Below are 230686 nucleotides of genomic sequence, written 5' to 3' on the forward strand. Positions count from 1 at the left end.
TGCACACCGATTGCGGCCAGGCGCTACGCGAGGCGATTCTGGCCTGCCGCAAGGGCGGCATCCTGTCGGTTCTGGGCGTCTACGGGGTGATGGACAAATTTCCGCTCGGTGCGGTGATGAGCAAGGGCCTGACGGTGCGGACTGCGCAGCAACATGGGCAACGATACGTGCCCAAGTTGCTGGAACTGGCACAGGCCGGGCGCTTGAAATCCGGCTTTCTGCTGACCCACAAGATGCCGCTGGAAGACGCCGTGCGGGGTTACGACATGTTCAAGCACAAGCACGATGGTTGCGTGCGTGCGGGGTTTGTCCCCTAGCGGCAAGGAGATTGGCAACCCTGAGTTGTGCTGGCCGCGTGCTCGGAATCGCTCGGCATCTGGCGTGTTTAACAGGCCCACGGTTTATACAGACCGGCAACCGTACCTGCAGCCCGGGTGTTTGCCGGCTCCAACCAACGCATTTCCAGGTACGTACGCCACGCCTGACCCTGCTGCACGTTCTGCAGCAGGGTTTTTCCTGGGCTCAGCGGTGCTTGCCGTTTGCGTCGGTCACCCCGGGAATGGGTTGGGCGTTGGGAAAATGTGCACGCAATGCATCCACACCCTCTTGTGGCTTTGCCAGCGGCACAAGATCTTGACGGTTGGCGCGGCGCTCTGCGGTGGGTACCGAGACGGCTTGGTCGCGTTGCGCGATCAACGCTTGCTGCAGCTCGCCATCGCGATTGAACGACCATGCCAGCATCGGCTCGCCCAGCGGCAGGGTGTCGCCAGGCGCGGTGCCCTTGCGCGAACGCCAGGTGTGCCAGGTCTTGCCGTAGCTGTTGATCTTGCTGCGCATCAGTTCCTTCTCTGCGATCTGCGGCAGGTTGGGTGCAGAGAGCTGGCCGGAAAGAATTTCGCCGTTGTGCGGATGCCAAAAGTTGCGCTCGTGTGCCGGCAACTGCGCAAACAAGCTCTCCGAGATGATGTATTCGATGCCGGTGAGGTTGGCGCGGTCGGTGTTGCCGTCGTAGAGCGCGCATTGCGCAAGATCTTCATTGACCTGCTGGCAATAGTGATGCGCCTCCATTTGCTCATCTGGTGCATCCTTCATCGGATGGAAGCCGACCAGATAGATGTCCAGCTTGCCGACCGGGCCGCTGGGCTGCAGGACCTTCGCGCCGGCTTCCAGCACATTGGTCTTGGGAGTTTCCGGTGCGCCGGGCGGGGTGACCGAAGGCGGACTGCGCGAGCAACTGGCGCAGAGCGCAAGGCCGATCAACAGCGCTGAATGTCGCATGGCAATTCCCGTCAATGAGTGTGCTTCAAGCTAAGAGCGCGGATGGTGTGCCAGGCGTGAGCGCGGGCTGGGGCACGTAGTGAAGCTTCACCTCGCTTGAGCATCTGCTTAATGACGCGGCGGTCATGCTGTCGCACCTCGGACGCGGCCGCTCGCACATTCATGTCAGTCACTACACGCAAGATCGCGACGTTCAACGTCAATGGTATTGCCAGCCGTCTGCCGCACCTGCTGGAATGGCTGCAGCGCGAGCAACCGGACATCGTGGGCCTGCAGGAATTGAAATCGATGCAGGCTGCATTTCCGGAGCAGGCGATCCGCGATGCCGGGTACGGTGTGATTTGGCAGGGCGAGAAGTCCTGGAATGGCGTGGCCTTGCTCGCGCGGGGAACCGAGCCAGTGGAGATTCGTCGCGGGTTACCCTGGGATCCACGCGACACGCAAAGCCGCTACCTGGAGGCGGCGATTCATGGCGTGGTGGTGGCCTGCCTGTATTTGCCTAACGGCAACCCGCAGCCCGGGCCGAAGTTCGACTACAAGCTTGCATGGTTCGAGCGCCTGATCCGGCACGCGAAAACGCTGGTGGACCTGCCGCATCCGGTGGCGCTGATCGGCGACTTCAATGTAGTGCCCACCGATGCGGATATCTACGACCCCAAGGGCTGGCGCAAGGATGCCCTGCTGCAGCCGGAGAGCCGGGCGGCCTACCAGACCCTGCTAGCACAGGGCTGGACCGACAGCCTGCTGGCAATCCATGGCCAGACGCCCATCTATACGTTCTGGGATTACTTCCGTCAGCACTTTGCGCGCGACCGTGGGTTGCGCATCGACCATCTGCTGCTCAATCGCACGCTGGCGCCCGGCCTGCAGGACGCCGGCGTCCACAAGTGGGTACGTGCGCTGGAAAAGGCCAGCGACCATGCACCCACCTGGATCAGCGTGCGTGTGCCGGATGCCACCACTGAAGCAGCGGCCGATGCCACGCGCATTGCCAGCGTGCGCAAGCCGGGCGCAGCGAAAAAGGCGGCCTTGCCCAAGGCATCCGCCAAGAAGACGCTCAGTGGCACCGCAAAAAAGGCGGTCAAGAAAGTCGTTGCGAAGAAGGCCACAGCTGGATCGGCAAAACCACGCAAGTCGGTGAAAACACCAGCTGACTAGCTCAGCCGGCCGGCTGGCTGAAGGTCACGCAGCCTGTCTACGCTGCGCGTTCCAGCTTGCGGCGCTTGATCCGCTGCAATGCGTAGCCGGTCAGGGCCGTCAGCAGAATCAGCACGTTGCTGACGATAAACACCGCGTTGCCAACCAGATAGCTGTAGAGGATGAACAACACCGAGGCACTGATCTGGCCGAGGAACAGCCAGCGCGAGACGCCCTGCGCCGTATCGGAGCGCCATTGTTTGTAGATCTGCCGGATCAAGGTGGCGATCAGGATGATGCTGGCGAGCCAGCCCACGACGTCGACGACTTGCATGTGTGCGGTTGATCAATGACGGCCTGCAACCTTGCAGCGCACACTGTCTGCGTACCGTTCGAGCAGCTTCAAGCGTGGTGCCCCGTGATGCACGCCACGATCGCTAGATCCACGACGGCGCTGCATTAGCCACGCCTGTACCTGCTGCGCCAGGGGCCGGTATCCTAGCCGGGTCATCCATTGGTCGGCACTGTCCTGCACATGATCAGCTATGCCGAAGCAATCGCGCTGGTCCACGCGCACGTCGCAACCCTCGCCAGCGAGTGGGTGGCAAGCGCCGATGCCGAGGGACGTGTGCTCGCCGACGCCTTGTCGAGCCAGGCAGAGCTGCCGCCCTTCGACAACAGCGCAATGGATGGGTTTGCACTGGCGACCGCGCGGATGGGTGCGTTGGCAGACAGCGAGTACGTGGTGAGCGGCACCGTGGCGGCAGGGCAGGACGCCGGTGCGGCCGCGAGCGGTGCGGCCTGGGAAATCATGACCGGCGCTGGCGTGCCGCCGGGTGCCGATGCGGTGGTGCCGATCGAGCAAGTGCAGATCCTCGAACACGACGGCGAGCGCCCCTGCCGCATCCGCCTGCGCCAGCCGGTGCGTGCGGGCCAGCACATCCGTCGTCGCGGCGAAGACGTGCGCTTGCACGATCGCGTGATCGACGCCGGCACCGTGCTGCGCGGTGCGCACCTGATGCTGCTCGCCGGCCTGGGCTGCGCGCGAGTACACGTGGTGCGGCAGCCGCGCGTGGCCTTGATCGCCACTGGACGCGAGTTGATCGGCGACCCCGCACAACCCCTGCTGCCGGGCCAGATCCGCGATGGCACCAGCAGCTATCTGTTGGCTCAGTTGCATGCCGCCGGTGCCGAGGTCGTGTGGCACGGGCAGGTGAGCGACGACGATGTTGCGTTCGATGCGGCACTGGCACAGGCCCGCCATGCCGGTGCCGATCTCATCCTGAGTACCGGCGCGGTTTCGCGTGGTCGCTACGATTTCATCCCGGATGCGTTGGCACGTCATGCTGCCGACGTGCTGTTTCATAAGGTTGCGGTGCGACCGGGCAAACCGATACTGCTTGCACGCTTTGGTGATGGCGCGCTGTATGTGGGCTTGCCCGGCAACCCGATGGCCAGTGCGGCCGGGCTGCGATTTTTCGTCGAGCCCGCATTGCGCGGTCTGTTGGGCATGCCGGTTGAGCATGGCTTGCGCGTCGCATTAGAAGCGCCGATGCAGGCCCGGCCGATCTGGCGGCAGCATCTGCGGGCACGCCTGCTGTGCAGCGCGGCCGGGCAGTTGTCGGTGCAGATCCTGCCGCAGCAGGAGTCCTTTCGCGTGGCACCGTTGCTGCAGGCCAACGTCTGGGCAGTGCTGGAGCCGCAGGAGGAAGGAGCAGCAGCGAGCACGCATGCCGAGGTGTTCGGCTTGGGCCATCTGCAACCGGCCGCGCCGGCCATCGCGCCATGAACCTGCCGGTGCGTGCCATCCATCCTGGGGCTGTTGCATGACGCTGCAGCAGCCGTGGACGGGCGTGGTGCTGGCCGGTGGACGTTCCTCACGCATGGGGCAGGACAAGGCGTTGCTGCCCTGGCATGGGCGTCCGTTGCTGGAACAGATGCAGGCGCTGCTGCGACAGGCCGGTGCGCAACACGTGGTGGTCAGCGGCAACCGGCCCGAATACGCCGGCATTGCCGATGTCCAGCCCGAGCTCGGCCCGCTCGGCGGGCTGGCAAGCGTGATCGCAGGCGTGGCCGATGCGACCACGCTGGTGGTGGTGCCGGTGGATATGCCGCTGTTGCCGGCTGCGTTGCTGGCCAAGCTGCTGAGGCCTACGCAGTTCCGCTGTGTGGCCTTCGAGGACCAGATGCTGCCGATGTGCCTGCGCCTGGATGCCAGCGTGCGCGAGGCGTTGACGGTGTTGATGGCAGGCGCTGCATCGTCACGCTCGCTGCGCGCCTTGCAGCATTCACTGCAGTGCCATCGCGTGACTGTCACCGCCAGCGAACGCGCTGAGTTCGTCAATTGCAATACGCCCGAGCAATGGAGCCGGCTGATCCATGAAAATCCAGATTGAAGGCCAACATCTGCGGTTTCGTATCGACGAGGACGAGCTGGCCAGCCTGCTGGCCGGCCGCAGCGTCGACAATCTCAGTCGCTTGCCCAGCGGGCAGGGCGCACGGCTGGTCCGTCATAGCGTCAGCCTCACCGGTGGCCATGCGGCCTGCAATTGCGCCACCGATCATTGGCAGTTGGCGATCCCGCGCGATGCGCTGGAGGAACATGCACGGCAGTTACCGCGCCGCGATGGTCTTAAGTTCAGTTTCGATGCGGGCGCCGGGCACGCCGAGGCGATGGCCTTGCAAGTCACCTTCGACGTGGATGTGCGCGATAGCGCGCGCAAGCGCCTGCCGCGCGACTGAGTCCGCTGTCGATGGCGGTGCGCGTTCAGAGCAGGCTCGCGCGGCACTGGGTGCGCTAAGCTGCTGCCGAGCGGTCGAGCCCGCATTGCCGCGAGGAGATGGCGCATGCAGGACGTTCAAACCCGGCCGGCCTCTGCATCCGCCAGGCGCGTGTCTGGTGCCGATCTTGCCGGCAGCACTGCGCCGCGCGGCCGCGTTGGCTGTCGTCACGCGTTGGCAGGTGGCTGAGCATGCCGCGTGCAGTGGATTCGGCAATACGCAGGCAGGCGTCCTTGGCCAGCCGCCAGGCAGATCAGGCGCCGGCCAATGATCGCCGCATCGCCAATATCGTTCCCAACACGGTGCGCTCGCTGCTGGGCCTGGTCGAAGATCGCGGGCATCCGCCGGGGCGGCTGTGCAAGGGGCTGGGATTCACCGACCGCGACCTGCTGCTGTCCTACCAGCAGGTACGTGCGCTGATCCTGCGCGCGCGCCGGCTGCTGGACGAGCCGGCGATGGGCTTGGCGGCCGGCATGCGGCAACGGCCGGTGTCCTGGGGCCTGACCGGGCTGGCCATGCTCACCTGCGAAACCTTCGGCGAAGCGATCGGCTATGGGCTGAGCCATCAGCACGAAGCCGGGGCGATGATGCAGCACGTATTTGCGCAACAGGGGCGCGAAGCGTCCATCGAACTGGTGCCGCATGTGTTCGATCTGGAGATCGAGCCCTATCTCATCGAGGAAGCCTTTGCCGGCGCCCTCAATGTCAGTCGCTGCATGCTGGGTCCGGACATCCGACCGCGCGCGGTGGAACTGGCCTTCGCGCGATCGGCCCCGCTGGAGATCTACACGCGCTTTTTCCGCTGCCCGGTGCGTTTTGCTGCCGGCAGGAACCGGATGACGCTCGATGCCAAGTGGTTGGCCGCGCGGCTGCCGGGCTACGACCGCACCACCTGCGGGCTGTTGCGGCAACAATTGGAGACGCTGATCCAGCGGCCGCCGTCGCGCAATGAATTGGTCGAATCGATCGCATTGCGGCTGCGCAGCGATGCCGAGCGTGCGCCGCGGCAGCCGGAGCTTGCGCGCCAGGCCAATTGCAGCGAGCGCACGCTGCGGCGCCGGCTCGGCGCGCAGCAGGTCGGCTACCGGGCGCTGCGCGATGCCGCCCGCTACGAACGCGCGCAGGATCTGCTGCGCAATTCGCAGATGACCGTGGCCGAGGTGGCGCATGCGGTGGGATACGCCGATGCACGGGCGTTTCGGCGCGCCTTTCAACGCTGGGCTGGTCAAGCGCCCGGACAGGCGCGCGGGTCGCGATGAGCTGATCAAGGCGGGCGGGGAGTCGGGACGACATGCGTGCTGGCGTCCTATGGGAGCTTCGGAATCCGCCAGCAGTGCTCCGCCACATGCCGGCAACGGAAGTGGTGACAATCAGATGCGTCGCGCGTTCGCTTGCACCGGAATGGGCGGGTCTGCGCATTGATCAGGCGGCACCACTTCCCAGCCATCCTGGCATGGGCGAATCAGGCCGCGTTGCTGCAGCGATGCAAGATAGGTGCGATGCCCGCGCTCGGCGCTGCGCGCGAACAGCGGCAGGGCGCGCGTCAGCAGGTTGGGCAGCAACATGGCCAGCCGCACCGTCCACGACTCGCTGGGGCGCACGAAGCGCTCCAGGCACGGCGCATCCAGGCAGCGCAGCACCTGCAGTGCGACTTCGTCAGGCTGTTGCGGCCGATCCATGAACTGTAGCTTGTTGCCGCCGTGGAGGGCCTCGCGCATCAGCATCGGGGTGTCGGTGGCCGACGGGTTGACGATGGAGACGCGAATGCCCAGGCGTACGCCATCCGGTCCCAGGCAGAGCATGGCACCGCGCAGACCGAACTTGCTGGCCGAATAGACCGTCGACTCGGGCAACGGGAACATGCCGCCCAGCGAGACGATGTTCACCACGCGCCCGTCGCCAGCGCGCTGCAGTAGCGGCAGTAACCGGTGCGTCAGCAACAACGGCGCCAGCAGGTTCAACTCCAGTTCGCCGCGGATCGACTCGGGCGTGCGCTTTTCGAACGGCGTGGTGCCGACGATGCCGGCGTTGTTCACCAGTATCTGCAATTGCCCCCAGTCCGTGTCGAGTCGCTCTGCGAGCCGGTCGCGCGAAGCGGAGTCGGTCAGGTCGGCGACCTGCGCGCATGCCAATGGACCCAGCGCCTGCACCGCACGTGCCAGTGCATCGGCATCGATATCCACCAACAGGCAACGTACGCCGCGCTGTATCAGGCGCGCGGCGATCGCGCGTCCCAGTCCGCCGGCGCCGCCGGTGATCACCGCATGCCAGCCGCGCAGATCCTGCGGCCTAGCCATGGGCAACCTCGCTATCGGCCAGCCGTGCGGTGGAGGTAGTGCGCATGCGTGGATCGCCACTGGCGTCGAGCTTGAGCGCGTCGTACATGTGTTCGCCCAGCTCGCCCCAGCCCAGTTGTCTGCGCAGCTGCTGCAGATAGCGTTTGAATGCATGCGCCTCGATGTAGACGGCGTGGCGCTGCGATGCCACGAAACGGATGCCGCCGGACAGGTCCGGCGTATCGTTTTCGATCAACGCATCGAATCGGCGTGCGCTGGCCGGATCGCGGCGTTGCGCGGTCAGGTAGGACGCGATCATGTGGGCCTGGGTGTCGAACAGCTTGTACGCGCTGGAATTGGTTTCCAGGTAGCCGATCCCGAACAGGTTGCGATGCGTGCGGTTGAACATCGACAGGTACATCTGCGGGCGTCCGCCGTTCCAGAGGAAATACGCGCTGGCGTACGGGCAGCTCCAGCGGTAGCCAGTGGCGCAGAGCAGCAGGTCGATCTGCTCGCGGCTGCCGTCCTTGAACACCACGTGCCTGCCGTCCAGTCGCTCGATATCGGGTTTGACAGCGATGTTGCCGTGCTGCAGATGGTGCAGCAGCTGGGCGTTGAGCAACGGGTGACTCTCGAACAAACGGTGGTCCGGCTTGGGCAACCCCAGCTTGGTCAGATCGCCGTTGACCAGGCGCAGCAGCGCCGAGAAGATCGGGCGCGCCAGCCATAACGGCAGGTGCGGGCCGGTCTCGGCGATCTGGTCGACCGGAATCCCCATCAAGTGCTTGGGAATGAAGTGATAGCCACGGCGCACGCTGAGAAAGGCGCGCTGCGCATGCATGGCCGCCTCGCAGGCGATGTCCGCGCCGGAGTTGCCGGCGCCCAGCACCAGCACGCGCTTGCCACGAAATTCGTCGCCATGCCGGAAACTTACCGAGTGGCGGAGTTCGCCATCGAAGTGGCCGGGCAACTGCGGCATGCTGGGGTCCCAGTTGACGCCCGATGCACAGATCACTGCAGCGTAGATGCGCTGCGAGCCATCGGCCAAGTCCACCTGCCAGCGCTCGTCCGCCTGTTTGTGGATGCGCAGCACTGCCGTGTCGAACTGGATCTTCTCGCGCAGCCAAAATATCTCGGCGAAGCTGCGCAGGTAGGCCAGGATCTGCCGATGCGGCGGGTAGTCGGGGTAATGGCGCGGCATGGGATGGCCGATGAAGGCCGATAGATCGCGCGATGAAATGAAATGGGTGGAGTCGTAGATCGGCGAGCCGGGGTTGCTGGCGTCCCATATCCCGCCCAGGTCGCCGTGGCGTTCGAACTGGTCGTAGTCCAGCCCCTGCGCCTTGAGCGCACGTGCCGCACTGAGCCCACCCGGGCCGGCACCGATGATGCAGACCGCATCGCTGCGGTCGAGCGGGAACGTCTGGGACGGCGAAGGCGTCTGCATGGCGTGGCGATGTCCGAACCGGGATGACGTGCTCGACTGTAGGCGGACCAGCGCGCCATGCTGGGGACGTTTTCGGCCAGGCGGGGGGTGAAACCGGCCAAGCTGGGCAGCTGTTGCCTGCCTTCCTACGCGCCGTGATGCGGTGCCGATGACATGCGCTGGCGGGTGGCAGTCGAGCGCTATTGCGCGGCAGCCGGCATCATTTCCCGCCGATGCTAGGGGCGGGCACTCCGGCAATCGGTATGGCGAACGCACGCCTTGGCAGCAGGACACCGCGCGCCGAGCGTTGCTGGCATGCGGTGCGCAGTGGCGCGCGTCGAACCCGGCAACGCGCTTGGAAAAACCTAATGGAGCGGCAACCCCGGAACCCGCACCGACAGGATGCCCTGCGCGTGCAGGGCAGCTTCCAGCTCCGCCGGGATGGCATCGCCGCTGCCCACGCGCAAGACCACGACCTGCAGACCGGCGCCGACCAGCTCCACTACGATGGCCTGCTGCGCGCCCGGCGTCTCCGGCCAGCCGCACCGTTGCGCATCCCGGCGCGCCAGTTCCACCACCTCGGCGGGCACGTCCGACGCCAGCAGCAGTACGTCGGCCAGGTTCAGGGCACGCAAGGCATTGAGCGTGAGCAGGCCCGGATCGCCCGGACCGGCACCAACCCATTGCACGCTGCCGCGCGCCGGAACGCTGTCCACCGCATCCAACGCGGCGGCAAAGGCGGCTTCGGCGGCGACGGTATCGCCGGCCTGCAGCAATTGCGGCACCTTCCCGTCGATCACCTGGTCGAACCACCGCCGCCGCCGGTTCATGTCCGGCAACTGCTGACGAATGCGCTCGCGGTGCCGGGCGAACAAGGCCGCCAGCGTACCCACCGACGCATGCAGTTCGCGCTCCAGTCGCTCGCGTAGTCGGCGCGCCAGCATCGGCGCCGCGCCCGCCGACGAAATCGCAATCACCAGCGGATCGCGGTCGACAATGGCCGGCACTTGGTAGGTGGAGAGCTCGGCATCGTCCACGACATTGACCAGACGCTGGCGTGCGCCGGCCGCTGCGGCGACGCGTCGATTCAAATCCACATCATCGGTGGCGGCGACGACCAGCCACACGGTGTCGATCCAGCCGGGATCGAACTCGCCTGTCATCTGCTCGAAGCGCCCGGCTTGCAGCAACTGGGCAAGTTCGGGCGAAAGCGCATGCGCATACAGCCGGATGTGCGCCTGCGCCTTCAGCAGCGCCAGCACCTTGCGTGTGGCGACTTCGCCGCCACCGATGACCAGCACGGCACGCCCCTGCAGGTTGGCGAACAGCGGAAACAACGGCATTGGACACACTCCGAAAAGATGGCTCGCACCAACGCCATGTTGCATGGCACCATCAGGCCACGTCCATGCCTCGCAGCTGTCAATGCGTGTCTTGCTGGTCAACGATACCGAAAAGCCCATCGGCGAACTGCGCCAGGCCCTGACGCGCGCCGGCTACACGGTGCTCGATGACGTGGCCTCGGTCAGCGCGTTGCTGCATGCCGTGCAACGCCAGCAGCCGGATGTGGTGGTGATCGACGTGGATTCGCCTTCCCGCGACACCTTGGAGCAGCTGTCGATGTTGCATGCGCACGCGCCGCGGCCGGTGGTGATGTTTTCCGGCGACGGCGACGATGCGTTGATCCATGCCGCGGTCGGCGCGGGCGTGACGGCGTATGTGGTGGATGGCTTGGCGCCCGCGCGGTTGGCGCCGATCGTGCAGGTGGCGCTGGCCCGTTTTGCGCAGGAAAGCAGCATGCGCAAGCGCCTGGATGAGGTCCAGCAGGCGCTGCAGGACCGCAAGCAGATCGACCGCGCGAAGGGCTTGCTGATGGAAAAACGTGGCCTGAGCGAGGCCGATGCCTATGCGGCATTACGCCAGCAGGCAATGAAGCAGGGCGTCAAGCTGGCCGAAGTGGCGCGCCGCATCGTGGCAATGGCCGAGTTGTTGGGGTGAATCTATGAGTCAAGCCGAATATCCCGTCGTGCGCGTGGCCTATCTGCCATTGATCGACTGCGCGCCCCTGGTCGCTGCGCAACGCCTGGGTCTGGACCATCAACATGGCCTGCAGCTGGACTTGCAACGACAAGCATCCTGGGCCGGCGTGCGCGACCGCTTGTTGGCCGGTGAGGTGGAAGCCGCGCACGCCCTGGCCAGTCTGGTGTATGCGATCGAGCTGGGCATCGCCGGGCCGCAATGCCCGATGGCGTTGCTGATGACGCTCAATCACAACGGCCAGGCGATCACGCTGGCGCCTGCACTCGCGCACGCGTTGGCGGCTGGCCGCACGCTGCCACAGGCATTGGCAGGATTGGGGCGGCGTGCGGTGTTCGCGCAGACCTTTCCGACCGGTACGCATGCCCTGTGGCTGTATTACTGGCTGGCTGCAGGCGGGGTAGACCCGATCGGCGATGTGGATGTGCTCAGCATTCCGCCACCGCAGATGCCAGAGGCGCTGGCCAGCGGATTGGTCGACGGCTATTGCTCTGGCGAGCCGTGGGCGGCGGTGGCCGACGCGCAGGGCACGGGGCGGCGTGTGATCCGCAGCGGCGAGTTGTGGCCCGGTCATCCGGAAAAAGTGCTCGCCTGCCGCCGTGAATTCGCAGCGCTGCAGCCGGAATTGAGCGAGCGCTTGACCGCTTGCATGCTGGAGGCCTGTCGTTGGCTGGACGCGGCGCCAGCCAATCGCGCGCAATGCGCACAGTGGCTGGCCGAGCCGCAGCATATCGGGGTGCCGGCGACGCATCTGGCGGTGTGTCTGGGGGCGCATCCCGAGGCTGAGTCGCATGTTGGTCACGACGCTGCCGCCGTTGATGCGACTGCGCTGGCTTTCCACCGCGGCGGGGTGGTGAATATGCCGTGGCTATCGGACGGCGAGTGGTTCCTGGGCCAGTTCCAGCGCTGGGGGTGGCATGACGTTCAGGACGACGACATCGCCCGGCTCGGCGATATCCACCGACTCGACAACTATCGGCGTGCCGCCGCATCTGTGGGGGTCGCCGCGCCGGACAGCGATCATCGCAGCAATCGGTTGTTCGATACGCCGTAAAGCGATGGATCAGGCGTGTTGCACTCTGCGTTGAGGGTCGGAGGGCCTATGGGACTGCTTAGAGAGCGGTTGGTGTGCGGTGTGGCTGGCAGGGCTCTTGCCAGACCATCATCACGGAACACGCTGCGAAGCTCTCACGCGGCATCCATGCCGCATAAGGTCCCGCCACGGTGGGCGGGGAAGGGCCAGTCGAGATGGTCGGTGCGCTAGGTGCAAACAGAGCAAACAGCAAGCCGCGCGACGCGGTTTCCTCGCTCTTCGACAAACTGCCAGCCAATTGTCTGGTTCGGTGCCCTCGCAGCTTGCGGGACCGTTGGCGGCATGGATTCCGACTTCGAGCCTGCACGGACGTACTTGCGGCGTGTCCTGCGAGCGGTGCGGGCACCGTTCGCTCCGTCGGGCAGGCATTTGATCCAGGCATTCGTGCCAATGCCTTCGACTGCACCCAGTAACGCCATCTAGGTTGCTGACGCGCAATGCGCCGGCCTGGCGTCATGGATCGCGCGTGGAGGGATGGCGTGTCGCAGGACTGTCTGTCGATCGCGCCCGCGAGTAACGCACGTTGTTGGTGCAATGCTGCACGAAAGCCGGGAATGGTGAGCTGCGCCAGCGGCGACCAAGTATCGCGCACGATGCCCGCAGTCAGCCGCCAACCCTTGATTTCTCAAGCACTTGCAGCGCGACGAGGGTGCGGTGAACAAGTTGGCACGGTGATTGCGTAGGACGCACATGCAGGTACAACGGCGTGCCTGCAACAACATGCAGACGATGCCAGCGGCTCAACGGCGAGCCGCACGCATCCAGGACAACGGCGTCCTTCCGGTTTACCGGAGGGCGCCGTTTTTTTGGCCATCGCACTCGAAGAGGTCTCTATGCAGCGCTCGTTCTGGCGATCAGGGCATACGCCCACGTTGTTCGCATCTTTCCTGTATTTCGACCTGAGCTTCATGGTGTGGTATCTGCTCGGTCCGCTGCAGGTGCCGATCGCGCAATCGCTGGGGCTGGATACGCAGCAGCGTGCCTTGATGGTGGCAGTGCCTATCCTGTGCGGCGCCGTGTTGCGCCTGGTACTGGGCATGTTCGCCGACCGTATCGGCGCCAAGCGCGCCGGCATGGTCGCGCAGCTGGCGGTGATCGCAGCACTGTTCGGTGCATGGCAACTGGGCGTGCACAGCATGGGGCAGGTGCTGTTGCTGGGCGTGCTGTTGGGGATTGCCGGCGCCTCCTTCGCGGTGGCATTGCCGCTGGCATCGCGCTGGTATCCGCCCGAACATCAGGGCACCGCGATGGGCATTGCCGGTGCGGGTAATTCCGGCACGGTGCTGGCGGCGTTGTTCGCCCCGATGCTGGCGGCCGCTTTCGGCTATCAGAACGTGTTCGGGCTGGCGTGCATTCCTTTGGTGCTGACGCTGATCGTGTTCGCAACCATCGCCAAGGAGGCGCCGGCGCCGGTGGCGCGCAAGCAGTGGTCCGACTACGGCCGGGTGCTGGTGGGCAACCGCGATGCGTGGCGCTTCATGTGTTTCTACGCGATCACCTTCGGTGGTTTCTCCGGCTTTGCCAGCGCACTGCCTGGTTACTTCCACGACCAGTTCGATTTCGATGCGCGTACCGCGGGCTGGGCGACCGCAGCGTGCGTACTGGCGGGCTCGGTGATGCGCCCGCTCGGTGGCGTGATTGCCGACCGCCTCGGCGGTACGCGCGCCTTGCTGGCGGTGTATCTGCTGGTCGCCGCGCTGGTGGGCATCGCCGGATTTGGTGCGGGCGGCGCCACGATCACGTTGGCGCTGTTCGTGCTGACCTTGTTGTGCCTGGGCGCCGGCAATGGCGCGGTCTTCCAACTGGTGCCGCAGCGCTTCGGTCAGGACATCGGCGTGATGACCGGCCTGATCGGCATGGCAGGCGGCATCGGTGGATTTGCGCTTGCCGCAGGGCTGGGCGTGCTCAAGCAGCACACCGGCAGCTACGCGATCGGCATGTGGTTGTTCGCTGCATTCGCGCTTGGCGGTTGGGCGTTGCTGGCCGGCGTGAAGGCGCAGTGGCGCAGCGAATGGACCGCCGCTGGCGCGGCGCGCGTCTGATATGTCGACAGGAGCCCAGGCAATGAAGCAACCCAGACTCGTCGTCATCGGCAATGGCATGGCCGGTATCCGCACCGTGGAAGAACTGCTCAAGCTGATGCCGGGCATGTACCACATCACCGTGTTCGGCGCCGAGCCGGCGAGCAGGACTTCGACGACATCGTGCTCAATCCGTTGCAGTGGTATCACGACAACGGCATCCACCTGCATGTGAACAAGGAGGTCACGCGCATCGACCGCGTGCGCCGCCGCGTGATTGCGGCCGACGGTACCGAAGCCGAGTACGACCGCCTGTTGATCGCCACCGGCTCGGTGCCGTTCGTGCTGCCGATTCCCGGTAACGATTTGAAAGGGGTGATTGGGTATCGCGATATCCAGGACACGCGCACCATGATCGATACCGCGCGTACCAAGCAACACGCGGTGGTGATCGGTGGTGGGCTGCTCGGCCTGGAGGCGGCCAATGGCCTGAAGCTACGCGGCATGGAGGTCACCGTGGTGCACCTGGCCGGCTGGCTGCTGGAACGCCAGCTCGACCCGGTGGCCGGCAACCTGCTGCAACAAGCCCTGCGCGCGCGTGGCCTGCACTTCAAGCTGAGTACCGCCACCAGTGCGCTGCTGGGCAATGCGCAGGGCGAGGTGATCGGGGTGAAGTTTGCCGACGGCAGCGAGATTCCGGCCGATCTGGTGGTAATGGCGGCCGGCATTCGCCCGAACACGCGTCTTGCCGAAGAGGCGGGGATTCATTACGCGCGCGGCATCGTGGTCAACGACAGCCTGCAAAGCTTCGACCCACGCGTGTATGCGGTGGGCGAGTGTGCAAACCATCGCGGCATTGCCTACGGTCTGGTGGCGCCGTTGTTTGAGCAGGCCAAAGTGTGTGCGAACCATCTGGCGCAGTTCGGTATCGGCATTTATCGCGGTTCGGTGGCATCGACCAAACTCAAGGTCACCGGCATCGACCTGTTTTCTGCCGGTGATTTCATGGGCGGCGATGGCTGCGAAGAAATCGTGCTGTCCGACCCGGCCGGTGGCGTCTACAAGAAGCTGGTCATCCGCGACGATGTCCTGGTGGGCGCGTGCCTGTATGGCGACACCAGCGACGGTGGGTGGTACTTCAAGTTGCTCAAGGACGGCACACCCATCCAGGCGCAGCGCGATCAACTGATCTTCGGCGAAAGCGCGCTGGGCGATGCCGGCACCGGTGGCCAGGACCGCGCCAGTGCGATGGCCGACAGCGATGAAGTGTGCGGCTGCAATGGCGTCTGCAAGGGCACGATCGTCAAGGCGATCAGCGAGCAAGGCCTGTTCACCGTGGATGAGGTGAAAAAGCACACCAAGGCGGCCAGTTCCTGCGGCTCGTGCACCGGCCTGGTCGAGCAGATCCTGATGAATTGCCTGGGCTCCAACTTTCAGGAAACCCCCAAAACCAAGGCGGTATGCGCCTGCACCGACCTCAGCCACGGCGAGGTGCGCCGCGCCATCCGCGAGCACAAGCTGCTCACCCATGCACAGGCGTATGCCTTCATGGAATGGCGCACGCCCAACGGTTGCGCCACCTGCCGTCCGGCAATCAACTACTACATGCTGTCGACCTGGCCGCGTGAGGCCATCGACGACCCGCAGTCGCGTTTCATCAACGAGCGTGCGCACGCCAATATCCAGAAAGACGGCACGTTTTCGGTGATTCCGCAGATGAAGGGCGGGGTGACCAACGCCAGCGAGCTGCGCCGGATTGCCGATGTCGCCGACAAGTATGCGGTGCCCATGGTCAAGGTGACCGGCGGCCAACGCATCGATCTGCTTGGGGTCAAGAAAGAAGACCTGGTCGATGTGTGGCGCGATCTGGGCATGCCCTCCGGCCATGCGTACGGCAAATCGATCCGCACGGTGAAGACCTGCGTCGGTAGCGAATTCTGCCGCTTCGGTACGCAGAACAGCACGCAGATGGGGATCGACCTGGAAACCATGCTCGCCAACATGTGGAGCCCGCACAAGGTGAAGCTCGCGGTGTCCGGATGCCCGCGCAATTGCGCCGAATCCGGCATCAAGGACGTGGGCATCATCGCGGTGGATTCCGGTTGGGAAATCCATATCGGCGGCAATGGCGGCATCAAGACCGAGGTGGCGCGCTTCCTGGTCAAGGTGACCACCGCCGACGAAGTGCGCGAATACACCGGCGCGTTCCTGCAGCTCTACCGCGAGCAGGCCTATTACCTGGATCGCACTGTGCACTACATCGCGCGGGTGGGGCTGGATTACATCCGTGCACACGTGGTGGACGATGCCGCCAACCGGCGTGCGCTATACGAGCGCCTGCTGTATTCGCTAGAGGGTCTGGTCGATCCGTGGAAGGCGCGTATCGCCGGCGAGCGCCGGCAGGAATACCAACCGCTGCGCGTTGCTGCGCCGACCGCCACGGTGGAGCAATGAGCATGCCGCACGACGCATGGGTGCACGTGTGCGCCTTGCAGGACTTGCCGACACTGGGCGCGCGCGTGCTGGAGGTTGAGGGCCTGCCGCCGATTGCCATCTTCCGCACCACCAGCGACCAGGTGTTCGCGCTACGCGACCGCTGCCCGCACAAGGGTGGGCCGCTGTCGCAAGGCCTCGTGGCCGGCGACACCGTGACCTGCCCGTTGCATGGCTGGGCCATCGGGCTGCAGAGCGGGCAGGCGTGCGCACCGGATGTGGGCTGTGCGCCGCGTTACCCGGTAAAGGTGGAAGCCGATGCGGTATGGATCGTGTTGCAGCCGGTGATCGAGCCGGATGCCGTTGCCGAGCCCGCCGTATGAGCGAAGGCCTGCAGCATCTGTCGACCCACGAAGCCGCGCAGCCGCAGGCCGCGTTACCGATGCACCGCATCACGCGGTCGACCTGCTGCTACTGCGGGGTGGGGTGCGGTGTGCTGATCCACAGCGAACACGACGCCGATGGCGAACGCATCGTCGGCATCGAAGGCGACCCGCTGCACCCGGCCAATTTCGGGCGCCTGTGCAGCAAGGGGCTGGCATTGCCGCAGACGGTGGCCAGCACGCAAGGGCGTGTGCTCGAACCGCAGCTACGCCGTCATCGCCAGGCGCCGCGTGCCGTAGTGAGTTGGGAGCAGGCACTGGACCATGTGACCCACAAGCTGGCCGCGATCATCCGGGAGCATGGCCCGGACGCGGTGGCGTTCTATCTCTCCGGGCAGCTGTTGACCGAAGACTATTACGTCTTCAACAAGCTGGCCAAAGGCTTGCTCGGTACCAACAACATCGACACCAATTCGCGGCTGTGCATGTCCAGCGCCGTGAGCGCCTACAAGCTTGCGCTGGGTGCCGATGGCCCGCCCACCTGTTACGACGATCTGGAGCTGGCGCACACCGTGCTGTTTGCCGGCAGCAACATGGCGTATGCGCATCCGGTGCTGTTCCGCCGGCTGGAGGAGGCACGCGCGCGCAACCCCGACATTCGCTGGATCGTGATCGATCCACGGCATACCGACACGGCGGCCATGGCCGATCTGCACCTGGCGATCGAACCCGGCACCGACGTCGCCTTGTTCAACGGCATGTTGCATCACCTGATCTGGGAGAACCTGGTAGACGCGCGTTTCGTGGCGGCACACACGGAAGCATTCGATGCCCTCAAGCGGATGCTGCGCGAATACACGCCGCGCATGAGTGCCGAGATCTGCGGCATTTCGCACGAGGATCTGGTGCAGGCGGCCGAGTGGTTCGGGCGCAGCCCTGCAGCGTCGTCGCTGTATTGCATGGGCTTGAATCAGTCCGTGCACGGCACCGACAAGAACCTGGCGCTGATCAACCTGCATCTGGCCACCGGGCAGATCGGCAAGCCGGGCGCGGGACCGTTTTCGTTGACCGGCCAACCCAATGCGATGGGCGGGCGCGAGGTGGGCGGCATGGCGACCATGCTGGCGGCGCATCGCGAGATCGCACATGCCGACGACCGCGCCGAACTGGAACGGCTGTGGGGCGTGCCAGCGGGGCGACTCTCGCCAACGGCAGGCGCACCGGCCGTGCAGTTGTTCGAGCGGTTGCGCGCGGGCACGCTCAAGGCGGTGTGGATCGTGTGCACCAACCCGGTGCATTCGATGCCGGAGGTCGCCGGGATTCGCGCCGCGCTGGAAAACGCCGAGGTGGTGATCGTGCAGGAAGCCTTTTCCGGCACCGACACCGTGCCCTATGCCGACGTGTTGTTGCCGGCCGCCAGCTGGGGCGAAAAGGACGGCACGGTGACCAACTCCGAACGCCGCATCACCCGCGTGCGCAAGGCGGTGGAAGCGCCCGGGCAGGCACGTGCGGATTGGTGGATTGCCAACGAAGTGGCGCGCCGGCTGGAAGCGCGCCTGGCACCAGCGAGCGGGCCGGGCCTGTTCGCATTCAACCACCCTGCGCAGATTTTCGACGAGCATCGCGCCCTCACGGTTGGCCGCGACCTGGATATCAGCGGTCTGGATTACGCGCTGCTGGATCATGGGCCGCAGCAATGGCCGTTCCCGGCAGGCAATACGCAAGGGCAGGCGCGTCGTTACACCGACGGCATATTCGCGCATGCCAACGGACGTGCGCGCTTCCACGTCACGCCGTACCGCAAGGTGGCCGAGTCCACGTCGGCACGGTTCCCGCTGCGGCTGCTCACCGGACGCCTGCGCGACCAGTGGCATGGCATGTCGCGCACCGGGCGGGTGGCGGCGGCATTCGCGCATAGTCCCGAGCCGACGCTGCGCATGCATCCAGGCGATGCGCAGCGGCGTGGGCTGGTGGCCGGCGAACTGGTGCAGATCGAAAGCAAGCGCGGCGCGCTGGTGCTGCCGCTGGAACTGTCGGATGAGCTGCGCTCGGGCACGGTGTTTGCCCCCATGCACTGGAGCGGGCAAAACCTGTCCAGCGGCGGCATCAACGAAGTCAGCACGCCGGCAGTGGATGCGCGATCGCAACAGCCCGAGCTCAAACACACGGCGGTGCGGGTGGAAAAGACCACGTTCGGCTGGCATCTGCTGGCAGCGCGGCGCGGGGATGCAATCGCCTTTCAGCAGGCGTTGCAGCCGCTGTTGCGCGACTGCGGCTATGCATCCCTGCGTCTGCATGCCGAGCCCTCGAGCGGCACCAAGCGCCATGCAGCCGGGGATTGGGTCGTGCTGCATGCCGCCTGCGAACGCGCGCCCGATGCCAGCTGGCTGGATCGCCTGATTGCCGCCTTGCAACTGCCAGCTGGTGCGGATGTGCTGGAGTACCGCGACCTGCGCCGCGGGCTGATGCGCCGCGTTGGCTGGCGCATGCAAGACGGGCATCACCATATCGACGGCGTGCTGCTCACTGCCGCGCAACCCAGCGACGCCGATCGGTTGTTGCTCGCCACCGCATTGGCGGGCAAGCCGTGGCGTGAGGCGCGGCTGTCGGTGTTCGCGCATGCCCACAGCGTAGCCAGCGACCCGTTCGTGTGCACCTGCATGCAGGTCTCGGCCGCCGCGATCCACGCGGCCATCGACGACGGCGCCGATGTTGCGCAGCTCAAGCAACGCCTGGGCTGCGGCACCGTGTGCGGCTCCTGCGTGCCGCAACTAACTCGGCTGTGCCGGCAATCGCGGCTTGCGTGAGCGCACCTGTCCTACGAATGCACCGTCCCTCCACACCCAGCGAGATCTCCAATGTCAGTCACACCTTCCTGCGCACGTGATGTGGTGTTGTTGTCCGCCGGCCCGGGCGATCTGGAATTGCTCACCATCAAGGCGGTGAAGGCGCTGGCGTCGGCGCAGGTGCTGCTGCTCGACGATCTGGCCAACCCGGAGATCGTCGAACTCGCACCGCAGGCGCGCGTGATCCGGGTCGGCAAACGTGGCGGATGCCGTTCGACACCGCAGGAGTTCATCTGCCGGCTGATGCGTCGCTATGCGTTGCAAGGCCTGCGCGTGGTGCGCGTGAAAGGGGGCGATGCGCTGCTGTTCGGACGCGCTGGCGAAGAGATCGCCTTCCTGCGTCGTGCCGGTGTCGGGGTGCAGGTGATCAACGGCGTGAGTGCGGCATTCGCTGCGGCGGCCGCACTGGAGGTCTCGTTGACCCATCGCAGCCACTGCCATGGCATCACCTTCGTCACTGCGCACACCCACGACCACGGCGAGCCGAATTGGGGTGCGCTGGCGGCCAGCGGCACCACGCTGGGCATCTACATGGGCCTGCGCCGCGCAGATGCGCTGGCCGCTGCATTGCTGGCACATTTGCCGGCCAGCACGCCCGCTGCCATCGTGCAGGCCGCCACACGGCCGGAGCAGCAACGTCGCCTCACCACCCTGGGCGACCTGGGGATGACAGCCAGCGCGCTGCCGCCGGGTTTGCCGACCTTGTTGCTGGTGGGCGATGCGCTGTCCGAAGCTGCTGCCGGGTGCGACGACCGCGGTGGGCCGATGGTGGTGCAGGCAATGGGGTGAGGCAGCGCACTCCGGATGACGCGGCTGCAGGGCAGGGCGATTCGGGTTCACGACGTCCGCCTGACATGGTGCGCGTGCGCCCGGGGACTGCTTGTCGGGGCTTGGGGCCAGCCGCATGCGTACATGGACGGCACGGCACGCGTAATGGTTCCGGCCTGGCATCGACGTCGGCCAGTGGTACTGACCTGCACGCAGTCGCGAAGTTTTCGCCGGGCATAAATCAACGCCTGGTGCGTTGAGGGCGCATCAGTGCGCGCCAGGATGTACGCGCAGTCTGGTACGGGCACTGCCAGTTTCGTCCTGTGGCTGCGTCGCCGTCTTGGCATTCCGGTGGCAGATTGATCAAGCGATCTTGCGGGTTACCAGGATGCGCGCTGCGAGGTGTTGCGCACATCATCGTTTAGACGACTGCCTCACGCAGACGATCGAGTGAGCCGAACGCCAGGTCCGATGCCTGACGTGCGTGGCAATCCGACTACGCCAGATTCGAACGTGCCTGGATCAGGGCAGCCGCTTGACCTAGGCACGGCCGCTGTTGCTGCGGCGCCGCGCAAGCCGTCTCGCCACATCCGCACCGCAGTAGCGCCACGTGATAGCGCTATCCACCTATGAGGTAGGCCCCATCGTCCGGCGACGCGAAGGTGTGCAAGATTTGCGCAGCGAGCGCAGCCGTTTTTTCCTGCATCCGTCCGCAATCCACCGCCGGGCCTGCCTTTCCGGGTTGGCACGAATGTTGCGGTTAGCCCAATACCCAGGCGTAACCGAAGCATCGAGAGGAGGCACAGTGGAAGACGGACAAAACACGACCCGTAGCCGGCGCGGCTTTGCCGCATTGGATCCGGAGAAGCGCCGCCTGTTGGCGAGTAGCGGCGGCAAAGCCGCGCATGCCAGCGGCAATGCGCACGAATTTACCAGCGACGAAGCGCGCGAAGCTGGCCGTAAGGGCGGTCAGGCGGTGAGCCGCGATCGCGATCACATGTCGCGGATCGGCAGCAAGGGCGGGCGTTCCAAGCAGGCCAAGCCGCAAGAAGAATCTGCTTAATCCAGCCATCGTCGCGCGATGACGCGCCGGTTTGGGAGCGAATTTTGCGGTTCGTTGGACACAGGCGCTACGCCCACGCGGCCAGCGCCTGTGCTGTTTTAGGCTTGAAGCCAATCGATTGCTCCACGCGGAAATGCGCAATCGATTGCAGATTTTGTGCACGTCATCGTCGCGCGTGATGTCATGCGCACCAGGAAAGATCCATGAGTGCTTGGTGTGCAACGCATCAAGCGCAAGCGAGAAATTTTTGCACTCCTGCATGACGTCCGACATCGATTGCATGGAAAAATTTCCCGCGTGCCCTGTTGCAGCTCCCAACCCGGCAGGATTTGCAGCCCACCGGTGTGTGGCGCTTGCAGCACCGCTTAGGAATAAAGCATCCCAACGACCGGTGCCGGGCATAGAACTAGGATAGTCAGCGCGGTCAGCGGCGCTACGCTGCATGCAGTGCCTCAGTAATCGCCGCGCGGTCCCCAGTTCCGTTGCGATTGCGTACAACCGCCTTTGGATGGCGCAGCCGTCGATTCCTCTGTGCCATGTCAATGCCACGTAGACGTCGCACGCAGCGTTCACTTGGAACAGGCGCGTCTTTCATCCACGCCGCTGCAGGCTGGATATATCGCAAACAAACAGGAGAACCCCATGGCCGAACCCCAAGAAAATCTGATGGACTGGCTGCGCGATGCGCATGCAATGGAGCAGCAGGCCGAGCAGATGCTCAAGGCCCAGGCTGCACGCATCGAGCACTACCCTCAGCTCAAGGCCCGCATCGAGCAACATTTGGAAGAGACGCTCGGGCAACAGCGCTTGGTCGAGTCGTGCATCGAGCGTCTGGGCGGATCACCGTCAATCATCAAGGACGCCATGGGCAAGATGGCCGCATTCGGGCAGGCGATGGGCGGCATGACCACCTCCGACGAAATCGTCAAGGGCGCGATGGCCAGCTACGTGTTCGAGAACCTTGAGATCGCCACCTACACCGCGTTGCTGGGTGCCGCCAAGACGGTGGGCGATGTCGAAACGCAGCGCGTGTGCGAGCAAATCCTGCCCGAGGAACAGGCCATGGCCGATTGGCTGCTGGCGCATCTGCCGGAGTTGACCGAAGAGTTCCTGGTGCGCGACGCCACGCCAGGGGTCACGGCAAAGAAATAAGCGTCAGCAATACAAGCTTCATCGGCCCCGCACTGCGGGGCCTTTTTGCTTCTGTGCGCAGAGCGCTTACCCTTGGCGTCTTCTTAGCACCGGTATCTGCAATGACGACAATCCCCATGTATCCGATCGGTACGCCCGGGCAACCGTGGGGCGAGCCGGAACGCGCCATGTGGCGCGCACGCCAGCTGCAGCAGCGCAGCTACGCGGACGACGTCGTGCAGCAGGTCGCCGCACTGGCCGTGCGGTACCAACGCGTGCGGTACAGCACCATTGCACATGCGCAAGGGGAGTATCCCTTGCTGGCACTGCGCAGCGCGCAGTGGGACGACAGCCTGCCATGCGTGTTGGTCACTGGCGGCGTGCACGGCTACGAAACCAGCGGCGTGCAAGGTGCGCTGCAATTTCTGCATCAGCGTGCTGCCGATTACGCAGGCAAATGCAATTTACTGGTGGCGCCGTGCATCAATCCCTGGGGCTACGAACGCATCCAGCGTTGGAATGCCGATGCAGTCGATCCGAATCGCGCCTTTCGCCACGACAGCCCGGCCGAAGAGTCGGCTGCGCTGATGCGGCTGGTGGCTGCGAGCTCCGCGCAAATGCTGGTGCATATCGACCTGCACGAAACCACCGATAGCGACGAGAGCGAGTTTCGCCCTGCGTTGGCGGCGCGCGACGGTGCGGTGTTCGTGCCGGGGAGTATTCCGGACGGGTTTTATCTGGTCGGCGACAGTGAGGATCCGCAGCCGGCCTTTCAGCAGGCGGTGATCGCAGCGGTGGCCCAGGTGACGCATATCGCGCCTGCCGATGCCGATGGGCAACTCATCGGTGCACCGGTGGTGGGGCATGGGGTCATCAATTATCCGGTGCGGCGGCTGGGCTTGTGCGCCGGCGTCACCGATGCGCGGTATCGCACGACCACCGAGGTCTATCCGGATAGCCCACGCGCCACGCCCGACCAATGCAATGCTGCGCAGGTCGCGGCCATCTGCGCGGCAATCGACTACGCATTGGCGCAGCACTGAGGGCAGGGCGGGCGCCTAGAGTAGCCAGCAACACTGCTGTGCAGCCGCCAGGCCGGCGCGGCCGGTGCTCGGAATCGGCATGTACCGCGCGTACCCCGGTTCCTCCGCGCCGTCCACGCCACCTGACGACTGCTCGCTACGTTTGTTAGCCGCTCTCGGGCGCGTACACGACAGGGTTGGCCGGCAAATCGCCGTATGCCGCACGCAGCGATTGCGCGCGCGGATTCGGACCTGGGTCCTGCGGCTGCGTCGCCTGTCTGCGACGCGTCTGCACGGCTGCGCATCGTCGACGCACCGGCGCCTTGCCCGTCTGGCGAACACAGGACGAGCGCACGCATGCAGCCTTGCGCGTACAGCTCGTAGACTACGCGTTCATAAGTCGCAGGAGCGCAGATCCATGCAACACGATGCATTCAATGGCGCACGCAGGCGCGTAGTGGCTGGCGTGGTCGGGATGACGTTCAGTGGTGGCGCGTTTGCACAACAGACCAACCCGAGGAATACCATGGCGCAGGACAGCAGCTGGCACGCCGGAACCTGGCTCAACCGGCCGAAGACACTCGCTATCAACGGCGACACGTTGGATGTGGTCACCGACCAGGCGACCGACTTCTGGCGCAAGACGCACTATGGGTTCACCCGCGATAGCGGGCACTTTCTGGGCATCGAGACGGGTGCAGGCTTCACCGCGCAGTTGCGCGTGCGCGCGCAGTACGAAGCCCTGTACGACCAGGCCGGCATCATGGTGCGCGTGGACGAGCAGCACTGGGTCAAGGCCGGAATCGAACTGAGCGACGGGCGTGCCATGCTCAGCAGCGTGTTGACCAACCCGGTATCGGATTGGGCCACTGGTCCTTACGAAGCCGACCCCAAGGATTTCTGGATCCGTGCCACGGTTGCCGACGGTGTGCTGCGCCTGCAGGTCTCTGCGGACGGCCGTCACTGGCCGCTGGTGCGGTTATGTCCATTCCCGCCAGCAAGCGCCTATCGGGTCGGACCGATGTGCTGCACGCCCGAGCGCGCCGGGCTGAAGGTGCGCTTCTCCGATTGGGCACTGAGCGCGCCGCTGGGCAAGGACCTGCACGATCTCAGTTGAGCAGTTGGAGTATTGATTCAGTGCAGGCGAAAGGGTGGACGTGCATCGCATCGCAAGGCATCGCGCATCCATCCGCACAGCGCGGCGCGGTGTGATTGCCTATGCGGCAGCATCCGCGCGCCGCCGCGGCTTTACGGCAGACGCTGCAGCGCCGCGGCCTGTGTGACGTAGTCGGCCACCAGATGCGCTTCCATGGGTTTGGCGAGCAGATACCCCTGCGCCTCATCGCATCCCCAGCTCCGCAGCAAGGCAATCTCATCGGCATGCTCGATGCCCTCGGCCACGGTGCGATAGCCCAATGCGTTGGCCAGGCGCACCACCGCTTCTGCGCGCATCTGCATGCCGGTTTTGGTGGCGATGCCGGTCACCAGCGACCGGTCCAGCTTGAGCACATTGACCGGCAACTCGGTGAGATAGCCGAAGTTGCTATAGCCGGTGCCGAAATCGTCGATGGCCACGCTCACGCCTGCATCGCGCAACGCGCGCAGCCGCGGGACCGCTTCGACATTGCTGCGCAGCCAGCGGCCTTCGGTGATTTCCAGTTCGATGCAAGTGGTGGGAATCGCCAGGTCCTTGCAGCGGTTGATGACATCCGCTGCCAGATTGATGTTGCCGAAATCGCGCGAGGACAGGTTGATAGAGATGGAAACATCCAAGCCCTGGGCACGCCATTTCGCCAGCTGGACCAACGCGCTTTCGATCACCCAATTGGTGACCGTGCACATCAATGCGGTTTTTTCGAAGAGCGGGATGAACTCGTCGGGACCGATCGGGCCGAGACTGGTGTGATGCCAGCGCAGCAATGCTTCGAAGCCGGTCACCGAGAGGTCTTCAAGATTGATGCGCGGCTGGAACACCAGCCGGAAATCGCCGGCTTTCAGGGCCTGTTCGGCATCCAGCGCCAGGCGGTAGGAGCGTTGGATCGCATCGTCGTGCGACGCGCTGTACCAACACACGATGGCATGGTTGTTGATGGCATCGCCCAGCGCCACCAGGCCCTTGCGCATCACATCGTTGGTGTCCGGCTGCTGCGGGGCGAAGCGCACCACCCCGGCATGAAAGGTCAGCGACATCGGTACGCCAGCGGCATCCACCGGCTTGTGCAACATATCGCGCAGATCCAGCAGCAGGTCTTCCATCTCATCCGGCGCGGAGTTGAGCAGAAAGAACGCAAAGCGCATCGAGGCCACGTGGTAGACGGTGGCCTTGCCGCGCAGGGCGCGCGTCAATACGTAGCTGGCGTGGCGAACCAGCTCTTCCAACGGCTGCATGCCCAGCGCCTGGCGCGCCTCGTTGGCGGCCTGGGTGTCGTAGACCTCGATGAATGCAGCAATGGTGGGCACGCTATGGCTACCGAAGGCGAGGGCGTCCAGATCCGACTGCAGCTGACGCGTATTGAGCAAGCCGCTGTGCGGCTCGCGTCGGCCCGCACCGAACTGCAATTCCAGCTGTGCGGCAGCCACGTTGGCGAACATCAGCAGTTGCTGATGCTCCTGGCTTGCCAGCCGCCGCTCACGCGTGTCGATCACGCACAGGGTGCCGGAAATTCCCGTCTGCGGCGCACCCACGGGCACGCAGGCGATGAAGCGCGCGGGCAAGCCGGGGAAGGCAGCATCGCCGAGTTGCATTTGCGCAAGCGCTGCATGCTCGATCAACTCGATCACGCCATTGGGCGCTGGCGGTACCTGCTGGCACAGCTCCATGGCCTGCCTGACATGACTGCTGCTGATGCCACGTGCTGCCAGCACACGCAGGCGCCCGCCCTCGGTGATGGTCAGCGCAGCAGCCGGTGCAACCAGGGCGTGGCAAAGCAATCGTGCGATTTGTTCAAGCGGCTCCATGCCGCCCAGGTCGATCGGCACCCCTGACCAGTCGAAGTGGCGATCCTGCGGTTTGTCGTCCGGGGCAAGCGTCATGGCATCGGGTTCCGTGTCGAAGATCACACTGCACCGCTACTAGAAACAAACCGAGGTCATCGATAGGTGACGGAATCTACCAATTGCGCATCAGGCCGATCAACTGCTGGGTTGTTGCAAACGTCGAGCGGCCTAGCAGTCCCGACAATAACCGCTGCTGTGGCGCTCGCGATATACAAATACCGTACTCGGCCGGTCGATGTCGACTACAAGCTGGTCTTACCCTCTAAAACAAACTCATAAACTGATTGGAGCCCTTGTTCGATGATGTGCGGGCCTTTGCGATGCGGCAATTTTCATTGAAGACGATTGGTTATAAGGCAAGGCGCCTAATTAGTTTAATCCTGTAGAACCCTGCTTCAGGATTCGGGCTCATCTAATCGCCGTCGATAAAAACGTCAAATTAAGCTGTCGTAGCGTGCATTTGCCGCGGACGGTGTAAGTCGTTACAGATGAGGCTGCAAGAACCCACATTTAGCGGACGCGAGCAAGCCAGCGCACAGATTTGGCCTTTGTCATGGATGAGATTGGAGTTAGTGATATTCGGCACAGTTTCAGGTGTATTGAATCGCCTATTAATTTAGTGGCGCAGTGATTTGAGAGTGGTATTAACTCCGTTGCGCCCTGCAAGTGCTGTCAGCAGCCACTCGCCATGATGCGTCGAGGCGGCCTGGCTGCTTAAACCGGCTCTACCGTTATTCCAATCCGTCTTTTGAGGCGCGTGCATGGGTGCGCGCCGGTCTCTGCTCGGCAAACAGGGGGAATCAAATGAATCGTGCATTTGCGTTGGTCTGGAACGCAGCCATCGGCAATTGGGTAGTGACGCATGAATTGGTGCGTCGGCGTCGCAAGCCTGGCTCTACCCGTCATCAATTGCCGGCCCTGTTGGTCCTCGCGGCGGGGGCCGCCGCACCGATGGTGGCCTGGGGCGCATGCACGCCGGCCATCCCAGCGGCGGGCGCAACGGTCACCTGCTCGGGTACGCCGGTCACCAGTAACAGCTTTTCCAGTAGCGCCAACAACCTAACCGTGAATGTCGCCTCCGGCAGCCAGATGACCGCAGGTTTGTTGGGCGGCACCGCCATCGCCCTGAGCGGTACCAATTCCACACTCAACAACGCCGGCACCATCGACCCTTCCGTGCTTGGGCTGCTCTCGGTATTGAGCAGCGGCGTGACCATGGGCAATGCCAGCTCCACCGCCGTCACCGTCAACAATCTTGCCAGCGGCACGCTCTATGGCACCGGCGGCGTGCTCGGCGCCAATCTGCTCAATCTCGACGGCATGGCGCTGGGGCTGACGTCGGCCAACAACGGAACGGTGCAGATCAATAACGCCGGCGTGATCGATAGTCGCCCGTTGCTGGGGTTGTCAATCCTCGGGTCGGACACGCCGGTGATCGCGGTGTCCGGTGGAGGCACCGTCAACGCGGTCAATACCGGCACCATCAACGGACGGGTGGGCTTTCAGAGTTCGGCCACTGGCAACACGTTCGTCAACTCAGGCACCATCAACGGCAGTGTTTCGATGGGGGCGGGCAGCACCAACAGCTTCACTGCCGTCACCGGTGGCAGCGTCAACAGCGGGGGAGGGCTCGCCCTGGAATTGCTCGGCCCGGGCGGTTTGCTGAGATTCGCGCAAACCGGTGTGGTGGATGGAGGCCTGGGCGGAAACAACACGTTGATCCTGCAGAATTCTGCGGTCGGTACCGGCAGCGGCAGCACCGGCACCGGGACGTTGAGCACCGCGCAATACATCAACTTCGGCAATTTGCGTGTCAATAGCGGCACCTGGTCGGTGGGCGGGGCGAGCAACTTCGCCAACAGCGCGCTCAACGGCGGTGTGCTGCAGTTCGCCAATCCTGCGCAGTTGGGCACCACCATCACCGCCAACGGCGGCACGCTCGAAGCCACGGCTGCCGGTCTGACCCTTGCACCGACCAATGGCATTGCGCTTGGCGCGGGCGGCCTGACCGTGCAGGGGACCAATAACCTGACCGTGGGCAGCGCAATCACCGGCACCGGTGGATTGACCAAGACCGGCACCGGCGGACTGGCGCTGACCGGTACCAGCACGTTCAGCGGCGGCGTCAATCTGCTCAATGGCGCATTGACGGTGGGCGCCAACAGCGCCTTGGGCACCGGCACGGTCACTGCATCCGGCGGCAGCGTATTGGCAGGTGCCGCAGTGAACCTGACCAATGCGTTTTCGTTGAGCAACACGGTTGGTATTGGCGGCGCAAACACACTGCGAATCGGAGGGACGATCAGTGGTACGGGGGCGCTCAACAAGATCGGCGCCGGCACGCTGACCTTGGGCGGCAGCAATACCTACAGCGGCGGCACCACGCTGGGTGCGGGCAGCGTGCTGCTGGAGACCTCCGGTGCGCTTGGCACTGCCACGGTCACTGCGGCAGGCGGTTTGCTGGATACCACTGCACCGCTGACCCTGACCAACAACTTTGCGCTCACCAATACGCTGGGCCTGGGTACCAGCGGCAACGCGTTGACCTTGAGCGGCACGCTGGCCGGCGTTGGCGGTGTCAATAAACTGGGCACCGGGACGCTTTCACTCAGCGGCAGCAATACCTACAGCGGTGGCACCACGCTGGCAGCGGGCACGCTGCAACTGGGTGCCGCGTCCGCGCTGGGCACGGGTGCATTGAATGTCACCGGCGCATCCAGTCTGAGCACCACTGCACCATTGACGGTGGCCAATGGCATCAGCCTGGCTGCGCCGTTGAACTGGATCGGCACACAAGCGCTCACGCTCAGCGGTGCCATCAACGGTGCCGGCAGTTTGATCAAGAGCGGCACCGGCGATCTCACACTGACCAATGCCAACACCTACACCGGCGGCACCACGCTCAGCACCGGGCGACTGGTGGTCGGTTCGAATGCGGCCCTGGGCACCGGCACGCTCACCGCCAGCGGTGGTGAGCTCGATGCCACCGCAGCGTCCACGCTGGGCAACGCGATTGCGCTGACCGGAACCTTGGGCATCGGCAGTAGCGGCAATGCGTTGAATCTCACCGGCACCATCAGTGGCGCCGGCGCGTTGAACAAACTTGGTGGCGGGACGCTGACGTTGGGTGGTCTGAATACCTACACCGGCGGCACCAGCCTCAACGCCGGCACCTTGCAGGTGGCCAGCGGCAACGCACTGGGCACCGGGACGTTGAATGTCGCTGGCTCTGCGACCTTGCAAAACACCGCCGCTGCCACGCTGAGCAACGCAGTGACGCTGAGCACCGGCGCGCTGACCCTCAATGGCGCGCAAGCGCTGACCCTGGGCGGCACCATCAGCGGTGCCGGCAGCCTGGTCAAGGCCGGCGGCGATCTCACGCTAACCGGCAACAACACGTATAGCGGTGGTACCTCGCTCAATGCCGGCAAGCTCACGGTGGGCAGCAATACCGCGCTGGGTAGCGGAGCCTTGACCGCAGCGGCCGGCACGACGTTGGACAGCGCAGCAGCGAGCACGCTGGCCAATGCAATTGCGCTGGCAGGGCAGCTCACTGTGGCTGGCAGCAACGCACTCACGCTGACCGGGGGCATCAGTGGCGCCGGCAGCCTGGACAAACTCGGCCCTGCCAGCTTGACCCTCAGCGGCAACAACACCTATCTGGGCGGCACCCGCCTGACGGCCGGCAGCCTGATCCTGGGCAGCGATAGCGCGCTCGGGGCGGGCAGCCTGAGCGTGAGTGGCGGCCTGCTCGATAGCACCGCTGCACGCGTGGTGGCCAACAACGTGGTGCTGGATGCAGATCTGCAACTTGGCGGCAACCAGGACCTCACCCTCAATGGCGGCATCAGCGGCGCCGGTGGCCTGATCAAAGACGGCGCAGCAGCGCTGACACTGACCGGCGCCAATACCTTCAACGGCGGCGTGGATCTCAACGCGGGAAGCTTGTCGGTCGGCAGCGGCGCGGCGCTGGGCAGCGGTGTGTTGACCGCAGCCGGAGGCACGCAACTGCAGGCCACCACGGCCACCACGCTTGGAAATGCGGTGGTGCTCAATGGTGCGTTGTCGTTGACCGGCAACAACAACCTGGGCTTGAGCGGTACCGTGAGCGGTGCCGGCAGCCTGGTCAAGCAAGGCAGCGGAGCGCTCACGCTCAACGGAACCAACAGTTACACCGGTGGCACCTTGTTGAACGACGGTGCCGTGGTCGTTGGCAGCAATACCGCGCTCGGTAGCGGCGCACTCGCTGCTGCCAACGGCACGCGGCTCACCGCTGCTTCTGCGGTGACCTTGCAGAACGCGCTCACCACCAATGGTGCGCTGACGATCGATGGACAAAACCTCACGCTCGATGGCGTCATCGATGGCGCCGGCAGCCTGATCAAGACCGGCGCACAAACGCTCACCCTCAACGGCAACAACACCTGGAGCGGTGGGCTGCAATTGCAGAGCGGTTCGTTGCTGGTTGGCAGCAACACGGCATTGGGCGCAGGTACCTTGACTGCCGCAGGCGGTACCACGCTGGATGCAAGCACCGCCGTGGCGCTGGGCAATGCAGTCGCCTTGAATGGCACGCTGACCCTGGCTGGCACGCAGGAGATTGCGCTCGACGGCGTCGTCAGCGGCATCGGTGGCATCGACAAGCAGGGCAGCGCCACGCTGACGTTGAGCAACGCCAATACCTTCAGTGGCGGCGTTGCGCTGGATGCGGGCAGGCTGGTGCTCGGGAACAATGCCGCGCTTGGCGTAGGTGACATGCTGGTCAACGGCGCTGCCGAACTGGATGCCACGGCCGCGTTGACGGTAGGCAACAACCTCGCGTTGAACGATCAACTGACGCTGGTGGGCAGCAACGACCTGGCCTTGAACGGCAGCATCAGCGGCACCGGCAACCTGGTCAAGAACGGCACCACCACACTGTCGCTCACGGCCGGCAACAGCTACAGCGGCGGCACCAGCCTGACCGCGGGCACGATTGCGGTGGGCGCCGACAATGCACTCGGCACCGGCAGCCTGTCGGTGCTCGGCAATTCGGTCTTGAGCAATGCCCTTGCCGTGGCGCTAGGCAACGACATCGCGCTGGGCGCCGCGCTCACCGTGGATAACGCCGCAGACATGTTGGCCAGCGGTGCCATCAGCGGCAGCGGAAGCCTGATCAAGACCGGCCTCGGCACGCTGACCTTGAGCGGCAACAACAGCTACACCGGCCCGCTGGCGATCCAGGCCGGTACCGTGGTGGCCAGCACCGCGGCCTCACTGGGCAACGCCAGCGCTGTCGATGTGGCGGCAGGCGCGCTGTTGAATCTGACCAATGGCGGGCTGATCAACGCGCTCAGCGGTGCGGGCGGTGTCGATACCGAAACCGGCGCCACACTCCAGCTGGGCGGCGGCGATTTCGCCGGCAGCCTGGGCGGTGGCGGCAACATGGACAAGGTGGGGACCGGCACCGTGCGTCTGCTCGGTACCAGTGCGATCGGTGGCAGCACGCAGGTCAGTGCGGGCACGCTCGATGTGGTCGGCAGTCTCGGCACCAGCGCCTTGAACGTGGCATCGGGCGGCACACTGACCGGCACCGGCGCCGCCGGCAATGTGGGTGCGGCGGTCACCGTCAGCGATGGCGGCAGGCTCGCACTCACCAGCGGTGCGTCGTTGAGCGTGGGTGCGTTGACGCTCGCGCCAGGCGCATTCGTCGATGTGGCGTTGGGTGCGCCAAGCGCAACTGGCTTGCTGGCCGTCAATGGCGATCTCACCCTGGACGGTACGCTCAACATCACCGATCTCGGCGGCTTCGGCACCGGCGTGTATCGCTTGATCGACTACACCGGCGCGCTCACCAACAACGGCATGCTGATCGGCCTGTTTCCGGGCAGCGTGGACATCAGCCAGCTCGCCCTGCAGACCGCCATCGGCCAGCAACTCAATCTGGTGGTCACCGCGCCGGGCAGCATCGTGCAATTCTGGGACGGTGTGCAGACCACGGCCAATGGCACTGTGGATGGCGGCGCCGGCACCTGGGGTGCGGCCACCAACTGGACCGGCCAGGACGGTAGCGCCAACAGCACCTGGCAAGGCGACTTCGCAGTGTTTTCCGGTACGGCAGGCACGGTGGGCGTGCAGGGCACGCAGGACATCGGCGGCCTGCAGTTCGTGACCGATGGATATCAGCTGAGCGATGCCGGCGCGGGCGCACTGGCAGTGACCGACCCGTTGACTGCCATCCGCGTCGACCCGGGTGCCACGGCGAGCATCGATGTGGCCATCACCGGCACCGGCGGCGTGCAGAAGCTCGATACCGGCACGCTGGTGCTGAGTGGTCCCAACACCTACACCGGTGGCACTGCGCTGGGCGGCGGTAGCCTGGTGTTGGGCAATGCACAAGCGCTGGGCAGCGGCACGCTGACCGCCGCAGCGGGCACCACGCTCGATACCAACCAAGCGTTGGCGCTCGGCAACGCGGTGGTGCTCGATGGTGCGTTGACGCTGCCTGGCAGCAACGACCTGACATTGGCCGGCGCCATCAGCGGTGCCGGCAGCTTGATCAAGAACGGCACCTCCACGCTGACGCTGGACGGCAGCAACGGCTACCTCGGCGGCAGCGTGTTGAATGCCGGCACCCTGGCAGTGGGCAGCAACACCGCACTCGGCACAGGCAGCCTGTCGGTGCTGGGCGATGCGACCTTGAGCAATGCCATTGCCTTGGCCCTGGGCAACAACGTCAACCTGGGCGCCAACCTGACCATCGCCAGTGCAGACGATCTGGCGTTGACCGGCGTGCTCAGTGGTGCGGGCGCGCTGACCAAGACGGGCCTGGGCACCTTGACCTTGTCGGGCAGCAACCTGTTCAGTGGTCCGGTGTCGGTGCAGGGCGGCGTGCTGGCCACCTCCGCCACCGGCACGTTGGGGACGACCGCCAGCGTGGATGTTGCGGCAGGGGCAGGGCTCTCGCTCGGCAGCAATACCGCGTTGAGCAGCGTCACCGGCCTTGGCAATGTGGCGATCCAGGGTGGCAGCACCTTGCAACTGGGCGTGGGCAACGTCAGCAGCACGTTTGCAGGTGCGTTGAACGATGCCGGCAATCTGGAAAAGGTCGGCACCGGCACCGTACAACTCTCCGGCACCAGCGCGATCGGCGGCACCACACAGATCACGGCAGGCACGCTGGATGTAGATGGCACGCTGGGCAGTGCCGGTGGCGTCACCGTGGGCACCGGCGGCACGCTGAGCGGCAGCGGCGTGGTCGATGCCGCGGTCACGGTGAATGACGGTGGCCGCCTGGTGGTGACCAGCGGTGCGCTGCTGACCACCGGCAGCCTGAGCATGGCGTCCAATGCCACGCTCGATGCGTTGCTGGGAATCCCCAGCCAGACCGGGGTGCTTGCGGTCAACGGCGACCTCACGCTGGATGGCACGCTCAACATCACCGACATCGGCGGCTTCGGCACTGGCGTGTATCGCCTGATCGATTACACCGGCACGCTGACCAACAATGGCATGGGTTTTGGCACAATGCCGGGCACGGTCGACCCCGCCCAGCTCACGCTGCAGACCTCGCTGGCGCAGCAGGTCAATGTGGTGTTGTTGGCGTCCGGTAGCAACGTGCAGTTCTGGGATGGCGCGCAGACCGTCGCCAACGGCAGCGCCGATGGCGGGACTGGCACATGGACTGCCGGTTCCACCAATTGGACGTCGGTCGATGGGCTGACCAACAGCGATTGGCAGAACAGCTTTGCGGTCTTCGCAGGCACCGCCGGCAACGTAGGCGTGCAGGGCACCCAGGGCATCACCGGCATGCAATTCATCACCGATGGCTATGTGCTGAGCGATGCAGGCGGTGGCGCATTGAGCGCCAACGCAGCGAACACCATCATCCGTGTCGATCCGGGCGTGACCGGCACCATCGATGTCGCCATCGGCGGCACCGGCACGCTGCAAAAGCTCGACACCGGCACGCTGGTGCTGACTGCTGCCAACACCTACACCGGCGGCACCGCGCTCGGCGGCGGCACCCTGGTGTTGGGCAATGCGCAAGCGCTGGGCACCGGCACGCTCACTGCCGCAGCGGGCACCACGCTCGATACCAATCAAGCATTGGCGCTCGGCAATGCGGTGGTGCTCGATGGCGCGCTGACGCTGCCGGGCAGCAACGATCTGGCATTGACCGGTGCGATCAGCGGTGCAAGCAGTTTGATCAAGAACGGCACGTCCACCCTCACGCTCAGCGGCAACAACAGCTATGCCGGCGGCACGACGCTCAGCGATGGCACGCTGGCGGTGGCCAGCAATACCGCCCTGGGCAGCGGCACCTTGTCGGTCACCGGCGATTCGGTGCTGAGCAATGCGGTTGCCGCGGCATTGGGCAACGCGGTCACGCTGGGCGCGGCGCTTACCGTCGACAACCCGGCCGACCTCACGCTTACCGGCAACATCAGCGGTAGCGGGAGCTTGATCAAGACCAACACCGGCGTGCTGACGCTCGGCGGCAGCAATACCTACAGCGGTGGCATCACGGTCGCTGCCGGCACGCTGGTGGGAGATGGCGCAAGCCTGCAAGGCGCCATCGTCGACAACGCAACCCTGGCGTTCAATCAGGTGGCCGATGGCGTGTTTACCGGTTCGATCACCGGCACCGGTACGGTGATCAAGGAGGGCGCCGGCGCATTGCGGCTCAACGGCGCCAATGGCTACACCGGTGGCACCACCATTGCGGCCGGCACCCTGATCGGCGATACCGCCAGCTTGCAGGGCGATATCACCAACAATGCAGCGTTGGTGTTCGACCAGATCACCGGTGGCGTGTATGCCGGCGCGGTCAGCGGGAGCGGCTCGCTGGAAAAGACCGGCAGCGGCGTGCTGCAATTGCTTGGCGCCAACACCTATACCGGCGGCACCGTCATCAGCGCCGGCAGCCTGGTCGGCAACACCACCAGCGTGCAGGGCGATGTGGTCGACAACGCGACCTTGGTCTTCGATCAGGCCAGCGACGGCGCGTTCGCCGGGGTGGTCAGCGGCACCGGTAGCGTGATCAAGCAAGGTGCCGGCGCGTTGACTTTGGTGGCGCCCAACACCTACAGCGGCGGCACCACCATCGCCAGCGGTAGCTTGATCGGCACCACCGACAGCCTGCAGGGCAACATTGTCGACAACGCCGTGCTGGTGTTCGACCAGGCAACCGATGGGACCTACGCTGGCAACGTCACCGGCAGCGGCGTGCTGGTCAAGAATGGCACCGGTGCGCTCACCCTGGATGGCGTCAACGGCTACCTGGGCGGTACCACCGTCAACGCGGGCACGCTGGTTGGCAACACCGCCAGCCTGCAGGGCGACATCACCAACAACAGCACGCTGACCTTCCTGCAAACCAGTGCCGGCAGCTACGCAGGCAGGTTGTTCGGGCTCGGTCGCTTCATCAAGCTGGGAACCGGCACGCTATTGCTCACCGCCAACAGCAGCAGCTTCACCGGCCCGACCGAGGTCAATGCCGGCACCCTGAGTGTCGGCAACCTGGCCAACCCCGGCGCGGCACTGGGCGGGCCGGTCACGGTGGGTCCGGGCGGCACGCTCACCGGCAGCGGCAGTGTAGGCAGCCTGGTGTCGTCGGGCACGGTCGCCATCGGTGGTGCCGGTGGCACCATCAGCGTCGGCGGCACTGCCACGTTTGCACCAGGCTCCACGTTGCAGGTAACGCCCGGCGCGGGCGGTGTGGTGACGCCGGTGACGGTGGGCGGTGCAGCCACGGTAGCAAGCGGCACCACCCTGGAGTTGGTGCGTGCGACCGATATGCCGCTGTTTACGGAGATTCCGTTGATCAGCGCCGGCGGCGGTCTCACCGGGCAGTTCACCAACGTCGTCTCCGACTACGCGTTTATCGAGCCGAACGTGAACACCACCGCCACTGCGTTGTCGGTGACGTTCGGGCGCAATACGGTGGGCATGGTGGATGCGGTCACCACGCCTAACCAGCAATCCACGGCGGCAGCGGTGGACGGATTGCCGAACACCAGCCCGATCTATCAGGCCGTGGTGCGTTTGCCCGACGACCCGGAAGCGGTGCGCACCGCGTTCGCCTCGTTGTCGGGCGAAAGCCATGCCAGCACGGCTACCGCCATGCTGGACAGCCGCTTCCTCAACAGCGGCATCGGCAACCATCTGCGTGGCGACAGCCAGGACACGCTGGTCGGCGACACCATGGTGTGGATCACCGGGCGCAGCCTGCCCACCCGTGTCGATGGCGATGCCAATGCGGTGTCGGTACGCCGCGAGGACAACGGGGTGATGGCCGGTGCGGAACGCCGCTTGGGCGAACGCAGCGTGGTGGGCATTGCGGTCGGCAACCAGGATATCGAGAGCTGGTCGCGCGAATGGGGCGACCGTGCCGATGTGGATGGCACGCATGCCGGCGTGTATGGCCGCGCAGACTGGTCTGCGTTCTCGCTGCAGGGCGCGGTGGATTACGCCAGCTACAGCGTCGACAGCACACGCCGGGTGATGTTGCCCGACGTGCTCGCAGAGCGCCTGGTCAGCCGCTACGACGCCACCGCGGTCACGGTGTCGCTGGAAGCGGCCTGGAATCTGCGCACCGAGGGCGCCGTGTACAGCCCGTTCATTGCGGCCGATTACACCCGCCTGAAGACCGACGGCTTTACCGAACGCGGCGGCATTTCCGCGCTGTCGGTGGACAGCGCCAGCGACACCTTCAGTACCGCCACGCTGGGTATGCGTGGTCACTGGGACCTCGGCCAACAGGCGGCGTTGTATGCGTCGGCAGGCTGGCGGCATGCCTTCGGCGACCGTTCGGTGCAGCGCTCGGCCGGCTTCATCGGCACCGCCTCGGAGTTCTCGGTGCAAAGCGTCACCCTGGCCAAGAACGCGGCCATTGGCGAGCTGGGCGTGAGCCTGATCACCTCGCCACGCAGCCGGCTGGCACTGTCGCTGCAAGGCCTCAGCGGCGACGGGCAGACGGCGTACGGTGGCCAGGTGACCTGGGGAGTGAGCTTCTGAGCCTTGTCTTGCGGCTTGCTTGACACTGGAATGCAAGAACGCCCCGGATGCCGGGGCGTTCTTTTTTGCCTGCGGTTCTGTGTCGGTCGCGCGCGTCGCACGGTGCGCACGCAAGCGTTCGTGTGCGTTGCGGCGATCAGCTCAGTGCATGGCCGAAGACGCGCTGCGCGCGTGCCGCTGCATGGCGCGCTGCCATCCCAAAGCACGCATGCCGTCACGATGGCTGGATGCCCGCCGATGGTGCGTACGCTGTCATGCAGTACAGCACGCCAACAACGGTCACATCGCGCGCATCACAGCCCGATGCGTTCGGCCAGCCGCACCAGTTCGGCCAGCGATCCGGCCTGCATCTTGCGCATGGCCTGGCCACGCCGCACTTTCACGGTGATCTCGCTCAGGTGCAAGCGCGCGGCAATCTGCTTGTTCAACAGGCCTTGCACCACCAGTCGCGTGACATCCTGCTCGCCGCTGGTCAGCGACTCCCAACGAGCGCGCAAGGCTGCGGCCACCGCCTCGCTTTGGCGGCGCGCACGGTCGCGGCGGATGCCGTCCTGAATCGCATCCAGCAGGGCCTGATCGCGAAATGGTTTGGTCAGGAATTCGATCGCGCCGTTCTTCATCGCCTCCACGCTCATCGCGATATCGCCATGACCGGTGATGAAGATGGTGGGCAGGGCAACGCCGGATTCGACCATGCGCCGATGGAACTCCATCCCGCTCTGGCCCGGCATGCGAATGTCCAGCACCAGGCAGGCGGGTACCTCGTGCAACCGATGCGCAAGGAATTGATCGGTGGAACCGAACGCGTAGACCTGCAAGCCGACCGAGGCGAACAGATCTTCCAGTGCAGCGCGCATCGAGGCATCGTCGTCGATGAGATATACCACCGGGGCCAGATCGCTCATTGCCTGCGCTCCGTCGCGACCAGGGGCAGACGCAGGCCGAAGCGCGCGCCGCGTACACCAGCCGGCTCGGCCCAGATCTGTCCGCCATTGGCTTCCATGATGGTGCGGCTGATGCTCAAGCCGATGCCCATGCCATCGTCCTTGGTGCTCCAGAACGCTTCGAACACATGCGCCAGTGCGTCGTCGGACAAACCTGGGCCGGTGTCGTCGATGCACAGGCATGCCCACGTTCCATCGGTGTGCGAGCGTACGTGGATGCTGCGCGCCTCGTCCGGCAGGGTGGTCAGTGCCTCCATTGCGTTGAGCAACAGATTGCCGATGACCTGCTGGATCTGTACGCCATCGGCCAGCACCGCGGGCAGGGCAGGGTCCAGCTCCAGCGACAGCGCGATGCCATGGCGCTCGGTTTCGCCGCGGGTGAGCGCGATCATGTCGAGCACGGTGCGGTTTAGATCCAGCCGCTGGCGTTGGCTGGCTTCGCCACGCGCCAGTGCCCGCATGCGCGCGATGATGGCGCTGGCGCGGCCGGCGTCGGCGAGCATGCGCTCCAGTGCGGCATCGGCCTTGGCCAGGTTGGGCGGTTGCTGCGCCAACCAGCGCTGGCAGGCATTGCCGCTGGTCACGATGGCGGCCAAGGGTTGATTGACTTCGTGCGCGATCGATGCGGCCAGCCCGCCCATGCTGCCACTGCGTGTAAGCCGCAACAGCCGTGCCTGTGCGGCATGTGCGCTGGCTTTTGCCGCTTCCATCTGTACCGCCAGGTACGTGGTGACCGCCACCACCACCGCGCTGATGCAGGAGTTGATCACGCCCACGCGGTAGCTGCCGGCCGGGGTGAGATGGAAGCTGAGCACGATCAGCGCCAGACAAGTGGCAGCCAATGCGACTACGCCTGCGCGTGTGAGCAGGCGTACCGACAGCAGCACCACCAACGTATAGAACAAGGCTGCCGCCACCGCGTAGTCGGTGACGGTATCGGCCACGAAGATCGCCGCCATGCCGGCCACCAGCCCGACCATGCCAAGCAGGTCGGTACGCGTGGGTGGGGAGCGGAAGAGAGAGGTCATGCGCATGGCGGCGATTGTCTCAGCAGGCGGCGCCGCCGTGACACAACCGGCGCTGGCTGCGGCGCGCGATTCATGGAACCGCGGGCTTGGGCGTCTGGGTCGCTGGCGACCACCACGGCCCGCCACCCAGGGCCTGGTACAGCGCCACGGTGTCGGCGTAGCGCGCGGCTTGTGCCTGGACCGTAGCGGCCTGCGTGCTTTGGAAGGCCTGCTGCGCCTGCAGCAGATCTGCCATGCCCACAGCACCGACCGCGTGTTGACGTTGCACCAGCGCCAGGGTGCGCTCGGCCAGCGCCTGTGCATCGGCACAGGCGCGCAGGCTCTGCGCGTCGCCCTGCAGCGCGGTCAGCGCGTTGGAAACCTCGCCGAATGCGTTCAGCACCACGCTGCGGTAGTGCGCCATGGCCTGCATGTAGCCAGCTTCGGCCGCCCGTTGCTGATGCGCAAGCGCGCCGCCATGGAACAGCGGTTGCAGCAGGCTGCCGGCCACCGACCATTGCGTATTGCCGGCCGCGAACATGCGCCCGACACTGGATGCAGAGCCGCCGCTGGCCGCGCTCAAGGTAATCGATGGCAAGCGTGCAGCCGCCGCCACGCCGATCAATGCGCTGGCAGCGTGCGCCTGCGCTTCGGCGGCGCGGATGTCCGGACGGCGGTCGACCAACCGCGAGGGCAGCGATAACGGCAGCTGCGCCGGAAGCTGCAACGTGTCCAGCGTCAATGCCTCACCCGCAGCGTCGCTGGGCAAGTGCCCGCCCAGAATCGCGAGCAGGGTCCGTTGCTGTTCCAGCAGTTTTTCCAGCCCCGGCACCGCGGCCTGCGCCTGTGCCAGCGCAGTGCGTTGGGCCAGCACCTGCGCTGCACCGACGGCGCCAAGCGCCTGCTGGCGTTCGGTGAGCGTGCGCAGCTGCTCGGCGATGGCGACCTGCGCGCGCGCCGCATCCAGTTGCGCGCGCACGGACGCCTCGCCAATAGCCGCGTTCACTACGTTGGCGGTGAGGCTCAGGTACGCCGCATCGCGCTGATCGCGCTGCGCCCGTGCCTGCGCATCGGCCGCTTCCACTTGCCGCCGCGTGCCGCCGAACACGTCCAGCGTATAGCTGACGCTGAGTTGGGCGGTGCGTAGCGCATACGGTGTGTCGATGCCGGCATCCGGCGCCGGCACCACCGAGTCGCGTTGCCGGCTGGCATCCACATGCAGATCCGCTTGCGGTAGCCAGGCACCGCGTTGCGCGGCCAGCATCTGTTGCGCCTGGCGGAGCGCTGCGTCAGCGGCCTGCAAGTCCGGATTGACACGCAATGCCTGCTCCACCACGGCATTGAGTTGCGGCGAACCGAAGGCGCGCCACCAGGCGGCCGGCACGTCCTGCCCGGGCTCGAACTGCTGCGCACCACCATGTGCGGTGTCGGCGGCCACGGTCGTTGCCGGTAACGCATTGGCGGTGTAGCGATCTGCAGCGGGCGGAGCGGGGCGATGAAAGTCCGGTCCCACGGCGCAGGCGGCGAGCGATACCGCCACGGCACTGGCGAGCAATGCGTTGCGAACATCTTTCATGCGGTCGTCTCCTGGCGGCCCTGGCGCGTCGCGACGAAGGCTTCCATCAGGTAGTACAGCGATGGCAACAACACCAGGGTGAGCACGGTGGCGGTGACCAGTCCGCCAACCACCACCGTGGCCAAGGGGCGCTGCACATCGCTGCCCAGGCCGGTGGCGAGCATTGCCGGTGCCAGGCCAAGCGCTGCCACCGTCGCGGTCATCAGCACCGGACGCATGCGGCTCACCGCGCCGGCCACCACCGCCTCGCGCAATGGCATGCCCACGTCGTGGCGCAGCCGGTTGATCTGCGCGAGCATCAGCACCGCGTTCAAGACCGCGACCCCGAACAGGGCGACGAAACCTACCGCGCTGGAGACATTGAGCGTCATCCCGCGCAGGTGCAATGCAGCCAGCCCGCCGATCATGGCCAGCGGCACGGCAGCAAGCACCAATGTCGGCTGGCGCAGGTTGCCGAACGCGCCAAACAGCAACACGAACATGATGCACAACGTGGTCGGCAGCACCACCAGCAGGCGCGCTTGGGCACGTTGCAGGTTCTCGAACTGGCCGCCCCACACCAGCTGCATGTGCTGCGGGTCGACGCGCACTTGTCGCGCGAGCGTGGCCTGCGCATCGCTCAGAAAACTGGACAGATCGCGCCCGCGCACGTTGAGCCGCACGATGATGTTGCGCCGGCCCATCTCGCGCACGATCACGCTCTGGCCGCTGGTGGTCGTGATGCTGGCCATCGCCGAGAGCGGTATCTCGGCACCGGCAGCGGTACGCAGACGCAACGCGCCAATGGCCTGCGGATCGTTGCGATACCGTTGCGGAAAGCGCACGGTGAGGTCGTAACTCTTCTCGCCGAGATACATCTGCCCGATCGGGCTGCCGCCGATGCCGGTGGAAATCAGATCCGACACATCGGCCGCGTTGATGCCATAGCGTGCCGCCGCCGCGCGGTCGAAACGCACCTGCAGGTTCGGCAGGGGCGGCTCCACATCCACGGCGATGTCCGCAGCGCCCGGCACCTTGTGCAAGGTTGCGGCCACCTGGTCGGCAACGCCGCGCACCTGCTGCAGATCGTCGCCGAACACCTTCACGGTCAGGTCGCTGTGCGCGCCGGAGAGCTTGTCCTGCACGCCGTCTATCATCGGCTGCATCATGCTCACCGTGTAACCGGGCATCTGCGCATAGCGCGCGCCCAGCGCAGCGATCAAGGCCTGCTTGTCCATGCCGGCCGGCCAGTCTTTGTAGGGGCGCAGGCCCACGCTCGCTTCGATATGCGAAGGCGTCCAGTAGTCGGTGCCATCGTCGTTGCGCCCTGTCTGGGTCACCACGTACGACACCTCGGGAAATTCCAGCGTGGCCTTGCGCAAGGCATTGGCCATGGTGGCGGCCTTGTCCAGGGTGATGCCTGGCGGCATCTGCACCTGCAGCCACAGCGATCCTTCGTCGATATACGGCAAGAAGTCGCGGCCAATGCTGCCCCCCAATACCGCCAGCACACACAGGGCCAGTACCGCGCACGCCAGTAGCCAACCGCGTCGGCCCACGCTGCGTTCCAGCAATGCACGGTAGCGCTGCCCCAGTGTTTCCAGGACGCGGTTGTGCAGCATCTTGCGCGGCTTGCGGAACGCCAGCCACGCCAGGCCAGGAATCAGTGTCAACGCCACCAGCAGCGCACCGATCAAGGCCGCGCCCACCGCGTAGGTCATCGGCGAAAACAGCTTGTATTCGATGCGCTCGAACGCCAGCAGCGGCAGGTACGCACAGCCGATCACGGCCATGCCGAAAAAAATCGGCCGCGCCACCTGCAGCGTGGCGTCGATCGCATCGCGCGCCGTCAACGCACGCTGGCTGCTTTCTTCGCGCAGGCGCAAGACGTTTTCCACCAGCACCACCGCGCCATCGACCAGGATGCCGAAGTCGATCGCGCCCAACGACAGCAGATTGGCCGGAATCTTGAGGTGGTGCATGAAGATGAAGGCGATCAACAACGACAGCGGGATGGTCAACGACACGATCGCCGCCGCACGCGGGCTACCCAGGAAGATCAGCAGCACCACGCACACCAGCAGCATGCCTTCGGTCAGCGTGGCGCTCACCGTGTGCAACGTGGCGTCGATCAACGCGGTGCGATCCAGGTACGGCACTACCTTGACGTCCTTGGGCAACACGCTGTTGTTGAGCTCCTCCACAGCGCTGTGGATGCCTTGCAAGGCCACCGACGGGTTGCTGTCCTTGAGCAGCAATGCGATGCCTTCGATCGTGTCCGGGTTGCCGTCCTTGCCCAGAATGCCGCGTCGCTCGACATTGTCGTAGCGCACCTCGCCCAGGTCCTTGACCAGGACCGGCACGCCATTGCTGCTGCTCACCACCACGTTGCCGATGTCCTGCAACGAATGCAGCAGGCCGATGCCGCGAATCACGTAGCTTTGTTCGCCACGATCCATCACGCTGCCGCCGCCATCGGCTTTGTTGCTGGTGATGGCGCTCTTGACCTGCTGCAACGACACCCCGTAACGGGTCAAGCGGTCCGGCTCCAGCGCCAATGAAAACTGCGTGGTGAGGCCGCCGAAGTTGGTGACATCGGCCACGCCTGGCACCTTCTGCAGGCGTGGAATCACCGTCCAGAATTGCAGATCGGACAGCTCGCGCAGGCTGCGTGTCTTCGATTCCAGCGTATAGCGATAGATCTCGCCGGTGGGCGAGGTGTACGGGTCGAGACCGGGAATCGCGCCATAGGGCAGGGTGACCGCCTGTATGCGTTCCAGCACGCGCTGGCGCGCGAAATAGCCTTCGGTCCCATCGTCGAAGACCAGCGTGATCAGCGATAGGGCGAACAAGCTGCGCGAGCGCAGCACATGCAATCCTGGCGTGCCCATCAACGCGCGTTCCAGCGGCACGGTGATTTGCTGTTCCACTTCTTCCGCACCCAGGCCCGGGACCTGCGTGACCACTTGCGAGGTGACATCTGCGATGTCCGGGTAAGCTTCCACCGGTAGCTGCGTCCAGCTCCATGTGCCGTATAACGCAATGAGTACGAAGACCAGCCAGACGATGCCGCGACGCTGGAAGCAGGTGGTGATGATCGCCTCAATCATTGAGCAGGGCTCCGTCCTGGATCACCACACGCTCGCCAGCCTTCAGCCCGGACAGGATTTCGGTATACCCATCCATCGCGCGGCCGGTGGCCACGATGCGCGAGCGATACACGAACGGCGCGGTTTCGACGAAGACGCGCGTGTACAGCCCCATCTGCAAGAGCGCGCTATCGGGCACCAGCAACGCCTGCTGGGGGCGCGACTGGAACTGGGCGCGCGCAAACATGCCCGGTTTGAGCAGACCGTCGCGGTTGGTCAAGGCCACCCTGACTTTCAACGTGCGGGTGGCGGGGTCGAGCAAATCATCGACGTGTTGCACATGGCCGACGAAGCGTCGGCCGGGATAGGCATCCAGGCTGGCAGTGACCGGCTGACCTTCGAAGACCTGGCCAACTTCGCGTTCCGGCACGCTGGCGGTGAGCCACACCTGCGAGATATCGGCCACCGTCATCAGCGACGCTGATGTGTCGTTCCAGAAGCCGCCCAGCGCCGCGCTCAGGTCCACCACGCGGCCGGCAATGGGCGCACGCAGGACATAGCGCCGATGCGAGCTTGCCTGCGCAGCCACACCCAGCTGGGCCAGACGATCGCTGGCCGCCCGCGCATCGTTCCCTGCGCTGTCGAAGGCCTGTTGCGCCGCCTGCAGATCGCGTGCAGCGGAAATGCTGTCTGCTGCCAGCGTCTTCTGCCGGGCAAGTTCCAGACGCGCCTGTTCCAGCGTGGCGCGCGCCTTGCCGGCCTCGCTATACGCATTGGCAAGTTCGGCAGAATCCAGCACGCACAGCACATCGCCCGCATGCACGGTGTCGCCCAGGGTCTTGGGCAGTGCGACCACGCGCCCGGCCAATGGCGGCACCACCCGCACCAGGCGTTCGGGCAGCACCTCGATCACGGCCGGCATCTGCAGCAGCGGGGCGATGGCTTGGCTGCGGACCGCCTGCACGCGCAGGCTGGCACGCAAGGGCGAGTGCGCCGGCACGCTCACCTGCGCGTTGGTGTGGATCAGCAGCGGCGAGGGAGCAGCCGGTGGCGGCGTGGCTCCGCAGCCAGCCAGCAAACTGCACACACAGGCAGCTGCCAGCGTAGAACGCAGGAAGAGGGACGACATGCGATGACTCGAACGGGGGAGAGGGAAGGCGTTGCACCTGCGGTCGGCGATGCGCGAACGCAGGCCGCGGGTGCAGCGGCAATGGATCTACGCGCTGCCGGCAGCGGCGTACATCGGCATCGCCTGGCACCCATGGCGCATCGCCACAGGTGTGAGGTTGCGCGCCAGCCATCGGGGCCGGCGCAGTTGCAACGCGTGCTGCAGCCGCGTCGACGGCGTGCATGGTGCCAGCCGTCGGCGCGCGAAACCAGGGGTTTCCGGGCGTTTTCGCCAGTCCATGGACATCGCATCGATATACCTTCGTATCGTCTGCGCGTGACTGGTACGCAAGACGCCGTAGCAGCCAGGCGCTTGGCAGTTCAGTATTGGCATGCGGCTAAAACCAAAAGACCCCGGACATGCCGGGGCCTTTTGTTGATCTGTCACGCAACGGTCTGCGCGACATCCTCACCTGCATCGCCTGCAGCACCGCTGCATCGGCTGCGATCAGAACTGCCAGCGCAGACCGATATTGGCATTGATGCTGTTGGTGTCCGCACGAGCGCGCTCGGCACCCACGTTGCCGTAGATGGAGAACGCATCGTTGAGCTGGTAACGCAGGCCAACCGAGGCGCGCAGCGATTGCTTGGACACCGGCTCGCTGGCGACATTGAAACGCGCTTCCGGCAAGCCAGTGAACCACGCCGAGAAGTCGGCATTTGGGTTGCCCAGCAGCGAGCGATACGCCACCAGACCATCGAAGCCCCAGTTGCCGCGTGCCAGATGGCCACGCACACCCACCTCGCCGTACCCCGCGCGCAGGGTGTCGCTGTTCGCGCTCAGGCCCAGTCCTGTCACCGAGGCTTCGCTGAAGGCATCCTGGGTCTGGCTCACCACACCGGCGGCCACGAACGGCGACAACCCGGCCTGCGGCATCAGGCCGAATTCCGCGCGCGCCGACCAGTTGGTGTCGTGGCGACGGTCCTGCAAGCGTTCGCCGATGCTGCCGGCCAGCACGTCGCGTTCGGTCTCGACGTTGCTCATGCCGTACGAACCGATCGCCGACAGATACGACTTGCCGATCGGCTGGTACAGGTACGCGGTCATCGCGTACCGGTCCGAACGCAGACGGCTCGAGGACGCCGCGATATGCGCACGGTCCTGACCGGAGGTCACCGCCGCACCGACGATGGTGCCGGCGTTGCCGATCGGGAGATCCACGCCGAAGGTGGTGGCCTGCTGGGTGTAATCGGCCGAATCGAAACCGCGACGGCCCAGGTCGCCGTCCAGGTAGCTGCCCTGCATCCAGGTGGTCAAGCTGGTGGTATCGGCCAGGTAGGGCAGGCGGTCGGCGGCCACACGTGCGTCGTTGAGCGCGGACTGGAAGCCCAGCGTACGCTCGATGCCATGCACCTGGCCGGTCAGGGTCGGCAGCGATGCGGCAACCTGCGCATCGGATGCTCCAATCAACGAACCGGTGGCGCTGATCAGGCCACCCAGGTTGTCGGTGTCGCCCGAGGCGACCCGCGTATCCAGCACATTGACCAACGCATCGGCCTGGTTGGCACCGTTGACCACCGACTGCGGCGCACCGGCTGCCTGTGCGCTGGCCGCGGAGGCATTGCGGGTCAGGGTCGCGGTGACGGTGGTCGGGTCGTAAGACAGTGCCGCGGTCCAGAAGAAATTGTTGGCGTACTGCACGCGGTCGAACGTGCCTTGCAGGACGCCGGCCTTGACGATCTTCTCGGTACTGCCGACGGTGTAGCCGGCCGCTTCCGGCAGCAACAGCAGATTGCCCTTCAAGCTGGCCCGGCCGGTGACGGTGAGGCCCTTGCCCAACTCGAGCGAGGTGGTGCCGGTGTTGTTGACCAGGCTGTAGTTGCCGTTGATCACACCGCCGCGCGATTCGAACGTGGCCGAGTTCAACACGATGACATCCGAACGCAGGCTGCCGGACAGTGCGAGCACGCCGTCGCTGATGCTGGTGCCGCCGGTATAGCTGTTGTTGCCGCTCAGGGTGAGCTTGCCGGTCCCGTTCTTGGTCAGGCTGCCCACGCCGGAGATGTCGTTGCTGAAGGTGCTGTCGTAGCCGGCGGTCACATTCGCCGCCCAGTTGCTTGCGAACTGGCCCGGGCCCTTGATCGCCTTGGCCGCATTGACCAGGCCCCAGCCGTACAGCGCGTCCACACCCGGATCGCCCAGGTCGGTGGCGGTGGTCAGCAAGGTCTGCTGCAGGTTGGAGGCGCTCATCCACGGATACACGCCCAGCACCTGCGCGGCGACACCGCTGACGGCGGCAGTGGAGAACGAGGTGCCGGCAATCTGGCCCCCCAATTCGGTGCCGGCTAGCGCCGGGGCGGTGTAGGTGCCCGGAGCGACCAGGCACCACTGCGCAGCGGCGCCGCAGTGATTGGAATAGCTGGTCAAGCCGGCGGCATTGCCGGCGCTATCGATATTGATCGCGCCCACGGCCAGCCAGTTATTGCGCACGCTGGCTTCTTGCACCGGCGTTGCCGCCGGGTAGGAGGCTTCTGCCGCGCCTTCGTTGCCAGTGGAGGCCACGATCAGCGCATCGGCCTGCACCAACGGGGTCAGAGCGTACTTCCAGGCCAGCGCAGCGTTGGCACTGGCGGTGGCATCGGGGTAGGAGGCGCCGATGGACAGGTTGGCGATCCGCACGCCAGCCGCGGCCAGGTCCACCGCCGCGCGACGGGTCTGCTGCGTGCCGCAGGAATTTTCGGCGCAGATGCGCGCGTAGAACAGGTCCGCATCCGGCGCAACGCCACCGGCAAAGCCGTCCTGCGCGGAGCCCAGCACCAGCGCAGAGACGATCGTGCCATGACCGCGCAGGGCATTGGCCGACGATTCGGGCGTACCCGGGCTGGCGGTGTAATCGTTGAAGCTGTCGACCTTGCCGCTGATCGGTGCGTAGCTCGGCACCAGGTTGTCGTCCAGCACTGCCAGCTTCACGCCTTGGCCGCGCGCGCCCGCCTGCTGCGCCAGATCCGCATTGGTCGGCACCAGTAGATTGCTGCCTACGCCCTGATAGCGAGGCGGGGCCGGTGTCGGGGCAGGCGTGGTCTTGGGCAGCGGGTCCGCTGCCGGCGGCGGAGTCGTCGGGGTCGGTGCGATCACCGTGGTCTGCGGCGGGTCGCTACGCACGTTGCCGCCACCGCCACCGCCGCCACAGGCGGTGAGGACGAGGCAGGAGGCGATGGTGGTAGCCAGTAGCGAGCGATTCATTGGTTGGTCGGTTCCAGTTTTTGGGTGCGCCGCTGCTGCTGGTGATTCAAATTTGGCGCAGAAGGTCCCCGCGCCGGCGATCGCCGACGAAGGCATTTAATTTCACGCGTTATTCATTTATCGGCCGCTGCGCTTTGTCCCCAACGGAATGCGCCCGCGGAGCATCTGAAAAATACGTACGTATTACCCAGTGCTTGCGAAACTGTTTAACGGCGCTATCCAGGATCTCTGAAATCTGAACGGACAGTTGCTATTCAGAGAAAATCTGCCCAAATAGGGTCTGCCGATTTAATCCATAGCCGAAATGAATTAGTTGCGCACTAGCAGGCCGCGCAGCAGATTAATGTCGGAGCGTGCCCAACAATAATGCGTCACAAATCTCGCGGGGCGGCAATCATAAATGCGACTAAGGTCTTCGGGAATCAGGGAATGCCGTCAGCTTTGTCGGTGAAAACACTACCCCAGTAGCGAGTTCAAGCGCAAGTTAGCGGTTCTAACGGACTCTAGCGCAGTACGTGCGTGGTCGGATTTCTTGCCGGAAAATTATACTAATTTGCGCATTTTGCTTTTTTGTTCCGCTGAATGTATTCCCAGAAATATACTGAGTAAGCTAAGGAAACTCTGAACAATCCATCGTGATCTGCCACAATCGATCAACGACCCGAGTAGACGATTTCGATGCAGCTGACCTTCGGCGACGCGGAGTACAACGGCAAGCGCAAGCGGACGCGGCGTGAGGTGTTCTTGGCCGAGATGGACCAGGTCGTGCCGTGGAAGGACCTGCTGGCGCTGATCGAGCCGCACTACCCGAAGTCGGGGCAGCCGGGGCGACAGCCGTATCGGCTGGAGACCATGCTGCGCATCCACTTTTTGCAGCAGTGGTATGCACTGAGCGATCCATCGGCGGAAGAAGCGCTGTACGACACGGTGTCGATGCGCCGTTTCGCCAAGATCGGCGGGCTGGATGAGGTGCCGGACGAGACGACGATTCTCAACTTCCGCCATCTGTTGGAGCAGCACGATTTGGCGCGCAAGCTGTTCAATCGGGTCAACGCGCACCTGTCGCGCAAGGGGCAGAGCTTGCGCGGCGGGACGATCGTGGACGCCACGATCATCGCTGCGCCCAGCTCGACCAAGAACAAGGATGGCGAGCGCGATCCGGAGATGCACCAAACCAAGAAGGGCAACCAGTACTACTTCGGGATGAAGGCGCACATCGGGGTGGACGATGACTCCGGGCTGGTGCACCACGTGGAGTGCACGGCGGCCAACGTGGCCGATATCACACAAGCGCACAAGCTGCTGCACGGCAAGGAGGACACGCTGTGCGCGGACAGCGGCTACACCGGGCTTGAGAAACGCGAGGAGATGAAGCGCAAGCGCAAACTGCGCTACCTGATCGCGGAGAAGCCCTCGAAGCTGAAGCAGATTAAGAACAAGCGCGAACTGAAGTTGGCCAAGCGCTGGGAGCACACAAAAGCCAGCCTGCGTGCAAAGGTGGAACACCCGTTTCGGGTGATCAAGCGCCAGTTTGGCTACGTCAAGGTGCGCTATCGCGGTTTGGCGAAGAACACCGCACAGATGCTGATGCTGTTTGCGCTGTCGAATCTGTGGCTGAAGCGCAAAGAGTTCATTACCGCCGCGGGGTAGGTGCGCCCGTAATCGGGACGATACCCCGAAAAAGCGCCAAAAACGGCGAAAAACCGAGGATCTGAGCGCGGTCACCGCGACCGATATGGCTTACCACATCCTCCGATCGCGTTGTTCAGACCTTCCCTAAAGCTCTGCAATCAGTGGTCAATGCCTTGATCACTGCCACGAATGCGTTTGACGTGGCGGCAGTACTCGCACTGTTTGCCGAAGACGGCATGATTGACGACCCATCGACAGGGCACGTGTTCATCGGTAAACGCGGCATCCAGCGCTATATCCAGGAGTATTTCGTTGGCTACAACACATCTACCCGGTTGCTGACCGTCCGGAAGATGGGCACAAATCAAGTGCGGGTGCGTGTCGACTTTACAGGCGACTTCGGCCATGAGATTGGGACGCTGCTGATCAGAATTGATTCGGATGGGCTGATCGTGCGGGTTGATGCAGCATTGGAATAGCGTGGATCTGAAGCGGCCAACAAACCGTAGCGAGCAGTCGTCAGGCGGGTGCGGACGGCACAGGAAACGGCGTGTACGAGTGGTACATGCCGATTCCGCGTACCGGCCGCGCCCGTTTGGCGGCTGCGCAGTAGTTTGGTTTGCTGCTCCTAGATCCACGTTTCCGTCCAGCTAACTATCCTTTGCAAGGAAGCGAATGAGTTCTTCGGTCGGTCCCACTTCGCAGGATTGACTGGCCATTGCCCGTGGATCGAATCCACGTGAGCAGTGCTATCGACATGCTGAGGACGGCTACCAAGCCGTTCCGGCTTCGCGCTGCATACCGACGCTGGTGTCGTCAAGTAGCCCGCCATACGCACTGGTCCGCGCATAGACCGTCACAGACCTGCCAATGGAAACAATGCCGCATACAGGCGGGGCGGCAGGTAACGCGTTGCCGGCGGATCGCAAGAGAGACCGCACGTGGCTGCGTCATGGGGCCCCAAGCGCGTACCCGATTGAGGCTGTTGCTTCGCAATACTGCATCGTCGATCCTGGTGTCCAGTTCTACATCCGCATGCAGACAGGCAGGCGGATATCGCATGGCGTGACCGGCCGCGTGATCGCCATGCCATCGGGAATGATCGCGACTGCCTGCTGCGCGTGGTCCAACCTATCGATGAAGCCTGCGTAGAGCGCGATCAGGGTGAACACACGCTTGGCCATACGCGCTTTGCGCGGGCTCGACGCAACCTGCAGATGGGCATTGCCCAAGTACCCTCGCAGGACAAGCGAGCGCACTCAAGCGTTGCGCCGGCATGGGCCGTGGTTGTCGTTGAATTCGGCGACCTGGCCCATCACGCACACCCATACCTGCCATCCCGGCGTTCGATTTCATTCCGCCGACGGCAGCGCACACGATGCACATCCGATGCAAGGGATACGCCTTTGCCACGCGGCCGCTGCAACCGTAGCGGCCAGCAACCACGCAGATCATCGGAGGTCGCATGTCCGTTCGCAGCAGCAGTCAGAAGTTCATTGCCAGGAATCGCGCGCCTCGCGTGCAGATCGAATACGACGTCGAAATCTACGGCTCGCAAAAGAAGGTGCAGGTTCCGTTTGTCATGGGGGTGTTGTCGGATCTGTCCGGTGCCAATACGGAAAACCTGCCGGCGCTGGAAGCACGCGAGGCAGTTGAAATCGATGTCGACAATTTCGACAGCCGGCTGCGTGCCATGCAACCGCGGGTGGCAATGAGCGTTTCCAACACCCTCACCGGCAGCGGCGAGTTGCCAGTCGATATCACCTTCGACAGCCTGGACGATTTTTCGCCCACCGCCGTGGTGAAAAAGGTGGCACCGCTGGCCGAGCTGCTGGAAGCGCGCACCCAACTGGCCAATCTGGGCACCTATCTCGACGGCAAGGCCGGCGCCGAGCGCTTGATCGCCGATGCGATCAAGGATCCCACCCTGCTGCGCTTGCTGGTCGCAGCCCCCAAGTCGACGGACGAGTAACCCCATGGCGACCCAGAATTCTTCCGCTGCCCAAGACCTTGCCGATGCCCAGCCGCTAACCAGTCAATCCGACGACTTTGCGGCGCTGCTGACCCGCGAATTCCGTCCGCGCAGCGAACGCGCCGGCGAAGAAGTGCGGTTGGCGGTGCGTACCCTGGCCGAACAGGTGCTGGAGCGTAGCGACATCATCAGCGACGATCTCGCGCAGACCATCAATGCGTATGTTGCCGAGATCGACCGCAAGATCACCGAGCAGCTCAACCTCATCCTGCACGCCCCGCAATTCCAGGCGCTGGAGGGGGCATGGCGCGGCCTGCACTATCTGGTGAGCAACACCGAATCGGATACGCAGTTGAAGATCCGCGTGCTCAACGTGTCCAAGAAGGAGCTCGCCAAGAACCTCAAGCGCTTCAAGGGCACGGCCTGGGACCAAAGCCCGGTGTTCAAGAAAATTTACGAAGCCGAGTACGGTCAGCTGGGTGGCGAACCATATGGCTGCCTGATTGGCGATTATCACTTCGACCATAGCCCGCAGGATGTCGACACGCTGCGCGGCATCAGCCAGATCGCCGCCGCTTCGCATGCGCCCTTCATTGCCGCCGCCAGCCCCAGTCTGATGGGCATGGAAAGCTGGAGCGAGCTGTCCAATCCGCGCGATCTGGCCAAGATCTTCTCCACCCCCGACTACGCGGCGTGGCGCTCGCTGCGCCAGAGCGAGGATGCCAAGTACCTGGCGCTGGCCATGCCGCGCACGCTGGCGCGCTTGCCGTACGGAGCCAAGACCGATCCGGTGGAAGCGTTCGACTTCGAGGAAGACACCCAGGGCGCCGATTCGTCGCGCTACACCTGGCAGAACGCAGCCTACGCGATGGCAGTCAACATCAACCGCTCGTTCAAGCAGTACGGTTGGTGCACGCGCATTCGCGGCGTGGAGTCGGGTGGGGCGGTGGAAGGCCTGCCGACGCATACCTTCCCGGCCGACGATGGTGGTGTCGACATGAAGTGCCCGACCGAGGTGGCCATTACCGACCGCCGTTCGGCCGAACTCGACAAGATGGGCTTGATGCCGCTGGTGCATCGCAAGAACACCGACATGGCAGCCTTCATCGGTGCACAGTCGCTGGGCAAACCGGAGGAGTACGACGACCCGGATGCCACCGCCAATGCGGCGCTGAGCGCACGCTTGCCATACATGTTCGCTTGCTGCCGGTTTGCGCATTACCTCAAGTGCATCGTGCGCGACAAGATCGGCTCATTCAGCACGCGCCAGCAGATGCAGAGCTGGTTGACCGATTGGGTGATGAACTACGTCGACGGCGACCCGGCCAAGTCCAGCGAGGAAACCAAGGCGCGCAAGCCCTTGGCCGCCGCCGAAGTGGTGGTCGAAGAGGTCGAGGGCAATCCCGGCTACTACACCTCCAAGTTCTACCTGCGCCCGCATTACCAGCTCGAAGGCCTGACGGTCTCGCTACGCCTGGTCTCGCGCTTGCCATCGGCGCAAGCCGCCTGATCGGTTAGACGCTTCGCTTCAAGACTGACGACCTGCGACTGACGTAGCCGCGGGATCGGCTTTCCCTTCCTGCACCATCCACCACTGGAGAAGTTTCATGGCTTTCGATATGCATCTCAAATTCGGCTCCGGCGACGTCGAGATCAAAGGCGCGTCCAACCATTCCAAGCACAAGGACGAGGTGCCGATCATTGCCTGGTCGTGGGGCACCAGTAACACCGGCAACCTGCACACCGGCGCCGGATATGCGGCCGGCGGCAAGGCCAACGTGCAGGATATTTCCATCACCAAGTACATCGACAGCTGCTCCAACGCCTTGCTCAATGCCTGCTGCACGGGCGCGCGCGTGGACTCGGCCACGCTGTACGTGACCAACGCCACCGGCGAGCAGACCGATTACGTCACCATCGAGCTCAGCGAGGGCGTGATAATCACCTCGGTGTCCACCGGCGGCAGCGGTGGCGAAGATCGTCTGACCGAGAACGTGACCCTGCATTTCGGCAAGTTCAAGTACTCGTTCCAGCCGCAGGACGACAAGGGCAAGAAGCAGGGCGGCACCAAGGACTTCACCTTCAACATGCAGGAAGTGAAGAAGTCCTGAGCCAACGCAGTCCGACTGGAGCGCCGATGTCGATGTCCGCCGTCCATCCCGAACAGACCTGCGCCCGCCTGCTCAAGGCGGGCAACCCCGAGGCGTCGCTGGCGACTGCCAAGGCGTGGGTGCGGCAATGCCCCGCCGATGCGAATGGGCGTATCGGCCTGTTTCAGTTGCTGGCCGTGGCTGGCGAATGGGAGCGGGCGCAGCAGCAACTCGGGCTGACTGCCGAGCTCGATCAGGGCTGGACTGCGTTCGCAAGCGCCTATGCGCGCATTCTCAACGCCGAGCTCGAACGCGAGCAGGTGCTGGCCGGGCGAATGATGCCGTTGATGCCTGGCCAGGTGCCACCGTGGCAGCACGATTTGCTGCAGGCCTTGCAGCACGATGGTGAGGGCGCTCCGGCGCAGGCCGCGCAGCGGCGTGCGTTGGCGCTTGCGCAGGCCGACGCTGTCGCTGGCCAGATCGATGGCCAGCGATTCGATTGGCTGGCGGATGCCGATCCGCGTTTTGGACCGTGCCTGGAGGTCATCCTCGAAGCGGGCTACGCCTGGGTGCCGTTCGCCCAACTGCGTAGCCTGCGCTTCGAGGCTCCCACCAGCTTGCGCGACCTGCTGTGGCAATCGGTGGAGATCCAATGGCGCAGCGGCGCGCGTACGCGCGGCGTGGTGCCATGCCGTTACCCCGGCAGCCAGCACAGCCAGGACGGCACGATCCGCCTCGGCCAGTGCACTGCCTGGGAGGGCGAGGAGTTGTCTGCACGCGGTCTGGGGCAGCGCCTGCTGGCCGGCGACGCGGGCGACTATCCCGTGCTCGACATCCGCCACATCGCATTCGATACCGCCGTGGTGGGCACGCCATGGCCGAACTGAGTCAACAAGAGCGCTTGCAGCCCTCGCTGCTGGACCGTTTGATCGACGACCGCCGGCACGAGCTGGCGGAGAGTCGCGACGCGCGTGCGATCGGTCCGGCCAAGCTGCGCGACTGCGTCATACGCGACCTGGCCTGGCTGCTCAACTGCACCCGGCACTGGCATGAGGATGCGCTGCAGGCGTATCCGCATGTCGCCACCTCGGTGCTCAACTACGGCATTCCCGATCTGGCCGGCGCCCGCCTGGTCGGGCTGGACGTGGCCGAACTGCAGAATCGCATTCATGCCGCCATCGTGGCCTTCGAACCGCGCCTGGCTGCGGCCAGCCTGCAGGTCACCGCCAAGGTGGATACCGGGCGCATGGACCGGATGTCGCTGTCCTTCGTCATCGATTCCGAACTGTGGGCGCAGCCGCTGCCGCTGGCGCTGTATCTGCGCACCGATCTCGACCTGGAAACCGGTCGCTTCAGCCTGTCGTCCGGGGCGCACTGAGCCATGGACCCGCGCCTGCTCCATCACTACAACCGCGAGTTGCAGCACGTACGCGAGATGGGTGCGGAGTTCGCGCAGGCCTATCCGAAGGTCGCCGGCCGGCTGGGCATGAGCGGCATCGACTGCGCCGACCCGTATGTCGAACGTCTGCTGGAAGGCTTCGCGTTTCTGTCCGCACGCGTGCAGCTCGAGTTGGAGGCGCAGCAGCCGGTGTTCGCGCAGCACCTGATGGAAATGCTGTACCCGCATTTCCTGTCGCCGGTGCCGTCGATGGCGGTGGTGGAGCTGCAGCCGGAGCAGGGCGAAGACATCGGCCCGGCGGGGCATCTGGTGGCGCGGGGCAGCGCCTTGCGCTCGCTGATCGGCCATGGCGATCGTACTGCCTGCGAGTATCGGACCGCGCATCCGGTGACGCTGTGGCCGCTGCGTCTGACCGCCGCCAGCTACCTGGCCTCGCCGGCAGCGCTGGCCACGCTCGGCATACCGGTCGAGCCGCGCGCGCGCGCCGGCCTGCGCCTGGGCTTCAATGTCCATGCCGGCTTGCGCCTGGACATGTTGGCGCTGGACACGCTGCCGATCTTCATCACCGGTGCCGATGGCCTGGCCGGCAATCTCTACGAACAACTGCATGCCAATGCGCTGGGGTTCGTGGTGCGCGCGCGTTCCGCGGACGGGCAACCGCTCAGCCGCACGTTCGGCCCCGAGCATCTGCAGCCGCAGGGCTTCGACGACGAGCAGGCGTTGCTGCCGCGCAGCGAGCGCTCCTTCAGCGGCTATCGGCTGCTGCAGGAATACTTCGCCTGCCCGGAGCGCTTCATGTTCGCCGCTTTCGACGGCCTGGCGCAGGTGCTGCCGCGCGCAGCCTGCGCGGAGTTCGAGATCGTGGTGTGGTTCGATCGCGCCGTGGAGCGGCTCGATAACGCGGTGGATGCGAGCAACTTCCGCCTGCATTGCACGCCGGCCATCAATCTGTTCGCCCAGCGCGGCGATCGCATCCATCTGCACCCGGGCATCTCCGAGCATCATGTGCTGGCCGACCGCACGCGACCGATGGACTTCGAGATCCATGGCGTGGAACAGGTCGAAGGCTTCGGCGACAGCAACACGCCGATGCAACGCTTCGAGCCGTTCTACGGTGCGCAGCCACGCAGCTGGCATGAACGGCGCTCGGCCTTCTATGCGCTGCGGCGGCAGCCGCGACGGCTATCGACCGCGCAGCGTCGCAGCGGGCCACGTTCGAGCTATGTCGGCAGCGAGGTGTTCCTGTCGTTGGTCGATGGCGACCAGGCGCCATATCCGCACCAGCTGCGGCAACTGGGTATGCAGCTGTGGTGCAGCAACCGCGACTTGCCGTTGCATATGCCGGTGGGCAAGTCCAACACCGATTTCGTACTCGATGAAGGCGGTCCGGTAGCGTCGATCCGCTGCGTGGCCGGGCCGACACGGCCACGCTCGGGCATTACCGCCGGCGACACCCGCTGGCGCCTGATCAGCCACTTGCAGTTGAACTATCTCTCGCTGCTGGATGCCGGCGACGACGGCGCCACTGCGCTGCGCGAGATGCTCACGCTGTACCACGACCCGCACGATGCCGCGGCGCGGCGACAGGTGGACGGCGTACGCCGCATCGCCTCGCGCCCGATCGTGCGGCGCATTCCGGTGCCGGGCCCGGCCACCTACGGTCGCGGTCTAGAGATCACTCTAACCTGCGACGATGCCGCCTTCGAAGGGCAGGGCGTGTATTTGCTTGCCTCGGTGCTGCGGCATGTGTTCGCCCGCCAGGCATCGCTGAATTCCTTTACCGAGACCGTGCTGTGCACGCTCGAACGCAACGAGGTCGCCCGATGGCCAGCCCATCTCGGCAATCGACCGATTCTGTAGCCTTGCTGGCGCGGCTGGATGCGCAACCGCAGGACTTCGAGCTGTTCGAAGCCTTGCGTCGGCTGGAGTGCGCGCATCCGGCGCAGCCGCGGCTGGGCCAGGCGGCGCGGCCGCTCGACGAGCCCGTGCGGTTGGGCCAGCGGGCGTCGCTGGAATTTCCGCCGCGCGATATCGACAGCCTGCAGGTCGCTGCGGACGGCCGCCCGCCGACGCTGCGCACGTTGTCATTGGGATTGTTCGGACCGCATGGCGCGCTGCCCTTGCACCTGACCGAACACGCCATCGAACGCGAAGGCGCCGGCGACCCGACCTTTGCCGCGTTCGCCGATATGTTCCACCATCGGATGATCGCGCTGTGGTATCGCGCCTGGGCCGATGCGCGTCCCACCGTGCAGATGGACCGCCCGGGCGAAGACCGCTTCGGCGCGCGGCTGGATGCGCTGACCGGTGTGGACCAGCCCGCGCTGCGTGGGCGCGATGCGATGCCGCTCGCCGCGCGTCGCCATTTCGCCGGCCGCTTCGTCGCCCAGGCACGCAATGCCGAAGGCCTGCGTGCCGTGCTGGTCGGGCTGTTCGACGTCCCGGTGCAGGTGCAGGAGTTCGTCGCCAACTGGCTGCCGTTGCCCGAAGACGGACGGTTGCGCATGGGGCTGGCAGCCGCGCGCCTGGGCCGGGAAGCCACGCTGGGCGCGTTGGCGCGCAATGCCCAGCATCGCTTTCGCCTGCGCATCGGCCCGCTGGACATCGCGCGCTATCGCGAGTTCCTGCCCGGCGGCGACGCGTTGGATGTACTCACCGCCGCCGTGCGTGGCTACGTGGGCGACGAGCGGGCCTGGGACCTGCAGTTGGTGCTGGCACGCCAGGATGTGCCGCTGCCGCTGATGGGGCAGGGCCAGCGCATGGGCTTGTCGCTCTGGCTCGGTCACTACCGTCGCCCGGTCGACGCCGACCAGCTCGTACTCGCGCCGTCCTGATCCTTCTCTCCGCTTCCGCCTTCCCCTGGAGTTCCCATGGCAGACATCAGCCGCGCCGCCTTGTTCGGCAAGCTCAATCCACTGGCCTATCGCGGTATCGAAAGCGCCACCGTGTTCTGCAAGCTGCGCGGCAACCCGTACGTGGAGCTGGTGCACTGGCTGCATCAATTGCTGCAACTGCAGGACTCGGACCTGCACCGCATCGTCAAGCATTTCCAGCTCAATCCTTCCGCGTTGGCGCGCGATGTCACCACCGCGCTGGATGGCCTGCCGCGCGGCTCCACCGCCGTCACCGACCTGTCGGCCAATGTCGAAGAAGCGGTCGAGCGCGGCTGGGTGTATGCCTCGCTCAGCTTCGGGGAGGCGCAGGTGCGCACCGGCTACCTGGTGGTCGGCATGCTCAGCGAACGTGGCTTGCGTAATGCATTGCTGGCGATCTCCAAGGAGTTCGACAAGCTCAAGCCTGCAGTGTTGGACGAGCACTTCGCGCAGATCGTCGCCGGCTCGCCGGAAGGCGGCCTGCTGCCCAGCGATGGATTTTCGCTGGGTCAGTCCGCTGCACCGGGCGAGGCCAGCGGCGCCATCGCCCCGGCCGCGATGGGCAAGCAGGAAGCGCTGAAGAAATTCACCACCGACCTCACCGCACAAGCGCGCGAGGGCAAGCTCGATCCGATCATCGGCCGCGACGACGAGATTCGCCAGGTGGTCGGTATCCTGATGCGCCGCCGCCAGAACAACCCGATCCTGGTCGGCGAGGCCGGTGTCGGCAAGACCGCGGTGGTGGAAGGCTTCGCCCAGCGCATCGCCCGTGGCGATGTGCCGCCTGCATTGAAGGACGTGCAACTGCGCACGCTGGACGTGGGCCTGTTGCAGGCAGGCGCCAGCATGAAGGGCGAGTTCGAACAGCGCCTGCGCGCGGTGATCGACGAAGTGCAGGCCAGCCCCAAGCCCATCATCCTGTTCGTGGATGAAACCCACACCCTGGTCGGCGCCGGTGGCGCGGCCGGTACCGGCGATGCCGCCAACCTGCTCAAGCCGGCGCTGGCACGCGGCACGCTGCGCACCGTGGGCGCGACCACCTTTGCCGAGTACAAGAAGTACATCGAGAAAGATCCTGCACTGACCAGGCGCTTCCAGGCCGTGCAGGTGGACGAGCCGGACGAAGCCAAGGCGGTGCGCATGATGCGCGGCGTCGCCTCGACGATGGAACAACACCACCGCGTGCAGATCCTGGACGAAGCGCTGGAAGCGGCCGTCAAGCTCAGCCACCGCTATATCCCCGCGCGCCAGCTGCCGGACAAATCGGTGAGCCTGCTCGACACCGCCTGCGCGCGCGTCGCGGTCAGCCTGCACGCCACGCCGGCCGAGGTGGACGACAGCCGCCGCCGCATCGAAGCGCTGGACACCGAGCACGCCATCATCGAACGCGAGCGTGCGATTGGCATCGTGGTGGAGGAGCGTGCTGCTACCTGTGCCGGCCTGCTGGAAAGCGAGCACGGCCGCCTACGTGATCTGGAGCAACGCTGGGGTGCCGAAAAGGCGTTGGTCGACGAGCTGCTGTCGCTGCGCGCACGACTGCGCAGCAGCAATGCGCCGGTGGAAGGCACCGGTAGTGCGTTGGAAGCAGAGGCCGAGGCTGACACCGATGCCGATGCCGCTGTCGCACAGGCAGCGTCTGGCGACACTGCCGTACTCGAAGCGCCAATACGCGTGGATCGCGACACGCTGCTCGCACGCCTGCAGCTGGTGCAGGCCGAACTAGCCGCCTTGCAAGGCGAATCGCCCTTGATCCTGCCCACGGTCGACTACCAGGCGGTGGCCGCCGTGGTCGCCGACTGGACCGGCATCCCGGTCGGGCGCATGGCGCGCAACGAGATCGACACCGTCCTGCGCCTGCCCGAGCTACTGGCCAAGCGCGTGATCGGCCAGGACCACGCCATGGAGATGATCGCCAAGCGCATCCAGACCAGCCGCGCCGGCCTGGACAACCCGGACAAACCGATCGGCGTGTTCCTGCTCGCCGGCACCTCCGGCGTCGGCAAGACCGAAACCGCACTCGCACTGGCGGAAACCTTGTACGGCGGCGAACAGAACCTGATCACCATCAACATGAGCGAATACCAGGAGGCCCACACCGTCTCCTCGCTCAAGGGCGCACCCCCGGGCTATGTCGGCTACGGCGAAGGCGGCGTGCTCACTGAAGCGGTGCGACGCAAGCCCTATTCGGTGGTGCTGCTGGACGAAGTGGAAAAGGCCCACCCCGACGTCCACGAACTGTTCTTCCAGGTGTTCGACAAGGGCTGGATGGAAGACGGCGAAGGCCGCCGCATCGACTTCCGCAATACCTTGATCATCCTCACCAGCAACGCCGGCACCGACCTCATCGCCAGCCTGTGCAAGGACCCGGAATTGATGCCGGATCCGGAAGCCATGGCCAAGGCGATCCGCGAGCCATTGTTGAAGGTGTTTCCGCCGGCATTGCTTGGACGATTGGTGGCGATTCCGTATTACCCGCTCAGTAACGCCATGCTCGGGCAGATCGTGCGGCTGCAGTTGAACCGCATCAAGCAGCGGATCGAGGAGCGCTACAGGATTCCGTTCGAGTACGACGATTCAGTTGTTGAGCTGGTGGTGAGCCGGTGTACCGAGAGCGAGTCGGGTGGGCGGATGATTGATGCGATTTTGACCAATTCGATGTTGCCGGAGATCAGTCGGGAGTTTTTGGCGCGGCAGATCGCGGGTACGCGCGCGACGAGTGTACGGATCACGGGACACGACACACGCTTCTCCTACGCGATCTCGTAACTCAACAAGGAGGATGTGTCGGTGAGCTGGAGGCGAATCAAGTGCAGTGCCTGCGGGGACAAAATGGCGATCGGGTTGGAAACCTTCAATCGCCTTGTTCGCGAGAACCATCACATCGGCTGTCTGGTCGAGCACTGCGTGGGCACACTGCATCCGTTCGGACAGCTGATTACCCGTAGAACCACGGCTGAAGCCGGCCGCCTGTACGAGTTTCAGGTGGCGAGGCGGGACGTAAGCCGCAAGCGCGCACGGGTCAACTATGCAGACGCCTCGGATGACGAGGACCAGATGCCGGATGCCAAGCGCAGAAAGACGCGCGAAAGCGAGGATGACGCCTGGGCCCCGGCCGAGCAGTACACGCCCGCGATGCGTTTCACCACGCATGACATGGAGACCAATCTGCGGCTTGGGCCGCCATCCGGTCTCACGCTCAAGCAACTGCCTCGCACGAGGATCGCAGCGGCGCTACCCGGGGAACGCCAGAAGAACACGAAATTACCCATGGGTGCTGCAGCTTGGGAGCATGCACAGAAATTTGGTGCACCGAATGCAGGGCGTTTCACGTTGGGCTCGCGCGACCACTACGAGTGGTGCCATCTACAGGCCGTATCGCTTGGAGGATCGACGATTGCCGCCAACCTGGTTGCAGGGCACTACGCACTCAATACGTACATGTCGGTGGTCGAGGAACACCTTCGAGGTAAGACCCATCTTGAAGTGGGTATCGAGGTGCATTGCACGCACGTGGATGTGGCGGACTACATCGTCTACTCGGTGTATCGGGCAACCGACAATAAATGCCTCATATCGCTGAACATGGATGGCCGGATAACGTGCTTCAGCGTGGCGGACCGGGAGCGCGTCAAGGCACGCTTGAAACAGGCATGTGGATGAGCCAGGGACAGACAAGCGTGGGCGTCATCGAGGATGACTGGCGCTGGCCACGGTGAAGCAGACACATGCTGCAGATGTATTGGCCCGGCGCGGGAATGCCGCGAGCGGTGATTCAGGATTTCGCCTTTGTGCGCGATTGCATTCCATCGCACAGCAATCCACCAGATAGGTCTGGACGCGGTATCGGTGGTGCAGATGCGTGTCATCGCCAGGTTTGATTTCCTCGATCGACGCCCTGCCTGTCAAATCATCCCGGGCGTTCTGTGCCCAACGGGACGCGGATTGGGCCGGCGGTATCGATGCGCCCTCCGCAGTAGGCACGCCCACTACCACGAGGACTTGTATGACCACATCTGCCCTGAGTCGCGAAGAATTCGATGCGCTGGCGGTCGTCGCCAAGGCGCGTCGGAATCTGCTGTTCCAGACCTTCAACGGCACCCGCCTGAGCTTTGGCAAGCGCGGCTACGCGTCCGGCAACGCATTCGGCACCGGCGTGGCGATCTACGAGTTCCAGCAGATGATCAAGGACAAGGTCACCGAGGCGGCCATCCCGAAGATTACCGCGGCGGCAGAGAAATTCGTCGCCGACGCTGCGGACGTGGAGGGCTTCCACGAGATCGTGGCGGCACTTGGATCCGAAGCGGCAGGCGAGTTGTGCAAGGAGATCCTGCCGATCATCGGGATCTTCTACTCCGCCAAGAAGTGGGCCGAAATATCGGCCCAGGTCATCGGCGACACCCATATGCGTTACAAGATGGTGGCCGGCGACTATCGTTCCGGCTTCCGCAGCGGTACGCCGCAGGCAGCGGTGGATTCGGTGCAGCACATCATCGAGACGCAGCTGCTGATCGGCGGGATCGACTGGGCCAATCAAAGTGTCGGCCTGGCGACCAAGTTTGCCGGCCTCTCGTTGGACATGGGCGTCGCCTCGACCATGGGGCCTGGCATTGCCGGGTTCATTGCCGATTTCGTGCTCAAGCTCACCGTCATCGGCATGGACATCAAGGAAATGCGTGCGGGCAACCGCTGGCTGCAGACGCCGTCTTCGCTGAGCATCGAGGTGTTCAGGGATTGCCCGATCCTGGGCTGCTATCTGCTGATCAGTGCCGATACATCGAGCGTGGCCAACCTGTTTGTTGCCGATATCGGACTGCCTGGCTGGATGCGGCAGTTGGAGACGATGCAGGAGAGCAAGATCGCGCCGACGGTCCGGCATGCACGCAAGCTGGTCGAGCGATCGAACCTCCAATTGGAAGGGCTGACCGCAGCGGCGCAGCCGGCGAAAACCCATGTCAAGAAAGATTTCTTCGTGACCAGCAAGAGCAAGGTCGCCCGGATGATGACGGAGGTGCGTGGTCACTTCGGTCAAGGCAACGCGGCGTGAGCCAGACGTGCGCTGATCATGGCCCACGCCCTCATTGCGCCGTTTCCAGTGTGTAGAACGCCGGCAACACCATCAGGCGGAGGTTCGAAAGGCGCTCGGCAAACCGCTTGCCAGGGCGATGCTTGGCGATCTTGCGCAGTTCCATCTGCGTCATCACGCCGCTGACCCGTGCCGGCTAGTCGGCGTCGGCGTGAGCGGCTCTTCCCGGAGGTAAGCGCATGAGCTGCAGGATCCTCACCAGCTTCGCCATGGCCAACCATGGCTCGACCTTCATGCACTGGCTGCGCAGCGAGTTGATGAAGAGCCTTGGCCTGTACGACATCGATGCGGTGTATGTCGATTCGATCGTGTCGCGGTCCATCGACGATCGTGCCAAGGTTGCCCCCGATACCCGTGCGCATATGCGTTCGCCGACCGGCGCACTGCCGATCGGGGCGATGCGCGAGGACTGGAATGCGCTCTACCAGGCGGCGATGCGCCAGGCGCAGTTGATGCTGTTTTGCTACACGGACGAGTTCAGGGACAGCCAGTGGTGCCGGCAGGAATGGGATCAGTTCGTCGGCCAGAAGGCAGGGCGTCCTGCAGAGCGACCGCTGCGCGGGCTGATATTGGAATTCACCACCGATGCATGCACGTTGCCCGGGAGTTGTGGCGATGGTGTGACCCGGATGCCGGTCGCCAAGACCGACGGCGGTCGCTGCGGACTGGCATGGGACAACGGGGATTACATCCTGTCGAGCACGGACTATGCGCGGGTGCTCGCCCAGATCCAGCAGCTGATCCGTTGAGAGGGCATGCCGGGCGTTGAGGCGATGCCATGGCGTGGGCGGAAAGACCTACTCGTCGCCGGCATGTGTGGCATCGCGATTTTCGATTTCCCGCACTCCAGCGCGGCCGGCACAGTCATCGCATGCCATCGATCCCCGCGCCTACGTGCCGCAAGACCACTCCGGGAGCCTGACCATGGCCCATGCCATTACCCTGCAGTCACCGCTAGGCAAGACGCTGCGCTTTGTGCGAATGAGCGCGCACGAAGAATTGGGGCGCCCTTATGCGTTCGCCTTGCATGGGATCAGCCGCGATGTGGCGATCGACCTGCGTGCTCTGCTGGGCAGGCCGATGGCGATCAAGATCACCTCGCCGCAGGGCTATGTGCGGCATTACCACGGCATCGTCGCCGAGGCCGAGCAGACGGGTTTCGAACAGATCGAGGGCTTGCGCTACGCCACTTATGCGTTCTCGCTGGTGCCTAGGCTATGGCTGCTCGGGCAGCGCCGCGATTGCCGCATCTACAAGAACAAGAGCGTACCGGAGCTGGTGCGCGCATTGCTGGCCGACGTTGGCTGCACCGACGTCAAGCTGCGCCTGAGCGCGAGCTACCGGCCACGCGAATATTGCGTGCAATACCGCGAGAGCGGGCTGGATTTCGTCAGCCGGCTGATGGAGCAGGAAGGCATCTATTACTACTTCGAGCACAGCGCCAGCACGCACACGCTGGTGCTGGCCGACAGCCTCGGCGGCCACGAGGCGGTGGCGCTTTTCGCGCAGATTCCGTACTGCCCGCCCGGGCAGAAGGGCAGCCGGATGAAGGACGCGATCACCGACTGGTCGCTGGCGCGCAGCGCGCACAGCACGCGCGTGCGGTTGGACGACTACGACTATCTCAAGCCCAAGGCCTCGCTGCGGGTGGACGAGCCCCCGGCCGAGTCCTCCGGGCCGGCGTTGGGCGAGCTGGAGGTGTTCGATTACCCAGGCGAGCATCTCGATGTCGCGGCTGGCCGCCGACATGCACAGGTGCGCGCCGAAGCGCTCAACGTGGCGCAGGCGCAGTACCTGGGCTGGACCGATGCCTGCGGCCTGCAGGTCGGCGCATTGTTCAAGCTGCGCGACTTCCCGCTGGCCGAGCACAACCAGGAATACCTGGTGACCAGCGCGGACACCGAACTGGTCGAAGTGGACTACGTCTCCGGTGGCGAGACGGTCGCCGAGCCGTTCGCCTCCACCTTCCGTGCGCTGCGCAGCCGACAGCCGTTCCGCACCCCGCAGACCATACCGCGTCCCAGCATCGCCGGCTTGCAGACCGCGGTGGTCGATGGCAAGACGCCGGAAGACATCGCGGTCGACCAACACGGCCGCATCCAGGTAAATTTCTTCTGGAGCCCGCCGGGCACGCCGAACGCCGACTGTTCGTGTCCGGTGCGCGTAGCGCAGGCATGGGCGGGCAAACGCTGGGGCGCGCAGCATATTCCGCGTGTTGGCCAGGAGGTGGTGGTGAGCTTTCTGGAAGGCAATCCGGATCGCCCGCTGATCATCGGCAGCGTCTACAACGCCGACCAGATGCCGCCGTATGCGCTGCCCGAGCACCGCACCCGCAGCGGAGTGAAGAGCCGCAGCCTGTTGGGCGGCACCGAGGACTACAACGAAATCCGTTTCGACGACAAGAAGGGCAACGAGGAGCTGCTGCTGCATGCGCAGCGCGATCTGCGCCACGAAGTGGAGAACGACCATTTCGTCACCGTCGACCGCAACGAGACCGCCGAGGTCAAACGCGAACGCAGCCACAGCGTTGGCGGCAACGACCGTTTGGACGTGGGCAAGGCGCTGCGCATCCAGGCCGGCAGCGAGATCGAGCTGGTGACAGGCGTGGCCCGCCTGCAGCTGAAGGCCAGCGGCGAGATCGTGCTCAGCGGCACCCGGCTCACGCTCGATGGACGCGTCAGCGTCGGCATCCAGGGCGGGGTCAGTGTCGATGTCAGCGCGATGGCCAACTTGACCCTGCGCTCCAACGCCGCGGTGCTGTTGCAATCCAACGCCGTGACCACCGCGCGTGCCAATGCGGCGCTGCTATTGCAGTCGTCCGGTCCGGCCGTGCTCAAGGGCACTCCGCCCATCATCGCCTGAGGACCGCCATGTTGCAGATCCTTCCCGCCGCGCGGCAGATGCGGCTCTCTCCCTCCGCGCACGCCGCCCTGGTGCCGGAGATGGCGCCGGAGACTGCCGTGCGCGAATTGCTGGCGCGCGGGCTTGCCCAGGACGCGTTGCCGTTGGCATTGCGCTTGTTGCCCAGGCCGTATGCAGTGGCGTGGTTGTGCCAGTGCATGCGCGCGCAAACGCTCAGCGGCCACGACAGCGAAGGCCTGCGGTTGGCGCAGGCGTGGGTGCAGCAGCCGGGCCCGACACAGCGCGAGAGCGCACGCGCATTCGCCGCTGACGACGACTACCAATCGGTCGGCGCCTGGCTGGCGGCGGCCGCGGCCTGGAGCGATGGCAGCCTGAGCGACGAGGACGGTCCGCCCGTGGCCGACCACCTGACCGCAGCGGCGGCAGTGGCGGCGTTGCTGCACCTGGCTGGACGCGAGCCTGCGACCTTCGAGGAGCAGTTGGTGCGCTGGAGCGAAGATGCGGCACGTCTGCTGTCGGGACTGCGTGTGCGCGAGCGTGCGCCATGAACGCGGCGTCGCCCAGGCTGACGCTGACGGTTCGCGACGGCCAAGCGCTGTCGGGCAGCGCCCGGCCGCAGGCCAGCTTCGCTGCAGAGGGCGGGCGCATCGGCCGCGATGCCTCCTGCGACTGGGTGCTCGACGGCGAGGGCGTGTCGCGCCTGCATGCCAGCGTGCGCCATCTCGATGGGGTTTATTTCATCGAGGACCACAGCACCAATGGTGTGTTGCATAACGGTGTGCCGTTGCGTGCCGGCTTTCCGGTGCCGCTGCACGCCGGCGACGCCTTGCGTATCGATGCCTTCGAGATCGATGTGGCGGTGTCGGCCGCGGGCGTTACCGAGGTCCCCGCCGCCACGCAGACCTGGAATCACGCCGAACCGTGGACGCTATCGGTAGCGCCGCCGCCGCAGCAATCCTGGCAACCACCGCTGGAGCGCGAGCGCGATGTCTTTGCCGAGCTTGGGCCAGCGTCGACGCGGGCCGCCGACACCGACCCGCTCGCCCTGTTCGCCACTTCGTTCACGCTGGCCGGCAGCCAGGGCGATGCTGCAGCGTTCGGGTTGGGGCATGCGCCGGCAACCGCTGACGCCTACCGTGCCCCCGTGGCCGTGCCGGCTGCCGCGGGTGTGGTGTTGCCGGAGCACTGGGATCTGACGCGCAGCGAATTTGCGCTGCCGCCGGTTGCAGATCCGGTCGCAGGCATGCAAACGCCGCTGCCGTCCGTGCCCGTGGCCAATGCCGCAACGGCGCCAACACCGACGCAGACCCAGACGCAGACACCAGCGCCCGCGCCCGCGCCAGTGCCAACCCCGGTCTCGGCACCGCGCGGCGCCGCGGCGTCGGTGACCGCGGCGGTCCCGGCCACGGTGCAGCCAGCCGTCGCCCCGACGCCAGGCGCGGCCGAACTGCCTGTGCTGTTCGCCGCCATGACCGCTGGCCTGATGGATGTGTTGCGTGCGCGCGCCGAGCTGAAGAACAGCCTGCGGCTGCCGGTCACGCTGATCCAGCGTACCGAGAACAACCCGCTCAAGTTCGCCGCCACCGCGGACGAGGCGGTCGCCCGCCTGTTGGCGCCGTCGAGTCCGGGGTATCTGACCGGCACGGCCGCCATCGACGAGGCGATGGAGGACATCGGGCGTCACCAGTTGGCCTTGCTGGCCGGCATGCGTGCGGCCTTCGAGCACGTGTTCGCCCAGTTCGACCCGGCACGGTTCGAGGACGCAGGTGCCGGCCACTCGGCGCTGCGCGCCTGGGGCAATCGCCCCTGGAAACGCTACGCGCAGCACTACCGCGAACTGCTCAGCGACCCGGACGAGCGCTTCCGCCGCCTGTTCGGCGAGGAGTTCGCCCGCGCCTACGAACAACAGCTGGCCCGCGCCAAGGCGCAGGCCCAACCCGCACACGGCGATCGAGCATGACTCCCTACAACAAGGTGATCTGGAGCGAGGGCTTGTTCCTGCGCCCGCAGCACATGCAACAACAGGAGCGCTATCTCGAGCGCTACATGGAACTGCAGGCCGGTGCATTGCGTCCGCATGCGTGGGGATTCAGCCAATTGGAGCTGGAGCCGGAACTGCTTGCCATCGGCAAGCTCGGCATCCGGCGCGCCCGTGGCTGCTTTCCCGATAGCACGCCGTTCTCCATTCCCGACCGCGATCCGGCGCCGCCGGCGTTGGATGTACCGGCCAACTGCCGAGACCAGGTGGTGAGCCTGGCGTTGCCGCTGCGCGCAACCGCCCAACCCGATAGCGCCTGGCCCGATGGCGATGGCAGCCGGCTGGCCCGGTATCGCGTGGGCGAGGCGGAAGTCGGCGATGCGTCCGGCAGCATCGCCGGCACGGTGCTGCTGGAAGTGGGCGTGCTGGCCAGTCGCCTGCGCCTGCAGTCCGAACCGGGCGAGGGACTGGTGGAGGTGCCGATGGCGCGCATCGTCGAGTGCCGCCCCGATCGGCGGGTAATTCTCGATGATGCCTTCATCCCGACCGCCAGCCGCATCGAAGGCGCGGCGCGCCTGTCCACACTGCTAGCCGAGTTGCTCGGGCTGTTGCACCAACGCGGCCAGGCACTGGCCGAACGCGTGGCCGGCAGCGACCGTGGCGGCGTGGCAGAGATCGCCGACGTGCTGATGCTGCAGGTGATCAATCGCTATCAACCGCTGGTGGCGCATTGGGCAAGCGCACCGCTGGAGCATCCCGAAGCGCTGTACTGCGCGCTGCTGGCGATGGCCGGCGAGCTGGCCACCTTCACCCGCGCCAGCAAACGCAGCGGGCCGTTTCCTCCGTATGCACACGAGGCACTGCAGGCTAGCTTCGAGCCGGTGGTGCTGTCCCTGCGCGAAAGCCTGAGCGCGGTGCTCGAACAGTCGGCGATCTCGGTGCCCTTGCAACAACGCAAGTACGGCGTGTGGGTGGGCATGGTGCCCGATCCGGCCTTGTTGGACTCGGCAGCCTTCGTGCTGGCAGTCAAGGCGGATCTGCGCGCCGAAGACCTGCGCAAGCGGCTGCCCACCGAGTCGAAGATCGGCCCGGTGGAGAAGATCCGCGACCTGGTGAACCTGCAATTGCCCGGCGTGGCCGTGACCGCGCTGGCGATGGCGCCGCGGCAGGTGCCGTATCACGCCGGCTGCGCCTACTTCGAACTCGATCGGCAGTCGTCGCTGTGGAAGACCCTGCGCACCTCCGGTGGCGTGGCGCTGCATTTCGGAAGCGGCTTTCCAGGCCTGGAACTCGAACTGTGGGCGGTGAGGAATTGAGATGAGCAAGACAGTCGACCAGCACGACGACGATGCCACCGTGGTCCGCAGCGCGACTCCGGCGCCGCGCTCCACCGCATCGATGCCGCCACGCCCAGCTGCGACGCGGACGGCACCACCGCCCGATCTGGACGCCGCCATGCGTGCGGCGCCCGGCGCCATGCAGGGCAATGCGGTGGTGTGTACGGCCACGCCGCTGCTGTTGCTGGCGGTGCAGTTGCGACACTCCACGCAGACGCCGGACATCGCCACCTTGCGCGAGAATTGCAGCACGCGCATGCAGCGCTTCCAGCAGGAGTTGCGGCAACAGGGCATCGACGACAAGACCGGCATCGCCGCGCGCTATGTGCTGTGCACGTTGCTGGACGAAGCGGTGCTGGCCGCGCCCTGGGGCGAGGGCAGCGGCTGGTCGCAGCGCACCTTGCTGGTCACCTTTCATGGCGAAACCTATGGTGGCGCCAAGGTCTTCGATTTGCTCGATCGGCTGGCACGCGATCCGGCGCGGCACCTGGACCTGTTGGAGCTGCTGTATCTGGCACTGGCGCTGGAGTTTGGCGGTCGCTATCGGGTGGAGCAGGGCGGACGCGCGCGCCTGGCCGACCGCCAGGCCGAGCTGTACCAACTCATCCAGCGCCAGCGTCTGCCAGTGCCCGGCGAGCTGTCGCCGAATTGGCAGGGCGCGCAGGCACCGTTGCTGCGCAATGCGGCGGCCACGCCGCTGTGGATTGCGACGTTGGCCTCGCTATGCATCGTGCTGCTGGCGTTCGTGTGGTTGCATGCACGGCTCAATACGCTGACCGCACCGATCAGCGCGCAGCTGGCGCGTATCGGCCTGGATCGGGTGGCGTTGCCGATCCCGGCGGCCAGGCCGGCGACCACAGCGGCGCTGGCACCGCTGCTGGCGGCCGAACAACGTGCAGGATTGCTGAGCGTCCAGACCGAGGGCGATGGTCGCAGCACCGTGCGCCTGGCCAGCGAGTCCATGTTCCCCAGCGGTAGCGCGGATCTGGATGCCGACCAGACCCGTTTGCTCGAACGCGTCGCCTCAGCGCTGGAGCAGGTGCCGGGGCGGGTGGTGGTGGTGGGGCATACCGACGACCAACCGGTGCGTTCGCTGCGCTTCAAGGACAACTTTGCGTTGTCGGCCCGCCGCGCCGAGAGCGTGGGCGCGGTGTTGGCAGCCGGCTTGCGCGATCCGCGCCGCGTCCAGACCAGCGGCGCCGGCGATTCCCAGCCCATCGCGCTACCGCCGCAATTGCCCGGCAACCGTGCGCGCAATCGGCGCGTCGAGATCCTGTTGATTCCCGAGACCTGACCCATGCGCTTTGTGCTCGATTTCCTGCGCGCCCGCTACGTCGCAAGCGCTGCCGTCCTCGGTCTGCTGGCCATCCTCGTCTGGGTCGGCGGGCCCTATCTCAGCCTGGGCCGCTCGCAGCCATTCGCCAGCGTGAGCGGGCGCTTGCTTGCCGTGGCCGTGCTGCTGCTCGCATGGGCGGGGTGGCGCTATCTGCGCTGGCGCCGCGAGAACGCCAAACAGCAGCGCATGGCCGGCGAACTGGTCGGGCAGGGCGTAAACGCCGAGGACGCCAGCGGCAACGACAGCCGCGCGCGTGCCGCACAAGAGCAGGCACGCCTGCGTGCGCGCTTCGCCGAGGCGATGGCCGTGTTGCGCCGTCGCCGTCGCAACGGTCCTGGCCTGCACGTGTTGCCCTGGTATCTGCTGATCGGCGCGCCCGGCTCCGGCAAGAGCACCTTGCTGCAGGCCTCGGGCCTGGAGTTCCCACTCAAGGAACAGGGCAACCACGCTGCGCTGGAAGGCGTCGGCGGCACGCGCAACTGCGACTGGTGGTTCGCCGACCAGGCGGTGTTCCTCGACAGCGCCGGGCGCTATACCACCCAGGATTCGGACGCGATCGCCGATGCCGGTGCCTGGCACGGCTTCCTCGATTTGCTGCGCAGGCACCGCCGGCAGCCCTTGAACGGCGTCATCGTCACCGTGAGCGTCGCCGAGCTGCTGGAACTTGATGGCGATGCCGGTCTGTCGCATGCGCGCGCAGTCCGTCACCGGCTGGACGAACTGGTCGACAAACTACGCGCACGCGTGCCGGTCTACCTGGTCGTGACCAAATGCGATCTGGTGTCGGGATTCGCCGAGTTCTTCGCCGACCTGGATGCGGCCGGGCGCGCCCAGGTGTGGGGACTGTCGTTCCCGCAGGCGCATGCCGCCGGTGAGACCGATCCGTTGACGCTGTTTCCTACCGAGCTCGAACGCCTGCTGGAGCGGATCGATCGGCGCGTGCTGGAGCGCCTGCATCGGGCGCGCGATACCCGTGAGCGTGCCGCGGTGCTGTCCTTCCCGCAGCAGCTGCGGTTGCTGCAGCCGGCGCTGATGGAGTTCGTGCAGACCGCATTCGGCCGCCATGGGTACGCCGGCCAGCCGTGGCTGCGTGGTGTCTATCTGAGCTCGGGCACGCAGCAAGGCCATCCGATCGATCGCGTCATCTCGGCGGTGGCGCGACACTTCGGCGTCGCCGCTGCCGGGCTGCCGCCCGCGGTCAGCGCCCCACGGAGTTATTTCCTGCCACGCCTGTTGAAGGAGGTGGTGTTCGCCGAGGCGGGCCTGGCCGGCAGTCAACCCGGCAGCGCGCAGCGCCGTCGGTTGCTGCAGCTGGCCTGCTGGGCCGTGTTGACGGCCGCCACGCTGGGCGTGCTGTCGGGCATGGCCGGCAGCTACACCCGCAACGTGCGCCTGATCGGCGAGGTGCGCGACGCACTCGATGCCTATCCCGCCGGTCCGCTGCCTGCCGATGCCGGCGAGGCCGCGTTCTATTCCAAGGCCTTGCAGCGGTTCGACGCGCTGGCGCGCGCGCGCGATGTGGCGCTGCCGCCGGGTGAGTCGATCCCATGGTCGCAACGTTTCGGGCTGCATCAGAGCACCGCCTTGGCGCGCGATGTGCAGGAGGCGTATCTGCGCGACCTCAACGGCGCGTTGCTGCCGGCATTGGCGCAGTCGCTGCGACGCACGCTGGAGCAGTCCAGCAACGATCCGCAACGTTTGTATCCGCTGTTGAAGGGCTACCTGATGCTGGGCGACCCGGCCCGCCGTAATGTGATGCATCTGGCCACGCTCGCAGGTACGGTCTGGCGGCAGGTGTTTCCCGCCGATGCGTCAGTGCGTGCGGGGTTGAACCGGCACCTGCGCGCCTTGTTGGGCCCGGTCGACGGCGCGCGCGCGCTTCCGTTGGATCGGCAGCAGATCGAGCAGACACGGGCGAGCTTGCGTACCGCCGAACTGCCGGCATTGGTCTACGGTGGCCTCAAGCTGACGCAACCCGGCGTCGATCCGGCTCAGGTGCCCCGCCTGGACCGCCGCCTGGGTCTGCTGGGCGATGTCTTCGAACGTCGCAGTGGCCTGCCGTTGTCCGCGCCGCTGCCGCCGCTGTTCACCCGCCAGGCGTTTCAGGCGCAAACCGGCGGTGGCATTGCGCGTGGCGTGGAGCAGTTTCTTGCCGACGATTGGGTGTTGGGCACGGCACCGCTGGATCCGCTGGCGCGCTCGTAACTGGAACGCCAGGTGTTGGCGCTGTATCAGCGCGATTACATCGCCGCCTGGGACGGCCTGCTGGCCGATCTGGTGCTGCGGCCGGTCACGCAGACCGGGCAGGCCAGTGCGGTGGCCGCCAAGCTGGGCGGACCGGCATCGCCATTGAAGGCGTTGCTGGTGTTGCTGCGCGAGCACACCCACGCACTGGGACGCACGCCACCGGCGAAAGCAGGTGCCAACGGCGCAGCTGCCGCAGAGACGCCTGCTGCGGCCGAGCCCGACCTGGCGGCCGAACCGATCGAACGCCATTTCGAGCCGCTCAATCGCCTGCTTGATGGCGGGCCGGGCGCCAGCCCATTGGACGAAACCCTGGCCGCGCTGACCCAGATGAGCCGCACCTTGTTGGGAGCCGCTGCGGGCGTCGCTGCCGATCAGAACGACCCGGCCTTGCTGATCGCCGCACAACAGGCCGAACAACTCCCGCCGCCACTGGGCAACTGGATGGCGGCCCTGTCCGGCCGTGGTCGGGAATTGACCGCCAGCACTGCAGGCGAGGCACTGCGCAATGCGCAACGGCAGGCGGCCGGGCGCGAGTGCGCGCTGTTGGTGAGCGGGCGCTTTCCGTTCGTGCCGGCTAGCAGCAACGACATCCCGTTGCGCGACTTCGCCGAACTGTTTGGGCCGGGCGGGCGCATGGATCGGTTCGCGCAGCAGGCCTTGCTTGGCAAGGTCGATACCAGCGGGCGTCGCTGGCAGTGGAACGCAGGCATGGCGGCGGTGGGTGCCGACGACGTGCTGGAGCGCGCGCAACTGGCCGACGAGATCAAGCAAGCGTTCTTCGCTGGCGGCGGCGCGCAGCCGCAGGTCGCCTTCACCGTCTCGATTCCGCCGCAAGCGGCGATCAGCCGACTGCAACTGGAGGTGGATGGGCAAACCCTGGAAGTGCGCGATGGTGCGCGCGCCACCCAGCAGATGACCTGGCCCGGCCCAACGCCGGGTCTGGTGCGTCTGGCAGCATGGGACGCCAGCGGACAGGCATTGCCGGTGCTCGAATACCGCGGTCCCTGGGCCTGGTTTCGGGCGCTGCAGGCTGGGCGTCTGCGCCGCAGCGGCGATCTGGACTACACCGCCAGCGTCGCACTCGGCGGCGCCGCAGTGCGCATGGACGTACAGCCGGCCAGCCTGCGACATCCGTTTGCGGCGTCGGCCGTGCAGCGGTTCAGCTGCCCATGAGCGCCATGCAAGGCCCGCCGGGCTTCTACGGCAAGCTGCCTGCAGTCGGCGATTTCGTGCATCGGCGCTTGCCGGAAACCTTTGTCGAGCCATGGCACGCAGCAATGCAAGGCTTGCTGTCTGCTGCCGGGGCAGCGATCACTGCACCCGAATACCGCCCAGCCGTCTGGCGTTTCGTGCTGCCGCCTGGCCTCGCTGGCACGCTCGCCTGGGCCGGGGCGATGCGCGCGAGCGTCGATCGCGTCGGTCGCGCTTTCCCCTTGGTCATCGCCGCGCCGCTGCCTGCAGGTGATGCCGATGGCATGACGGGTGTCGCCATGCCGACCCATCTGCATCTCCCTGCATGGCTGGATGCCGCCGATACGGTGTTGTGCGACGTCGGTGCAGAGCGACAGCAGGATGGCACCTGGTTGGATCACGCGTGCATGGCGCTCGCCCAGCACGTGCGCAACCCGGCAGCGCCGTTGGCTGCGCCGCTGCTTGCCGCCCCCACCACCGCTGGCAGCAGCCTGTGGTGGACCGCCATGACAGCAGCTGCGCCGGGTGCGTGGATTCAGCTCGCCGGCTGGCCTGCGGCTTGCCATGCACGCGTCCTGCTTGGCTCCTTGCAGAGACCGAGCGCATGCGGTGCAGATGCACTGCAATGAGTGCCTGCTACGAGTCCGCCGGTCGTACCGAGCAAGGCAATGTCAGGCGCCAGAACGAGGATGCGATCCTGCTGCGCGACGATCTCGGTCTGTGGGCGGTGGCCGATGGACTGGGCGGCCACAGCGCCGGCGACCTCGCCAGTCGCATGGTCGTCGATGCGCTGGCCGCGTTGCGGCGCGACGGCGACCTCGCCAGCTTCGTCGATGCCATCGATGTGCAACTGAGCCAGGTCAACCAACAACTGCGTGCATTGGCGCGCGCGCGGCGCGTGGACGTGATCGCCAGCACCGTGGTGGTGCTGGTGCACGACCACGACCTGCTGATGTGCGGCTGGGTGGGCGATAGCCGCGCCTATGCCTTCGAGGAAGGCCGGCTGCAGTTGCTGACCCGCGACCACGTGGCCGGCGACAAGGACGAGCTGACCCAGGTTGGTCGGGCGCAGCCTGCTGGCGGCGCTCTCACCCGCGCGATCGGCGCCGACGATGCGCTGTACGTGGATTGGATGGTGCGCGCGCGCCGGCCGGGCCAGCACTACCTGCTGTGCTCGGATGGAATCAACAAGGAACTCAGCGACGAAGAGATCGCCGCCCATTGCCGGCGCGAGCGTCAGCCCGCCGCGCTGGTGGCACGCCTGTTCGATACCGCGCTCGGCCGTGCCGGGCGCGACAACGTTTCGGCCGTGGCCTTGCGCCTGGCCCCACGGAATGCCACGCCATGACCACCCGCGATCACGACACGACCGGCCGCACCTCGCCGCCGGATGACGACCGTACCCGCGTACGACCTGCCCGCGACCTCGCCGATACGCCGCCACACCCGCCGGCTGCTGACGACGATGCCACCCGGATTGCGCCGCTCACCGAGCAGCGCGCTGCGCAGGCGTCGGCCGATGCGGCGACCCGGGTCAACCTGCCACTGCACACCGACGACAGTGCCGGCGCGTCGAGCTGGCGGCGGGTGGCGCAGTTGCAGGGCGAGGCCCAGGTGGGCGTGGGGATGGTGCTCAAGGCGCGCTTTTTATTGGTGCGCGAAATCGGCCGCGGCGGCATGGGCGTGGTCTATCTGGCGCGCGACGAGCGCAAGGTCGAGGCACGCGATCGCCATCCCTATATCGCGGTGAAAGTGCTCAACGACGACTTTCGCCGTCATCCGGATTCGCTGATCGCGCTGCAGCGCGAATCGCGTCGCGCGCAGAGCCTGGCACACGACCATATCGTGCGGGTGTACGACTTCGACAAGGACGGCGCCATCGTGTTCATGACGATGGAGTACATCGAGGGCGACGACCTGCGCGGGCTGATCCGCAGCCGGCTGGGCGAGGGCATGCCGCTGGACGAGGCTTGGCCGCTGATCGAGGGCATGGGGCGCGCACTGCAACGCGCGCATGCGGCTGGCATCGTGCATTCGGATTTCAAGCCCGGCAACATCATGGTCGGCACAGGAAATGTTGCCAAGGTGTTCGACTTCGGTATCGCCCGCGCCGCGAAACTGGCCGGCGCCGAATCCGGCGATGACCACACGCTATTTGACGCCGCCACCCTGGGCGCGCTGACCCCTGCCTATGCCAGCATGGAAATGTTGCGCGGCGACGAGCCGGCGTTCGCCGACGACGTCTACGCGTTCGGTTGCGTGGTGTACGAGCTGCTGTCCGGCCGTCATCCCTTTGCCAAGCAATCGGCGACGCAGGCGCAGGCGCAGCAGCTGCGCGTGGCGCCGTTGCCGACGCTGAGCCGCCGGCAGAACCGCGCACTGCGCAGCAGCCTGGCCTTTGCGGCCACCGCACGACCGACGATGACGGCCTTGCTGGAGCAACTGCGACCCCGCAGCCGCAGCGAGCGCGTCATGCCGTACCTGCTGGCGGGCGTGCTGTTGCTGGCTGGCGGCGCCGGTGCGGCGATGTGGCTGCAGGTGCATGCGCAGCGGGAGAAGGTGGCCGGCGTGCTTGAGCGCTTCTCGCCGCAAGCACCGAACCGCTTCACCCACGAAGCGCATGCACGCGCGGCACTATGGGCGCTTGGAGAAGACGACCGCCGGCGCCTGATCCTCGACCGCAGCAGCACCATCGAGGCGTTCCTGCTGAGGCGACTGGATCACTATTGGCAGCCGGCACGCGGCCGCGAAGACTATGTGGGCGCGCAGCGCATCCTGAGCTTGCGCGACCAGTGGAAGCTGTTTTCGCCACGCCTGGAGGCGCGCCGCAGTGCCATGGAGCAGGAGCGCGATGGGCTGCTCAATGGTCTGGACACCGCGCTGACTGGCGCGATCGCCGCCGGTGCGCTGTTCGAAGATCAACCCGGCAACGTGGTGGCGCTGCTCGACCGCGTGCGCCGCCTGGCACCGGACAGTGGCCTGCTGCGTCATGCCGAACTCGAATTGCGTTACCGCCGCGGATGCGCCGATGCGCTCAGCGCGGGCCACATCGATGCAGCGCACCGCTGGCTGGAGACCGGGCGCCGCGTGTTCCCGCACTCCACGCAGCTGCAGGAGTGCGCACACGAGCTCGACGCGGCGAGCGTCACCGCGTCCGCCGCGCCGTCTGTCCCGCCGCCGCCGCTGCTGGACGATGCGCAAGCCCAGCTTGCCGCGCAGATCGCCACGCGCATCGAATCGGTGCGCACCGCAGCAGCCGCCAACGATGTCGCCAAGGTGAAGAATCAACTGGCGCAGATCGCGGCCAGCAGCCCGGGCCATCCCTTCCTGCGCAGCGAGGGCGCACAACGGCTGACCGATGCCTATCTGGGGCTTGCCCGCGGTCTGTGCCGCGAAGGACGCTGGAAAGACGCCAGCGCCGTCGTCGGGCAAGGACTGGACGCACAGGACGCGCCACGCCTGCGCCAGGCGTTGGCGCGCTACCAGTTCGCGATGGAGCTGGAGCAACTCGGCACCGCGCTGCCTGCGCCGGCCGTGCTGCAGCGTCTGCGCGAGCGCAGGACGGCGCTGCAGGCACAGGACGCCGATGGCTTCCGGGCCTTCCAGAGCGATGTCGCCAAGGCCGGCCGGCAACGCGCGTCCTATACGGCGACACTGCTGCCGAAACTGGAGCCGGTCGCGGCCGTGCCTGCACCACCGGCCACGCCGGACGACCCCTGCCGCATCTCCGCTCCGTCCGGCGGCGCGGCCACCTGCAGCGACACGCTGGGCAAGCACGGCCGCGGCCCGGAGCTGGTGGTGTTGCCCAAGCCTGGACGTGCGCTGGCGATGATGCGGCGGGAGATCAGCGTGGCCGACTTTGCGCTGTTCTGCGCCGATACGCAGCGCTGTCGTGTGTCGCGCTGGACCCGCAAGTCGGCGCCTGTGGACAAGGTCAGCGTTGCCCTGATCGGCGACTACGCTGCCTGGCTGAGCCGCGCCAGCGGCCGTACGTATCGCCTGCCACGCGATGCCGAGTGGCTGCGCGCGGCGCGTGCCGGCGAGGACGGCTGCGCAGCGACGGTGTCCAACAGCTGGGGGCTGCTCGACATGGCCGGCGGCATCGCCGAGTGGGTCCAGCAAGGCGAGGGCGTGGCCGTGCGTGGCAGCCAGCGCGGCGTTGCTGCCTGTGCCGGTCCCGGCACGGTGAGCTCCAACGGCGAGGCCGCGCGCGGGATCGGTGCGCGTCTGGTGAGAGACGTGGAATGAACGACTGGGAAACCCAGGCCAACCTGGTCCTGCAGGACTTGAACGCCGCGCAGGCGGAGCGGCGCCTGGATCCGGCCGAATACCGACGCCGTCGCCTGCAACTGCTGCAATCGATCGTGCGCTGCGCCGGCGCGCCAACCGCGCGCCGGCGACGCGTCGCAACGCCGCTCGACTTGCCAACCCCGGTGGTGACGGTGCGACGTGATCGTCGGCCGCCGACTGCCCTGCAGGCAGCCTTGCGCTCGTGGACACTACGGGTCTGGGCGGCGGTCATGCTGCTCGGCGCGGCCTGGGTGTACTGGCATGGCATCGCCGCGTTGTGATGCCGGCCGTGCAGGCCGGCAACGCAGACTGAGAGCGGCTGACACAACGTCGCGAGCAGCGGCCAGGTGAGCGTGGACGGCACATCGGAAACGGAGTGTGCGAGGGCTATATGCCGATTCCGGGTACCGGCCGCGCCTGCCTGGCGGCTGCGCCGTCGTTTTGCTGGCTGCTCTAATCGGAATGGTCCTGGCCTGACACCACCTGCAACTCGTCGATCCCGCGCGGCGCGAGATCGCGCATCAATGCGGCAAAATCCAGGCCGACCAGGCGTTGCGCGCGCCGCAACAGCAACGGTATCGGGCTGGAAGGCTCGCGCCGGGCGTAGTAGTCGCAGAGCTGGTCGAGCATGCGGCGAACGTCTTCCGGATGCTCCAGCGTCTGCGCCCGTGGCGCCGACGCACTGAGGTTGTCGGCGCTCGGCGCTGCGTCGTCGGTCGCTGCGGCCGCAGAGCCCGACCGTTCGGACACGTAAGGTCGCAAGAATCCGCGCAACTCGCCCAGGTCGTGCGTCAACGGCGCCAGCTCCGGTCCATATCCCGGGGTGCGCTCGGCAAACAGGCCGGCAACCGCGGCGATATCGTCCTGCGCAGCGGCCAAGGCCGCATCCAGATCCAATAGCGCGTCCAGTGGACAGTCGCGCAGGCAGGCATCGATGGCGCCCGGCTCCGGCGCCTCGCCGGGGTCGTCCGCAGCGCGCTTGAGCGTGCCCTGCACGATACGCAGATCGCGCAGCGAAAAATGCCCGGCATGCAGTCCCTTGAACAGGCGCACATTGCGCAGCTGCGTCAGCGTGCGCTCGCTGTCGGCCAGCGCCGCGATGGCGTTGACGCGTTCGGTCGGGTCGTTGTCCTCATCGGCATCCAGACGAGGATGGACATCGTCCCAGAATCGCTCCAGCAGTTGCCGGAGCAGGCGAACGCTGCCGGACCAGCCCACCAGGCCGTCCTGGTGCAGGCGGGCGATGCTCAGCAAGATCCCCAGTCGCAAGTCCTTGGAGCGCAGCAACAACTGTTCGGCGCTGTCGGCGACCTGACGCCATTCCGGCGCCTCGGGCACCAGCACGCCCGCGCCCAGCGCGCGTTCCTGACGCGGGCGCGCCAGCTCTTCCAGGCTCTGGAACTCCGGCGTGTATTCCAGGTTCGGACCGGAGGGCGCCTGGTCGTCGACCGGCTGCAGCAGTTGTTCGCTGTCGATCGGCATGGCGCCGCTCACGAGACCGACAGCACGAGATCGCCGCGGCTGGCGGTGCGTCGCGATGCGGGGGGCGCTGCCGGTGCGGCCGGTACTTCTGGAGCCAGCAGTTCCAGCACGCGTTCGCGCAACCAGCGATGTGCGGCATGGCCATCGTTGCGTCGGTGCCAGGCCATTGCCAGTGCCATGTCCGGCAGCGGGAAGGGCAGTTCGAAGCAGTCCAGCGGTGCATACCCGCTTTCTGCTGCAAGCGTTGCCGGCACCGTGGCAACCATGTCGGTGCCAAGCACGATGTCGCGCGCAGTCGCGCACTGCGACACGGTCACCGCGATCTGTCGGGCGTGGCCCAGTTGCCGCAGTTGCGCATCGATGGCGAGGTTGCAGGCTTGTGCGTGTGCCACCTGCACATGCGACAGGCGGCTGTAGCTCGCCGCGCTGAGCGCTGCGGTCCCGCGCGGGTGGCCACGGCGCTGCACCAGCACGTAGCGTTCGTCGCGCAAGCGGCACAGGCGCAGCGCGGCAGGAACCGCTTGCGCATGATCGATCAGCAGATCCAGCTCGCCGCTTTCGAACGCGTCCAGGTGCGTGTCGGCACCCACATGCACGAACTCCAGGCGCATCTTCGGATTGCCCTGGGCCTGGATCAATCCCGCCAACCCCGCACCCAGCGTGCCGATCGCATCGGCGGCGGCGGCAATGCGGAAACTCGCCGAAGACATCGACGGATCGAACGCGCTGTCCTTGCCGAGCAGGCTCAACTTGCCGATGGCTTCGCGCAGTGGCGAGGCCAGTTGATCCGCACGCGGCGTGGCCACCATGCCGCGACCGGTGTCCGAGGGCATCAGCAAGGGATCCTTGAACAGGACGCGCAACCGCGCCAGTTGCGAAGACAGTGCCGGTTGGCTCATGTGCAATCGCTGCGCCGCGTGGGTGACGTTCTTCAGCTCGAGCAGGGCGTCGAGGGACACCAGAAGAGGTAAGTCGCTTGGTCGGATATTCATGTAATGGATCGCTCATAGTGGGAACCAGACGGCCTACTGCGCCTGGGCATCCGCTACGCTAGGCAGCCCGCGCTACGTTCCGGTGTCGTTTCGCGGCGACTGTGTTTCATTTGTCACAGAGCAGGGGTGCTTTCATCCTGCGTTGTAACTTCCATCCTGCGACTCAGCGCACGTTCCAGCGCCATCGCCAGCGCGCCAAGATCGAACGGCTGCGCGATGATCTCGGTAATGGCACCGCCCAGACCCTTGCGCGTGGCCAGGCTCGTCGCACGTGTGGCGAGGATCAGTGGCAGCGTGGGTGCCGCGGCGTGCAGCGCGCCGATGGCGCGTTCGGCATCGCCGGCGCGGTCGCGCTTGAGTAACACGCCATCGAAGCGCATGGGATCGGCGGTGGCCATCGCGACGGCCGCCGGCAGCTCCAACATGCCGACCGGTTCGTGCCCGAGTGCGGCCAGCATTTCTTCCAGGCGGTCGAGCTCGGCCGCGTCGTCGCACAGCAACAGCAAGCTCGCATGGCGCGAGCGCGTCTTCGGCAGGGGTGAGGCCTGGGGCGCGGCTGCACTGCCTGTGCGCAGCGGCAGCTCGACCACGAAGCTGGTGCCGACACCTAGTTCGCTGTCCACATCGATCCGCCCGTCGTGGTTGTCGATGATCTTGCGAACCGTTGCCAACCCCAGGCCGGTGCCGCCGCTGCGGGTAGTGAAGAACAGATCGAAGATGCGATCCAGTTGGTCCGGAGGAATGCCGATGCCGTGATCGCTCACACGCAGTTGCGCGATGCGCCGGGGCGTGCCGTCGGTTGCCGTGCCTTTTCCGGCCGACAGTTGGACCGTGACCGTGCCGCGCATGTCCATCGCTTGCGCAGCGTTGCTGGCCAGATTGAGAATGATCTGCTGCAGTTGCGCCGGATTGCCCAGCGCGTGCAGCGGCTCCTGCTCCTGCTGCAGGTCGATGGCCACGGTCGATGGCAGCGAGACCGACAGCAGCGAGACCGCGCCCTGCAGCAAGGCGTTCAATTCGACCGGCTGCACGTTGTAGTTCTGCACGCGGCCGAAGCTGAGGATGGATTCGATCAGATCGTAGGCGTGGGCGGTGGTATGGCTGATCTCGAGTAGGTGCTCCGAGGCCGGCGAGTGCGCGTCCAGCTTGGACAGTGCGATCTCGGCATTGCCGCGGATCGCGCCGACGATGTTGTTGAAGTTGTGCGAGATGCCGCTGGCCATGGTCCCCAGCGTTTCCATCCGTCGGGCCAGTTCCAGGCGATGTTCCAGCGCCAGCGCTTCGTCTTCGAGTCGCCGCCGCTCCAGCGCATCGAACAGCGTATCGAGCGCGATATGCAACTGCGGCAACAGTTCGGCCACTGCCGTCAGGCCGCGTCTGCGGCGCGCCGCCACAGGCGGCAGCCGCAAGCACAGCAGCGCAACCGTCCCGGCGTCTGCGTGTTGCCGCAGGCACAGCCATTGCGCACCGTGCATGCGTTCGGCCTTGCCCAACACGGCGACAGTGCCGTTGGCGTCCGGCGATCGGTTGGGCGGACGCCACCGCGGCAAGCATCGCGCGGAACGTGTCGTCCGGCGGATCGGGCCAGATCCGCGCGTCGCGGCCAACGGGGGCCAGGCCCAGGCGAGCGCTTGGCAGCTTGGCCCACTTTGCCAACCGCACCAGTCCGGCCTCGATACCGGCGTCGAGGTGGTGGCGATCATTGGCCACCAGGCGGCGCGACACCGCGACCATCAAGCGGTCGAACTCCGCGCGTCGGCGCAACACCCGTGCGCGTTGCCGCAGCAGCTTGCCCAGATACAGCAAGGCGCCCAACATGACGATGGCCAATGCCAGCAACAGGAAGCGAACCTGGCGTGCGGTGGTCTGCTGGCTGGCCTGCTGCTGTTGCAGATACGTCTTGAGCTGGCCATACGAGGCCAGCGACGCGATAGGCTGGACAGCGTCGAGCGCTGCGCTGAAGGCTTCGTTGGCGTATCGAATCAGGGCCTGCCGACCAATGAATCGGCAATCGTCTGGAGCGGCATAGCCGGTGCGGCGCCACTGCCAAGAGGCAGCGCGAGCGGTGCGGGAGAGGGTGAGGACCGGGCTCACTTGCACACCCCCTTGCGGCGGGAAGTGGCTGATTTCGGGCGGTCTTCGGGGGTCAAGCTAAGGCCCCCCCAACCCACCCCTGGTGCCGGGGTGATGGACTGCCTTAGTGGTGCCCTGAGAGCGTAGGGTCTCCTTCTGCCTCTCAGCCCCAGGTTCAGTGCGCGGGGCTTGCCACCTGCCGCCTGCCTGGGGAGCCTCACTGCTGGCCTGGTGACCGGGGAGGCTAGATGGTGCCGATCGTACTTGCTTCAGGAGCGACTTGGCAACGGCCACGAGCTCGCCGGGCTCGGGGCTGGCGCAAGCGCCAGCAACCGAGCCTGCCGTGGCGTGTGCGCGTTCGGCCTGACGCTTCTGGCGCGAGAGCGTGCGGAACGCCTCGGCTTGCCGGAACAACAGTGACCACCAAGCGAGGTCAGCCGCCGGAAAGGTATGGCCCTCGGGGGTGATGAGCGTATCGCCACGGACATGGAAATTCTTCCAGGCCGGGCCATCCAAGTGCTTGCCGCTGGCCAGGAGCCTGACCAATTTGAAGGCCGAATGGGGGATGCGGGTTCGGCCGGACTCCCAGTTCTGGACCGTGCGCACGCTAACGTCCAGCAGCTTGGCAGCAGTGAGGTGGGTCAGCCGGAGCCGATAACGGTCATCCTGGAATCGCTTGGCGCGGTCGAGCCGACGCAATAGCTGCCGGTTGGGGTGCCGCGTGACCCCGTCTGCCATTTCGCATAATGTATATTATGTCAAAACAGTGCTTGCGGTTCCAAAGGTCTTTTCTCTTCCGATCCACACGATCCCGAGAAATCCTCGATGTTCAAGACGCACATCACCAGCACACCTCATCCCGGCCGAGTCGCGTGCCGGACGTCAGATGGCTGCCGTCCTACCGCGACCCTCCTCTTATTCGTTGTGCTTGGGTCCACCGATCCTTGACTGATCTTCGCTAACACCAGAACAAAAACGACGGCCGCCGATTGCATCCATGCGCATTACTCGAGGATGCGATCACCGTGCTCATTCTCTGCACAGAAGATCGCATGCATGGCGCTCAGCAAGGCTGCCACTTTTGGGTCGGCCAGGCGATAAATGATGGATCGTGATTCGCGACGCGTCAGGACCAGCTGCCGCTGCCGCAGGTCGGCCAGTTGCTGCGACAAGGCCGGCTGCCGAATGCCTGTCGTCGCTTCCAGACCGCTGACGGTAGATTCGCCCTGCGACAACTGGCACAGCAACAGCAGGCGCGGCGGTGTGGCGATGAAACGGAGCAGCTCGGCCACGTCTGGGACGCGCTCCTTCATGGCGGCAAGAGCATCGGTGGAGAAAGCAGATTCGGTCACGAGGCGTGGGCATTACGGATCAGGGTTGTAGAGGGTAACGGCTAGGCACGGCTGCGACTGAACGAGAAAGGCCGGTGCTTGCTCAATAGTTGCACTGTAAATGCAACTATGAGATTGTTGCTTTACTCCTTCTCGACGCTGCCATCGTGAGCCATCTGACTGCACCCGATATCTGCTTGGCAGCAGCCTGCGCTGTCGTGGAGGACACCCACTCCGGTCGCATGGACGCACCGCACGTGGCGACGTTCTTCGACCCTGTGACCTTTACCGCCAGCCACGTGGTCCGGGATTCTGGCTCGTTGGCCTGCGCCATCATCGACAGCGTGCTCGACTTCGAGATGGCATCTGGCCGCACCGCGACCGGCTCGGCGCAAGCGCTTGTGCACTACGTGCGCGACCAGGGGTTGCAGGTGCAATGGCACCTCGAAACACATGCCCACGCAGACCACCTGTCGGCGGCGCCGTGGCTGCAGCAGCAGGTGGGCGGACAGCTCGCCATCGGCGAGCGCATTACGTCCGTGCAGCAAACCTTCGGCAGCCTTTTCAACGCCGGTACGGAATTCAGCCGGGACGGCAGCCAGTTCGATCATCTCTTCGCTGACGGCGCAGCATTCACCATCGGACATCTGCACGCGGTGGCGCTGCATGTTCCCGGACATACGCCCGCATGCATGGCGTACCTCATCGGCGACGCGCTGTTTTTTCGGGCGACACGTTGTTCATGCCGGACTACGGTACGGCACGCTGCGATTTTCCGGGCGGCTCTGCACGCCAGCTCTATCGCTCCATCCAGCGGCTGCTGGAACTGCCCGACGCCACGCGTGTCTTCGTCTGCCACGACTACAAGGCCGCAGGCCGGGACCAGTTCGCATGGGAAACCACCATCGGCGCGCAACGCAGCGCGAATGTGCATCTGCATGCGGGCGTTTCCGAGGCGGACTTCGTCCAGATGCGCGAGACACGCGACGCCACGCTTCCCATGCCGCGCCTTCTGCTTCCATCGGTACAAGTCAATATGCGCGCCGGTCATCTGCCCGCGCCGGAGGACAACGGCGTGCGCTATCTGAAGCTGCCGTTGGACGTGCTATGACGCTTCCACACTTGGCGTGGTATTGGCCGCTGATCGGTGGGCTGATGATCGGCACCGCCTCTGGCGCGTATTTGTTGCTCGTCGGCCGCATCGCCGGCATCTCCGGCCTGCTTGCCGATGCGCTTGGTCTGCACGCTGGCGGTGCGCGCTCGCTGTCCATCCTGTTCCTGGCCGGGCTTCTGACAAGCGCAGGCGCGGCACTGGCGCTCAAGCCCATCGCGCTCGCGCCGCTAAGCGGCACCGACCTGCCTTTGCTGATCGTGGCCGGCGTGCTGGTGGGCTATGGAACCCGTCTGGGTGCCGGCTGCACCAGCGGACATGGCGTGAGCGGGTTGGCGAGACTGTCGCCGCGCTCGATCGTCGCCACCACCGTGTTCATGCTGCTGGGCATGGCAACGGTGATGGCCGTGCGGGCCGTCGCTGGAGCCGGCGCATGATCCGCGTGGCTGCTTTTCTCTGCGGGGCGTTGTTCGGGCTGGGCCTGGTGATGTCGGACATGGCCAACCCTGCGCGCGTCCTTGCTTTCCTCGATGTCGCCGGCGCCTGGGATTACTCGCTGGCCTTGGTGATGGCAGGCGCGCTGATCCCTTCGGCCATCGCCTACCGATGGGCGCGCGCACGTCGCACTCCCCTGCTCGCCCCGACACTGCAGCTGCCGCAACAGCGGCGCATCGACCGCAAGCTGGTGATCGGTGCGGCGCTGTTTGGCATTGGCTGGGGGCTGGCCGGGGTCTGCCCTGGCCCGGCGATCGCGCTGCTGGCGACCGGCCAGGCGTTCGCCTTGGTGTTCGCTGCCTCGCTGGTGACCGGAGTTTTCCTCCACCGGTTTCTCCATCGTTCCGTCGCGGGGAAAAACGTTGCATGAAACTGCGATCGCTTTCGCCCACCCTGCTGGTGACCAGCCAGTTGTTACCTGCCGATCTTCCTGCACTGGCCAGCCTGGGTGTGGCCAGCGTTATCTGCAACAGGCCAGACAACGAGCAGCCGGATCAACCCGATCATCTGGCCATGCAATCCGCCTGCACGCGGGCGGGCATGCGTTTCGCTTATCTGCCCGTTGTCGCCGGCGCCCTTTCGCAGGACGACGTGCAGCAATTTTGCGACGTGGTGGAGCAACTTCCCGCGCCCATCGCCGCGTATTGCAGGACGGGAACGCGCTCGACGTCGTTGTGGGCGCTGGCGCAAGTACGCACCAGCAGGCTCACGGCAGACCAGGTTCTCTCGATCGCCGCCGGCGCAGGGTACGACCTTTCCTCGCTCGCTCCGCGTCTCCGTCGCGACGCGCCATCCAGTCACGAGTAAACATCGGTCATGCAAAGCCTTTCATTGCTGCAGCTCGCGCTGGGTGGGCTCTCCGGCGTGCTGGTCGGCTTCGTGCTGGGACTGGTCGGCGGCGGCGGCTCCATTCTCGCTGTCCCGCTGATGCTGTATCTGGTCGGTGTCGATAATCCGCATGTGGCCATCGGAACCAGCGCATTGGCCGTCGCTGCCAACGCGCTGTCCAACCTGTTCGTGCATGCGCGCCGTGGCAATGTCAGGTGGCCGTGCGCCTCGGTCTTCGCCCTGGCCGGCGTCGCCGGCGCCTACCTTGGTTCGAGCCTGGGTAAGGCCGTCGACGGACAACGGTTGCTGGCGCTATTTGCGGTCTTGATGGTGGTGATTGGCCTGCTCATGCTGCGCAAGCGCAACGCGCAAGAGAATGCGGCTGCACGCATCAGCAAGGAAAATGCGCCCGCGTTGGTTGGGCTGGGCACGCTCGCTGGCGGATTTTCGGGTTTCTTCGGCATCGGCGGCGGTTTCCTGATCGTGCCAGGCTTGATGACTGCCACCGGGATGCCGATGTTGGCGGCGGTGGGCAGCTCGCTAGTAGCGGTTTCCGCCTTCGGTCTGACCACCGCGTTGAACTACGCCCACTCCGGATGGGTGAACTGGCCACTGGCCGCCGCGTTCATCGTTGCCGGCAGCGTCGGTGGCATGGCGGGAGCGCGGGCTGCAGGGGCGCTCGCCGGGCATCGGGGATTGCTCAACAGCGCCTTTGCCTGCCTGATCTTCCTCACTGCCGGCTACATGTTGTGGCGGGTGCTCTGACTGCGTTGTTGTCTAATTTGACAGCCCTACGCAGCTTCATCGGGGCGGCACCGTCGGTTCGATCGCGGCGACCGGCGATCTGCCCTGCCCTCGCTTGCGCGAGGGTTTTGCCTGGATCAGGCGTGCAGCGGTACCGTCAGGCGACACCCGCGCGGGCCGCTGCACAGCGCCGTCGCCTCAGCCAGCGATGGTGAAGACCGAGCCCGAGTCCACGCGCACGCCGGCGCCGTTGATGAAACTGGCCCGCTCCGAGCACAGGAAGGCAACGACGGAGGCCACTTCCTCTGGCCGGCCGCGCCGCTTCAGCGCCATGCCTGGGCGTTCTTCGTCCAGGAACGAGGCGATGGCTTCTTCGACACTGGTTCCGTTTTCTTGTGCGCGCTTTTGCATCATCTTGTCGGTCATCGGCGTTGCGATGAAGGCAGGCGACACCGTGTTGACCAACACATTGTCGGCGCCATAGGCCTTTGACAGCCCCTTGGCCAGGCTCAGGATGCCGGCCTTGGACGCGCAGTAGGCCAACTCATCCACGTACGGCTGCACGGCATCTTCGGACGCGAACAACACAATCCGCCCCCACTGCTTGCGGCGCATGGCAGGAATGGCCTGGCGGCACATGCGCACCGCGCCCATCAGGTTGATGTCCAGCGTCTCGAGCCAGCCGGCATCGCTAACCTCAAGGAAATCGCCGGTGGCGCCAGTCACGCCGGCGGCGTTGACGTAGATATCCGGTTCGCCCAGCTGCGCGCGCACCTGGGTCCAGATGGGGGATGTAAGCCGGAACCCCAGAAAATTCCGTCACCCCTCACCCCAATTCCAACCCCGCCACGAGCGCATCCAGATCGATCAAGTTGCCGTTACTTTGGAAGGTGTAGTGCCCGTTCAGCAGGATGTGTCGCCACGCCGCCGCTCGCGCCGAGGTATTCGACTACATCGAGATGTTCTACAACCTCAACTGCCGCCACGGTTCAACTGGCGACCTGTCCCATGTAGAGTTTGAACGGCGCTACGCGCAACGAGGGTCTTGAGTGTCTCCGGAACCCTGGGCGTATCACAGGTCAAGTTCACACCTACGAATGTCGCGTCGGCCCGCGAGCACTCTGAGCATGTCAGCATAGCCCCAGGGTTCGTCGAAAGCTTCAGGTGGCAGGCGTACTTGCCCGTACTTGCCATTCGTGTCACCAGCCGCCATTTCGGATCACGGCAGATCGAGCCTGGTGTGTTCATGTCAAGGCCGAATCGGCCATACGGTTGACGTGCTCCCGACGTCCCCATGGACTGGGCTGCACGCTCGCAATGGCATTGTGAGCAGGGTGCCAGCGCCAACCTTTCGCGCTCCCAAACATGACTTCGGTGAACCAACGACATTCAGAGAGCTCTTTGCAAGACTTGATTCTGAGGTCACTGTCGGAGATCAAAAATGGGTCTATGCGTTTCAAAGCCGAGCGTGGCAGGTTCACCCGACCACTATGCAAGTCACGCCACAGAGCAGACCACGCCCTCTACGCCTTCATCCTCCGAGGCGCCCATCTCACCCAGCCTGCATGGCTTGGTGGCACTCGGCTCTTCGGGAACGAGGCGGGGGCGCTTCCGGCAGCCAACACTACAACCGCACGAAGTTCAGCAGGCGGCCTACCAGCTTGGTATGCGACTCAACGGCAGACCCATCGAAGACGCGAGCGACCGTCAACGCCTTGCCGATGCTACAGAGACGGTGCACGAGACACGACTCGCCTTGCACCGTGGGCGAGGCAATGTCGATAGCGATCTGCGGCTCAGCAACGGACGGAGCGCCACTTATAGCTCCCTGTCTTACTGTCTCGGTGAAAATGACGAAAGTTTACTGGCAGGCAGTGCGCTGGCTGCGGGGGCAGGCAACTGTGATCACAATGCAGCGATTAACGCACGTCGGCATGCAGTCCGCATGGAGAATGGCGGGCAGATGATGACCGTACGCGACTACGACCAGACCCACCTCTACGCGCTCTACCGGCCCCCAGGCTCGGCAGAGGCGGAAGAATCCACTGTAGTCCTCGACTCGTGGGCCGACGGTCCGGCCGTTCTACCAAGGGATTCGCACTGGGCCGAAACGTACGGAACATCCACCAATGTAGTTGAACGCTTCGACAAGCCTGATGCAATCGACGCGCTGGCCAGGACAAACGCATTCAGAGCCGAGATCGAGGACCCGCAAACTGAACTCCATGCAAATGCGCGCGACCTAGAGACAGCCTTTCTAGCCAACCCCGCACCTGGCGATATCTGTTCCTCGATGCCGGTCATCGCCCCCGATCTGGCCCGAAACACGCGTCAAAGGTTGCAAGAGCACTCACCGCGGACGCGTGAGGCTCTAGCCGCCGATGCTGCGCGGCAAGCCTATGCACTGGATGACGCACAGCCAATTTCGCCGCGCACAACTGCTGCGATCCTTGAAGATGCAGAACGCCTGGATGCCTTGGGTCGCCCGCCATTGAGTTGGTGAACTTTCATCTGGTACCAACTGGGCTTGGATGTAGCCTGTCTGGCGTCGATGTCAAATAGCCAGTTCCCGGCTGGGCGCAAACGACCGCTGTAGAGCAGGTGATGCCTCCTGCCCTGTTCAACGCAACAGTGGGCAAACGGGGGGAGAAATGACCGCCCCACTCAGGCGAACAGCTGCTTGATCGGTTTCAACTACACACCGTTATCGGCCTGATGGCCTAGTGGCGTCAAGGTGCCGGCATGTCGCAAAACAAGTGTTTTGCGACATGTAGGCAACCTCCCAGCACAAGTGATCGCAGAACCCCGTAAAAAGTGTGCGGAAAACCCCGTCGCCACACGCTACCATGCGGAAACCGGTTCCCGATGGTTATTCGCCTATGTTGGTCGGCTACATGCGTGTGTCGTCGGACTCCGACCGGCAGAGCACTAACTTGCAACGCGACACACTGCTCGCTGCTGGCGTTGATGCCCGACACCTGTTCGAGGATCGCATCTCAGGCGCGAAGGATGACCGCGCAGGCTTGACGAAGGCGCTCGAATTCGTCCGGCCCGGTGACGTACTGGTGGTCTGGAAGCTCGACCGGCTTGGCCGCTCGCTGTCGCACTTGCTCGCCATCGTGACCTCACTCAAGGACAAGCAAGTGGCGTTCCGCTCGCTGACCGAGGGAATGGATACCAGCACGGCGTCCGGCGAGTTGCTGTTCCATGTGTTCGGCGCACTTGCGCAGTACGAGCGGGCCCTGATCCAAGAGCGCGTCGTCGCGGGCCTAGCCGCTGCCCGGCGGCGTGGCCGCACCGGCGGGCGACCTCTGGCCATCGTCGGCGAAAAGCTGGAGGCCATCATTGCCGCGCTGAACGGCGGGATGTCGAAAGCGGCCGTGTGCCGCAACTTCGGCGTCAAACGCACCACCTTGATCGAAACGCTGGAGCGAGAGGGTTGGCGTGGAACGGGCAGAACGGCCGATGAGCAACAAGAATAAGCTGCTCACCGTCCTCTCGGACGCCGAGCAGGAAGCGCTTTATGGCCTGCCGGACTTCGACGATGCGCAGCGGCTGGAATACTTGGCGTTGTCCGAGGCGGAGTTGACGTTCGCGGCCAGTCGCCCCGGCCTCCATGCGCGGGCCTATTGCGTCTTGCAGATCGGCTACTTCAAGGCCAAGCACGCCTTTTTCCGCTTCAACTGGAGCGAAGTCGAGGATGATTGCGCCTTTGTGCTGAGTCGCTACTTCCACGGCGAGGACTTCGAACGCAAGACGATCACCAAACATGAGCACTACACCCAGCGCGAGCGCATCGCCGAATGGTTCGGCTATCGGCTCTGGGCAGCCGATTTTCTGCCACAACTCGCGCAGCAGGCCGCCCAGATCGCACGCCGCGACGTGACGCCTAGCTTCGTCGCCGCCGAGCTGATCGTCTGGCTCAACGAACGCAAGATCATCCGGCCCGGCTACACGACTGTGCAAGAACTGGTGAGCGCCACGCTGTCGGCCGAACGTCGGCGCTTAGGTGGCCTGCTGGCCGAAGTGCTGGATGATTCGGCCAAAGCCGCGCTATCCCAGCTTTTGGTACGAGACAACACGCTGTCCGAATTGGCGGTGCTCCGGCAAGACGCCAAAGATTTCGGCTGGCGTCAGATGGCCCGTGAACGCGAGAAGCGCACCATTTTGGAGCCGCTGCACGGGATCGCCAAGACGCTGTTGCCCAAGCTGGGCATCTCGCAACAGAACGTGCGTTACTACGCGAGCCTGGCGAACTTCTATACCGTCCACGACCTGCGAAACCTCAAGCCGGACCAGACCCATCTCTACCTGCTGTGCTACGCCTGGCTGCGCTATCGGCAACTCACCGACAACCTGGTCGATGCCATGGCCTATCACATGAAGCGACTAGAGGATGAAAGTCGTGCCGGCGCCAAGCAATCCTTCGTCGCCGAGCAGGTACGGCGTCAGCAGGAAACGCCACGAGTCGGACGCCTGCTGTTGCTCTATGTCGACGATACGGTGGCCGACACCACACCGTTCGGCAACGTGCGGCAGCGGGCGTACAAGATCATACCGAAAGACGCGCTTCAGCTCGTCGGCCATCGTATGAGCATCAAACCAGCGAGCAAGCTGGCCCTGCATTGGCAGGCGGTGGACGGGCTGGCCGAACGCATGCGCCGTCATCTGCGACCGCTGTATGTCGCGCTCGACCTTGCCGGCACCGACCCCAGCAACCCGTGGCTGGCAGCACTGATCTGGGCCAAGAGTGTGTTCGCCAAACAGCAGCGCCTGTCGCAACGTCCGCTCGTCGAATGTCCAACAGCGACGTTGCCGAAACGGTTGCGACCGTACTTGCTGACCTTCGACGCCGACAGCAAGCCGACCGGCCTGCACGCAGACCGCTACGAGTTCTGGCTGTACCGCCAGGTCAGGAAGCGCTTCCAGTCGGGCGAACTCTATCTCGACGACAGCTTGCAACATCGGCACCTCTCTGACGAGTTGGTGTCGCTCGATGATAACGCCGATGTACTGGCTCCGATGGACATCCCGTTCCTGCGCGAACCGATCGAGGCCCAACTCATTGCACTGACGGCAGAACTGCGAACGCAGTGGTTGGCGTTCAACCGTGAGCTGAAGCAGGGCAAGCTGAAGCACCTCGACTACGGCAAGGCCACGCAGACGCTGACGTGGCGCAAGCCCAAGAGCGAGAACCACAAGGCGCATGAGCAGGCACTCTACGAGCAACTGCCATTTTGCGACGTGGCCGACGTGTTCCGCTATGTCAACGGTCAGTGTCAATTCTTGTCGGCGCTCACTCCGTTGCAACCACGCTATGCCAAGAAGGTGGCCGACGCTGACAGCCTGATGGCAGTCATCATTGCCCAGGCAATGAACCACGGCAATCTGGTCATGGCGCGTACCAGCGACATCCCGTACCACGTGCTGGAGAGCACCTACCAGCAATACCTACGGCAAGCATCGCTGCACGCGGCCAACGACTGCATCAGCAACGCCATCGCCGTGCTGCCGATCTTCCCGCATTACTCGTTCGACCTAGGCGCGCTGTACGGTGCGGTCGATGGCCAGAAATTCGGCGTCGAGCGTCCGACCGTGAAAGCGCGCTACTCGCGCAAATACTTCGGCCGCGGCAAGGGTGTCGTCGCCTATACGCTGCTGTGCAACCATGTTCCGCTCAACGGATACCTAATCGGTGCTCACGAATACGAAGGGCACCACGTGTTTGACATCTGGTATCGCAACACGTCGGATATCGTGCCAACGGCGATTACCGGCGATATGCACAGCGTCAACAAGGCCAACTTCGCCATCCTGCACTGGTTCGGACTGCGCTTCGAGCCGCGCTTCACCGATTTGGACGCCCAATTGCAGGATCTGTATTGCGCCGACGAACCGGCGTTGTACGAGACGTGCCTGATCCGACCGGTCGGCCAAATCGATCGGCAACTCATCGTCAGCGAAAAGAGCAACATCGACCGGATCGTCGCCACGCTGGGCCTGAAGGAAATGACTCAGGGCACCCTGATCCGCAAGCTATGCACGTACACCGCGCCGAACCCGACGCGGCGCGCCATCTTCGAGTTCGATAAGCTGGTGCGCAGCATCTACACATTGCGCTACCTGCGCGACCCGCAACGGGAACGCAGCGCGCACCGCTCGCAGAATCGCATTGAGTCCTACCACCAGCTACGCTCGACCATCGCCCAGGTCGGCGGCAAGAAGGAGCTGACCGGGCACACAGACATCGAAATCGAAATCAGCAACCAATGCGCACGGCTGATGGCCAACGCCATCATCTACTACAACTCGGCGATCCTGTCGCGCCTGTTGACGAAGTACCAGGCCAGCGGCAACGCCAAAGCCGTGCTGCTGATCACGAAGATGTCACCGGCGGCGTGGCGACACATCCTGCTGAACGGGCACTACACCTTCCAAAGTAACGGCAACTTGATCGATCTGGATGCGCTCGTGGCGGGGTTGGAATTGGGGTGAGGGGTGACGGGTGACGGGTGACGGGTGACGGGTGACGGGTGACGGGTGACGGGTGACGGGTGACGGAATTTTCTGGGGTTCCGGCTTACATCCCCAGATGCGGGTAACGTCCTGCTCCTGCGTCACATCGCCTTCGATGGCGATGATCTCTCCCAGTCCGGATAACTCGGCCACCGCCTGGTCGAGCGTGCCGTTGGGAAGATCGGTGATCGCCACGCGCACACCGGCTTCGAGCAGCTGGCGCGCAGTCTCCTTGCCCATGCCGGAGTCGCCGCCGCTGATGAGGGCGATCCGCTGTTTGATTCCGAGATCCATGTTGAGCTCCTGGTCGTTGAATACGTGGTGGCGCAGGTGCCGCTAGCGCGCGAGGAAACGCTCTGCGGTACGCAGCGCGAGTGCCATCTGGGTCAGGGCCGGATTGGCTGCCAGTGCGCTGGGAAACACCGAGTTGTCGCAAATGTAGAGATTCGGTACGTCGAAGCTGCGGCCATCGGGATCGACCACGGCCTGTGCAGGATCGGTCCCCATGCGGCAGGTACCGAGCGTGTGGGCCGAGCGCGCAGCCGCGAAGATATTGCGGGCGCCAGCGGCCTGCCAGATCGATCGAAGCACTGCGCGCGCATGGGTGTCGATGGCCTGCTCGTTGGGGCCATAGCTGAAATCGATGCGCGCCTTGCGCTGGCCGAAGGCGTCCCGCTCGTCGGACAAGGTCAGGCGATTGGCGTCCTGCGGCAGGCATTCGCCATTGATGCCGATACCGGCCAGGCGGTTGTAGCGCAGCAGCGTTGCGACCAGATCCCTGCCCCACATGCTGGCACCGCGTGCCAGCGTGTTGGCGAGCGTGATCGGCTGTACGCCCAGGCTCTGCACCAGATAGCCGCCGATGAAGTTGGCATCGGCCGGGCGCACCATGTCTTCGGTGATGAGCGAAGACGGGTAGCCTCGATTCATGCGCATGTCTGCGTCGAACTGACCCCATACCTGGGTTGCCACGTGCGCCATGAAATTGCGGCCCACCTGCCCGCTGGAGTTGGCCAGCTCCAAGTTAAGCAACAGGCGCGGTGTCTCCACACCACCTGCGCACAGGAAAACGGTGCTGCAGCGCTGGCGATGCTCCCGCCCCTGCTGGCGGTAGATCACCGCGGTCACTACGCCGCGTCCGTCGCGTTCCAGATCGATCACCCGGCTGTCGGTGCGCAATTGCGCGCCATGCGCTCTGGCCAGCGGAAGCCATGTGGTGTCCACGCTCACCTTGGCGGCGTTGCTGCAGCCCTGGTGACAGGCACCACAGTTGTTGCACGCTGCACGTTGGCCCCAATGTGGCTGCTGATGTGGCCGGGTGACCAACGCGGCCGGTGCGTCGGTGGTCAGGATGCCAAGCGCGCTGCAGCCGCGCTCCATGGCGATGGCCGATGCATTGCGTTGCGGTGGCCGATAGGCATAGCTGCGCTCGGGGTCCCATGGGTAATGCACGGGACCGGAGACCCCGATGAAGGTCTCCACGCGACGCACGTAAGAGACCAGCTCATGGTGCGGGATCGGCCAATCGGCGCCCTTCCCCGTTTGGGTGCGAAGGCTGAGATCGCGCTTGTCCGGCCGAGGGCAGAACGCGCCCCAATGCAACGTCGAACCGCCGAGCCCGGAGCCCGAATTATTCGGACCGAACGCAGTAGGCGTTTGCCCGCCGCTCAAGCGCTCGTCCATCCAATAGATGCCGGTGGTCAACTCATCGGGAAGATGCGACTCCGGCGTAAATGCCGCGCCGGCTTCCAGCACGACCACCGAAACCCCCGCTTGTGCAAGCCGCGCTGCAAGCGGGCCGCCCCCCGCTCCGCTGCCGACCACCACCACATCGACGCTGTCCTGGCCACCAGCGTTGCTCATTGGGCAGTCTCGGGCATACGCAGTTGCCAGTGTTCATGCCGGCCTGCTGCGGTTTCCACGTAGCCCACGGGGCCATTGCCGGTGTCGTTGCCGACGGCAAAACCGTCGTAGCCCAGCGCGGCCATGGTGGCGGGAAGGCTGGTCCAGGTGCGCACCACATCCGCACGTACATCCTCGAACCAATGCGCGAATTGCCCGGCATCCAGGCCATGCGCAGAGTTGTTGCCTACCATCGCATGCGCGATCTCCTGCAGCCAACGATCCTGGTCCTGTGCCGACTGTTCGGCAAAGCCGCCTGCCAATGAATCGAGTGCATCCAGGCCGAGCGCAATCGCCAGGCAATCGTCTGGCAAGTCTGCATACCGCCAACCATCTCCCGTGCCTTCTGCAAGCTGCAGATCGATACGCCGCGCAATCTGCGCCGCATCGCCCGCACCATCCAGCACGCGTGCAGCCACGGCCGCGAGCACATTCAACTGCCGCGAGCTCAACACGCCCTTGCCCGAAGCCGGTGGACCAGAGTGCCGGGCGAGCAAGATCTTGCGCATACGCGGCGCCACGCGCTCGGAGTTCAGCAAGGCAATGAAGTCCTCAGGCAGGCAGTTCTCAATGCAGCGCTCTACATGCGCTTCGATCAACTGCGCCAGTTCCTGCGGTTGTTCATAGGGAATCAGATGCGCCGCGTTGGCCGCGGTGGCGAGCTGCGCATGCGCATAGTGCGGAGCGTTCAAGTGCCGCTGCGCAGTCTCGCCCAGATCGCCATCCTGGCCGCCTGCGACAATCACTGCCGGCACGCCGATGCATCCGGCCTGGGCGGTGCAGTCTTCGCGACTGCCGTGTGCGAGCCATGCCATCCATGCACTGGGGGCGGTGCGCAGAACGTCGTTGATCGCGGCGTCCCTGAGTTCATCAGGCAGCGGGGAGGCGCAGTTGGCATCCACGAACTGTGCAGCCTCCATGCGCGTGGGCTGCCCTGCTTCGAACCAGGCAAGCATGGTGCGCCGTCGCGATTCCTGCATCGGTTCGGGTGCTGGCGGCGATGCAGCAACCAGCACCACGCCCGCCAGACCGGCAAGGCCCGCCACACCGTCGCGCGCCCGAGCTGCCGTCAACGTGGCGATCTTTCCGCCCATGCTATGCCCCACTGCAAACCAGCATGCCGATTGCCGCTTGATGACTTCAGCGCTGAACCAGTCGACAAGCGCGTTCGTGTCGAAGTGGTCCAGCGCAGGCGCATCGCCGAATCCAGGAATGTCCAGCGCAATACAGTCGAAGCGACTACCAAACCGCGCGATGACACGGCTCCACTCATGCCGGCTGGCGCCAAGCGCATGCAGGAAGAACAACGTTGGCTTGGCCATGTCGCACCTTGTGTGTCGGTTCGGCATGGTGGCGCACGCTTCGTCCACGTCTCGTGCAGATGAGGTCGACAGCCGGTTAGCAGGTGTCAGGCGTTGGGCGGCGACAGGCCGTGGTTCGACTGCGGCGATGCAGAAGGCGCGGATGCACTTCAAATCGCTGGTCTGGCCAGCCCGTAGCACTGTAATGGTTGAAGCGAACAACCCTCTGGCCAGGGGCGCCTGCTGAACGAATCCGAATCCATGCGGCAGGGCGATGACGTTTCTAAAAGACAGTTCCGAGCATTGCGCCAGCCGCTACGCAGGCACGCAGGTCGCGGCTTCCAACTGTTTCAAAAAATCAGAGAAACCGCCGACTGCCCGTGCCTGCCTGCGGGCACTGGTCCACACCACCGAGCGTGGCGACCAGGCGATCGCTGCATCGATCGCCTGCAGCGCGTGGACCAGCGCAACGTCTTCGCTGCAGGTCAACGCAGAGAACCCACCGCATTGTTGATAGAGCGCGGTGCTCACACCGAGGTTGGCGCCATGAATGCGACCATGACCTTGTCCGGTTGCCTGGCTCTGTTCGAACCTGCAGCGCACCTCATCGGAATAGTCCAGCCAATCCTCCACCTGCACGACACCGCAGAACACATCCGCGTCGGCTCTGCGCTGTTCCACCAGCCAATCGGCCGGGACGCGCGAATCGGCGTCGGTCACGGCCAGCCAATCGGCGCCCAGTGCAATGGCCTTGGAGGCTGCGGCCGCCCGCGCACTGCCGACACCGCCGGGTGCGGGTACGTCGATCACGTGCGCGCCCAACGCCAGTGCCAGCTCTGCGGTTGCATCCGTGCAACGGTCCACTGCGACGATCACCTCCACAGGTTCGTGCAATTCGGGATGCGATGCGGCGCGAAACACCGATGCGAGGCAGGCCGCCATGCACTCGGCCTCGTTATGCGCGGGAATGATGACGGCGATCATCGCAAGCCTTCGTGTTGTGCCACCGACAACGGTTGCGCGGTCCACGCTTCCAGCAGGAAATCGCTGTCTTCATAGCGATAATTCAGCGGCAAGGTGAGCCGTCGGGCGATACAGGCATGGACCGCGATGCCATCTTGTTGTGCCTGTTCGAAAGGATGCTTCCAGTGGCAGGCGACCAGCAGTCCCTCCGGCGTCAGCGCCTGTTGCAGGCGCGCGATCAGCTCGTCGAGTTCGGAAGCGGCGAGGTAGTAGCCGATCTCGCTCAGAACGATCAGGTCGAAACTTCCCACCGGCCACTGCTGCGGATGGCAGGCCTGCACGATTTCGACGTTACTTCGCTCCCCTACGCGTTGCTTGGCCTGTTGTACCGCAGCGGCCGAGATGTCGGTTGCCAGCAAGCGCTCGCAGCGTGCAGCGAGCCCACAGGTTGCTTCGCCGTTGGAACACCCCAGTTCCCATCCGCGTGCAAACGCCTGCCTGGGCAAGGTTGCCAGCAGGATGTCGCGTTTGCGTTTTTCGTACCAACGTGTCGCATAGCCGAACGGATCGTGTTGCTGATAGATGCTGTCGAAATAATCGGCATTGGCCTGGGCGTTCATGGGAGATAGACCTCGAAATCGCGCCGAAACCTGGCCAGCGCCCAGTCGGGAAGGATGGGGTTGCGCAGCGCAGGCGTGACGTGACCGGTCTGCGTCTTGAACGCGGACATCGCCTGCATCTTTGCAGCGTGCGCATCGGCAGAAAGCACCAGACGCGTGGCCGACGCCAGCATCTGACTGTGGTCGGGGTCATCCCAGTGCCATGCCCAGATCGGAAACTGGATCAATCGCGCTCGGCAGCGTGCAACTGCGTTGCTCGCCGCATCTGCACAAGCTTCGTGGTCGGGGTGGCCATCGCGCGCATACGTCACCAGCACCGCATCGCGCGGTTGCAGCAGATTCGCCAGCCGCTCACCGAGGGCGTCAACGCCCGCGCGTACCTGGCCATCTCCCGCATCCAGCCTGACGATGCTGACTGAATCGATGCCCAGGCACGCCAACGCATCACGCAGCTCCTCACGACGCGCAATTGCCAGCCGCGCGGGCGGCCATGCGTCGTCCTGCGGATAGGCCGCTTCGCCATCGGTAACGGAGACGATCAGGACCTGTCTTCCCGATGCGATCGCCATCGCAAGCAGCCCGCCACATCCCAGCACCTCGTCATCCGGATGCGGAGAAACCACCACGACACGGGTGGTGGTGCCCAGCAGCTGTTCGAGGCTGCTGGTGGGCAGCGCAGTCAACTGGGGCGATGCGCGCCAGCGCTGTTCGCTGACGCCTTGCCCTGCGATTTGCTCGCCCCTCACAGCAGCCATGGGTTGACCTCGCTTGCGTGCAATTGCTCTCCCAGCCACTGCTCGTCTTTTTGGCCGTGGGACTGGCGAACGAAGGCAGCCAGGTCGGCGCACCGCTGCGCGTGCCCGGCATCGCAGCACAGTGAGACAGGCCCCAAGGCCAAGGCGGCACGTTCGATCACGTCCCGGCAGATGCGGTCCATGATGCTCCGTAACCGCATGACAGCCAGTTGATGGCTGTGGGTTGGAGCGTCGTCGATCGCCTTCGCCAGGTCTTGCAGCATCAGCCGTGCACCGGTCAGCTGTTCGTCGATGGCGCCCAGGTGTGCTGCCGCAAAAGGGTTGTTCGCCACGCGGGGCGAGCGGCGTACATGCTCGGCAATGGCTGCGGCAGCGCCATACCAGCAGGCCGCGATGCCTGCCCCGCCATGCCAAAAACCCGGCCGCTGCAAATAGAATTCCGGCTCACCGAGCAATCTTGCCGGCGCATTCGCGAAATGGCCGTTGCCAGTCGGAATGCCGAGCATGCCTGGTCCGTGCCACTGACTTGCATCTAGCGCGAAGCATCCCTGCGCTAGCGTCACGGCGGCAAGCGGCTGCCGATCACCGTCTCTGACGGTCACCAATGCGTGCGTCACAACGTCCAACTCCGCGCTGCACCACGGTTTGATACCGGATACCGTGCTTGAGTTCGCTTCGTACGTTGCGGTGTCATGCGGCCCGCCCGCTGCCCACACGGCCCACACCGCTCCATTCGAAGGTAATGGCTGGCCGGCCTCGGAAAAAATCGACACAGCGTCGTAATGCGCCTCCAGCACTTTGGCAAGCGGCAAGCTCGCGGCACCCAGCTTGCTCAGCGCCTGCCATCGCGCGTACGTGCGTCCTGCGCCAGGATTGGGAAGTTGCGGCGTCAGTCGTACGTACTCACGCACGCATTGCGCGAGCACTGGATTCGGCGATATCGAAGGTGTGCCCGGCAGATCGTCGCGGGCCAGTGCTGATTGATACATACGCCAACCTAAGCGATGGCTCGTCAATCCCAAGTGAGCCAATGACCAAGTCCATCACCGCAACAGCCGTTGGATAAAGAAGACTGCCTGGCGATGGGCGCACGTTGTCGATGCGAGCGTGGCTTTAAATCATCAGCACCGATCGCAACACCGCGCAAGCAATGTCACGCGGGGTCTATGTTCGTTCAAGAGTGCGAACAGAGGTTTTGCGATACGCTCGAACCGGACTCAGCCGAGAAGAGCAATCGTGCGGCCGGATGTCACATCAAGCCGGAAAGAATCGAGATGAACCGACGACTCAGCAGAACAACGCGCAACAGCGTCAGTTGGAATCGTCGGGCGCTTGGCCGCCGCGCAGACGCCGCGAGCCCTTCAGTCTGCAACCCGCACCGCCATGAACTGTCCGTTGCCGACCGGTACGTCGCTGCATCGGAAGGAGGATGTCGGCGCGGACAGCCTGCATGAAATCTGCCATCTCCGTTGCGTGCGAGGTGGCGTTGTCCACCACCATCAGACCGGTGCCGGGCTTGAGCACACGGCGCAGCTGCGGCCACCACCGTGCATAGGCGCTGCGGTCGGAGTCCAAGAACAACAGATCCACGTTGCCATCGTCGGCGGTCTCCAACCACGCACCTGCATCGCCCAGCACCTGCGTGATGTGCGCCTGTAGTCCGGCACGCACGAAGTTCGCAGCCGCCAGGGCGGCCTTGTCTTCGGCATGCTCCAGCGTAGTGACATGTCCACCAATGGCGATGACAGCTTCGGCCAGCCACAGCGTGGAGTAGCCATTCGAAGTGCCCACCTCCAGCACCTGCCGCGCCCGCGTTGCATGTACCAGCAGGGCGAGCAGCTCGCCGGTTTCTGGGGTGATGTTCAACATGCGTTTGCCACGCGCGGGTTCCACCGCGTCGTTGCTGGTTCCAAAACGCGATAGCTCCTCTTTCAGATCCTGCAACGCGCTCATGCCTTGACTGCCTGTTGACTGTTGCAGTGTGGGCGATGACCTAGGCAGCGCCCTTCAATGCCTGGTGCACCGCATCGTGATGCGAGCGAAGCGGATGCTCGACGCGCCTGATACAAGTGCTCGCTATTGGCTATTCTCCGCAAAGAACGCTCTACCTCGCTTTCAACATCGCTTGCAACAAAACAACTGTAGGCATGGCGCACGCAATCAGTCGCAAGAGCTTCCCAGCCTGCGCACTCTCACGATGGGGTACTCCGCCGACGCGCCCTCGGTCATAGATCAGCTGTCGGCGGCATGGCCCCCTCCCAGAATTCCAGCAACCGGGACACAGGCTCCGGCTTTTTTCCCGCAGACCACAGCGCAAGGCGTGTGCGCGACCAGCGTTGTGCGCTGAGCTCGACAATCGACCCGGGAAGCACTTTGCGGCACGCCATCTGCCAGTCGGGAAAGTAACGCTCGACGATGGAGCCGTTGTAGACCTCCGCGATCACGTGATGGCGCGAAGACCGCTTGATGCGATCGTAGGTGTGCTGCACCCCGGCAGGCGGCCCCTCGAAATACTGGAAGAAGCGAGCGCCGTCGTAGAGCAGGACGCCAGTGATGGCGGCCAGCGAGTTGTGTGCACTGGAAGAGACAAGCAGCCGGTCGACCTCCCCCATCGACATGGGGCGACGCACCTCGCTCACGTAAGCGATGGCCTGCAGCGGTGGATTTGCCAAGAACTCGTCTCGATAGGTGATCTGCTCCAACATCCATTTCTGCAGAGTCGTCAGCGCCGGCTCCTCCTGAGGTCGCTGCGAGCGCCAGTATCAGGGCGCGACGCACCGATTGGCAATGCAGGCATTACAATTTACTTATACATAGCGGCGATGTGCGGCCACGGGCCAGCTTGCTCAACCCGTCTCGGCGCGTGCAGTGCCACGCTGGAAGGCCAGTCGATCCGATGAGCGCTGAGCGAAGACGCTGGCGCATTGCAGTGGCTGGCCGAAGACGTGGCCCGCGATATCATCAGAAGAAAGGCGATCAATGCGCGCATCGCTCCAAAGCCACCCGCAACCTCAATCGGGCCAGACGATGATGACCGGCAACGATGAACTTCAGCGCGCCACGTTGCTGCCAGTGGCATTGCTCGCCGTCATGTCGCTTGGCGGATGCGTCACCACGTCCCCGGCAACGGGTCATCTCGTTGAGGGACCTGTGCGCCTGGGGGAGATGGCAGCAGTCGATGGTCCCAGAGTGCGGCCCGACCGAATCGTCGAAGACAGCCGGTGCCCTGCTGATGTTCAGTGCATCGTGGAAGGCCGACTGATCGTGCGTGCGACGGTACTGGGTGGTGGCTGGTCCAAACAGGTTGACCTGACGTTGGGCATCCCGGTCCCGATTGCCGATGGCATGTTGACGCTGGTAGACGCCACGCCCGCGCCCATCGCCCCGGAAACCGCCGCCCGCGCTGCGGCACGCTTCACCTTTAGATTTCAAGGCGGTCGCTAGCCAAGCATGCCCCCAGGCTGACGATCCGCATCTTGCATTAGCGGAACTTCCACAGGTTCGCAGTGGTCCGCCCTGCGTTCGTCAAATTGCTCGACGCAGCCAGGTGCACTGGATTGCCGCTGCGGAGCCCGATCGGCGAGTCGGCCTCTACCGCAGCGATCGAAAGGTTTCCCGGAGGTGGTCGACCAATGCAGGCGGGTTTTCCATCGCAGCAAAATGCCCGCCCCGCTGCGCTTGTGCAAAAAAGCGAAGATCCGCGAAGCGTCGTTCTGCCCAGCGCCGGGAAATGCGCACTTGCTCCCCAGGGAACATGCTGATCCCGGTTGGCGTTGGCATTGGGTGCGTGGGCATCGCAGTCCCGGCTTCATGCGCAGCTTCCCAGTAAAAACGCACCGAGCTGGGCCCGGCATTGGGGAGCCAGTACAGCATGATGTCGTCGATGAGGTGATCTAGCGCGATCACGTTTTCCGGCTCGCCATCGCTTTGGGAAACGTCCTGGAAGAGCGCGTACAGCCACGCAGCGATGCCGGCTGGTGAATCAGCCAAGCTAAACGCCACCGATTGCGGTCGTGTGCTTTGCAGCCGCATGTAGCCTGCAAATTCGTTCTGATAGCGCTTTGCGTCGTCGAGCATCCGCTGCTCTGCTGGCGTGGCGTTGGCAATCTCTTCGGCGCTCGGGTCGAACATCACCATGTTCAGATGGATACCCAACAAGCCGGGCGGCTGCATGAACCCGAGCGCGGTCGTGATCGCGCTGCCCCAATCGCCGCCCTGGGCAGTCCAGCGCTGGCCATACCCCAGCCGGCGCATCAGTTCGACCCAAGCCGCAGCCGTTCGCTCCACTCCCCAGCCGCGGGCAGTGGGTTTGCCAGAGAAGCCAAAGCCGGGCAACGATGGGATCACCAGATGAAACGCATCCGACGCCTTCCCACCGTGGGCCACCGGGTGACTCAGTGGGCCGATCACGTCGCGAAATTCCAGAATCGATCCCGACCATCCATGCGTCAACAGCAGCGGCAGCGCGCCCGGCTCCGGCGAACGCACATGCAGAAAATGGATATCCAGCCCATCGATGGCGGTGCGACTGCTATTCCAGCCATTGAGCAACCGCTCTGTGGCGCGCCAGTCGTAGCCCGTCCGCCAGCGCTCCACCAGGCGTCGAATGCGCGCCGATTGTGGGCCCTGGCTTTGATCGCTCACCGTTTCCGGGCTGGGCCAACGCGTGTGCCCAAGGCGTTGGTCGAGATCATCCAGCTCGGCTTGCGCGATGTTGATTTGAAACGGTGCAATGCCGTCAGTCATCTCAAGCCTCCGGTGCGTAGGTGTGCGCCAAGGTCTGGCGGGCCGACTGCCACGCGCGCGCGCCGTAACGATCATTGTCCAGAGGGAACAACTTGCCGCGTCCACTCATCATGTCGCGCAGGTATTGCATGCCCTGCCAGGGTGGGAACGGGTCATCGCTGGTCGGCGTCAGTGCACGCACGACACGGATGATGGCCGACATCGTGCCGAGTCCGCCTGGCCTGAGCATGCGATATCGCTCGCCCGTGAGCTCGGTGAGCAGACGTGCGATGTCGTGTGGCGAAATGCTGTTGCCGGCAATGCGCAGATCGCGTGGAGACTGCGGATCCAGCGCTGCCGCGGCGGTGTAGCTGGCGACATCGTCTTTGGCAGTGAAATCGAGTTTCTGGTTTGCGTCGCCAAAATGCAGGACGCGGCGGCCCGGTAAGACCAGGCGCGCACTGCCCTCAAGCAATTCCAGAAAGCCGCCACACAGCACGGATGTGGCCGAAATGGGGGTGGCATCCAGCTGGTCTCTGAAGCGGCGCCGCAGGTCCAGATTGCGATTGTCGCCTGGCCGCGTCTTCGTGTAGTCCAGCGAGAAATCGGATGGGATGAAGCGAGGAATGCCCGCAGAAACCGCTGCACGCAACAGCTTTCCCTGTTGACCCAACATCACCTCTTCCAAGCCGTTGAGTGCGCAAACAACGCAGTCCGCCCCCATGATCGCGTCGCGTAGCCGCTCGGCGTCGTCGAACTCAACGCGTCGAACCTGGACGCCCCGCCCTTCCAACGCCGTAACGCGGCTCTGTCCTGCACCGTGCCGCACCAGTGCAACCACTGCCGCGCCCTGATCCTTGAGTGCAGCCGCGATCCGGTAACCCAGATCGCCGGTGGCACCTGCGACAACAATCTGCGAACTGGTCTGTGTATTCACGTGCTTCTCGCTTGATGGTTGGTGTGCCCAAGGGGCGGGCAGCCGATGCAACAGGGAGGCACTGGCGCCCTATTACCTCGGCTGTCATGCGTTGCGCTGGCGGAAGCGATCGTGCAGCGAACAACTGAACGATATCGTTCAGTTGTTGAAAACACAAGCGGCGTGTAGCTTTTCGCCGATGAAGGCAGTCAAGCAAAAATCCAAAGGCGGCAGGCCGCCACCCGATAAAGCCGGCGATGTCGATCGGCGCCTCCTCGATGCGGCTTTACAGCTCTTCCTGGAGCGTGGCTTCGAGCACACCTCGTGCGAGGACATCGCGCGACTGGCAGGTGCGGGCAAGGCCAGCCTTTACGCCCGCTATGCCAACAAAGACGCCATTTTCGAGGCAGTGATTCGCCGTGATGTGCAGACCCAGCCCCTGCCAGCCGCCAGCAGCGCCCCGCTGGATCTTGAGGCTCGGCTAAGGCTCGCAGGTCGAGCAATACTTGCGCATGCGTTGCAGGCGCAAACCGTGGCGATGATGCGCTTGGTCGTCGGCACTTCCATCCGGGCGCCGGAGCTTGCTGCGGAAGTCAACCGCATCGGCTGGGAAGGCGGGCTGCAACGCGTGCGCAAGGCGATCCTCGATGGCCCGGATCAACCCGCCGATCCCTCTGCGTTGGCAAGCCAATTCGTCGATCTGGTGTTTGCGCCGCATCAACTCCGTGCGCTGCTGGGAGAACACCCGGCACGCCTGGTCGACTCCGCGGCAGACCGCGTGGAGTGGGCACTGGGGCTGCTCAGCGCTGCAGGCCAGCTGAAGACGAAACGTCCTCGCTGACACGCGCTCGACGCCCGAAAACTGCATCGCGCCTTCGAGGCGCCTGCCGACCGGTTGCAGGCGCCATCACGTCGGCACAAACGCCATCGCGATGACTGCCGCCCTCTTCTCACGATCGATCGATGCCGCATGCAGTTGCCCGGCATGCTCATGTGGGGCGCAGGGCCGATCTCTGCACTCAGGCAGACATCGCCACACGTCAGCGCGCGTCTCACTTACCCGCCGTTGCGGGGCAGCGCGCCCTTGTCTTCCTGCAACTCACGCTTGAACGGCACGTCCGGCGGCGGGCGTGCGGTTGCCGGTTGATCGTTGAGATTGGGATCGCTCAGGCCGCAACCGCCGCCCAGTTGCAGGAGGGACACCACGCAGCTGATCTTGGTGGTCGTGCCAGGAATCGGAATCTCGATCTTCTTCAGGCCGCGCCGCACCCACTCCTGCAGCAGCGTCTGGTTCGGCATCCAGTATTTGTCCAGCGATGTCGGCGTATAGCCGTACGGCGGATGTTTAAGCCAGGTACCGCCCTGCGCAATCTGGTCGCGGGTCCAGGTATCGGTCTCGCTGCCCGGTGGCCCGCGGTCACCGGCACCCTTGCCGGCATCGCCCGCCCCGCTGGCCACCTTGACGCTGCCATCTGCATTGAACATGCCGTTGCGCTGGGCGTTGCCACCTGTCGTGTCGCCTTGCCGATTGCGGTCGGATTTGCTCCAGTCGTCGGCGTTGGCGGCCACATCCCACCCGCCGCTGCGATCGGCAGGCGCCGGGCCGGCATGACTGCTGGCGGCTGGCTTGGCAGGCATCGATGCAGCGGCGGCCGCGCTGCTGGAACGCTCGGACTGGGCAGGACTGGCCTGCGACGGTGCAGGTTGTGCGGCTGCCTGCGCAGATGGTGCCGCCACGGGTGCCGGCCGCGGGTCGGGAGTCGCAGGCGTCGCTGGCACGACAGGTGCCGCCGCCACTGGCGCAGGCGCCGGATCCGGTACGTTCGGCAGCTCTGCCGGACGCACCGCGACCTCAGGCATGCGCACCGTCGGCGAGATCTCACGCAGGCGTGCAGCCGGCGCGGCGATTTGCGGGCGCTCGGGGATGACGATGTCGCGCTCGCGCACCGCTGGGGCCGTGGCAGAGCGCACCGCCACATCAGTGGCCGGACGTTGCAGTTCGCGCACCTGCGGGCGCTCGGTCACCGTCTGGATGTCGCGTTGACGCACCTGGACCTGCGGTGCCGCCCGCTCGATTGCACGCGGCGTCAGCGTGATGGTTGGCGGCGGTGGGACGACAAAGTCGTTGGTGGCGACCGGGGTTTCGGTGACCTGCAGCGGCGATTCGATCGTCACCGGCGGCACCTGCACCGTCACCTGCGGAATCTCCGCGGTGATGGGTTCGCTGGCAGCTTGCACCGGTTCCGGCGCATTTTCCGGTGCTTGGGCCATGTCGGGGCGTTCCACAGGGTCGGTCGCTGGCTGCGCTGGCATCGGTGTTGGCGATGCAGCCGGTTCGCTTTCCGCCGCCGATACACCTGCGTGCGCCGGCGAAGACGCCGCAGTTGCCGCCGCCTGCGTCGATGCCTCGGACGTAGGTTGACCTTCCCCGCCGCCCTGCACTTCAGCCCCATCGCCAATCAAGGTCATGCGCACCCGCGACTCCTCGCCGGGTTTGGTTTCGTCAGGCGCCCAGCGCACGGTGACCACCCAGATGAGCAGCGCAATAAAACCGAGGTGGATGAGAAAACTGCCAAGCACCGCCAGCCAGTGCTGCCGGCGCTGATCCTTCGGCCGCGGGTCCCAGTGCTGCCACCACAGGCTGCGGAATGCCTGGAAGGGCGACAGCAGGGAAACGCCGGCCACATCGCGCCGAGCCGGTTGCCCACGCGCCAACAGCACATCCATGACATGGTCATCGTTGAATGGCGCAGCCGCGTGCTTGCGGTTGCCCATCCAGATACCCCAGCCATACGGAAGGCCGGTGCGCCGATCCAGAATCAGCTTGCCGGGCATGCGCGCGCGCAGTGCCTGCAGCAGATCGGCAGCCGTTGTCACCGGTGGTGCGGAATCAGGCCGCGCTGTCGCGCGGAATGTAGGGGGCGTCGCCGGTGGCGTGGTCGGTCGCGTCGCGCACCGCAATCACGCCGGGCACGCGCCCCATCAAGGTCTTTTCGATGCCCTGCTTCAAGGTCACGTCGGCCATGCCGCAGCCGTGGCAACCGCCGCCGAAGCGCAGCAACACCACGCCGTCGGCGGAGACTTCCTGCACGGCCACGCGCCCGCCATGCGATGCCAGCTGCGGGTTGATCTCGTTTTCCACCACCCAGCGCACCCGCTCGACCATCGAAGCCGACTCTGCAGGCGCTTCGCCCTTGATCTTGGGCGCCTTGATGGTGAGTTGCTGGTTGCCGGTGGACTGGGTGACGTAGTCGATCTCGGCCCCATCCATCCACGGCACACTGGCAGCGACCACATACAAGGTGAAACCGTCGCAGTCGATTGCCCATTCGTCACCGCTCAGGTCCGCCGGTTCGGCAAACTCAAGCCGGGCATCGGCGCGTGGGGTGCCCGCGTCCACCGCGCTCAGGCGCACGCCCATGCCGGGCACGCCCTCGCGTTCGATGAGCTTGCGGAAATAGGTCTGGGCTTTGTCGGATATCTGGATCATGCGGGTTATTCTACCGCTCAAAGCGCCCTCGCTCATGGAACACCGTGATCCTGGCGGGCGCGCCGTCCGCCACCCCTGCGAGACCGTCATGACCGATCTGATTCCCCTGGAGCAGGCCCATTGCCTCCCCCGCAAGGGCAGCGACCACAAGCTGGGCGAAGCGCGCCTGGCCGAGCTGCTGCCGCAGGTGCCTGGCTGGGAGCTGGCCGAGGCCGGCATGGCGCTTACGCGCACGTTCCGCTTCACCGACTATTACCGCACCCTGGCCTTCGTGAATGCGCTGGCCTGGATCGCCCACCGCGAAGACCACCACCCCGACCTGGGCGTGCATTACGACCGCGTGGTGGTGCGCTATTCCACCCATGACGTGGGCGGGCTGAGCGAAAACGACTTCATCTGCGCGGCCAAGACCGCGCAGCTCTACGACCAGGGAATCACTGCATGAACATGTATCGCGCTGCGCTCGCCGGCCTCATCGTCGCCACCGGCCTTGGCGGTTGCGGCAAGTCGCCCCAGCAGGCTGCCGCGCCCACCGTCGCGCCCACCGAGCTGGCTGCCGTGAAGACGCCTCCGCCGGAATATTCGCCGCAGCTGGCTTGCGCCGGCGTCGGCGGTACCACCGTGCTGCGGGTCGTGGTCGGCCCCCAAGGCTCGCCGACCGACGTCTCGGTGGCCCAGAGCAGTGGCCAGCCCGTACTCGACGAAGCGGCCCAGACGCGCGTGCGCGAGTGGCAATTCAAGGCCGCCACCCGCAATGGCCAGGCCGTGGCGCAGACCATCCAGGTGCCGGTCTCGTTCAAGCCGCCGGTGCCGCGTCCGAACGAATGTTTCGCCATCGAGGAGCGCGCACGCCGCGGCGGCTGAGGACCGCGCAGGTCGGTGGCGCCTTGTTTCTGCACGACACAAGCGCACCGACACCCATGCATGGGCAACAGCGCCCTGTTCGCGCGCGCGTGTTTTGTCTGCGTCTGACGCTGGCGCGGATGCGTTACTTTTCGTCTTCAACACGACGTCTTCGTCATCGCGGCATGGCCATCCTGCTTCCGCGGAGGGGCATGGGTATCTGGCGAGCTACGGTTGCCACGCTCTCTCCAGGAAGTTCTTCATTTCCCCAGGACGTCGCGCCACATGCTTGCAGTGTCATCGCACAATCTCTGGATCGCGCTTGCGGTCACGCTGGCGGCCGGGCTGGCAACCGGGCTCGGCAGCCTCATGGTGGTGTTTGCCAAAAAGCCCAACCCGCGGCTGTTGGCATTCGGCCTGGCCTTCGCCGGCGGCGCCATGGTGTACGTATCGCTCACCGAGATCCTCAACAAGTCGATCGCCGCGTTTTCCCAGGCCTACAACGACAAGCTCGGCTTTACCTTCGGCACACTGACCTTTCTTGGCGGCGTGCTGCTGATCATGGTGATCGACCGCCTGGTGCCGAATCCGCACCAGAGTTTGTCCAGCGACGATCCGCACTTTCGCGAAGACAACCGCGCCTATATCCGCCGGGTCGGCCTGATGACCGCCGTCGCGATCACCGCGCACAATTTCCCGGAAGGATTGGCGACTTTCTTCGCTACGCTTGAAAGCCCGGCGGTCGGCATGCCGCTGGCGTTCGCGATCGCCATCCACAATATTCCCGAAGGCATCGCGATCGCGGTGCCGGTGTATTTCGCCACGCGCAACAAGTTCTATGCGGTGGGCGCCAGCCTGCTCAGCGGGTTGGCCGAACCGATCGGTGCGGGCATCGGATATCTGGCCTTGGCCAGCGTGCTCTCGGATGCGGTCTTCGGCACCGTGTTCGGGCTGATCTCCGGGGTCATGGTGTTTCTGGCACTGGACGAGTTACTGCCGGCTGCCAAGCGCTACGCCCAGGGTCACGAGACTGTGTATGGCCTAGTTTCGGGCATGGGTACGCTGGCGATCAGCCTGGTGTTGTTCCGTTTCGCAACGCCGTGAAGCGCGTCGTGCGCTGGCAGCTCGTGATGACCTGACCGCAAGCTCTGCCGCGTGCGCGGCTGCAAGCCTTCTTCAGCAATGCCATCGCTGGCTTTTGAATGACAAACCGATGCGCGCCGCCTGCCTGAACTCAAGCGCGCGTCGCAGTGCATCTTCGTCGGCATGCGGTTTCCCGCACGTTTGCTGAACACCGTCGCGCCTGGTTGACTGAAGCCAAGTTTTAGAAAGGTTCCAGACACTCAAGCCGGCGCATGGTACGCGCGTCATCAACGCACACACAGCGAGGTGCCGTATGCAACGCACATGGTCACAAGGGCGCCTTGCCTTGGCGCTGTCGATCGCATCCACCGCTACGATTGCACTCGGCGGGTGTCAACGCACGGACGCACCCGCGCCGGCTGCAGCCGAGCCTCCGCCGCCTCCCAGCGCGATCGCAGCGCCGGCTTACACGCCGCCCACGGCAGACCAGCTCTACCAACTGGTTGCGCCGATTGCCCTGTTCCCAGATAAGTTGCTGGCGCAAACGCTGGCGGCATCGGTCTATCCCGATCAGGTGGTCACCGCACAGGAATGGCTACGCAGCAATAGTGGCTTGAGCGCTGCCGATCGCGCCCAGGCCACGGTGTCGCAATCGTGGGATCCGAGCATCAAGGCACTGACCGCCTTTCCCGATGTGGTGGCCCAACTGGCCGGCAATCTGGATTGGACGCGTGCGCTCGGCGATGCCTATGCCCACGACCCCAACGATGTGCTCAACGCGGTGCAGATCATGCGCCAACGCGCCCAGGCCAGCGGCCATCTGCGCAGTACGCCGCAACAGCAAGTGCAGGTGGCGCGCCATGTGGTGGTGACGCCCATTTTAGATGAGGGCCGCATCCCGCCGCCCTCGCAGGTGATCACCATCGAACCGGCGCAACCGGACGTGGTGTACGTCCCGCGCTACGACCCCGGCGTGGTCTACGGCACGCCGGTCGATGTCTATCGGGAGTATCGCTACCGCCCGGTCCGCTGGTACGACGAAGGCGACGTCGTCACCACCGGCCTGGTGTCGTTCGGCGTCGGCGTATTGGTGGGCGGCGCGCTCGAGCACCACCACGGCTGGTTCGGCTGGGCCGAGCCGGCGCCTGCCTGGCACCGCTGGGGCTGGAACAGCTGGGGCGTGGACTGGAACGCGCCGCCGGCCGCACCGCATTACGTGGTCTACCAGAACCATGTCTATGCCCCGCGCACCACCATCATCAACAACCGAAATACCTATATCGATTCGCGCGCGTATGTGAATCAGGATCAGCGCCATTGGTCCGCTTCGATCTCTGCGCCTGTGGCCGGGATCTCCCCAGCCAGCTTCCACGCAGCGCAGGCGGCCGCTCTACCTGCAGCAGTCGCCGGCGCGCGTGGGCTTGGTGCCTTTGCAGGAGCCACCACGCCAGCGCCCTCGCCTGCCCAGCCGCATCGTGCGCCCGACTATGCGCATCTGGCCACACCGCATTTCAATGCGCAGATGCTGCAGCCAGGGCGCCCGGTCGCGCTGAACGCATCGCCTTCGCCGCATGCTGCGCCCCTGACAACTGCTGCCCACCCGATGCAGCCAGTGACCTCCGCACCGCGTTCACCGCGCGTGCAAGCACCGGCATTCGCATCGGCTGCAACGCCTGCACGGGTGAATGACTTGCAGGCCGCACCGCAGCATATGGCGCAGGCACGCGCAGAGCCGCGGACAGCGCAGGAGCAGGCAGCTGCTGCTGCAGCCAGCCGCGCACATGCTGGCATGCCGCCGCGCGATGCATTCGCCAGCCGCGACGCCCGCGACAGCCAGTTCCGAGCGCAATCCCAATCTGCGCAATGGAAGCCGCCCGTGCAAGCGCAACGACAGCTGCCGCCCCATCAGCAGTTTGCGTCCGCAGCATTGCCGCGGGCCGAACATGCGCAGCAGTCGCGCCCGCGTGACGAACCGCGCCCGGTCATGAAGGCAGAGCCGCAGCAGCACATGCAGCGGATGGCGTCCTTCGCCCCACCGCGTGCCGCTCCGACACACCAGGCCGATATGCACCAGCAGCGCCCGCATCCGTCGGCGCAGCCGCAGCATCACGACCACCGCCACGAGGGCTGAGCCAGCGCGCTGGCGCAGCCGCCATGGCTGCGTCAGCGACCGAGCTGGTCCAGCGCCTCGGCCAGCTCTGGCGCCAGCGGCGCGCTCAACACGTACGGTGTCTTGCCTGCATCCAGTGCGAATTCCAGCGATGCGGCATGCAGGAACAGCCGCTTCAAACCAAGCTGGTCGCGTAGACGCTTGTTGACGTCCGCCTCACCGTATTTATCGTCGCCGGCCACCGGGTGCCCCAGGTGCTGGGCATGTACGCGAATCTGATGGGTGCGACCGGTCTCGATGCGCACTTCGCAATAGGAATGCCCGCCGCGCCGTTCCAGCAATTTGAAATGGCTCAGCGACGGCTTGCCGATCGCATTCACCTGCACATGCCGCTCGCCTCCCTGGCGCAGTCCGATGTGCAGCGGCGCGTCCACGCTCATCACGCCGTCGGGCATGCGGCCCACCAGCAGGGTCAGGTAGCGCTTGGTGATGCCGCGCCCGTCGACGCGGTCGTCTTCACGCATCAAGGCCTGCAGCTCGGTCAGCGCCGAGCGTTTCTTGGCCACGATCAAGAGGCCGGACGTATCGCGATCGAGCCGGTGCACCAGTTCCAGGCTCTGGTTCGGCCGCAGCGCCCGCAGGGTTTCGATGGCGCCGAAGCTGATCCCGCTACCGCCGTGGCTGGCAACCCCGGATGGCTTGTTCAGGGCGAGCAGGCGCGCGTCCTCGAAGACGATCGCCGCCTCCAGCCGGGCCATGAACGACGACGGTGGCGCCGCCTTGTCGCCCTCTTCATTGATGCGCACCGGCGGAATCCGCACTTCTTCGCCGCCCTCCAGCTTGCGCTCGGCCTTGGCCCGCCCGCCGTTGACCCGCACCTGGCCGCTGCGGACCAGCTTGTAGATCAGGCTGCGTGGAGCCCCCTTGAGCTGGCCAAGCAGGAAATTATCCAGCCGCTGCCCAGCACGGTCTTCCGGAACTTTGAGAATGCGCACGCCGACGCGGTCGGCCGGTGGCTTGGGGGGCTGGGGGTCGGTCATCCGGCTCTTTAATTCTGTTACACTCGGCGAGCGAGATAAGGGTTTGATTTTGTTGGAAGTTGATTGGCCAGAAGCCTGACTTCCGATGATTCCGGCACAGTGCGCGACCACCGCCCCCGGGGCGGCCATGTTAGCGGCTCACCGGCCTACCCGGCCATCGCCGGCGGTTTTTGACCGCTGCGCTGAACATGTCCCGTGCGCTGCCCCGGTGTTTCCGGACGCGGCTGCCGGCCCTGAAACACCTATAAAACTTAAACAAGCGCTCCCGCGGCCTGCCGTGGTGTTGCAGCGCTGGAAACTCTGGTCAGGCCTGTCCGCGCGTTGCGCGAAGGGCCGACAAGCTGTTCCAGAGGCGAAACGTCACGGCGTTCCGCGCGGTAGAGCGCGTGAGGAACGCAACAATGAAGCGAATGCTGATCAACGCAACGCAGGCCGAAGAGCTGCGCGTGGCGATTGTGGACGGCCAGACCCTGTACGACATCGACATCGAACAGCCGTCCAAGGAACAAAAGAAGTCCAACATCTATAAGGGCCGCATCACCCGGCTCGAGCCTTCCCTGGAAGCGGCGTTCGTGGACTATGGCGCCGAGCGTCATGGCTTCCTGCCGCTGAAGGAAATTTCCCGCGACTATTTCCAGGCCGGCGTCGACCATAACAAGGCGACCATTCGCGAATTGCTGCGCGAAGGCCAGGAAATCGTGGTGCAGGTCGACAAGGAAGAGCGTGGCAACAAGGGCGCTGCCCTGACCACGTTCATCTCGCTGGCCGGCCGTTACATGGTGCTGATGCCCAATTCGCCGAGCGCCGGTGGCGTTTCGCGCCGCATCGAGGGCGAAGACCGCGCCGCGCTGAAGGAAGCGCTGGACAAGCTCGATATCCCCGACGACATGGGCGTGATCATCCGCACCGCCGGTGTCGGCCGTGATGCCGAAGAACTGCAGTGGGATCTGGATTACCTGCTGCAGACCTGGAAGGCGATCGCCGAAGCTGCGCTGAGCAAGCCGGCGGCGTTCCTGATCTACCAGGAATCGCGCCTGATCATCCGCGCCCTGCGCGACTACCTGCGCGCCGACGTCGGCGAAATCCTGGTCGATACGCCGGAGCTGTACGCCGACGCCCAGGAGTTCATGAAGCAGGTGATGCCGCAGAGCCTGCGCAAGCTCAAGCACTACACCGACGATATCCCGCTGTTCAATCGCTTCCAGATCGAATCGCAGATCGAAGGCGCCTATGAGCGCAACGTGCGCCTGCCCTCGGGCGGCTCGATCGTGGTGGACCAGACCGAAGCGCTGACGGCCGTCGACGTGAACTCCTCGCGCGCCACCAAGGGCAGCGATATCGAAGAAACCGCGTTCCAGACCAATCTGGAAGCGGCCGAAGAAGTTGCACGCCAGTTGCGCTTGCGTGACCTGGGTGGCCTGGTGGTCATCGACTTCATCGACATGGCCTCGTCCAAACACCAGCGCGAAGTCGAAAACAGGCTGCAGAACGCGCTCAAGTACGACCGCGCACGCGTGCAGCTTGGCCGTATCTCGCGCTTCGGCCTGATGGAAATGAGCCGCCAGCGCCTGCGTCCGAGCCTGGGCGAATCCAGCCAGATCGTGTGCCCGCGTTGCGACGGCCATGGCCGCATGCGCAGTGTCGAGTCGCTGTCGCTGTCGATCATCCGCGTGGCCGAAGAGCACGCCATGAAGGAAAACACCGGGCAGGTGCTGGTCCAGGCCCCGGTGGAAATCGCCAACTACCTGCTCAACGAAAAGCGCAGCGCGCTGCGTGAAATCGAGCAGCGCCATGAGTCGCCGATCATCATCGTCGCCGACGAGCAACTGCATACCCCGCACTACGAAGTCACGCGCCTGCGCGAGAACGAACTGGGCGAAGAAAGTGGCAAGCCGAGCTACCAGCGCGGCACCCCGCGCAAGCTGCCGGTGCATGCGCTGACCAAGGCGCAGTTGAATATTCCCGCAGCGCCGGCGGTCACGTCGATCAAGCCGAGCCAACCGGCACCGGTGCGCGAAGAGGCCCCTGCCCCGGTCGCGCCTGTCGCGGCGCCGGCGCCGGTGGTGACCGTGCCCATTCCGGCACCGGTCACCACCGGCGTGGTGGGCTGGCTGAAGCGGATCTTCGGCGGCGTCGAGCCCGTTGCCCCGGCCCCGGAGTCGGCCCCCCGTCCGCGCCAGAACGATGCCGGCCGCAACACCCGCAGCGAACGCGGCGAGCGTGGCGGTCAGCGCCGCGATGGTCGCGATGCCCGCAGCGGTGGTAACGGTGGCAACCAGCAACGCGGCAATGGTGGCAACGGCAACGGCGCCAACAAGGAACGCCGCGATGAACGCCGTCAGCCTGCCAACGGCCAGGGCGCGCAGAACGGCGCACAGGCACCGCAGCACGTGCAGGCGCCAAAGCCGCCGCGCAATGAAACGCAGGCGCCAAAGCAGCAGCCGCAGCAGCAGAAGTCCAAGCCGCAGAACCAGAGCCCACGTCCGCCACGTGCGCCTGCACAGCAGGACGGCGCCCCAGCCGAGCGGCAGCCGCGTCCGGCCCGCCAGGATGAGGGCACGGCAGCGGCGCAGACCCTGACCTCCACTGCCGCAACGGCAACCACGTCGAGCGTGGTGTCCGCCATTGCCGATACCGCTGCACCCACCAACGCGCAGACCAACGCGAATGAAGCGGTCCAGGCGCATCCGGTCGATGTCACCGTGACCGAATCCACCGCTGATCGCGGTGCCGACGCGAATGCGACTGTACCGGCCCAGGATGCCGCGGGCGACGATGCTGCCAATGGCGAAGGCGGAAGCCGTCGCCGCCGCGGTCGTCGTGGTGGCCGTCGTCGTCGTCGTGGCGCCGGTGCCAACGGAGAAGGCGGTGCCAGCGTCGATGGCCTGGAAGGCGACGATCTGGACAGCGATGCCGACAGCGATCTCGATGGCGACAGCGAAGGCGACGACGCCGGTGCTCATGCGCATGTTTCGAGTGCACCGCGCGCCGGCCAGCCGGAGTTCGATTTCGACGATGACGCACCGGCACCGGCCGTGCGCGCCAAGCCGGAACCCGCAGCCCAGGCAACCGCCAAGCCGCGTCCGGTTCCCAAGGAGCGTGCAGAGCCACAGCTCGGCAGTGATACAGCCTCGACCACCGCGCCGGTTTCCAATGCCGTGCCGGCATCGCAATCGCCAGCAGCAAAACCTGTTGCCAAGGCTGACACCGCTCAGGATCGCCCTGCTGCGCCCGCCGTTGCGACGGACACACCTGCCAAGCCTGCGCTTGCTGCGACAGCGTCGACTGCCGTCAGCACCGATAGCGCGACATCGCAGGCTGCAGACCAGCGCCCCGCGCCGGTCGGTCAGCAGGCATCCGCTGCCCCGGCCCCGGTTGCAGCCTCCGCACCTGTAGCCTCCACGTCGGCACCTGCGGTGACTCCCGCCGCCGGGACGGCACCGATGTCTGCTGCCACGGCTTCGGCACTGGCTGTTGCATCGCCTGTGACCAACGATGCGGCGACAGGCGGCCAGCACCAGCCTGCGCCGGCAGATGCGCCTGCACCTGCCGCCGAGGCCGAGGCCGAGGCCGCGAAGGCCGACCAGCAGCGGCGCGATGCGTCGGCGGACGTGGCAACGCCGTCGGTGCAAGCAGCGCCGGTGCAGACGGCGCCTGCAACGCCTGCTGACGACTTACCGGCACCTGCGGCAGGTGCGCCCGCGTCGCAGGTCGCAGTAGTCACGGTCACGTCGCCGCACGCCGAGCAATCTGCTTCGCAGGCGCCATCGGCCGAGGTGGCAACGACCTCGACGGTTGTGCAGGCAAGCCCAGGGGCAGAGACCACGCCCGTGCGAAAGCCGTATGCTCCGGTACAGACCACCATGCTTGATGCGTTGGGCCCGAACGATGCTGCGCCAGCAGTCTCCTCGGCCAGCGAGGCTCCGGCAGCCCGTGCAGTAGCGCAGCCCTCGCAGGCAGACAAGCCGAAGCCGACGGTAGTTGTGTCCGAAGCAGTCAAGCCGGTTGCGCCATCGGACCAAGCCGAGCAGGCGCAGGATGACGACAGCAACAAGCCGCGTGGCGATCACTGATCGCCAGGTGACTGGATCGAGTGGCCTGGTCGGGTAACAGGTCACGTCAACATCAAAAACAGCGGCCTTCGGGCCGCTGTTTTTTTTGGCCCGCCTGCACTAACGCCAAGCCGCATCCGCCGGTCATGATCCCGGCGAGGCATCGACGCACCTCGTTCTTCCACATGAGCGGCGAGGTTTATCGCCACTGGTGGTGAGTGGTTGCAAAAAACCTTCGATCAGGGAGTTCGGCGACGCCAGATTTACTGGCACATGACGACAATCAGCGCGGAAAGCTTCCTGTGCGGACGTGTATTCATGCGCATTGCAGGGACGTCAGGAAACACAATGCCTGTTTCGACGCCTGGCGCGCCTCCAGCAGGCCAGGCTAATTCGCGTACCCGTGCGTTGACGCAATCCAGCAACCGCTGCTGAGTGAGAGGCGCGTCATTTCTCAGCACGCAATGAGCCTCTCTGCACGATGTGGTTCGCTCTGACCTTGCGATGCAGCGCAACCACTGCGCCGCACTCAAGGCAACGGTTCACAGCACCCTGGAGGGATCGGTCAGACCGTATTGATTGGCTAGCCGCGCCAGCGCAATGTTGTCCTGGATGCCGACCTTCTCAAACAGGCGTGCCTTGTGCGTGTTGATGGTCTTGGCGCTGAGGTTCAGGCGCTTGGCGATGTCTTCCTGGCGCAGGCCCTGGGTCAGCAGCAAGGCCACTTCCAGTTCGCGGGGCGACAACGCATCGAACGGTGAACCGCCACCTTCCAGATTGGAAAGGGCCAGATTCTGCGCGATCGTGTTGCCGAGATAACGCCGCCCTAATGCGACTTCACGCACCGCGCGCAGCAACTCGTGCGCGTCACCGCCCTTGCCCACATAGCCGGAGGCGCCTGCCTCAAGCAAACGCTTGGGCAATGGCCCGTCTTCGAGTACGGAAACAATGATGACCCGCGTGCCGTAGTCGCCCTTGACGATGCGCTCGGTAATTTCCAGGCCGCTGACGCCGGGCAAATGCAGGTCGCATAGCACGATGTCCGGCTTGAGTTGACGAATCTGCGGCAATGCGGCTTCGCCGCTCTCTGCTTCACCCACTACATCGACGTCCACTTCCTTGGACAAAATCATCTTCATGCCTGTACGCACGAGTGCATGATCGTCGATCAGAAAAACTCTGATGGTCATCCTTGTTGTCCTCGCTAGCGGCTGGCTGGTGCAGCCTATCTCCGTGAATAATTCAGGGCAAGCTCGATGCGACGTATTACGCCCAAGTTAGAGCGTTATGACGCCTCACTAGAGCATGCATTACGTGCGCGTGGCGCGATGTCTCAAGGCAAGATGTTGCAACGTGTGCCGATGATGCGGCCGCCTGAGCCACCGGTGACATCGGGCAATGCAGTCGCGCTCGGTCAGATTTTCACTGGCGAGGCGGTACGGTCGGCGTCCACCAGGGGTTTTAATTCGGGATCCAGTGCAACGCGTTCGTCGAAGACGAAGCAGCGGCCGTCGTAGCCTTCGCCACCGACCTCTTCGAAGTAGCCGAGGATGCCGCCCTCCAGTTGCAGCACGTTGTCCATGCCATCGGCCTGCATCCACAGTGCGGCCTTTTCGCAACGGATGCCACCGGTGCAGAAGCTGACCACCGTGGCATCGGCCAACGCGCCACGATGCGTTTCCAGCGCGCCAGGCAAGTCGGTGAACTTGTCGATCGGCAATGTCAGCGCACCCTGGAAGGTGCCGTATGCCACTTCCTGCGCATTGCGCGTGTCCAGCATCACCAACGGGCGACCACGATCGTCATGCCCGTTGCGCAGCCACTCGCGCAGCACGGCAGGCGTCACCGACGGCGCACGACCTTGCAGCGGCGATGCATCGTCGCGACGAAAACTGATGATCTCCGGCTTGATCTTGACCTTGAGCCGCGCGAACGGCTGATGCGCGCTTTCGCTGTACTTGATACGCATCTGCGCAAACCGCGGATCGGCCTGTAGCCAGGTATAGAACGCGCCGATCTGCTCGGCAGCGCCTGCCAGGAACAGGTTTATGCCCTCTTCGGCCACCAGCACCGATCCTTTCAGCGCATGCTGCTCGGCCTGCGCGAGCAGGCCGGCGGCAAGTGTCTGCGGACCCTGGATGGTGACGAACTGGTAGGCGGCAGTATTGGTAATCATGCGGCTATTTTAGGGCCGCGGGCAGCCCCTAGCGAGCGCTGTGAACGGGATACCCAGCACGTTGCAGCAACGTACCTGCACCCGCGTCATGCCGCGACCTCAGCCGCGCAACAGCACAAACGGCAGCAACACCAGCGAGGCGACGATCAGCATGCCGATCAGCGTGACCAGCACGAAGACCGGTCGCCTGCGCAGCAACGCGCCAAAGGTCTCCGCTGTGCCGGCCGCAAGTTCCTCCTGGCGCTGGGCGCGCGCAATCGCGCCGCGCTGCGCCTGGTAGGCATCCATCGCCGCCTTGGCGCGCGGATAGTCGGCATCGTCGCTGAGCCAGATACCGCCAGCGGAAATCCCCCAGTTGCTCGGGCGCGTTTCATAGATCTGCACGCGCTGCTCGCGCATCAGCGCCCGCACCTCGTCGGCTTCGTCGTCGGGGACATTGCGCAGATTGAGCAGTAGCTTGGCCATGCCGCGATGATACCGGGAGCCAGGTGCGATAATGGCCGCCTTTCTCCGTGGACCCTGCCATGCGCTTTCTGTTGACGCTCATTGCCGCCCTGTTGCTCGCAAGCTGCGCACCTGCCCTGCCGCCCTCCGGCGGCACCATCGCCAGTTTCGAGCGGATCGACCGCACCGTTGGGACCGGTGCAGAGGCCACACCAGGCGCAATGGTCACCGTGCACTACACCGGCTGGCTCTACGACGAAAAAGCCGCCGACAAACATGGCAAGAAGTTCGATAGTTCGCTGGATCGCGCCGAGCCGTTCCAGTTCGTACTCGGCGGCCACCAGGTCATCCGCGGCTGGGACGATGGCGTGGCCGGCATGCGTGTCGGCGGCAAGCGCACCTTGATGATCCCGCCCGATTACGGCTACGGCGACAACGGCGCAGGTGGCGTGATACCGCCCGGTGCATCGCTGGTGTTCGATGTCGAATTGCTGGGCGTGCAGCCGCGTTGAGTACCTGACGATGACTGATCTGAGCAGGCGGCGGCTGGCCGTGATCGGCGGTGGGCCGGCCGGTTTGATGGCGGCGGAAGTGGCTTGCGCGGCAGGCTTGGCGGTGGATCTGTACGAGGCCAAGGGCTCGGTGGGCCGCAAGTTCCTGATCGCTGGCAAAGGCGGCTTGAACCTCACGCATTCCGATTCGATGCCGCTGTTTGCGCAACGCTATCGCGAACGTGAGCAACCGGTTTCCGCGTGGTTGCAGGACTTCGATGCTGACGCGCTGCGCGACTGGGCGCGAGAGCTCGGTGTGGAGACCTACGTCGGTACTTCCGGCCGTGTCTTTCCAATGGACCGCAAGGCCGCCCCCCTGCTACGTGGCTGGGTGCGCCGGCTCAAGGAACAAGGCGTCGTGTTTCATGTGCAGCACCGCTGGCAGGGCTGGACTGAAAACGGCGCACTCCGTTTCGACTCGCCGACCGGCACGGTGGAGTGCAGTGCAGAGGCAGTGGTGCTGGCGCTTGGTGGTGGCAGCTGGCCGCAGCTGGGCTCCGACGGCCAGTGGCAAGCAACATTGCAGCAACGCGATATCGCGGTCGCGCCCCTGGTGCCGGCCAACTGTGGTTTCGATATCGATTGGAGTGCGCACTTCGTGCAGCGTCATGCAGGTGCACCGCTGAAACCGGTCGTTGCGCACTGGCAGGATGGCAACGGCATGCAGCACGCATTGCAGGGCGAATGCGTGGCCACTGCGAACGGCATCGAGGGCAGCTTGATCTACGCCTTGGCTGCGGACCTGCGCGAGCAGATCGACGCCCACGGCGTCGCCGAACTCGTGCTGGATCTGATTCCGGGCCGCTCGCTCGAACGCGTGCATGCTGAACTGGCCCAGCCGCGCAAGGGACGCAGTTTCAGCGAGCATCTGCGCCGCCAGGTCGGCATCGATGGCGTCAAAGCGGCGCTCCTCTACGAAGCACTCGGCAAGCAGGCGGGCGACGATGTGGCATTGGTCGCACGCACGCTCAAGCAGTTGCCGTTGCGCCTGTTGCGGCCACGTCCGCTTGCCGAAGCAATCAGTTCTGCAGGCGGCGTGCGGTTGGAGGCGCTGGACGATCAGCTGATGGCGCTCGCACAACCAGGGGTATTTTGCGCTGGCGAAATGCTCGATTGGGAAGCGCCAACCGGCGGCTATCTGCTCACCGCCTGTTTCGCCAGCGGCCGACGCGCCGCACGCGGTGCGGTAAGGTGGCTAGCGAAGCGCCACCCAAGCGCTACAGGCGATCGCTGACTGCCGCACGCGGCCATACCGATTTGACGTCGTATACCACCGCGCCCGGTTTGCCGAGCGCAGCGATCCGCGCGACGTCGTAGTCGCGATACTGCGCATGCGCCACCGCCAGCACCACGGCATCGTAGCTGCCCTCTTCCGGCGTCTCGCTTAAGTGCACACCGCCGTGCTGCAGCGCTTCAGCCGGGTCTGCCCACGGGTCGCAGGTATCCACCTGCACACCCGCGGCCTGCAGCAGCTGCACCAATTCCAGGGCGCGGCTGTTGCGCAGATCCGGGCAGTTTTCCTTGAAGGTGGCGCCCAGCACCAGCACCCTCGCCTGCGCAAGCGCGACGCCACGCATGGCCAGCATGCCGCACACGCGTTCGGCCACATGTCGGCCGACACGATTGTTGACCTGCCGCGCGGTGTGGATCAGGTCCGGGTGATAGCCCACGCTTTCGGATTTGTGCATCAGGTAGTACGGATCCACACCGATGCAATGCCCGCCGACCAGGCCAGGACGAAACGGCAGGAAATTCCACTTGGTTCCTGCGGCTTCGAGCACATCGAGCGTGTCGATTCCCAACTTGTCGAAAATCAACGCCAACTCGTTGACTAGCGCGATATTGACGTCGCGCTGGATGTTTTCGACCACCTTTGCCGCTTCTGCCACGCGCATCGACGGAGCGCGCCAGGTGCCTGCAGCGATGATGCTGGTGTATAGCGCATCGACGGCATCGGCAGCGTCCGCTGTCGAGCCCGAGGTGATCTTGCGGATGTCGCGCAGACGCCGCTGGCGATCGCCGGGATTGACGCGTTCGGGGCTGTAACCGCAAAAGAAGTCGTGGTTGAAGCGCAGCCCAGAGCCTGCTTCGAGCAAGGGCACGCAAACTTCCTCGGTGGTTCCTGGATAAACCGTGGATTCGTAGATCACCAAGTCGCCGGGCTTGAGTGCGGCGGCGATCAAGGCCGTGGCGCTACGCAACGGCTCCAGATCCGGTTGCTCGAAGCTGTCGATCGGCGTCGGCACGGTCACGATGAAAATGCGGCACGCGGCCAGATCCGCAGCGTTTGCGCTATAGCGCAACTGCGTTGCGGCAGCCAATTCGGCATCGTCCAGCTCCAGCGTGGCATCGTGGCCATCGCGCAATTGCGCAACACGCTGCGCATCGATGTCGAAGCCCAGGGTGTCACGTTGCTCCCCGAACGCAACCGCCAACGGCAGGCCGACATAACCTAAGCCGATGACGGCGATGCGCCGCTGTGCGGGGGCGAGAAGCGTAGTGCCAGACATGCGGTTCCTTGAATGGTGCGCAGCCGGTGGCGGCGCGCTATGCGGCGGCAGCATAGCGCAGGCCGCAGACGCCAGGCAGTGCAGGAAGTACGCTGCAAAGATTCACAATCGCCGCGCAATCAGGCACGCTATCGCAATGCCCGGGTGGCGAAATTGGTAGACGCAAGGGACTTAAAATCCCTCAGCCGCAAGGCTATGCGGGTTCGACCCCCGCCCCGGGCACGTATTTATGAGGTAATCGAGTCGGCGCATGCGCACTCGTCTTCGCGCCGCGCGACGCTTGCCCGCATGATGTCCATGCCCAGTCATTCGCATCGTGCAGCCAACGTGGTGGTCACCTGGCCCAGGATTGCATTCTCGATCTCGGCGTACACGCGACATCGCGTTGCGCCACGCTTCCCGACGCGATCAGTCACACGCATGTGTCCAAAGCACCCAAGCACGTGTGCGTGATCGGACACTGGAACAGGCATTCGTTCACCCCAGCGCCACTGCTCTTAGTTCACGGCAGCCGCCTAGTGAACGAACGTCCCCGGCCAATAAAAAACGGCCGATAAAAACCCCGGATATCGAGCGATATCCGGGGTTCGAATTTGGAGCGGGAAACGAGACTCGAACTCGCGACCTCAACCTTGGCAAGGTTGCGCTCTACCAACTGAGCTATTCCCGCGTGGAGCGAAATTGTACAGCGTGTTACTTCGTTGCGCTAGCCCTGTCGTCGTCGATGGCAGGAATACCGCATGCGATGTGGAGGCCTGGGCCGGAATTGAACCGGCGTACGCGGATTTGCAGTCCGCTGCATAACCACTCTACCACCAGGCCGAAACATCAAACCCAAGGCATCCTGCCTTGAAACAACGAGACCCCTGACGCGGGGTCTTGTCTACATCTGGAGCGGGAAACGAGACTCGAACTCGCGACCTCAACCTTGGCAAGGTTGCGCTCTACCAACTGAGCTATTCCCGCTTGGGAGGCGAAATTCTACAGCGAACAGGATAGCTGTCAACTGTTGCTTTCGATTTTTTTCGGCTTGTTGCTGATCGCTGCTTTTTCGTCGGCGCGCAGACTTGGCCAAGCAGCCTGCAGATACTGAAACCCCGACCACAGCGTCAGCAAGGCGGCAATGGCCAATGTCCAGTAGCCCGCACGAAATATCAGATTGCCCAGCCAGATCTCATGCGTGGGCATCTGCCCGGGCGTGACCGAATACAACAGGCACAGCAAGGCCACCATTTGTGCGGTGGTCTTGATCTTGCCGATTGCCGCCACGCGTACCTTGGCGCGCTGGCCGATTTCGGCCATCCACTCGCGCAGTGCAGAGACGGCAATCTCGCGTCCGACGATGACTGCTGCCCAGAACGCCATCCACGGCGTGGGATGGCCCTGCACAATCAGGAACAGCGCCACGGCGACCATCAGCTTGTCGGCGACCGGGTCCAGAAATGCGCCGAATGCGGAATATTGGTGATAACGCCGCGCGACCCAGCCATCCAGCCAGTCGGTGATGGCGGCCAGCGCGAACACGCCGGCGGACGCGAAATTCGTCCACGTGTACGGCAGGTAGAACACCACGACCAACACCGGGATCATCACGATCCTCAGCAGTGTCAGCCACGTGGGGATGGTCAACTTCATTGCGGACTTGCCTCGCCTGCCGCATCGGGAAGCGCCAGCCCGTGCAGGTTAGCGTAGATTCGCGCGGCAAGTGCGGCATTGACCCCTTCCACCCGCGCAATCTCGGCCTCGCCAGCGGCCTTGAGCCCGACCAGGCCGCCGAAGTGCTTGAGCAGACTCGCGCGGCGCCGGGGGCCGATGCCGGGGATATCCTCGAGCTTGCTGGTCATGCGCGCCTTCTGGCGGCGACCGCGGTGGCCGGTGATTGCAAAGCGGTGCGCTTCGTCACGCACTTGCTGGATGAATTGCAGCGCAGGCGACGCGGCGCCCGGCCGCAGCTCGCGGCCGTCGGCCATGATCAAGGCTTCGTGCCCTGCCCGGCGCTCTTCGCCCTTGGCCACGCCGACCAGCAAGACGTTTTCGACCCCAAGATCGGCCAGCGCGGCCTGCGCCTGCGCCAGCTGGCCCGCGCCACCGTCGATCAGCAGCACATCGGGCAGCACGCCATTCTCTTCCACGGCGCGCCGGAAGCGGCGCTCGATCGCCTGCCGCATGGCTGCGTAGTCGTCGCCCGGCGTGATGCCGGAAATATTGAAGCGCCGGTACTGGCCACGCACCGGGCCACTGGCGTCGAATACCACGCACGAGGCAACGGTCGCCTCGCCCATGGTGTGACTGATGTCGAAACACTCCACGCGCTTGACCGGCTCGGCAAGTCCAAGCATCTCGCGCAAGGCTTCGCTGCGTGCATGCTGCGCGCTCTGGCTGGTGAGCTCGGTGACCAGGGTCAGCTGCGCATTGCGCGTGGCCAGCAGCAGATAGCCGGCACGCTCGCCGCGCACGTTCCACTTCAGCGCCACCTTGTGCTCGGCGGCCGTACTGAGCGCGGCTTCGATCAGCTCGGCTTCCGGGATCTCGCGGTCGAGCAGGATTTCGCGCGGGGGAGAGTGCTCGGCGTAGTACTGCGATACGAACGCGCCAAGAATTTCGTCGGCGCTGTCCTCCCCATTGGTCTTGGGAAAGAACGAGCGCGTGCCGAGATTGCGGCCGTCGCGAAAACTCAGCAACAAGACGCAGGCCTGGCTGGATTGCGTGGCGCAGGCCAGCACGTCCAGATCAGCTGCACGCCCGTCGACGTACTGACGGTTCTGCATGCTGCGCAGCGAGGAGAGCAAATCGCGCAAACGCGCGGCGCGCTCGAATTCCAGTGCCTCGCTGGCCTGCTGCATCGAGTGCATGATCTCTTCGCCGAGCTGATCGCTCTTGCCTTCGAGAAACATGGTGGCGCGGCGTACCGATTCGGCGTAATCCGGAGCGGCCACCAAATCCACGCATGGGCCGCTGCAACGCCCGATCTGGTATTGCAGGCAAGGCCGCGAACGGTTGCGGAACACGCTGTCCTCGCAACTGCGCAGCTTGAACAGCTTGTGCATCAGGCTCAGCGTTTCGCGTACACCGGTGACGCCGGTGTAAGGACCGAAATAACGCCCTTGTACCGCGCGTGGACCGCGGTGCAAGGCAATACGGGGCCATTGTTCGCGGGTCAGCAGCACGTATGGGTAGCTCTTGTCGTCGCGCAACGAAACGTTGTAGCGCGGCGACAACGATTTGATCAGCTGATTTTCCAGCAGTAGCGCTTCGGCTTCGCTGCGGGTGACGGTGACGTCCATGCGCGCGACCTGCGACAGCATCGAAGTCAACCGGGCGTTCTTCGGCGTCCCATTGAAATAGCTGCCCACACGTTTGCGCAACGCGCCCGCCTTGCCGACATACAGCAAGGTGTCGTCGCCCGCATACATGCGATAGACGCCAGGCGCGGTGCTCAGTTGCGCAGCGAACGCTTTTCCATCGAAATCGTTTTGGGGCCTAACGCTCATTCGTCTATCGAAACATCACTCAGTGCGCCGCTGGCAAGGTCGTATCGCAAGATGGCGTGCGCATCGGTTTCTGCAATCCAGACCGCATCTGCGGTGACCGCCAGCCCGGCCGGGCCATGCAGACGACGCGGCAGCGCGACCGTTGTCAATTCACCGCCGCCCAGGCGCAGGCAGCGCAGGCGGCCATTGCCGGTGTCGGCGATCCATAGCAGCGGCGAATCGGCCGCCAGTGCGATGGCCTGTGGGAACTGCAGGCGCGCCGTGCTGCGTGGACCGTCCTGATCCCCGAACTGCCAGGTACCCTGCCCACCAACCAAGGTCTGTACCAGATCGCCCCGCAACTGCATGGTGCGGATCGACGAGCCCAGCCCGTCGCAGACATAGGCCACCTGCTGCACCGACGCCAAACCGGCCGGCTGTGCGAAAGCAGCCAGATGGCCGCTGCCGTCGCGGGTTTCAAGGGCACCGGTGCCTGCGCGCGCGGTCAGTGCGGCGCGGCCCAGGTGATAACTCCAGATCCGGTTATCGCCGGCCATGGCGATCAATACCTGGTTGTCGGCGATCGCCAGACCTTGCGGGTAGTTCAGCGCAGAGGCACCGGGCGACGCCAGGGGGCCTTCGACCGGCTCGCCGGAGCGACCGGTGCCGCACAAGGTGTCCACCTGTCCGCTGCGCAGATTGATACGACGCAGCGCATGGTTGCCGGTATCGGCGACATACAACTGATCGCGTTCCAACGCCAACCCTTGCGGACGCCGGAATGCCGCCTCGCCGACGCCGCCGTCGATGAGATCGGCATTGCCATGCCCGAACTGGCGCAGTACGCGTCCGCTGTGCGTGCACTCCAGCACGCGGTGGTGGCCGGTATCGGCGACATACAACCGGTCCTCGGTCGCGGCCAAGCCGGTGGGAAAACGCAACGCCAGATGCGGCTCGGGCTCGCGCTCGGCCACACCGTGGAGGTCGGCGTCCGACGGCGGCTGCTGGCCCTCGCACAGGGCAGTCAGCGCCTTGTCCAGATCGCCGGTGACGCCCACCAGGCGCTGCCGCTCGCGGCCGTAGGCATCCAGCAGCACCAGCGTGGGCCAGGATTCGATACCGAAGCGACGCCAGGTTTCCCAATCCTTGTCGAGCAGGATCGGCGCACTCACGCCGTGTCCGCGCAGTTGTTTAAGCGAACGTTGCGGCAGGCGCTCGCTGTCGAAACGCGGCACCTGCACCACGATCACCTGGAGCCGGCCAGGGCTGCGCGCCTGCCAGTGGGCAAGCTCGGCCAGGCGTTCGGCGCACCACACCGAGCTGGCGTTGACGAACGCCAGCACCAGCGCACGGCCGCGATGCTCCTGCAAGGTGGAGGGCCTGGCATTGAGCCAGGTAGGAAATTCCGGCAGTTCCTGGGTGAGCTGGGCGTTCATGTGGTGATTATGCCCAAGCGCGATTAGCCGCGGGTGAGTCTGGCCACGGTCAGGCGCGCGGCAGCGTCGACCAGCTGCCATACCTGCTCGAAGTCATCCATGCCGCCGGTATACGGGTCGGGGATGTCATCGCGCGCGTCGATGCCGGCCCAGGGCAGCCACAAGGCGAGCTTGTCGCGCTGCGCCGCCGGGGCGAGCCGCTGCAGATCGCGCAGATTGCTGCCGTCTGCGCACAACAGCCAATCGAAATGCTCGAAATCCGAGTGCTTGACCTGGCGCGCACGAAGACCGGAGATATCCACGCCATGGCCGCGCGCGCAGCGGATCGCGCGCGGGTCCGGCGGATCGCCGGCATGCCAGTCGCCGGTCCCGGCCGAATCGACCTCGATGCGCCGCGACAGCCGCGCCTTGTCCAGTTGCGCGCGCAAGGTGCCCTCGCCCATCGGCGACCGGCAGATATTGCCCAGGCAGACGATCAGCACCTTCATGCCGAAGCTACACGCATCTGTGCGCGGACCAGATCGTCGGGGGTATCGATGCCTGGCGGAAACGGCTCGGGCGTCACCGCCACGGCGATGCGATAACCGGCTTCCATCGCGCGCAGCTGTTCCAGCGATTCGATGCGCTCCAGCATGCCGGGCGGCATGGCCGCGAAGCGTTGCAGGAAGCCTGCGCGATAGGCGTAGATGCCGATGTGGCGCAGCCAATGACCTTCTGCAGGCACGCTATCGCGCTGGCTGGCGAAGCTGTCGCGGTGCCAGGGAATCGGCGCACGGCTGAAATACAGCGCGTCGCCGCCGGCCGTGCGCACCAGCTTCACCACGTTGGGATCGAACAGGTCGTGCGCGTTGTCCACCGGTGCGGCCAGCGTGGCCATCTGGGCACCGGAATGCTGCAGCAGATCTGCAACGGCGCGGATACCTGCAGCCGGCGCAAACGGTTCGTCGCCTTGCAGATTGACCACGCAGGTCTGCTCGTCCCAGCCGGCAATGCGTGCGCATTCGGCCAGGCGGTCGGTGCCGGAAAGATGCGCGGCGCCGGTCATCGCCACATGCACGCCGGGAAGATGCTCGATCGCCGCGGCGATACGCGTGTCGTCGGTGGCCACCCACACCTCGCGCGCACCCGCCAGCAACGCACGCTCGGCCACATGCTGGATCATCGGGCGATCGCCGATTCGTTGTAGCGGTTTACCCGGCAGCCGCGTGGAGGCGTAACGGGCGGGAATGGCGACGACGAAATCGGCAGGCGTGGTGGGTGTCATACGTGCGCGCTCTGGAGACAATGAGAAGTGGAGAAACGAGAGAACCGAATCGTTTGATGCCGATGTGTGATTGAACGGGGGTCGCGGTAGTCGTCGGCGCTGCGCTGCACGAGACCAGCACTCAGAACGCCTTTGCATGCGCGGCTTGCAGCCATGCGCACCGCTCTTAGGGTAGACCGTTGCCCAAGCACTGCGAGACTTCATGCAGCATGGATGCCCCATCACAAACGCAAGAGCGTACTCAACGCGTGGCGCACGATGGTTGGCCAGCGACGTCCAGCTGCAAGCTCACAACGGCCGGCGACGCACTCACACGCCCTGCCGGCTCGCCAATTTGTTCAAGCGATCCAGCAGACTCACCCAGAACGCAGCCGGCAGCTCCGCCTTCAGTGGCACGCTGTACAGCCACTCGTCGGCGAACGGACGGCATTTCACCGCGTCCTTCTCGGTCATCAGCACCGGCAGGCGGCTTCCGAAGCTGAAATCCGCGGCGCGATAGACGTGATGATCCGGAAACGCGTGCGGCACCACGCCAATGCCGCGCGCGCGCAGCATGGCGAAGAAACGTTCCGGATGCGCGATGCCCGCCACCGCATGCACGCGCTGCCCGGCAAGCATGCTCAAGGGCTGCGCACGCTTGCCATCCATCGGCTGCACGCTGTCGATGCTCAAACGCATCTGCCACTCGCCGAAACCGGCATCATCGGGCACCTGCGGTGCGGCAGTTGCACTGGCCTGGCCAAGATTGACCACGCGGAAATCGCAATCGCGTGCCCGCGTCGCCGGTTCGCGCAACGGCCCAGCAGGCAGCAGGCGTCCGTTGCCGTAGCGCCGCTGGCCATCGACCACTTCGATTTCGACATCGCGCGCCAGACGGTAATGCTGCAGCCCGTCGTCGCAGATCACGATGTCGCAGCCCGCCTCGACCAGCGCCCGTGCAGCAGCGAGCCGGTCGCTGTCGACACGCACGCGCGCACCGGTCTTCCAGGCGATCAACACCGGCTCATCGCCGCCGAGCGCCACCGGGGTATCCGCTTCGACCCAGCGTGCGGTACCGGCGTCATCGCGGCCGTAGCCGCGGCTGGCAACGCCAGGCGTCCAGCCGGCTTCCTGCAGCTTTGCGACCAGGGCAATCGTCAGCGGCGTCTTGCCGGTGCCGCCAGCGGTGACATTGCCGACCACGATCACCGGCACCGGCACGCCATGGCGCCTACGCCAACCGCGGCGATACAGCGCCCGCCGCAATGCGATCGCAGCGCCGTAGACCGGCGCCAGCATGCGCGCCGGCAAGGGGATCGGCGTGTTGTCGTACCAATAGCCCGGCGTGCGGGTGCCGCGCTTGCTCATGCCTGGCGTTCGCGGAATTGCATGCCGTGCAAGTGCGAATACAAGCCGCCCTGCGCCAGCAATTGGTGGTGCGTACCGCGCTCGACGATCCGGCCCTGGTCCATCACCAGCACCTGATCGGCATGCTCGATGGTGGAAAGGCGATGGGCGATGACCAGCGTGGTGCGGTCCGGCATTAGCTTGTGCAGGGCGTCCTGCACCAAGCGCTCGGATTCGTTGTCCAGCGCTGCGGTGGCCTCGTCCAGAATCAGGACCGGCGCATCCTTGAGCATGGCGCGTGCGATCGCCAGGCGCTGGCGCTGGCCGCCGGACAGGCGCCCCCCCTTGGTGCCGACATGCGACTGCAGACCTTCGGGCAGTTGCGCGACAAATTCCATTGCATTGGCGCCCATGATCGCGCGCTCCAGCTGGCCGGCATCGGCGTTGCGCATTTCGCCGAACGCCACGTTGTCGGCAATGCTGCCGTCGAACAACATCACCTGCTGGCCCACCAGCGCAATCTGCCTGCGCAGATCCGCCAGGGCATACGCCTGCACCGGATGACCGTCGAGCAGGATCTGGCCTGCCTCGGCTTCGTAAAAACGCGGAATCAGCTTGATCAGACTGGATTTGCCGCTCCCGGAACGCCCGACGATGGCAGTGACAGTGCCCGGTTGCGCGACGAAGCTGACATCGGCCAGCGCCGGATTGACCTGGCCCGGGTAGCGCGCCGTGACATCGCGAAATTCGATCAAGCCCTTGGCACGCGTCAGCGGCACGGTTCCTTGATCCGGCTCGTCCGGGCTGTCGAGCACCGAAAACAGGCGCTCGGCCGATGCCAGGCCGCGTTGCACCATGTTCTGCACATTGGTGAGCTGCTTGAGGCCCGGAATGATGGTCAGCATCGACGTCATCAGCACCACGAAATCGCCGGCCGTCAGGCGCCCGGCCAATGCCTGCGCACCGGCCACGAACAGCAATGCCGACAGGCCGATCGCACCGATCATCTGCACCGTCGCGGTGGAAATGCCGCGGGTGGATTCGACCTTCATTGCCAGCCGCAGGTTGCGATTGGCCAGCGCGCCATAGCGCTCCATTTCGGTCTGCTGGGCCCCGTAGATCTTGACCTCCTGATGGCTGGACAAGGTCTGGTCGGCAGCCTGCAGCAGCTGGGCCCCGCTTTCCTGGATGCTGTGGCTGATACGGCGGTAGCGCCGCGCCACCTTGTCCATCACCCAGGCCAGCACCGGGGCGAGCACCAGGATGGTCAATGTCACCTGCCAGCTATGCCACAGCATCAGTGCCAGCGCACCGATCACCTGCAGCGATTGCTGGATCATGACCTTGACCGCATCCACTGCGGCCTGCGCGACCTGGTCCGAGTCCGAGCCCAGGCGTATCAGCATCGACGGCACCGGCTCCGAATCGAAGCGTGACCCTGGCAATCGCAGATACTTGGCCATCACCTTGATACGCAGATCGCGCGCGATGCTGCGTGCGGATTTGCCCATCGCCATGTCGGTGATGTAGCCGGCGACGCCGCGCACCACGAACAGCAGGATGATCTGCACCGGCAGCCAGCGGCTGACCTCGGCGTTCTTGTAGATGAAGGTCTCGTCGGTGATCGGCTTCATCAACGCCAGAAAACCGGTGGTGCCGGCCGCTTCGATCAACGCGGCGATCAGTGCGGCCACCAGCAACAAGCGATACGGCTTGGCGAATGCCAGCAGGCGACGGTACGTGCGCCAGGAAGACACTGGCGCCGGGCGGTCGGTGGAGAGGGTCACTGGCGGGTTCCGTTGGTGCTTGTCTTGCCGGTCGTACTGGTGGCGCTGGCCGGCGGCGCGGTGGCAATGGCAATGCGCCGGAAGCCGAGCTGGCCCAGCGCATCCTGCGCGGTCACCACGGCCTGGTACGGGGTCCGCGCATCGGCGCGCATCAGCACGGTCTGTTCGCGGTCATCGCCGGCGATCTGGGCAATGGTCTGCTTGAGCGAATCCACATCCGAGCGCAGCACTTCCTGATCGTTGATGAAATAACGCCCATCGGCATTGACCAGCACGCTCAAGGAACGCGGCGGCGCACTGGTGTGCTGGTCGCTGGCGGTCGGCAACTGCAATTGCAGCGTGGAGCGTGCGTCGAAGGTCGTGGTCACCACGAAAAAGATGATGAGGACGAGGATGACGTCAATCAATGGCACCAAGTCGATATGCGGCTCGTCCTGGCTTCGGTCGCTGCCGATGCGCATCCGTCAACCCTTCGCCGTGACGGGCTTGGCGCCCGCTGCGGCCGGCGCGACGGCTGCAGGCACGACTCGGCCATCGATGGTGTCCAGCAACAAGGTGGCTTCCTGCTCCATTTCGATGATGTAACCGGCGATGCGCCCCTTGAAGAAGCGATGTGCCATCAATGCCGGCACAGCGATGATCATGCCGGTGGCAGTGCATACCAGCGCCTTGCCGATGCCGCCGGCGAGCTGATTCACATCGCCTACGCCGTGATCGAGGATGCCCAAGAACATCTGGATCATGCCGACCACGGTACCAAGCAGACCCAACAACGGCCCGGCCGATGCAATCGTGCCCAACGCGTTCAGATAGCGCTCCATGCGATGCACCACATGCCGGCCGGTGTCTTCGATACGTTCGCGAATCACATCGCGCGGGCGGCCGCGCACGTCCAGCGCGGCGGCCAGCAAGGCGCCCAGCGGCGAATTGCGGCGCAGCGACTCGATGTGGGTGGGATCCAGATTGCCGCGCGCGGCCCAATTGCGCACCTCTTCCCCCAGGCCCGGCGGCGTCACCTCATTGCGGCGCAAGCTCCACAGACGCTCCAGCACGATCGCCAGGGCGATTACGCCCAGCAACAGCAACGGCACCATCGGCCAACCGCCTGCCTTGACCAGCTCCAACACGATTTGATTCCTCCGGCAACGCGGCCGCCTGTTCGCTGACCGATAGGATAGCAGCCGACCGCCGCCGTTCCGCAGCATCCCATAGCCGCGGCTGCCAGCGCCGTCGCTCGCGCAGTTGCAGGCCTCCGGCACCGAGCCAAACCCGGATCGCTCCCGCCTGGGCGGTGTCCAGCACCTCTGCCCCGCCCGACTTCCAGCGTTGCACGACCTCGGCGCGCGGATGGCCGAATCTGTTGCCATGACCGGACGAGACCAGCGCCAGGCGTGCACCGGTCGCGGCGATGAAGGCGGCTTGCGAGCCGTCGGCGCTGCCGTGGTGCGGGACGATCACCAGGTCGGCGCGCAGGTCCGCGGCGTGCCCGCGCAGCAGTCGGCGCTCGACGACTTCGCCGATATCGCCCGGCAACAGTGCGCTCGCAGACGCGGTCTCGACCCGCAGCACGCAGCTGGATTGATTGCGCAGGTAAGGAAAGCCCACGTCGGGATGCAGGAAGCGGAAGCGCACCCCGTCCCACTCCCACTGCTGCCCGGCGCGACAACGCGCGGTGACGTCCAGCGGCGCACCCGGTGGCGCAGCCGTGCGTGCCACTGGAAGTCCCGTGCGCACCGCGGCATAGCCACCGGCATGATCGGCGTCGGCATGGCTGAGCACGATGGCGTCCAGCCGGCGCACGCCAAGCGCGCGCAACGCCGGCAGCACCACGCGCTCGCCAGCATCGAACCCGTCGCGTACCGCCGGACCGGTATCGAACAACAGCGCATGGCGTTGCGTGCGCACCAGCACCGCCAAGCCCTGGCCCACATCCAGCACCTGCACATCCGCCTCGCCTGCGGCGGGCAGTTCACGATCCGGCCAGAGCAGCGGCAACCACAGCAGCGCCGCCAACGATTTACCCGGCGTCGCGCGCGGCAGCAACAGCCAGAACGCACCGAGCAAGGCGGCGATCAGGGCAACCCCGTCGGACTCGGGCACCCACCACAACGCGACCCCGGTCTGCCCGAGCCAGACGAACCCCGGCCAGGTCAGCTCAAAGCACCAGCCGGCAAGCTGCCATGCCCACACGCCGCTACCTGGGCAGATCGCTTCGAGGGCAGTCCCCAACAGGCACAGCGGCACCACCACGAAGGTCCACCACGGAATGGCGACCAAATTGGCGAATGGCCCGACCAGCGACGCCTGCCCGAACAGGCTGACCGTCAACGGCAGCAGGCCAACGGTGGCCACGGTCTGCGCAGACAGGAAGCCGCGCATGATGGCGCGATTGTCGGACGGCAGGCACCAGACCAGCCATGCCACGCCGGCGAAGCTGAGCCAGAAGCCAGCCACCAGCACGCTGAGCGGGTCCCACAGCAACACCGCCAACAAGGCGAGCGAGAGGACATGCGCGGTCGAGGCGCGTCGCCGCAGCACCCTGGCGAGGGCCACCACCCCAATCATCAACACGGTGCGTACCGTGGGCAGCGCCAGGCCAGCCAACAGCGCGTAGGCCGCAGCGCCGAGCAGCGCGGCAATCGATGCCGCATGCAGACGCGGCATGAATGTGCCCAGTCGCGGCTGCCAGCGCCAGATGCCAGCGACCAGCAGCGCGAAGAATGCCCCGACCAGCCCGACATGAAATCCAGAGATGGCGATCAGATGACTGAGCCCGGTCGCGCGCAACGTTGCCCACGCCGTATCGTCCAGCCCGCGGGTATCTCCAAGCGCGAGCGCCCGCAGGTACGGCGCAGAAGGGCCGCCGACACGCCCGGCGATGCGTTGCGACATCCGTTCGCGCCACGCATCCACGCCTTGCGGCGGCGCGATCTGGCGTGCGGTTGCAGGCATGCGCACATAGCCCGTCGCAGCGATGCGCTGCGCCAGTGCCTGGCGCTCGGCATCGAAGCCTCCGGGATTGCGCAAGCCGCGTGGCGCACGCAGCTTGAGCCGAAGCTGCCAACGCGCACCTGCATGTAGCGCCGCGCGCGGGCCGATGCGCTCGGCGCCAAAGTCGTCGTACCAGGCCAGCTGCAGGAGCTTGCCGCGCAGTGCCGCCGGCTGCGCCGGCGCCTGGTCCACGCGCAGCTGAAAACGGGTACGGCGTTGCTCGGCGGTCGGTAGCCCGACAATCTGTCCGCGCACGGTGATATCGCGCGTTTCATCCTGCGGGGGCAGTTGCGACTGCAGGGCATCGGTTACCTGCCACCCCATCGTTCCGAATCCGAAGAGTGTCGCTGCCCCGGCCAGCAATAGCGCACTCCGGCGCGGGCGCAGCCACACCGTCACGCCGCTGCCCAGCAACGCGACACACACGCAGACGACGTAAACCATGCGCGGAAGCAGTATGGGCGACCAGGCGCACGCCGCCACGCCCAGCAATAACGTGGCCGCACTGGCCACCGCCGATCCCATCTGCCGCGGCGCTGCGTGCGCTGACACCTCCATGCTGTCGGTCGCCATCCCTGACCCTATCGATCAACGTCTCCACCTTAGATCGCGACACCTTCCGCGCACAGCGGAGATCTGCCCAAGCCTGGGTAGGAAGAACACGGCCGCGGCGGTCGCTGATTGCAAATACGAAAGAAGGACTGCGACACGCAACCACTTGATGCAGTGCGTGGAACCGTGCACGCGTGACGATGCATGCCGCGCCAGCTCGAGGGATCAACGGCCCAGCACGCCCTGTGGCACAGCGTTCGCCCCGATTTCATGGTGTCGCCGCTAAGGTGAAATACGTTTCTCAGGAGCCTCCCCCATGCGTAAAGGCATTGCATTGATCGTCGGTGTGACCGGCATCTCCGGTTACAACCTTGCCAACGTGCTGCTCACCGACGGCTGGACCGTGTACGGCCTCGCACGCCGACCACTGCCCCACGACGGTGTCATTCCGGTCGCAGCGGATTTGCTGGACGCCGACAGCACCAACAGCGCGTTACGTGGTCTACCGATTACCCACGTGTTCTTCTGCACCTGGACCCGTCGCGATACCGAGCGCGAGAACGTCCAGGCCAATGGCGCGATGATGCGGCACCTGTGCGATGCGCTCAGCGATGCGCCGTTGCAGCACATGGCGCTGGTCACCGGCACCAAGCACTACCTGGGCGCGTTCGAAAATTACGGAAGCGGCAAGGCCGAAACGCCGTTTCGCGAAAGCGAGCCGCGCCAGCCGGGCGAAAACTTCTACTACACGCTGGAAGACCTGCTGTTTGCGCATGCGCAGCAGCATGGCTTCGGCTGGAGCGTACATCGCTCGCACACCATGATCGGCATGGCCAACGGCAGCAACGCCATGAACATGGGCGTGACGCTGGCGGTGTATGCATCGCTGTGCAAGCACACCGGGCAGCCGTTCGTGTTCCCCGGCTCGCAAGCGCAGTGGAACAGCCTCACCGACCTCACCGATGCCGGGCTGCTGGGCCGCCAACTGGCCTGGGCCGGGCTTAGCCCCGCGGCGCGCAATCAGGCCTTCAACACCGTCAATGGCGATGTGTTCCGCTGGCGCTGGATGTGGGGCGAGATTGCGAAGTTCTTCGAACTCGACGCTGCGCCCTGCCCCGCTGTGCCGGAACCGCTGGAGCCACGCATGAGTCAAACCGCACCTGCCCTGTGGGCTGAGGTGGCCGCGCAACACGCGTTGGTAGAGTCCGACGTCAATCGGCTTGCATCGTGGTGGCATACCGATGCCGACCTGGGCCGCGAGATCGAGTGCGTCAACGACATGACCAAGAGCCGCGAACTGGGCTTCCTCGACTTCTACGACAGCCGCGCCTCGTTCTTTGAACTGTTTACCCGCCTGCGGGCGCTGCGCATCATTCCTTGACCGATGCCGTGGCATCGCCGCAGGCTGCATTGGCCTGCGGCGAGCAGCGGCATGTGCCCTGGCAATCGCGCAGCATGCAATCGTATGCTGCCACTGCACTGCAAAAGCGCCACCAATTCGGCTAACGGTCACGGCACCGGCGCCCGCCGAAGTTTCCACGCTCATCGGCAATGCGATCGGTCTGCCAGCCGACCGCTTCGCCATGCGCTTACACCGCAGACGGCGCTAATTCGCGCAGCTTGCCCTGGTGTAGCTCCAGTACGCGGTCCAGGCGCCGTGCCAGGCCGCGGTCGTGCGTCACCAACACCAGGCTGGTGCGCTGGGCGCGGTTGAGCTCCAGCATCAGCTCGAACACGGTGCCCGCGGTCTTGTCGTCGAGATTGCCGGTGGGCTCGTCGCCCAATACGCAGCCTGGCCTGTTGACCAATGCACGCGCCACCGCACAGCGCTGGCGCTCGCCGCCGGAGAGCTCGCTGGGCTTGTGTTCGACGCGATGCCCAAGCCCGACCGATTCCAGCAGTTGCAGCGCCTGACTTTTGGCAACGGCAACATCCTTGCCGGACAACAGCACCGGCATCATCACGTTCTCCAACGCGGTGAATTCCGGCAGCAGGTGATGGAACTGGTAGACGAAGCCAAGCGCCTGGTTACGCAGCTTGCCACGCTGCGCGTCGGACAGCGCCGACATGCGCTCGCCGGCCACATACACTTCGCCGGAAGTGGGAATATCCAGACCGCCGAGCAGATGCAGCAAGGTGCTCTTGCCGGCGCCGGAGGCGCCCACGATCGCCACGGTTTCGCCGGTGGCCACCGACAGGTCCAGGCCATCGAATACCGGCGTGCGCATCTTGCCTTCGGCGTAGGTCTTGGCCAGCGCTTCGGCGCGGATCACCGCAGTTGCCTGTTCTGGTGTTTGCACGGACGTTTCCCGGATCTCATTCATAACGCAGCGCCTCCGCCGGCTGGGTGCGCGAGGCGCGCCACGCCGGGTACAAGGTCGCCAGGAAACTCATCACCAATGCCACCACGGTGATCACCACCACGTCCTGGGTCTGCATATCGGTCGGCAGGCCGGTGATGTAATACACGTCCTCGGGTAGCAACTTGACGCTGAAAATCGTCTCGATCACACCGAGGATGCGTTCAAGGTTGAGCGTCAGCACGATGCCGCCGATCACGCCCATGAAGGTACCCATGAAGCCGATCAACGAGCCCTGCACCATGAATACCTGCATCACCCCGCCCGGCGACAGCCCGAGCGTGCGCAAGATGGCGATATCGGCCTGCTTGTCGGTCACCAGCATCACCTGCGAGGACACCAGGTTGAACGCCCCCATCGCCACGATCAGCGACAGCAGGATGCCCATCACGGTCTTTTCCATCTTCAACGAGTGATACAGGTTGGCGTTTTCCTGGGTCCAGTCGCTGACCCGATACGGGCCGTGCAACTTCACCGCCAGATCGCGCGCCACCGGCCAGGCCTGATCCATGTCATGCAGGCGCAGACGCACGCCGGTGACGCCATCCATGCGCAGCACGCGCGCCAGGTCCTGCATGTTCACCACGGCGAGGCCGCGGTCGATCTCGTTGTATCCGGCCTCGAAAATACCGCTCACGGTGAAACGCTTGAGCCGCGGCATCGCGCCCAGCGGCGTCGCCTGGGTGTCGCTGAGCAACACGACGATGCTGTCGCCGACATCCACGCCAAGCCACAACGCCAGCTCCTTGCCGATGACGATGTTGTACGACCCAGGCGTCAGGCTGTCGACCGAGCCCTGTTGCATCTTCTTGGCCAGCACCGACACCTTGCCTTCTTCGGCAGGAATCACGCCGCGCACGATGGCCGGCTGCTTGCGCGGCCCCTGCAATAAGGATTCGGTTTCGATGTAAGGCGCGGCACCGGCCACGCGCGGATCGGACATGGCGACCTCGACCGCATGCTGCCAATCGCGCATCGGCGCACCCTCTGCACTGACCGTGGCGTGGGCAGCCATCTGCAACAGGCGGTCGCGGATTTCCTTCTGGAAACCGCTCATCACTGCAAGCGTGGTGATCAGCACGGTCACGCCCAGGGCGATTCCCAGGATCGACGCCATCGAAATAAACGAGATGAAGCCATTGCGCCGCTTGGCACGCAGATAGCGCAGGCCGATGGCAACCGGAATAGGTTTGAACATGCGGTTCAACCGGGAAAGGGACGCTATGGTGCCACTAGCGGCCGCCCGGACGAAATGGCGTGGGCCTGAGCGGCCAGACGCAGTTCACGTCGTTGCGGCGCCGGCAAGGTGTCCGGCCAGAAATGCAGGCGCTCGCGCCGGCCATCCGTTCGCCTCCACGACACCACCGCAAGCGGCCCGCGCCAGCGTACCTGCAGCCCTTCCACCTGCACATCGTCAATGCTGGCGGGTGTTTGCGTCTATGGCACCAGCACTCGCCTCACTGGCGAACGCAACAGCTGGTGCAATGCTCGCCCGCCTGCAAGCAGCGCGTACGCCGACAGCAACGCGGCCAGCCACAGTGGTGCGCCGCTGCGCCACACCGCCCACACGGCGAGCGCCACCAACACGCTCAACGCGCAAATCAGCCAGCGCGAGGGGCGCCACTCAAGCCGGCAAGGCGCGAATATCGGCGATGAGTGCGGCGTTGTCGGCATCGGGGCAAGCCTCGTATCCCATGAACCAGCGCCACAACTTATCGTCTTCGCAATCCAGTAGCTGTAGGAAAACAGCGCGCTCGGCGTCGGGAGCCTGCCCCCAGCGTTGATCGAGGTAGCGCCCGAACAATTGATCGAGTTCGCGCATGCCGCGCCGGCAACGCCAACGCAATTTTTTCAGCAGGGTTTGTTCGTCCATCTCAGTCTCCACCGCACCGCATGGCGGGCCAAAAACGACAGCGGCACCTGACCCAAGGGCCGGTGCCGCTGCGAACCACTTCCCCGTGGTGGGGAATCATTGCCGTGCGATCAGGCGCGACGCGCCATCATCAACTTCTTGATTTCGGCGATCGCCAACGCCGGGTTCAAGCCCTTCGGGCAGGTCCGTGCGCAGTTCATGATGGTGTGGCAGCGATACAGCTTGAACGGGTCTTCCAGATCGTCCAGACGCGCACCGGTGTCTTCGTCGCGCGAATCGATGATCCAGCGATAAGCCTGCAACAGGATCGCCGGACCCAGATACCGCTCGCCATTCCACCAGTAGCTTGGGCAACTGGTCGAGCAGCACGCGCACAGGATGCATTCGTACAATCCATCGAGCTTGCGGCGGTCTTCCGGCGACTGCAGGCGCTCGCGGTCCGGCGGCGGCGGCGTCTGGGTGCGGATCCACGGCTTGATCGAGGCGTACTGCGCGTAGAAATGCGTCAGATCCGGCACCAGGTCCTTGATCACGCTCATGTGCGGCAGCGGGTAGATCGGCACCTCGGACTTGCCGCACGCGGCAATCGCCTTGGTGCAGGCCAGCGTGTTGGTACCGTCGATGTTCATCGCGCACGAGCCGCAAATGCCCTCGCGGCAGGAGCGACGGAACGCCAGCGTCGGGTCGATCTCATTCTTGATCTTGATCAGCGCGTCCAGAACCATCGGGCCGCATTTATCCAGATCGATCTCGTAGCTGTCGGTGCGCGGGTTAGCGTCGACGTCCGGATCCCAGCGGTAGACCTTGAAGGTGCGCGTGTTCTTGGCGCCCTTTGCAGGGTAATGCTTGCCCTTGCCGATCTTTGAATTCTTGGGGAGGGTGAACTCTGCCATAGCTGCTCTCGTTGGCTCAGGCGATGCGCGGTGCAGACGAAAACCGCACCGTGCGCATGAAGGTAAAGATGACGGATGCCACTGCCGAAGCAGTCGCGCAGCGGCCGGCCATGTGCCGGCGCTGCTCCAGCGTCATGCGACGACCAAACTGCTGCACCGACTCGCTGCCACGCACAGAGGCGATGGCGGGCGATGCCAAGGCAACGGTGGGTCGCTGCATGCGCATCGATCAGTAAACGCGCGGCTTCGGCGGGACCACGTCCACGTCCTTGCTCAGCGTGTACATGTGCACAGGGCGGTAATCGAACTCGCACTTGCCCTTGTCGTCGACGGTCACCAGCGTGTGCTTCTGCCAGTTGACGTCGTCGCGGTCCGGGAAGTCCTCGTGCGAATGCGCGCCACGGCTTTCCTTGCGCTGTTCGGCCGAATTGATCGTTGCTACCGCGTTGAGCAGCAGGTTGTTCAATTCGTAGGTCTCGAGCAGGTCCGAATTCCACACCAGCGAGCGGTCCGACACCTTGACGTCCTCGAAGGTGGCGAAGATCTCGGCCATCTTGTCCACGCCTTCTTTCAGCGTCTTGCTGGTGCGGAACACGGCGGCGTCCGACTGCATGGTGCGCTGCATGTTGTCGCGGATCACGGCGGTCGGCGTGGAGCCGTTGGCATGACGCAGCTTGTCCAGCAGGCCCAAGGCCTTGTCGCAGGCATCGGACGGCAGGGTCTTGTGCGGCTGATTGGGCTTGACCGTCTCGGCGCAGCGGTTGGCGACCGCGCGACCGAACACCACCAAGTCCAGCAGCGAATTCGAACCCAGGCGGTTTGCACCATGGACCGAGACGCACGCTGCCTCGCCGATGGCATACAGGCCCGGCACCACGGCATCCGCATCGTCGCCCTGCTTGCGCACGACCTCGCCGTAGAAGTTGGTCGGAATGCCGCCCATGTTGTAGTGCACGGTCGGCAGCACCGGGATCGGCTGCTTGGTCACGTCCACGCCGGCAAAGATGTGTGCGCTTTCGGCAATACCGGGCAGCTTTTCGTTGATCACTTCCGGACCAAGGTGGGTCAGGTCGAGCAGGATGTGATCCTTGTGCTCGCCCACGCCACGGCCTTCGCGAATTTCCACCGTCATCGAACGCGACACCACGTCGCGCGACGCCAGATCCTTGTAATGCGGTGCGTAGCGCTCCATGAAGCGCTCGCCATTGCTGTTGCGCAGGATGCCGCCTTCGCCGCGCACGCCTTCGGTGATCAGGCAGCCCGCACCGTAGATGCCGGTGGGGTGGAACTGCACGAATTCCATGTCCTGCACAGGCAGGCCGGCCCGCATCACCAGGCCGCCGCCGTCACCGGTGCAAGTGTGGGCGGAGGTGGCGCTGAAGTAGGCACGGCCGTAACCGCCGGTCGCCAGCACCACGCCGTGGGCACGGAACAGATGCAGCGAACCTTCGGCCATGTCCAGTGCGAGCACGCCACGGCAAACGCCTTCTTCGTCGAAGATCAGATCGAGCGCGAAGTACTCGATCATGAAGCGTGCGTTGTGCGCCAACGACTGCTGATACAACGTATGCAGCATGGCGTGGCCGGTCCGGTCGGCCGCGGCGCAGGTACGCTGCGCAGACGGGCCTTCGCCGTACTTGGTGGTCATGCCGCCGAACGGGCGCTGGTAGATCTTGCCATCTTCGGTCCGCGAGAACGGCACACCGTAGTGTTCGAGTTCGATGATGGCCGGAATGGCTTCGCGACACATGTACTCGATCGCGTCTTGGTCGCCCAGCCAATCGGAGCCCTTGATGGTGTCGTAAAAGTGATAACGCCAGTCGTCTTCGCCCATGTTGCCCAGCGCTGCAGAAATACCGCCTTGCGCTGCCACGGTGTGCGAACGGGTCGGAAAGACCTTGGTCAGGCAGACCGTCTGCAGCCCCTTCTGGGCCAGGCCGAACGTGGCGCGCAGGCCGGCGCCACCGGCGCCCACCACGACCATGTCGTACTTGTGTTCTGTGATCTTGTAAGCGGACATCGAATTATGGGTTCCTGTTTGGTCGCTGACGACTCAGCTCATGCCCAGCGCGATACGCGCCACGGCAAACACGCTGACGATGGCGCCCAGCACGGCAACAAAACGCACGAGGGTCTGCGCAATCAGTGCGAGCAGCGAGTCGTGCACGTAGTCTTCCAGTACCACCTGCATGCCCAGCTGCGCATGCCAGAACGAGGCAATGAGGAAGGCGACCAGCAGAATCGCATTCCACGGCTTGGCCACTGCGGCGGTGGCGGCAGCGTGATCGGCACCGATCAGGCTCAGCACGAAGATCAGGAACCAGATCGACAGCGGCACCAGTGCGGCCGCGGTCAAGCGCTGGATCACGAAATGTTCGGTACCGGTCTTGGCGGCACCCAGGCCGCGCACATTCTTCAGCGGGGTACGGTAGCGACTCATACGGCACCTCCAGACAGCAATACGTAAGCCCAGATGGCAGCGGTCAGCACAAGACTCAGAACCACCGACAGCCAGCCCATGCTGATGAACGAGCGAACGGCATAGCCTTGCCCGAAGTCCTGCAGCAAGTGGCGCAGGCCACCAAACAGGTGGAAGGCGAACGACCAGGTCCAGCCAAACAGGAAGACCTGGCCATACCAGGTTGCAGCCTGGTCACGGAAACAATTCCAATGGTCGGGACCAAGCATCAATGCGAGCAAGGCAGCGGCAATTCCCAGTGCTCCGACGGACAGTACGATGCCGGTGGCTCGATTGAGAATCGAGGTCACCATCTGTATCTGCCAGCGGTATACCTGGAGATGCGGGGAGAGAGGACGTTCGCGGATCGCCATTCGCTGGGCTCGTTTTCTCGGCTGGGCGGCACTAGGCCGCTGTGGCTAAAGGCTGCTCAAAAATCGATGCAGCGTCCATTTTTTTCCCAGTCGCCGTAGCGCGTTGGCTCGGGGCCGTCGCGCCCACCAATCTCCTTCGGCAGTGGCTTTTTCTCGGGAATATGCTCCTGAGAAGAAGGCTGCGTCTCGGAATCCTGCGCTGGGGTGGGGGTTGGATGGCCTATCATAGTGCTCTCACAACTTGACGATTTTAGTCCTCCCCTTCCGTGGCTGACAACCTGAATCTTATTCCGCAGGGTTTTGGCTCCCTGCACGACATGCAATACGTCCGATTGGCCGGTACGGATGCAGTGGCGTTTGCGCATGCCCAATTTGCCAACGACGTACAGGCGCTGGCGGTTGGGCAGTGGCAGTGGAACGCGTGGCTGACGGCGAAGGGGCGCGTGATTGCCATCTTCGCACTCCTGCGTGAGGACGACGCACACTTGCTGATGCTGCTGCCGGACGGCAACGCGGCCGAGATCGCCGCGCAACTCGGCCGTTTCGTGTTCCGTCGCAAGCTGAAAATCAGTACTGCCGCGCTGTTTGCCTACGGCGGCTTCGTCGCGCCGGAGCACGCACATGCCGCGCAAGCCGATATCGGAACGCAGCGTATCGAGCTGGATCTGGGGAGCGCCGCGCTGCCGCGCACGCTATTGCTCTACAGCCCGGATGCATTGGCGACGCCTATCGAACTACCGAGCGTAGAGGCGCAGTGGCGGAGGACCGATCTGCAACTGGGACTCGCCCGCCTGGCCGAAGGCCAGCGCGAACAGTGGACGCCGCAGCAGTTGGCACTGGACCGCCTGCAGGCATACAGCGTCAAGAAAGGCTGCTACCCGGGCCAGGAAATCGTGGCGCGGACGCACTTTCTGGGCAAGGCCAAGCGCGCTTTGCAGCTGCTGGAAACGGATGTGGCCGTGGATGCAGGCGCTGCCGTCGCATTGGACGGTAGCGCGATCGGCACAGTGGTGAGCGTGGCCGGCAACCTTGCGCTGGCGGTATTGCCGTTGGAGCTGACGCTGGACGCAGGCACCGTGTTGCAGGCTGGCACCCAGAGCGCCCGGCTATGTGCACTCACGACTGGACTTGCGCGTTAGCGGCAAAACCTAGCGGGCCGTGCCAGGCGGGACGTCGCGCAGCAACCGCAATGGGCGAGCGTTACACGCCCAATCCGCGCGCTGGCCCTGTTCGTCTGGCGGCTAGGTCGCTGTTTGACCGGTTGGTCTAAGCCGCCTCCAGCCGCTGGCCGGTGGCTGGATCGAAAAAGTGCAGGGCCTCGCTACGCAATGCCAGGCGCAACGGCTGGCCCACCGCCGGCAAGCTCTGCGGCGGGACACGGATCACCAGCGGCTGACCGCCATGGTCGAGATTGAGGAAGATTTCGTTGCCGACCGGCTCGATCACATCGACGCGCGCATCGAAGCCCAGTACCGCATCGTCGGAAGGCTGCAAATGCTCGGGACGCACGCCGACGATCACGTCCTGGCCGAACCAAGCCGCATCGACCCGCGCCGCGCCCAGCGGCACGCGCCAACCGTCGGCCATGACCAGGTGCAGGCCGTCCTGCGCGTCCAGACGCCCCTGCAGCACGTTCATCGCCGGGCTGCCGAGGAAACCGGCCACGAACAGATTGGCCGGACGGTCGTATAGCGCCATCGGGCTGTCGATCTGCTGGATCACGCCATCCTTGAGCACCACGATGCGCTGGCCAAGCGTCATCGCTTCCACCTGATCGTGGGTGACGTAGATCATGGTGGTGCCCAGCTTGCGGTGCAGCTGCGCGATCTCGGTGCGCACGCTGTGGCGCAACTTGGCGTCCAGGTTGGACAGCGGCTCGTCGAGCAGGAACACCGAGGATTCGCGCACCATCGCCCGGCCCAGCGCCACGCGCTGACGCTGACCGCCGGACATCGCCTTGGGCAGCTTGTCCAGCATCGGGGTCAGGCCCAACAACTCTGCGGCGTTGTTGACGCGTTCGGCGATGACCTGCTTCGGATGCCCGCGCAGCTTGAGCCCGAACGCCAGGTTTTCGGCCACGGTCATGTGCGGGTACAGCGCGTAGCTCTGGAACACCATGGCGATGTCGCGATCCTTCGGCGCCACGTCGTTGACCACGCGCTCGCCGATCTTCAGCGTGCCGGCACTGATGTCTTCGAGCCCGGCGATCATGCGCAACAGGGTCGATTTGCCGCAGCCGGATGGCCCCACCAGCACCATCAGCTCGCCGTCGGCGACTTCGAAGCTCGCGCCCTGCACCGCCACCTGGCCATTGTCGTAGACCTTGCGGACACCTTCCAACTGCACTTTCGCCATCGTTTGGCCTCAACGTAAAGTTGTGCGCCCTGCCCTCGGCCCTCCCGATGGCGGTGACGCCGCATGCGCTTGCCAGGAATTACCTGCAAACGAATGCATTGGTTTATTCTGACATGTAATCGTTTTCACATGGCAACATCGAACTCCGGAGGACTATGCCGCCAGGCAGCGAGGACGTCATTGCCTGCAGTGCGGCACGCCGTACGAAGCATGGCATGCCGTCACGCAGGTGCAGCTATGCCGCCATGGCGCTAACCGCTGGTCACCAGTTGCTGCAACAATCCGGGATTGGGTGTCAGCGTCCATCCCCCCGCTGCGCGCACGCAAGTGTCGCTCAGGAACAGACGTACCGACCGCCGGCCGACCGGCGCCTTTCCGACAAGCTGCTGATAACGATGTCTCCAGAATCTGAAACGCGGTCCATGCACAACACCCTGATCCTGTTTGGCGCCACCGGCGATCTTGCCCAGCGCTATCTGTTTCCCTCCCTGCTGCGTCTGTTCATCGACGGCCTGCTGCCGGAGGACTTCCGCATCCGTGCATTGGCGCTGTCGCCGCACGACACCGATGCATTTCGCCAAGTGCTGCAGCCGCGTTTGACCGAAGCATTGCCGATCGCGACCGCCGAACAGATCGACACGTTGCTGCAGCGGGTCGACTATCGCTCGGTGGATCTACGCGATGCCGATTCGGTGGCCAACGCGGTCCGCGAACTGGCCAGCCGCCGGTGCGTGAGCTATCTGGCGATCCCGCCGGGCCTGTACATCGGCACCTGCCAGGGCCTGGCGCTGGGTGGCGCGCTGGCGGCACCGCATCGCTTGATGCTGGAAAAACCGATCGGCCACGACTCGGATAGCGCCCGCGACATCCTGCAGTCGATCGGTGCGCTGATCGACGAAGACCGCGTGTTCCGCCTGGACCATTATCTGGGCAAGGCGGCGGTGCAGAACCTGATCGCGCTGCGCTTCGGCAACACGCTGCTGGAAGCGGTCTGGAACCGGACCTACATCGAGTCGGTGCAGATCCTGGTCGCCGAAAGCGAAGGCGTCGACGGGCGCGATGCCTACTACGCCCGCTCCGGCGCACTGCGCGACATGGTGCAGAGCCATATCCTGCAGCTGTTGTGCCTGGTGGCAATGGAGCCGCCGGCCTCGCTGGAGGCCGACCGCATCCGCGATGAGAAGGTCAAGGTGCTGCGCGCCCTGCGCCCGATGACCGCCGAGCATGCCGCGCATGACTGCGTGCGCGGCCGCTACACCGCCGGCAGCATCAACGGCCAGCCGGCGCAGGCCTATCACCCGCCCGAAGGCAGCGATGTGGAAACCTTCGTCGCGGTGACCGCGCATATCGACAACTGGCGCTGGGCCGGGGTGCCGTTCCACCTGTGCACCGGCAAGCGCCTGGCCGAGCGCTCCACCCGCATCGTGGTGACGCTCAAGCCGGTGACGCACTGGCTGTTCGAACGCCCCGACCGTCAGAACGCGGTACCCAACCGTCTGACCTTCCAGTTGCAGCCGCAGGAAAACATCGAACTCGGCCTGATGAGCAGCCTGGCTGGCCCGGAATGGGGCGCGATCGAACTGCAGCCGCTGGAACTGGAACTGTCGGTGCCGACCGGCCTGCACCGTCGCATCGCCTACGAACGCCTGTTTGTGGACGCCTTCAACGGCAACCCGGCGCTGTTCGTGCGCGACGACGAGGTCAAGGCGGCGTGGTCGTGGATCGACAGCGTCAGCGACGCCTGGAAAGACGCCGCGCTGCCGCTGCAGCCCTACCCGGCCGGCAGCTGGGGTCCCGAATCCGCCGCCCACTTCCTGCCTCCGGCCACCGACGCACAGGGAAACAACGCATGACCGCTCCTTCCAAGCCGGTGCTGGTTGCCGATATCGGCGGAACCAATGCGCGCTTCGCGCTGGCCGATGTCGACGCTTCGGTGCCGTTGCTGGATGACACCTCGCGCGAATTCGCCGTGGTGGACTTCGGTTCGCTGGGCGAAGCGGCGCGCTATTACCTCGACCAGATCGGCGTGACGGCCACCCAGGGCGTGTTCGCCGTGGCAGGCCGCGTGGATGGCGACGAGGCGCGCATCACCAACCATCCCTGGGTGATCTCGCGCACGCGCACCGCCACCATGCTGGGTTTCAGTACCTTGCATTTGATTAACGACTTCGCCGCGCAGGCAATGGCCATCAGCCTGCTGCGTCCACAGGACGTGGTGCAGGTGGGCGGCGCCAGCTGGCGGCCGGCACCGATCGATCAGCCGCGCAACTACGGCGTGATCGGCCCGGGCACCGGCCTGGGTGTGGGTGGCCTGATCATCCGCAATGGGCGCTGCTTTCCGCTGGAAACCGAAGGCGGCCATGTCAGCTTTCCGCCCGGCACGCCGGAAGAAATCCGGATCCTGGAAATCCTGTCCGAGCAGTTCGGCCGGGTGTCCAACGAGCGCCTGATCTGCGGCCCTGGCCTGGTCAACATCCATCGTGCGCTCAGCGAGATCGCCGGCGTCGATCCCGGCCCGCTGCAACCCAAGGACATCACCGCACGCGCGGCCGCTGGCGACCCGCGTTCGTCGCGCACCATCGATCTGTTCTGCGCCATCTTCGGTGCGATCGCCGGCGACATGGTGTTGATGCAGGGCGCCTGGGACGGCGTGTTCCTCACCGGCGGGCTGGTGCCCAAGGTGCTGGATTCGCTGCAGCATTCCGGCTTTCGCCAGCGCTTCGAACACAAGGGCCGCTTCTCCGCGATCATGTCGAAGGTGTCATCGCTGGCGGTCATGCACCCGCATGCCGGCCTGCTGGGCGCCGCCGCGTACGCAGTGGATGCACAACGTCAGCACCCCGGGGAGCAGCGATGAACCTGCAGGACAACCCGCGCATCGCGCTGGTGCGCTACGACGACCCGGCCGAGTGGACCGAGGCGGTGGCCAGCGAGATGGCCGACCTGCTGGAACAGGAAATCTCCCGGCGCGGCCAGGCACGCATGCTGTTGTCCGGCGGTACCACGCCTGCGCCGGTGTACGAGTCCCTCGCCCATCGGCCGCTGGACTGGTCGCGGGTGGAGGTGGGCCTGGTGGATGAGCGCTGGCTCTCGCCGCAGGATCAGGACAGCAATGCCTGGCTGGTGAATCACAGCTTCCTGACCCACGCACCGGCGGCGACCTTCATCCCGCTGGTTCGCCCGGGCAAGCAACTGCCCGAATGCGTGCATACCGCCAACCTGCAGGCCACCCATGCCGAACCGGCCTGCCTGGCGGTGCTGGGCATGGGCGGCGACGGGCATACCGCTTCGTTGTTCCCGGGGGCCACCGACCTGCCCAAGGCGCTCGCCAGCCCGCAGCCGTACGCGTCGCTGGATGCCACCGGCTGCCCGGGCTCGAACCAATGGCCGTTGCGCATCACCCTGACGCCCGCCGGGCTTGCCAGCATTCCGACGCGCCTGCTGCTGTTGCGTGGCAAGCAGAAGCTGGACGTGCTGCAGGCTGCGCTGGCAGGCGACGATGTCAACGAATATCCCATCCGCGTGGCGCTGCAGCAGCCTGGTCCACGGTTGCGGGTGCACTGGTGTGCTTGAGTGCGAGTGGTTTGTTGCGAGTCCCTCGAAACAGCCGATGTGATGCGAGTCCCTCGCAAAAACCCGCACATCCATGTGCGGGGAATTAAAAGAGCATTTCCTTCCCTCCCCCGTTTCTCATAGCCGGTAGCCAATGAGCCTGCATCCGAATATCCAAGCCGTCACCGACCGTATCCGCAAGCGCAGCGCTCCCTCGCGCGCGGCGTATCTGGCCGGTCTCGATGCCGCCCTGCGTGAGGGTCCGTTCCGTAGCCGGTTGAGCTGCGGCAATCTCGCGCACGGCTTCGCTGCGTCCGAACCGGGCGACAAATCGCGCCTGCGCGGTGCGGCCACGCCGAACCTGGGCATCATCACTGCCTATAACGACATGTTGTCGGCACATCAGCCGTTCGAGCACTACCCGCAGCTGATCCGCGAGACGGCCCGCGCGCTCGGTGCCACCGCACAAGTGGCCGGTGGCGTGCCGGCGATGTGCGACGGCGTGACCCAGGGCCGCGCGGGCATGGAGCTGTCGCTGTTTTCGCGCGACAACATCGCCCAGGCGACAGCCATCGGCCTGAGCCACGACATGTTCGACAGCGTGGTGTACCTGGGCGTGTGCGACAAGATCGTGCCGGGCCTGCTGATCGGTGCGCTGGCGTTCGGCCATTTGCCGGCGATCTTCATGCCGGCCGGCCCGATGACGCCGGGCATTCCGAACAAGCAGAAGGCCGAAGTGCGCGAACGCTATGCCGCTGGCGAAGCCACGCGCGCCGAGCTGCTGGAAGCCGAAGCCTCGTCCTACCACTCGCCCGGGACCTGCACCTTCTACGGCACGGCCAACTCCAACCAGGTATTGCTCGAAGCAATGGGCGTGCAGCTGCCCGGCGCCTCGTTCGTCAATCCGGAGCTGCCGTTGCGTGATGCGTTGACCCGCGAAGGCACCGCACGCGCGTTGGCGATCTCCGCGCTTGGTCAGGACTTCCGCCCATTCGGTCGCCTGATCGACGAGCGCGCCATCGTCAACGCCGTGGTCGCGCTGATGGCGACCGGTGGCTCGACCAACCACACCATCCACTGGATCGCGGTGGCGCGTGCAGCCGGCATCGTGCTGACCTGGGACGACATGGACCTGATCTCGCAGACGGTACCGCTGTTGACGCGCATCTACCCGAACGGCGAAGCCGACGTGAATCGCTTCCAGGCCACGGGTGGCACGGCGTTCGTGTTCCGCGAGCTGATGGACGCCGGCTACATGCACGACGATCTGCCCACCGTGGTGGAAGGCGGCATGCGTGCCTACGTCAATGAGCCGCGCCTGCAGGACGGCAAGGTGAGCTACGTGCCGGGCACTGCCACCACCGCCGACGACAGCGTGGCGCGTCCGGTCGGCGATGCCTTCGAATCGCAAGGCGGGCTGCGCCTGCTGCGCGGCAACCTCGGCCGCTCGTTGATCAAGCTGTCGGCCGTCAAGCCGCAGCACCGCAGCATCCAGGCACCGGCCGTGGTGATCGATACCCCGCAGGTGCTCAACAAGCTGCACGCCGCCGGCGTGCTGCCGCACGATTTCGTGGTGGTGTTGCGCTATCAGGGCCCGCGCGCAAACGGCATGCCGGAGCTGCATTCGATGGCGCCGCTGCTGGGCCTGCTGCAGAACCAGGGCCGACGGGTGGCATTGGTCACCGACGGTCGCCTGTCCGGTGCCTCGGGCAAGTTCCCGGCCGCAATCCACCTGACGCCCGAAGCGGCGCGCGGTGGCCCGATCGGCCGCGTACGCGAAGGCGACATCGTGCGCCTGGACGGTGAAGCCGGCACGCTGGAAGTGCTGGTCTCGGCCGAAGAATGGGCATCGCGCGAGGTTGCACCCAATACGTCCGTTGCCGGCAACGACCTGGGACGCAATCTGTTCGCCATCAACCGCCAGGTTGTCGGCCCCGCCGACCAGGGCGCGATTTCGATTTCCTGCGGCCCGACCCATCCGGACGGCGCGCTATGGAGCTACGACGCCGAGTACGAACTCGGTGCCGATGCCGCTGCCGCGGCAGCACCGCACGAGTCCAAGGACGCCTGATCCCTTTCCCTCTCTGCGACCGCTCCGGCGGTCGCCGTCACCCGGAGTTGCAATGACGATCGCCCAGACCCAGAACACCGCCGAACAGTTGCTACGCGATGCCGGCATCTTGCCGGTGGTCACCGTGGACACGCTGGACCAGGCGCGCCGCGTCGCCGATGCGCTGCTCGAAGGCGGCCTGCCTGCGATCGAGCTGACCCTGCGCACGCCGGTGGCGATCGACGCGCTGGCGATGCTCAAGCGCGAACTGCCCAACATCGTGATCGGCGCCGGCACGGTGCTCAGCGAGCTGCAACTGCGCCAGTCGGTGGATGCCGGTGCAGACTTCCTGGTGACCCCGGGCACGCCGGCACCGCTGGCGCGCCTGCTGGCGGATGCGCCGATTCCCGCCGTACCTGGCGCAGCCACGCCGACCGAACTGTTGACCCTGATGGGCCTGGGCTTCCGCGTCTGCAAGCTGTTCCCGGCCACCGCCGTGGGCGGCCTGCAGATGCTCAAGGGCCTGGCCGGTCCGTTGTCCGAGCTCAAGCTCTGCCCCACCGGCGGCATCAGCGAGGCCAACGCGGCCGAGTTCCTGGCGCAGCCGAACGTACTGTGCATCGGCGGTTCGTGGATGGTGCCCAAGGACTGGCTGGCGCAAGGCCAGTGGGACAAGGTCAAGGAAAGTTCGGCCAAGGCGGCCGCGATCGTGCGGCAGGTGCGGGCGGGCTGATTGGCTGGCCGGCGTATCCAGCGGCTTAGAAGCCAGGTTGCCGGGAAAGCTGGAGAGCCGAGGGAAAGTTGATCCGCTGGCGCTTTGGTTTTGAATGAGGAACGCCGGGTTTGCTGGCGCTTTGCTTTTGGTCGAGGAAAGATTGCTGGCGGACGCCTTTGTTTCATGCGTTGGCGGAACGGTGAGCAGCGATGGCCGCAGGGCATGCTCGACCTAGATGTTGATCGTTGCCTCGGCTGTTGAGGCAGGCGCCTCTTCGCGTCCCTCTTGAAGGCGGCGGATTAGGAGCGGCGGAAGAAACCGCGCGCTTCTAAATAGTTGGCGTCGGGGCGGTTTGTCTGAAGCTGCGAAGTCAAAGGTCCAGAAGACGTGCAGCGAACTTGGCGGATGATTGGCACGTACCAAAGTCGAACACTGAATCAGCTGCCTTTTTTTCTCACTCAACGCGATAACGACTCGCAGAGGCGGCAGCGTGGCCGGGGATTGGCGGAGAGCGGCACAGGGATGTGCCGCGACGGCGCGTCAGACAGGATGTCTGCCGCGCCGAAGAGCCGATGCCCGGCCGCGCTGCCGCCTGCTGCCGAAGTCAGTGTCTGACAGCCGCATGCTTGGCACGAACCGGGAAACCGCACCCTCACCCCAACCCCCGCTCCGCGCCCCGGCCCGCGCTAACGGCGCGGGCGCTCCAAGGCACGCGCGCCGGTGGCGCGCAAGCTGTGCCTTCTCGCCCCAAGGGGAGAGGGGCTTCAGGCGCCTCACATCGTTCAAGACTTCAGCACGGTTGATTTCAAGACTCTAACGCGGCGTTCGCTGGCGTTGTCTTCGGCACGCCGCGCGCACGGCGTACCAGTGCCGCTGCGCCGCTGCTCATGTCGTCGAGGATTGCGTAGATAGTCGGCAGGAACAGCAGGCTCACCACCGTCGAAAACGCCAGGCCGCCGGCGATGGCGCGCGCCATCGGGAAGTACGGCGGGCCATCGCTGAACATCGTGGTGCTGGTCAGCGAAATCGGCACCATCGCCAGGATCGCAGTGCCCATCGTCATCATGATGGGACGCAAACGCTCGCGGGAACCTTCGACCAGGGCCTGTGTCCGCCCCATCCCGCGACGGCGCAGGTTGTTGATGTGCTCGATCATCACGATGCCGTTGTTCACCACTACACCCATCAGCACCAGGATGCCGATGAAGGACATGATGCCGAACGAGGTACCGGTGATCCAGAACAGCCAGAACACCCCGAAAATCGAGAACAGCACCCCGCTCATGATCGCTGCCGGGAACAGCAGCGACTCGAACACCGCGGCCATCACCACGTAGATCATCACCAACGCAATCACCAGGTTGAACACCATCTGGTTCATTGCCTCGCCGTCGTTCTGGTAATCGCCGCCATCGAAGGTGTAGCTGTAGCCGGCGGGAAAACTCATCGCCTTGAGCGGCGCTTCCATCGCCGCGCGCGCTTCCGGCATCGTGACCTTTTCGGCGAGATTGGCCTTGATGGTCAACGTGGTCTGCCGATTGGTGCGCCCGATCTGGGTGGCGGCCGGACGGATTTGCACCTCCACCAGACTCAGCAACGGCACGCTGCGGCCATCCTTGGTGCGCACGGTGAAGCTGGCCAGATCTTCCGGCTTGCTCTGCTCGGCGCCGGCGAACCGTACCCACACCGGCACTTCGTTGTCGCCGCGGCGGAACTCGCGCAGCGGTGTGCCGCGCAAGGCCAACCCGACGAAGCTGGCCACCTGCTCGGCACTGAACCCGAACGCGGCTGCGCGCTCGCGATCGACGCGAATCGCCAGCTCGCTGGTGCGGTCGCCCGTATCCACATGCACGTCGCGCAGCTCCTTGCGCTGCGCCAGCAGTGGAATCACATCGTCGGCCAGCGCCTTCAGTGCGTCGGTGGAATCGCCGACCAACTGCACTTGCACGCCTTGGTTGCCATTGCCGCCATCGCCCTGGTTACCGATGCTGTAATCGGCGCGCGCAGAGCGCGGCAGCTCCTTGCGGATTTTTTCCAGCAGCGGCGGCAGGTCCTTGACCTTGCTCGCATCGAAGGTCACCACCGTATTGCTGCCTTCCACCTCGCTAAACCACGAATAGATCTGCGTGATGTGGTACTTGGCGCGATTGGCTTGGAGGTAGTTTTCGACACGGCCGATCTCTTCGCCCAGCTGCTCGCGCGTGTACGAGCCTTTCCACTGGTATTGGATGAAGGCCTCGTTGCCGCCGTCGCCACCGAACATGTCGACCTTGGTCAACTTCATGGGCACCAGGCTGATCGCGCTGACCAGGATGATGCCGGCCACGCTCCAGCCGCGATGCGCCAACGTCCACGCCAGCACCTTGGCGTAACGGCGCTGCAGCCGCGCAATCACGCCGTGCTCGGAGGTCACCATCGGCGGCGTTTTCATGCGTGCCGACAACATCGGAATCAAGCTGATGGCCACCAGCCACGACGCCAGCAACGACACCGAGATGGTGATCGCAATCTGCGCCATGAAAATGCTGATGTTGTTGGTTTCGCCGAACAAATTCGGCACGAACACGATGCAATGGCACAAGGTGCCGGCGCTGAGCGCAATGGCCACGCTGCGCGTTCCCAGCAGCGCGGCAAGCTGCGGTTGATCGGGCATGCGCTCGCGTTCCTGGTAGATGCTTTCCACCACCACCACCGCGTTGTCCACCAACATGCCCACTGCCAGCAGCAAGCCCATCATGGTCAGGATGTTGAGCGTGACTCCGACGAAATACATGAAGCCCAGCGTGATCGCAAAGCAGATCGGAATCGCCAGCGTCACCATCAGCGTCGATGGCCAATGCCGCAGGAAGAAGAACAGCACCGTGATCGACAGCAGCAGCCCCACCGCGCCGGCTTCAGCCAGTTCGGCCAGCGACGAGGTCACCGCCTTGCCCTGGTTGTCGATCACCTTGACCTGCACGTCGCGTAGCGCCGGTTGGGCGCGGATGTCTTCAACCTCTTTCAATGCCGCCTTCGATACCTCCACCAGATTGGCGCTGCGCTCCTTGTAGACATCCAGGCCGATGGCCGGGCGCCCATCCAGGCGCCGCCCATAATTCATGCGCGTCGGCTTGAGCCGCACCTCGGCAATGTCGCCCAGCCGCACGCCCTTGGCATTGAGCACCAGCTCGCGCAATTCCTGCAGGTCGCGCAGCTCGCCGATTGGCTGCACCCGGATGCGCTGGCCGTTGTCGTCGATCTGGCCTGCAGACACCGAGAAATTCAGCTTGCCCAGGCGCTCGCTCAGATCGTTGAGGCTGAGGTCGTGCGCGGTGAGCCGATCCGGTGCGATCGCGATTTCGACCTCGTTCGGCGGCGCACCGGAAATCTCCACCTTGGCCACGCCGGGGATACGCTCGATGCGCCGCTTGAACTCGCGGTCGAGCATGTCGTACGCGCCGGTCAGATCGGTCTGGCTGGCCAGGCGCACCTTGAGCACCGGCTCGTCGCTGCTGGACCATTTGAAGACGTGGAAGCGCTGCAGATCCTCCGGGAAATCGTCGCGCACCGCGTCCAATCGCTCGCGCGCATCGGATGCGGCGATGGCGATGTCGCGGTCCCAGTCGGAGAATTCGATGAAGATGTTCGCGCCGTCGGCGGTGGCGGTCGAGCGCATGCGCTTGATGCCGGTCATCGTCGCCAGCGCTTCCTCGGCGGGCCGCACCAGGTTGCGTTCCACCTCGTCCGGCGTGGAGCCGGTGTAGGGCAATTGCACGAACAGGAATGGCGCTGAAATATCCGGCAGCGCCTCCAGCGGCAGGCGGAACGCCGCGATCAAGCCCACCACCACCAGCGACACGAAGCACATGATGGTGGTGACCGGCCGGCGGATGCTGAAGGCGGCAACGCTCATAGTGCCTCCAGCCCGTCGGCGTTGCCCGCCGCCTGCGCGCGTTGCCCGGCCATGCGCCGGCCACGCTCCAGGTAATACGCATCGGCACGGCGATCCAGCAGGTCGTATACCACCGGTATCACCAGCAGGGTCAGCAAGGTCGAGACCAGCAACCCGCCGATCACGGTAATGGCCATCGGCGCGCGCACCTCAGCGCCTTCGCCCATCGCCACCGCCAGCGGGAGGAAGCCGAACAGAGTGCACAAGGTGGTCATGATGATCGGCCGCAGGCGTGAACGCGCGCCTTCGATCAGCGCCTCGCGCTTGGGCACGCCGTCTTCGCGCAGCTGGTTGACCTTGTCGATCAGGATGATCGCGTTCTTGGTCACCAGGCCCACCAGCAAAATCAGGCCGATGAACACCACCACCGAGATCGGCTTGCCGGTCATCAGCAGGGCCAGCACCGCACCGACCATTGCCAGCGGAATGGTGAACAGGATGACGAACGGATGCAGCAACGACTCGAACTGCGAAGCCATCACCAGGTACACCAGGAAGATCGCCAGCCCGAACGCAAACAGCAACGACTTCACCGATTGCGCCAGCTCCTCGCCCTGCCCGCCGATGTGCATGCCCACGCCGGCCGCAAGCGGGTCCTTGCGCACCATCGTTTCCACTTCGCGCACCGCACCGCCCAGGTCGATGTCCTTCAGGCTCGCCGATACGATCGCCACGCGGGTCTGGTCGGCACGATGGATCTCGCTCGGCCCCGTCGTCGCCAACACCTCGGCAACTGCTGCCAAGCGCACCGGCCGGCTGCTGCCCGGGTTGACGATCAGCTGACGGATCGCATCGACACTGGCGCGGTCGGCTTGCTGCGCACGCACCAGCACATCGATCTTGCGATCGCGGAAGCTGTAGCGCGTGGCCACATCGCCGCGCACCTTCTTGACGATGACATCGGCGATCTGCCGCGTGGTCAGCCCCAAGGCACCGGCGCGCTCCTGGTCGAAACGGATCTGGATTTCCGGGAAGCCCTCTTCCACCGTCGATTTGACGTCGGCGTAGTGGCCGTTGGCGCGCAGCATCGCGGCCAACTTCTGCCCGGCGCGTTCCAGCTCGCCCAGATCCTGGCCGCGCAGTTCCACTTCCAGCGGTGTCGAAAAGCTGAACAATGCCGGCCGCGCGAAATCCACCTGCGCGCCCGGGTGCCCGACCATGCTGCTGCGCAGTCGCTCGGTCGCCGCCGCTTCCACCGCCGGGCTACCGCCGCCAGCCATCACCACGGTGAGCTTGCCGATGTTCTCGCCGCTCTCGGTGGGGTTGGCATCCAACCGCGTGCCGCTACCGCTGACGCCGTACAGCGAGGCAACGCCCGGGTCCTTGTCGTGCGCCAGCTGCAACTCGCGTACCACTGCATCGGTCTGCGCCAGCGGCGTGCCGGAAGGCAGCTTGACGGTCATTTCGAAGCGGTCCTGCGCCAGCTGCGGAATCAGATCCGCGCCCAGCATCGGCACCAAAAACACCGTCCCGATAAACGCCGCCGCAGCCAGTCCCAGCACCAACCAGGGCCGCCGCAACGCCGCCGGCAACATCGCCAGATAGCCACGCTCGGCACGGGCATACGGCGCCATCGCCAGGTCGCTGGCCTTGCGCATTACCGGCCCCACCACGCGGCTCAACCCGCGCCACACCTTCACCACGGCCCATGCCGCACCGAAAAAGCCATAGCGCACGCTCGCGCCTGCACCACGCCGGCCAGCCGCCACCGGCTTGAGCCAACGCTGCTCCGGCTGCCAATCCGGGTGGCTCGGCTCGTCCGGGAACGCCATCGGCGGCGCGCCCTTGAGCGAGCTCAGCATCGGGATCAGCGTCATCGACACCACCAGCGAGATCGCGATCGCGATCGCCACCGTCAACGCCTGGTCGCGGAACAACTGCCCGGCGATGCCTTCGACGAAGACCAACGGCAGGAACACCGCAATGGTAGTCAAGGTGGACGCCATCACCGCCATGCTCACTTCCCGGGTACCGGCGATTGCCGCATCCAGCACGCTCAGGCCGCGTTCGCGCGCCTTGGCAATGCTTTCCAGTACCACGATCGAATCGTCCACCACCAGGCCGGTGGCCAGCGCCAGCCCGCCCAGCGACATCACGTTGAGGCTCAGCCCAAGCTGGCCCATGAAGAAGAACGTGGTGATGATCGACACCGGCAACGACAGGCTGATCACGAACGTGCTCCAGCCATCGCGCAGGAACAGGAAGATGATCAGGATCGCCAGCACGCCGCCAATCACCGCATCTTTTTTGACATCGCTGATCGCATGCTCGATGAAGTGCGATTGGTCCTCGATCGTGGTGATTTCCACATCGCCCGGCACCGTCGCCTTGAGTTGCTCCAGGCGCTTGCGCAGCGCCGCCGCCGTGGACACGGTATTGGCATCGCCTTCCTTGTAGATCGCCAGCTCCACCGCTTCCTTGCCGCCAAGCCGGATGATTGCTTCGCGTTCCTTGTAGCCCTGGCGCACCTGCGCCACGTCCTTCAGCCGTACCGGCATGCCACCGGCAATGCTGCTGCTGGACGACGACGAGGTGCTCTGCACTTCGGCCGCTGCCGCCAGCGCCGCCTGCGAACCGGTGGACGCCGCAATGGCGTACATCTGCTGCATCGCCGCTTCGGCCGCGCTGCCGCTGCTGCTTTGCGTGGTCACCAGCATGTTGCGAATCTCGTCCAGATCCACGAACTGATTGACCGTCCGCACCAGATAGCGCTGCGAGCCTTCTTCCAGCCGACCGCCGGAGATGTTGACGTTCTCCTCCTTGAGCCGGGTGATCACGTTGTCGATCGGCAGATTGAGCTGGGCCAGCTTCTGCTGGTCGATGTCGACCTGGATCTCGTCTTCCAGCCCGCCGCCGACCTTCACCGCGGCCACGCCGGCCACTGGTTCGAGCTTCTTTTTCAGGTCTTCGTCGGCATAGCGGCGCAAGCCGGTGAGCTGGCGGATCGCATCGGTGTCGGAGGCCGGCGCCTGCTTGGGCGACAACGCCAGCCGCATGATCGGCTCGGTGGAGGGATTGAAGCGCAGCAGCACCGGCGGCTTGGTTTCCAGCGGCAGCGACAAGGCTTCCATCTTGTCGCGCACCTCCAGGCTGGCCTGGTCCATATTGGTGCCCCAGGCAAACTCCAGCACCACATCGCTCTGCCCTGTGCGCGAGATCGACTTGAGCTTGCGCAGGTTCTTAACCACGCCGACGGCTTCTTCCACCGGCTCGGTCACCAGCGTTTCGATTTCCGCCGGCGCAGCGCCGGTGTATTCGGTGCGTACGGTGAGCGTGGGATAGCTCAGATCCGGCAGCAGATTGACCTTGAGGCTGCGCAACGCGATCAGCCCGAACAGCAGCATGGTCACGGTGATCATGGCGATGGTCACACGCCGCCGCGTGGCGAAGGCCACCAGGCCACCGCCGCCAGGCAGTGGCGCATGCGGATCGTGCACGGGTCCGTGCGGGTTGCCGTTCTCGCTCATGCGTGCGTCTCGTCATGTGCGGGTGCAGCAGTCTTGGTCGCGACCGGCTTGCGATCGGGTTGGCCGATCACTTGCACCGCAGTGCCGTCGCGCAGCGCCACCTTGCCGGCAGTCACCACCTGGTCGCCTTCCTTCAGGCCCTGCCGCACTTCCAGCCACGGCCCTTCGGCATAGCCCAGTTTCACCGGAACGCGGCTGGCCTTGCCGTTGCGCACCACGAAGACAGCCGGTTCGCCATCGTCCAACAACGCCAGGCGCGGGATCACCAACGCATCCTTGCGCTGGTCGTAATCGATGCGGATGCGCCCGAACATGCCCGGCTGCAACGCTTCGGCCCCCTGGCCGAATGCGCACACCACACGAAACGTGCCGCTGCCCGAGTCCACCACCGGCGCAATACGGTCCACCTTGCCGACGAATTGCTGGCCCGGTAGCGCATCGGCCAGCAAGGTCACCGGCTGGCCCGATTTGAGCGTGGCCAATTCGCGTTCGGGCACGTTGAGCGTGGCCTCCAGCTGCGAATCGTCGACGATGCGGAAGATCGGCGTGTTGATCTGCACGAAGTTGCCGGTCTTGATCGAGCGCGATGCGATCACGCCGGAGATCGGCGCCTGCACCGTGGTGTACGACAGCTCCAACGATGCAAGCCGGTGCTGCGCACGGCTGTTTTCGACATCGAATTTAAGTTGGTCCACATCTGCGGCGCTGACCAACTGCTGCCCCACCAACTGCGTGGCGCGGCGATAGCTGTTTTCCAACTTGCGCAGCTGCGCTTCGCTCTGCGCCACCGCCAGATGCGCGCGATCCGGATCCAGGCGCACCAGCGCCTGGCCCGCCGACACCTTCTGCCCCTCTTCCACCATCACCGACAGCGCAACGCCCGAGGTCTTGGCCACCACTTGCGCCTCGGCGCGTGGTTCCAGCGCAGCGGTGCCGGTGTAACTGGCGGCCACCGCACGGCGCGCAGCCTTGGCGATTTCCACCGGCACTGCATCGACGGCCTTCTTTTCCTCGGCCGCCTTGGCCTCTCCCTCTCCAGCCTTACAACCGCCCAGCAACAGGCTTGTGGTGATCAACAATGCAGCGGCGCAGGTTCCGCTGCGGCCCGGCAAAAAGGAGAGTGGCGACATCGTCGTGTCCTAGTGGATGCGTGAACAGGTGTTGTAGGCAAGTAGACCACCCAAATGCACATTCCGCCAATGCGCCAAAGGTCATGGTCTATTCAACTTGGCCTATCCACCCGGTTTGCGCCGCGCCAATTCGCAGGCATACTCGGTCCGGTTCCGTCACGCCCCCACGTGCGGACGCTCAATCAGTCTTCCGGATACGAAACCATGCGCCCGCAGCCGCTCGCCGCTTGTCTCGCTCTGGTCGTCTTCCTGCCGTTTGGGGGCGCATCAGCAACACCGCAAGCCACACCCGCAGCGCCGGCCACCCCGGCGCCCGCTGCCACGGTGGCAACCCCCGCCGCGCCGACCGGCAACCCGTCGAATGGGCGCTTGCTCGCCTATACCTGCCAGGGCTGCCACGGCGTCACCGGCTATAAGAACGCCTACCCCAGTTATCGCGTGCCCAAGATCGGCGGCCAGACCAGCCAGTATCTGACCCAGGCATTGACCGAATATCGCCAGGGCAAGCGCAAACATCCAACCATGCAGGCACAGGCGCAGAGCTTTTCCGAGCAGGACATCGCCGACATCTCCGCCTTTCTGTCCACCCTCAAGTAAGCGCCCACATGCCGAACGCCCTGCACGCTCCGCGTCTAGCCATCGTCCTGGTCGCTGCCCTTACGTTGGCGGCCTGCTCCCAATCCCAGGTTGAGTCCACCGACCACTCCGCTGGCGATCCGGGCCACGCCAGCGGCGAGCACGGCTCCGGCTCGTCGGCAGGTCTGCCCACCGGCCGCGCCGACGCTGGCGACAAACTCGCCCATGCCAAGGGCAAGGCAACCGGCCAGAGCTGCGTGGACTGTCACGGTGCCGATGGCAATGCGCCGATCGATCCCAGTTATCCCAAACTCGGCGGCCAATACGGCGACTACCTTGCGCATGCGCTTCAGGCCTATCGCAGCGGTGACCGCCAGCACCCGTTGATGACCGCGCAGGCCACCGCGCTCAGCGATCAGGACATCGCCGACCTGGCGGCGTACTTCGGCGCGCGTCAGACGCAGTTGCGCGATCTGCACGGCGTCAACTGAGTCCGAGGCGGAGATCGCACCGTCTCATTCGGAATGAAAAAGCGCTTGCGCGAACATTAACAGGCCGCTATCATTTCGTTATCAGTTTCGTGGGGCCATAGCTCAGCTGGGAGAGCGCCTGCATGGCATGCAGGAGGTCGGCGGTTCGATCCCGCCTGGCTCCACCACTTCAGACATTAGGCCGTCTCAAGTGGACAACGAGGTTTTGATACGCGTCCCCATCGTCTAGAGGCCTAGGACACCACCCTTTCACGGTGGACACCGGGGTTCGAATCCCCGTGGGGACGCCAATCATCCAAAAGCCACGGCACTGCCGGGGCTTTTTTTTGCCCGTCACCACGCAGAATCTGGTTCTAAGCGACGTTGGACATGCCCTGCTTCATCAGCATGATGCGGCGGATAGAAAGAGTTGAATATCTCCCGCGGAAGACGCAGCGCTTGGTGTTTGCATCGATCGAGCGCACGGCTGTTCGATCGGCCATTAGCACTGCCAACGTCCACTTGATCCAGGCAACTGACGAGTTGCGGCGTTCCTCAAGCGTATGAGCGCTCGCATGCCGGCTCCCCATGCCGAAGATGGCACTGCCCGCCATCGCAGTTGCACGTTGTGACCTTTCCAGCGACGTCGCTAAAGATCGCGACGCCGAAAACGCAATGTGCGCGATGTTCGTGCTCTCACGCATACCGCGATGACGGCGAGCCCGGGACGCAAGATCTGGTGCCGCGTGTAAACCGGATGCAGCGCATGCTGACGCGCGGGGCGGCATAGCCGTTGCTCGCAACTCGACAGCTGAAAAGTAAGCGCACGCTGGCGATGCATCCAGTGCGCTCATATCACTACCTCCACAATCCATTGCGACGCAAGCACCGAGGCATTGAGATGCTCCATGTACTCCAGGTGCGCGCCGTCGCTATTCAATCGACGCGCTCGATGCGTGCGGCCCAGCAGCTCGTCCGGCGGCGGTGCTTTTTGCCAAAACTTTTTTGCTCAGACCACTTCCCATCGCGTGGCGATGTCGCTATGATTGCCGGCTCGCAGCAACGCGGGGCCATAGCTCAGCTGGGAGAGCGCCTGCATGGCATGCAGGAGGTCGGCGGTTCGATCCCGCCTGGCTCCACCACTTCAGACATTAGGCCGTCTCAAGTGGACAACGAGGTTTTGATACGCGTCCCCATCGTCTAGAGGCCTAGGACACCACCCTTTCACGGTGGACACCGGGGTTCGAATCCCCGTGGGGACGCCAATCATCTAAAAGCCCCGGCACTGCCGGGGCTTTTTTTGCCTGTGCCTCACCTGCATGCGGACGCATTGCGGCCCTTGCGGGCTGGAGCCAGTACACGTGCAAGCGCGTCTGGCTGGCGAAAGTTGCATGCAACACCCCGCTGCACGCGAAAGCCGCCACATCGCTGGCTGATCATCTCGCCACCTCGCAATACGTTCTGAGCGCGATGCAGGAACCCATCGTAGGCTATTGCAATAAATAAAGCCTACGCTCGATCTCAACCGATCTCAACGCCAGCGCACAAAGCACTGTGCGGAACGCTCAGGTCTGCCCGCTATCCAGCGCCTTGCGACCCTCGTGCGTCAGGTCGATGTCGCCATCTTCGGCTTGCGTGGCATAGCCGGCGCGTACCGCCCAGTTTCCCTCTTCGTCGGCCACCGGCTTGGTGTCGTGGATGTCGCGCAGGATGCGCAGCTGTTGCGAAGTATCGAAGTCCATGGGGTCACCTGCTCGAAAGAGACTCCCACGGTACGCAAGCAGCGTGACGGTCGCGTGCCTGCAACGTCGCACACTGCATGGCGCGCGGCAGCTGTGTGCCTGTTGCGTGGCGTGCCGACGGACGAACTTGGCAATCAGGCATCTGCGCCACGCAGAAGCACCTGCAAGCCAATCGACTCCCGACGTCAGCCAGTCGAGCATGCGCCGATCACGCCCCCCGCTCTCGTGCTCAGCTCTTCCGCGTCCTGGGTGCGCCGAGGTCGCCATCCTCGTTGGCTGCGCAATGGTCAACCAAGCCCTACATCCTGCCGAAACGCCACACAGCAAAAAGCCCCACCGGACTTCTCCAGAAGGGCTTTCGCTGGTACTGCAATAACTTGGTGCCGAAGGTGGGACTCGAACCCACACGCTTTTAAGGGCGGCGGATTTTGAGTCCGCTGCGTCTACCGATTCCGCCACTTCGGCGTGGCCGCGTAGTATAGCGACTTGTTGTTGAAACGAACAGTGGCAGTTTGCGCCTGACGAATTCAGGTGCAAGCGGGGTCTGCAGCGCTGCGTACGGGCAGTCCCGATATACTGGCCGACTAAGTGAAGGAGTAAGCAATGTCGGTGTTGCGTGGAGTTCGGGTACTCGTGGTCGAAAACGATGACATGAATGCCATGCTGCTCGATCTGCAGCTAGTTCAGGCCGGTGCCGTCGTCATGGGCCCGGTCGGCGAAGTGCGCGATGCCCTCCAGCTGATCAGCACCGACGCACCGGATATCGCAGTGCTGGACTATCGCCTGGGCAATGGCGAAACCAGCGAACCGGTCGCACGCCTGTTGTCCGAGCGTGGTATCCCGTTTGTGCTGGCGACCGGCGTTGCCATTGGCAGCATCCCGAGCGGATTCGAACATGGCGTCATCCTGATCAAGCCGTATCTGTCCGAAGAACTGGTTGGCGCCCTGTCCAGAGCGCACGAGTTGCGCGACGACGGGAGCTGAGCAGCAGCACCGGCCGCACTGCCCCGTTGCGGCCCGCATGCCCCCTCTCCAACACCCGATCTTCCTGCCATCGACGCGCTGTTCTGCCGTGCGTGGGCATCGATTAGCTGAATCGCCGTTTCCGCGGCGCTGCCGGTGCAGGCCGCTTACTACTAGAATTTGCCATCGAAGAATGACGGGCGGGTCGCTGGATGGAGATCGCCGTGTGGCCGTTGGCCGGCTTGCTGCCGGAGACGAGCGAAACTGCAGCATTGCTAGCCGCTTCCGTGCACGTTGCGGATGCGCTGTTGGGCAACAGCCCCGCGCTGCGCACAGCACTATCGATCTGCTTGCATGCGCACGTTCCGATGCTGCTCGTTTGGGGCCGCGACGATCGCTGCATCTACAACGATGCCTGCATTGCACGACTGGGGCCGCGCCATCCGGCCGCATTCGGGCAGCCGCTTGCGGCGCTGAAATGCGCTGCTGACGGCGATAGCGAGCCAGTGGCGACAATGGCCCTGGATCTGGCGAGTTGGTCATGCAGCCCAGTGCTGCAAACGGGCGAGCAGTTAGGCGCGCTCTACATCGGCGTTGCAGGCTCAACGCCTCATGTCAGCGAACAACGTCGCAGCGATAGTCGCGATAGTTTTTTATTGATGCTGGAAGACGCACTGCAGCATGTGTCCGATCCGCGGCAGATCATCGACACCAGCGTGCGCTTGCTTGGCGAACATCTACAGGCGAACCGTTGCGCATTCGGTCTGGTCGCTGCCGATGGCAGCACCATGCATGTCATCAGCGACCATGTGCAGGATATGCCGAGCCTGCAGGGTGATTTCCCGCTGGAGGCCGCACAGGGCCTGCGCGATGCGCTGCTGGAAAACCGCCCCTGGTTCACGACCGATGCGATGGCGCCGGGTGCGCCGGACTATGTGGCCGAGCAGTACCGTCGCTCCGGCTTGCGCGCTTCGCTGGCCATTCCGTTGCACAAGCACGACCGATTGGTGGCCGCGATCGGCGTCCATCAGCGCGCACCGCGGCGCTGGCTATCGGCGGAGATCGAACTGGTGCGATTGGTCGTGGCCCGCTGCTGGGAATCGATGCAACGGGCCAAGGCGCAGCAACAACTCGCGGCCAACGAAGCGCGCCTGCGCCGCCTCGCCAATACGCTGCCGCAGATCATCTTCATTGCCGATCCGGACGGACGGCCGCACTACTTCAATCAGCGCTGGTACGAGTACACCGGCCTGGATCGTTCCAACAACGAAGATGCCGCCTGGCACCGCGCGCATGCTGCCGATGGTCTGCGCCTGTCCGAGCAGGCCTGGAGCCTGGCATTGAAGGGCCAGCACGCCTTCGAAGTAGAGTGCGAACTGCTGCGTCACGATGGGCAATCGCGCTGGCACCTGGTACGCGCGCTACCGGTGCGCGGCGACGATGGCAGCATCAGCGAGTGGATCGGTACCTACACCGACATTCATGACCGGCGCGCATTCGAACAGCAGTTACGCGAAAGCGAAGTGCGCTTCCGTGCACTCTGCGAGACAGTGCCCGCGATGATCTGGATGGCCGACGCGCAAGGCGATTGCGTGTACTGGAATCCACGCTGGTACAACTTCACCGGACAGGGGGAAGACCAGGCACTGGACCAGGGCTGGTGGGATGTGATGCATCCCGACGATGCAGCACGCGTGCGACATGCCTTCGAACAGGCCCTCAATCAACGCGGCGAATTCCTCGCCGAATACCGCGTGCGCCGCCACGACGGGCAATACCGCTGGTGCATCGACACTGCGTCGCCGCACTTCGCCAGTGACGGACGGTTTCTGGGGCACATCGGCTCGCTCACCGACATCTCCGAACGCAAGCACATCGAAGACGCCACCGCTTCCGACCGCGCGATCCTGAGTTTGATCACCACCGGCGCACCATTGCCCGTGGTGCTGGATGCGATCGCACTGAGTGTGGAGGCCCGCGGGGAAATCCCGTTGTACTGCTCGGTGATGGTACGTGATGAGGTCCGCCACACCTTGAGTTTCGGCTCGGCACCGCATTTTCCGATCGAGTACAGCGGGCACTTCGAGCCATCGCCGATCGGACCGGAGGGTCCGCCCTGCGCCCTGTCGGCGCACTTGGGTCGTCAGGTGATCTGTGCCGATATCCAGGCCGATGCAAGCTTCAGCAGCCACCATGCGATCTCGGCGGCGATGGGCATCGCCGCGTGTTACGTCACCCCGATCCTGGCCAGCAACGGGCAGGTATTGGGCACGCTCAATATCTATTACGACCGCCCTCACCTACCGTCATTACGCGAGCAGGCGATGGCGCGCTCGGCCTCGCACCTGGCCGGCATCGTGATCGAACGCACCCGGGTGGATGCCAAGCTCAAGCTGTCGTTGCAGGCGGAAACCGCCGCGCGCACACAGGCCGAACATGCCAACCGGGTCAAGGACGAATTCCTGGCCACGCTCAGCCATGAGTTGCGTACGCCACTCAACGCGATCCTGGGTTGGTCGCGGTTGATGCAGTCGGACATCGCAGATCCGGCCAATCTGGGCCGGGGCCTGGTGATCATCGAACGCAGTGCACGCGCGCAGACGCAGATCATCGACGACCTGCTGGATATGAGCGCAATCCTGTCCGGCAAGATCCGCCTGCAGGCAGAGCATTTCGATATTGCAGGGTTGGTGCGCAGCGTGCTGGAACTCATGCAACCCACTGCGTTGACGCGCAAGATCGCGCTGGAGCTGGATGCGCCTTGCGATGGCGAACTGTGGTTCTTCGGCGATGCCGGGCGACTGCAGCAGGTGCTGACCAACCTGCTCAGCAATGCGCTGAAGTTCACCCCTGCCGGCGGCACGGTGCGAGTGGCGATGGACGTCGAAGACGAGCGCCTGCGGCTGTGCGTGCAGGACACCGGGATCGGCATTGCGGCGGATTTCCTGCCGCATGTGTTCGACCGTTTTCGTCAGGCCGATGCAGGCACTACCCGGCGCGTGGGCGGCCTGGGGTTGGGCCTGTCGATCTCGCGTCAGTTGGTGGACCTGCATGGCGGCAGCCTGGGCGCCTCCAGCGCGGGCGAAGGCCAGGGCGCGCTATTTACCATCGTGTTGCCGTTCCAGCACGGCGTGAGCGACCTGCGCCCTGCCTCGGCAGACACTACCCACGTGGGCGCGCTGCCGGACGAGTGCCGCGACCGCCTGGCTGGCGTGCGCGTCCTGCTGGTCGACGACGATCAGGATTCGCGCGAAGCGGTGATGCAGTTCCTGATGCTGGCCGGGGCGCAGGTGCAGGCTGCCGGGTCGGTGGACGCGGCCGAGCACTGCTTGGCGAACGCGCACTTCGATGTATTGGTCAGCGATATCGCAATGCCCTTGCGCGATGGCTACGACTTGATCCGCACCGTGCGTTCGGGCCGCGCCGATCTGCCGCGCCATATCCCGGCGATCGCCCTTACCGCCTATGTCCGCGAAGAAGACCGCGACCGCGCGGTAGTCGCTGGCTTCGATGCGCACATGGGCAAGCCGGTGGAACCACCCGGGCTAGTCGATCTGATCGAACGCCTGATCTTGCCCACGCACGCGGTGCGGGCTGCGCTGGAATAGCACTGGAGCGTGCTCGGTCGATGACTTCGCCGCCGACCGGCAGACTCAGGATGCTTGCCTGTACCGAAGTCGTTTACTTATTGCAGTGTTGAGACGGTGAAACGCTTGGTGAGTCGGCGGTGCGATGCCTCGCCGCTCGCGTAGGTAGCTCAGCAAATCACCTGTCCACTGATCGGCGAAATTGACGAAGCCTGGCTGCACGGCGTGCGCTCACTTTCTGGTGAAAGCTCGGCTGGTCGAGCCTTCGGTGCCCTCGCCACGTGCGGGATACGCCGTGAACCCATCCCTAGGGGCTCGATGGCGGCATCCCTGCCATCAACGGTCCCGCAAGTGGCGAGGACACCGTACCAGGCAGCTGGCGGGTGGTTTGTTGAAAAGCCAGGGACACCGCGTCGCTGGTTGTCAGCTGCTTTGAAGCGCTGCACACCTACCAATGCAACTGGTCTTTGCCCGGCCACCGTCGCGGGACCCTTGGCGGCATGGATGCCGCCACGGAGCTTACAAGGACGTACTTGCAGCGTGTCCAGCGATGGCGGGCGGGCGAAGACCCTGCAGCCAAGCCGCAGATCACCCCATGACGTCAGGTGGCGTGCCAGCCGCCAAGGAACCCAACCAGGGTTGCTCCCCACCTATCGCGTCATGATCTGCGGCCAAGACATTGAAGCCAAACCGCAGACCACTCCATCGCCGTACTAGATCCACGCCACGCCACCCAACCACGCCGATCACCCGACAAATCAAACGCGCGACTTAGCTACGTTTGGCACGTGCGAATGCGGCGGCCAGCGCATTGTCGGCCGGCGGCGCGGTGATCCGCGGTTTGTTGTTGGCCTGCGCCTGAGCACGCCCGCCACCGTCGCGCCTGCCCTGCCCCGGACCGCCGCTGCCACGGGCTTCGCGCGGTTGCGCTGCGCCATCGGCCGCTGGCGGCGTGTCGGACAGACGACAGGTCAGCGCGATGCGCTTGCGCGCCACATCCACTTCCAGCACCTTGACCTTGACGATGTCGCCGGCCTTGACCACGTCGCGCGGGTCCTTGACGAAGGTCTCCGACAACGCCGAGATGTGCACCAGTCCATCCTGATGCACGCCGATATCGACGAACGCACCGAACGCGGCCACATTGCTGACCACACCTTCGAGCACCATGCCCGGCTTGAGGTGCTTGATGTCCTCGATGCCTTCGGCGAACTGCGCCGCCTTGAACTCGGGGCGCGGATCGCGGCCGGGTTTTTCCAGCTCCTTGAGGATGTCGCGCACCGTCGGCACACCGAATTGGTCGTCGGTGAACGTCTCCGGCTTCAGGCCACGCAGAAAACTGCCGTCGCCCAGCAATGCCTTGATCGGTTTGCCGGTGCTGCTGACGATGCGTTCCACCACCGGATACGCTTCCGGATGCACCGCCGAGACGTCCAGCGGCTCGTCGCCATCGGCAATGCGCAGGAAACCGGCGCACTGCTCGAAGGTCTTCTCGCCCAGCCGCGGCACCTTGAGCAAGTCCTTGCGTCGCTTGAACGGGCCATTGTCGTCGCGATGACGCACGATATTTTCCGCCACCGTGCTCGACAGCCCGGATACGCGCGACAGCAACGCCGCCGAGGCGGTATTGACGTACACGCCGACCGCGTTGACGCAGTCTTCCACCCGCGCTTCCAACGCCTTGGCTAGACGGTATTGATCCACATCGTGCTGATACTGGCCTACGCCGATCGCCTTGGGCTCGATCTTCACTAATTCGGCCAATGGATCCTGCAGACGGCGCGCGATCGACACGGCGCCACGCAGCGACACATCCAGATTCGGGAATTCCTTGGCCGCGAACTCCGAGGCCGAATACACCGACGCGCCCGCCTCGCTCACCACCACCTTCTGCAACTTGGCAGGGCCGCACAGCGCGATCGCCTCGCCAGCCAGCTTGTCGGTCTCGCGGCTGGCGGTGCCGTTGCCGATCGCGATCAGCTCCACGTTGTGCTGCATGCATAACTTTTTGATGGTCTGCAGCGACTGATCCCACTGCCGCTTGGGCTCGTGCGGATAGATCGTTTCGGTGGCCACCAGCTTGCCGGTGGCATCGACCACGGCGATCTTGCAACCAGTGCGGATGCCCGGATCCAGCCCAAGCACCACGCGCGGACCGGCCGGCGCCGCCAGCATCAGGTCCTTCAGGTTGTCGCCGAACACCGCGATCGCTTCGGCCTCGGCCTTTTCGCGCGCCTGGTTGAACAGGTCCAGCAGCAAGTGCATATGCAGCTTGGCCCGCCAGGTCAGCCGGCACGCGTCCAGCAACCAGCGATCGGCCGCACGGCCTTCGTTGGAGATACCGGCATTGCGGGCCACGCGGCCTTCGGCGTACTGGTGCCCGGCTTCGGCATCGCTGCCCGGATCAAGATCCAGGTAAAGGATTTCTTCGCGGCGTGCGCGAAACAGCGCCAGCAAGCGGTGCGAAGGAATCTTCGCCAGTGTTTCGGCGTGATCGAAGTAATCGCGGTACTTGGCACCGGCCTCTTCCTTGCCCTCGGCAACCCGTGCGCGGATCACGCCGTTGTCGCTCAGCCAGCTGCGCAATTCACCGACCAGCGCCGCATCTTCACCCCAGCGCTCCATCAGGATGGCGCGCGCGCCTTCCAGCGCCGCCTTGCCGTCGGCGACGCCCTTCTCGGCATCGACGAAGGCCGCCGCCGCCACGTCCGGGGACTGTGTCGGGTCCGCCAACAGACCGTCGGCCAGTGGCTCCAGCCCGGCTTCGCGCGCGATCTGCGCGCGGGTGCGGCGCTTGGGCTTGTAGGGCAGGTACAGGTCTTCCAGCCGCGACTTGGTGTCGGCCGCCACGATCTCGTTGCGCAATTCCTCGCTGAGCTTGCCCTGCTCGCCAATGCTGGACAGGATCGCCGCGCGGCGCTCTTCCAGCTCGCGCAGATAGGTCAGGCGCGTTTCCAGATTGCGTAGTTGGGTGTCGTCCAGGCCGCCGGTCACTTCCTTGCGATAGCGGGCGATGAAGGGGACGCTGGCGCCTTCGTCGAGCAGGGCGATGGCGGCGTGCGCCTGGGCGGGCTGGGCACCGATCTCATCGGCGATGGTGCGAGCAATCTGCTGGGCAAGCTGGCTATCGTGCATGACGGCGCGGGATGACCCGCTTCACTGAAAAATGCATTTTCGCAGTGCTGGCCCGCCACGGAAACCCGTTGACAACGCCGCCGTGAACCTATGCTGCCGCGCTCAGCTGACCTGACGTGCGTAATGGGTGGCGGCGCGTTCGACCAGAATGCTTTCGTGCAGCGATTCCAGCGCCATCACGCGGACCTTGCCGACATCCTTCAGCGGCACCATGCGTTCGACATACACCTCCGGGCCAGCATCGGTCATCGCACGCGACTTGCTGAAACCGTAAGGCACCACGCCCTTGTCGCCATCTTTGCTGCCACCGACGTACAGGACAATCGACATACCCACACCCTCTTCTGCTGCTGTTGCTGCGTTGTGGCGGCAGGATAACCAGCACGCCGTGAGGAGCTTTCCACGCACGTTAACGCTGGCTGTTTGCCGTTTGGTGACGGCGGCAAGGCCGGGCTCGCCTCACGGCCGCTTCACCCCGCTTGACGGTCAATCGCCGTCCATCTGCTTGCTGATCGACACCGCATGGACCTCAACAGTGGCTACGCGTTCTGGTCGATCCGCAATGGATTGATGCGCGCCTACCCGCGCCTGGAGCAAGACACCGCCTGCGAGGTCGCCATCGTCGGTGGTGGGGTGACCGCCGCACTGATCGCGCACGAATTGGTGCGCCATGGGCACGAGGTGGTGGTGATCGAACAGCGCGACATCGGCTGGGGCAGCACCTCGGCCAGCACCGCATTGCTCCAGTACGAAATCGACACGCCGATGATTGAACTGGCCAAACGGCACGGCATGCAGGCAGCGGCGCTGGCCTATGGCGCGTGCGCGCAGGCCATCCTCGACCTACAGGGCCTGTGCAACACCTTCGGCGGAACCGACTTCACGCGCCAGGATAGCCTTTACTACGCCAGCCGCTCGCGCGATATAAAAGACCTGCGCAGCGAACTGGAGACCCGCAAGGCGCACAGACTGCCGGTGGAATGGATTGAACGCGAGCCGCTTTGGCATCACTACGGCGTGCATTCGGAAGGCGCAATTCTGAGCCGCCTGGCCGCCAGCGTGGACCCGTACCGCCTTTGCTACCGCCTGTTTTCCGAGTGCGAGCAATACGGCGCACGCATCTACGACCGCACCGCCATTGCCTCGATCGAACCGCATCACCTGCACGTCGACCTGCGCACTGAAGACGGCGTGAGCGTGCGTGCCCGTCACGTGATCCTGGCAGCCGGCTATGGCAACCAGCGCTGGCTCTCACAGCCGGTGGCGCGCAATCGCAGCAGCTACGCCTTCGTGACCGACCCGCTGCACGACAGCGAAATGGGCGCGCTCAAGCACACCATGATGTGGGAGACCGCGCGCCCGTACCTGTATTTGCGCAGCACACCGGACGGACGCGTGGTCGCGGGTGGCGAAGACGACAACATCGACATTCCTGCGCGCCGCGACGCACGCGTGCAGGGCAAGCTCAAGACGCTGCTGAAGAAAATTGGCAAGTCCATGCCGGACATGCGCCTGCGCCCGGCGTTCGCATGGGCCGGCACCTTCGCAGAGACGGCCGATGGATTGCCGTTCTTCGGGCCGCATGCCGAACTGGGGCCACGCGTGTCGTTCGCGATGGCCTATGGCGGCAACGGCATCACCTATAGCGCCATTGGCGCAGGCTTGCTGCGCGCACAACTGGAGGGCACGCCTCACCCGCTGTCCGAATTGTTCGGCTTCGCGCGCCTGGGTTGAAACCACCACGGCCACCAACCGTGGCCGTGCATCGCATACGCATCGGCAGCCCGCTCCAGCGGATTGCGCACATGGATACCGCCGCACAGTAAATAAACGGGCAAAAACAGCGGCCCCAGCAGCATGTACTGATAGACATGCGCGCGCTCGTGGTCGCCCAGTCGCACCGGTGGATGCTCGCAACGGCCTGCAGCGTGCGCGTAGGTACTGCACTACAGGTCCAGCGTTGCACCCTTCAGCAAGATCACGTTGCCCAACGTCATCGCGCCGCCCGGGCCCCATGGCCAGGCGTGGAAGACCACGGCATGCTCCCGCGGCGACCAGACCGGACGCGCACCAAAGCACGCCCCGGCCGCGCCGATCGCGAGCCCGATCAAGGTGTTGGGCGACGTCCACAACGCGCCCAGCGCCTGCACTGCAGGCAGGCCGCGCATTACCGGCTTCAGTCGGCCTGGTTGGGGATCAGCAGCCACAGAATCAGATACACCAGGATGCCGGGAAACGCAGCCGAGGCAATCGACACGATGACGAACAGCACACGCAGCAGCGTCGCGCTCCAGCCAAAACGACGCGCAATGCCGCCAACCACACCGGCGATCATGCGGTCGTTGAGGGAGCGGGACAGCGTGGTGGTAGACATGGCAAGACTCCTGCAAAACGTAGCCAACAGTCTAAAAAACGCGGCCGCTGCAGATCGTGACGGCCGCGTGGCCTGCTCAGCGCGGCGTCACCTGCCCGGCGTGCAGGCAGCAATCTCAGGCAGTGCCGCCACGTTCCTGCAGCCAGCGATGGATCGCCACCGGCACCTCGCGCTGCGCACGCCCGGAGACGTAGATTCCGATGTGGCCGCCACGGAAGCTCAGTTCGCTGTAGTCGTCGCTGCCGACCAGCCCACCGAGCGCTCGTGAGGCATCCGGCGGCACCAGGTGGTCGTGTTCGGCGTAGATATTCAGCACCGGCATGTCGAGCGCCTGCAGATCGACCACCTGCCCCCCAATGCTCACCTGCCCGGTGACCAGCCCGTTGCGCTGATAGAACAACGTGACAAATTCGCGGAAAGCCTCGCCGGCCAGGTCGGGCGAATCGAAGATCCACTTTTCCATGCGCAGAAAATCTTCCAGCGCCTGCTTGTCGTCGAGGATGTCGAGCAGGCCCACGTATTTCTGCAGATTCAGCCGGAACGGCTTGAGCATCAGGTAGCTGGCGTTCATCAGGTCCGCCGGCACGTTGCCCATGGTGTCCACGAACAGATCCACATCGACCATGCGTGCCCAGTTGGACAGCATGTTGTCCGGCGTATGGAAATCCACCGGCGTCACCATGGTGATCAGGTTGCGCACCTTGTCGCGCTGCAGCGCGGCGTAGCACAACGAAAACGTGCCGCCCTGACAGATGCCGAGCACATCGATCGCTTCCAGGCCCGACTGCGCCCGCAGATGATCCACCGCGCCGTCGATGTAGCGCAGCAAATAGTCTTCCAGTGTGAGGTAGCGCTCGGAGCGGTCCGGATAGCCCCAATCCAGCACGTAGACATCCTGGCCGTGACTCAATAACCCTTTCACCAGCGAGCGATCCGCCTGCAGATCGACCATGTAGGGGCGATTGACCAATGCATACACGATCAACAGCGGCGTCTTGGCCACCGGTGCCTGCTCGCCGATGAAGCGGTATAGCACCACCTTGCCATCGCGCCAGATTTCTTCGCGCTCGGTGACGCCGTAATCCACATCGTCAACGCCCGGCAGCAGCTTGAGCCCTTCGCGCAACTTGCGTTGCATCGACAAGGTTTCCTGCATCAGGTCTTCGGCACTGAATCCCAACGGACCTTTCATGCCTGCGCTCCACGTTTTTTACCTGCCGCGTGTTTACGAGCCGCAGGCTTGGGCGAGGATGTCGCGCCACCGCCCTTCTTAAGGAAACTCTGAACAATCCATCGTGATCTGCCACAATCGATCAACGACCCGAGTAGACGATTTCGATGCAGCTGACCTTCGGCGACGCGGAGTACAACGGCAAGCGCAAGCGGACGCGGCGTGAGGTGTTCTTGGCCGAGATGGACCAGGTCGTGCCGTGGAAGGACCTGCTGGCGCTGATCGAGCCGCACTACCCGAAGTCGGGGCAGCCGGGGCGACAGCCGTATCGGCTGGAGACCATGCTGCGCATCCACTTTTTGCAGCAGTGGTATGCACTGAGCGATCCATCGGCGGAAGAAGCGCTGTACGACACGGTGTCGATGCGCCGTTTCGCCAAGATCGGCGGGCTGGATGAGGTGCCGGACGAGACGACGATTCTCAACTTCCGCCATCTGTTGGAGCAGCACGATTTGGCGCGCAAGCTGTTCAATCGGGTCAACGCGCACCTGTCGCGCAAGGGGCAGAGCTTGCGCGGCGGGACGATCGTGGACGCCACGATCATCGCTGCGCCCAGCTCGACCAAGAACAAGGATGGCGAGCGCGATCCGGAGATGCACCAAACCAAGAAGGGCAACCAGTACTACTTCGGGATGAAGGCGCACATCGGGGTGGACGATGACTCCGGGCTGGTGCACCACGTGGAGTGCACGGCGGCCAACGTGGCCGATATCACACAAGCGCACAAGCTGCTGCACGGCAAGGAGGACACGCTGTGCGCGGACAGCGGCTACACCGGGCTTGAGAAACGCGAGGAGATGAAGCGCAAGCGCAAACTGCGCTACCTGATCGCGGAGAAGCCCTCGAAGCTGAAGCAGATTAAGAACAAGCGCGAACTGAAGTTGGCCAAGCGCTGGGAGCACACAAAAGCCAGCCTGCGTGCAAAGGTGGAACACCCGTTTCGGGTGATCAAGCGCCAGTTTGGCTACGTCAAGGTGCGCTATCGCGGTTTGGCGAAGAACACCGCACAGATGCTGATGCTGTTTGCGCTGTCGAATCTGTGGCTGAAGCGCAAAGAGTTCATTACCGCCGCGGGGTAGGTGCGCCCGTAATCGGGACGATACCCCGAAAAAGCGCCAAAAACGGCGAAAAACCGAGGATCTGAGCGCGGTCACCGCGACCGATATGGCTTACCACATCCTCCGATCGCGTTGTTCAGACCTTCCTTAACCGAGGCCGTTTTCGGCGACGTGGAGACGGGTGGCGCCTTTTTCGGAGCCGCCTTTCTAGGCGCGGCGCTGCCGACGGACGCCTTCTTCGATACGCCCGGCTTGACCGCCTGCGCCGCCCGGGCCGGCCGCACGACCGTGCTGGCCCGGGCGGACGGCGCGCGCTTGCCGGCTGCCGGCGTCACCGGTCCAGGCTGCGCCGCTGCAGCGGGCCTGCTGGCCGGTGAAGTTGCATTACGCAGCATCCGCCTGACCAGGCGCTCCAGTTCGGCAATGCGGCGATGCGCGGCGTCCATCTCCGAACGCGTGGGCATGCCGAAGCGTTCGCTGAGTTGCTCGACCTCTTCCTGCAGCGCAGCGCGCAGGCGCATGTGCGCGTTGGCAAAACCGCCGTACACCTTGCGGAACTGCTCCGATAAGGCGACATCGGCATAGGACTCTTCGGCCGCCTCGATCCACAGATCGAACAGGGCACGGGCGCTGGTCAGCTGGCTGCCGCTGCTCTCGTGCTCGCTCAGCTTGGACGCGAAGCGCGCAAACGCCTGCTCGATCGCCGCCTTGAGTTGCTCGCCATAGGCCTCCGACTGGGCCTGGAACTCCTGTTGCGCACGTGCCAGTTTCTGCAGGCGCGACTGGTGGTTGCGGTTCAACCCGAACGCCGGCATGTCCAGCCAGGGCGCATTTTCCTCGCGCCACTTTTGCAGCGTCTGCGCCGCGTCCTGCAACCACGGGTCGAACCCGCCCGGGCTGCCGCCGCGCAGCGACCCCAGCGTCCATTGCATCAACTGTTCGCCCTGCCCTTGTACGGCCTGGCGCCAGGCATCGGCCACTTCATTGGCCGAGGTGTCGCGCCCGGCAAACTGCGCGGCCACCTGCTGCATGGTGCCGAACCAGTCGCCGGCCTGGGTACGAAATCGGTCGATGGCCTCCTGCGCCTGCGGGGCGGCCTGGGTGGGCAACAACTGCGACCACCAATCCACGGCCTTGCGCCAATCCTGCGGGGCATCGCTACCGGACGCGGGCGGTGGTTGTTGCGCAGCGGCGCCGGCTTGGCCGTGGCGCATGGCATCTCCCCAGGCAGCCCAGTATTGGCGCGCCTTGTCGTCGAAGTTGCCGTTATCCGAACCGCTGCTTGCCATCATCCCGTCCAGTGACCTCTACCCAGCCATCCTACCGCGTGCAAGGCGGTGTGCCGCTCAGGGTTTGGGGATACGCAGCGTCTTGCTGATCATCAGCGAGCCAGACACCGCAAACAGCAGCACCAGCGGATGGAGCTGCCACGGCCCTAGCTGCCATTGCCCCCACCACAAGGTGTCGCCGATATGGCCGCTGCTGGCGGCAACCGCGAGCAGGATCACCAGTACCAGGCTGGTCGGAATGGGCGTGCCTTCGAAATACGGCACCTTGTCGGCCTCGCCAGCGATCTCTTCGGCAGTGACGTTGTAGCGCGCCAGCCGGCTGACCCCGCAGCAGACGAAGTAGCTCAGCACCAGCCAGTCCCAACCACCGCGCATGCCGCAGGCATAACCCAGCGCCGCCGGCGCCACGCCAAAGGAGATCACGTCTGCCAGCGAATCCAGTTCGCGGCCCAGCGTGGAAGAGGCTTTGCGCCAGCGCGCCACGTGCCCGTCCAGCGCATCGAACACTAACGCGAGCGGTATCAATGCCATGCCCAGCAGCAGATCGCCGCGATGCCCCTCTTGCAGGAACCGCATGGCCGCAAACACTGCGCCGGTGCCGCAGAACGCGTTGGCGAGTGTGAACCAGTCCGCGAGTTGGAAATCGCGCAGCATCGAAAAATGGCGTTTCATGCGGAACCTGAGGTGAGCAAGGCGCAAAGGGTAACGCGCGCGCGTCATGCAGGCGACCGTTTCGCTGCACTCGGCTAGGCTGGCGATTGGCGTGACCGCTCCCGGCCGCGCACGACTTTTCGAGGACACCCCATGCGCAGCATCCTGATCACCGGCGCGGGCAGCGGCATTGGCGCCGGTATCGCCAGCCAACTGGCGGCCGACGGCCATCATCTGCTCGTCAGCGATGTGCAGCTGGCGGCCGCCGAGCGCACGGCCGATGCGTTGCGCCAGGTAGGCGGCTCGGCCGAGGCGCTGGCGTTGGACGTGACCGATGCAAACAGCATCGCGCAGGCGCTGGCCCACGCATCACGTGCCCCGCAGGTGCTGGTAAACAATGCCGGCCTGCAGCAGGTGGCCGCACTGGAGGAGTTCCCGATGCAGCAATGGGCGCTGCTGGTGGATGTCATGCTCACCGGCGCCGCACGCCTCAGTCGCGCGGTGCTGCCCGGCATGCGTGCGGCCGGCTATGGCCGCATCGTCAATATCGGCAGCATCCACTCGCTGGTGGCCAGCCCATACAAAAGTGCCTATGTCGCCGCCAAGCATGGCCTGGTCGGCCTGGCCAAGGTCATCGCGCTGGAAACCGCCGATTGCGACATCACCGTCAACACGCTCTGCCCCAGCTATGTGCGCACGCCGCTGGTGGAGCGGCAGATTGCCGATCAGGCACGCACCCGCGGCATCGCCGAGGATGCGGTGGTGCGCGATGTGATGCTCAAGCCGATGCCCAAGGGCGCCTTCATCGAGTACGACGAGCTGGCCGGCACGGTGGCGTTTCTGATGTCGCATGCCGCGCGCAACATCACAGGGCAATCGATCGCCATCGATGGCGGCTGGACGGCCCAATGAGCATGCTGGCGAAATTTTGATCAGCCGTCGCCCGCGCCAGATGCCGCAAGGGGTGCGCGCACTTGTCCACAGACTTGCGCAGTGTCCATCCACAGGGGGTGTGGAGAAGTGGACCAGACCGGCCATTCCTCGGAGCACCGGAACGCTCTGCAATGTTCGATGTTCAATCCCGGACGGTTGAGCCTGGCTGGACTCGGTGCTGCGCTGCTAGCAGCATGGGCCGCTGATCGGAGGGAAGCGCTGGTCCGCTGACCCATCGCGCGCGCCGAGGATGTCGACCTGCAGCAGTCGGGCTCGGTCAGCTGTCCGACGGTGCTGTGTCGGCGGCACGCGACCCATTGCGCTGCGCACGCGCAGCGATCAGATCCGCGAATACGTCCACGACTGCATGCGCCCATCGCGATACGGCATGACGCCGTGGAACGGGCGTGGGTCGCCATCGAATACCAGCGGCAGGAAATGGCGGTCGCCTTCCCACATTGGCACCTGGTCCATCCGCTCGATCGCAATCCACTCCAGCGTCCCCTCCGGATTGGCGGTGTGGGGTGTGCCGTCGAAGCTGTGGATCAGGAATACGAAGCCCAGCCAGTCTTCGCCCTGCTTGCCGAAGCCCGGCCAGCTGATGGTGCCGCGCAACTGCATCCGGCCGCAGTCGACGCCGGCCTCCTCGCGTATCTCGCGGCGCATGCAGGCCAGCACGTCTTCGTCCGGCTCCATCTTTCCGCCCAGGCCGTTGTATTTGCCCAGATGCCGGTCGCCGGGACGGGCATTGCGATGGATCATCAGCACCTGGGTGCCATCCGGCGACAACAGGTAGCCGAGCGTGGCGACAATCGGGGTATAGGGCATGGCATGCGATCTGACACGAAGCGCATCAGTATGACTGAAGCAGCCCGCCGTACGCGGCGGTAACGCCGGCTCAGCCGACCGCGGCCTGCGGGTTCGGGCGCGGCGGTGCCACGTGATCGGTATCCAGCCGCAGGGTCGCAACACCGTGGCCGCGTTCGGCCAGGTACTCCAGCCACTTGCCAAGGAATGTATTCATGCGCATGCGGTGGCTGATCAGCTCGGCCGGCGGCGGGAACATGCCCATCACATCCTGCCAGCGCCGACCCACATAGCAATGCGTGGTCTCGGCCTGGCGCGCGTCGCGGTACAGCCGCACATACGCCGACGGGTCCGGCTCGCCGGTGACCGGGTCGCACAGGTCGTAGGTCAGGCGCAGCTCCACCGTGTAGCGGTGGCATTCGATCACGTCCAGCCGCAGGTTCAGGCCATCGCCGATCGAGGACACGTACGAGCCCGGCGCCAGATCGGCTGGGGCGAACAACCGGGTCAGATGTTGGAAGTTTTCTGCATACAAGCCCATCAGCCAGCCGAAGCGGCTCAGTTTGGGAATGCGTTCGAGTTTGCTCAGTGCTTGCGCCATGGACCGATCCTACACGCTGCGCTGCCGCACGGGCAGCATTGACGAGGGCCCAACGGCAGGCCTACCTTGGCGGAGCACTGCCCCACCCGTTTCGTACCCCCAGCCGCCAACCACTGCCGGTTGCTCTTTCGACCGATGGGCACGGCGGCCGAAACGTGAGTAACGGCTACCGATCCTGAAGATCCGATCCCGATCTCCGCTCAGAACATCTCGCGCTGCAGGCCCAGGGTGGACAACACCTTGCTGGAGATTTCTTCGATCGAGGTATTGGTGGTGCTGAGCGAGGGAATGCGCTCCATCTGGAACATGCGCTCGGCGATCGCGACTTCGCGCCGGCAGGTCTCTGCCGCGCTGTAGCGAGAATTGGCGCGCCGCTCCTGACGAATTTGCTGCAACCGCTCAGGGTCAATGGTCAAACCGAACAACTTGCTGCGGTAATTACGCAACCGCGGGGGCAACTGCTCGTTTTCCAGATCTTCCTCGGTGAGCGGATAGTTGGCGGCGCGAATGCCGTAATGCAAGGCCAGATAGATGCAGGTCGGTGTCTTGCCGGCGCGCGACACCGCCACCAGGATCACATCGGCCTCGTCGTAATTGAGCGCAATGCCATCGTCGTGACTGAGCGCGAAGTTCATCGCGTTGATGCGGCGGTGATAGGTTTCGAAGTCGACCATGCCGTGCGCGCGGCCCACACGCGAATGACGCGGCGCATTGAGCTCGCGCTCCAGCGGCTCGATGAAGGGCGCGAATACATCCAGCATCAGCGCGCCACTTTCAGCCAGGATCATGCTCAATTGTGGATCGACGCACGAATTGACCACGACCGGGCGCACCTGGTACCGCTCGCCTGCAGCACGCACCCGCATGGCGGCATCGCGCGCTTTATCTGCATCGTCAATGAACGACATGCGGTCGGTGACGAAGTTGAAACCGCTGAACTGCGTGAGCAGGCTATGCCCAATCGTTTCAGCGGTGATACCGGTTCCATCGGAGACGTAAAACACCGGCCGAATTGTTGACATCAAGACCACCTCTTTGAACTGGTGTCCAAAACTTACGGATTCATGCTTGTGCAGGCTCCGCTGTGCACTGCATCATAGCGGCTTCTTCCTACGGTCGCGGCCATTCAGCCCGCTCGGGCGATGGCCTTACGGAGCATCGCGCTTGAACGAGAATATCCTGTGGTTGCATGAGCTACGCCTGGCCGACCTGGCCCGCGTAGGCGGTAAAAATTCCTCGCTTGGCGAGATGATCGGCAACCTGGCTGGGTTGGGCGTCTCGGTTCCCGGTGGATATGCGACCACTGCCGAGGCTTTCAAGGACTTCATCGCGCACAACGATCTGTCCAAGCGCATCTTCGACAAGCTGGCAACGCTGGATGTCGAAGACGTCAACGCACTCACGCTGGCCGGCAAGGAAATCCGCGGCTGGGTAATCGACGCCCCGCTGCAGCCGGAACTGGACCGCGACATCCGCACCGCCTACGCGCAGTTGTGCGCCGAAAACGGCGGCGGCGACGTTGCCGTGGCCGTGCGCTCCTCGGCAACCGCCGAAGACCTGCCGGACGCCTCCTTCGCAGGCCAGCAGGAGACCTTCCTCAATGTGACTGGCGCCGACGATGTGGTGCACAAGGTCAAGGAAGTGTTCGCCAGCCTCTATAACGATCGTGCGATTGCCTACCGCGTGCATCACGGCTTCAAGCATGAAGACGTGTTCCTGTCGGCCGGCGTGCAGCTGATGGTGCGATCGGGCGTCGGCGCGGCAGGCGTGTTGTTTACGCTGGACACCGAATCCGGCTTCCGCGACGTGGTGTTCGTCACCTCCAGCTTCGGCCTGGGCGAGATGGTCGTGCAGGGCGCGGTCAATCCGGACGAGTTTTACGTCTACAAGCCCACGCTCACTGCGGGCAAGCCGGCAATCCTGCGCCGCTCGCTCGGCAGCAAAGCCACCCGCATGGTGTATTCGGATGTGCCCGGCGAGCGCGTGCGCACCGAAGATACCCCGGCGGAACTGCGCAGCACCTTCTCGATCAGCGACGAAGACGTGCAGGAGCTGTCCAAGCAGGCGCTTGTGATCGAAAAGCATTACGGCCGCCCGATGGACATCGAGTGGGCCAAGGACGGTGTCAGCGGCAAGCTGTTCATCGTGCAGGCGCGTCCGGAAACTGTGAAGTCGCGTAGCCACGCGACCCAGATCGAGCGGTTTGCGCTGGAGGCCAAGGGCGCCAAGATCCTGGCCGAAGGCCGCGCCGTCGGCGCCAAGATCGGTAGCGGTGTGGCACGCGTGGTGCGCTCGCTGGACGACATGAATCGTGTCCAGGCTGGCGATGTGTTGATCGCCGACATGACCGACCCCGATTGGGAGCCGGTGATGAAGCGCGCCTCGGCCATCGTCACCAACCGCGGCGGGCGCACTTGCCATGCAGCGATCATCGCGCGCGAGCTGGGCGTGCCGGCCGTGGTCGGCTCGGGCAATGCGACCGCCGTGATCAAGGACGGCCAGGAAGTCACCGTCAGCTGCGCCGAGGGCGACACCGGCTTCATCTACGAAGGCAAGCTGGCGTTCGAGCGCACCACGACCGATCTGGGCAACATGCCGCCTGCCCCGCTGAAGATCATGATGAACGTCGCCAACCCGGAGCGTGCGTTCGACTTCGGTCAGCTGCCCAACGCCGGCATCGGCCTGGCACGGCTGGAGATGATCATCGCCTCGCATATCGGCGTGCATCCCAACGCCCTGCTGGAATACGACAAGCAGGATGCCGATGTCCGCAAGAAGATCGACGCCAAGATCGCCGGCTATGGCGACCCGGTCAGCTTCTACGTCAACCGCCTGGCCGAAGGCATCGCCACGCTGACCGCCTCGGTGGCGCCGAATACGGTGATCGTGCGCTTGTCGGACTTCAAGTCCAACGAGTACGCCAACCTGATCGGCGGTTCGCGCTACGAGCCGCATGAAGAGAACCCGATGATCGGCTTCCGTGGCGCCAGCCGCTACGTCGCCCCGTCCTTCACCAAGGCCTTCGCGCTGGAGTGCAAGGCGGTGCTGAAGGTGCGCAACGAGATGGGCCTGGACAACCTCTGGGTGATGATCCCGTTCGTGCGCACGCTGGAGGAAGGCCGCAAGGTGATCGAAGTGCTGGAGCAGAACGGGCTCAAGCAGGGCGAGAACGGTTTGAAGATCATCATGATGTGCGAGCTGCCCTCCAACGCGCTGCTGGCCGACGAGTTCCTGGAGATCTTCGACGGCTTCTCGATCGGCTCCAACGACCTGACCCAGCTCACCCTGGGCCTGGACCGCGATTCGTCGATCGTCGCGCACCTGTTCGATGAGCGGAACCTGGCGGTCAAGAAGCTGCTGTCGTTGGCGATCAAGTCGGCGCGCGCCAAGGGCAAGTACGTGGGTATCTGCGGCCAGGGGCCGTCCGACCACCCGGAACTGGCCGAGTGGCTGATGCAGGAAGGAATCGAATCGGTGTCGCTGAATCCGGACACCGTGGTCGACACCTGGCTGCGTCTGGCCAAGCTCAAGAGCGAGGGCTGATGGGACTGATGGGTGCGATGTGGGCAGCAGCTGCAGGAGCGGCTGCTGCAAAGCCGGTTGCTGCAGCGGGAGCGGCAGCTGCGAAGCCGGCCACCACCAGCGAGCCGGCATTCAATTGGGCCGCCATTCCGTGGGCGCAGTACGCGGTCAACTGGGGAGTGGCATTGCTGATCGTCGTGGTCGGCATGTGGCTGGCCCGGCAACTCAGTCAATGGCTGCACCGCGCGCTCACCCGCGCGCGCGTCGAGATCACGCTGACCAACTTCCTGCGCAACGTGATGTACGCGTTGTTGCTGGTGTTGGTCTTCGTCAGCGCATTGAGTCAGATCGGAGTGCCACCGACCTCGCTGATCGCAGTGCTCGGCGCGGCAGGTCTGGCGGTTGGCCTTGCACTGAAGGATTCGCTGTCCAACATTGCTGCCGGCGTGATGCTCATCGTGCTGCGGCCGATGCGCGATGGCGACCACGTGTTGATCGCCGGGCAGGAAGGCATCGTCGACGAGATCCGGATCTTCCAGACCCGGATCCGTTCGTTCGACGAACGCATGATCACCCTGCCGAACAGCACGATTACCACCGCCCCCATCGTCAACTACAGCACCCTGCCCAACCGCCGCCTGGAAGTGACGGTCGGCGTGGGCTACGAAGACGATCTGAAGAATGCGCAGCAACTGTTGCTGCAGATCGCCAAGGACAACCCGAACATCCTGGAGTCGCCTGCACCATTCGTGCAGGTGACCAACCTGGGCGAGAGTACGGTCGACCTGATGCTGTTCGCATATGCGACCAACGGCAACTTCGGCGCAGCCAAGAGCACCACGCTGGAGCAGATCCGCAACGAGTTGCTGGAAAACGGACTCAACATCCCCTATCCGCAGCGCGACCTGCACGTGTATCACCACGATGCCGATGGCAAGCCGATCTCCGACCTGTTACTGAAAGGCATCGCCGACGATGGCGACCTGGGCAAGGGACCTTCGTTGGCGCGCTGACGTACACAGTGGCGTGATGGAAAGCAAAAGGCCGCATCGAACGATGCGGCCTTTTTGTTGATGCTTTTTATTGGATGCTTTTGTTGGACGCGTCGCCACCGAGTGGTTTGTAACCCGCGCGGTCGGCTGAGAAATTAAGCGACGTACGCAGGCGTGCCATTGGGATGGGACACCTCCGACACGCCCACAGCATGCAACGACGCCATGGCCAGCGCTCAGGCCGGCACGTCGGCCTGGGAATCGCCACCGAGCGCGCCCATGAACTGACGATAGTGGCGCAACTCGTCGATCGAATCGCGCACATCGCTCAGGGCGGTATGCGCCGAACTCTTGGCGAACCCGTTGGCGACCGTCGGCGCCCAACGTCGCGCGAGCTCCTTGATGGTGGACACGTCCAGGTTGCGGTAATGGAAATAGCGCTCCAGGCGCGACATCTGTCGGTGCAGGAAGCGGCGATCCTGGCAGATCGAGTTGCCGCACATCGGCGAGGCGCCGGCACGGATCCACTCGCTCAGGAATGCCACGGTCTGCGCTTCAGCCTGCGCGTGGGTCACCTGGCTGTCGAGCACGCGCTGCCACAGACCCGAACGGCGGTGCTGATTGCGGTTCCACTCGTCCATCGCTTCCAGGGTTTCCAGCGGATGCGCAATGGCCAATTCCGGCCCCTCGGCAAGCACGTTCAACTGCGCATCGGTCACGATGGTGGCGATCTCGATGATGGAATCGCGATCGGTATCCAGGCCGGTCATTTCCAGATCGATCCAGATCAGTCGGTCGTTGCCTGCAAGGTTCTCTGCCATATCGCCGTCCTGTGGAGGCCGTCGCCGGCCGGATGCTGAAGAGGGCGCGCATCATACCGCGGCCACGTCGCTCAGGGCGCAAGTGGCGGCTTGCCGCGCTTGGCCCTGAAGTAATTGGTCAGGCGCAAGCTCGCCTCGGCTGCAAGTACGCCACCGCACACCTGCACGCGATGATTGTGGCGCGGGTCGGCCAGCAGGTCGAAGACGCTGCCGCAGGCACCGGTCTTGGGATCGCTGGCGGCGAACACCACGCGCGCGATCCGCGCATGAATCATCGCCATCGCGCACATCGCGCACGGCTCCAGGGTGACGTACAGCGTGCAGCCGATCAGGCGGTGATTGGCCAGGCGGCGCCCGGCTTGTCGCATTGCCACGATTTCGGCATGCGCGCTGGGATCGTGGCTGGCGATATTGAAATTCCAGCCTTCGCCAAGCACGTTGCCTTGCGCATCGACCAGCAGCGCGCCGACCGGGATTTCGTCATAGTCGCGCTCGGCACGCTCTGCCAATTGCAAGGCGTGCTGCATCCAGTGCACGTCGATCGCCGCGTGCGGCGTGTGGGTCGGCGCATCGGTGGGCACGCTCACGTGGCCGAACCGCCCTGGCGGTCCAGGAACGCGGCGAACGCGGCAACCGTGGCTTCGCTGACATGGTGTTCGATGCCCTCCGCGTCGCGGCGCGCGGTGGCCTCGTCGATGCCAAGCGCAAGCAAAAAGCGCTCCACGATCTGGTGGCGCTGCCGGCTGGAGGCGGCCAGCGCCTCGCCGGCAGGGGTCAGGAACACCCCGCGGTAGGGACGCTGCACGACCCACCCATCGCGCACCAGCCGCTTGAGCATCTTGGCCACGGTGGGCTGCGCCACGCCCAGTCGCGCAGCAATATCGACCTGACGTGCCTCGCCGCCGTCCACCAGCAGATCGGAGATCAGCTCCACATAGTCTTCGACCAGCTCGGCGCGGCGCGCTTCGCGCACCTGACGGAAGCTCTCCATATGCACCTGCGCATCGATCAGGACCGGCGCGGCCGCTTCCACCTTTTCGCTCTTGCCCACCCTCTTCCTCGTCATCGTCGCCGGCGTCGATGCCGGGGCGCATAGTTTGAAGCACGCAGCAGATCAATACGATTGAAATTGCCAATGCTCAACAGCATAGCAACTGCTATATCATGCGTGTAACCCGTCTCTACCCACCTGCATGTCCGCCGACACCGCCGCCTCAGCGCCATCGTCAGCCACCGCCACCGGCGGTCTGGGCGACCACCAGGCCAGCGTCGCCGTGCCCAAGGGCGGCCATTGGTGGTTCCGCCTGCTGGCCTTCCTGGGACCGGGCTACATGGTGTCGGTGGGCTATATGGACCCGGGCAACTGGGCCACCGATCTGGCCGGCGGCTCTCAGTTCGGCTATCTGCTGCTGTCGGTGATCCTGTTGTCGAACCTGATGGCGATCGTGCTGCAGGGCTTGTCGGCGCGGCTGGGCATCGCGACCGGGCTGGACCTGGCGCAGGCCTGTCGCGTGCGTTATCCGCGTCGCGTCAATCTGGCGCTGTGGGGCATCTGCGAGCTGGCCATCATCGCGTGCGATCTGGCCGAGGTCATCGGTACCGCGATTGCGTTGAAGCTCTTGTTCGGGATTCCGCTCACCGTGGGCGCGATCATCACCGCGGTGGATGTGGTGCTGGTGTTGTTGCTGATGAACCGTGGTTTCCGGGCGCTGGAAGCGTTCGTGATCGCGCTGCTGTTGATCATCTTCTTGTGTTTCGGCATCCAGATCGCGCTGGCCGCACCGCCGATCGCGGCGGTACTGGGCGGTTTCATCCCGCGTGCGCAGGTGGTCACCGACCCGAAGGCGCTGTATCTGGCGATCGGCATCATCGGGGCGACGGTGATGCCGCACAACCTGTATCTGCACTCGTCGATCGTGCAGACGCGCGCGTATCCACGGACCGATATCGGCCGGAAATCGGCGCTGCGTTGGGCGGTCACCGACAGCACGGTGGCGTTGATGTTCGCGTTGTTCATCAATGCCTCGATCCTGATCCTGGCCGCGGCGGTGTTCCATGCGCAGGGCCGCACCGACGTACAGGAGATCGAACAGGCGCATGCGTTGCTGGCGCCGATGCTGGGCGTTGGCCTGGCCTCGACACTGTTTGCGGTGGCGCTGCTCGCCTCCGGCATCAACTCCACCGTGACCGCAACGCTGGCCGGGCAGATCGTGATGGAAGGGTTCCTGCAATTACGCCTGCCGCCGTGGATACGACGCTTGCTCACCCGCGGCATCGCCATCGTGCCGGTGGTCATCGTGACCTGGTTGTACGGCGAGGCTGGTACGGCGCGGTTGCTGGTGCTCAGCCAGGTGGTGTTGTCGATGCAGCTGCCGTTCGCGGTGATTCCGCTGGTGCGCTTCGTATCCGACCGGCAGTTGATGGGCGCGCTGGTAGCGCCAGCATGGCTGGTACGCATCGCGTGGGGGATTGCGGCGGTGATCGTCTGCCTCAATCTGAAGCTGCTGTGGGATACCGCGCTGCATTGAAATGCGGCATCGGCCCGGGCGTTGCGCCTGTGCGCGATCAATTGCTTCGTATCGCCAGCACAGCTGCAGGACGATGCCGCGCTTTCCTGCCTTCAACGCGCATTAGCGCTGTGGATGATGCTTGAGAGCTTACAAAGTCTGTCCTGCACTGGTGGGGGGGCGAGGTCTCTTCAGCAGACTCGACTGAGCCCAGGGCGCGGTGCGCTCGCCGCGCGCGGGACACGCCGCAAGGACATCCATGCAGGCTCGATGGCGGCATCCATGCCGTCGAAAGTCCCGCACGCAGCAAACACACCGCGCCAGACAGGTGATGGGTGACATCGAAGAGCGCAATGCGGCGCCAGACGCGCTCGAGGCCGCTGCAAGCGCTGCGCGCCTGTTGGCGCTTCTTCCATTACGGCCTGCGCATCGCTCGAATCGATTACATTCTGCGCCAGTTCGCGCAGTGCGCACGCGCGTGCAATCTGCCTCGCGCCGCACGCGCTCTACTTGGCGCATGCACCGGTTTGTCCGTTGCCTGCAGTGGCCTTGCGCTGCGTGGGCATGCCATACATGACGCGCCAACACGCACATGCGACTGCCGGGCTGCATGCCCTCGCCTGCAGGAGTTCTTATGGATCCGTTCGAGGCGCATCCGGCCGATGCCGGGCGCCGCCACTTTCTCATTTCCGGCACGGCAGCCGTGGCAGCGTTATCGCTGCCACATCTCGCCAGCGCTGCCGCAGCCACGCGCATGCCATCCACCTCGTCGCCCCACCCTTCCACTCACGGAGTCAAGCAGATGTCCAATTTCGTCAAACGTCCCGACGGCGCCAACATTTTTTACAAGGACTGGGGCAAGGGCCAACCGGTCGTGTTTTCGCACGGCTGGCCGCTCAGCGCTGATGCCTGGGATGCGCAGATGTTGTTCATGGGCCAGCACGGTTTCCGCGTGATTGCGCATGACCGCCGCAGCCACGGCCGTTCGTCGCAGACCTGGGACGGCAACGATATGGATACCTATGCCGACGATCTGGCTGCGGTGATCGAGGCGCTGGATCTGAAGGACGCGATCCTGGTAGGCCATTCCACCGGCGGTGGCGAAGTGGCGCATTACGTTGGCCGCCATGGCAGCAAGCGCGTGGCCAAGGTGGTGCTGGTAGGCGCCGTGCCGCCGCAGATGGTCAAGAGCCCGACCAACCCGGGCGGCCTGCCGATGAGCGTCTTTGACGGCATTCGCGACGGTGTGGCCAAGGATCGTTCGCAGTTTTATCAGGACCTGACCACGCCTTTCTTTGGCGCCAACCGCGATGGCAACAAGGTCACCCAGGGCATGCGCGATGCGTTCTGGCTGCAGGGCATGTTGGGTGGGCACAAGGGTCAGTACGACTGCATCAGGGAATTTTCCGAAGTCGATTACACGCCCGACCTGAAGAAGATCGATGTGCCGGCGTTGGTGGTACACGGCGACGACGATCAGATCGTGCCGATCGATGCGTCCGGCAAGATGTCGGCAAAGATCATCAAGAATGCCGAACTGAAGATCTACGCCGGCGCGCCGCACGGTCTGACCTTTACCCACACGGACCAGTTCAACAAGGATCTGTTGGCGTTCGCAAAAGCCTGATCGAGGTGAATGGATCAGCGAAGGGCCGGCTCGAGAGAGCCGGCCTTTTTGATCTTGCGCTAGTGATCGTGCAAGAACAGCTCACGCACCCGGATAGATTGTTGTCATGCGGTATCGATGCGCTCGGAGCCGCACATTGGCAGTGACAGATCCCGATTCGCACACCGGCGACGTTCGCCTGATGGTGAATGTCGTCGCTGTTCGCTGCGCTTCCCAGACTCAGTCGAGATGTAAGGGCATCACGCGCTCGCCGCTTTCAGGACACGTCGCGTGCTACCGACACCTTGCCGCTTCAGCGCAGCAACCGGTCGGCCAGCAGGAATCCGCCGCTCATCGCCACGACGAGCAATGCACCGGTCAGACGTGGCGGAGCGGGCAACGGCAAATCGAGCAACCGGCAACCGATGCCGATAGCCAATGCGAGCAGTACCCCGAGCACTGCCAGGCTCATGCGTCGCCCTGCCGGCCAACGCGGCCGCTGGGTCCGCCGCAATGCCTCAGATTCCTTGCGGCATGCCGCGCCAGGAAGCGGTCGGCTAGTGCATAGCCGCACGTCATTGCCAGCACCAGCAACGCGCCGACGAAGGCCGTGGGTGCAGGCGATGGAATGCCGGCCACACGGCAGCCGAAGCCGATTGCCACGCCCAGCGCGACACCGCTGATGAACTTCCAATTCATGGGCATCAGATATCCGAGTGCGCGTGCGGCGGCAGCGCCGCACCGCCGCCACCGACGAAGTGGCGCACCACCGGTGCGCGCTCGCCGTGATGCAGGGCGCGGATCTGCTCCTGTAACTGACGGTCGTCGCCGGTGACGCGTTCGTGCTGCCGCAGATGTTCCAGCCATGAGGCGACGAGGAAGTATTCCAGTTGCACACCTGGCGTTGCAGCGTCTTCGGCAATGCCCCAGACCACGGCGCCGTCGCGACGGCGCGCGTTGCCCAGTTGCGCCATCAACTGCAGGAACATCACGCGTGCCTCGGCAGCGATACGGTATTCCACCGTGACCAGCACCGGGCCGCGGTCATGCTCGAGGCGATCGGCTTGCGCAGGTGCAGGCCAATGTCCGCCGGGGGCGAGGTCCAGCTGTTCGGTCCCGGCAATCCGCGCGCGTTTGACCAATAGCGCGGCGATCACTGCACCGGCCGCGGCGATCTGCAGCGCCGTGGCAATCGACGTGCGTTGCGCCAACGCGCCCCATACCAGCGAGCCGCTGGCCATGCCTGCGGAAAACACCACGATGTACAACGACAATGCACGCGCACGCACCCACGCAGGGACGGCGGTCTGTGCGGCGATCTGCAACGACGACAGCACCGTGATCCAGGCCAGACCGTTCACCACCATCACCACGCACAACACGCCAAGCAGCCGCGACAACGCCAAGCCCAGCAGCGATGCGGCGCACACCAGGGTGGCGACGAACACCAGCAGATCGCGGTCGTAGCGCGCACGCAGGCGCGGCAACAACAAGGCGCCGCTGATCGCGCCCATGCCGATACAGCCCAGCAAAATGCCGTAGCTGCCGGCGCCCAGCTGCATGTCGCGGCGGACCACCAACGGCAGCAGCGCGGTCAACGCGCTGGCGAACACGAAAAACCCGGCGGCCTTGATCAGCACCGCCTGCAGGCGACCGGCGCGCGCGGCGTAGCGCAACCCTGCGCGCAGGCCTGCGCCAAAGCTCTCCGGCGGCAGCGCCGAGGCATGCACATCGCGGCGCCATCGCCACAGCACGCACAGCATCATGCCGAAGGTCAGCCCGTTGAGCAGAAAGGCCCACGGCGGGCCGAACTGGGCCACGATCAGCCCACCCACGGCCGGGCCGATCGATCGGGCGATGTTCATGCCGATCGAATTGAGCGCCACCGCCGAAGCCAGCATCGGGCGCGGCACCAGTTCCGACACGATCGCCGCCTGAGCCGGCATCGCCATTGCTGCGCCTACGCCCATTGCAAAGGTGAGCGCCACCAAGACCCAAGGCGTCAGCAACTGCAGATGCGCCAGTAATGCGAGCAGACCGGCCACCAGCAGCATCCAGGCCTGGGTCAACAGCAAGTAGCGACGACGGTCGACGATGTCGGCCAGCGTGCCGGCGACCAGTGCCAATAGCACCACCGGCAAGGCGGTCGCCGACTGCACCGCTGCCACCATCAACGGCGAGCCGGTCTGTTCGGCCATCACCCAGGAAGCGGCGACATCGTTGATCCAGGTCCCGATATTGCTGCCCAGGATCGCCAGCCACAAGGCGCGAAAGACCGGCTCACGCAGCGGCGCCCAGGCACCACCTTCGGCAGGTGCGGCAGAAACAGTCATCGCGGCAAGGCTCCAGGCAATGGGATGAAACAGACAAGGCGAAGGTGTGCCGCGCGCAACGTGCAGGCACGCAGATGTGCTGCCGATAACGCCATCAGAACGCGAAGCACGCGCATCCCAAAGCGCCCCAGAAGCTACGCAGATCATCGCTGGGGACGGCGTGTTGCCCCGCATGCGCGTGCGCGCCGTGGGCGCGACACGCGTGGCCGTGCGCATGCGTGTGCGTTGCAGCGGACAGCCCGCTTACCCCGCCTCCAACCTGGTAGCCGCCGAACCGATTCACCGGCGACCAGTCCGGCATGGCAGGCGGCAACGTGGGGGCGAGCGCGGCAAAGTCGCCATCGCCATGCACGACACGCCCGCCCAGCACGGTCAGCACGCTGGTGATGTCGGCGATGGCCGCATCGTCGATGCGGAAGTAATCGTCAGACAACACGATGAAGTCGGCCAACTGCCCCACCGCCAAGGTACCCTTGCGGGTCTCGTCGCCGGAAAACCAGGCGCTGCCCTGTGTCCACAAGCGCAACGCCTGTTCGCGATCGAGCAGATTCTCGTCGCCGTACAGGGCCAGACCGCCCACCGTGCGGCCGGTGACCAGCCACGACAGCGCCACCCAGGGGTTGTAGCTGGCCACGCGCGTGGCATCGGTGCCTGCGCCGACCGGAATTCCCGCCGCGAGCATGCGTCGCACTGGCGGCGTCTGCCTTGCAGCCTGCACGCCGTAGCGCTGCACGAACGCCTCGCCCTGGTAGGCCATGCGATGTTGCACGGCGATGCCGCCGTTCAAGGCGCGGATGCGCTCGATATTGCGCGGGGTAATCGTTTCGGCATGGTCGATGAACCAGTGCAGGCCATCGAACGGGATGTCGGCGTTGACCTTTTCATAGACATCGAGAATGCGCGCGATGCTTTCGTCGTATGTCGCATGGATACGGAACGGCCAGCGTTTTTCCACCAGCAGCCGCACCACTTGCTCCAGCTCGGGTTCCAGCTCCGCCGGCAGCTCCGGGCGCGGCTCGCTGAATTGTTCGAAGTCTGCAGCGGAAAACACCAGCATCTCGCCGGCGCCGTTGTGACGCAGCAGGTCATCGCCCTTGCGCACCGGCAGTAATTCGGTCCAGCCGCGGAAGTCCTCGACCTCCTTGCCCTTGTTCTGGGTGAACAGGTTGTAGGCAATGCGCACGCTCAGTTGGCCGGCTGCGTGCAGCTGTTCGATGACCTGGTAATCCTCCGGATAGTTCTGGAAACCACCACCGGCATCGATCACCGAGGTAATCCCGAGCCGGTTGAGCTCGCGCATGAAATGGCGCGTGGAGTTGGCCTGGTATTCCAGCGGAAGACGCGGGCCTTTGGCCAGGCTCGCGTACAGGATCAACGCGTTGGGCTTGGCCAGCAGCAGACCCGTGGGGTTGCCCAACTTGTCGCGCTCGATGCGCCCGCCCAGCGGATCCGGCGTGGTCTTGTCGTAGCCGCAGGCTCGCAGCGCAGCACGATTGAGCAAGGCACGGTCGTACAGATGCAACAGAAACACCGGCGTGTCCGGCGCGATGGCGTTGATCTCCTCGAGCGTGGGCAGGCGTTTTTCAGCGAACTGATATGCAGTGAAGCCGCCCACCACGCGCACCCACTGCGGCGCTGGCGTGCGATCGACCTGCGCCTTCAGCATCGCCATCGCATCGGCCAGCGAGCGCACGCCATCCCAGCGCAGCTCCAGGTTGTAGTTCAGGCCACCCCGGATCAGATGGGTGTGGCTGTCGTTGAGGCCGGGCAGCAGACGCCGCCCCTGCGCATCGATGGCGCGCACGCCCCGCGCCAAGGCCATGATCTTTGCATCGTCGCCGACTGCCACGATGCGTCCATCGGCAACGGCGATGGCCGTGGCAGTGGGCTGGCGCGGATCGAGCGTGGTGATGCGCGCATTGCGAACGACGAGATCGACCATTGGAGACTTTCCTGGCGCAGACGAGGCAGCCGGCAATGCACCCAACGCAAGACCGGCTGCGGCGCCCTGCATCCACCAGCGTCGACCGGCATCGTGATCGCCCGGTGTGCGACTCATGCCGCAGGCCTGCGCAGACGATCCAGCGACCATTCGCCCCCACCGGCTGCAGCGACTGCCAGCAACACCACCATCCACATCAGCGGATATTCCATACCGCCGTGCATCCAGAACCATCCCTTGGGCACGGCCACCAGCACGGTGGTTGCGATGAACAGCGCTGCCAGTGCGGCGCTGGCACGCGTCCACACCCCGAGCAAGACCGCCAGCCCGGACAGGCTCTGTACCAGGGCCAGCAGCAGCGGCAACGGTGCAGCGGATGGAAGGCCGAACTGCTGCAACTCAGCGGCAAACCCGGTCAAGCCCGGTCCACCGAACCAGCCCAGCAACTTCCCAAGCCCGTGCGGCAGCAGGAAGCCGCCACCAGCGATGCGCAGCATCAGCAACGCTGACGAAAGTCCGGCGCTGCCACGTGGTGCCGATCGGTTCAATGCCCGCCTTCCTGCGCGCCGAACATGCTTTTGGCGTACTGGATGCCGATGCCGTAGCCGCCGGCATGCGCGCGTGCAATGCCGGTGGTCAGCGCATAGGTGTCGCTACGTGCCCAGTCGCGCTGCAATTCCAGCAGGTACTGCACACTGGTCATGGGCGCAGCGCCGGCCTGCACCATGCGCGTGACGGCACGTTCGTGTGCCTCGTCGCTCACATCGCCGCAAGCATCGGTGATGACGTACACCTGGAACCCTTGTTCGATCGCCGACAGTGTCGGACCCACGATGCACACGCTGGTCCATAGGCCGGCGATCACCAGACGCTGCTTGCCGAGTGCGTTGACGCGATCGATCACGCCCTGGTCTTCCCAGGCGTTCATGCTGGTGCGATCGAATACCGGCTCACCCGGAAAGATGTCCGGCAACTCGGGGAACAACGGGCCGGAAAACGATTTTTCTGCGACGGTGGTCAGGATCACCGGCACCTTGAACCCTTTGGCACCCTTTGCAATCAAGGACACGTTGTTGCGCAGCGCCGAAATGTCGATGGTGTGCGTGGCGAACGCCATCTGCGATTGATGGTCGATCAGAATCAGGGTGTGATCGCCAGGCGATAGCAAGGATGCGCCGGGCACGGCAGTTGCAGTGGTCATGCGGGTTGCTCCATGGAAAGTGAAACCGGTTCACCGCCGCGCCGCTGCGATGGGGGCATGTGTGCAGCGCCGCATGCTTGCATTGCCATCTGCGCGGCGAAACGCGCCGGCGTGCACCCGGTGGCATTGCGGAAACTGCGAACGAAGTGGCTTTGATCGAAGAAGCACAGATCGGTCGCGATCTGGCTGATGGTGTGGCCGCCTTCGCGCAACATCGCCTGGGCACGTTCGAGCCGACGAAGACGCAGGTATTCCATTGGACTGGCCCCGACCGCATCGCGAAACACGCGGGCGAAATGGAAACGGCTCATGCAGGCCGCTTGCGCAAGATGCGCCACGCTGACAGGTTCGTACAGATGCGTATCGATGTACTGCATTGCGCGCGCAACGGCGCGCACACGCGGCGCCTGCGTTTGCATGCGCCCTGCAGCATGCATATCGGGGCAGGCAACAGCAAGCAGAGGTGCCATGGGGCGTCTCCGGGGGGAATGAGCGCATGGTGACGGGAACAGCCGCGCTGCCCAACCCCTGATGGTGAGGCGAATCGTTCCCTCTTTCGGGGGAGCGCTTGCTCGTCTTCGCCGCAGGCAGCCGCCTGGATGCGATGCGCGTTCGATAGAGCGCGGCGTCATGCGCCGATGCAGTGCCAATGCGAGCGAGAGAACGCAGACGCATCGCCGACACCGCGCGGATCAGGCAGCGCAGCTTTTCAGTCTCGCGATCAACATGAAACCGCGCGTCGAAGCAGGCGGGAAGCAAACGCAACCGCAACGCGGCGCGGTCGTGCTGCAGCATGAGGCGTGACGCGCTGCCCTACAGTTCCCGCATCACGCGTGCGGCGTGCGTCGGTCGCTAAACGAATTCGCCCCGTACGTCCCTCCCCCGAAAGAGGTGTTGGTGCTTCCCCCGATCCCGCCCGACAATGATGCGATGCCGCATGAGTCCGTCATCCATTCGCTGTCCGCATCGCGCTTGCGCGCGGCAACGGTCGTGGCGCTGTGCTGGCTGCTCCTGCTCTGCCGCCCCGCCTGCGCAGCCGGCATCGCCGCGACCCGCGACGGGCTGCTGCAGTTCCACCACACGGCTTGGGGCATCGAGCGCGGTGCGCCGGCCGACATCTGGGACATCCAGCAAGCCGATGGCGGCGCGCTGTGGCTGGCGACTGGCTTTGGGCTGTTCAAGTTCGACGGCGAACACTTCACCCGGCAGGCAGCGCCGGAGGGCGAAGCCTATGCGTCGCACAACATGACCGCGCTGTCGCTGACCACCGACGACGGCGCGTGGATCGGCTATTTCAATGCCGGCATCGATCGCCTGGCCGACGGCCATCTCACCCATTTCGTCCCCGGCAAGGATGTGCCGGATGGGATGGTCTTCCGCATCGAGCGCGATGGCAGCGGCCGCCTGTGGGCCGCCATCGATGGCGGGCTGTGCTGGTTCGACGGACGGCGCTGGCATCGCGCCGGTGCCGACTGGGGCTACCCGGAATCCAGCGCGCAGTGGCTGCTGCGCGATCGCCGCGGCATCCTGTGGGTGAGCGATGGCAGCCGCATCCTGTCGCTGCAACCGGGTGCACGACGCTTTGAATTCAGTGGCCAGCAGATTGGGCACTTCACCACCATGGCCGAGCACCCGGACGGCACGATCTGGGTTGCCGATCCGCACCGCGGCGTGTTCGCGCTCACCGATGCGCACGGTGCGGTGTTGCCTGCCGTGGCACGCAACCAGCTGCAGTTTCCCGGCTTGTTCGCGCACCGCATCGGTTTCATGCGCGACGGCGCGCTGTGGGGTAGCGACTACATCGCAGGCGGGGTGTTCCGTGTCGCCCACCCCACATCGCCGGCGCCGGTGCTCGAACGCTATGGCCCGCTGCAGGGTCTGACTTCCTCCACGGCCGGCCCGCTGTTGGAAGACCACGAAGGCAATCTCTGGGCCGGCACCAATCTGGGGCTCAACCGCTTCCGCCATCGTGCCCTGCTCCCGCTGGCGGCCTTGCTGCCCGGCCAGACCACCGCGGTGGCGGTCTTCGCAACCGTCGCCACGCCAAGCGCACCGGTGTTGCTGGCGGTCCTGCGCGACGAGCGCCAGCTGGCATTGACGCGCACCGGCATCCAGGCCCTGCAACGCGGCGCGCCTGTCAGCGTGCTGCAGGTGCCGTCCAACGCCAACGGCTGGTTGCTCGGCGACAACCGCCTGCTGCGCCTGCACGCAGGCCGCACGCACTCCCTGCCCTTGCCGCAGGACGCGCGCACCGGATCGATCCGCGCGTTTGCCGTCGATGCCCAGGACGCGCCCTGGGCGTGTCCCGATGCCAGCGGCCCGCAGCGCTGGGACGGCCTGCGTTGGCAGCCGATTGCCAGCTTGCAGGACCACCCCTGTTCGGTCCTGCTGGCCGCGCCCGATGGCGCGCTGTGGGTGGGCAGCGTCACAGGCGAGCTCAGCGTGCTGCGTGGCGCGCAGGTGCGGCACTACAGCGCCAACCATGGCCTGTCAGTCGGCCCGATCACCGCCATTTGGCACAGCGCGTCCCTCACCCTGGTGGCCGGCGAAAGCGGGCTGGCCGTACTCGGCAGCGATGGCCGCTTCCAGCAGGTGGCCGATCAGGCCAATCCGGTGTTGCAAGGCATCACCGGCATCGTGCGCGACCGTCACGACACCTTCTGGTTGAACGGCAATCGCGGCGTCGTCCAAATCGGCCGGCAGGCACTGCTGCGCAGCCTGCGCAACGGCGTGGTCAGCCCCTCGCTGCGCCTGTACGACATCATGGATGGCCTGCCCGGCGTCGCCCAGCAGGCGACCCCGGTGCCCACCGCGATCGCCGCGGCCGATGGCCTGCTCTGGTTCACCACCAACCAGGGCCTGGCCTGGCTCGATCCCGAGCAAACTTATCGCAACCCCACCGCGCCCAAGGTCTTCATCACCGACGTGGTGGCCAACGACCGGCCTTACCCGCGTCAGGACGGCCTGCACCTGCCCAAGTGGACCGACCGTCTGCGCATCGGCTACGACGCGATCAGCCTCACCCGCCCGGAGCGCGTGCGGTTCCGCTACCGGCTGGAAGGGGTGGATGCACGTTGGCAGGACGCCGGCAACCGCAACGAGGCCTTCTATACCAACCTTGCGCCCGGGCGTTACCGCTTCCGTATCGCGGCCGCCAACAACGACGGCCTGTGGAATGCGCGCGGCGACACCCTGGCCTTCGTCATCGAACCGGCCTTCATCCAGACCTGGCAGTTCAAGGCCTGCTGCGCGCTGGCGTTGCTGCTGGCGCTGGGCATTGCCTGGCGCATGCGTACCCGGCAGGTGGCCGGGCGCCTGCGCGCGCGTCTGGAAGAGCGGTACCGCGAACGCGAACGCATCGCCCGCGAACTGCACGACACCCTGCTGCAGGGCACCCAGGGGCTGATCCTGCGGCTGCATGCCGCCAGCCGCTCGCTCCCCTGGAACGATCCGCGCCGGCTAGAGCTGGAACAGGCGGTGGATCTGGCCGAAAACGCCCTTGCCGAAGGCCGCGATCGCGTCAACGGCCTGCGCGACAGCCAGTCCCTGCACGAAGACCTGGCCGCCGCCCTGCAACGGGCGCGCAACGCCACCATGCCGCCGCCCACGGCCGCGCTGCAGGTTGCCGTCGAAGGCCGGCCCGTGCGCCTGCGTCCCCTGGTGGCCGACGAGCTGTTCCAGCTCGGGCGCGAAGCACTCGCCAATGCCGACCGGCACGCCGATGCCGCCGGCATCGCGCTGGAACTGCGTTACGGTTCTCGTGACTTCACGCTGCGCATCCGCGACGATGGCCGCGGCCTGGACCCGGATGTACTGCACGGCCATGCCCGCACCGGGCACTGGGGCCTGACCGGCATGCAGGAACGCGCGCAGCGCATCGGCGCCAAGATGCAGCTGTGGTCGCGTCCCGGCAGCGGCACCGAAATCCAGATCACCCTGCCCGCCCATGCCGCCTACCTGCACGCCAAGCGGTGGTGGTGGCCATTTCACACCGCACGATCCACGGAGAGCTCCAATGGCTGACAGGGTCCGACCAACCGAGGTGCTGGTGGTAGACGACCATCCGCTGCTGCGCGATGGGCTCAGCGCCATGCTCGCCGCCGAGCACGACATGCGCGTGGTCGGCGAAGCGGAAGACGGCGAACAGGCAGTGGCCTGCTATACCCGGCTGCGCCCGGACGTGGTGTTGATGGATCTGCAGATGCCGCGCGTGGACGGTGTCCAAGCCATCCAGCGCATCCGCCAGGTCGACTCCGCCGCCAAGGTCATCGTGCTGACCACCTATACCGGCGACGTACGCGCGGTGCGCGCCCTGCAGGCAGGTGCCTGCGGCTACCTGCTCAAGAGTGCGCTGCGCCGCGAGCTGGTCGACACCATCCGCGACGTGCGCCGCGGTCAGCGCCGACATGTGCCGGCCTCGGTAGCCGAAAATATCGCCGCCCATGTGCTCGACGATGCGCTGTCCGCCCGCGAGACCGAAGTGCTGAACCTGGTCGCCACCGGCTGCTCCAACAAGCAGATCGGCAGTGCATTGAGCATCTCCGAGGAAACGGTCAAGGCACATATGAAGAACATCCTGGGCAAGCTCGGCGTGCGCGATCGCACCCACGCGGTCACCGTCGCGCTGCGGCGCGGGATCCTGTCGCTGGAGACCTGAGCGGCGGCTTGGCCATCCTGGGCCCAGCCAGGGGCGGCTTTTGCTACACGGTCGACCATTCTTGAACGCGAGGCGACGGGCGCGATAGCTCCGCGCGCTCAAACCGATCGGCTTACGCTATCGTATGCACCGCCAAGCGGCATGGGGGCCGCTTCAGCATCTGGTTCGGCAGCCGATAACGGCTACGTCCAACCGCCGCACTGCGCTGCGGCGGCACTCGACTTAATCATTAAACGCGTTCAGGGGAATTGCGATGCTTCGTCACTCTTTGCGGGTGCGCCTGCTGTTGCCGGTGCTGGCCTTGGTGCTGGTTGTGGTGGTGGCACTGACGGTCATTCTGGCCATTACCGAAGCGAACCGGGTCAAGTTCGAAGCCGGCGACGCGATCGAGCGCCAGTCGGTGTCCTTGCAGACCTTGTTCGCGGTCACCCGCGCCATGATGCTGGACCGCGTCAATTCCTCCATGCGCCAGCTGCGCAAGGAAGCCAGCAAGGAAGGCGCGCCCAGCGTCGGCAACGACGTCCGCGTGGCCGATCGTAGCGCCAACGACCTGCTGCTGGGCCAGCGCTCGCAGGCAAATGCCTTCACCTTGGTCGATGATGTCACCGCCATCCACGAAGGTACCGCCACGCTGTTCTCGCGTACCGGCGACGACTTCGTGCGTATCTCCACCAACGTCAAGAAGGACGACGGCAGCCGCGCCATCGGCACCGTGCTCGATCCGAACGGCCAGGCCGCTGCCAAGCTGCGTAACGGCGAAAGCTTCTACGGCGTGGTCGATATTCTCGGCAACCCGTACGTCACCGGCTACGAGCCGATCTTTGCCGGCAACGACAAGCGCGTGATCGGTGCCTGGTACGTCGGGTACAAGGCCGACACCCAAGCGCTGGAAAACGTGGTCAGCAGCCGTCGCGTGCTCGACTCCGGCTTCATTGCCGTGTTTGACAGCAAGAACAAGCTGCGCTTCCAGTCCACCACTGGCGCCACCACCGATACCGCCACCATCGAGCGTATCGTCAAGGACACCCCGGATGATTGGGTCGTCACCAAGGAACAGGTACCCGATTGGGGCTTCACCCTGGTCTCGGCCTATCCCAAAAGCGACGTCAATGGCGTGATCGTGCGCCAGTCGCTGTGGATCGCCGGCATCGGTCTGCTGGTGTGCGCCCTGTTGCTCGGCCTGCAGTGGGCCTTGATCTGGAGCCGCGTGTTGCGCCCGATCCAGCACTTGACCACCGTGGCCGAAGAACTGAGCCTGGGCAAGTGGAACCACACCATCGCAGAGGTCAACCTCAAAGATGAAATCGGTACTCTGGCGCGCGCCATCTCCCGCTTGTCCAACAGCGTCCGGTTGGCCATGGAGCGCCTCAGCAAACGCTGAGTCGCTGTCACCCATTCCGTACCTGATGCTGCAAGGAAGACGCCATGTCCACTGAATTCCGTCCGCTGATCGAGATCCTGCGCGAGCTCAGAGCGCTGGCATTGAAGAAGGCGTCCGGCTTTCTGTTCATCGTCACCGAGGAAAACCACTCCTGCATCGTCCGCATCAACAGCGGGCAGATCGAAGAAGTGGTGTTCCGCATGCTGCGCAACGATGAGGCGGTACAACGCCTCACCATGGTCAACGCGGCCAAGGCGCGCTTCCAGGCCGACCCCGGTGCCGGCCTGGGCAAGCCCTCGCTGTTGAGCGACGACTCGCGGCAATGGTTGATGGGCGGTTTTGAACAGGATCTGGGCGGCGCACCGTCGCCGGTGCGTGCGCCGGCTGCCCCGGCACCGACACCCGCACCTGCTGCAACCGTCGCAAGCGCGAGTGCGGCGCCGGTTGCCAGTGGCGACAACGCCGGGCCAGACGAGCGCGTTCGCGGTGCACTGGAAGCGGTCGCGTTGAACTACCTGGGCCCGATCGCCGGCATGCTGTGCGATGAAGCCTGGGACGCCTCCGGCGACATCGAGCAGGTGCTCAACCAGCTCGCCGCCAACCTGGGAACACCGCAGGAAGCACAGAAGTTCATGGCCGATGCCCGCGTGGCATTGGCCAAGGTTCGCTGAGAAGCATCTTCAGTTCGGGCCATGCATCAAGCCGCGCACTGCGCGGCTTTTTTGTGGGCGCGGCAGTGGCGCTGGCCATGCGCTGCAACGTCACACAACGTCAGCGCAGGCCGAACATCGGCTATGCGTTGCTGGTTTGCGAAGCGTACTCAAAGGCCAGCGTGGCGATAGATCATGGCATCCGACGCTAGCTCAGCACGGCGGCCATCCGCAAACGCGCAGCTCATGCAGATCGCCATGCGCACCGGAGCGTTGCAGATTGCTCCACAGACGTTTTTGCCGGTGCTGGATCCGGTAGAAGCGCCGCGTCAGCCGCGGCAAGGTGGTCTGCACAATCACCGGCCGGCCCAGCGTCGCCGATGCGCTGGAGCGTGAGCCGGATGCGCCCAGCCCAATCGACCAGGCAGTCCAGGCGCGGGCCGGCAGCCGCCGCAAACGGTCTGGATCGGAAAAGTCTGTCACCCGCTCCTCCGCACACTACGCTGTCGAGGTGCCCGTTCGCGAACAGTACGCTGCGCTGGATTGGCTTCCCCCAGCTGGGGCGCAAAACGCCCGCGTACCAGAATCGGGGGCGGCCCTGCGGACCCCGGTACGCCCATTCATGCCGACCTGGCAGCGTCCAGCACCGTGACTTGGGAACACGATGCGGCCCCCTTCGCCGCAGCGGCCGCGGGTGATTTGCCGGCATTCAACGACGAGGAGCTCGCATGGTTGATGGAACTAGTTCCTCTGTGAGGCTCGGTCGGGAACGACCCGAGCGTTGGCAGGGACTCGTGCAATAAAGCTTGCGCTGTCGGCGAGCGCGCTCACTTTTAGCTGTTTTTTGCGCGAATCCCCACCGGCCCTCATCTAGGCCTGTCGCCGTCGGCACTGCGCCAGACCATCCGACATGGAAGGCCGCATCGGCGCGCGACTGTTGAACCGCGCGACGCGCAGCCTGGCACCCTCGGCGAGTGGCGAACTGCTCAACAGCAGCATCGCGCCGCTATTTCGCAAGATGACGGCTGCCGTCGCCGACGCCGGTGAGGCGACAGGCCAGATGTGTGGCGCGGCGCATCAACACGCTGGGGATGGCTGCACGCACCATCATTGCGCCGCGACTTGCGCGCTTCCATCACCCACACCCTGATGTCGTGCTCGACATCGTGCTCGAAGACGCGCTCGCCACACGCGTGGTTGGCCGTTTTGATGCGGGCATCCGCGTCGGCGACCAGCCGGAGAAAGACGTGGTAGCGGTCCGCCCGACGCCGGATTTGCCGTCAGGTCGCCGGACGACCTGGCACGTCGAGGAACGCCCGAGTCGCCCGCCCAACTGCATGACCACGCCTGCATCACTGGCGGCTCAAATGGATGGCAGGCACCATCGCTGGAGTTCGACAAGTGCGGGCAACGCCTTGAGGTGGCGGTGGGCGGCCCGTTGGCCACCAAGCGCGCCGATATCGGCATTGCTGCTGCGGCGAACGGGCTCGACGTCACCTATCACGTCGAGCGGGATGGCGTGGGCGAATGATGGGCCCGGGGGCGTTTGGTGCAGATCCTGGCGGACTGGTCGATCGCGCCCGGGGCTGTTTCTGTGCTACCCGAACAGGCAGCATCGACCAGCGCTCCTTGGCGCCTTCATCGATTGCCTATTGGACCGACCACCGTTCGATCCGGTTTAGGGTTGGGCCTGCGCCACCGCTGGAGAGGGAACCGAGCTACAGGTTTGCAGACGGAGCCGCGGGCTGCAGCAACACGCGAACCAGCGGATTCGGGAAGCGCCGCGACATCGTGACCGCATGGAACGTCTCCACGATCGCCGGCAATTGATCGCCTTCCATCAGCGCGCCAGCGGCAATCTCGTCCTTGACCACGATCGGCGGCAGGACCGCCAGGCCGATGTCCTCGCGGGCAAGCAGTCGCATCATCGCCATGTCTTCCACTTCCGCCACGATCTGCGGCCGCACGCCCAGGCGGTCGGCCAGCGCATCGAAGCCGATGCGCACGCTGCTATCCACCGTTGGCAGGATGATGGGATGGCTGCGAAGGCGGTCGGCGAAGCGGGCCGCATGGCCCAGGCGGTCCGGCGTGCCCACCAGGCTGACCGGATACTCCGCGAGCCGGTGGGTGACGAAGGGGGACAGCGCATCGCCGGCCGGCGCCCGGTTCAGCAGCACCACGTCGAGATTGAGCGCCTCCAGCGCGCGCAGCAGTTCACCCGCGCTGCCCGACCGCAGAATGAGGTCGATGTCGGTGCGGCCCAGCAGTGGGCGCAGGAACTCCATCTGGAAGTTGCGCGACAGCGTGGCCAGCGAGCCGACCCGCAGCGCCTGCCGCGCCGCACCTGTCTGCCGCAGCGTGCCGAGCAGCTCATCGCCAGTGGCGAAAATCGCATCGGCATGGTCGAGCGCGATCTGCCCGGCCTCGGTCAGGTGCAGTTGTCGCCCGCGGCGTTCGAACAGCGCGTGGCCCAGGCGCTCCTCCAATTTGCGGATTTGCACCGATAGCGCCGACTGGGTGAGGTTCAGACGCTCGGCAGTACGGGTGAGGTTCCCGTCGTGCGCGACCGTCCAGAAGTAGCGCAGGTGGTTGTAGTTCAAGGCGGCCATATCATTCGATAATAGCGAACGAATCTGCAATAACAATGAATTTTTATTCAATCCCACCGATCGATATCGTGGCGCGGCCCTCCACCACGCTCGTTCCTAGGGGATTGCCTTGTCGCTCTATCTACTCCCACTGTTCGCACCACTCCTGCTGCTGACCGCCGCTGTCGTCGCCCTGGTTCTCGACGGTCGCCGTCCACGCAAAATCCCCCTGCTCGCCGAAGGCGCCGCGCTCGGCGCGCTCTGCATCGCGATCGCATCGCTGGCGCTGGTGCTGGTGCGAGGCACCGGCGCCAGCCCACTGATCGGATGGGGCGATGTCGGCCTGTCTGCGCGGCTGGACGCGGTCAGCGTGACGATGCTGCTGCTGGTGGCCTTCGTTGGCTGGATCGTGGTGCGGTACGCACGCACCTATCTCGACGGCGAGGCACGCCAGGGCTATTTCACCGGCTGGCTGTGCATGGCGCTGGCCGCGGTGCTGCTGCTGGTGCAGGCCGGCAACCTGGTCCAGGTCGTCGTCGCCTGGATCGCCACCAGCATTGCGATGCATCGCCTGCTGCTGTTCTATCCCGAGCGCGTGGAGGCGCAGCGCGCAGCCCGCAAGAAGCGCGTGTTCTCCACCACCGGCGGTATCGCCCTGACCTGCGCCGCGGCGCTGATCTGGAAAAGCATGGGCACGACCGATATCGCCACGATAAATACGCTGGCCGCGCGCGGGCAGCACTCCTGGGCGCTGGTCGCGGCGGCCGCCCTGATCGCACTTGCGGCGGTGCTGAAATCGGCGCAGTTCCCCACCCACGGCTGGCTCACCGAGATGATGGAAGCGCCCACGCCGGTATCGGCCTTGCTGCACGCCGGCATGGTCAACGGCGGCGGCTTCCTGCTGATCCGCTTTGCCGACCTGATGCTTGCCGCCCCCGGCGTGCTCGCCGTGCTGGCCATGCTGGGCGGGTTCACCGCCCTGTTCGGTGCGCTGGTGATGCTGACCCAGCCGGCGGTCAAGACCTCGCTGGCCTGGTCCACGGTCGCGCAGATGGGATTCATGATGCTCCAATGCGGCCTGGCGCTGTTCCCGCTGGCCCTGCTGCACATCGTGGCGCACTCGCTCTACAAGGCGCATGCGTTCCTGGCCTCGGGTGGAGCAGTCGAGCAAGTGGCGGCCATTCGCCGGCCCGGACCGGTCGCCGTTCCGAATGGGTCGGCGGTCGGCCGCGCATTTCTGATCGCACTGGCGATCTATCTCGGCATCGGCACGGCCTTCGGGTTCACCTTCGGCTTCGGGCACAAGTCGCCGCAGGCGCTGGCACTGGGCGCGATCCTGATCTTCGGTGTCGCCTACCTGCTGGCCCAGGGCCTTGCCGATGCCGCCCCACGCCCCCTCACCCGCAGGACCGCGATCTACGCCAGCGCCGCGGCGATCGGCTACTTCGCGCTGCAGACCGCCGCCGAATGGCTGACGGCCGGCGTGCTGCCGGCGACACCGGCACCAGGACGGCTGGAGTGGACGCTGATGACGCTGGCGGTGCTGAGCTTCGGGCTGGTGGCGGTCGCACAGGCGCTGTTTCCGCTCTGGGCATCGCACCCCGCTGCCGCCGGGCTCCGCGTCCACCTCTCCAATGGGCTGTATGCCAACGCCACGATCGATCGCCTGCTTGGCGGCTGGTCCGTTCGCAAGACCTCCTGACCCTCCCACCGCCAGGCACCCATGCTGATGACCACCACGACCGCCACCTTGTCTCCGTCCCTCTCCCACGATGCGGTCATCGCCGCCGCCCAGCGTGCGGCACGCGCCATCCCGCCGCTGTGGCCGCTCGCCTCCAGCGTTGCGGTCAACCCCTTCCTCGGCCAGGCCGGCGAGCCGCTGCAAATGGCGGCGGCGCGGCTGCGGCGTGCCTCCGGTATCGCCGTCACCATGCCGCGGCACTGGTATGCAGAACGGCTACAGTCCGGCGCGATCACCGAAAACGATCTGCAGGCGGCTTTGCAGAACGCGCCGGCCGCGCTGCGCCCGCCAAGCGTGTCCGCGCTCGAACACGCCATCCAAGCCGCACGCCCTGCCCCGCAAGCGATCCCCACGGTCGCCGAGCTGGCCCGCGACGCCGCCGCGATCGACTGGCCCGGCATCGTCAACGAGCGTATCGGTCACTGGGCCGCCGGCTACTTCGACCAGGGCCAGGCGCTCTGGGCGCTCGGCCAGTCCGGTGGCGCTTACGGCACCTGGCGCCTCATCGCGACCCACGACCTGACTCCGGAAATCGCCGGCCTGTCAGGTTTCGCACGGTATGTGGCAGAGGCGCCAGCCAATGCCGAAGACGCCATTGTCGACTGCGTCGCTCGCCTGGGACTTTCGCAGGACGCGCTGGAGGGGTATTTCCACCGCTTGCTGACCACGCTGGGCGGCTGGGGCCAGCTCGCCCGGTATCGGCTCTGGCAGGCAGAGTTGAACGGCGCCACCGATGCATGCGTCACCGACCTGCTCGCCATCCGCATGCTCTGGGAGGCCGCGCTGCTGGGTCACGGCGGCTGCGCGCTGGTGCCTGGCTGGCAGACGGCCGTTGCCGCCTACGCCGAGCCGGTCGCTGCGACGTCGGACGATGTCATCGACAGCATCCTGCAGGAAGCGGCCGAACGTGCCGCGCAGCGCAAGCTCAACGCCGTGCTGGCCGCGCCAGCGCCGGCCCAGGTCGCACCTGGCCGTGCGCAGCTGCAAATGGCGTTCTGCATCGATGTACGCTCGGAAGTGTTTCGCCGGGCGCTGGAAAGCCTCGATGCGGGCATCCAGACCCTCGGGTTTGCAGGATTTTTCGGCTTGGGCGTCGGCCATCGCCGGTTTGCCTCGGACGTGGTCGAGGCGCGCCTGCCGGTGCTGCTCACTCCAGGTGTAATTACCTGCGCAGGTGACGCGAGCTCCCCGGCCGCCACGTCCGAACGCAGCGCACGGATCGCAGCACGTGCCAAGCGCGCCTGGGGCCGCTTCAGGCTGGCGGCCATTTCCTCGTTCGCCTTCGTCGAGGCCACCGGCCCGATCTACGTCGCCAAGCTGCTGCGCGACGGCTTGGGGCTGGCTCGCCGGCATGCGCCGAACGAGCCTGCGCCGCGTGCTGCCAACGGGCTGGACCTGGACACCCGGCTGACCGTGGCCACGCGCATTCTCAAGGCGATGTCGTTCACCGGCGGCTTCGCCCGGCTGGTGGTCATCGCCGGCCACGGTGCAAACGTGGTCAACAACCCGCATGCGAGCGCGCTGCACTGCGGCGCATGCGGTGGCTATTCGGGCGAAGTGAACGCGCGGTTGCTGGCGTCGCTGCTCAACGACAGCGAGGTGCGCGCCGGTCTTGCCGCACGCGGCATCGTCATTCCCGCCGACACGTTATTCCTGGCCGCACTGCACGACACCACGACCGATGCGGTCACCCTGTACACCGCCGATCACGCTTCGCCCGGGCATGCCGCCGATCTCGCCCAAGCGGCGCAGTGGCTGGCCGCAGCCGGGGCACTGACGCGCGGGGAACGTGCCACGCGCCTGCCGCGGGCGCATCGCAGCCAGGACATCGCACACCGCGCCCGCGACTGGGCCGAGATCCGCCCCGAATGGGCACTTGCCGGCTGCCAGGCCTTCATCGCCGCGCCGCGCTCGCGCACTGCCGGACGCGACCTGGCCGGACGGGCCTTCCTGCACGACTACGACTGGCGATATGACGACGGCTTCGGCGTGCTGGAGTTGATCCTGACCGCGCCGGTCGTCGTGGCCAGCTGGATCAGCCTGCAGTACTACGGATCGACCGTCGCGCCCGAACGTTTCGGCGCCGGCAACAAACTGCTGCATAACGTCACCGGCGGCATTGGCGTGGTCGAGGGCAACGGCGGCATCCTGCGCACGGGGTTGCCGTGGCAATCGGTGCATGACGGCCAACGCCTGACCCACGAACCGCTGCGGCTCTCGGTGCTGATCGAAGCACCGCCCGAAGCGATCGCCAACGTCCTCGAACGTCACCCGCAGGTCCGCGCGCTGTTCGACAATCGGTGGCTGCATCTTTTCAGCCTGGACGACGCAGGCCGCATGGCGCACCGCTACATCGGCGACCTGCAATGGGAGCCGTGCCTCGGCGATGCGCAGCACGCCTAGCGCAATGTCGCGCCGGTGCTCGTGAAGCATCTTCTCGCCCTTCCCGCCGCGACCGTCAGCAGCGGGAGGGCTGGCTTGACGTCTTCTCCCAAGCCAGGCAATACCGCTGGGATCAAAGCAACACGGCAATGCTTGCGCCCAGACGCGGAACCTTCAAGCCCATTTTCCGCTGTCGATTGGGCCATCAAGGCACACGACTTGGTTCGGGCAATCGCAGGATGTACGGCGCCAAGCCGGGGCCAGCGTCGACCGCCGGCTGCCCGTCTAGACGCAAGGATGGCGCACCCGTCGTCCCGCTCAGGCCGCCACTCGACCGGGACGGTAGCTGTATACGAGCCAGCCCATCGCTGCGGCGAACACCAGCGTGTGGATCACATCGCCGTGCAGCACCATCAGTTGGGTGACGAATGCGCCGATGGATACACAGGTCAGGAGCGCGGCACCGATTGCGACCGTTGGTCGGCGGATCAGCAGCAGCGCGCCGATCAGCTCGATGCTGCCGGTCAGCAGGCGAAACCACTGGCCCAGGCCGATCTGCTGGAACTCGGCCACCATCTGCGGCTGGCCGCTGAGCTTCATTACGGATGCGGCGAGAAACGCCAGGCCGAATAGCACGCGCAGCGCGATCAGCGACTTGGATTTCAGTGAGCTAGACATGGCATTCCTCGGTGTGACGTTGTGGGATTCGTTGAAGATGGAGATCGGCCGCGCTCAATGTGGTGATCGATGCCGCCGCTGCACAGAGACAACCGTGCTTCGTCATGGACCGCAGGGTGCGGTCTTCCAGCGCGCTATCAGGTCGCAACAGACGCTCGCAGCGCCACCACCGGATGCAGCAGCGCCGCGGCGTTCAATGGGTCAGGACGATCTTTCCTTGCGCGCCGGCTGCGGCGGCTTGCTGCGCATCGCCGAGTTGCTCGAGCGTGAATGTCCTGGCGATCGGAACGACCAGCTCACCGCGAACGGCGGCGTCCAGCACCGCATCGAGCGTCGCGGCATCGGTGCGGTGGTAGATCTCCTGGATCGTCACGCGATCGTTCGCATTCGCTCCTTCCGGCACTGGCACGATGCTGACCACACGGCCGCCGTCGCGAACCTGCGCGATGAGGTGACCCGCCACCGGCGCCGCTGCGCTGATGCCGAAATCGAACGCAGGAGCGTCGACCTGCGCCGTAATGTCCAGGGCTTCGCCCGCCAGCTCGCGCGCTTCGGCGATCCGCTGCGGCCGCACCCCGGCCACGGGCTGGGCACCCAGTTGCCGAAGGTATTGAATCGCCACCCGTCCCACTGCGCCCAGCCCGCCGGAGACAAGGACACGTTGCCCCGCCTTGACACCCAGCGCATCGACGGCCTGCCGTCCGGTCAGCCCTGCCTTGACCAGCGCCGCGCCCTGCTCGAAGCCCAGGCTCGCCGGCAGCCGGGCGATCGAGCTTGCGGGTAGCACCCCGTATTCGGCATGCGCGCCCTTGCCGTTCGCCGCAAAGTCCGCGACGACACGGTCGCCGACCGCCCAACCGGTGACGCCGGGGCCCAGCGCAGCCACGGTGCCAGCGGCGTCGCCACCGAGGATGGCGGGTAGCGGCAACGGAACGTATTGGGCCATGAAGCCTTGCCGCAGGAGGAGGTCGAACGGATTGACCGCAGACGCGGCGATCTTGATCAGCACCTCGCCCGGTCCGGGTTTCGGCGCGGGCACGTCCTCGATCGAGAATTGATCGACGCCGCCATAGGATTTGAGCAGTACAGCCTTCATTGCGAATCTCCTGGAGTTGAACGGCGGCCTGGCGAGGTCGCCGGGCCGACGGAGCGATCGATGGACACCGGCGTCTGGCCGAATCGAACGCTCGATACGGTCAGTCCGCCGAAGAAGTCCGTTTGCTGGTAGGTGGTGGCGCCAGGGTCGTCCCAGGCCGCGCCCACCGCGACCATCAACGGAAGCAGATGGTCCTCTCGCGGATGTGCGATACGGGCCGCAGGAGCGTCCTCCCAACGACGCAGCCGCGCCGCCCGCTCGTCCGAGACCGTCTGGACCAGCGTCTGCTGCAGCCAGGCATCGAATTTCTGCGACGGTTCTTGGCCGCCCTCGCCGAACATGAGCCGCAGGTTGTGAAAGCTCAGGCCGCTGCCGACGATCAACACCCCCTCCTTGCGCAGCGGCGCCAAGGCGCGGCCAGCTGCCAGATGCAATGCCGGATCGAGGGCTGCGTCGAGCGACAGTTGGACGATGGGGATGTCTTCGTCGGGATACAGCGGCTTCATGATGCTGAAAGTGCCGTGGTCGAAACCGCGCAAGGGGTCTGGCCGCGCGGTGAGGCCTCCGGCGTGCAGCAGCGACAGCACACGCTGCGCGAGCGCAGGGGAACCCGGTGCGCCGTACTTGATCGTGTACAGGTGCTCGGGAAATCCGTTGTAGTCGTAGACCATGCCTGGACGCGCGCCCGAGGAGACGGCAAATCCCACCTCCTCCCAATGGCCGGAGACGACCAGGATCGCCCTGGGCACCGTGCCGAGCTCGGCACGCATGTCGATCAGCGACTGCTCGAGCACGGAAAAGTTGGCGCGAAGATGGCCGCTCATGTACGGCCAGGGACCACCGCCATGACTGATGAAGTAGGTTGGAAGCGTTGTCTCGCGCATGTCGCGTTCCTGAAGCCGCACCGGTCTCGGGCATCCGGCGAATTGATGGGGCCAGGATCGTGATCTTTCGCTGGTTGATCAACGCACGTAGAGTGGATGGATCATTTCTTTTCAGTTGATGATCCTGGACACAATGACCAGTCTGCGGGTGTTCTGCACAGTCGCCGAGCTGCGCAGCTTCACCGCCGCCGCAAGGCGCCTGAACCTGTCGCCAGCGATGGTCAGCAGGCACGTGGCGCATGTCGAAAGCCGCGTCGGCAGCCGCTTGCTCAATCGCACCAGCCGACACGTGAGCCTGACCGAAGCCGGTGCGCTCTACGTCGCCCAGGCCAGGCAGCTGATCGAAGGACTGGACGAGGTGGAGGCGGCGATCGGCAATGTCACGCAAACGCCGCGAGGCACCTTGCGGCTCAGCGCGCCGGTGTGGGTCGCCACCCCCTGCTTCTCGAGCCTGCTGGCAGACTACAACCGACGCTACCCGGACGTGTGCCTGGACATGGATCTGAGCGGGCGTCGGGTCAATCTCGTGGACGAGGGCTTCGACCTCGCGCTGCGTGCGACAGACACCAGCCGGCTCGACCCGGGCCTGGTCGCGCGGCCGCTCATGCAGATGAAGTTTCGCCTGATGGCATCACCGGCCTACCTCAATCGCGCAGGCCACCCGCGCACGTTGGCCGATCTCAACGGTCATGCGTTGCTGCGCTACAGCGGCATCGCCGGTAACGAGAGCATCGTGCTGGGCGATGCAGACGATCGGCAGACGGTGAACTTCCATACCGTGCTGCGAAGCGAGAACGAAACGCTGCTACATCTGGCCGCGCTCGAAGGCATGGGCCTGGTGTTGCTGCCGACCTGGATGGTCCAACGCGACATCGATGCAGAACGGCTGACCATCGTGCTGCCCGATGCGTTCACGCTCAACTCGACGCTGCACGCGGTCTACCCCAGCCGGAAGTTCCTCTCGGCCAAGGTTCGGAGCTTCGTCGACTTCATTGCCTCCAGGGAACCGGTCGCATAGGTCGATCCAGGCAAGCCCCTCCTCCAGCTGTCAACCGGACGTGCGCTCGTTGCGGATGACCAAGCGACCTGGCGATGGTCTTCTTGGCTTCGATGCGCGTTTGGCCGGCCATCGCCAGCACAACCCGACAGACCCATCGGTGGCCATCGGCCCGGTCGGCATGTGTCGACAAGAGCGGCCCAGAGGTTCCAGCAGTTCACCGCGTTGCTTGATGCCCCACAAGACGCCAATCCGAGCCTTGAGCGCCTGATGGCAATAACGGCTCCGTGGAGTACGAGCAAGGCGTGGGGATGCAGCTTTCAGCACCCAAGCCACTGACCGCGCCGCATGTGCTCGATGGGTTCAACTGCGGCGAGCCATCACTGGACGATTGGCTGAAACGGCGTGCACTGGCCAACCGTCTCAACGGGGCCAGCCGGACCTTCGTCGTGGTTGATGCCAATCAATATGTGTTCGGGTATCACGCTCTTGAAACGGGTGCCGTCGCATACCGGCAAGCCGCCAGTGCCGTCCGGCGCAACATGCCTGATCCGGTACCGGTCATGGTGCTCGCAAGGCTCGCGGAGGATGCTCGCGCTCAACGCATCAAATTGGGCGCAGCCTTGCTTCAGGATGCAGTGACACGCGTGCGGTCCGTCGCGGAAAACGCGGGTGTCCGAGCATTGCTCGTACATGCATCGTACGAGCGTGCGAAGCAGTTCTACGAGCACGATGGCTTTCGCTCATCGCCAATACACCGAATGGCTTGATGCTACCGCTGCAACGACATCCGCAACAATGGCCTGAACAATCGGGGCGAAAACCGGCTTCGCCACTGTGTGGGACAGGCACAACGTCAAATCACTCCCACTCGATCGTCGCAGGCGGCTTGCCGGAAATATCGTAGACCACCCGCGAAACGCCGCGCAGCTCGTTGATGATGCGGTTGCTCACCGTGCCGAGGAAGTCGTACGGCAGGTGCGCCCAGTGCGCGGTCATGAAGTCGATGGTCTCCACCGCGCGCAAGGCGATCACCCATTCGTAGGCGCGTGCATCGCCGACCACACCGACCGATTTCACCGGCAGGAACACCGCGAAGGCCTGGCTGGTCTTGTCGTAGAGATCGGCCTTGCGCAGTTCGTCGATGAAGATCGCATCGGCCTTGGCCAGCAGCTCGGCGTACTCGCGCTTCACCTCGCCGAGGATGCGCACGCCCAGGCCCGGGCCCGGGAACGGGTGGCGATACACCATCGTGCGCGGCAGGCCAAGCTCGACGCCCAGGCGCCGCACTTCGTCCTTGAACAATTCGCGCAACGGTTCGACCAAGCCCAGCTTCATGTGCTCCGGCAGGCCACCGACGTTGTGATGGCTCTTGATCACGTGCGCCTTGCCGGTCTTGCTGCCGGCCGACTCGATCACATCCGGGTAGATCGTGCCCTGTGCCAGCCACTTGGCATTGGCCAGCTTGCTGGACTCTTCGTCGAAGATGTCCACGAACAGGTTGCCGATGATCTTGCGCTTGGCTTCCGGGTCGCTCACGCCTTCCAGCTTGGCGAAATAACGGTCGGCGGCGTTGACGCGGATCACCTTGACGCCCATGTGCTCGGCGAACATCGCCATCACCTGGTCGCCTTCCTGCCAGCGCAGCAGGCCGGTGTCGACGAACACGCAGGTCAGCTTGTCGCCGATCGCCTTGTGCAACAGCGCGGCCACCACCGACGAATCCACGCCGCCGGACAGGCCCAAGATCACTTCGTCATCGCCCACCTGTTCGCGCACGCGCGCGATCTGGTCCTCGATGATGTTGGCCGCGGTCCACAGCGTCTGGCAGCCGCAGACATCCACCACGAAGCGACGCAGCAAGGTCTGTCCCTGCAAGGTATGCGTCACCTCCGGATGGAACTGCACGCCATACCAACGCTTGGCTTCGTTGGACATCGCCGCGACCGGAATGCGGTCGGTCGTGGCGGTAATGGTGAAGCCCGGCGGCACCTGCGACACGTGGTCGCCGTGGCTCATCCACACGTTCAAACGCGACGCGCCGGCGTGGTCGGTCAGACCGGAGAACAACGCGTCGGCGGCCACCACATCCACTTCGGCATGGCCAAATTCGCGCTGATCCGCCGCTTCGGTCGCCCCACCCAACTGCGCAGCGAGCGTCTGCATGCCGTAGCAGATACCGAACACCGGCAGGCCGCTATCGAACACTTCCTGCGGCGCCACCGGTGCGCCCGGCAACGTGGTCGACTCCGGGCCGCCGGACAGGATGATGCCCTTGGCACCGAAACCGGCGATCTCCGACGGATCATGATCCCACGCCCAGATCTCGCAATAGACCCCGATCTCGCGGATACGCCGCGCAATCAGCTGGGTGTACTGCGCGCCGAAATCGAGGATGAGGATCTTGTCGGTATGGATGTTGGTCATTGAGAGCCGGGAATCGAGAATCGGGATTGGGGAATCGCAACAGCAAACGCAGCACCAGCCGCTATCGGACGAGGAAGCGGCGGGCTCTTACGATTCCCGATTCGCGATTCCCCATTCCCGATCATCCAGCGCGATAGTTCGGCGGCTCTTTGGTGATCTGTACGTCGTGGACGTGGCTTTCGCGCTGACCGGCGCCGGTGATCTTGACGAACTTGGGCTTGCTGCGCATCTCTTCGATGGTGGCGCAGCCCACGTAGCCCATGGTCGCGCGCAGGCCACCGATGAGCTGATGGATGATGCCGCCGACCGGCCCGCGATACGGCACGCGGCCCTCGATGCCTTCGGGAACCAGCTTGTCGGCATCGGAGGCATCCTGGAAGTAGCGGTCCTTGGACCCCTTTTCCATCGCACCCAGGCTACCCATGCCGCGGTAGCTCTTGTAGCTGCGGCCCTGGAACAGTTCGACCTCGCCGGGCGCTTCTTCGGTACCGGCCAACAGGCCGCCGACCATGACCGTCGAGGCACCGGCCACCAGCGCCTTGCCGATGTCGCCGGAATAGCGGATGCCGCCATCGGCAATCAAGGGGATGCGGTCCTGCAGTGCTTCGGCCACCATGTCCACCGCGGTGATCTGCGGCACGCCCACGCCAGCAACCACGCGCGTGGTGCAGATCGAGCCCGGGCCTACGCCAACCTTGACCGCATCGGCGCCGGCATCCATCAATGCCAATGCCGCATCGCCGGTCACGATGTTGCCGCCGATCACCTGCAGCTGCGGATAGGTCTTCTTGACCCACGCAACGCGATCGATCACGCCCTGCGAATGGCCATGCGCGGTATCGACAATCACCACGTCCACGCCGGCTGCGGCAAGCAGCTCGATGCGCTGTTCGGTATCGCCGCCCACGCCCACTGCCGCGCCCACCAGCAGCCGCTTGGCGCTGTCCTTGGCGGCGTTGGGGTTGTCGGTCTTCTTCTGGATGTCCTTGACCGTGATCAGGCCACGCAGCTCGAAACTGTCGTTGACTACCAAGACCTTTTCGATCCGGTTGCGATGCAGCAGCTCGAGCACTTCCTCGTCGCTGGCGCCCTCGCGCACGGTGATCAGCCGGTCCTTCTTGGTCATGATGTGGCGGACCGGATCGTCGAGCTTCTTTTCGAAACGCATGTCGCGGCTGGTGACGATACCGACCAGTTCGCTGCCATCCACCACCGGCACGCCGGAGATGTTGCGCGCGCGCGTCAGTGCCAGCACTTCGCCGATGGTCGTGTCCGGGCTGACGGTGAATGGCTCGGTGATCACGCCGGATTCGAATTTCTTGACCCGTGCCACTTCGCCGGCTTGCTGCTGCGGGGTCAGGTTCTTGTGGATGATGCCGATGCCGCCCAACTGGGCCATGGCCACCGCAAGACGGTGCTCGGTCACTGTGTCCATTGCCGCCGACAGGATCGGCAGTTTCAGGCGCAGGTCGCGCGTCAGCCGGGTTTCCAGGCTGACGTCCTTGGGCAGGACGATCGAATGAGCGGGGACGAGCGAAACGTCGTCGTAGGTGAGAGCTTCAGCCTGGATGCGTAGCATCGGCGGACCCGAGTGTGGGGAAGCGCGATATTTTAACGCATTGGCGCCGGGAGTGGGGAGTTGAGATTCGGGAGTGGCCAAGGCGCCGCCCTGCACCGCCCGCCGTTCGTCAGGATGCCGGCGGCCGGCTGATCCCCGGACGCAATCCGGATCGGCCGACACCTGCGCTTGGCCGCTGCCTTTAACGAATCCCCAATCCCGAATCTCCAATCCCGGCCGCATCAGCGGCCTCGATGGTGTTCTGCATCAACGTGGCTACCGTCATCGGCCCTACCCCGCCCGGCACCGGGGTGATCCAGGCCGCGCGCTGCGCGGCGGCGTCGAAGCCGACGTCGCCCACCAGGCGGCCATCATCGAGCCGGTTGATGCCGACATCGATCACCACCGCGCCCGGCTTGACCCATTCGCCCGGAATCAGCCCCGGGCGGCCGACTGCCACCACCAGGATGTCGGCATTGCGCACGCTCGCTTCCAGCACATCGGGCGGGGTGAATTTGTGGCAACTGGTGACCGTGCAGCCGGCGATCAGCAGCTCCAGCCCCATCGGCCGGCCAACGTGGTTGCTTACCCCGACGATGGTGGCATTGCGGCCGCGCACCGGTTGGTCGGTGTGCCCGAGCAAGGTCACGATGCCGCGCGGCGTGCACGGGCGCAGCCCGAATTCGCGCAAGGCCAGATGCCCGACATTCTGCGGATGGAATCCGTCCACGTCCTTGCGCGGGTCGATGCGCTGAATCAGCCGGTTGGCATCGGGAATACCCGGCAGCGGCAGCTGGATCAGGATGCCGTGGATCTTGGGGTCGGCATTGAGCTCATCGATCAGCGACGCCAGCTGGGCTTCGCTGGTGCCCTGCGGCAGGTCGTAATCGAAGGCTTCGATGCCGACCTTCTCGGCCGCGCGCCGCTTGTTGCGTACATACACCGACGATGCCGGATCGCCACCGACCAGCACCACCGCCAGCCCGGGGCGCGTCTTGCCGGCGGCCAGCCGCGCATCCACGCGCAGCTTCAATCCGTCGAGCAATTCCTCGGCAATGCGGCGACCATCGAGAAGGCGGGCCGAAGCGGAGGCAGCTGGCGCAGAAGCGGTCATGGGGCGTCAGGTGTAGAGTCGAAGGCCGTCTATTGTCCCCGATTCCGCCATGACCGACACCACCTCACGCACCGATCCGAGCACCACTTCGATCGAAGCGGCAGCATTTCGCCGTCTCTTGCAGCATCTCAACCAGGACCGCACCGACGTGCAGAACATCGACTTGATGATTCTCGCCGGCTTCTGCCGCAACTGCCTGGGCGATTGGTACCGCGAAGCGGCCGAAGCGCAAGGCCAGACCATGACCAAGGAACAGGCGCGCGAAGCCGTGTACAGCATGCCATTTGCCCAATGGAAACAGCAGCATCAGAAAGACGCCACGCCCGAGCAACTGGAAGCCTTCGCCGCCGCCCAGCGCAAGCATGGCTAGTAGGCATCAGTGGGCGCGGCCGCCAGGACGTCCCGAGCGATCTTCGGCTGGATGTAGGCGCGCCGAGGAGCTGGAGGGCACGAGCGATCCGTACCGCATCGAGCATGTGTGGCGCGCCCGACGCCCACGCAGTCATGTGTGCCCGCTGCTAGCGGCCAACACGAGATGGCGAGCAGTCGTCCGGTCGCGGCCATCGTACTGTGCCAATGGCGCACGCATCGCGCACTGGCCATGCCGCTGAGCGTCTGCACAGCGCGTGTGTCGGCCGCCCTCAGAGCGTGTCGTGCACGTTGAGATGAGATGCCTTGTCCGCCAGCGGTGCGGAGCGGGTGCTGGGTGGCTCCAGCTTGGCTGTGGTGCCAAGGCACGCCGCGCGGCGCGCGTTGCGTGCCGCTGGCGGCCAACCCTCCGGCAAGCGCCCTGTGCCCTGTGGCGCGCCTGGCACTCAACTCAACGTGCATGACCCGCTCTAGTCGCGTGTCTGTGTCTCTACTTGCTCAGCCTGCGGCACCGCATCGGGATTCAACGTGCGACTGCCGCGACGCGGCCGCGTGAATGGCGTGGGCCGGGGTGCGGGCGGCAGGGTGTTGCCATACATCAGCCCGGCTCCGGCGCGTGCATCGCCGGCAGCAATCTCCAGTTCGAAACGCTCGGCATCGCGGCGGCGGATCTGACGCGAAATCATGCCGGCTTCGTCCTCGTCCACCCCCAGCTCCATCAGCGCCACCTTGCCGAAGATTACCGCCGACTCTAAGGTCTCGCGGATCTGGTAATCCACTCCCGCCGCGACCAACTGCAGCGAATGCTGGTGGTCGTACGAACGCACCAGCAGCTTGGCATGCGGAAACTCGCGCGTTGCCAGCTCGACGATGCGATTGGCCGCCTCCTGGTTGTCGACGCACACCGCAATCGCACGTGCGCTGTGCGCGCCGGAGGCATGCAACACATCGAGCCGGGTGCCGTCGCCGTAGTAGATCTTGAAACCAAATTCTTCCGCACTCTGGATCATCTCGATGTCGTTATCGATGATGGTCACATCCACATCGCGCGCCAGCAGTGACTGACTGGCCACCTGCCCAAAGCGCCCGAAGCCGATGATCAACACACTGCCGGTCTGGCCACTGGCTGCTTCCACGCCATCCAGCGAGACCGCTGCGGCCGGCGTCAGCCGCCGTTGCAGCAGCACGAACAACGGCGTCAGTGCCATCGACAACACCACGATGGCGGTCAGGCTGGCATTGACCTGGGCATCGATGACCCCGGAGGCCGACGCGGCGGCAAACAGCACGAATGCGAATTCGCCGCCTTGTGCCATCAGCACGCCACGGTCCAGCGCCTGGCGATGGTCGCTGCGCATCAGCCGCGCCACCGCGTAGATGCACACGCCCTTGCCCACCATCAGGGCCAGCACGCCCAGCACGATCAGGCGCCAGTCGGCCGCCACCACGCGCAAGTCCAGGCTCATGCCGACGCCGAGAAAAAACAGCCCCAGCAGGATGCCGCGAAAAGGCTCGATATCTGCTTCGATCTGATGCCGGAACGTGGATTCGGACAACAGTACGCCAGCCAGGAACGCCCCCATCGCCATCGACAGCCCGCCCACTTGCATCAACAGCGCCGCGCCCAGCACCACCAGCAATGCTGCTGCCGTCATCACCTCGCGCGCCTTGGACGCGGCCAGGATGCGGAACAAGGGATTGAGCAGCCAACGCCCGGCCACCAGCAATCCGACGATGCAGGCCAGGCCGATGCCGATACCCTGCCAACGCTGCGATGCGGCCTGCGGGTCGCCGCTGGCGCCCATCCAGGCCACGATCGCCAGCAATGGCACGATCAACAGATCTTCGAACAGCAGGATCGCCACGATCTTTTGCCCCGGCGGCAAGGCAACGTCGCCACGCTCTGCCAAGAGCTGCATCACTACCGCAGTGGACGTCAACACAAAGCCCGACGCCGCCACGAACGCCACCGATGGCGCGAAGCCGAGCAACAGGCCGATGCCGGTCAACACCAGCGCACAGACCGCGATCTGCAGCGTGCCGAGTCCGAAGATGTCCTTGCGCAAACTCCACAGGTGCGAGGGACGCATTTCCAGCCCGATCACGAACAGAAACATCACCACGCCCAACTCGGCCACATGCAGGATGGCTTGCGGCTCGTTGAACAGGCCCAGCCCGAACGGACCAATTGCCAGTCCCGCCGCCAGATAACCCAACACCGAGCCCAGGCCCAGACGCCGGAACAACGGGATCGCAACCACGGCAGCGCCGAGCAGCACCACCACGTTGATCAGTTCACTGGATTGGCTAGGTTGACTCATGGGCCGAGTCTAGCGGCACTTGCGCGGCCCCGGCCTGCATCAGGGTGCGCATCTATGCCCCTGCTTGGCGTTGCCAAGCCGGGCTCTGCAGGCTCGGCAATGCGTACGGCCAGCCCCGAAAACGACGAACGACGCCAGCTGGCGTCGTTCGTGGAAACAGCAATCAGGCAACAATCAACCGTGCGCGTCGGCCTTGGCCAGTGCTTCGCGGATGATTTCCTTGGCCGGGCCGCCATGCTTCTCGTGCTCGAGCGCGAAGTGCACGGTGGCCTCGATCAGGCCGATATGTGCCCCGCAATCGAAACGTCGGCCTTCGAAACGGAAGGCATCGACCTGCTCCTGCTTCAGCAGCTCGGCAATTGCGTCGGTCAGCTGGATTTCGCCGCCCGCGCCTGCGCCGGTGGACTCCAGCAATTCGAAGATCTTCGGGCTGAGCACGTACCGGCCAACCACCGCCAGATTGCTCGGCGCCACTTCCGGCTTGGGCTTTTCGACGATGGCGTTGATGCGACCCTTGCGGCCGTCGAAGGCATCGGTGGAGACGATGCCATAGCTGGCCGTCTTGTCGTGCGGCACATCTTCCACGGCGATGACGCTGCCGCCGGATGCTTCGGCAACATCGGCCATCTGGGTCAACGCGGCGTCGCCACGGTTCCACATCAGGTCGTCGGGCAGCAGCACGGCGAACGGCTCATCACCAACCACCGCCTTGGCACACAACACGGCGTGCCCCAGGCCCAGCGCTTCGGCCTGCGTCACGAAAATGGCGCGCACGCCTTCCGGCAATGCATGACGGACCAGCTCCAGCTGCTCCAGCTTGCCGGCGCGCTCGAGCTTCTGCTCCAGCTCGTAGGCCTTGTCGAAGTAGTCGGCAATGGAGTGCTTGTAGCGGTTGGTGACGAAGATCAGCGTATCGCAGCCAGCCTGGATGGCCTCGTCGACAGCGTATTGGATCAATGGTTTGTCGATGATTGGCAGCATTTCCTTCGGCACCGTCTTGGTAGCCGGAAGAAAGCGGGTCCCAAGACCTGCGACGGGGAATACGGCCTTGCGAATACGCTGACTCATTACAGTCTTCTGACCTCACGTGCGGGGAATGGAACGACCGTATCAGATCGCGCGTCGACTTTCCGTCGAGCAGCCGCGAAATCCGGCATCAGGCTACCCAAGACAGTCTCCATCGCTTTGATGTCATAGCGGTTAACGGCCTCGCGCAAGCGCGTCACCAGCTGCAGCACCTGCTCATGCGAGAACTCGCGCACACCGGCTTCCAGGATCTTCGGGTGCGCGGTGGGACGATAGTCTTCGTCGGAATAGAACAGCGTCTCATGCAGCTTCTCGCCCGGCCGCAGGCCGGTGTAGAGAATCGCCACGTCCTTGCCGGGCTGCTTGCCGGCCAGACGGATCATCTGCTCGGCAAGCAATCGAATCGGCACCGGCTCGCCCATGTCCAGCGTATAGATCGCACCATGCGACGCGGATGCGGCCGCCTGGATGACCAACTGGCAGGCTTCGGGGATGGTCATGAAGTAACGCGTGACATCCGGATGCGTCACGGTCACCGGGCCGCCCTGGCGGATCTGCTCGCGGAATAACGGCACTACGCTGCCGGCCGAATCGAGCACGTTGCCGAAGCGCACGGTGATGAAACGCGTCGGCGCATCGCGCGCGTCAAGGCTCTGGCAGATCATTTCCGCATAGCGCTTGCTTGCGCCCAGCACGTTGACCGGCTCCACCGCCTTGTCGGTGGAAATGAAGACGAAGGTCTCGATACGGGCACGCTGACATGCGCGCGCCACGTTCTCGGTCGCCAGCACATTGTTGCGCACCGCCTCGCGCAACTGCTCTTCCAGCAACGGCACCTGCTTATACGCGGCCGCATGGAACACCGCGTCCGGCGTGGCGGTGTTCAACGCATGCGCCACGACCGCCGGATCGCCGCAGTCGCCGAGCACGCGCACGACCTCGATATCCGGGAACAGCCGGCGCAGATCCGAGTCGATGGTCAGTAGCGCCAGTTCGTCGATTTCCAGCAGCACGATCCGGCGCGCGCCGTGGCGCGCACACTGACGGCAGACTTCCGAACCGATCGATCCACCGGCGCCGGTCACCATCACGGTCTTGTTGGTCAGCCAATCGCGGATCAGGCGCCAGTCGGGCGTCACCGGCTTGCGGTTGAGCAGGTCCTCGATCGCGACCTCCTTCAACTCGCCCGGCAACGAGCGCCCCTCCAGCACGTTGATCAGCTTGGGCACCATGCGGAACGGCAGGCCGGTGCTTTCGCAGATCGCCACCACGCGCTGCATGCCGGAAGCGTCCAACGACGGGATCGCGATCACCAGTAATTTGGCAGCGGTCTCTTTAGCAATCGCGGCGGCCTGATCCAGATTGCCCAGCACATTGAGACCCTGGATCTTGGCGCCATGCAGGTTGCTGGCATCGTCCAGATAGCCGATCGGCACGAACGCGCCGGTACGGCGCAGATCGCGCACCAAACCTTCAGCAGCGCGCCCTGCGCCCAGGATCAGCACGCGCTGCCCCGCGTCACCGGAATGCGCGATCTGGTAGTCCTTCCAGGCGCGATACAACAGACGCGGCGTCCCCAGCATGGCCGACAACGCAAACGGATAGACCACCAACACCGACAGCGGCACGCCATCCAGACGGTCGTACGCCAACGCCAGCACGATCGTGACCAGCCCAAGAAAACTCGATTTGAAGATGTTCCACAGGTCCGGCACCGAGGCGAAGCGCCACAACCCGCGGTACAACCCCATCTTCCAGAACACCAGGCCCTGCGCCACCAACACCACCGCGGTGCGCCAGTCCCACAGCGGCAGATCCGGCGCGTCGCGCAGCATCGAGTAGCGGCCGGCATGCAGCAACTGCCAGCACACCCACACCATCAGCAGGTCATGCACCACGACCGCTATCTGCGGCAGGGCCTTGGTCAAACGGTCACGCCAGGAAATCATAAAAGTCCATTACTCAGGAATTGCGCAGTCCATCGCGCAGAAAAAGCCAGATTGCAGTGGCGCCCATGCCCCACACCAGCGCGCCGGACACCTGCAGCCAGAACGGATCATGACGGATTAACAGGTACAAGCAGACGGCAATGAGGCTGAAAGCGAAATAAACGCACGTTACCGGGACGTGCATCTCAAGACGACGCGCCAGACGTTGGTACAGATGCTGGGCATGTGGCTCCCACCAGCGTTGCCCGGACAGCATGCGAGCAAGCAGCGTGAAGCCGGCGTCTACAAGAAAGGCCGTCAACGGGAACCAGCTGATCCACCAGCTCACCTGACCACTTGCCACGTTCAGCGCCAGCAGCGCCGCCAGCACGTAGCCGAGCGCGCCACTGCCGCCATCGCCCATGAAGATGCGCGCACGTGGGAAATTGAACGGCACAAACCCGAGGCACGCGGCTGCAATCGCCAGACCTGCCCACGACCAACCGGCAGGCGCTACCAGCGAGAATCCCAGCGCGGCCAACGCCGCCTGGGTGCTGGCGAGCCCATTGATGCCATCCATGAAATTCCAGACATTGATCAACACCACGGATGCAGCTGCAGTCAGCAATCCATCCCACACGCTGCCCGTCGCGTGCCAAACCAAGGCGCCCAATGCCGCCGATGCGGCCAGGTGAATCGAAAACCGCAGCCTTGCCGAAAGCGGACGGTGGTCGTCCCACCAGCCCACGCCGGCCACTGCGACCAAGCCCGCTGCGAACCAGCAGACCGTCAACCGGGATGTCGGCCATAGCGCGCACGCCGCAACGCAGCCCAGCAAGATTGCCGCCACAATCGCCATGCCGCCACCGCGCGGGGTCGCCACCAGGTGGCTACGCCGTTCACCGGGATGATCGAGCAGACGCCGGTGCAAGGCATAGCGCCGCAGCCCCCAGGTGCCCAGTGCCGCGACCAGCAGGTGCAGCGCGCACCACAGCCACGCCATCAGACCACCGCGTAGTTCAACAGCGGTTTGACCGTACCCCATTCCTTGCAGCTCGGGCATTGCCAGTGATGCGTCTTGGCACCGAAGCCGCAGCGCGTGCATCGGTAGCTCGGATTGCGCACCAGCAACTGGTCGGTGATGTGCTTGAGGTCCTGCAGGGTGCCGACCGGGTCGCTCCCCTCGGCCAGGGTGAGATCGATCAATGCCGACTCACCACGCACCGACGGCCGATCCTTGAGCTGGCGGCCAAGATAGGCAAGCGCAGGCGCGACGCCATCCTGGGCTTCCATCAACTGGGTCAGCGCCAGCACCGGAGCGATGCCGCGATAGTGCTCGGTCATCTCCGACAGGAAGTTGCGCGCGCCGGCGATATCGCCGACCCGTCGATACGCGGCCATCAATGCAGGAATGATCTCGGGCAGGTATTCCGGATCATGCCGGGCAGCCCGTTCGAACGCGCGCACCGCCGCTTCGTCGTGACCGCGCTCGGCTTCGATGCGTCCTTCCAGAATGCCGGCACGCACGGAAGTGCCATCGGCCTGGTAGGCACGTGCGATCGCTTGGAGTGCATCGTCGGTTTTGCCCAGGCCGCGATAGCGATCAGCCAGTTCGCATTCGAATTGCGAGATCAGCTTGCCCATCGGCTCGCCGGTCACCTCTTCATAGCGGGTGGCGTTGTCGATCGCCTTTTCCCAATCGCGCTCGGCCTGATAGATACCGATCAGGTGACGCAGCGCCTGCGGCGCGCGCTGGTCAAGTTGCGCCAACTCCGTAAAGACCGTTTCGGCACGATCCAGCAGACCCGACTTCATGTAGTCCTCGCCGAGCGCCAGCAAGGCCTGGACGCGCTGCTGATCGGTCAGGTCGCCACGCTGCACCAGGCCCTGGTGCAGGCGGATCGCACGGTCCACTTCACCACGGCGGCGGAACAGATGCCCCAACGCGACCTGGGTCTCGAAGGTTTCCTTGTCCAGTTCGGCGATGTGCAAAAACAGCTCGATCGCCTTGTCCGGCTGTTCGTTGAGCAGATAGTTCAACCCGCGGAAATAGGTACTGGAAAGACGACTGACCTGCGTGTCGCCATGGCGTTGACCGCCACGACGGCCGACGATCCAGCCGCCTAGCGCAGCCAGCGGCACGAACAGGAAGAACCAGATCCACTCGGTCAGAAATTCCATACGTCGTTACAGTCCATCGATGGGGCGCGGCTCGACGGTCGCAGGCGTGACAGCCCTGGCGTCGGCGCGACTGACCGCAACAGCCTTGTTGGCCTGGCGCAGTTTGGAATAGAGGGGAATGACCACACTGACCAGCACCATGCCGGCACCGACCAGCAGCGCGACGATGATCGCGACGCCTGAACTGGTATGCACGCTGGAGAACAGAAAATCGAGCGTGACGTCCTGGGAATTGACCGCACCGATGATCAGACCGACCAGCAGGAAGGCCAACATCACCAGCAAGCGAAGCACCTTCATGGCGAGACTCCGTCGGGAGGCGGACTAGCTTAACCGAGACCACATAAACGCAGCGCCAGAATGGCTTCAGTCTGCCGTATCGGCCACATCCACAGGCACCACGGAGCTGACACGCTCACGCAATTCCTTGCCCGGCTTGAAGTGGGGTACATGCTTGCCCGGCAGCGCGACCGACTCGCCGGTCTTAGGGTTACGTCCCAACCGTGGCGGACGGTAATGCAGCGAAAAACTGCCGAACCCGCGAATTTCGATCCGATCGCCATCGGAGAGCGCCTGGCCCATCATTTCCAGCAGCGACTTGACTGCCAGATCCACGTCGTCCGACTTCAGATGCGCTTGGCGTCGCGCCAGGATTTCAATCAATTCGGACTTGGTCATGGGAGACTTGCTTTTTTCGACTGACACATCGGAATCGGCCCGGGCAAGCCCGGGCCGATCCGTTACGCTCTTGCGAGCGCTACGCGCTTACTCGGACTTGTTGTTGTTCAACTGCGCACGCAGCAGCGCGCCCAGCTGAGTCATGCCGCCCGACGCGGAGGCGGACTGGTAGTCCTCCAACGTTTCGCGCATTTCGGCATCGTCCTTGGCCTTGATCGACAGCTGCAGGGTGCGGCCCTTGCGGTCCATGCCCACGAACTTGGCTTCGATCTTGTCGCCGACCTTCAGGTGCTGGGTGGCGTCGTCGACGCGCTCGTTGGCGATGTCGCGTGCAGCGACGTAGCCTTCGATGCCGTCGGCCAAGTCGATCGTGGCGCCCTTGGCATCCACTTCACGCACCACGCCTTCGACCTTCGAACCCTTCGGGTTGGACGCCATGTACTGACCGAACGGGTCCTGCTCCAGCTGCTTGACGCCCAGGCTGATGCGCTCGCGCTCCGGGTCCACTGCCAGCACGACGGCTTCCAGCGTGTCGCCCTTCTTGTAGTTGCGCACGACATCTTCGCCGGTGGTGTTCCAGCTGATGTCGGACAGGTGGACCAGACCGTCGATGCCGCCGTCCAGACCGATGAAGATGCCGAAGTCGGTGATCGACTTGATCTGACCGGACACCTTGTCGTTCTTCTTGTGGGTCGCAGCGAAGGTTTCCCACGGATTGGCGGCAACCTGCTTCATGCCCAGCGAGATGCGGCGACGCTCCTCGTCCACGTCCAGGACCATTACTTCGACTTCGTCACCGACCTGCACAACCTTGGACGGGTTGACGTTCTTGTTGGTCCAATCCATTTCGGAGACGTGCACCAGACCTTCGACGCCCGGCTCGATCTCGACGAATGCGCCGTAATCGGTGACGTTGGAGACCTTGCCGAACACGCGGCTGTTGGCCGGGTAACGACGGGCAATGTTGTCCCACGGATCTTCGCCCAGCTGCTTCAGGCCGAGGCTGACGCGGTTACGCTCGCGATCGAACTTCAGCACGCGCACGTCCAGCTCGTCGCCGACGTTGACGACTTCGGACGGATGGCGAACGCGCTTCCAGGCCATGTCGGTGATGTGCAGCAGGCCGTCGATACCGCCCAGGTCCACGAACGCGCCGTAGTCGGTCAGGTTCTTGACGACACCCTTCAGGATCGCGCCTTCCTGCAGCTTGTCCATCAGCTGCTCGCGCTCTTCCGAGTGCTCGCTCTCGACCACTGCACGACGCGAAACAACGACGTTGTTGCGCTTGCGGTCCAGCTTGATCAGCTTGAACTCAAGTTCCTTGCCTTCCAGGTAGGCCGGGTCGCGCACCGGGCGCACATCCACCAGCGAACCAGGCAGGAACGCGCGGACATCCTTGATGTCCACGGTGAAACCACCCTTGACCTTGCCGCTGATGCGGCCGGTGATGGTTTCGTTCTTTTCCAACGCTTCTTCCAGCTCGTCCCACACCATCGCGCGCTTGGCCTTCTCGCGCGACAACACGGTTTCGCCGAAGCCGTTCTCGATGGAATCGAGGGCGACCTTGACCTGGTCGCCTACGCCGACATCGATCTCGCCAGCGTCGTTACGGAACTGCTCGATCGGCACGATGCCTTCGGACTTCAGGCCAGCGTTGATCACCACCACGTCGCCGCGAACTTCCACGACGGTACCGGTGACGATGGAGCCCGGCTTCAGCTTCGCCAGATTGGCTTGGCTGGCTTCGAACAGTTCTGCAAAAGATTCTGTCATTTGAATTTACTCAGTTGAACACACGGGCGCCGATCGTCGGAGTGCGACAGATGCGAACCGCCCAGCCTGTTGGTCGACTCCATACAGCGAGTCGGTTAGAAGTCATAGAACTGCCACGCAGGATGCGCGACGGAGCTTTGGAACGCCTTACGGTCGGCGGGACAAACCCGCTTGCGAAACGCTTACGACGGCGCGCGGTCTGCGAGCAACCCGACCACACGCTGGACGACATCCTCGATTCCCATTCCACTGGTATCGATCAGCACGGCGTCTTCGGCCGGCCGCAATGGCGCCACCACCCGCTGCGCATCACGGGCATCACGGGCCATGATCTCGCGCAGCAGGTCGTCAAAGATAACCGAAACACCCTTTTCCATCAACTGTTTATGGCGACGGCCCGCACGTTCTTCGGCACTGGCGGTCAGAAACACCTTGTAGGCAGCATCGGGAAAGATCACCGTGCCCATGTCGCGCCCGTCGGCAACCAGCCCGGGCGCGCGCCTGAATGCGCGCTGGCGCTCCTTCAGGGCGCTGCGCACCTCGGGAATGGCCGCAATGGCCGAGGCCAGCGCACCGGTCGTTTCCAGCCGCAACTCGCTGGTCGCATCCGCGCCATTGACCAGCACGCGCAGTCCTGCCTCGCCCGCATCGTCGAATTCCACCCTGGTGTCGAAGGTGCAGCGCACCAGCGCTGCCGGATCGGAGACATCCAGGTCGGCCCAGCTCGCAGCAACCCCGACAGCGCGATACAGTGCGCCCGAATCGAGGTAGTGCCAGCCCAGCCGGGCAGCCACGATCCGGCTCACGGTGCCCTTGCCGGCGCCGGAGGGGCCATCGATGGTGAGAACGGGCGACAGGTCGGTCATTCAGGTGTCCGGAAGGTCATCAGCCGGTAGTGTAGCGCCGCTTGCAGCGATTGCGCCGCAACCACTTGAAAGCACGACGAAAAGCCGGTTAGAATCGCCGGCTTCATTCCGGGTGCACCCTCGATTGCGGGCACTCTTCCATCGAATCCAACCGTTTACGCCGAGGTGTGCCATGAAAGTCCTGTCCTCCCTGAAGTCTGCGAAGACCCGTCACCGCGACTGCAAGGTGGTCCGCCGCCGCGGTAAGGTCTTCGTGATCTGCAAGTCGAACCCGCGTTTCAAGGCGCGTCAGCGCTAAGCCTCTGCGGCGTGCGCAAGACCCGAGAAAGCCGCCTCCGGGCGGTTTTTTCTTGGCCGCTGCTTCACAGCACTGGTTGCCCTACGTCTCTGCCGCCGGCCGACCCTGGCAGGACATTGTCGTGACTGGGCCGGGGCGCCCGGGCAATCGCGGCCCCGCCAGGTCAGCCGTGTCGCAACAGCGCCTGTCGTCGTTTTTTTGCTGTAATCACCACCTGAAATCTTGTCCACTGGGGAGTAGATGACATGCGTAACCGTTTGTTTGTGATGCCGCCGGTCGTGCTGACAATCGCGCTGATGGGGATCAGTGCCGTCGCTTCGGCCGATACGCTGCTGGTCGACCGCGCACAGCAGAAGCCTGCCGCTGCCCTGCCCTTGCGCGGGGAGAGCATGAGCCAGGTCGAAGGCCGCTACGGCGCGCCGCAGGAAAAGCTCGACCCGCGCGGCGGCCAGAAGCGCCAGTGGCCGACCATCCATCGTTGGGTGTATCCGGCCTTCACCGTGTACTTCGAAAAGAGCAAGGTGATCGACGTGGTCGCCAACAAGGCCGATGCCAACGAGATCGGGCCCAAGCCGCCGATCCGCTGAGACACGGCGACGGCTCGGCCGGAGGTGTTGGCATCTGTTATTCGCACGCCGGCCGTCACGATTCGCATCGCAAGCTGGACCGGGTCCGTCAGCATCCGGACATGCGTTGCTGCAATGCTGCCACAAAGCCGGGCGCGGCGAGCGGCGCCCGGATCGCAAGAGCCCGCAGCGACGTGCGGGATATCGATGAACGTGTGGGCGA

Annotated in this window: 179 protein-coding genes, 9 tRNA genes, 3 other RNA genes and 13 pseudogenes (1 of these 204 running past the window's edge); 96 read left to right on the forward strand and 108 right to left on the reverse strand. The window is 65.0% G+C overall.

Annotated features, from left to right (window positions below):
* Window positions 1–317: the 3' end of a zinc-dependent alcohol dehydrogenase gene (locus ACCQ03_RS07320; protein WP_209226922.1), read on the forward strand. It extends 853 nt beyond the left edge of the window; the window shows 317 of its 1170 coding nt (coding positions 854–1170); its start codon lies beyond the left edge, outside the window; it ends in the stop codon at window positions 315–317.
* A gap of 205 nt (window positions 318–522) precedes the next feature.
* Here ACCQ03_RS07320 and ACCQ03_RS07325 read toward each other — a convergent pair whose 3' ends face one another.
* Window positions 523–1293, reverse strand: a complete 771-nt coding sequence (locus tag ACCQ03_RS07325; protein WP_209226918.1) for an OBAP family protein — start codon at window positions 1291–1293, stop codon at window positions 523–525.
* Window positions 1294–1440: 147 nt separating this feature from the next.
* Here ACCQ03_RS07325 and xth point away from each other — a divergent pair, with 147 nt between their 5' ends.
* Window positions 1441–2436, forward strand: coding sequence for an exodeoxyribonuclease III (gene xth / locus ACCQ03_RS07330; RefSeq protein ID WP_209226915.1), 996 nt, complete (start codon window positions 1441–1443; stop codon window positions 2434–2436).
* A 37-nt stretch (window positions 2437–2473) separates the two neighbouring features.
* Here the strand turns inward: xth and ACCQ03_RS07335 are convergent, their stop codons facing one another.
* Window positions 2474–2749, reverse strand: coding sequence for a PQ-loop domain-containing transporter (locus ACCQ03_RS07335; protein WP_057678119.1), 276 nt, complete (start codon window positions 2747–2749; stop codon window positions 2474–2476).
* A gap of 180 nt (window positions 2750–2929) precedes the next feature.
* On the opposite strand from ACCQ03_RS07335, the gene ACCQ03_RS07340 reads away from it, so the two are divergent.
* The 4 genes from ACCQ03_RS07340 (at window position 2930) to ACCQ03_RS07355 (ending at window position 6455) form a co-directional block, all read left to right on the forward strand.
* Complete coding sequence (locus ACCQ03_RS07340; RefSeq protein WP_209226913.1) at window positions 2930–4204, forward strand: molybdopterin molybdotransferase MoeA; 1275 nt, start codon at window positions 2930–2932, stop codon at window positions 4202–4204.
* A gap of 37 nt (window positions 4205–4241) precedes the next feature.
* Entirely contained in the window at window positions 4242–4811 is a 570-nt protein-coding gene (gene mobA / locus ACCQ03_RS07345; protein WP_209226911.1) for a molybdenum cofactor guanylyltransferase, read from the forward strand.
* Window positions 4795–5157 carry a hypothetical protein gene (locus ACCQ03_RS07350; protein WP_057678116.1) on the forward strand — a complete coding sequence of 121 codons (363 nt, stop codon included), beginning with the start codon at window positions 4795–4797 and terminating at the stop codon, window positions 5155–5157. The genes mobA and ACCQ03_RS07350 overlap by 17 nt, the downstream gene beginning before the upstream one ends.
* Before the next feature lie 230 nt (window positions 5158–5387).
* Window positions 5388–6455, forward strand: a complete 1068-nt coding sequence (locus ACCQ03_RS07355; protein WP_057659464.1) for an AraC family transcriptional regulator — start codon at window positions 5388–5390, stop codon at window positions 6453–6455.
* A 111-nt stretch (window positions 6456–6566) separates the two neighbouring features.
* On the opposite strand, the gene ACCQ03_RS07360 is transcribed toward ACCQ03_RS07355, so the two are convergent.
* From ACCQ03_RS07360 to ACCQ03_RS07370, 3 genes are all read right to left on the reverse strand, one after another.
* Window positions 6567–7493, reverse strand: a complete 927-nt coding sequence (locus ACCQ03_RS07360) for an SDR family NAD(P)-dependent oxidoreductase (RefSeq protein ID WP_057659466.1) — start codon at window positions 7491–7493, stop codon at window positions 6567–6569.
* The gene (locus tag ACCQ03_RS07365; RefSeq protein WP_209226910.1) at window positions 7486–8919 is read right to left on the reverse strand and encodes a flavin-containing monooxygenase; all 1434 of its coding nucleotides are present in this window, start codon (window positions 8917–8919) and stop codon (window positions 7486–7488) included. The genes ACCQ03_RS07360 and ACCQ03_RS07365 overlap by 8 nt, the downstream gene beginning before the upstream one ends.
* 344 nt (window positions 8920–9263) lie before the next feature.
* Complete coding sequence (locus tag ACCQ03_RS07370) at window positions 9264–10241, reverse strand: NAD(P)-dependent oxidoreductase (RefSeq protein ID WP_057687129.1); 978 nt, start codon at window positions 10239–10241, stop codon at window positions 9264–9266.
* 82 nt (window positions 10242–10323) lie between these two features.
* On the opposite strand from ACCQ03_RS07370, the gene ACCQ03_RS07375 reads away from it, so the two are divergent.
* From ACCQ03_RS07375 to ACCQ03_RS07410, 8 genes and pseudogenes are all read left to right on the forward strand, one after another.
* Window positions 10324–10896, forward strand: a complete 573-nt coding sequence (locus ACCQ03_RS07375) for an ANTAR domain-containing response regulator (RefSeq protein ID WP_008575394.1) — start codon at window positions 10324–10326, stop codon at window positions 10894–10896.
* Between the two features lie 4 nt (window positions 10897–10900).
* Window positions 10901–11989 carry a CmpA/NrtA family ABC transporter substrate-binding protein gene (locus ACCQ03_RS07380; protein ID WP_209226909.1) on the forward strand — a complete coding sequence of 363 codons (1089 nt, stop codon included), beginning with the start codon at window positions 10901–10903 and terminating at the stop codon, window positions 11987–11989.
* 911 nt (window positions 11990–12900) lie between these two features.
* Window positions 12901–14070, forward strand: coding sequence for a nitrate/nitrite transporter (locus ACCQ03_RS07385; protein ID WP_170922331.1), 1170 nt, complete (start codon window positions 12901–12903; stop codon window positions 14068–14070).
* A 58-nt stretch (window positions 14071–14128) separates the two neighbouring features.
* A pseudogene (gene nirB / locus ACCQ03_RS07390) lies at window positions 14129–16503 on the forward strand (nitrite reductase large subunit NirB).
* Entirely contained in the window at window positions 16500–16865 is a 366-nt protein-coding gene (gene nirD, locus ACCQ03_RS07395) for a nitrite reductase small subunit NirD (RefSeq protein ID WP_209226908.1), read from the forward strand. The pseudogene nirB and the gene nirD overlap by 4 nt, the downstream one beginning before the upstream one ends.
* A gap of 59 nt (window positions 16866–16924) precedes the next feature.
* On the forward strand, window positions 16925–19672 hold the full coding sequence (locus ACCQ03_RS07400) for a nitrate reductase (RefSeq protein ID WP_506185210.1): 2748 nt from the start codon (window positions 16925–16927) through the stop codon (window positions 19670–19672).
* Window positions 19673–19753: 81 nt separating this feature from the next.
* Entirely contained in the window at window positions 19754–20500 is a 747-nt protein-coding gene (gene cobA, locus ACCQ03_RS07405) for a uroporphyrinogen-III C-methyltransferase (protein ID WP_170922334.1), read from the forward strand.
* 784 nt (window positions 20501–21284) lie between these two features.
* Entirely contained in the window at window positions 21285–21542 is a 258-nt protein-coding gene (locus ACCQ03_RS07410) for a KGG domain-containing protein (RefSeq protein ID WP_005916070.1), read from the forward strand.
* A gap of 84 nt (window positions 21543–21626) precedes the next feature.
* Here ACCQ03_RS07410 and ACCQ03_RS07415 read toward each other — a convergent pair.
* A pseudogene (locus ACCQ03_RS07415) lies at window positions 21627–21824 on the reverse strand (hypothetical protein); the annotation flags it as partial.
* A 360-nt stretch (window positions 21825–22184) separates the two neighbouring features.
* Between ACCQ03_RS07415 and ACCQ03_RS07420 the strand changes: the two are divergent.
* From ACCQ03_RS07420 to ACCQ03_RS07435, 4 genes are all read left to right on the forward strand, one after another.
* A complete protein-coding gene (locus ACCQ03_RS07420; RefSeq protein ID WP_057679397.1) occupies window positions 22185–22694 on the forward strand; it encodes a ferritin-like domain-containing protein in 510 nt (169 codons plus the stop codon).
* 101 nt (window positions 22695–22795) lie between these two features.
* Complete coding sequence (locus tag ACCQ03_RS07425) at window positions 22796–23716, forward strand: M14 family metallopeptidase (RefSeq protein WP_209226906.1); 921 nt, start codon at window positions 22796–22798, stop codon at window positions 23714–23716.
* 79 nt (window positions 23717–23795) lie between these two features.
* A non-coding RNA gene (locus ACCQ03_RS07430) (sX9 sRNA) lies at window positions 23796–23867 on the forward strand.
* 246 nt (window positions 23868–24113) lie between these two features.
* Window positions 24114–24812 (forward strand): DUF1349 domain-containing protein, encoded by a 699-nt coding sequence (locus tag ACCQ03_RS07435; RefSeq protein WP_017158273.1) that lies wholly within the window; start codon window positions 24114–24116, stop codon window positions 24810–24812.
* A 131-nt stretch (window positions 24813–24943) separates the two neighbouring features.
* Here ACCQ03_RS07435 and ACCQ03_RS07440 read toward each other — a convergent pair whose 3' ends face one another.
* Window positions 24944–26755: an EAL domain-containing protein gene (locus tag ACCQ03_RS07440; RefSeq protein ID WP_057679400.1), complete on the reverse strand. Its 1812-nt coding sequence runs from the start codon at window positions 26753–26755 to the stop codon at window positions 24944–24946.
* A gap of 741 nt (window positions 26756–27496) precedes the next feature.
* On the opposite strand from ACCQ03_RS07440, the gene ACCQ03_RS07445 reads away from it, so the two are divergent.
* On the forward strand, window positions 27497–37690 hold the full coding sequence (locus tag ACCQ03_RS07445) for an autotransporter-associated beta strand repeat-containing protein (protein ID WP_209226904.1): 10194 nt from the start codon (window positions 27497–27499) through the stop codon (window positions 37688–37690).
* A 293-nt stretch (window positions 37691–37983) separates the two neighbouring features.
* Here ACCQ03_RS07445 and ACCQ03_RS07450 read toward each other — a convergent pair whose 3' ends face one another.
* From ACCQ03_RS07450 to ACCQ03_RS07475, 6 genes are all read right to left on the reverse strand, one after another.
* Window positions 37984–38595, reverse strand: a complete 612-nt coding sequence (locus ACCQ03_RS07450) for a response regulator transcription factor (RefSeq protein ID WP_057679337.1) — start codon at window positions 38593–38595, stop codon at window positions 37984–37986.
* Window positions 38592–39614 (reverse strand): sensor histidine kinase, encoded by a 1023-nt coding sequence (locus ACCQ03_RS07455; protein WP_150147621.1) that lies wholly within the window; start codon window positions 39612–39614, stop codon window positions 38592–38594. Before ACCQ03_RS07455 ends, ACCQ03_RS07450 begins: the two co-directional genes overlap by 4 nt.
* Before the next feature lie 118 nt (window positions 39615–39732).
* Window positions 39733–41217, reverse strand: coding sequence for an efflux transporter outer membrane subunit (locus tag ACCQ03_RS07460; protein ID WP_209226902.1), 1485 nt, complete (start codon window positions 41215–41217; stop codon window positions 39733–39735).
* The gene (locus tag ACCQ03_RS07465; RefSeq protein WP_209226899.1) at window positions 41214–44306 is read right to left on the reverse strand and encodes an efflux RND transporter permease subunit; all 3093 of its coding nucleotides are present in this window, start codon (window positions 44304–44306) and stop codon (window positions 41214–41216) included. Before ACCQ03_RS07465 ends, ACCQ03_RS07460 begins: the two co-directional genes overlap by 4 nt.
* Window positions 44299–45414: an efflux RND transporter periplasmic adaptor subunit gene (locus ACCQ03_RS07470; RefSeq protein WP_209226897.1), complete on the reverse strand. Its 1116-nt coding sequence runs from the start codon at window positions 45412–45414 to the stop codon at window positions 44299–44301. The genes ACCQ03_RS07465 and ACCQ03_RS07470 overlap by 8 nt, the downstream gene beginning before the upstream one ends.
* Before the next feature lie 486 nt (window positions 45415–45900).
* Entirely contained in the window at window positions 45901–48636 is a 2736-nt protein-coding gene (locus ACCQ03_RS07475; RefSeq protein WP_209226895.1) for a S8 family serine peptidase, read from the reverse strand.
* Window positions 48637–49314: 678 nt separating this feature from the next.
* Between ACCQ03_RS07475 and ACCQ03_RS07480 the strand changes: the two genes are divergently transcribed.
* Together ACCQ03_RS07480 and ACCQ03_RS07485 are read left to right on the forward strand one after the other, a co-directional pair.
* The gene (locus ACCQ03_RS07480; protein ID WP_150147813.1) at window positions 49315–50286 is read left to right on the forward strand and encodes an IS5 family transposase; all 972 of its coding nucleotides are present in this window, start codon (window positions 49315–49317) and stop codon (window positions 50284–50286) included.
* A gap of 83 nt (window positions 50287–50369) precedes the next feature.
* Window positions 50370–50747, forward strand: coding sequence for a nuclear transport factor 2 family protein (locus tag ACCQ03_RS07485; RefSeq protein WP_342344375.1), 378 nt, complete (start codon window positions 50370–50372; stop codon window positions 50745–50747).
* Window positions 50748–50761: 14 nt separating this feature from the next.
* Here the strand turns inward: ACCQ03_RS07485 and ACCQ03_RS07490 are convergent.
* Window positions 50762–50835, reverse strand: a non-coding RNA gene (locus ACCQ03_RS07490) — sX9 sRNA.
* 458 nt (window positions 50836–51293) lie between these two features.
* Window positions 51294–51452 carry a hypothetical protein gene (locus ACCQ03_RS07495; RefSeq protein WP_209227940.1) on the reverse strand — a complete coding sequence of 53 codons (159 nt, stop codon included), beginning with the start codon at window positions 51450–51452 and terminating at the stop codon, window positions 51294–51296.
* A gap of 281 nt (window positions 51453–51733) precedes the next feature.
* Here ACCQ03_RS07495 and tssB point away from each other — a divergent pair, with 281 nt between their 5' ends.
* The 21 genes and pseudogenes from tssB to ACCQ03_RS07600 all read left to right on the forward strand — a co-directional run bounded on the left by tssB (window position 51734) and on the right by ACCQ03_RS07600 (window position 79207).
* Window positions 51734–52240 carry a type VI secretion system contractile sheath small subunit gene (gene tssB, locus ACCQ03_RS07500; protein ID WP_209227942.1) on the forward strand — a complete coding sequence of 169 codons (507 nt, stop codon included), beginning with the start codon at window positions 51734–51736 and terminating at the stop codon, window positions 52238–52240.
* Window positions 52241–52244: 4 nt separating this feature from the next.
* Window positions 52245–53750 carry a type VI secretion system contractile sheath large subunit gene (gene tssC, locus ACCQ03_RS07505; RefSeq protein ID WP_209227944.1) on the forward strand — a complete coding sequence of 502 codons (1506 nt, stop codon included), beginning with the start codon at window positions 52245–52247 and terminating at the stop codon, window positions 53748–53750.
* Window positions 53751–53847: 97 nt separating this feature from the next.
* The gene (locus ACCQ03_RS07510) at window positions 53848–54351 is read left to right on the forward strand and encodes an Hcp family type VI secretion system effector (RefSeq protein WP_209227945.1); all 504 of its coding nucleotides are present in this window, start codon (window positions 53848–53850) and stop codon (window positions 54349–54351) included.
* Between the two features lie 32 nt (window positions 54352–54383).
* Window positions 54384–55217, forward strand: a complete 834-nt coding sequence (locus ACCQ03_RS07515; protein WP_057679362.1) for a type VI secretion system accessory protein TagJ — start codon at window positions 54384–54386, stop codon at window positions 55215–55217.
* On the forward strand, window positions 55205–55708 hold the full coding sequence (tssE, locus tag ACCQ03_RS07520; protein WP_057679357.1) for a type VI secretion system baseplate subunit TssE: 504 nt from the start codon (window positions 55205–55207) through the stop codon (window positions 55706–55708). Before ACCQ03_RS07515 ends, tssE begins: the two co-directional genes overlap by 13 nt.
* 3 nt (window positions 55709–55711) lie before the next feature.
* Window positions 55712–57589 carry a type VI secretion system baseplate subunit TssF gene (gene tssF, locus ACCQ03_RS07525; RefSeq protein ID WP_209227946.1) on the forward strand — a complete coding sequence of 626 codons (1878 nt, stop codon included), beginning with the start codon at window positions 55712–55714 and terminating at the stop codon, window positions 57587–57589.
* Window positions 57553–58563 (forward strand): type VI secretion system baseplate subunit TssG, encoded by a 1011-nt coding sequence (gene tssG / locus ACCQ03_RS07530; RefSeq protein WP_209227947.1) that lies wholly within the window; start codon window positions 57553–57555, stop codon window positions 58561–58563. Before tssF ends, tssG begins: the two co-directional genes overlap by 37 nt.
* A 36-nt stretch (window positions 58564–58599) precedes the next feature.
* On the forward strand, window positions 58600–61368 hold the full coding sequence (gene tssH / locus ACCQ03_RS07535) for a type VI secretion system ATPase TssH (RefSeq protein ID WP_244669439.1): 2769 nt from the start codon (window positions 58600–58602) through the stop codon (window positions 61366–61368).
* Between the two features lie 75 nt (window positions 61369–61443).
* Window positions 61444–62262, forward strand: coding sequence for a hypothetical protein (locus ACCQ03_RS07540; RefSeq protein WP_139791026.1), 819 nt, complete (start codon window positions 61444–61446; stop codon window positions 62260–62262).
* A gap of 343 nt (window positions 62263–62605) precedes the next feature.
* Window positions 62606–63646 carry a hypothetical protein gene (locus ACCQ03_RS07545; protein ID WP_057678997.1) on the forward strand — a complete coding sequence of 347 codons (1041 nt, stop codon included), beginning with the start codon at window positions 62606–62608 and terminating at the stop codon, window positions 63644–63646.
* A gap of 218 nt (window positions 63647–63864) precedes the next feature.
* On the forward strand, window positions 63865–64434 hold the full coding sequence (locus ACCQ03_RS07550) for a toll/interleukin-1 receptor domain-containing protein (RefSeq protein WP_170922394.1): 570 nt from the start codon (window positions 63865–63867) through the stop codon (window positions 64432–64434).
* 175 nt (window positions 64435–64609) lie between these two features.
* Window positions 64610–66547: a type VI secretion system Vgr family protein gene (locus ACCQ03_RS07555; protein ID WP_209226962.1), complete on the forward strand. Its 1938-nt coding sequence runs from the start codon at window positions 64610–64612 to the stop codon at window positions 66545–66547.
* A gap of 8 nt (window positions 66548–66555) precedes the next feature.
* Window positions 66556–67095 carry a DUF6931 family protein gene (locus ACCQ03_RS07560; RefSeq protein WP_057678998.1) on the forward strand — a complete coding sequence of 180 codons (540 nt, stop codon included), beginning with the start codon at window positions 66556–66558 and terminating at the stop codon, window positions 67093–67095.
* Complete coding sequence (gene tagH, locus ACCQ03_RS07565; protein WP_209226968.1) at window positions 67092–68507, forward strand: type VI secretion system-associated FHA domain protein TagH; 1416 nt, start codon at window positions 67092–67094, stop codon at window positions 68505–68507. The genes ACCQ03_RS07560 and tagH overlap by 4 nt, the downstream gene beginning before the upstream one ends.
* The gene (gene tssK, locus ACCQ03_RS07570; protein ID WP_209226974.1) at window positions 68504–69841 is read left to right on the forward strand and encodes a type VI secretion system baseplate subunit TssK; all 1338 of its coding nucleotides are present in this window, start codon (window positions 68504–68506) and stop codon (window positions 69839–69841) included. Before tagH ends, tssK begins: the two co-directional genes overlap by 4 nt.
* Window position 69842: 1 nt before the next feature.
* The gene (icmH, locus tag ACCQ03_RS07575) at window positions 69843–71156 is read left to right on the forward strand and encodes a type IVB secretion system protein IcmH/DotU (protein WP_209226980.1); all 1314 of its coding nucleotides are present in this window, start codon (window positions 69843–69845) and stop codon (window positions 71154–71156) included.
* 3 nt (window positions 71157–71159) lie between these two features.
* Window positions 71160–74618 (forward strand): annotated as a pseudogene (tssM, locus tag ACCQ03_RS07580) (type VI secretion system membrane subunit TssM).
* Complete coding sequence (tagF, locus tag ACCQ03_RS07585; protein WP_150146055.1) at window positions 74615–75265, forward strand: type VI secretion system-associated protein TagF; 651 nt, start codon at window positions 74615–74617, stop codon at window positions 75263–75265. The pseudogene tssM and the gene tagF overlap by 4 nt, the downstream one beginning before the upstream one ends.
* A complete protein-coding gene (locus tag ACCQ03_RS07590) occupies window positions 75262–75984 on the forward strand; it encodes a PP2C family protein-serine/threonine phosphatase (protein WP_150146058.1) in 723 nt (240 codons plus the stop codon). The genes tagF and ACCQ03_RS07590 overlap by 4 nt, the downstream gene beginning before the upstream one ends.
* A complete protein-coding gene (locus ACCQ03_RS07595) occupies window positions 75981–78884 on the forward strand; it encodes a bifunctional serine/threonine-protein kinase/formylglycine-generating enzyme family protein (RefSeq protein ID WP_057679005.1) in 2904 nt (967 codons plus the stop codon). The genes ACCQ03_RS07590 and ACCQ03_RS07595 overlap by 4 nt, the downstream gene beginning before the upstream one ends.
* On the forward strand, window positions 78881–79207 hold the full coding sequence (locus ACCQ03_RS07600; RefSeq protein ID WP_057679006.1) for a hypothetical protein: 327 nt from the start codon (window positions 78881–78883) through the stop codon (window positions 79205–79207). Before ACCQ03_RS07595 ends, ACCQ03_RS07600 begins: the two co-directional genes overlap by 4 nt.
* Before the next feature lie 36 nt (window positions 79208–79243).
* Here ACCQ03_RS07600 and ACCQ03_RS07605 read toward each other — a convergent pair.
* From ACCQ03_RS07605 to ACCQ03_RS07630, 6 genes and pseudogenes are all read right to left on the reverse strand, one after another.
* Window positions 79244–79319, reverse strand: a non-coding RNA gene (locus ACCQ03_RS07605) — sX9 sRNA.
* 60 nt (window positions 79320–79379) lie between these two features.
* The gene (gene tssA / locus ACCQ03_RS07610) at window positions 79380–80408 is read right to left on the reverse strand and encodes a type VI secretion system protein TssA (RefSeq protein ID WP_057679012.1); all 1029 of its coding nucleotides are present in this window, start codon (window positions 80406–80408) and stop codon (window positions 79380–79382) included.
* 8 nt (window positions 80409–80416) lie between these two features.
* Window positions 80417–81400 carry a LysR family transcriptional regulator gene (locus ACCQ03_RS07615; protein WP_150146060.1) on the reverse strand — a complete coding sequence of 328 codons (984 nt, stop codon included), beginning with the start codon at window positions 81398–81400 and terminating at the stop codon, window positions 80417–80419.
* A 113-nt stretch (window positions 81401–81513) separates the two neighbouring features.
* Window positions 81514–83341 (reverse strand): annotated as a pseudogene (locus tag ACCQ03_RS07620) (two-component system VirA-like sensor kinase); the annotation flags it as partial.
* A gap of 210 nt (window positions 83342–83551) precedes the next feature.
* Entirely contained in the window at window positions 83552–84211 is a 660-nt protein-coding gene (locus tag ACCQ03_RS07625) for a VC1465 family Xer recombination activation factor (protein WP_244664194.1), read from the reverse strand.
* A gap of 266 nt (window positions 84212–84477) precedes the next feature.
* On the reverse strand, window positions 84478–84786 hold the full coding sequence (locus tag ACCQ03_RS07630) for an ArsR/SmtB family transcription factor (RefSeq protein ID WP_057679727.1): 309 nt from the start codon (window positions 84784–84786) through the stop codon (window positions 84478–84480).
* Between the two features lie 260 nt (window positions 84787–85046).
* Here ACCQ03_RS07630 and ACCQ03_RS07635 point away from each other — a divergent pair.
* The 5 genes and pseudogenes from ACCQ03_RS07635 to ACCQ03_RS07655 all read left to right on the forward strand — a co-directional run bounded on the left by ACCQ03_RS07635 (window position 85047) and on the right by ACCQ03_RS07655 (window position 88003).
* A pseudogene (locus ACCQ03_RS07635) lies at window positions 85047–85915 on the forward strand (MBL fold metallo-hydrolase).
* A complete protein-coding gene (locus tag ACCQ03_RS07640; protein ID WP_057679728.1) occupies window positions 85912–86352 on the forward strand; it encodes a YeeE/YedE family protein in 441 nt (146 codons plus the stop codon). Before ACCQ03_RS07635 ends, ACCQ03_RS07640 begins: the two are co-directional and overlap by 4 nt.
* Window positions 86349–86780 (forward strand): DUF6691 family protein, encoded by a 432-nt coding sequence (locus tag ACCQ03_RS07645; protein ID WP_057679729.1) that lies wholly within the window; start codon window positions 86349–86351, stop codon window positions 86778–86780. The genes ACCQ03_RS07640 and ACCQ03_RS07645 overlap by 4 nt, the downstream gene beginning before the upstream one ends.
* The gene (locus ACCQ03_RS07650) at window positions 86777–87217 is read left to right on the forward strand and encodes a protein tyrosine phosphatase family protein (protein ID WP_057679730.1); all 441 of its coding nucleotides are present in this window, start codon (window positions 86777–86779) and stop codon (window positions 87215–87217) included. The genes ACCQ03_RS07645 and ACCQ03_RS07650 overlap by 4 nt, the downstream gene beginning before the upstream one ends.
* A gap of 24 nt (window positions 87218–87241) precedes the next feature.
* The gene (locus tag ACCQ03_RS07655; protein WP_057679731.1) at window positions 87242–88003 is read left to right on the forward strand and encodes a sulfite exporter TauE/SafE family protein; all 762 of its coding nucleotides are present in this window, start codon (window positions 87242–87244) and stop codon (window positions 88001–88003) included.
* Between the two features lie 177 nt (window positions 88004–88180).
* Here ACCQ03_RS07655 and ACCQ03_RS07660 read toward each other — a convergent pair.
* Window positions 88181–88768 (reverse strand): annotated as a pseudogene (locus ACCQ03_RS07660) (SDR family NAD(P)-dependent oxidoreductase); the annotation flags it as partial.
* Window positions 88769–88911: 143 nt separating this feature from the next.
* Here ACCQ03_RS07660 and ACCQ03_RS07665 point away from each other — a divergent pair.
* Window positions 88912–89031 (forward strand): annotated as a pseudogene (locus ACCQ03_RS07665) (IS3 family transposase); the annotation flags it as partial.
* Window positions 89032–89063: 32 nt separating this feature from the next.
* Here ACCQ03_RS07665 and ACCQ03_RS07670 read toward each other — a convergent pair.
* A pseudogene (locus ACCQ03_RS07670) lies at window positions 89064–89165 on the reverse strand (plasmid pRiA4b ORF-3 family protein); the annotation flags it as partial.
* Window positions 89166–89423: 258 nt separating this feature from the next.
* Between ACCQ03_RS07670 and xopE the strand changes: the two are divergent.
* The 3 genes from xopE to ACCQ03_RS07685 all read left to right on the forward strand — a co-directional run bounded on the left by xopE (window position 89424) and on the right by ACCQ03_RS07685 (window position 94477).
* A complete protein-coding gene (gene xopE, locus ACCQ03_RS07675) occupies window positions 89424–90485 on the forward strand; it encodes a XopE/AvrPphe family type III secretion system effector (protein ID WP_150145898.1) in 1062 nt (353 codons plus the stop codon).
* A 376-nt stretch (window positions 90486–90861) separates the two neighbouring features.
* A complete protein-coding gene (locus ACCQ03_RS07680) occupies window positions 90862–91464 on the forward strand; it encodes a recombinase family protein (protein WP_150145896.1) in 603 nt (200 codons plus the stop codon).
* Window positions 91448–94477: a Tn3 family transposase gene (locus ACCQ03_RS07685; protein WP_209228031.1), complete on the forward strand. Its 3030-nt coding sequence runs from the start codon at window positions 91448–91450 to the stop codon at window positions 94475–94477. The genes ACCQ03_RS07680 and ACCQ03_RS07685 overlap by 17 nt, the downstream gene beginning before the upstream one ends.
* A 93-nt stretch (window positions 94478–94570) precedes the next feature.
* On the opposite strand, the pseudogene ACCQ03_RS07690 reads toward ACCQ03_RS07685, so the two are convergent.
* The 9 genes and pseudogenes from ACCQ03_RS07690 to ACCQ03_RS07730 form a co-directional block, all read right to left on the reverse strand.
* Window positions 94571–94792 (reverse strand): annotated as a pseudogene (locus ACCQ03_RS07690) (SDR family NAD(P)-dependent oxidoreductase); the annotation flags it as partial.
* A gap of 42 nt (window positions 94793–94834) precedes the next feature.
* Window positions 94835–96361, reverse strand: coding sequence for a GMC family oxidoreductase (locus tag ACCQ03_RS07695; RefSeq protein ID WP_057679733.1), 1527 nt, complete (start codon window positions 96359–96361; stop codon window positions 94835–94837).
* Entirely contained in the window at window positions 96358–97722 is a 1365-nt protein-coding gene (locus tag ACCQ03_RS07700) for an alpha/beta hydrolase (RefSeq protein ID WP_209226719.1), read from the reverse strand. Before ACCQ03_RS07700 ends, ACCQ03_RS07695 begins: the two co-directional genes overlap by 4 nt.
* Window positions 97723–98016: 294 nt before the next feature.
* Window positions 98017–98685, reverse strand: coding sequence for a glycosyltransferase family 2 protein (locus ACCQ03_RS07705; RefSeq protein ID WP_209226721.1), 669 nt, complete (start codon window positions 98683–98685; stop codon window positions 98017–98019).
* A complete protein-coding gene (locus ACCQ03_RS07710) occupies window positions 98682–99284 on the reverse strand; it encodes a class I SAM-dependent DNA methyltransferase (protein WP_209226723.1) in 603 nt (200 codons plus the stop codon). The genes ACCQ03_RS07705 and ACCQ03_RS07710 overlap by 4 nt, the downstream gene beginning before the upstream one ends.
* A complete protein-coding gene (locus ACCQ03_RS07715) occupies window positions 99281–100039 on the reverse strand; it encodes a PIG-L deacetylase family protein (protein WP_209226726.1) in 759 nt (252 codons plus the stop codon). Before ACCQ03_RS07715 ends, ACCQ03_RS07710 begins: the two co-directional genes overlap by 4 nt.
* Window positions 100027–100545 carry an acyl-CoA dehydrogenase family protein gene (locus ACCQ03_RS07720; RefSeq protein WP_209226746.1) on the reverse strand — a complete coding sequence of 173 codons (519 nt, stop codon included), beginning with the start codon at window positions 100543–100545 and terminating at the stop codon, window positions 100027–100029. Before ACCQ03_RS07720 ends, ACCQ03_RS07715 begins: the two co-directional genes overlap by 13 nt.
* 855 nt (window positions 100546–101400) lie before the next feature.
* Window positions 101401–101992 (reverse strand): annotated as a pseudogene (locus tag ACCQ03_RS07725) (O-methyltransferase).
* 272 nt (window positions 101993–102264) lie between these two features.
* Window positions 102265–102744 (reverse strand): BLUF domain-containing protein, encoded by a 480-nt coding sequence (locus ACCQ03_RS07730; protein ID WP_017156640.1) that lies wholly within the window; start codon window positions 102742–102744, stop codon window positions 102265–102267.
* Between the two features lie 322 nt (window positions 102745–103066).
* Between ACCQ03_RS07730 and ACCQ03_RS07735 the strand changes: the two genes are divergently transcribed.
* Window positions 103067–103483, forward strand: coding sequence for a hypothetical protein (locus ACCQ03_RS07735; RefSeq protein WP_209226747.1), 417 nt, complete (start codon window positions 103067–103069; stop codon window positions 103481–103483).
* Window positions 103484–103630: 147 nt separating this feature from the next.
* Here ACCQ03_RS07735 and ACCQ03_RS07740 read toward each other — a convergent pair whose 3' ends face one another.
* On the reverse strand, window positions 103631–104785 hold the full coding sequence (locus ACCQ03_RS07740; protein ID WP_209226728.1) for an epoxide hydrolase family protein: 1155 nt from the start codon (window positions 104783–104785) through the stop codon (window positions 103631–103633).
* A gap of 1 nt (window position 104786) precedes the next feature.
* Window positions 104787–105701 carry an NmrA family NAD(P)-binding protein gene (locus tag ACCQ03_RS07745; RefSeq protein ID WP_209226748.1) on the reverse strand — a complete coding sequence of 305 codons (915 nt, stop codon included), beginning with the start codon at window positions 105699–105701 and terminating at the stop codon, window positions 104787–104789.
* 178 nt (window positions 105702–105879) lie between these two features.
* Here ACCQ03_RS07745 and ACCQ03_RS07750 point away from each other — a divergent pair, with 178 nt between their 5' ends.
* Window positions 105880–106521: a TetR/AcrR family transcriptional regulator gene (locus tag ACCQ03_RS07750; RefSeq protein WP_209226732.1), complete on the forward strand. Its 642-nt coding sequence runs from the start codon at window positions 105880–105882 to the stop codon at window positions 106519–106521.
* A 215-nt stretch (window positions 106522–106736) separates the two neighbouring features.
* Here the strand turns inward: ACCQ03_RS07750 and ACCQ03_RS07755 are convergent, their stop codons facing one another.
* Entirely contained in the window at window positions 106737–108557 is a 1821-nt protein-coding gene (locus ACCQ03_RS07755; RefSeq protein ID WP_209226735.1) for a transmembrane repetitive protein, read from the reverse strand.
* A 13-nt stretch (window positions 108558–108570) separates the two neighbouring features.
* On the reverse strand, window positions 108571–109170 hold the full coding sequence (locus ACCQ03_RS07760; protein WP_011408965.1) for an NfuA family Fe-S biogenesis protein: 600 nt from the start codon (window positions 109168–109170) through the stop codon (window positions 108571–108573).
* 88 nt (window positions 109171–109258) lie between these two features.
* Between ACCQ03_RS07760 and ACCQ03_RS07765 the strand changes: the two genes are divergently transcribed.
* The 4 genes from ACCQ03_RS07765 (at window position 109259) to ACCQ03_RS07780 (ending at window position 113227) form a co-directional block, all read left to right on the forward strand.
* Window positions 109259–109615 carry a 4a-hydroxytetrahydrobiopterin dehydratase gene (locus ACCQ03_RS07765; RefSeq protein ID WP_017156633.1) on the forward strand — a complete coding sequence of 119 codons (357 nt, stop codon included), beginning with the start codon at window positions 109259–109261 and terminating at the stop codon, window positions 109613–109615.
* Complete coding sequence (locus ACCQ03_RS07770; RefSeq protein ID WP_017156632.1) at window positions 109612–110034, forward strand: energy transducer TonB; 423 nt, start codon at window positions 109612–109614, stop codon at window positions 110032–110034. Before ACCQ03_RS07765 ends, ACCQ03_RS07770 begins: the two co-directional genes overlap by 4 nt.
* A 264-nt stretch (window positions 110035–110298) precedes the next feature.
* The gene (gene zupT / locus ACCQ03_RS07775) at window positions 110299–111117 is read left to right on the forward strand and encodes a zinc transporter ZupT (protein ID WP_039574590.1); all 819 of its coding nucleotides are present in this window, start codon (window positions 110299–110301) and stop codon (window positions 111115–111117) included.
* A gap of 292 nt (window positions 111118–111409) precedes the next feature.
* Entirely contained in the window at window positions 111410–113227 is a 1818-nt protein-coding gene (locus ACCQ03_RS07780; RefSeq protein WP_057679746.1) for a DUF3300 domain-containing protein, read from the forward strand.
* 32 nt (window positions 113228–113259) lie between these two features.
* Here ACCQ03_RS07780 and ACCQ03_RS07785 read toward each other — a convergent pair whose 3' ends face one another.
* Window positions 113260–114246, reverse strand: coding sequence for an RluA family pseudouridine synthase (locus ACCQ03_RS07785; protein ID WP_057679747.1), 987 nt, complete (start codon window positions 114244–114246; stop codon window positions 113260–113262).
* Between the two features lie 410 nt (window positions 114247–114656).
* On the opposite strand from ACCQ03_RS07785, the gene ACCQ03_RS07790 reads away from it, so the two are divergent.
* Complete coding sequence (locus tag ACCQ03_RS07790; RefSeq protein WP_209226749.1) at window positions 114657–118319, forward strand: ribonuclease E/G; 3663 nt, start codon at window positions 114657–114659, stop codon at window positions 118317–118319.
* Between the two features lie 521 nt (window positions 118320–118840).
* Here the strand turns inward: ACCQ03_RS07790 and ACCQ03_RS07795 are convergent.
* The 3 genes from ACCQ03_RS07795 to ACCQ03_RS07805 form a co-directional block, all read right to left on the reverse strand.
* A complete protein-coding gene (locus tag ACCQ03_RS07795) occupies window positions 118841–119488 on the reverse strand; it encodes a response regulator (RefSeq protein ID WP_003489223.1) in 648 nt (215 codons plus the stop codon).
* Between the two features lie 224 nt (window positions 119489–119712).
* Entirely contained in the window at window positions 119713–120474 is a 762-nt protein-coding gene (locus ACCQ03_RS07800) for a sulfurtransferase (RefSeq protein WP_057679749.1), read from the reverse strand.
* Window positions 120475–120573: 99 nt separating this feature from the next.
* Window positions 120574–120939 carry a DUF6164 family protein gene (locus ACCQ03_RS07805; protein WP_017156626.1) on the reverse strand — a complete coding sequence of 122 codons (366 nt, stop codon included), beginning with the start codon at window positions 120937–120939 and terminating at the stop codon, window positions 120574–120576.
* A gap of 59 nt (window positions 120940–120998) precedes the next feature.
* Here ACCQ03_RS07805 and ACCQ03_RS07810 point away from each other — a divergent pair, with 59 nt between their 5' ends.
* Window positions 120999–121430 (forward strand): FKBP-type peptidyl-prolyl cis-trans isomerase, encoded by a 432-nt coding sequence (locus tag ACCQ03_RS07810; RefSeq protein WP_061112154.1) that lies wholly within the window; start codon window positions 120999–121001, stop codon window positions 121428–121430.
* Between the two features lie 10 nt (window positions 121431–121440).
* Window positions 121441–122703 carry a TIGR03862 family flavoprotein gene (locus ACCQ03_RS07815; RefSeq protein WP_057679750.1) on the forward strand — a complete coding sequence of 421 codons (1263 nt, stop codon included), beginning with the start codon at window positions 121441–121443 and terminating at the stop codon, window positions 122701–122703.
* On the opposite strand, the gene ACCQ03_RS07820 is transcribed toward ACCQ03_RS07815, so the two are convergent.
* Complete coding sequence (locus tag ACCQ03_RS07820; RefSeq protein ID WP_057679751.1) at window positions 122687–123979, reverse strand: nucleotide sugar dehydrogenase; 1293 nt, start codon at window positions 123977–123979, stop codon at window positions 122687–122689. The two genes, ACCQ03_RS07815 and ACCQ03_RS07820, sit on opposite strands and share 17 nt — an antisense overlap.
* A 138-nt stretch (window positions 123980–124117) precedes the next feature.
* Between ACCQ03_RS07820 and ACCQ03_RS07825 the strand changes: the two genes are divergently transcribed.
* A tRNA-Leu gene (locus tag ACCQ03_RS07825) sits at window positions 124118–124201 on the forward strand.
* Between the two features lie 372 nt (window positions 124202–124573).
* On the opposite strand, the gene ACCQ03_RS07830 is transcribed toward ACCQ03_RS07825, so the two are convergent.
* The 13 genes from ACCQ03_RS07830 to ACCQ03_RS07890 all read right to left on the reverse strand — a co-directional run bounded on the left by ACCQ03_RS07830 (window position 124574) and on the right by ACCQ03_RS07890 (window position 136826).
* Window positions 124574–124649 (reverse strand) — tRNA-Gly (locus ACCQ03_RS07830).
* A gap of 78 nt (window positions 124650–124727) precedes the next feature.
* Window positions 124728–124801, reverse strand: a tRNA-Cys gene (locus ACCQ03_RS07835).
* 68 nt (window positions 124802–124869) lie between these two features.
* Window positions 124870–124945: transfer RNA gene (locus tag ACCQ03_RS07840), tRNA-Gly, on the reverse strand.
* A gap of 36 nt (window positions 124946–124981) precedes the next feature.
* A complete protein-coding gene (pgsA, locus tag ACCQ03_RS07845; RefSeq protein WP_005916703.1) occupies window positions 124982–125614 on the reverse strand; it encodes a CDP-diacylglycerol--glycerol-3-phosphate 3-phosphatidyltransferase in 633 nt (210 codons plus the stop codon).
* Window positions 125611–127470 (reverse strand): excinuclease ABC subunit UvrC, encoded by a 1860-nt coding sequence (gene uvrC / locus ACCQ03_RS07850; RefSeq protein WP_057677644.1) that lies wholly within the window; start codon window positions 127468–127470, stop codon window positions 125611–125613. The genes pgsA and uvrC overlap by 4 nt, the downstream gene beginning before the upstream one ends.
* Window positions 127467–128885, reverse strand: a complete 1419-nt coding sequence (locus ACCQ03_RS07855) for an NHL repeat-containing thioredoxin family protein (RefSeq protein WP_057677645.1) — start codon at window positions 128883–128885, stop codon at window positions 127467–127469. The genes uvrC and ACCQ03_RS07855 overlap by 4 nt, the downstream gene beginning before the upstream one ends.
* A 23-nt stretch (window positions 128886–128908) precedes the next feature.
* Window positions 128909–129373: a low molecular weight protein-tyrosine-phosphatase gene (locus ACCQ03_RS07860; RefSeq protein ID WP_057677646.1), complete on the reverse strand. Its 465-nt coding sequence runs from the start codon at window positions 129371–129373 to the stop codon at window positions 128909–128911.
* Window positions 129370–130149, reverse strand: a complete 780-nt coding sequence (kdsB, locus tag ACCQ03_RS07865) for a 3-deoxy-manno-octulosonate cytidylyltransferase (RefSeq protein ID WP_017156619.1) — start codon at window positions 130147–130149, stop codon at window positions 129370–129372. The genes ACCQ03_RS07860 and kdsB overlap by 4 nt, the downstream gene beginning before the upstream one ends.
* Window positions 130150–130458: 309 nt before the next feature.
* Window positions 130459–131496, reverse strand: coding sequence for a tetraacyldisaccharide 4'-kinase (gene lpxK, locus ACCQ03_RS07870; protein ID WP_057687056.1), 1038 nt, complete (start codon window positions 131494–131496; stop codon window positions 130459–130461).
* Entirely contained in the window at window positions 131493–133262 is a 1770-nt protein-coding gene (gene msbA / locus ACCQ03_RS07875) for a lipid A export permease/ATP-binding protein MsbA (protein ID WP_057678647.1), read from the reverse strand. Before msbA ends, lpxK begins: the two co-directional genes overlap by 4 nt.
* Entirely contained in the window at window positions 133259–133723 is a 465-nt protein-coding gene (locus ACCQ03_RS07880; protein WP_017156616.1) for an ExbD/TolR family protein, read from the reverse strand. Before ACCQ03_RS07880 ends, msbA begins: the two co-directional genes overlap by 4 nt.
* 3 nt (window positions 133724–133726) lie before the next feature.
* On the reverse strand, window positions 133727–134389 hold the full coding sequence (locus ACCQ03_RS07885) for a MotA/TolQ/ExbB proton channel family protein (protein WP_039574250.1): 663 nt from the start codon (window positions 134387–134389) through the stop codon (window positions 133727–133729).
* Window positions 134280–136826, reverse strand: coding sequence for a DNA internalization-related competence protein ComEC/Rec2 (locus ACCQ03_RS07890; RefSeq protein WP_057678646.1), 2547 nt, complete (start codon window positions 136824–136826; stop codon window positions 134280–134282). The genes ACCQ03_RS07885 and ACCQ03_RS07890 overlap by 110 nt, the downstream gene beginning before the upstream one ends.
* A 295-nt stretch (window positions 136827–137121) precedes the next feature.
* Between ACCQ03_RS07890 and ACCQ03_RS07895 the strand changes: the two genes are divergently transcribed.
* Complete coding sequence (locus tag ACCQ03_RS07895) at window positions 137122–138186, forward strand: SDR family oxidoreductase (RefSeq protein WP_209226737.1); 1065 nt, start codon at window positions 137122–137124, stop codon at window positions 138184–138186.
* Between the two features lie 208 nt (window positions 138187–138394).
* Here the strand turns inward: ACCQ03_RS07895 and lolD are convergent, their stop codons facing one another.
* From lolD to ACCQ03_RS07945, 10 genes and pseudogenes are all read right to left on the reverse strand, one after another.
* Window positions 138395–139105, reverse strand: a complete 711-nt coding sequence (lolD, locus tag ACCQ03_RS07900; protein WP_484606950.1) for a lipoprotein-releasing ABC transporter ATP-binding protein LolD — start codon at window positions 139103–139105, stop codon at window positions 138395–138397.
* Between the two features lie 16 nt (window positions 139106–139121).
* The gene (locus ACCQ03_RS07905; protein WP_022559175.1) at window positions 139122–140363 is read right to left on the reverse strand and encodes a lipoprotein-releasing ABC transporter permease subunit; all 1242 of its coding nucleotides are present in this window, start codon (window positions 140361–140363) and stop codon (window positions 139122–139124) included.
* A gap of 23 nt (window positions 140364–140386) precedes the next feature.
* Window positions 140387–140839, reverse strand: a pseudogene (locus ACCQ03_RS07910) (hypothetical protein).
* Window positions 140790–141038: an FAD assembly factor SdhE gene (locus ACCQ03_RS07915; RefSeq protein WP_057678642.1), complete on the reverse strand. Its 249-nt coding sequence runs from the start codon at window positions 141036–141038 to the stop codon at window positions 140790–140792. The pseudogene ACCQ03_RS07910 and the gene ACCQ03_RS07915 overlap by 50 nt, the downstream one beginning before the upstream one ends.
* A gap of 110 nt (window positions 141039–141148) precedes the next feature.
* A complete protein-coding gene (locus ACCQ03_RS07920; protein WP_003482787.1) occupies window positions 141149–141931 on the reverse strand; it encodes a succinate dehydrogenase iron-sulfur subunit in 783 nt (260 codons plus the stop codon).
* Window positions 141932–141947: 16 nt separating this feature from the next.
* Window positions 141948–142151, reverse strand: coding sequence for a hypothetical protein (locus ACCQ03_RS07925; protein ID WP_057678640.1), 204 nt, complete (start codon window positions 142149–142151; stop codon window positions 141948–141950).
* A 9-nt stretch (window positions 142152–142160) separates the two neighbouring features.
* Window positions 142161–143951, reverse strand: coding sequence for a succinate dehydrogenase flavoprotein subunit (gene sdhA, locus ACCQ03_RS07930; RefSeq protein ID WP_057678639.1), 1791 nt, complete (start codon window positions 143949–143951; stop codon window positions 142161–142163).
* Between the two features lie 33 nt (window positions 143952–143984).
* On the reverse strand, window positions 143985–144371 hold the full coding sequence (sdhD, locus tag ACCQ03_RS07935; RefSeq protein ID WP_008576669.1) for a succinate dehydrogenase, hydrophobic membrane anchor protein: 387 nt from the start codon (window positions 144369–144371) through the stop codon (window positions 143985–143987).
* A complete protein-coding gene (sdhC, locus tag ACCQ03_RS07940; RefSeq protein WP_057678638.1) occupies window positions 144368–144763 on the reverse strand; it encodes a succinate dehydrogenase, cytochrome b556 subunit in 396 nt (131 codons plus the stop codon). The genes sdhD and sdhC overlap by 4 nt, the downstream gene beginning before the upstream one ends.
* Before the next feature lie 56 nt (window positions 144764–144819).
* Complete coding sequence (locus tag ACCQ03_RS07945; RefSeq protein ID WP_342343620.1) at window positions 144820–145128, reverse strand: DUF1674 domain-containing protein; 309 nt, start codon at window positions 145126–145128, stop codon at window positions 144820–144822.
* Here ACCQ03_RS07945 and ygfZ point away from each other — a divergent pair.
* The gene (ygfZ, locus tag ACCQ03_RS07950; RefSeq protein WP_209226741.1) at window positions 145030–145902 is read left to right on the forward strand and encodes a CAF17-like 4Fe-4S cluster assembly/insertion protein YgfZ; all 873 of its coding nucleotides are present in this window, start codon (window positions 145030–145032) and stop codon (window positions 145900–145902) included. The genes ACCQ03_RS07945 and ygfZ overlap by 99 nt on opposite strands.
* Window positions 145903–146029: 127 nt before the next feature.
* Here ygfZ and ACCQ03_RS07955 read toward each other — a convergent pair whose 3' ends face one another.
* Window positions 146030–147118 carry an ABC transporter ATP-binding protein gene (locus ACCQ03_RS07955; RefSeq protein WP_057678636.1) on the reverse strand — a complete coding sequence of 363 codons (1089 nt, stop codon included), beginning with the start codon at window positions 147116–147118 and terminating at the stop codon, window positions 146030–146032.
* A 245-nt stretch (window positions 147119–147363) separates the two neighbouring features.
* Between ACCQ03_RS07955 and zwf the strand changes: the two genes are divergently transcribed.
* The 5 genes from zwf (at window position 147364) to ACCQ03_RS07980 (ending at window position 153453) form a co-directional block, all read left to right on the forward strand.
* On the forward strand, window positions 147364–148971 hold the full coding sequence (zwf, locus tag ACCQ03_RS07960) for a glucose-6-phosphate dehydrogenase (protein WP_209226751.1): 1608 nt from the start codon (window positions 147364–147366) through the stop codon (window positions 148969–148971).
* A complete protein-coding gene (gene glk, locus ACCQ03_RS07965; protein ID WP_209226743.1) occupies window positions 148968–149975 on the forward strand; it encodes a glucokinase in 1008 nt (335 codons plus the stop codon). The genes zwf and glk overlap by 4 nt, the downstream gene beginning before the upstream one ends.
* Window positions 149972–150691, forward strand: coding sequence for a 6-phosphogluconolactonase (pgl, locus tag ACCQ03_RS07970; RefSeq protein WP_017156602.1), 720 nt, complete (start codon window positions 149972–149974; stop codon window positions 150689–150691). The genes glk and pgl overlap by 4 nt, the downstream gene beginning before the upstream one ends.
* Window positions 150692–150824: 133 nt before the next feature.
* Complete coding sequence (gene edd, locus ACCQ03_RS07975; RefSeq protein WP_057678634.1) at window positions 150825–152741, forward strand: phosphogluconate dehydratase; 1917 nt, start codon at window positions 150825–150827, stop codon at window positions 152739–152741.
* A gap of 52 nt (window positions 152742–152793) precedes the next feature.
* Window positions 152794–153453, forward strand: coding sequence for a bifunctional 4-hydroxy-2-oxoglutarate aldolase/2-dehydro-3-deoxy-phosphogluconate aldolase (locus tag ACCQ03_RS07980; RefSeq protein ID WP_017156600.1), 660 nt, complete (start codon window positions 152794–152796; stop codon window positions 153451–153453).
* A gap of 787 nt (window positions 153454–154240) precedes the next feature.
* Here ACCQ03_RS07980 and ACCQ03_RS07985 read toward each other — a convergent pair.
* From ACCQ03_RS07985 to ACCQ03_RS07995, 3 genes are read right to left on the reverse strand one after another with little or no spacing between them, the layout of a single operon-like run.
* Window positions 154241–157327, reverse strand: coding sequence for an efflux RND transporter permease subunit (locus tag ACCQ03_RS07985; protein ID WP_057678633.1), 3087 nt, complete (start codon window positions 157325–157327; stop codon window positions 154241–154243).
* The gene (locus ACCQ03_RS07990) at window positions 157324–160833 is read right to left on the reverse strand and encodes an efflux RND transporter permease subunit (protein ID WP_104622115.1); all 3510 of its coding nucleotides are present in this window, start codon (window positions 160831–160833) and stop codon (window positions 157324–157326) included. The genes ACCQ03_RS07985 and ACCQ03_RS07990 overlap by 4 nt, the downstream gene beginning before the upstream one ends.
* Complete coding sequence (locus tag ACCQ03_RS07995) at window positions 160830–161963, reverse strand: efflux RND transporter periplasmic adaptor subunit (protein ID WP_057678631.1); 1134 nt, start codon at window positions 161961–161963, stop codon at window positions 160830–160832. The genes ACCQ03_RS07990 and ACCQ03_RS07995 overlap by 4 nt, the downstream gene beginning before the upstream one ends.
* 204 nt (window positions 161964–162167) lie before the next feature.
* On the opposite strand from ACCQ03_RS07995, the gene ACCQ03_RS08000 reads away from it, so the two are divergent.
* The 4 genes from ACCQ03_RS08000 to ACCQ03_RS08015 all read left to right on the forward strand — a co-directional run bounded on the left by ACCQ03_RS08000 (window position 162168) and on the right by ACCQ03_RS08015 (window position 163320).
* On the forward strand, window positions 162168–162560 hold the full coding sequence (locus tag ACCQ03_RS08000; RefSeq protein WP_033473913.1) for a c-type cytochrome: 393 nt from the start codon (window positions 162168–162170) through the stop codon (window positions 162558–162560).
* An 8-nt stretch (window positions 162561–162568) separates the two neighbouring features.
* Complete coding sequence (locus tag ACCQ03_RS08005; protein ID WP_039567510.1) at window positions 162569–163030, forward strand: c-type cytochrome; 462 nt, start codon at window positions 162569–162571, stop codon at window positions 163028–163030.
* 91 nt (window positions 163031–163121) lie between these two features.
* Window positions 163122–163197: transfer RNA gene (locus ACCQ03_RS08010), tRNA-Ala, on the forward strand.
* Window positions 163198–163244: 47 nt separating this feature from the next.
* Window positions 163245–163320: transfer RNA gene (locus ACCQ03_RS08015), tRNA-Glu, on the forward strand.
* A gap of 63 nt (window positions 163321–163383) precedes the next feature.
* On the opposite strand, the gene ACCQ03_RS08020 is transcribed toward ACCQ03_RS08015, so the two are convergent.
* Window positions 163384–163713, reverse strand: a complete 330-nt coding sequence (locus ACCQ03_RS08020) for a hypothetical protein (protein WP_150146092.1) — start codon at window positions 163711–163713, stop codon at window positions 163384–163386.
* A 362-nt stretch (window positions 163714–164075) separates the two neighbouring features.
* Here ACCQ03_RS08020 and ACCQ03_RS08025 point away from each other — a divergent pair.
* Both ACCQ03_RS08025 and ACCQ03_RS08030 read left to right on the forward strand, forming a co-directional pair.
* Window positions 164076–164151 (forward strand) — tRNA-Ala (locus ACCQ03_RS08025).
* A gap of 47 nt (window positions 164152–164198) precedes the next feature.
* A tRNA-Glu gene (locus ACCQ03_RS08030) sits at window positions 164199–164274 on the forward strand.
* Between the two features lie 300 nt (window positions 164275–164574).
* Here the strand turns inward: ACCQ03_RS08030 and ACCQ03_RS08035 are convergent.
* The gene (locus ACCQ03_RS08035; RefSeq protein WP_017157544.1) at window positions 164575–164751 is read right to left on the reverse strand and encodes a hypothetical protein; all 177 of its coding nucleotides are present in this window, start codon (window positions 164749–164751) and stop codon (window positions 164575–164577) included.
* Window positions 164752–165129: 378 nt separating this feature from the next.
* Window positions 165130–165216, reverse strand: a tRNA-Leu gene (locus tag ACCQ03_RS08040).
* Between the two features lie 138 nt (window positions 165217–165354).
* On the opposite strand from ACCQ03_RS08040, the gene ACCQ03_RS08045 reads away from it, so the two are divergent.
* Together ACCQ03_RS08045 and ACCQ03_RS08050 are read left to right on the forward strand one after the other, a co-directional pair.
* Window positions 165355–165735: a response regulator gene (locus tag ACCQ03_RS08045; protein WP_057678629.1), complete on the forward strand. Its 381-nt coding sequence runs from the start codon at window positions 165355–165357 to the stop codon at window positions 165733–165735.
* Between the two features lie 191 nt (window positions 165736–165926).
* Window positions 165927–169322 (forward strand): PAS domain S-box protein, encoded by a 3396-nt coding sequence (locus ACCQ03_RS08050; protein ID WP_209226745.1) that lies wholly within the window; start codon window positions 165927–165929, stop codon window positions 169320–169322.
* Between the two features lie 750 nt (window positions 169323–170072).
* On the opposite strand, the gene ACCQ03_RS08055 is transcribed toward ACCQ03_RS08050, so the two are convergent.
* A complete protein-coding gene (locus ACCQ03_RS08055; RefSeq protein ID WP_150146094.1) occupies window positions 170073–172436 on the reverse strand; it encodes a Tex family protein in 2364 nt (787 codons plus the stop codon).
* 102 nt (window positions 172437–172538) lie between these two features.
* Window positions 172539–172766, reverse strand: a complete 228-nt coding sequence (locus tag ACCQ03_RS08060) for a hypothetical protein (protein WP_017157548.1) — start codon at window positions 172764–172766, stop codon at window positions 172539–172541.
* A gap of 192 nt (window positions 172767–172958) precedes the next feature.
* On the opposite strand from ACCQ03_RS08060, the gene ACCQ03_RS08065 reads away from it, so the two are divergent.
* Window positions 172959–174170: an NAD(P)/FAD-dependent oxidoreductase gene (locus ACCQ03_RS08065; RefSeq protein WP_057678626.1), complete on the forward strand. Its 1212-nt coding sequence runs from the start codon at window positions 172959–172961 to the stop codon at window positions 174168–174170.
* On the opposite strand, the pseudogene ACCQ03_RS08070 reads toward ACCQ03_RS08065, so the two are convergent.
* From ACCQ03_RS08070 to ACCQ03_RS08080, 3 genes and pseudogenes are all read right to left on the reverse strand, one after another.
* Window positions 174128–174604: pseudogene (locus ACCQ03_RS08070) on the reverse strand (hypothetical protein). The gene ACCQ03_RS08065 and the pseudogene ACCQ03_RS08070 overlap by 43 nt on opposite strands.
* Before the next feature lie 8 nt (window positions 174605–174612).
* Window positions 174613–174810: a PspC domain-containing protein gene (locus ACCQ03_RS08075; RefSeq protein ID WP_017157551.1), complete on the reverse strand. Its 198-nt coding sequence runs from the start codon at window positions 174808–174810 to the stop codon at window positions 174613–174615.
* Window positions 174811–174925: 115 nt separating this feature from the next.
* Window positions 174926–176002: a class III poly(R)-hydroxyalkanoic acid synthase subunit PhaC gene (locus tag ACCQ03_RS08080; protein WP_057678625.1), complete on the reverse strand. Its 1077-nt coding sequence runs from the start codon at window positions 176000–176002 to the stop codon at window positions 174926–174928.
* Window positions 176003–176148: 146 nt separating this feature from the next.
* On the opposite strand from ACCQ03_RS08080, the gene ACCQ03_RS08085 reads away from it, so the two are divergent.
* Complete coding sequence (locus ACCQ03_RS08085) at window positions 176149–177120, forward strand: IS5 family transposase (RefSeq protein ID WP_150147813.1); 972 nt, start codon at window positions 176149–176151, stop codon at window positions 177118–177120.
* A gap of 71 nt (window positions 177121–177191) precedes the next feature.
* On the opposite strand, the gene phaE is transcribed toward ACCQ03_RS08085, so the two are convergent.
* Together phaE and ACCQ03_RS08095 are read right to left on the reverse strand one after the other, a co-directional pair.
* On the reverse strand, window positions 177192–178391 hold the full coding sequence (phaE, locus tag ACCQ03_RS08090; protein ID WP_209227789.1) for a class III poly(R)-hydroxyalkanoic acid synthase subunit PhaE: 1200 nt from the start codon (window positions 178389–178391) through the stop codon (window positions 177192–177194).
* Between the two features lie 54 nt (window positions 178392–178445).
* Window positions 178446–179108 carry a CDP-alcohol phosphatidyltransferase family protein gene (locus tag ACCQ03_RS08095; RefSeq protein ID WP_209227788.1) on the reverse strand — a complete coding sequence of 221 codons (663 nt, stop codon included), beginning with the start codon at window positions 179106–179108 and terminating at the stop codon, window positions 178446–178448.
* 84 nt (window positions 179109–179192) lie between these two features.
* Between ACCQ03_RS08095 and ACCQ03_RS08100 the strand changes: the two genes are divergently transcribed.
* Window positions 179193–179951, forward strand: coding sequence for a 3-hydroxybutyrate dehydrogenase (locus tag ACCQ03_RS08100; RefSeq protein WP_057680088.1), 759 nt, complete (start codon window positions 179193–179195; stop codon window positions 179949–179951).
* A gap of 360 nt (window positions 179952–180311) precedes the next feature.
* On the opposite strand, the gene ACCQ03_RS08105 is transcribed toward ACCQ03_RS08100, so the two are convergent.
* The 3 genes from ACCQ03_RS08105 to ppsR all read right to left on the reverse strand — a co-directional run bounded on the left by ACCQ03_RS08105 (window position 180312) and on the right by ppsR (window position 182402).
* Window positions 180312–180800 (reverse strand): NUDIX hydrolase, encoded by a 489-nt coding sequence (locus ACCQ03_RS08105; RefSeq protein WP_057680087.1) that lies wholly within the window; start codon window positions 180798–180800, stop codon window positions 180312–180314.
* A gap of 70 nt (window positions 180801–180870) precedes the next feature.
* Window positions 180871–181380, reverse strand: a complete 510-nt coding sequence (locus ACCQ03_RS08110) for a DUF1249 domain-containing protein (protein WP_008573198.1) — start codon at window positions 181378–181380, stop codon at window positions 180871–180873.
* Between the two features lie 200 nt (window positions 181381–181580).
* A complete protein-coding gene (ppsR, locus tag ACCQ03_RS08115) occupies window positions 181581–182402 on the reverse strand; it encodes a posphoenolpyruvate synthetase regulatory kinase/phosphorylase PpsR (RefSeq protein ID WP_017168777.1) in 822 nt (273 codons plus the stop codon).
* Window positions 182403–182544: 142 nt separating this feature from the next.
* Here ppsR and ppsA point away from each other — a divergent pair, with 142 nt between their 5' ends.
* Both ppsA and ACCQ03_RS08125 read left to right on the forward strand, forming a co-directional pair.
* Complete coding sequence (gene ppsA / locus ACCQ03_RS08120; protein WP_209227787.1) at window positions 182545–184923, forward strand: phosphoenolpyruvate synthase; 2379 nt, start codon at window positions 182545–182547, stop codon at window positions 184921–184923.
* Window positions 184923–185915: a mechanosensitive ion channel family protein gene (locus ACCQ03_RS08125; RefSeq protein WP_209227786.1), complete on the forward strand. Its 993-nt coding sequence runs from the start codon at window positions 184923–184925 to the stop codon at window positions 185913–185915. Before ppsA ends, ACCQ03_RS08125 begins: the two co-directional genes overlap by 1 nt.
* Window positions 185916–186130: 215 nt before the next feature.
* On the opposite strand, the gene orn is transcribed toward ACCQ03_RS08125, so the two are convergent.
* From orn to mntR, 3 genes are all read right to left on the reverse strand, one after another.
* Window positions 186131–186715 carry an oligoribonuclease gene (gene orn, locus ACCQ03_RS08130; protein ID WP_057680084.1) on the reverse strand — a complete coding sequence of 195 codons (585 nt, stop codon included), beginning with the start codon at window positions 186713–186715 and terminating at the stop codon, window positions 186131–186133.
* 71 nt (window positions 186716–186786) lie between these two features.
* Window positions 186787–187302, reverse strand: coding sequence for a tRNA adenosine(34) deaminase TadA (tadA, locus tag ACCQ03_RS08135; protein WP_017157562.1), 516 nt, complete (start codon window positions 187300–187302; stop codon window positions 186787–186789).
* Window positions 187299–187766, reverse strand: a complete 468-nt coding sequence (gene mntR / locus ACCQ03_RS08140; RefSeq protein ID WP_003482839.1) for a manganese-binding transcriptional regulator MntR — start codon at window positions 187764–187766, stop codon at window positions 187299–187301. Before mntR ends, tadA begins: the two co-directional genes overlap by 4 nt.
* Before the next feature lie 142 nt (window positions 187767–187908).
* On the opposite strand from mntR, the gene ACCQ03_RS08145 reads away from it, so the two are divergent.
* Window positions 187909–189243: an Nramp family divalent metal transporter gene (locus ACCQ03_RS08145; RefSeq protein ID WP_150146106.1), complete on the forward strand. Its 1335-nt coding sequence runs from the start codon at window positions 187909–187911 to the stop codon at window positions 189241–189243.
* Between the two features lie 781 nt (window positions 189244–190024).
* Complete coding sequence (locus ACCQ03_RS08150; protein ID WP_057680089.1) at window positions 190025–190849, forward strand: alpha/beta fold hydrolase; 825 nt, start codon at window positions 190025–190027, stop codon at window positions 190847–190849.
* 292 nt (window positions 190850–191141) lie between these two features.
* Here ACCQ03_RS08150 and ACCQ03_RS08155 read toward each other — a convergent pair whose 3' ends face one another.
* The 7 genes from ACCQ03_RS08155 to ACCQ03_RS08185 all read right to left on the reverse strand — a co-directional run bounded on the left by ACCQ03_RS08155 (window position 191142) and on the right by ACCQ03_RS08185 (window position 196741).
* Entirely contained in the window at window positions 191142–191300 is a 159-nt protein-coding gene (locus ACCQ03_RS08155) for a XapX domain-containing protein (protein ID WP_057680082.1), read from the reverse strand.
* On the reverse strand, window positions 191297–191527 hold the full coding sequence (locus ACCQ03_RS08160; protein WP_017157567.1) for a DUF1427 family protein: 231 nt from the start codon (window positions 191525–191527) through the stop codon (window positions 191297–191299). Before ACCQ03_RS08160 ends, ACCQ03_RS08155 begins: the two co-directional genes overlap by 4 nt.
* Window positions 191528–191532: 5 nt before the next feature.
* Window positions 191533–193161, reverse strand: a complete 1629-nt coding sequence (locus tag ACCQ03_RS08165) for an MFS transporter (protein WP_209227785.1) — start codon at window positions 193159–193161, stop codon at window positions 191533–191535.
* Window positions 193162–193255: 94 nt separating this feature from the next.
* A complete protein-coding gene (locus ACCQ03_RS08170; protein WP_209227784.1) occupies window positions 193256–195103 on the reverse strand; it encodes an amidohydrolase in 1848 nt (615 codons plus the stop codon).
* 113 nt (window positions 195104–195216) lie between these two features.
* On the reverse strand, window positions 195217–195651 hold the full coding sequence (locus ACCQ03_RS08175; RefSeq protein WP_057678422.1) for a DoxX family protein: 435 nt from the start codon (window positions 195649–195651) through the stop codon (window positions 195217–195219).
* Window positions 195648–196304, reverse strand: coding sequence for a hydrolase (locus tag ACCQ03_RS08180; protein ID WP_057678423.1), 657 nt, complete (start codon window positions 196302–196304; stop codon window positions 195648–195650). The genes ACCQ03_RS08175 and ACCQ03_RS08180 overlap by 4 nt, the downstream gene beginning before the upstream one ends.
* Window positions 196301–196741: a helix-turn-helix transcriptional regulator gene (locus ACCQ03_RS08185; protein ID WP_081022979.1), complete on the reverse strand. Its 441-nt coding sequence runs from the start codon at window positions 196739–196741 to the stop codon at window positions 196301–196303. The genes ACCQ03_RS08180 and ACCQ03_RS08185 overlap by 4 nt, the downstream gene beginning before the upstream one ends.
* Before the next feature lie 493 nt (window positions 196742–197234).
* Between ACCQ03_RS08185 and ACCQ03_RS08190 the strand changes: the two genes are divergently transcribed.
* From ACCQ03_RS08190 to ACCQ03_RS08205, 4 genes are all read left to right on the forward strand, one after another.
* Window positions 197235–200327, forward strand: coding sequence for a sensor histidine kinase (locus ACCQ03_RS08190; protein ID WP_209227782.1), 3093 nt, complete (start codon window positions 197235–197237; stop codon window positions 200325–200327).
* The gene (locus tag ACCQ03_RS08195) at window positions 200320–200961 is read left to right on the forward strand and encodes a response regulator (RefSeq protein ID WP_057678425.1); all 642 of its coding nucleotides are present in this window, start codon (window positions 200320–200322) and stop codon (window positions 200959–200961) included. The genes ACCQ03_RS08190 and ACCQ03_RS08195 overlap by 8 nt, the downstream gene beginning before the upstream one ends.
* Window positions 200962–201214: 253 nt before the next feature.
* Window positions 201215–202342 (forward strand): Cache 3/Cache 2 fusion domain-containing protein, encoded by a 1128-nt coding sequence (locus ACCQ03_RS08200; protein ID WP_039574963.1) that lies wholly within the window; start codon window positions 201215–201217, stop codon window positions 202340–202342.
* 44 nt (window positions 202343–202386) lie between these two features.
* Entirely contained in the window at window positions 202387–203013 is a 627-nt protein-coding gene (locus ACCQ03_RS08205; protein WP_057678426.1) for a DUF8082 domain-containing protein, read from the forward strand.
* 192 nt (window positions 203014–203205) lie between these two features.
* Here the strand turns inward: ACCQ03_RS08205 and ACCQ03_RS08210 are convergent, their stop codons facing one another.
* Window positions 203206–203448, reverse strand: a complete 243-nt coding sequence (locus tag ACCQ03_RS08210) for a hypothetical protein (protein WP_057678428.1) — start codon at window positions 203446–203448, stop codon at window positions 203206–203208.
* On the opposite strand from ACCQ03_RS08210, the pseudogene ACCQ03_RS08215 reads away from it, so the two are divergent.
* Both ACCQ03_RS08215 and ACCQ03_RS08220 read left to right on the forward strand, forming a co-directional pair.
* Window positions 203369–203748: pseudogene (locus ACCQ03_RS08215) on the forward strand (hypothetical protein); the annotation flags it as partial. The gene ACCQ03_RS08210 and the pseudogene ACCQ03_RS08215 sit on opposite strands and share 80 nt — an antisense overlap.
* 154 nt (window positions 203749–203902) lie before the next feature.
* On the forward strand, window positions 203903–204142 hold the full coding sequence (locus ACCQ03_RS08220) for a hypothetical protein (protein WP_237377023.1): 240 nt from the start codon (window positions 203903–203905) through the stop codon (window positions 204140–204142).
* Between the two features lie 568 nt (window positions 204143–204710).
* Here the strand turns inward: ACCQ03_RS08220 and ACCQ03_RS08225 are convergent.
* Complete coding sequence (locus ACCQ03_RS08225) at window positions 204711–205601, reverse strand: LysR family transcriptional regulator (protein ID WP_057678430.1); 891 nt, start codon at window positions 205599–205601, stop codon at window positions 204711–204713.
* Between the two features lie 109 nt (window positions 205602–205710).
* On the opposite strand from ACCQ03_RS08225, the gene ACCQ03_RS08230 reads away from it, so the two are divergent.
* A complete protein-coding gene (locus tag ACCQ03_RS08230; RefSeq protein WP_057678431.1) occupies window positions 205711–207282 on the forward strand; it encodes a proton-conducting transporter transmembrane domain-containing protein in 1572 nt (523 codons plus the stop codon).
* Between the two features lie 21 nt (window positions 207283–207303).
* Window positions 207304–209724: a YbcC family protein gene (locus ACCQ03_RS08235; RefSeq protein ID WP_150146117.1), complete on the forward strand. Its 2421-nt coding sequence runs from the start codon at window positions 207304–207306 to the stop codon at window positions 209722–209724.
* 297 nt (window positions 209725–210021) lie between these two features.
* On the opposite strand, the gene ACCQ03_RS08240 is transcribed toward ACCQ03_RS08235, so the two are convergent.
* From ACCQ03_RS08240 to ACCQ03_RS08250, 3 genes are all read right to left on the reverse strand, one after another.
* Complete coding sequence (locus ACCQ03_RS08240) at window positions 210022–210381, reverse strand: DoxX family protein (RefSeq protein ID WP_057678433.1); 360 nt, start codon at window positions 210379–210381, stop codon at window positions 210022–210024.
* A 193-nt stretch (window positions 210382–210574) separates the two neighbouring features.
* Window positions 210575–211477 carry an NADP-dependent oxidoreductase gene (locus tag ACCQ03_RS08245; protein ID WP_057678434.1) on the reverse strand — a complete coding sequence of 301 codons (903 nt, stop codon included), beginning with the start codon at window positions 211475–211477 and terminating at the stop codon, window positions 210575–210577.
* Window positions 211474–212361 (reverse strand): DODA-type extradiol aromatic ring-opening family dioxygenase, encoded by an 888-nt coding sequence (locus ACCQ03_RS08250; RefSeq protein WP_081022978.1) that lies wholly within the window; start codon window positions 212359–212361, stop codon window positions 211474–211476. The genes ACCQ03_RS08245 and ACCQ03_RS08250 overlap by 4 nt, the downstream gene beginning before the upstream one ends.
* Before the next feature lie 118 nt (window positions 212362–212479).
* On the opposite strand from ACCQ03_RS08250, the gene ACCQ03_RS08255 reads away from it, so the two are divergent.
* A complete protein-coding gene (locus ACCQ03_RS08255; RefSeq protein WP_057678436.1) occupies window positions 212480–213379 on the forward strand; it encodes a LysR family transcriptional regulator in 900 nt (299 codons plus the stop codon).
* A gap of 290 nt (window positions 213380–213669) precedes the next feature.
* Window positions 213670–214128 carry a GNAT family N-acetyltransferase gene (locus tag ACCQ03_RS08260; RefSeq protein WP_244664188.1) on the forward strand — a complete coding sequence of 153 codons (459 nt, stop codon included), beginning with the start codon at window positions 213670–213672 and terminating at the stop codon, window positions 214126–214128.
* A gap of 91 nt (window positions 214129–214219) precedes the next feature.
* On the opposite strand, the gene guaA is transcribed toward ACCQ03_RS08260, so the two are convergent.
* The 3 genes from guaA to folD form a co-directional block, all read right to left on the reverse strand.
* On the reverse strand, window positions 214220–215785 hold the full coding sequence (gene guaA / locus ACCQ03_RS08265) for a glutamine-hydrolyzing GMP synthase (protein WP_017157587.1): 1566 nt from the start codon (window positions 215783–215785) through the stop codon (window positions 214220–214222).
* Window positions 215786–215906: 121 nt separating this feature from the next.
* Window positions 215907–217364 carry an IMP dehydrogenase gene (gene guaB, locus ACCQ03_RS08270; RefSeq protein ID WP_007963221.1) on the reverse strand — a complete coding sequence of 486 codons (1458 nt, stop codon included), beginning with the start codon at window positions 217362–217364 and terminating at the stop codon, window positions 215907–215909.
* Window positions 217365–217545: 181 nt separating this feature from the next.
* Window positions 217546–218457 carry a bifunctional methylenetetrahydrofolate dehydrogenase/methenyltetrahydrofolate cyclohydrolase FolD gene (gene folD, locus ACCQ03_RS08275; RefSeq protein ID WP_150146364.1) on the reverse strand — a complete coding sequence of 304 codons (912 nt, stop codon included), beginning with the start codon at window positions 218455–218457 and terminating at the stop codon, window positions 217546–217548.
* 49 nt (window positions 218458–218506) lie between these two features.
* On the opposite strand from folD, the gene ACCQ03_RS08280 reads away from it, so the two are divergent.
* Complete coding sequence (locus ACCQ03_RS08280) at window positions 218507–218827, forward strand: DUF1244 domain-containing protein (RefSeq protein ID WP_057678439.1); 321 nt, start codon at window positions 218507–218509, stop codon at window positions 218825–218827.
* Window positions 218828–219296: 469 nt separating this feature from the next.
* Here ACCQ03_RS08280 and ACCQ03_RS08285 read toward each other — a convergent pair whose 3' ends face one another.
* The 9 genes from ACCQ03_RS08285 to cmk all read right to left on the reverse strand — a co-directional run bounded on the left by ACCQ03_RS08285 (window position 219297) and on the right by cmk (window position 229599).
* Complete coding sequence (locus tag ACCQ03_RS08285; RefSeq protein WP_057678440.1) at window positions 219297–221147, reverse strand: monovalent cation:proton antiporter-2 (CPA2) family protein; 1851 nt, start codon at window positions 221145–221147, stop codon at window positions 219297–219299.
* Between the two features lie 174 nt (window positions 221148–221321).
* Window positions 221322–222215 (reverse strand): UTP--glucose-1-phosphate uridylyltransferase GalU, encoded by an 894-nt coding sequence (gene galU / locus ACCQ03_RS08290; RefSeq protein WP_039571175.1) that lies wholly within the window; start codon window positions 222213–222215, stop codon window positions 221322–221324.
* Window positions 222215–224122, reverse strand: coding sequence for a polysaccharide biosynthesis protein (locus ACCQ03_RS08295; protein ID WP_057678441.1), 1908 nt, complete (start codon window positions 224120–224122; stop codon window positions 222215–222217). Before ACCQ03_RS08295 ends, galU begins: the two co-directional genes overlap by 1 nt.
* Before the next feature lie 13 nt (window positions 224123–224135).
* Complete coding sequence (locus tag ACCQ03_RS08300; protein ID WP_209227791.1) at window positions 224136–225104, reverse strand: MraY family glycosyltransferase; 969 nt, start codon at window positions 225102–225104, stop codon at window positions 224136–224138.
* Window positions 225104–226282 carry a lipopolysaccharide assembly protein LapB gene (lapB, locus tag ACCQ03_RS08305; RefSeq protein WP_057661574.1) on the reverse strand — a complete coding sequence of 393 codons (1179 nt, stop codon included), beginning with the start codon at window positions 226280–226282 and terminating at the stop codon, window positions 225104–225106. Before lapB ends, ACCQ03_RS08300 begins: the two co-directional genes overlap by 1 nt.
* 6 nt (window positions 226283–226288) lie before the next feature.
* A complete protein-coding gene (locus ACCQ03_RS08310) occupies window positions 226289–226582 on the reverse strand; it encodes a lipopolysaccharide assembly protein LapA domain-containing protein (RefSeq protein WP_057661571.1) in 294 nt (97 codons plus the stop codon).
* A 66-nt stretch (window positions 226583–226648) separates the two neighbouring features.
* On the reverse strand, window positions 226649–226960 hold the full coding sequence (locus ACCQ03_RS08315) for an integration host factor subunit beta (protein ID WP_003489651.1): 312 nt from the start codon (window positions 226958–226960) through the stop codon (window positions 226649–226651).
* A gap of 87 nt (window positions 226961–227047) precedes the next feature.
* Window positions 227048–228733: a 30S ribosomal protein S1 gene (rpsA, locus tag ACCQ03_RS08320; protein WP_003489652.1), complete on the reverse strand. Its 1686-nt coding sequence runs from the start codon at window positions 228731–228733 to the stop codon at window positions 227048–227050.
* 182 nt (window positions 228734–228915) lie between these two features.
* Window positions 228916–229599, reverse strand: a complete 684-nt coding sequence (gene cmk / locus ACCQ03_RS08325; protein ID WP_008572390.1) for a (d)CMP kinase — start codon at window positions 229597–229599, stop codon at window positions 228916–228918.
* A 172-nt stretch (window positions 229600–229771) separates the two neighbouring features.
* Between cmk and ykgO the strand changes: the two genes are divergently transcribed.
* Both ykgO and ACCQ03_RS08335 read left to right on the forward strand, forming a co-directional pair.
* Window positions 229772–229897: a type B 50S ribosomal protein L36 gene (gene ykgO, locus ACCQ03_RS08330; protein ID WP_005913193.1), complete on the forward strand. Its 126-nt coding sequence runs from the start codon at window positions 229772–229774 to the stop codon at window positions 229895–229897.
* 245 nt (window positions 229898–230142) lie between these two features.
* Entirely contained in the window at window positions 230143–230484 is a 342-nt protein-coding gene (locus tag ACCQ03_RS08335; RefSeq protein ID WP_007970129.1) for a hypothetical protein, read from the forward strand.
* The last annotated feature ends 202 nt before the right edge of the window (window positions 230485–230686 follow it).

Source organism: Xanthomonas sp. NCPPB 3569, assembly GCF_041475645.2.
Taxonomy (GTDB): domain Bacteria; phylum Pseudomonadota; class Gammaproteobacteria; order Xanthomonadales; family Xanthomonadaceae; genus Xanthomonas; species Xanthomonas phaseoli.

Coding starts and splice junctions, on each gene's coding strand:
- xth (WP_209226915.1), top strand. CDS start 1,441: ATGTCAGTCACTACACGCAAGATCGCGACGTTCAACGTCAATGGTATT.
- ACCQ03_RS07335 (WP_057678119.1), bottom strand. CDS start 2,749: ATGCAAGTCGTCGACGTCGTGGGCTGGCTCGCCAGCATCATCCTGATC.
- mobA (WP_209226911.1), top strand. CDS start 4,242: ATGACGCTGCAGCAGCCGTGGACGGGCGTGGTGCTGGCCGGTGGACGT.
- ACCQ03_RS07350 (WP_057678116.1), top strand. CDS start 4,795: ATGAAAATCCAGATTGAAGGCCAACATCTGCGGTTTCGTATCGACGAG.
- ACCQ03_RS07355 (WP_057659464.1), top strand. CDS start 5,388: ATGCCGCGTGCAGTGGATTCGGCAATACGCAGGCAGGCGTCCTTGGCC.
- ACCQ03_RS07360 (WP_057659466.1), bottom strand. CDS start 7,493: ATGGCTAGGCCGCAGGATCTGCGCGGCTGGCATGCGGTGATCACCGGC.
- ACCQ03_RS07365 (WP_209226910.1), bottom strand. CDS start 8,919: ATGCAGACGCCTTCGCCGTCCCAGACGTTCCCGCTCGACCGCAGCGAT.
- ACCQ03_RS07370 (WP_057687129.1), bottom strand. CDS start 10,241: ATGCCGTTGTTTCCGCTGTTCGCCAACCTGCAGGGGCGTGCCGTGCTG.
- ACCQ03_RS07375 (WP_008575394.1), top strand. CDS start 10,324: ATGCGTGTCTTGCTGGTCAACGATACCGAAAAGCCCATCGGCGAACTG.
- ACCQ03_RS07380 (WP_209226909.1), top strand. CDS start 10,901: ATGAGTCAAGCCGAATATCCCGTCGTGCGCGTGGCCTATCTGCCATTG.
- nirD (WP_209226908.1), top strand. CDS start 16,500: ATGAGCATGCCGCACGACGCATGGGTGCACGTGTGCGCCTTGCAGGAC.
- ACCQ03_RS07400 (WP_506185210.1), top strand. CDS start 16,925: ATGCACCGCATCACGCGGTCGACCTGCTGCTACTGCGGGGTGGGGTGC.
- ACCQ03_RS07420 (WP_057679397.1), top strand. CDS start 22,185: ATGGCCGAACCCCAAGAAAATCTGATGGACTGGCTGCGCGATGCGCAT.
- ACCQ03_RS07425 (WP_209226906.1), top strand. CDS start 22,796: ATGACGACAATCCCCATGTATCCGATCGGTACGCCCGGGCAACCGTGG.
- ACCQ03_RS07435 (WP_017158273.1), top strand. CDS start 24,114: ATGCAACACGATGCATTCAATGGCGCACGCAGGCGCGTAGTGGCTGGC.
- ACCQ03_RS07445 (WP_209226904.1), top strand. CDS start 27,497: ATGAATCGTGCATTTGCGTTGGTCTGGAACGCAGCCATCGGCAATTGG.
- ACCQ03_RS07450 (WP_057679337.1), bottom strand. CDS start 38,595: ATGAGCGATCTGGCCCCGGTGGTATATCTCATCGACGACGATGCCTCG.
- ACCQ03_RS07455 (WP_150147621.1), bottom strand. CDS start 39,614: ATGGTCGGGCTGGTGGCCGGCATGGCGGCGATCTTCGTGGCCGATACC.
- ACCQ03_RS07460 (WP_209226902.1), bottom strand. CDS start 41,217: ATGAAAGATGTTCGCAACGCATTGCTCGCCAGTGCCGTGGCGGTATCG.
- ACCQ03_RS07465 (WP_209226899.1), bottom strand. CDS start 44,306: ATGATTGAGGCGATCATCACCACCTGCTTCCAGCGTCGCGGCATCGTC.
- ACCQ03_RS07470 (WP_209226897.1), bottom strand. CDS start 45,414: ATGTCGTCCCTCTTCCTGCGTTCTACGCTGGCAGCTGCCTGTGTGTGC.
- ACCQ03_RS07475 (WP_209226895.1), bottom strand. CDS start 48,636: ATGAATCGCTCGCTACTGGCTACCACCATCGCCTCCTGCCTCGTCCTC.
- ACCQ03_RS07480 (WP_150147813.1), top strand. CDS start 49,315: ATGCAGCTGACCTTCGGCGACGCGGAGTACAACGGCAAGCGCAAGCGG.
- ACCQ03_RS07495 (WP_209227940.1), bottom strand. CDS start 51,452: ATGGCCAAGCGTGTGTTCACCCTGATCGCGCTCTACGCAGGCTTCATC.
- tssB (WP_209227942.1), top strand. CDS start 51,734: ATGTCCGTTCGCAGCAGCAGTCAGAAGTTCATTGCCAGGAATCGCGCG.
- tssC (WP_209227944.1), top strand. CDS start 52,245: ATGGCGACCCAGAATTCTTCCGCTGCCCAAGACCTTGCCGATGCCCAG.
- ACCQ03_RS07510 (WP_209227945.1), top strand. CDS start 53,848: ATGGCTTTCGATATGCATCTCAAATTCGGCTCCGGCGACGTCGAGATC.
- ACCQ03_RS07515 (WP_057679362.1), top strand. CDS start 54,384: ATGTCCGCCGTCCATCCCGAACAGACCTGCGCCCGCCTGCTCAAGGCG.
- tssE (WP_057679357.1), top strand. CDS start 55,205: ATGGCCGAACTGAGTCAACAAGAGCGCTTGCAGCCCTCGCTGCTGGAC.
- tssF (WP_209227946.1), top strand. CDS start 55,712: ATGGACCCGCGCCTGCTCCATCACTACAACCGCGAGTTGCAGCACGTA.
- tssG (WP_209227947.1), top strand. CDS start 57,553: ATGGCCAGCCCATCTCGGCAATCGACCGATTCTGTAGCCTTGCTGGCG.
- tssH (WP_244669439.1), top strand. CDS start 58,600: ATGGCAGACATCAGCCGCGCCGCCTTGTTCGGCAAGCTCAATCCACTG.
- ACCQ03_RS07545 (WP_057678997.1), top strand. CDS start 62,606: ATGACCACATCTGCCCTGAGTCGCGAAGAATTCGATGCGCTGGCGGTC.
- ACCQ03_RS07550 (WP_170922394.1), top strand. CDS start 63,865: ATGAGCTGCAGGATCCTCACCAGCTTCGCCATGGCCAACCATGGCTCG.
- ACCQ03_RS07555 (WP_209226962.1), top strand. CDS start 64,610: ATGGCCCATGCCATTACCCTGCAGTCACCGCTAGGCAAGACGCTGCGC.
- ACCQ03_RS07560 (WP_057678998.1), top strand. CDS start 66,556: ATGTTGCAGATCCTTCCCGCCGCGCGGCAGATGCGGCTCTCTCCCTCC.
- tagH (WP_209226968.1), top strand. CDS start 67,092: ATGAACGCGGCGTCGCCCAGGCTGACGCTGACGGTTCGCGACGGCCAA.
- tssK (WP_209226974.1), top strand. CDS start 68,504: ATGACTCCCTACAACAAGGTGATCTGGAGCGAGGGCTTGTTCCTGCGC.
- icmH (WP_209226980.1), top strand. CDS start 69,843: ATGAGCAAGACAGTCGACCAGCACGACGACGATGCCACCGTGGTCCGC.
- tagF (WP_150146055.1), top strand. CDS start 74,615: ATGAGCGCCATGCAAGGCCCGCCGGGCTTCTACGGCAAGCTGCCTGCA.
- ACCQ03_RS07590 (WP_150146058.1), top strand. CDS start 75,262: ATGAGTGCCTGCTACGAGTCCGCCGGTCGTACCGAGCAAGGCAATGTC.
- ACCQ03_RS07595 (WP_057679005.1), top strand. CDS start 75,981: ATGACCACCCGCGATCACGACACGACCGGCCGCACCTCGCCGCCGGAT.
- ACCQ03_RS07600 (WP_057679006.1), top strand. CDS start 78,881: ATGAACGACTGGGAAACCCAGGCCAACCTGGTCCTGCAGGACTTGAAC.
- tssA (WP_057679012.1), bottom strand. CDS start 80,408: ATGCCGATCGACAGCGAACAACTGCTGCAGCCGGTCGACGACCAGGCG.
- ACCQ03_RS07615 (WP_150146060.1), bottom strand. CDS start 81,400: ATGAATATCCGACCAAGCGACTTACCTCTTCTGGTGTCCCTCGACGCC.
- ACCQ03_RS07625 (WP_244664194.1), bottom strand. CDS start 84,211: ATGGCAGACGGGGTCACGCGGCACCCCAACCGGCAGCTATTGCGTCGG.
- ACCQ03_RS07630 (WP_057679727.1), bottom strand. CDS start 84,786: ATGAAGGAGCGCGTCCCAGACGTGGCCGAGCTGCTCCGTTTCATCGCC.
- ACCQ03_RS07640 (WP_057679728.1), top strand. CDS start 85,912: ATGACGCTTCCACACTTGGCGTGGTATTGGCCGCTGATCGGTGGGCTG.
- ACCQ03_RS07645 (WP_057679729.1), top strand. CDS start 86,349: ATGATCCGCGTGGCTGCTTTTCTCTGCGGGGCGTTGTTCGGGCTGGGC.
- ACCQ03_RS07650 (WP_057679730.1), top strand. CDS start 86,777: ATGAAACTGCGATCGCTTTCGCCCACCCTGCTGGTGACCAGCCAGTTG.
- xopE (WP_150145898.1), top strand. CDS start 89,424: ATGGGTCTATGCGTTTCAAAGCCGAGCGTGGCAGGTTCACCCGACCAC.
- ACCQ03_RS07680 (WP_150145896.1), top strand. CDS start 90,862: ATGTTGGTCGGCTACATGCGTGTGTCGTCGGACTCCGACCGGCAGAGC.
- ACCQ03_RS07685 (WP_209228031.1), top strand. CDS start 91,448: ATGAGCAACAAGAATAAGCTGCTCACCGTCCTCTCGGACGCCGAGCAG.
- ACCQ03_RS07695 (WP_057679733.1), bottom strand. CDS start 96,361: ATGAGCAACGCTGGTGGCCAGGACAGCGTCGATGTGGTGGTGGTCGGC.
- ACCQ03_RS07700 (WP_209226719.1), bottom strand. CDS start 97,722: ATGGCCAAGCCAACGTTGTTCTTCCTGCATGCGCTTGGCGCCAGCCGG.
- ACCQ03_RS07705 (WP_209226721.1), bottom strand. CDS start 98,685: ATGATCGCCGTCATCATTCCCGCGCATAACGAGGCCGAGTGCATGGCG.
- ACCQ03_RS07710 (WP_209226723.1), bottom strand. CDS start 99,284: ATGAACGCCCAGGCCAATGCCGATTATTTCGACAGCATCTATCAGCAA.
- ACCQ03_RS07715 (WP_209226726.1), bottom strand. CDS start 100,039: ATGGCTGCTGTGAGGGGCGAGCAAATCGCAGGGCAAGGCGTCAGCGAA.
- ACCQ03_RS07720 (WP_209226746.1), bottom strand. CDS start 100,545: ATGCTCGGCATTCCGACTGGCAACGGCCATTTCGCGAATGCGCCGGCA.
- ACCQ03_RS07730 (WP_017156640.1), bottom strand. CDS start 102,744: ATGTTGGAGCAGATCACCTATCGAGACGAGTTCTTGGCAAATCCACCG.
- ACCQ03_RS07735 (WP_209226747.1), top strand. CDS start 103,067: ATGATGACCGGCAACGATGAACTTCAGCGCGCCACGTTGCTGCCAGTG.
- ACCQ03_RS07740 (WP_209226728.1), bottom strand. CDS start 104,785: ATGACTGACGGCATTGCACCGTTTCAAATCAACATCGCGCAAGCCGAG.
- ACCQ03_RS07750 (WP_209226732.1), top strand. CDS start 105,880: ATGAAGGCAGTCAAGCAAAAATCCAAAGGCGGCAGGCCGCCACCCGAT.
- ACCQ03_RS07760 (WP_011408965.1), bottom strand. CDS start 109,170: ATGATCCAGATATCCGACAAAGCCCAGACCTATTTCCGCAAGCTCATC.
- ACCQ03_RS07765 (WP_017156633.1), top strand. CDS start 109,259: ATGACCGATCTGATTCCCCTGGAGCAGGCCCATTGCCTCCCCCGCAAG.
- ACCQ03_RS07770 (WP_017156632.1), top strand. CDS start 109,612: ATGAACATGTATCGCGCTGCGCTCGCCGGCCTCATCGTCGCCACCGGC.
- zupT (WP_039574590.1), top strand. CDS start 110,299: ATGCTTGCAGTGTCATCGCACAATCTCTGGATCGCGCTTGCGGTCACG.
- ACCQ03_RS07780 (WP_057679746.1), top strand. CDS start 111,410: ATGCAACGCACATGGTCACAAGGGCGCCTTGCCTTGGCGCTGTCGATC.
- ACCQ03_RS07785 (WP_057679747.1), bottom strand. CDS start 114,246: ATGACCGACCCCCAGCCCCCCAAGCCACCGGCCGACCGCGTCGGCGTG.
- ACCQ03_RS07790 (WP_209226749.1), top strand. CDS start 114,657: ATGCTGATCAACGCAACGCAGGCCGAAGAGCTGCGCGTGGCGATTGTG.
- ACCQ03_RS07795 (WP_003489223.1), bottom strand. CDS start 119,488: ATGACCATCAGAGTTTTTCTGATCGACGATCATGCACTCGTGCGTACA.
- ACCQ03_RS07800 (WP_057679749.1), bottom strand. CDS start 120,474: ATGATTACCAATACTGCCGCCTACCAGTTCGTCACCATCCAGGGTCCG.
- ACCQ03_RS07805 (WP_017156626.1), bottom strand. CDS start 120,939: ATGGCCAAGCTACTGCTCAATCTGCGCAATGTCCCCGACGACGAAGCC.
- ACCQ03_RS07810 (WP_061112154.1), top strand. CDS start 120,999: ATGCGCTTTCTGTTGACGCTCATTGCCGCCCTGTTGCTCGCAAGCTGC.
- ACCQ03_RS07815 (WP_057679750.1), top strand. CDS start 121,441: ATGACTGATCTGAGCAGGCGGCGGCTGGCCGTGATCGGCGGTGGGCCG.
- ACCQ03_RS07820 (WP_057679751.1), bottom strand. CDS start 123,979: ATGTCTGGCACTACGCTTCTCGCCCCCGCACAGCGGCGCATCGCCGTC.
- pgsA (WP_005916703.1), bottom strand. CDS start 125,614: ATGAAGTTGACCATCCCCACGTGGCTGACACTGCTGAGGATCGTGATG.
- uvrC (WP_057677644.1), bottom strand. CDS start 127,470: ATGAGCGTTAGGCCCCAAAACGATTTCGATGGAAAAGCGTTCGCTGCG.
- ACCQ03_RS07855 (WP_057677645.1), bottom strand. CDS start 128,885: ATGAACGCCCAGCTCACCCAGGAACTGCCGGAATTTCCTACCTGGCTC.
- ACCQ03_RS07860 (WP_057677646.1), bottom strand. CDS start 129,373: ATGAAGGTGCTGATCGTCTGCCTGGGCAATATCTGCCGGTCGCCGATG.
- kdsB (WP_017156619.1), bottom strand. CDS start 130,149: ATGACACCCACCACGCCTGCCGATTTCGTCGTCGCCATTCCCGCCCGT.
- lpxK (WP_057687056.1), bottom strand. CDS start 131,496: ATGAGCAAGCGCGGCACCCGCACGCCGGGCTATTGGTACGACAACACG.
- ACCQ03_RS07880 (WP_017156616.1), bottom strand. CDS start 133,723: ATGCGCATCGGCAGCGACCGAAGCCAGGACGAGCCGCATATCGACTTG.
- ACCQ03_RS07890 (WP_057678646.1), bottom strand. CDS start 136,826: ATGGCGACCGACAGCATGGAGGTGTCAGCGCACGCAGCGCCGCGGCAG.
- ACCQ03_RS07895 (WP_209226737.1), top strand. CDS start 137,122: ATGCGTAAAGGCATTGCATTGATCGTCGGTGTGACCGGCATCTCCGGT.
- ACCQ03_RS07905 (WP_022559175.1), bottom strand. CDS start 140,363: ATGTTCAAACCTATTCCGGTTGCCATCGGCCTGCGCTATCTGCGTGCC.
- ACCQ03_RS07915 (WP_057678642.1), bottom strand. CDS start 141,038: ATGGACGAACAAACCCTGCTGAAAAAATTGCGTTGGCGTTGCCGGCGC.
- ACCQ03_RS07920 (WP_003482787.1), bottom strand. CDS start 141,931: ATGGCAGAGTTCACCCTCCCCAAGAATTCAAAGATCGGCAAGGGCAAG.
- ACCQ03_RS07925 (WP_057678640.1), bottom strand. CDS start 142,151: ATGCAGCGACCCACCGTTGCCTTGGCATCGCCCGCCATCGCCTCTGTG.
- sdhA (WP_057678639.1), bottom strand. CDS start 143,951: ATGTCCGCTTACAAGATCACAGAACACAAGTACGACATGGTCGTGGTG.
- sdhD (WP_008576669.1), bottom strand. CDS start 144,371: ATGAGTCGCTACCGTACCCCGCTGAAGAATGTGCGCGGCCTGGGTGCC.
- sdhC (WP_057678638.1), bottom strand. CDS start 144,763: ATGGCGATCCGCGAACGTCCTCTCTCCCCGCATCTCCAGGTATACCGC.
- ACCQ03_RS07945 (WP_342343620.1), bottom strand. CDS start 145,128: ATGCGCAAACGCCACTGCATCCGTACCGGCCAATCGGACGTATTGCAT.
- ACCQ03_RS07955 (WP_057678636.1), bottom strand. CDS start 147,118: ATGGCGAAAGTGCAGTTGGAAGGTGTCCGCAAGGTCTACGACAATGGC.
- zwf (WP_209226751.1), top strand. CDS start 147,364: ATGGCGCTAACCGCTGGTCACCAGTTGCTGCAACAATCCGGGATTGGG.
- glk (WP_209226743.1), top strand. CDS start 148,968: ATGACCGCTCCTTCCAAGCCGGTGCTGGTTGCCGATATCGGCGGAACC.
- pgl (WP_017156602.1), top strand. CDS start 149,972: ATGAACCTGCAGGACAACCCGCGCATCGCGCTGGTGCGCTACGACGAC.
- edd (WP_057678634.1), top strand. CDS start 150,825: ATGAGCCTGCATCCGAATATCCAAGCCGTCACCGACCGTATCCGCAAG.
- ACCQ03_RS07980 (WP_017156600.1), top strand. CDS start 152,794: ATGACGATCGCCCAGACCCAGAACACCGCCGAACAGTTGCTACGCGAT.
- ACCQ03_RS07985 (WP_057678633.1), bottom strand. CDS start 157,327: ATGAGCGTTGCCGCCTTCAGCATCCGCCGGCCGGTCACCACCATCATG.
- ACCQ03_RS07990 (WP_104622115.1), bottom strand. CDS start 160,833: ATGAGCGAGAACGGCAACCCGCACGGACCCGTGCACGATCCGCATGCG.
- ACCQ03_RS07995 (WP_057678631.1), bottom strand. CDS start 161,963: ATGTCGCCACTCTCCTTTTTGCCGGGCCGCAGCGGAACCTGCGCCGCT.
- ACCQ03_RS08000 (WP_033473913.1), top strand. CDS start 162,168: ATGCGCCCGCAGCCGCTCGCCGCTTGTCTCGCTCTGGTCGTCTTCCTG.
- ACCQ03_RS08005 (WP_039567510.1), top strand. CDS start 162,569: ATGCCGAACGCCCTGCACGCTCCGCGTCTAGCCATCGTCCTGGTCGCT.
- ACCQ03_RS08020 (WP_150146092.1), bottom strand. CDS start 163,713: ATGCGTGAGAGCACGAACATCGCGCACATTGCGTTTTCGGCGTCGCGA.
- ACCQ03_RS08035 (WP_017157544.1), bottom strand. CDS start 164,751: ATGGACTTCGATACTTCGCAACAGCTGCGCATCCTGCGCGACATCCAC.
- ACCQ03_RS08045 (WP_057678629.1), top strand. CDS start 165,355: ATGTCGGTGTTGCGTGGAGTTCGGGTACTCGTGGTCGAAAACGATGAC.
- ACCQ03_RS08050 (WP_209226745.1), top strand. CDS start 165,927: ATGGAGATCGCCGTGTGGCCGTTGGCCGGCTTGCTGCCGGAGACGAGC.
- ACCQ03_RS08055 (WP_150146094.1), bottom strand. CDS start 172,436: ATGCACGATAGCCAGCTTGCCCAGCAGATTGCTCGCACCATCGCCGAT.
- ACCQ03_RS08060 (WP_017157548.1), bottom strand. CDS start 172,766: ATGTCGATTGTCCTGTACGTCGGTGGCAGCAAAGATGGCGACAAGGGC.
- ACCQ03_RS08065 (WP_057678626.1), top strand. CDS start 172,959: ATGGACCTCAACAGTGGCTACGCGTTCTGGTCGATCCGCAATGGATTG.
- ACCQ03_RS08075 (WP_017157551.1), bottom strand. CDS start 174,810: ATGTCTACCACCACGCTGTCCCGCTCCCTCAACGACCGCATGATCGCC.
- ACCQ03_RS08080 (WP_057678625.1), bottom strand. CDS start 176,002: ATGAAAGGTCCGTTGGGATTCAGTGCCGAAGACCTGATGCAGGAAACC.
- ACCQ03_RS08085 (WP_150147813.1), top strand. CDS start 176,149: ATGCAGCTGACCTTCGGCGACGCGGAGTACAACGGCAAGCGCAAGCGG.
- phaE (WP_209227789.1), bottom strand. CDS start 178,391: ATGATGGCAAGCAGCGGTTCGGATAACGGCAACTTCGACGACAAGGCG.
- ACCQ03_RS08095 (WP_209227788.1), bottom strand. CDS start 179,108: ATGACGCGCGCGCGTTACCCTTTGCGCCTTGCTCACCTCAGGTTCCGC.
- ACCQ03_RS08100 (WP_057680088.1), top strand. CDS start 179,193: ATGCGCAGCATCCTGATCACCGGCGCGGGCAGCGGCATTGGCGCCGGT.
- ACCQ03_RS08105 (WP_057680087.1), bottom strand. CDS start 180,800: ATGCCCTATACCCCGATTGTCGCCACGCTCGGCTACCTGTTGTCGCCG.
- ACCQ03_RS08110 (WP_008573198.1), bottom strand. CDS start 181,380: ATGGCGCAAGCACTGAGCAAACTCGAACGCATTCCCAAACTGAGCCGC.
- ppsR (WP_017168777.1), bottom strand. CDS start 182,402: ATGTCAACAATTCGGCCGGTGTTTTACGTCTCCGATGGAACCGGTATC.
- ACCQ03_RS08125 (WP_209227786.1), top strand. CDS start 184,923: ATGGGACTGATGGGTGCGATGTGGGCAGCAGCTGCAGGAGCGGCTGCT.
- orn (WP_057680084.1), bottom strand. CDS start 186,715: ATGGCAGAGAACCTTGCAGGCAACGACCGACTGATCTGGATCGATCTG.
- ACCQ03_RS08145 (WP_150146106.1), top strand. CDS start 187,909: ATGTCCGCCGACACCGCCGCCTCAGCGCCATCGTCAGCCACCGCCACC.
- ACCQ03_RS08150 (WP_057680089.1), top strand. CDS start 190,025: ATGTCCAATTTCGTCAAACGTCCCGACGGCGCCAACATTTTTTACAAG.
- ACCQ03_RS08155 (WP_057680082.1), bottom strand. CDS start 191,300: ATGAGCCTGGCAGTGCTCGGGGTACTGCTCGCATTGGCTATCGGCATC.
- ACCQ03_RS08160 (WP_017157567.1), bottom strand. CDS start 191,527: ATGAATTGGAAGTTCATCAGCGGTGTCGCGCTGGGCGTGGCAATCGGC.
- ACCQ03_RS08165 (WP_209227785.1), bottom strand. CDS start 193,161: ATGACTGTTTCTGCCGCACCTGCCGAAGGTGGTGCCTGGGCGCCGCTG.
- ACCQ03_RS08170 (WP_209227784.1), bottom strand. CDS start 195,103: ATGGTCGATCTCGTCGTTCGCAATGCGCGCATCACCACGCTCGATCCG.
- ACCQ03_RS08180 (WP_057678423.1), bottom strand. CDS start 196,304: ATGACCACTGCAACTGCCGTGCCCGGCGCATCCTTGCTATCGCCTGGC.
- ACCQ03_RS08185 (WP_081022979.1), bottom strand. CDS start 196,741: ATGCATGCTGCAGGGCGCATGCAAACGCAGGCGCCGCGTGTGCGCGCC.
- ACCQ03_RS08190 (WP_209227782.1), top strand. CDS start 197,235: ATGCCGCATGAGTCCGTCATCCATTCGCTGTCCGCATCGCGCTTGCGC.
- ACCQ03_RS08195 (WP_057678425.1), top strand. CDS start 200,320: ATGGCTGACAGGGTCCGACCAACCGAGGTGCTGGTGGTAGACGACCAT.
- ACCQ03_RS08200 (WP_039574963.1), top strand. CDS start 201,215: ATGCTTCGTCACTCTTTGCGGGTGCGCCTGCTGTTGCCGGTGCTGGCC.
- ACCQ03_RS08205 (WP_057678426.1), top strand. CDS start 202,387: ATGTCCACTGAATTCCGTCCGCTGATCGAGATCCTGCGCGAGCTCAGA.
- ACCQ03_RS08220 (WP_237377023.1), top strand. CDS start 203,903: ATGGAAGGCCGCATCGGCGCGCGACTGTTGAACCGCGCGACGCGCAGC.
- ACCQ03_RS08225 (WP_057678430.1), bottom strand. CDS start 205,601: ATGGCCGCCTTGAACTACAACCACCTGCGCTACTTCTGGACGGTCGCG.
- ACCQ03_RS08235 (WP_150146117.1), top strand. CDS start 207,304: ATGCTGATGACCACCACGACCGCCACCTTGTCTCCGTCCCTCTCCCAC.
- ACCQ03_RS08240 (WP_057678433.1), bottom strand. CDS start 210,381: ATGTCTAGCTCACTGAAATCCAAGTCGCTGATCGCGCTGCGCGTGCTA.
- ACCQ03_RS08245 (WP_057678434.1), bottom strand. CDS start 211,477: ATGAAGGCTGTACTGCTCAAATCCTATGGCGGCGTCGATCAATTCTCG.
- ACCQ03_RS08250 (WP_081022978.1), bottom strand. CDS start 212,361: ATGCGCGAGACAACGCTTCCAACCTACTTCATCAGTCATGGCGGTGGT.
- ACCQ03_RS08255 (WP_057678436.1), top strand. CDS start 212,480: ATGATCCTGGACACAATGACCAGTCTGCGGGTGTTCTGCACAGTCGCC.
- ACCQ03_RS08260 (WP_244664188.1), top strand. CDS start 213,670: ATGCAGCTTTCAGCACCCAAGCCACTGACCGCGCCGCATGTGCTCGAT.
- guaA (WP_017157587.1), bottom strand. CDS start 215,785: ATGACCAACATCCATACCGACAAGATCCTCATCCTCGATTTCGGCGCG.
- guaB (WP_007963221.1), bottom strand. CDS start 217,364: ATGCTACGCATCCAGGCTGAAGCTCTCACCTACGACGACGTTTCGCTC.
- folD (WP_150146364.1), bottom strand. CDS start 218,457: ATGACCGCTTCTGCGCCAGCTGCCTCCGCTTCGGCCCGCCTTCTCGAT.
- ACCQ03_RS08280 (WP_057678439.1), top strand. CDS start 218,507: ATGACCGACACCACCTCACGCACCGATCCGAGCACCACTTCGATCGAA.
- ACCQ03_RS08285 (WP_057678440.1), bottom strand. CDS start 221,147: ATGAGTCAACCTAGCCAATCCAGTGAACTGATCAACGTGGTGGTGCTG.
- galU (WP_039571175.1), bottom strand. CDS start 222,215: ATGAGTCAGCGTATTCGCAAGGCCGTATTCCCCGTCGCAGGTCTTGGG.
- ACCQ03_RS08295 (WP_057678441.1), bottom strand. CDS start 224,122: ATGATTTCCTGGCGTGACCGTTTGACCAAGGCCCTGCCGCAGATAGCG.
- ACCQ03_RS08300 (WP_209227791.1), bottom strand. CDS start 225,104: ATGGCGTGGCTGTGGTGCGCGCTGCACCTGCTGGTCGCGGCACTGGGC.
- lapB (WP_057661574.1), bottom strand. CDS start 226,282: ATGGAATTTCTGACCGAGTGGATCTGGTTCTTCCTGTTCGTGCCGCTG.
- ACCQ03_RS08310 (WP_057661571.1), bottom strand. CDS start 226,582: ATGAAGGTGCTTCGCTTGCTGGTGATGTTGGCCTTCCTGCTGGTCGGT.
- ACCQ03_RS08315 (WP_003489651.1), bottom strand. CDS start 226,960: ATGACCAAGTCCGAATTGATTGAAATCCTGGCGCGACGCCAAGCGCAT.
- rpsA (WP_003489652.1), bottom strand. CDS start 228,733: ATGACAGAATCTTTTGCAGAACTGTTCGAAGCCAGCCAAGCCAATCTG.
- cmk (WP_008572390.1), bottom strand. CDS start 229,599: ATGACCGACCTGTCGCCCGTTCTCACCATCGATGGCCCCTCCGGCGCC.
- ykgO (WP_005913193.1), top strand. CDS start 229,772: ATGAAAGTCCTGTCCTCCCTGAAGTCTGCGAAGACCCGTCACCGCGAC.
- ACCQ03_RS08335 (WP_007970129.1), top strand. CDS start 230,143: ATGCGTAACCGTTTGTTTGTGATGCCGCCGGTCGTGCTGACAATCGCG.